223 protein-coding genes, 1 tRNA gene and 4 pseudogenes (2 of these 228 only partly in view) are annotated in these 225,015 nt (G+C 63.6%); 93 read left to right on the top strand and 135 right to left on the bottom strand.

All coding sequences use genetic code 11. The features are described from left to right. From CK215_RS03345 to tpiA, 3 genes are all read right to left on the bottom strand, one after another. A protein-coding gene (locus CK215_RS03345) for a L,D-transpeptidase (protein WP_095777712.1) crosses the window boundary here: on the bottom strand, nt 1-648 show its 5' portion. It extends 477 nt beyond the left edge of the window; only the first 648 of its 1,125 coding nucleotides appear in the window; it begins with the start codon at nt 646-648; the stop codon falls past the left edge of the window. A gap of 212 nt (nt 649-860) precedes the next feature. Next, the gene (gene secG / locus CK215_RS03340) at nt 861-1,385 is read right to left on the bottom strand and encodes a preprotein translocase subunit SecG (RefSeq protein ID WP_095830062.1); all 525 of its coding nucleotides are present in this window, start codon (nt 1,383-1,385) and stop codon (nt 861-863) included. A 161-nt stretch (nt 1,386-1,546) separates the two neighbouring features. Then, nucleotides 1,547-2,314, bottom strand: a complete 768-nt coding sequence (tpiA, locus tag CK215_RS03335) for a triose-phosphate isomerase (protein ID WP_095830184.1) — start codon at nt 2,312-2,314, stop codon at nt 1,547-1,549. A 144-nt stretch (nt 2,315-2,458) separates the two neighbouring features. Here tpiA and CK215_RS03330 point away from each other — a divergent pair, with 144 nt between their 5' ends. From CK215_RS03330 to lexA, 6 genes are all read left to right on the top strand, one after another. Beyond that, entirely contained in the window at nt 2,459-4,351 is a 1,893-nt protein-coding gene (locus CK215_RS03330; RefSeq protein ID WP_066992686.1) for a peptidyl-prolyl cis-trans isomerase, read from the top strand. Continuing rightward, the gene (gene trpD / locus CK215_RS03325; protein ID WP_095830061.1) at nt 4,348-5,358 is read left to right on the top strand and encodes an anthranilate phosphoribosyltransferase; all 1,011 of its coding nucleotides are present in this window, start codon (nt 4,348-4,350) and stop codon (nt 5,356-5,358) included. The genes CK215_RS03330 and trpD overlap by 4 nt, the downstream gene beginning before the upstream one ends. A 1-nt stretch (nt 5,359) precedes the next feature. Further along, a complete protein-coding gene (gene trpC, locus CK215_RS03320; RefSeq protein ID WP_170950217.1) occupies nt 5,360-6,175 on the top strand; it encodes an indole-3-glycerol phosphate synthase TrpC in 816 nt (271 codons plus the stop codon). A 2-nt stretch (nt 6,176-6,177) separates the two neighbouring features. Then, the gene (gene moaC / locus CK215_RS03315) at nt 6,178-6,657 is read left to right on the top strand and encodes a cyclic pyranopterin monophosphate synthase MoaC (protein WP_095830060.1); all 480 of its coding nucleotides are present in this window, start codon (nt 6,178-6,180) and stop codon (nt 6,655-6,657) included. A 1-nt stretch (nt 6,658) separates the two neighbouring features. Continuing rightward, the gene (gene glp / locus CK215_RS03310; protein WP_095830059.1) at nt 6,659-7,864 is read left to right on the top strand and encodes a gephyrin-like molybdotransferase Glp; all 1,206 of its coding nucleotides are present in this window, start codon (nt 6,659-6,661) and stop codon (nt 7,862-7,864) included. Between the two features lie 116 nt (nt 7,865-7,980). Continuing rightward, nucleotides 7,981-8,715 (top strand): transcriptional repressor LexA, encoded by a 735-nt coding sequence (gene lexA, locus CK215_RS03305; RefSeq protein WP_066992799.1) that lies wholly within the window; start codon nt 7,981-7,983, stop codon nt 8,713-8,715. On the opposite strand, the gene CK215_RS03300 is transcribed toward lexA, so the two are convergent. After that, complete coding sequence (locus CK215_RS03300) at nt 8,699-11,161, bottom strand: ComEC/Rec2 family competence protein (RefSeq protein ID WP_095830058.1); 2,463 nt, start codon at nt 11,159-11,161, stop codon at nt 8,699-8,701. The genes lexA and CK215_RS03300 overlap by 17 nt on opposite strands. Before the next feature lie 102 nt (nt 11,162-11,263). Between CK215_RS03300 and gltX (CK215_RS03295) the strand changes: the two genes are divergently transcribed. Continuing rightward, a complete protein-coding gene (gene gltX, locus CK215_RS03295) occupies nt 11,264-12,688 on the top strand; it encodes a glutamate--tRNA ligase (protein WP_095830057.1) in 1,425 nt (474 codons plus the stop codon). A 181-nt stretch (nt 12,689-12,869) separates the two neighbouring features. After that, nucleotides 12,870-14,198, top strand: a complete 1,329-nt coding sequence (gltA, locus tag CK215_RS03290) for a citrate synthase (RefSeq protein WP_095777720.1) — start codon at nt 12,870-12,872, stop codon at nt 14,196-14,198. A gap of 82 nt (nt 14,199-14,280) precedes the next feature. Here gltA and lpxB read toward each other — a convergent pair whose 3' ends face one another. The 13 genes and pseudogenes from lpxB to CK215_RS03225 all read right to left on the bottom strand — a co-directional run bounded on the left by lpxB (nt 14,281) and on the right by CK215_RS03225 (nt 27,380). Continuing rightward, on the bottom strand, nt 14,281-15,462 hold the full coding sequence (lpxB, locus tag CK215_RS03285) for a lipid-A-disaccharide synthase (RefSeq protein WP_095830056.1): 1,182 nt from the start codon (nt 15,460-15,462) through the stop codon (nt 14,281-14,283). Then, a complete protein-coding gene (gene lpxI / locus CK215_RS03280) occupies nt 15,452-16,354 on the bottom strand; it encodes a UDP-2,3-diacylglucosamine diphosphatase LpxI (protein WP_095830183.1) in 903 nt (300 codons plus the stop codon). The genes lpxB and lpxI overlap by 11 nt, the downstream gene beginning before the upstream one ends. Beyond that, nucleotides 16,341-17,177, bottom strand: coding sequence for an acyl-ACP--UDP-N-acetylglucosamine O-acyltransferase (gene lpxA / locus CK215_RS03275; protein WP_095830182.1), 837 nt, complete (start codon nt 17,175-17,177; stop codon nt 16,341-16,343). Before lpxA ends, lpxI begins: the two co-directional genes overlap by 14 nt. A 15-nt stretch (nt 17,178-17,192) precedes the next feature. Next, nucleotides 17,193-17,654, bottom strand: a complete 462-nt coding sequence (gene fabZ / locus CK215_RS03270) for a 3-hydroxyacyl-ACP dehydratase FabZ (protein ID WP_066992658.1) — start codon at nt 17,652-17,654, stop codon at nt 17,193-17,195. Continuing rightward, nucleotides 17,647-18,702 carry a UDP-3-O-(3-hydroxymyristoyl)glucosamine N-acyltransferase gene (gene lpxD / locus CK215_RS03265; RefSeq protein WP_095830055.1) on the bottom strand — a complete coding sequence of 352 codons (1,056 nt, stop codon included), beginning with the start codon at nt 18,700-18,702 and terminating at the stop codon, nt 17,647-17,649. Before lpxD ends, fabZ begins: the two co-directional genes overlap by 8 nt. 78 nt (nt 18,703-18,780) lie before the next feature. Further along, a complete protein-coding gene (bamA, locus tag CK215_RS03260) occupies nt 18,781-21,153 on the bottom strand; it encodes an outer membrane protein assembly factor BamA (RefSeq protein WP_095830054.1) in 2,373 nt (790 codons plus the stop codon). Between the two features lie 218 nt (nt 21,154-21,371). Next, on the bottom strand, nt 21,372-22,514 hold the full coding sequence (gene rseP / locus CK215_RS03255; RefSeq protein ID WP_095830053.1) for an RIP metalloprotease RseP: 1,143 nt from the start codon (nt 22,512-22,514) through the stop codon (nt 21,372-21,374). Nucleotides 22,515-22,617: 103 nt separating this feature from the next. After that, nucleotides 22,618-23,433, bottom strand: a complete 816-nt coding sequence (locus CK215_RS03250) for a phosphatidate cytidylyltransferase (protein ID WP_095830052.1) — start codon at nt 23,431-23,433, stop codon at nt 22,618-22,620. A gap of 10 nt (nt 23,434-23,443) precedes the next feature. After that, nucleotides 23,444-24,175, bottom strand: a pseudogene (locus CK215_RS03245) (isoprenyl transferase); the annotation flags it as partial. A 20-nt stretch (nt 24,176-24,195) separates the two neighbouring features. Beyond that, the gene (gene frr, locus CK215_RS03240) at nt 24,196-24,750 is read right to left on the bottom strand and encodes a ribosome recycling factor (RefSeq protein ID WP_082980388.1); all 555 of its coding nucleotides are present in this window, start codon (nt 24,748-24,750) and stop codon (nt 24,196-24,198) included. Between the two features lie 89 nt (nt 24,751-24,839). Then, nucleotides 24,840-25,562, bottom strand: a complete 723-nt coding sequence (gene pyrH, locus CK215_RS03235; RefSeq protein WP_067319888.1) for a UMP kinase — start codon at nt 25,560-25,562, stop codon at nt 24,840-24,842. Between the two features lie 151 nt (nt 25,563-25,713). After that, entirely contained in the window at nt 25,714-26,823 is a 1,110-nt protein-coding gene (locus CK215_RS03230) for an aldo/keto reductase (RefSeq protein WP_095830050.1), read from the bottom strand. 29 nt (nt 26,824-26,852) lie between these two features. Continuing rightward, the gene (locus CK215_RS03225) at nt 26,853-27,380 is read right to left on the bottom strand and encodes a nuclear transport factor 2 family protein (protein ID WP_095830181.1); all 528 of its coding nucleotides are present in this window, start codon (nt 27,378-27,380) and stop codon (nt 26,853-26,855) included. 119 nt (nt 27,381-27,499) lie between these two features. Here CK215_RS03225 and CK215_RS03220 point away from each other — a divergent pair, with 119 nt between their 5' ends. Further along, a complete protein-coding gene (locus CK215_RS03220; protein ID WP_095830049.1) occupies nt 27,500-28,426 on the top strand; it encodes a LysR family transcriptional regulator in 927 nt (308 codons plus the stop codon). A 27-nt stretch (nt 28,427-28,453) separates the two neighbouring features. On the opposite strand, the gene tsf is transcribed toward CK215_RS03220, so the two are convergent. From tsf to CK215_RS03195, 5 genes are all read right to left on the bottom strand, one after another. Then, complete coding sequence (gene tsf, locus CK215_RS03215; RefSeq protein WP_095830048.1) at nt 28,454-29,374, bottom strand: translation elongation factor Ts; 921 nt, start codon at nt 29,372-29,374, stop codon at nt 28,454-28,456. Nucleotides 29,375-29,493: 119 nt separating this feature from the next. Beyond that, a complete protein-coding gene (gene rpsB / locus CK215_RS03210) occupies nt 29,494-30,273 on the bottom strand; it encodes a 30S ribosomal protein S2 (protein WP_095830047.1) in 780 nt (259 codons plus the stop codon). 259 nt (nt 30,274-30,532) lie between these two features. After that, the gene (locus CK215_RS03205) at nt 30,533-30,811 is read right to left on the bottom strand and encodes a DUF4031 domain-containing protein (protein WP_095830046.1); all 279 of its coding nucleotides are present in this window, start codon (nt 30,809-30,811) and stop codon (nt 30,533-30,535) included. A gap of 64 nt (nt 30,812-30,875) precedes the next feature. Continuing rightward, nucleotides 30,876-32,171: a hypothetical protein gene (locus CK215_RS03200; RefSeq protein ID WP_095830045.1), complete on the bottom strand. Its 1,296-nt coding sequence runs from the start codon at nt 32,169-32,171 to the stop codon at nt 30,876-30,878. Nucleotides 32,172-32,266: 95 nt separating this feature from the next. Beyond that, entirely contained in the window at nt 32,267-33,097 is an 831-nt protein-coding gene (locus CK215_RS03195; protein WP_095830044.1) for a cell envelope integrity EipB family protein, read from the bottom strand. A gap of 138 nt (nt 33,098-33,235) precedes the next feature. On the opposite strand from CK215_RS03195, the gene CK215_RS03190 reads away from it, so the two are divergent. The 3 genes from CK215_RS03190 (at nt 33,236) to CK215_RS03180 (ending at nt 35,823) form a co-directional block, all read left to right on the top strand. Beyond that, on the top strand, nt 33,236-33,700 hold the full coding sequence (locus tag CK215_RS03190; protein ID WP_066992618.1) for a RidA family protein: 465 nt from the start codon (nt 33,236-33,238) through the stop codon (nt 33,698-33,700). Between the two features lie 12 nt (nt 33,701-33,712). Then, nucleotides 33,713-34,441: a glycerophosphodiester phosphodiesterase gene (locus CK215_RS03185; protein WP_095830043.1), complete on the top strand. Its 729-nt coding sequence runs from the start codon at nt 33,713-33,715 to the stop codon at nt 34,439-34,441. A 167-nt stretch (nt 34,442-34,608) separates the two neighbouring features. After that, nucleotides 34,609-35,823: a GNAT family N-acetyltransferase gene (locus tag CK215_RS03180; protein ID WP_095830042.1), complete on the top strand. Its 1,215-nt coding sequence runs from the start codon at nt 34,609-34,611 to the stop codon at nt 35,821-35,823. 21 nt (nt 35,824-35,844) lie between these two features. On the opposite strand, the gene CK215_RS31215 is transcribed toward CK215_RS03180, so the two are convergent. After that, a complete protein-coding gene (locus tag CK215_RS31215; protein WP_170950204.1) occupies nt 35,845-36,009 on the bottom strand; it encodes a hypothetical protein in 165 nt (54 codons plus the stop codon). Nucleotides 36,010-36,164: 155 nt separating this feature from the next. On the opposite strand from CK215_RS31215, the gene CK215_RS03175 reads away from it, so the two are divergent. Both CK215_RS03175 and CK215_RS03170 read left to right on the top strand, forming a co-directional pair. Continuing rightward, nucleotides 36,165-36,593 (top strand): HIT family protein, encoded by a 429-nt coding sequence (locus CK215_RS03175; RefSeq protein WP_066992609.1) that lies wholly within the window; start codon nt 36,165-36,167, stop codon nt 36,591-36,593. 212 nt (nt 36,594-36,805) lie between these two features. Next, nucleotides 36,806-37,900 (top strand): phosphatase PAP2 family protein, encoded by a 1,095-nt coding sequence (locus tag CK215_RS03170; RefSeq protein WP_245418587.1) that lies wholly within the window; start codon nt 36,806-36,808, stop codon nt 37,898-37,900. 237 nt (nt 37,901-38,137) lie between these two features. Here CK215_RS03170 and clpA read toward each other — a convergent pair whose 3' ends face one another. Both clpA and clpS read right to left on the bottom strand, forming a co-directional pair. Further along, the gene (gene clpA / locus CK215_RS03165) at nt 38,138-40,603 is read right to left on the bottom strand and encodes an ATP-dependent Clp protease ATP-binding subunit ClpA (protein WP_095830041.1); all 2,466 of its coding nucleotides are present in this window, start codon (nt 40,601-40,603) and stop codon (nt 38,138-38,140) included. Nucleotides 40,604-40,609: 6 nt separating this feature from the next. Next, entirely contained in the window at nt 40,610-40,936 is a 327-nt protein-coding gene (clpS, locus tag CK215_RS03160) for an ATP-dependent Clp protease adapter ClpS (protein ID WP_041000825.1), read from the bottom strand. An 89-nt stretch (nt 40,937-41,025) separates the two neighbouring features. On the opposite strand from clpS, the gene CK215_RS31210 reads away from it, so the two are divergent. Next, complete coding sequence (locus CK215_RS31210) at nt 41,026-41,202, top strand: hypothetical protein (RefSeq protein ID WP_170950203.1); 177 nt, start codon at nt 41,026-41,028, stop codon at nt 41,200-41,202. Between the two features lie 10 nt (nt 41,203-41,212). On the opposite strand, the gene CK215_RS03155 is transcribed toward CK215_RS31210, so the two are convergent. Next, nucleotides 41,213-41,542 carry a phasin family protein gene (locus tag CK215_RS03155; RefSeq protein ID WP_095830179.1) on the bottom strand — a complete coding sequence of 110 codons (330 nt, stop codon included), beginning with the start codon at nt 41,540-41,542 and terminating at the stop codon, nt 41,213-41,215. A gap of 288 nt (nt 41,543-41,830) precedes the next feature. On the opposite strand from CK215_RS03155, the gene CK215_RS03150 reads away from it, so the two are divergent. Continuing rightward, on the top strand, nt 41,831-43,279 hold the full coding sequence (locus CK215_RS03150; protein WP_095830040.1) for a D-alanyl-D-alanine carboxypeptidase: 1,449 nt from the start codon (nt 41,831-41,833) through the stop codon (nt 43,277-43,279). Nucleotides 43,280-43,320: 41 nt separating this feature from the next. On the opposite strand, the gene CK215_RS03145 is transcribed toward CK215_RS03150, so the two are convergent. From CK215_RS03145 to CK215_RS03135, 3 genes are all read right to left on the bottom strand, one after another. Next, nucleotides 43,321-44,019 (bottom strand): molecular chaperone DnaJ, encoded by a 699-nt coding sequence (locus CK215_RS03145; protein WP_066992599.1) that lies wholly within the window; start codon nt 44,017-44,019, stop codon nt 43,321-43,323. Nucleotides 44,020-44,142: 123 nt separating this feature from the next. Beyond that, complete coding sequence (locus CK215_RS03140) at nt 44,143-44,580, bottom strand: DUF1489 family protein (RefSeq protein ID WP_095830039.1); 438 nt, start codon at nt 44,578-44,580, stop codon at nt 44,143-44,145. Nucleotides 44,581-44,719: 139 nt separating this feature from the next. Next, nucleotides 44,720-46,123, bottom strand: coding sequence for an L-serine ammonia-lyase (locus CK215_RS03135; RefSeq protein WP_095800775.1), 1,404 nt, complete (start codon nt 46,121-46,123; stop codon nt 44,720-44,722). A gap of 173 nt (nt 46,124-46,296) precedes the next feature. Between CK215_RS03135 and CK215_RS03130 the strand changes: the two genes are divergently transcribed. Beyond that, nucleotides 46,297-47,016: a DUF599 domain-containing protein gene (locus CK215_RS03130; protein ID WP_095830178.1), complete on the top strand. Its 720-nt coding sequence runs from the start codon at nt 46,297-46,299 to the stop codon at nt 47,014-47,016. On the opposite strand, the gene CK215_RS03125 is transcribed toward CK215_RS03130, so the two are convergent. From CK215_RS03125 to CK215_RS03105, 5 genes are all read right to left on the bottom strand, one after another. Next, nucleotides 46,989-47,786 (bottom strand): YdcF family protein, encoded by a 798-nt coding sequence (locus CK215_RS03125; RefSeq protein ID WP_095830038.1) that lies wholly within the window; start codon nt 47,784-47,786, stop codon nt 46,989-46,991. The two genes, CK215_RS03130 and CK215_RS03125, sit on opposite strands and share 28 nt — an antisense overlap. A gap of 83 nt (nt 47,787-47,869) precedes the next feature. Beyond that, nucleotides 47,870-49,435, bottom strand: a complete 1,566-nt coding sequence (locus CK215_RS03120; RefSeq protein ID WP_095830037.1) for an amidase family protein — start codon at nt 49,433-49,435, stop codon at nt 47,870-47,872. Continuing rightward, entirely contained in the window at nt 49,435-49,893 is a 459-nt protein-coding gene (locus tag CK215_RS03115; RefSeq protein ID WP_095800779.1) for a GNAT family N-acetyltransferase, read from the bottom strand. The genes CK215_RS03120 and CK215_RS03115 overlap by 1 nt, the downstream gene beginning before the upstream one ends. A gap of 7 nt (nt 49,894-49,900) precedes the next feature. Next, nucleotides 49,901-50,188: an Asp-tRNA(Asn)/Glu-tRNA(Gln) amidotransferase subunit GatC gene (gene gatC, locus CK215_RS03110; protein WP_095830036.1), complete on the bottom strand. Its 288-nt coding sequence runs from the start codon at nt 50,186-50,188 to the stop codon at nt 49,901-49,903. A gap of 137 nt (nt 50,189-50,325) precedes the next feature. Continuing rightward, a complete protein-coding gene (locus tag CK215_RS03105) occupies nt 50,326-51,033 on the bottom strand; it encodes a metal-dependent hydrolase (RefSeq protein ID WP_095830177.1) in 708 nt (235 codons plus the stop codon). A gap of 107 nt (nt 51,034-51,140) precedes the next feature. Between CK215_RS03105 and ruvX the strand changes: the two genes are divergently transcribed. Continuing rightward, nucleotides 51,141-51,623, top strand: a complete 483-nt coding sequence (ruvX, locus tag CK215_RS03100; protein WP_095830035.1) for a Holliday junction resolvase RuvX — start codon at nt 51,141-51,143, stop codon at nt 51,621-51,623. Here ruvX and CK215_RS03095 read toward each other — a convergent pair. The 3 genes from CK215_RS03095 to CK215_RS03085 all read right to left on the bottom strand — a co-directional run bounded on the left by CK215_RS03095 (nt 51,565) and on the right by CK215_RS03085 (nt 54,250). Further along, nucleotides 51,565-51,906, bottom strand: a complete 342-nt coding sequence (locus CK215_RS03095; RefSeq protein WP_095830034.1) for a DUF6105 family protein — start codon at nt 51,904-51,906, stop codon at nt 51,565-51,567. The genes ruvX and CK215_RS03095 overlap by 59 nt on opposite strands. Continuing rightward, nucleotides 51,906-52,466: a hypothetical protein gene (locus tag CK215_RS03090; protein WP_095830033.1), complete on the bottom strand. Its 561-nt coding sequence runs from the start codon at nt 52,464-52,466 to the stop codon at nt 51,906-51,908. The genes CK215_RS03095 and CK215_RS03090 overlap by 1 nt, the downstream gene beginning before the upstream one ends. 155 nt (nt 52,467-52,621) lie before the next feature. Beyond that, a complete protein-coding gene (locus CK215_RS03085; protein ID WP_095830032.1) occupies nt 52,622-54,250 on the bottom strand; it encodes a DNA alkylation response protein in 1,629 nt (542 codons plus the stop codon). Between the two features lie 182 nt (nt 54,251-54,432). Between CK215_RS03085 and CK215_RS03080 the strand changes: the two genes are divergently transcribed. From CK215_RS03080 to dprA, 4 genes are read left to right on the top strand one after another with little or no spacing between them, the layout of a single operon-like run. After that, a complete protein-coding gene (locus CK215_RS03080) occupies nt 54,433-55,398 on the top strand; it encodes an aspartate carbamoyltransferase catalytic subunit (protein ID WP_095830031.1) in 966 nt (321 codons plus the stop codon). After that, on the top strand, nt 55,395-56,681 hold the full coding sequence (locus CK215_RS03075; RefSeq protein ID WP_095830030.1) for a dihydroorotase: 1,287 nt from the start codon (nt 55,395-55,397) through the stop codon (nt 56,679-56,681). Before CK215_RS03080 ends, CK215_RS03075 begins: the two co-directional genes overlap by 4 nt. A 54-nt stretch (nt 56,682-56,735) precedes the next feature. Continuing rightward, nucleotides 56,736-57,317 (top strand): glycerol-3-phosphate 1-O-acyltransferase PlsY, encoded by a 582-nt coding sequence (gene plsY / locus CK215_RS03070; protein ID WP_095830029.1) that lies wholly within the window; start codon nt 56,736-56,738, stop codon nt 57,315-57,317. After that, a complete protein-coding gene (gene dprA, locus CK215_RS03065; RefSeq protein ID WP_066992563.1) occupies nt 57,314-58,441 on the top strand; it encodes a DNA-processing protein DprA in 1,128 nt (375 codons plus the stop codon). The genes plsY and dprA overlap by 4 nt, the downstream gene beginning before the upstream one ends. 30 nt (nt 58,442-58,471) lie before the next feature. Here the strand turns inward: dprA and CK215_RS03060 are convergent, their stop codons facing one another. The 4 genes from CK215_RS03060 to CK215_RS03045 form a co-directional block, all read right to left on the bottom strand. Next, nucleotides 58,472-59,617, bottom strand: a complete 1,146-nt coding sequence (locus CK215_RS03060; RefSeq protein ID WP_095777747.1) for a hypothetical protein — start codon at nt 59,615-59,617, stop codon at nt 58,472-58,474. A gap of 100 nt (nt 59,618-59,717) precedes the next feature. Next, nucleotides 59,718-59,903 carry a hypothetical protein gene (locus CK215_RS03055; protein ID WP_066992556.1) on the bottom strand — a complete coding sequence of 62 codons (186 nt, stop codon included), beginning with the start codon at nt 59,901-59,903 and terminating at the stop codon, nt 59,718-59,720. Between the two features lie 184 nt (nt 59,904-60,087). Continuing rightward, nucleotides 60,088-60,627, bottom strand: coding sequence for a J domain-containing protein (locus CK215_RS03050; RefSeq protein WP_067319800.1), 540 nt, complete (start codon nt 60,625-60,627; stop codon nt 60,088-60,090). A 528-nt stretch (nt 60,628-61,155) separates the two neighbouring features. Then, nucleotides 61,156-61,231, bottom strand: a tRNA-Lys gene (locus CK215_RS03045). A 283-nt stretch (nt 61,232-61,514) separates the two neighbouring features. Here CK215_RS03045 and CK215_RS03040 point away from each other — a divergent pair. Beyond that, nucleotides 61,515-61,970 carry a BA14K family protein gene (locus tag CK215_RS03040; RefSeq protein ID WP_095830028.1) on the top strand — a complete coding sequence of 152 codons (456 nt, stop codon included), beginning with the start codon at nt 61,515-61,517 and terminating at the stop codon, nt 61,968-61,970. A gap of 67 nt (nt 61,971-62,037) precedes the next feature. Here CK215_RS03040 and CK215_RS03035 read toward each other — a convergent pair whose 3' ends face one another. From CK215_RS03035 to CK215_RS02960, 16 genes are all read right to left on the bottom strand, one after another. Beyond that, complete coding sequence (locus CK215_RS03035; protein WP_095830027.1) at nt 62,038-62,517, bottom strand: DUF6882 domain-containing protein; 480 nt, start codon at nt 62,515-62,517, stop codon at nt 62,038-62,040. A gap of 32 nt (nt 62,518-62,549) precedes the next feature. Further along, entirely contained in the window at nt 62,550-64,043 is a 1,494-nt protein-coding gene (gene glpK / locus CK215_RS03030) for a glycerol kinase GlpK (protein WP_067319790.1), read from the bottom strand. Between the two features lie 90 nt (nt 64,044-64,133). Beyond that, nucleotides 64,134-65,864 (bottom strand): ABC transporter substrate-binding protein, encoded by a 1,731-nt coding sequence (locus tag CK215_RS03025; protein ID WP_095830026.1) that lies wholly within the window; start codon nt 65,862-65,864, stop codon nt 64,134-64,136. 77 nt (nt 65,865-65,941) lie between these two features. Beyond that, entirely contained in the window at nt 65,942-66,229 is a 288-nt protein-coding gene (locus tag CK215_RS03020; RefSeq protein ID WP_095830025.1) for a DUF2160 domain-containing protein, read from the bottom strand. Between the two features lie 3 nt (nt 66,230-66,232). Next, the gene (locus CK215_RS03015; protein WP_066992537.1) at nt 66,233-67,141 is read right to left on the bottom strand and encodes a carbohydrate ABC transporter permease; all 909 of its coding nucleotides are present in this window, start codon (nt 67,139-67,141) and stop codon (nt 66,233-66,235) included. Nucleotide 67,142: 1 nt separating this feature from the next. Continuing rightward, the gene (locus CK215_RS03010; protein ID WP_066992534.1) at nt 67,143-68,009 is read right to left on the bottom strand and encodes a sugar ABC transporter permease; all 867 of its coding nucleotides are present in this window, start codon (nt 68,007-68,009) and stop codon (nt 67,143-67,145) included. Beyond that, nucleotides 68,010-69,077: an ABC transporter ATP-binding protein gene (locus tag CK215_RS03005; protein ID WP_067319784.1), complete on the bottom strand. Its 1,068-nt coding sequence runs from the start codon at nt 69,075-69,077 to the stop codon at nt 68,010-68,012. It lies immediately after the preceding gene. 10 nt (nt 69,078-69,087) lie between these two features. After that, on the bottom strand, nt 69,088-70,167 hold the full coding sequence (locus CK215_RS03000; RefSeq protein ID WP_095830024.1) for an ABC transporter ATP-binding protein: 1,080 nt from the start codon (nt 70,165-70,167) through the stop codon (nt 69,088-69,090). 37 nt (nt 70,168-70,204) lie between these two features. Continuing rightward, entirely contained in the window at nt 70,205-71,731 is a 1,527-nt protein-coding gene (gene glpD, locus CK215_RS02995) for a glycerol-3-phosphate dehydrogenase (protein ID WP_066992526.1), read from the bottom strand. Between the two features lie 126 nt (nt 71,732-71,857). After that, nucleotides 71,858-72,625 (bottom strand): DeoR/GlpR family DNA-binding transcription regulator, encoded by a 768-nt coding sequence (locus tag CK215_RS02990; RefSeq protein ID WP_066992523.1) that lies wholly within the window; start codon nt 72,623-72,625, stop codon nt 71,858-71,860. Nucleotides 72,626-72,738: 113 nt separating this feature from the next. Further along, on the bottom strand, nt 72,739-74,166 hold the full coding sequence (locus CK215_RS02985) for a pyridoxal-dependent decarboxylase (RefSeq protein ID WP_095830023.1): 1,428 nt from the start codon (nt 74,164-74,166) through the stop codon (nt 72,739-72,741). A gap of 89 nt (nt 74,167-74,255) precedes the next feature. After that, nucleotides 74,256-74,987, bottom strand: a complete 732-nt coding sequence (locus CK215_RS02980; RefSeq protein ID WP_066992517.1) for a peptidase — start codon at nt 74,985-74,987, stop codon at nt 74,256-74,258. Nucleotides 74,988-75,017: 30 nt separating this feature from the next. Next, on the bottom strand, nt 75,018-75,812 hold the full coding sequence (locus CK215_RS02975) for a transglutaminase family protein (protein ID WP_067319775.1): 795 nt from the start codon (nt 75,810-75,812) through the stop codon (nt 75,018-75,020). 20 nt (nt 75,813-75,832) lie between these two features. Continuing rightward, nucleotides 75,833-76,774, bottom strand: a complete 942-nt coding sequence (locus CK215_RS02970; RefSeq protein ID WP_066992511.1) for an alpha-E domain-containing protein — start codon at nt 76,772-76,774, stop codon at nt 75,833-75,835. A gap of 239 nt (nt 76,775-77,013) precedes the next feature. Next, nucleotides 77,014-78,426 carry a circularly permuted type 2 ATP-grasp protein gene (locus tag CK215_RS02965; RefSeq protein ID WP_170950202.1) on the bottom strand — a complete coding sequence of 471 codons (1,413 nt, stop codon included), beginning with the start codon at nt 78,424-78,426 and terminating at the stop codon, nt 77,014-77,016. 168 nt (nt 78,427-78,594) lie between these two features. Beyond that, on the bottom strand, nt 78,595-78,831 hold the full coding sequence (locus tag CK215_RS02960; RefSeq protein ID WP_066992504.1) for an Lrp/AsnC ligand binding domain-containing protein: 237 nt from the start codon (nt 78,829-78,831) through the stop codon (nt 78,595-78,597). A 277-nt stretch (nt 78,832-79,108) separates the two neighbouring features. Between CK215_RS02960 and CK215_RS02955 the strand changes: the two genes are divergently transcribed. After that, nucleotides 79,109-79,528 (top strand): DUF4864 domain-containing protein, encoded by a 420-nt coding sequence (locus CK215_RS02955; RefSeq protein WP_095830021.1) that lies wholly within the window; start codon nt 79,109-79,111, stop codon nt 79,526-79,528. 5 nt (nt 79,529-79,533) lie between these two features. Here the strand turns inward: CK215_RS02955 and tgt are convergent. The 7 genes and pseudogenes from tgt to coaD all read right to left on the bottom strand — a co-directional run bounded on the left by tgt (nt 79,534) and on the right by coaD (nt 84,163). Then, nucleotides 79,534-80,664: pseudogene (gene tgt / locus CK215_RS02950) on the bottom strand (tRNA guanosine(34) transglycosylase Tgt). Beyond that, entirely contained in the window at nt 80,657-80,926 is a 270-nt protein-coding gene (locus CK215_RS02945) for a hypothetical protein (RefSeq protein WP_095830020.1), read from the bottom strand. The pseudogene tgt and the gene CK215_RS02945 overlap by 8 nt, the downstream one beginning before the upstream one ends. Further along, complete coding sequence (gene queA / locus CK215_RS02940) at nt 80,916-82,004, bottom strand: tRNA preQ1(34) S-adenosylmethionine ribosyltransferase-isomerase QueA (RefSeq protein WP_095830019.1); 1,089 nt, start codon at nt 82,002-82,004, stop codon at nt 80,916-80,918. The genes CK215_RS02945 and queA overlap by 11 nt, the downstream gene beginning before the upstream one ends. Further along, nucleotides 82,004-82,444, bottom strand: coding sequence for a DMT family transporter (locus CK215_RS02935; RefSeq protein ID WP_095830018.1), 441 nt, complete (start codon nt 82,442-82,444; stop codon nt 82,004-82,006). The genes queA and CK215_RS02935 overlap by 1 nt, the downstream gene beginning before the upstream one ends. A gap of 11 nt (nt 82,445-82,455) precedes the next feature. After that, nucleotides 82,456-82,968: a peptidylprolyl isomerase gene (locus tag CK215_RS02930; RefSeq protein WP_066992487.1), complete on the bottom strand. Its 513-nt coding sequence runs from the start codon at nt 82,966-82,968 to the stop codon at nt 82,456-82,458. Nucleotides 82,969-82,997: 29 nt separating this feature from the next. Then, the gene (locus CK215_RS02925) at nt 82,998-83,495 is read right to left on the bottom strand and encodes a peptidylprolyl isomerase (protein ID WP_245418596.1); all 498 of its coding nucleotides are present in this window, start codon (nt 83,493-83,495) and stop codon (nt 82,998-83,000) included. A 167-nt stretch (nt 83,496-83,662) separates the two neighbouring features. Further along, nucleotides 83,663-84,163 (bottom strand): pantetheine-phosphate adenylyltransferase, encoded by a 501-nt coding sequence (coaD, locus tag CK215_RS02920; protein WP_066992481.1) that lies wholly within the window; start codon nt 84,161-84,163, stop codon nt 83,663-83,665. Nucleotides 84,164-84,356: 193 nt separating this feature from the next. On the opposite strand from coaD, the gene CK215_RS02915 reads away from it, so the two are divergent. Further along, the gene (locus CK215_RS02915) at nt 84,357-84,509 is read left to right on the top strand and encodes a hypothetical protein (protein WP_082953674.1); all 153 of its coding nucleotides are present in this window, start codon (nt 84,357-84,359) and stop codon (nt 84,507-84,509) included. A 49-nt stretch (nt 84,510-84,558) separates the two neighbouring features. On the opposite strand, the gene gyrA is transcribed toward CK215_RS02915, so the two are convergent. Then, nucleotides 84,559-87,354 (bottom strand): DNA gyrase subunit A, encoded by a 2,796-nt coding sequence (gene gyrA / locus CK215_RS02910; protein WP_095830017.1) that lies wholly within the window; start codon nt 87,352-87,354, stop codon nt 84,559-84,561. A 187-nt stretch (nt 87,355-87,541) separates the two neighbouring features. After that, nucleotides 87,542-88,378: an AraC family transcriptional regulator gene (locus tag CK215_RS02905; RefSeq protein ID WP_095830016.1), complete on the bottom strand. Its 837-nt coding sequence runs from the start codon at nt 88,376-88,378 to the stop codon at nt 87,542-87,544. Between the two features lie 84 nt (nt 88,379-88,462). Between CK215_RS02905 and CK215_RS02900 the strand changes: the two genes are divergently transcribed. The 3 genes from CK215_RS02900 (at nt 88,463) to CK215_RS02890 (ending at nt 90,124) form a co-directional block, all read left to right on the top strand. After that, nucleotides 88,463-88,993, top strand: a complete 531-nt coding sequence (locus CK215_RS02900) for a hypothetical protein (protein ID WP_095830015.1) — start codon at nt 88,463-88,465, stop codon at nt 88,991-88,993. 32 nt (nt 88,994-89,025) lie between these two features. After that, a complete protein-coding gene (locus CK215_RS02895; protein WP_095830014.1) occupies nt 89,026-89,403 on the top strand; it encodes a VOC family protein in 378 nt (125 codons plus the stop codon). A gap of 91 nt (nt 89,404-89,494) precedes the next feature. Next, on the top strand, nt 89,495-90,124 hold the full coding sequence (locus CK215_RS02890) for a MarC family protein (RefSeq protein ID WP_066992466.1): 630 nt from the start codon (nt 89,495-89,497) through the stop codon (nt 90,122-90,124). A gap of 17 nt (nt 90,125-90,141) precedes the next feature. Here CK215_RS02890 and CK215_RS02885 read toward each other — a convergent pair whose 3' ends face one another. The 3 genes from CK215_RS02885 to CK215_RS02875 all read right to left on the bottom strand — a co-directional run bounded on the left by CK215_RS02885 (nt 90,142) and on the right by CK215_RS02875 (nt 91,623). Beyond that, entirely contained in the window at nt 90,142-90,567 is a 426-nt protein-coding gene (locus tag CK215_RS02885) for an OsmC family protein (RefSeq protein ID WP_095777762.1), read from the bottom strand. A gap of 104 nt (nt 90,568-90,671) precedes the next feature. Beyond that, complete coding sequence (locus CK215_RS02880) at nt 90,672-91,070, bottom strand: DUF2306 domain-containing protein (protein WP_066992460.1); 399 nt, start codon at nt 91,068-91,070, stop codon at nt 90,672-90,674. Between the two features lie 34 nt (nt 91,071-91,104). Further along, nucleotides 91,105-91,623, bottom strand: coding sequence for a single-stranded DNA-binding protein (locus tag CK215_RS02875; protein WP_067319755.1), 519 nt, complete (start codon nt 91,621-91,623; stop codon nt 91,105-91,107). Between the two features lie 195 nt (nt 91,624-91,818). Between CK215_RS02875 and CK215_RS02870 the strand changes: the two genes are divergently transcribed. From CK215_RS02870 to CK215_RS02830, 9 genes are all read left to right on the top strand, one after another. Next, on the top strand, nt 91,819-92,199 hold the full coding sequence (locus CK215_RS02870) for a cupin domain-containing protein (protein ID WP_066992456.1): 381 nt from the start codon (nt 91,819-91,821) through the stop codon (nt 92,197-92,199). A gap of 44 nt (nt 92,200-92,243) precedes the next feature. After that, nucleotides 92,244-92,558 (top strand): metalloregulator ArsR/SmtB family transcription factor, encoded by a 315-nt coding sequence (locus CK215_RS02865; RefSeq protein WP_067319753.1) that lies wholly within the window; start codon nt 92,244-92,246, stop codon nt 92,556-92,558. Next, on the top strand, nt 92,555-93,046 hold the full coding sequence (locus CK215_RS02860) for an SRPBCC domain-containing protein (protein WP_095780565.1): 492 nt from the start codon (nt 92,555-92,557) through the stop codon (nt 93,044-93,046). Before CK215_RS02865 ends, CK215_RS02860 begins: the two co-directional genes overlap by 4 nt. Nucleotides 93,047-93,069: 23 nt before the next feature. After that, a complete protein-coding gene (locus tag CK215_RS02855; RefSeq protein ID WP_095830013.1) occupies nt 93,070-93,675 on the top strand; it encodes an ATP-dependent Clp protease proteolytic subunit in 606 nt (201 codons plus the stop codon). Between the two features lie 81 nt (nt 93,676-93,756). Then, the gene (locus CK215_RS02850; RefSeq protein WP_095777817.1) at nt 93,757-94,023 is read left to right on the top strand and encodes a hypothetical protein; all 267 of its coding nucleotides are present in this window, start codon (nt 93,757-93,759) and stop codon (nt 94,021-94,023) included. A gap of 749 nt (nt 94,024-94,772) precedes the next feature. Further along, a complete protein-coding gene (gene uvrA, locus CK215_RS02845) occupies nt 94,773-97,694 on the top strand; it encodes an excinuclease ABC subunit UvrA (RefSeq protein ID WP_095830012.1) in 2,922 nt (973 codons plus the stop codon). Nucleotides 97,695-97,729: 35 nt separating this feature from the next. Next, nucleotides 97,730-98,194 carry a GNAT family N-acetyltransferase gene (locus tag CK215_RS02840; RefSeq protein WP_095830011.1) on the top strand — a complete coding sequence of 155 codons (465 nt, stop codon included), beginning with the start codon at nt 97,730-97,732 and terminating at the stop codon, nt 98,192-98,194. Nucleotides 98,195-98,224: 30 nt separating this feature from the next. After that, entirely contained in the window at nt 98,225-99,028 is an 804-nt protein-coding gene (locus CK215_RS02835; RefSeq protein ID WP_095830010.1) for a DUF72 domain-containing protein, read from the top strand. Between the two features lie 207 nt (nt 99,029-99,235). Continuing rightward, nucleotides 99,236-99,490, top strand: coding sequence for a hypothetical protein (locus CK215_RS02830; RefSeq protein ID WP_067320133.1), 255 nt, complete (start codon nt 99,236-99,238; stop codon nt 99,488-99,490). Between the two features lie 109 nt (nt 99,491-99,599). Here CK215_RS02830 and CK215_RS02825 read toward each other — a convergent pair whose 3' ends face one another. Both CK215_RS02825 and CK215_RS02820 read right to left on the bottom strand, forming a co-directional pair. Next, nucleotides 99,600-99,776: a hypothetical protein gene (locus tag CK215_RS02825; RefSeq protein ID WP_082953673.1), complete on the bottom strand. Its 177-nt coding sequence runs from the start codon at nt 99,774-99,776 to the stop codon at nt 99,600-99,602. 353 nt (nt 99,777-100,129) lie between these two features. Continuing rightward, nucleotides 100,130-100,463 (bottom strand): annotated as a pseudogene (locus tag CK215_RS02820) (ATP-binding cassette domain-containing protein); the annotation flags it as partial. Between the two features lie 265 nt (nt 100,464-100,728). Between CK215_RS02820 and CK215_RS02815 the strand changes: the two are divergent. Next, nucleotides 100,729-101,121, top strand: coding sequence for a hypothetical protein (locus tag CK215_RS02815; protein ID WP_095830176.1), 393 nt, complete (start codon nt 100,729-100,731; stop codon nt 101,119-101,121). Nucleotides 101,122-101,217: 96 nt separating this feature from the next. On the opposite strand, the gene CK215_RS02810 is transcribed toward CK215_RS02815, so the two are convergent. Continuing rightward, nucleotides 101,218-101,925 (bottom strand): purine-nucleoside phosphorylase, encoded by a 708-nt coding sequence (locus CK215_RS02810; protein ID WP_066992426.1) that lies wholly within the window; start codon nt 101,923-101,925, stop codon nt 101,218-101,220. A 176-nt stretch (nt 101,926-102,101) separates the two neighbouring features. Beyond that, nucleotides 102,102-104,681, bottom strand: a complete 2,580-nt coding sequence (locus CK215_RS02805; protein WP_095830009.1) for a PAS domain-containing sensor histidine kinase — start codon at nt 104,679-104,681, stop codon at nt 102,102-102,104. Between the two features lie 208 nt (nt 104,682-104,889). Between CK215_RS02805 and CK215_RS02800 the strand changes: the two genes are divergently transcribed. Then, entirely contained in the window at nt 104,890-105,600 is a 711-nt protein-coding gene (locus CK215_RS02800) for a flagellar biosynthetic protein FliO (protein ID WP_095830008.1), read from the top strand. An 84-nt stretch (nt 105,601-105,684) separates the two neighbouring features. Here the strand turns inward: CK215_RS02800 and dksA are convergent, their stop codons facing one another. Continuing rightward, nucleotides 105,685-106,101: an RNA polymerase-binding protein DksA gene (dksA, locus tag CK215_RS02795; RefSeq protein WP_040972254.1), complete on the bottom strand. Its 417-nt coding sequence runs from the start codon at nt 106,099-106,101 to the stop codon at nt 105,685-105,687. Nucleotides 106,102-106,356: 255 nt separating this feature from the next. Between dksA and CK215_RS02790 the strand changes: the two genes are divergently transcribed. The 4 genes from CK215_RS02790 (at nt 106,357) to CK215_RS02775 (ending at nt 110,123) form a co-directional block, all read left to right on the top strand. Further along, nucleotides 106,357-106,860 carry a histidine phosphatase family protein gene (locus tag CK215_RS02790; protein WP_095830007.1) on the top strand — a complete coding sequence of 168 codons (504 nt, stop codon included), beginning with the start codon at nt 106,357-106,359 and terminating at the stop codon, nt 106,858-106,860. A gap of 63 nt (nt 106,861-106,923) precedes the next feature. Further along, entirely contained in the window at nt 106,924-108,393 is a 1,470-nt protein-coding gene (locus tag CK215_RS02785; RefSeq protein ID WP_095830006.1) for a YcjX family protein, read from the top strand. Next, nucleotides 108,390-109,469 (top strand): TIGR01620 family protein, encoded by a 1,080-nt coding sequence (locus CK215_RS02780; protein WP_095830005.1) that lies wholly within the window; start codon nt 108,390-108,392, stop codon nt 109,467-109,469. Before CK215_RS02785 ends, CK215_RS02780 begins: the two co-directional genes overlap by 4 nt. A gap of 126 nt (nt 109,470-109,595) precedes the next feature. Then, nucleotides 109,596-110,123 (top strand): hypothetical protein, encoded by a 528-nt coding sequence (locus CK215_RS02775; RefSeq protein WP_245299552.1) that lies wholly within the window; start codon nt 109,596-109,598, stop codon nt 110,121-110,123. Nucleotides 110,124-110,191: 68 nt separating this feature from the next. Here the strand turns inward: CK215_RS02775 and CK215_RS02770 are convergent, their stop codons facing one another. Next, nucleotides 110,192-110,458 carry a hypothetical protein gene (locus CK215_RS02770; RefSeq protein ID WP_095830175.1) on the bottom strand — a complete coding sequence of 89 codons (267 nt, stop codon included), beginning with the start codon at nt 110,456-110,458 and terminating at the stop codon, nt 110,192-110,194. Nucleotides 110,459-110,732: 274 nt separating this feature from the next. On the opposite strand from CK215_RS02770, the gene CK215_RS02765 reads away from it, so the two are divergent. The 3 genes from CK215_RS02765 to CK215_RS02755 are packed head-to-tail and all read left to right on the top strand — an operon-like array spanning nt 110,733 to nt 113,393. Further along, nucleotides 110,733-112,568, top strand: coding sequence for a monovalent cation:proton antiporter-2 (CPA2) family protein (locus tag CK215_RS02765; protein WP_095830004.1), 1,836 nt, complete (start codon nt 110,733-110,735; stop codon nt 112,566-112,568). Between the two features lie 10 nt (nt 112,569-112,578). Next, nucleotides 112,579-113,127 (top strand): DUF924 family protein, encoded by a 549-nt coding sequence (locus CK215_RS02760; protein WP_095830003.1) that lies wholly within the window; start codon nt 112,579-112,581, stop codon nt 113,125-113,127. A gap of 26 nt (nt 113,128-113,153) precedes the next feature. Continuing rightward, on the top strand, nt 113,154-113,393 hold the full coding sequence (locus tag CK215_RS02755) for a hypothetical protein (protein WP_095830002.1): 240 nt from the start codon (nt 113,154-113,156) through the stop codon (nt 113,391-113,393). A gap of 1 nt (nt 113,394) precedes the next feature. Here the strand turns inward: CK215_RS02755 and folK are convergent, their stop codons facing one another. Genes folK through folP form a run of 3 tightly spaced genes read right to left on the bottom strand, consistent with a single transcriptional unit; the run spans nt 113,395 to nt 115,104 of the window. Beyond that, nucleotides 113,395-113,907, bottom strand: a complete 513-nt coding sequence (gene folK / locus CK215_RS02750) for a 2-amino-4-hydroxy-6-hydroxymethyldihydropteridine diphosphokinase (RefSeq protein WP_095827810.1) — start codon at nt 113,905-113,907, stop codon at nt 113,395-113,397. Further along, nucleotides 113,891-114,250: a dihydroneopterin aldolase gene (gene folB, locus CK215_RS02745; protein WP_066992392.1), complete on the bottom strand. Its 360-nt coding sequence runs from the start codon at nt 114,248-114,250 to the stop codon at nt 113,891-113,893. The genes folK and folB overlap by 17 nt, the downstream gene beginning before the upstream one ends. A gap of 2 nt (nt 114,251-114,252) precedes the next feature. Next, nucleotides 114,253-115,104, bottom strand: a complete 852-nt coding sequence (gene folP, locus CK215_RS02740) for a dihydropteroate synthase (RefSeq protein ID WP_095825308.1) — start codon at nt 115,102-115,104, stop codon at nt 114,253-114,255. An 84-nt stretch (nt 115,105-115,188) separates the two neighbouring features. Between folP and CK215_RS02735 the strand changes: the two genes are divergently transcribed. Together CK215_RS02735 and CK215_RS02730 are read left to right on the top strand one after the other, a co-directional pair. After that, nucleotides 115,189-115,809: a DUF922 domain-containing protein gene (locus CK215_RS02735; protein WP_067319718.1), complete on the top strand. Its 621-nt coding sequence runs from the start codon at nt 115,189-115,191 to the stop codon at nt 115,807-115,809. 220 nt (nt 115,810-116,029) lie between these two features. Continuing rightward, nucleotides 116,030-117,517, top strand: coding sequence for an MDR family MFS transporter (locus CK215_RS02730; protein ID WP_095830001.1), 1,488 nt, complete (start codon nt 116,030-116,032; stop codon nt 117,515-117,517). A gap of 5 nt (nt 117,518-117,522) precedes the next feature. On the opposite strand, the gene CK215_RS02725 is transcribed toward CK215_RS02730, so the two are convergent. The 3 genes from CK215_RS02725 to CK215_RS02715 all read right to left on the bottom strand — a co-directional run bounded on the left by CK215_RS02725 (nt 117,523) and on the right by CK215_RS02715 (nt 119,445). Next, nucleotides 117,523-118,554, bottom strand: coding sequence for an NAD(P)/FAD-dependent oxidoreductase (locus tag CK215_RS02725; RefSeq protein WP_095830174.1), 1,032 nt, complete (start codon nt 118,552-118,554; stop codon nt 117,523-117,525). 94 nt (nt 118,555-118,648) lie between these two features. Then, entirely contained in the window at nt 118,649-118,969 is a 321-nt protein-coding gene (locus CK215_RS02720) for a 2Fe-2S iron-sulfur cluster-binding protein (protein WP_066992377.1), read from the bottom strand. 107 nt (nt 118,970-119,076) lie between these two features. Continuing rightward, entirely contained in the window at nt 119,077-119,445 is a 369-nt protein-coding gene (locus tag CK215_RS02715) for an Hpt domain-containing protein (protein WP_066992375.1), read from the bottom strand. 292 nt (nt 119,446-119,737) lie between these two features. Between CK215_RS02715 and CK215_RS02710 the strand changes: the two genes are divergently transcribed. Together CK215_RS02710 and CK215_RS02705 are read left to right on the top strand one after the other, a co-directional pair. After that, nucleotides 119,738-125,941, top strand: a complete 6,204-nt coding sequence (locus CK215_RS02710) for a kinesin (RefSeq protein WP_095830000.1) — start codon at nt 119,738-119,740, stop codon at nt 125,939-125,941. Nucleotides 125,942-126,047: 106 nt separating this feature from the next. Beyond that, nucleotides 126,048-126,662, top strand: coding sequence for a 3'-5' exonuclease (locus CK215_RS02705; RefSeq protein WP_095777781.1), 615 nt, complete (start codon nt 126,048-126,050; stop codon nt 126,660-126,662). A 33-nt stretch (nt 126,663-126,695) separates the two neighbouring features. On the opposite strand, the gene CK215_RS02700 is transcribed toward CK215_RS02705, so the two are convergent. From CK215_RS02700 to CK215_RS02685, 4 genes are all read right to left on the bottom strand, one after another. Beyond that, nucleotides 126,696-127,286, bottom strand: coding sequence for an ABC-type transport auxiliary lipoprotein family protein (locus CK215_RS02700; RefSeq protein ID WP_095829999.1), 591 nt, complete (start codon nt 127,284-127,286; stop codon nt 126,696-126,698). A gap of 88 nt (nt 127,287-127,374) precedes the next feature. After that, the gene (locus CK215_RS02695) at nt 127,375-128,748 is read right to left on the bottom strand and encodes an MlaD family protein (RefSeq protein WP_095829998.1); all 1,374 of its coding nucleotides are present in this window, start codon (nt 128,746-128,748) and stop codon (nt 127,375-127,377) included. 14 nt (nt 128,749-128,762) lie between these two features. Further along, nucleotides 128,763-129,581, bottom strand: coding sequence for an ABC transporter ATP-binding protein (locus tag CK215_RS02690; RefSeq protein ID WP_066995274.1), 819 nt, complete (start codon nt 129,579-129,581; stop codon nt 128,763-128,765). 1 nt (nt 129,582) lies between these two features. Next, the gene (locus CK215_RS02685; RefSeq protein ID WP_095777784.1) at nt 129,583-130,770 is read right to left on the bottom strand and encodes an ABC transporter permease; all 1,188 of its coding nucleotides are present in this window, start codon (nt 130,768-130,770) and stop codon (nt 129,583-129,585) included. Between the two features lie 76 nt (nt 130,771-130,846). Here CK215_RS02685 and dgcA point away from each other — a divergent pair, with 76 nt between their 5' ends. After that, entirely contained in the window at nt 130,847-131,830 is a 984-nt protein-coding gene (gene dgcA, locus CK215_RS02680; RefSeq protein ID WP_095829997.1) for an N-acetyl-D-Glu racemase DgcA, read from the top strand. Here dgcA and CK215_RS02675 read toward each other — a convergent pair. Beyond that, nucleotides 131,801-133,015, bottom strand: a complete 1,215-nt coding sequence (locus tag CK215_RS02675) for an MFS transporter (protein ID WP_095829996.1) — start codon at nt 133,013-133,015, stop codon at nt 131,801-131,803. The genes dgcA and CK215_RS02675 overlap by 30 nt on opposite strands. A gap of 142 nt (nt 133,016-133,157) precedes the next feature. After that, on the bottom strand, nt 133,158-133,988 hold the full coding sequence (locus CK215_RS02670; RefSeq protein ID WP_095829995.1) for a UDP-2,3-diacylglucosamine diphosphatase: 831 nt from the start codon (nt 133,986-133,988) through the stop codon (nt 133,158-133,160). 117 nt (nt 133,989-134,105) lie between these two features. Between CK215_RS02670 and CK215_RS02665 the strand changes: the two genes are divergently transcribed. From CK215_RS02665 to CK215_RS02655, 3 genes are all read left to right on the top strand, one after another. Further along, a complete protein-coding gene (locus CK215_RS02665; RefSeq protein ID WP_095829994.1) occupies nt 134,106-134,885 on the top strand; it encodes an SDR family oxidoreductase in 780 nt (259 codons plus the stop codon). A gap of 159 nt (nt 134,886-135,044) precedes the next feature. Further along, nucleotides 135,045-137,366, top strand: coding sequence for an NADP-dependent malic enzyme (locus tag CK215_RS02660; RefSeq protein WP_095829993.1), 2,322 nt, complete (start codon nt 135,045-135,047; stop codon nt 137,364-137,366). 122 nt (nt 137,367-137,488) lie between these two features. Further along, a complete protein-coding gene (locus tag CK215_RS02655; protein WP_095829992.1) occupies nt 137,489-138,697 on the top strand; it encodes a DUF2865 domain-containing protein in 1,209 nt (402 codons plus the stop codon). On the opposite strand, the gene gltX (CK215_RS02650) is transcribed toward CK215_RS02655, so the two are convergent. After that, complete coding sequence (gene gltX / locus CK215_RS02650) at nt 138,615-139,988, bottom strand: glutamate--tRNA ligase (RefSeq protein ID WP_095829991.1); 1,374 nt, start codon at nt 139,986-139,988, stop codon at nt 138,615-138,617. The genes CK215_RS02655 and gltX (CK215_RS02650) overlap by 83 nt on opposite strands. A gap of 720 nt (nt 139,989-140,708) precedes the next feature. Between gltX (CK215_RS02650) and CK215_RS02645 the strand changes: the two genes are divergently transcribed. Further along, nucleotides 140,709-144,497 (top strand): vitamin B12-dependent ribonucleotide reductase, encoded by a 3,789-nt coding sequence (locus CK215_RS02645; protein ID WP_095829990.1) that lies wholly within the window; start codon nt 140,709-140,711, stop codon nt 144,495-144,497. 160 nt (nt 144,498-144,657) lie between these two features. Continuing rightward, nucleotides 144,658-145,029, top strand: a complete 372-nt coding sequence (locus CK215_RS02640; protein ID WP_095829989.1) for a VOC family protein — start codon at nt 144,658-144,660, stop codon at nt 145,027-145,029. Nucleotides 145,030-145,230: 201 nt separating this feature from the next. Here CK215_RS02640 and CK215_RS02635 read toward each other — a convergent pair whose 3' ends face one another. The 4 genes from CK215_RS02635 to CK215_RS02620 form a co-directional block, all read right to left on the bottom strand. Next, nucleotides 145,231-145,713, bottom strand: a complete 483-nt coding sequence (locus CK215_RS02635; protein ID WP_095829988.1) for a DUF2314 domain-containing protein — start codon at nt 145,711-145,713, stop codon at nt 145,231-145,233. Nucleotides 145,714-145,853: 140 nt separating this feature from the next. Further along, nucleotides 145,854-146,993: a GH25 family lysozyme gene (locus CK215_RS02630; protein ID WP_095829987.1), complete on the bottom strand. Its 1,140-nt coding sequence runs from the start codon at nt 146,991-146,993 to the stop codon at nt 145,854-145,856. A 186-nt stretch (nt 146,994-147,179) separates the two neighbouring features. Next, nucleotides 147,180-147,965: a phosphodiester glycosidase family protein gene (locus CK215_RS02625; RefSeq protein ID WP_095827824.1), complete on the bottom strand. Its 786-nt coding sequence runs from the start codon at nt 147,963-147,965 to the stop codon at nt 147,180-147,182. A gap of 54 nt (nt 147,966-148,019) precedes the next feature. Further along, the gene (locus CK215_RS02620; protein WP_095829986.1) at nt 148,020-148,892 is read right to left on the bottom strand and encodes an undecaprenyl-diphosphate phosphatase; all 873 of its coding nucleotides are present in this window, start codon (nt 148,890-148,892) and stop codon (nt 148,020-148,022) included. A 186-nt stretch (nt 148,893-149,078) separates the two neighbouring features. Between CK215_RS02620 and CK215_RS02615 the strand changes: the two genes are divergently transcribed. Then, nucleotides 149,079-149,990, top strand: a complete 912-nt coding sequence (locus CK215_RS02615; protein ID WP_095829985.1) for a hypothetical protein — start codon at nt 149,079-149,081, stop codon at nt 149,988-149,990. Between the two features lie 40 nt (nt 149,991-150,030). Here CK215_RS02615 and CK215_RS02610 read toward each other — a convergent pair whose 3' ends face one another. The 3 genes from CK215_RS02610 to CK215_RS02600 form a co-directional block, all read right to left on the bottom strand. Further along, nucleotides 150,031-150,243 carry a hypothetical protein gene (locus CK215_RS02610; RefSeq protein WP_067328366.1) on the bottom strand — a complete coding sequence of 71 codons (213 nt, stop codon included), beginning with the start codon at nt 150,241-150,243 and terminating at the stop codon, nt 150,031-150,033. 153 nt (nt 150,244-150,396) lie between these two features. Further along, the gene (locus CK215_RS02605) at nt 150,397-150,792 is read right to left on the bottom strand and encodes a GFA family protein (RefSeq protein ID WP_095830173.1); all 396 of its coding nucleotides are present in this window, start codon (nt 150,790-150,792) and stop codon (nt 150,397-150,399) included. A gap of 129 nt (nt 150,793-150,921) precedes the next feature. Beyond that, on the bottom strand, nt 150,922-151,170 hold the full coding sequence (locus CK215_RS02600) for a ParB N-terminal domain-containing protein (RefSeq protein ID WP_066995224.1): 249 nt from the start codon (nt 151,168-151,170) through the stop codon (nt 150,922-150,924). A 144-nt stretch (nt 151,171-151,314) separates the two neighbouring features. Here CK215_RS02600 and CK215_RS02595 point away from each other — a divergent pair, with 144 nt between their 5' ends. From CK215_RS02595 to CK215_RS02575, 4 genes are all read left to right on the top strand, one after another. Then, nucleotides 151,315-152,955, top strand: a complete 1,641-nt coding sequence (locus CK215_RS02595) for a N,N-dimethylformamidase beta subunit family domain-containing protein (protein ID WP_095829984.1) — start codon at nt 151,315-151,317, stop codon at nt 152,953-152,955. Between the two features lies 1 nt (nt 152,956). Continuing rightward, nucleotides 152,957-154,339 carry an aspartate aminotransferase family protein gene (locus tag CK215_RS02590; RefSeq protein ID WP_095829983.1) on the top strand — a complete coding sequence of 461 codons (1,383 nt, stop codon included), beginning with the start codon at nt 152,957-152,959 and terminating at the stop codon, nt 154,337-154,339. A 224-nt stretch (nt 154,340-154,563) separates the two neighbouring features. Continuing rightward, a complete protein-coding gene (locus CK215_RS02580; RefSeq protein WP_066995212.1) occupies nt 154,564-155,061 on the top strand; it encodes a GNAT family N-acetyltransferase in 498 nt (165 codons plus the stop codon). Continuing rightward, nucleotides 155,058-156,086 carry a histone deacetylase family protein gene (locus tag CK215_RS02575; protein ID WP_095829982.1) on the top strand — a complete coding sequence of 343 codons (1,029 nt, stop codon included), beginning with the start codon at nt 155,058-155,060 and terminating at the stop codon, nt 156,084-156,086. The genes CK215_RS02580 and CK215_RS02575 overlap by 4 nt, the downstream gene beginning before the upstream one ends. Before the next feature lies 1 nt (nt 156,087). Here CK215_RS02575 and CK215_RS02570 read toward each other — a convergent pair whose 3' ends face one another. From CK215_RS02570 to CK215_RS02560, 3 genes are all read right to left on the bottom strand, one after another. Then, nucleotides 156,088-157,356: a cysteine desulfurase-like protein gene (locus CK215_RS02570; protein ID WP_095830172.1), complete on the bottom strand. Its 1,269-nt coding sequence runs from the start codon at nt 157,354-157,356 to the stop codon at nt 156,088-156,090. Between the two features lie 36 nt (nt 157,357-157,392). Beyond that, on the bottom strand, nt 157,393-158,460 hold the full coding sequence (locus CK215_RS02565; RefSeq protein ID WP_095830171.1) for an aldo/keto reductase: 1,068 nt from the start codon (nt 158,458-158,460) through the stop codon (nt 157,393-157,395). A gap of 117 nt (nt 158,461-158,577) precedes the next feature. Further along, complete coding sequence (locus CK215_RS02560) at nt 158,578-159,096, bottom strand: hypothetical protein (RefSeq protein WP_170950201.1); 519 nt, start codon at nt 159,094-159,096, stop codon at nt 158,578-158,580. A gap of 332 nt (nt 159,097-159,428) precedes the next feature. Between CK215_RS02560 and CK215_RS02555 the strand changes: the two genes are divergently transcribed. After that, on the top strand, nt 159,429-159,593 hold the full coding sequence (locus CK215_RS02555; protein WP_082954041.1) for a DUF1127 domain-containing protein: 165 nt from the start codon (nt 159,429-159,431) through the stop codon (nt 159,591-159,593). A gap of 51 nt (nt 159,594-159,644) precedes the next feature. Here the strand turns inward: CK215_RS02555 and CK215_RS02550 are convergent, their stop codons facing one another. Next, nucleotides 159,645-160,148: a DUF1993 family protein gene (locus CK215_RS02550; protein ID WP_095779624.1), complete on the bottom strand. Its 504-nt coding sequence runs from the start codon at nt 160,146-160,148 to the stop codon at nt 159,645-159,647. Between the two features lie 145 nt (nt 160,149-160,293). On the opposite strand from CK215_RS02550, the gene CK215_RS02545 reads away from it, so the two are divergent. Continuing rightward, nucleotides 160,294-161,343 carry a DUF1176 domain-containing protein gene (locus CK215_RS02545; RefSeq protein ID WP_095829981.1) on the top strand — a complete coding sequence of 350 codons (1,050 nt, stop codon included), beginning with the start codon at nt 160,294-160,296 and terminating at the stop codon, nt 161,341-161,343. Here the strand turns inward: CK215_RS02545 and CK215_RS02540 are convergent, their stop codons facing one another. From CK215_RS02540 to CK215_RS02515, 6 genes and pseudogenes are all read right to left on the bottom strand, one after another. Then, nucleotides 161,344-162,234 carry an alpha/beta fold hydrolase gene (locus CK215_RS02540; RefSeq protein ID WP_095829980.1) on the bottom strand — a complete coding sequence of 297 codons (891 nt, stop codon included), beginning with the start codon at nt 162,232-162,234 and terminating at the stop codon, nt 161,344-161,346. It abuts the gene before it with no gap. Nucleotides 162,235-162,266: 32 nt separating this feature from the next. Next, nucleotides 162,267-163,886, bottom strand: coding sequence for a molybdopterin-binding/glycosyltransferase family 2 protein (locus tag CK215_RS02535; RefSeq protein WP_095829979.1), 1,620 nt, complete (start codon nt 163,884-163,886; stop codon nt 162,267-162,269). Further along, nucleotides 163,883-164,587, bottom strand: a complete 705-nt coding sequence (locus tag CK215_RS02530) for an XdhC family protein (RefSeq protein WP_095829978.1) — start codon at nt 164,585-164,587, stop codon at nt 163,883-163,885. Before CK215_RS02530 ends, CK215_RS02535 begins: the two co-directional genes overlap by 4 nt. A 6-nt stretch (nt 164,588-164,593) precedes the next feature. Continuing rightward, entirely contained in the window at nt 164,594-164,932 is a 339-nt protein-coding gene (locus CK215_RS02525; protein WP_095829977.1) for an XdhC family protein, read from the bottom strand. A 70-nt stretch (nt 164,933-165,002) separates the two neighbouring features. Continuing rightward, nucleotides 165,003-165,193: pseudogene (locus CK215_RS02520) on the bottom strand (VWA domain-containing protein); the annotation flags it as partial. A 3-nt stretch (nt 165,194-165,196) separates the two neighbouring features. After that, nucleotides 165,197-165,691, bottom strand: a complete 495-nt coding sequence (locus tag CK215_RS02515) for a flavin reductase (protein ID WP_067328468.1) — start codon at nt 165,689-165,691, stop codon at nt 165,197-165,199. A gap of 178 nt (nt 165,692-165,869) precedes the next feature. On the opposite strand from CK215_RS02515, the gene CK215_RS02510 reads away from it, so the two are divergent. Together CK215_RS02510 and CK215_RS02505 are read left to right on the top strand one after the other, a co-directional pair. Beyond that, nucleotides 165,870-166,934, top strand: a complete 1,065-nt coding sequence (locus CK215_RS02510) for a branched-chain amino acid ABC transporter substrate-binding protein (protein WP_067328338.1) — start codon at nt 165,870-165,872, stop codon at nt 166,932-166,934. Further along, nucleotides 166,934-167,950, top strand: a complete 1,017-nt coding sequence (locus CK215_RS02505; protein ID WP_095829976.1) for a P1 family peptidase — start codon at nt 166,934-166,936, stop codon at nt 167,948-167,950. The genes CK215_RS02510 and CK215_RS02505 overlap by 1 nt, the downstream gene beginning before the upstream one ends. Before the next feature lie 15 nt (nt 167,951-167,965). Here the strand turns inward: CK215_RS02505 and CK215_RS02500 are convergent, their stop codons facing one another. Then, the gene (locus tag CK215_RS02500; RefSeq protein WP_095780608.1) at nt 167,966-168,223 is read right to left on the bottom strand and encodes a DUF2171 domain-containing protein; all 258 of its coding nucleotides are present in this window, start codon (nt 168,221-168,223) and stop codon (nt 167,966-167,968) included. A gap of 301 nt (nt 168,224-168,524) precedes the next feature. Between CK215_RS02500 and CK215_RS02495 the strand changes: the two genes are divergently transcribed. Next, nucleotides 168,525-168,932 (top strand): hypothetical protein, encoded by a 408-nt coding sequence (locus CK215_RS02495; protein WP_095829975.1) that lies wholly within the window; start codon nt 168,525-168,527, stop codon nt 168,930-168,932. Between the two features lie 60 nt (nt 168,933-168,992). Further along, complete coding sequence (gene purB / locus CK215_RS02490) at nt 168,993-170,300, top strand: adenylosuccinate lyase (RefSeq protein WP_095829974.1); 1,308 nt, start codon at nt 168,993-168,995, stop codon at nt 170,298-170,300. A 40-nt stretch (nt 170,301-170,340) separates the two neighbouring features. Here purB and CK215_RS02485 read toward each other — a convergent pair whose 3' ends face one another. Further along, nucleotides 170,341-171,153 carry a VOC family protein gene (locus CK215_RS02485; protein ID WP_095829973.1) on the bottom strand — a complete coding sequence of 271 codons (813 nt, stop codon included), beginning with the start codon at nt 171,151-171,153 and terminating at the stop codon, nt 170,341-170,343. 198 nt (nt 171,154-171,351) lie between these two features. Here CK215_RS02485 and CK215_RS02480 point away from each other — a divergent pair, with 198 nt between their 5' ends. Further along, the gene (locus tag CK215_RS02480; RefSeq protein WP_066995180.1) at nt 171,352-171,909 is read left to right on the top strand and encodes an alpha/beta hydrolase; all 558 of its coding nucleotides are present in this window, start codon (nt 171,352-171,354) and stop codon (nt 171,907-171,909) included. 12 nt (nt 171,910-171,921) lie between these two features. Here the strand turns inward: CK215_RS02480 and CK215_RS02475 are convergent, their stop codons facing one another. Then, entirely contained in the window at nt 171,922-172,695 is a 774-nt protein-coding gene (locus CK215_RS02475; protein WP_095830169.1) for an HpcH/HpaI aldolase/citrate lyase family protein, read from the bottom strand. A 99-nt stretch (nt 172,696-172,794) separates the two neighbouring features. Further along, complete coding sequence (locus tag CK215_RS02470; RefSeq protein ID WP_066995175.1) at nt 172,795-173,115, bottom strand: DUF1476 domain-containing protein; 321 nt, start codon at nt 173,113-173,115, stop codon at nt 172,795-172,797. Between the two features lie 275 nt (nt 173,116-173,390). Here CK215_RS02470 and purC point away from each other — a divergent pair, with 275 nt between their 5' ends. The 4 genes from purC to CK215_RS02450 all read left to right on the top strand — a co-directional run bounded on the left by purC (nt 173,391) and on the right by CK215_RS02450 (nt 175,737). Then, the gene (gene purC, locus CK215_RS02465; RefSeq protein ID WP_040969563.1) at nt 173,391-174,185 is read left to right on the top strand and encodes a phosphoribosylaminoimidazolesuccinocarboxamide synthase; all 795 of its coding nucleotides are present in this window, start codon (nt 173,391-173,393) and stop codon (nt 174,183-174,185) included. Nucleotides 174,186-174,252: 67 nt separating this feature from the next. Further along, nucleotides 174,253-174,492: a phosphoribosylformylglycinamidine synthase subunit PurS gene (gene purS, locus CK215_RS02460; protein WP_066995172.1), complete on the top strand. Its 240-nt coding sequence runs from the start codon at nt 174,253-174,255 to the stop codon at nt 174,490-174,492. A 110-nt stretch (nt 174,493-174,602) separates the two neighbouring features. Further along, complete coding sequence (gene purQ, locus CK215_RS02455; RefSeq protein WP_067328327.1) at nt 174,603-175,271, top strand: phosphoribosylformylglycinamidine synthase subunit PurQ; 669 nt, start codon at nt 174,603-174,605, stop codon at nt 175,269-175,271. 55 nt (nt 175,272-175,326) lie between these two features. Further along, a complete protein-coding gene (locus CK215_RS02450; protein WP_095779611.1) occupies nt 175,327-175,737 on the top strand; it encodes a hypothetical protein in 411 nt (136 codons plus the stop codon). A gap of 156 nt (nt 175,738-175,893) precedes the next feature. Here the strand turns inward: CK215_RS02450 and CK215_RS02445 are convergent, their stop codons facing one another. Continuing rightward, on the bottom strand, nt 175,894-176,136 hold the full coding sequence (locus tag CK215_RS02445) for a DUF1127 domain-containing protein (RefSeq protein WP_095830168.1): 243 nt from the start codon (nt 176,134-176,136) through the stop codon (nt 175,894-175,896). 94 nt (nt 176,137-176,230) lie between these two features. On the opposite strand from CK215_RS02445, the gene CK215_RS02440 reads away from it, so the two are divergent. From CK215_RS02440 to CK215_RS02425, 4 genes are all read left to right on the top strand, one after another. After that, entirely contained in the window at nt 176,231-177,640 is a 1,410-nt protein-coding gene (locus CK215_RS02440; RefSeq protein WP_095827842.1) for a PLP-dependent aminotransferase family protein, read from the top strand. Nucleotides 177,641-177,794: 154 nt separating this feature from the next. Next, the gene (gene purL / locus CK215_RS02435; RefSeq protein WP_095829972.1) at nt 177,795-180,026 is read left to right on the top strand and encodes a phosphoribosylformylglycinamidine synthase subunit PurL; all 2,232 of its coding nucleotides are present in this window, start codon (nt 177,795-177,797) and stop codon (nt 180,024-180,026) included. Beyond that, on the top strand, nt 180,023-180,547 hold the full coding sequence (locus tag CK215_RS02430) for a hypothetical protein (RefSeq protein ID WP_066995157.1): 525 nt from the start codon (nt 180,023-180,025) through the stop codon (nt 180,545-180,547). The genes purL and CK215_RS02430 overlap by 4 nt, the downstream gene beginning before the upstream one ends. 107 nt (nt 180,548-180,654) lie before the next feature. Beyond that, a complete protein-coding gene (locus CK215_RS02425; protein ID WP_023674714.1) occupies nt 180,655-180,888 on the top strand; it encodes a BolA family transcriptional regulator in 234 nt (77 codons plus the stop codon). Nucleotides 180,889-180,907: 19 nt separating this feature from the next. Here the strand turns inward: CK215_RS02425 and CK215_RS02420 are convergent, their stop codons facing one another. Together CK215_RS02420 and CK215_RS02415 are read right to left on the bottom strand one after the other, a co-directional pair. Continuing rightward, complete coding sequence (locus CK215_RS02420; protein WP_095779607.1) at nt 180,908-182,107, bottom strand: ZIP family metal transporter; 1,200 nt, start codon at nt 182,105-182,107, stop codon at nt 180,908-180,910. After that, nucleotides 182,104-183,225: a multicopper oxidase domain-containing protein gene (locus CK215_RS02415; RefSeq protein ID WP_095779606.1), complete on the bottom strand. Its 1,122-nt coding sequence runs from the start codon at nt 183,223-183,225 to the stop codon at nt 182,104-182,106. The genes CK215_RS02420 and CK215_RS02415 overlap by 4 nt, the downstream gene beginning before the upstream one ends. Before the next feature lie 292 nt (nt 183,226-183,517). On the opposite strand from CK215_RS02415, the gene grxD reads away from it, so the two are divergent. Further along, nucleotides 183,518-183,853 carry a Grx4 family monothiol glutaredoxin gene (gene grxD, locus CK215_RS02405; RefSeq protein ID WP_066995148.1) on the top strand — a complete coding sequence of 112 codons (336 nt, stop codon included), beginning with the start codon at nt 183,518-183,520 and terminating at the stop codon, nt 183,851-183,853. A 192-nt stretch (nt 183,854-184,045) separates the two neighbouring features. Continuing rightward, nucleotides 184,046-185,245 (top strand): multidrug effflux MFS transporter, encoded by a 1,200-nt coding sequence (locus CK215_RS02400; RefSeq protein WP_170950214.1) that lies wholly within the window; start codon nt 184,046-184,048, stop codon nt 185,243-185,245. A gap of 22 nt (nt 185,246-185,267) precedes the next feature. Here the strand turns inward: CK215_RS02400 and CK215_RS02395 are convergent, their stop codons facing one another. The 8 genes from CK215_RS02395 to CK215_RS02360 form a co-directional block, all read right to left on the bottom strand. After that, a complete protein-coding gene (locus tag CK215_RS02395) occupies nt 185,268-185,678 on the bottom strand; it encodes a hypothetical protein (RefSeq protein ID WP_095829970.1) in 411 nt (136 codons plus the stop codon). 78 nt (nt 185,679-185,756) lie between these two features. Beyond that, a complete protein-coding gene (locus CK215_RS02390) occupies nt 185,757-186,584 on the bottom strand; it encodes an inositol monophosphatase family protein (protein WP_095829969.1) in 828 nt (275 codons plus the stop codon). Further along, complete coding sequence (ttcA, locus tag CK215_RS02385; protein WP_095779602.1) at nt 186,574-187,470, bottom strand: tRNA 2-thiocytidine(32) synthetase TtcA; 897 nt, start codon at nt 187,468-187,470, stop codon at nt 186,574-186,576. Before ttcA ends, CK215_RS02390 begins: the two co-directional genes overlap by 11 nt. Nucleotides 187,471-187,657: 187 nt before the next feature. Then, nucleotides 187,658-188,275 (bottom strand): 30S ribosomal protein S4, encoded by a 618-nt coding sequence (rpsD, locus tag CK215_RS02380; protein ID WP_066995136.1) that lies wholly within the window; start codon nt 188,273-188,275, stop codon nt 187,658-187,660. 411 nt (nt 188,276-188,686) lie between these two features. After that, nucleotides 188,687-188,869 carry a DUF3008 family protein gene (locus CK215_RS02375; RefSeq protein WP_066995133.1) on the bottom strand — a complete coding sequence of 61 codons (183 nt, stop codon included), beginning with the start codon at nt 188,867-188,869 and terminating at the stop codon, nt 188,687-188,689. Between the two features lie 59 nt (nt 188,870-188,928). Continuing rightward, nucleotides 188,929-189,729 carry a glutamate racemase gene (murI, locus tag CK215_RS02370; RefSeq protein WP_067328310.1) on the bottom strand — a complete coding sequence of 267 codons (801 nt, stop codon included), beginning with the start codon at nt 189,727-189,729 and terminating at the stop codon, nt 188,929-188,931. A gap of 106 nt (nt 189,730-189,835) precedes the next feature. Next, nucleotides 189,836-190,450, bottom strand: coding sequence for a hypothetical protein (locus CK215_RS31595; RefSeq protein ID WP_210201663.1), 615 nt, complete (start codon nt 190,448-190,450; stop codon nt 189,836-189,838). A 79-nt stretch (nt 190,451-190,529) separates the two neighbouring features. Continuing rightward, a complete protein-coding gene (locus CK215_RS02360; RefSeq protein ID WP_095829967.1) occupies nt 190,530-191,369 on the bottom strand; it encodes an RNA methyltransferase in 840 nt (279 codons plus the stop codon). Between the two features lie 204 nt (nt 191,370-191,573). On the opposite strand from CK215_RS02360, the gene CK215_RS02355 reads away from it, so the two are divergent. Together CK215_RS02355 and CK215_RS02350 are read left to right on the top strand one after the other, a co-directional pair. Next, nucleotides 191,574-192,785 (top strand): NADP-dependent isocitrate dehydrogenase, encoded by a 1,212-nt coding sequence (locus CK215_RS02355; RefSeq protein ID WP_066995124.1) that lies wholly within the window; start codon nt 191,574-191,576, stop codon nt 192,783-192,785. Nucleotides 192,786-193,527: 742 nt separating this feature from the next. Then, complete coding sequence (locus CK215_RS02350) at nt 193,528-194,154, top strand: glutathione S-transferase family protein (protein ID WP_066995117.1); 627 nt, start codon at nt 193,528-193,530, stop codon at nt 194,152-194,154. Nucleotides 194,155-194,390: 236 nt separating this feature from the next. Here CK215_RS02350 and alaS read toward each other — a convergent pair whose 3' ends face one another. Together alaS and recA are read right to left on the bottom strand one after the other, a co-directional pair. Next, complete coding sequence (alaS, locus tag CK215_RS02345; protein WP_095829966.1) at nt 194,391-197,060, bottom strand: alanine--tRNA ligase; 2,670 nt, start codon at nt 197,058-197,060, stop codon at nt 194,391-194,393. 268 nt (nt 197,061-197,328) lie between these two features. After that, on the bottom strand, nt 197,329-198,429 hold the full coding sequence (gene recA, locus CK215_RS02340; RefSeq protein WP_067328293.1) for a recombinase RecA: 1,101 nt from the start codon (nt 198,427-198,429) through the stop codon (nt 197,329-197,331). Nucleotides 198,430-198,709: 280 nt separating this feature from the next. On the opposite strand from recA, the gene CK215_RS02335 reads away from it, so the two are divergent. Both CK215_RS02335 and CK215_RS02330 read left to right on the top strand, forming a co-directional pair. Then, on the top strand, nt 198,710-199,648 hold the full coding sequence (locus CK215_RS02335) for a carbohydrate kinase family protein (RefSeq protein WP_095829965.1): 939 nt from the start codon (nt 198,710-198,712) through the stop codon (nt 199,646-199,648). Between the two features lie 47 nt (nt 199,649-199,695). After that, a complete protein-coding gene (locus tag CK215_RS02330; RefSeq protein ID WP_095829964.1) occupies nt 199,696-200,613 on the top strand; it encodes a pseudouridine-5'-phosphate glycosidase in 918 nt (305 codons plus the stop codon). Nucleotides 200,614-200,616: 3 nt separating this feature from the next. Here CK215_RS02330 and CK215_RS02325 read toward each other — a convergent pair whose 3' ends face one another. After that, on the bottom strand, nt 200,617-200,940 hold the full coding sequence (locus CK215_RS02325; protein ID WP_066995104.1) for a TfoX/Sxy family protein: 324 nt from the start codon (nt 200,938-200,940) through the stop codon (nt 200,617-200,619). Between the two features lie 89 nt (nt 200,941-201,029). Between CK215_RS02325 and CK215_RS02320 the strand changes: the two genes are divergently transcribed. Next, nucleotides 201,030-201,527 (top strand): GFA family protein, encoded by a 498-nt coding sequence (locus tag CK215_RS02320; protein WP_066995302.1) that lies wholly within the window; start codon nt 201,030-201,032, stop codon nt 201,525-201,527. An 8-nt stretch (nt 201,528-201,535) separates the two neighbouring features. Here the strand turns inward: CK215_RS02320 and CK215_RS02315 are convergent, their stop codons facing one another. The 9 genes from CK215_RS02315 to CK215_RS02275 all read right to left on the bottom strand — a co-directional run bounded on the left by CK215_RS02315 (nt 201,536) and on the right by CK215_RS02275 (nt 209,551). After that, a complete protein-coding gene (locus tag CK215_RS02315) occupies nt 201,536-202,054 on the bottom strand; it encodes a DUF2199 domain-containing protein (RefSeq protein WP_095829963.1) in 519 nt (172 codons plus the stop codon). After that, nucleotides 202,055-202,441, bottom strand: coding sequence for a Fe-S cluster assembly scaffold SufA (gene sufA / locus CK215_RS02310; RefSeq protein WP_066995098.1), 387 nt, complete (start codon nt 202,439-202,441; stop codon nt 202,055-202,057). It abuts the gene before it with no gap. A gap of 108 nt (nt 202,442-202,549) precedes the next feature. After that, on the bottom strand, nt 202,550-202,942 hold the full coding sequence (locus CK215_RS02305; RefSeq protein ID WP_066995299.1) for an SUF system Fe-S cluster assembly protein: 393 nt from the start codon (nt 202,940-202,942) through the stop codon (nt 202,550-202,552). A gap of 5 nt (nt 202,943-202,947) precedes the next feature. Beyond that, nucleotides 202,948-204,189: a cysteine desulfurase gene (locus CK215_RS02300; RefSeq protein ID WP_095829962.1), complete on the bottom strand. Its 1,242-nt coding sequence runs from the start codon at nt 204,187-204,189 to the stop codon at nt 202,948-202,950. Between the two features lie 103 nt (nt 204,190-204,292). Continuing rightward, nucleotides 204,293-205,567 (bottom strand): Fe-S cluster assembly protein SufD, encoded by a 1,275-nt coding sequence (sufD, locus tag CK215_RS02295; RefSeq protein WP_095829961.1) that lies wholly within the window; start codon nt 205,565-205,567, stop codon nt 204,293-204,295. A gap of 25 nt (nt 205,568-205,592) precedes the next feature. Then, on the bottom strand, nt 205,593-206,348 hold the full coding sequence (gene sufC, locus CK215_RS02290; RefSeq protein ID WP_066995090.1) for a Fe-S cluster assembly ATPase SufC: 756 nt from the start codon (nt 206,346-206,348) through the stop codon (nt 205,593-205,595). Next, on the bottom strand, nt 206,341-206,631 hold the full coding sequence (locus tag CK215_RS02285) for a hypothetical protein (RefSeq protein WP_095829960.1): 291 nt from the start codon (nt 206,629-206,631) through the stop codon (nt 206,341-206,343). Before CK215_RS02285 ends, sufC begins: the two co-directional genes overlap by 8 nt. Before the next feature lie 4 nt (nt 206,632-206,635). Beyond that, on the bottom strand, nt 206,636-208,153 hold the full coding sequence (sufB, locus tag CK215_RS02280; protein WP_095829959.1) for a Fe-S cluster assembly protein SufB: 1,518 nt from the start codon (nt 208,151-208,153) through the stop codon (nt 206,636-206,638). 237 nt (nt 208,154-208,390) lie between these two features. Further along, nucleotides 208,391-209,551 carry a cysteine desulfurase family protein gene (locus CK215_RS02275; protein ID WP_095779590.1) on the bottom strand — a complete coding sequence of 387 codons (1,161 nt, stop codon included), beginning with the start codon at nt 209,549-209,551 and terminating at the stop codon, nt 208,391-208,393. Nucleotides 209,552-209,798: 247 nt separating this feature from the next. Here CK215_RS02275 and CK215_RS02270 point away from each other — a divergent pair, with 247 nt between their 5' ends. Beyond that, nucleotides 209,799-210,473 carry an alpha/beta hydrolase gene (locus CK215_RS02270; RefSeq protein ID WP_066995082.1) on the top strand — a complete coding sequence of 225 codons (675 nt, stop codon included), beginning with the start codon at nt 209,799-209,801 and terminating at the stop codon, nt 210,471-210,473. 27 nt (nt 210,474-210,500) lie between these two features. On the opposite strand, the gene CK215_RS02265 is transcribed toward CK215_RS02270, so the two are convergent. After that, a complete protein-coding gene (locus tag CK215_RS02265) occupies nt 210,501-211,382 on the bottom strand; it encodes a phosphatase PAP2 family protein (protein WP_210201662.1) in 882 nt (293 codons plus the stop codon). A 6-nt stretch (nt 211,383-211,388) separates the two neighbouring features. Further along, nucleotides 211,389-213,032, bottom strand: a complete 1,644-nt coding sequence (locus CK215_RS02260) for a glycosyltransferase family 39 protein (RefSeq protein ID WP_095829958.1) — start codon at nt 213,030-213,032, stop codon at nt 211,389-211,391. Between the two features lie 351 nt (nt 213,033-213,383). On the opposite strand from CK215_RS02260, the gene tyrS reads away from it, so the two are divergent. Beyond that, a complete protein-coding gene (gene tyrS, locus CK215_RS02255; RefSeq protein ID WP_095830166.1) occupies nt 213,384-214,637 on the top strand; it encodes a tyrosine--tRNA ligase in 1,254 nt (417 codons plus the stop codon). A 9-nt stretch (nt 214,638-214,646) separates the two neighbouring features. Here tyrS and CK215_RS02250 read toward each other — a convergent pair whose 3' ends face one another. Beyond that, on the bottom strand, nt 214,647-218,057 hold the full coding sequence (locus CK215_RS02250; RefSeq protein ID WP_095829957.1) for a DUF3971 domain-containing protein: 3,411 nt from the start codon (nt 218,055-218,057) through the stop codon (nt 214,647-214,649). A gap of 97 nt (nt 218,058-218,154) precedes the next feature. On the opposite strand from CK215_RS02250, the gene CK215_RS02245 reads away from it, so the two are divergent. From CK215_RS02245 to CK215_RS02210, 8 genes are all read left to right on the top strand, one after another. Further along, nucleotides 218,155-218,622: a peroxiredoxin gene (locus CK215_RS02245; protein WP_095827993.1), complete on the top strand. Its 468-nt coding sequence runs from the start codon at nt 218,155-218,157 to the stop codon at nt 218,620-218,622. A gap of 166 nt (nt 218,623-218,788) precedes the next feature. Next, the gene (locus CK215_RS02240) at nt 218,789-220,066 is read left to right on the top strand and encodes a M23 family metallopeptidase (protein WP_095827862.1); all 1,278 of its coding nucleotides are present in this window, start codon (nt 218,789-218,791) and stop codon (nt 220,064-220,066) included. Between the two features lie 135 nt (nt 220,067-220,201). After that, nucleotides 220,202-221,638, top strand: coding sequence for an FAD-binding oxidoreductase (locus tag CK215_RS02235; protein ID WP_095827863.1), 1,437 nt, complete (start codon nt 220,202-220,204; stop codon nt 221,636-221,638). Then, the gene (locus CK215_RS02230) at nt 221,635-222,369 is read left to right on the top strand and encodes a FadR/GntR family transcriptional regulator (protein ID WP_066995066.1); all 735 of its coding nucleotides are present in this window, start codon (nt 221,635-221,637) and stop codon (nt 222,367-222,369) included. Before CK215_RS02235 ends, CK215_RS02230 begins: the two co-directional genes overlap by 4 nt. A 2-nt stretch (nt 222,370-222,371) precedes the next feature. Continuing rightward, complete coding sequence (locus tag CK215_RS02225) at nt 222,372-222,806, top strand: VOC family protein (protein ID WP_067328264.1); 435 nt, start codon at nt 222,372-222,374, stop codon at nt 222,804-222,806. A 65-nt stretch (nt 222,807-222,871) separates the two neighbouring features. Further along, nucleotides 222,872-223,924 carry an ABC transporter substrate-binding protein gene (locus tag CK215_RS02220; protein WP_170950200.1) on the top strand — a complete coding sequence of 351 codons (1,053 nt, stop codon included), beginning with the start codon at nt 222,872-222,874 and terminating at the stop codon, nt 223,922-223,924. Beyond that, the gene (locus tag CK215_RS02215; protein WP_095827865.1) at nt 223,924-224,697 is read left to right on the top strand and encodes an ATP-binding cassette domain-containing protein; all 774 of its coding nucleotides are present in this window, start codon (nt 223,924-223,926) and stop codon (nt 224,695-224,697) included. The genes CK215_RS02220 and CK215_RS02215 overlap by 1 nt, the downstream gene beginning before the upstream one ends. After that, nucleotides 224,694-225,015: the beginning of an ABC transporter permease gene (locus CK215_RS02210; RefSeq protein WP_067328257.1), read on the top strand. The gene runs 434 nt beyond the window's last position; only the first 322 of its 756 coding nucleotides appear in the window; the start codon lies at nt 224,694-224,696; its stop codon lies beyond the right edge, outside the window. The genes CK215_RS02215 and CK215_RS02210 overlap by 4 nt, the downstream gene beginning before the upstream one ends.

The raw sequence follows: 225,015 nt of genomic DNA, 5'->3' as shown, positions 1-225,015 counted from the left end.
CCTCTTGGCATCCTTCTTGGCGAGCGCCGAATCAAGCGCGCGGGTCTCCGGCAGATAGTTGATTGAGGTCACCGAGGACCCCCCGAACAGGCCGGCGAACAGCCCGCCGCTGCTCGCCCGCTTCTGGCCGGGCTGTTCGCTGCGCAACTCACCGTTGTTGCCGGTGGCCGTGATGTTCATCGCGTCGGCCGGGATGGGCTCCTCGGCCTGGAGCGAGGCGATCGGCGCCACGGGCATGATCGGTTCGATGATCTTGACGGTCTTCTTCCCGGGCTTCGCATCGGCCACTTCGGCCGGCGCGGCCGAACCCTTCTTGGAGAGCCATTCCTGACGCGCCGCATCCGCCTTGGCCTTGGCCGCCTCGCGCATCGCCAGCTTGCGGGCTTCGAGCGCCTTCTGCTTGGCCGCTTCCTTGTCGGCAGCGATCTTGGCCTCGAGCTTTTCGATCTGCGCGAGGTCGTCCGGAGTCGGGTTTTTCTTCTTCTTGAGAAGCCTCAGCTGCGATGCGTCGCTCTTGGCGGCGACGGGGATTGCGTCGGTCTTCTCTACCGACGGCGAAGCGGCCAGATTTGCCGGTGAGGCAAAGGCCGCGGATCCCATGCCGAATACGGCACAGAATCCCAAAAGGATGAAGCTGCGAAGCTGCATGGCGAAGATCCGATTTTCTATGCTAGTTGCCCAACGGCGTCGCCCGGCGCCCCCCAAGGACGCCGAAAGTGCCGCGCGCAATCTATAATCGATTAGCCAGCGCACCCTCAAGCTGAGCGACGTGTTACATTTGGTTGAATCTTCGTGATCGAGCGGCATTTGCCGCGACTGTGTTCAAAGAACAACAGATCGCGGCGGCAATGCTTGTCCGGCTACTGGTTCGGAACCTGCGGGGTGACCGGCAATGTAACGCCGTTCGCGGCCGGCGGCGTGGTCGGATTCGCGGGCGCCGGTGTTGCGGGAGCAGTGGCCGGAGCCGTGGTGGTGCCGCCATTCGACAGCGGCGTGGTGGTCGTCGCGCCGCCCGACGGGGCGGCCGGCGCGGTGCCGCCAGCCGGAGCCGCCGGCTGCGAGCTGCCCACCGGACCGGTGGCGCCCGGCAATTGGTTGAGCACGCCCTTGCCGGCATTGCCCGAGGTCGAAGCCGGTGCCCTGTCGAGGATGTCGATCGGCTTCTCGCCGTAGCGGGCAAGGATGGAGAGCGCGAGCGAGGTCACGAAGAAAGCCGCGGCCAGGATCGCAGTCGCGCGGGTAAGCGCGTTGGCTGCGCCCCGCGCCGTCATGAAACCGGAACCGCCACCAATGCCGAGACCGCCGCCTTCGGAGCGCTGCAGCAGCACCACGCCGACAAGGGCGAGCACGACCATAAGATGAACGACGATCAGTACCGTTTCCATAATTTATCCTGGCGAGGCCTTGCGCGGCCGCGCATACGACCGGTGATTTGGAGGCGGCTCCTTACAATGCTTTGGCGGCATTTCCAAGCCCGTGGCCGGGAATATGGGGAGCAATCCGGCCATTGCAACGATTTGGGCCGCGCCCCTGCCGCCGTCTGCGGCTATGACATGTGCATATAGGCTTCGGCAATGGCGAGGAAGTCGGCCGCCTTCAGGCTTGCGCCGCCGACCAGCGCGCCATCGACATTCTCGACGCCGAGCAGCTCCACAGCATTGGACGGCTTGACCGAACCGCCATAGAGAATGCGCATTCTGGCCGCGGCATCGCCGAGCAGCGCCGTCAGCTTGCCACGGATATGGGCATGCGCCTCGGCGACGTCGGCCGCGGTCGGCGTCAAGCCGGTGCCGATGGCCCAGACGGGCTCGTAAGCGATGATGGTGTTGGCGGCGGTGGCGCTCGCCGGCACGGAACCGTCGAGCTGCCGCGACAGGACATCGAGCGTCGCGCCGGCTTCACGCTCGGCGCGCGTTTCGCCGATGCAGATGATGGCCACCAGCCCTGCCCGCCAGGCGGCCGAAGCCTTGGCGTTGACGATCGCATCGTCGTCGCCGCATTGCTCGCGCCGCTCGGAATGGCCGACGATGACATGGCTTGCGCCGGCATCCTTCAGCATCTCGGCCGAAATCTCACCCGTATAGGCGCCGCTCTCCTTGGGATGGCAATCCTCGCCGCCGGCGCGAACCGGTGTCCGCGAAAGGATCGCGGCGGCCTGGTGAAGCAAGGTGGCCGGCACGCAGACCAGGGCTTCCGTCTCCGCATCGAGGCCGCTCATGAAGCCGTTGCCGATCATCCTCAACTCGTTGAGCGAGGCGCTGGTGCCGTTCATTTTCCAGTTGCCGGCAACGAGCGGACGGATTCCAGGGGTCATGGCGTCGAGTTCTCCAGGCAACATAAGGCAGCGCCCTCACTATCAAAATCGGGCCACAAAGCAATCGACAGTGGGCCGGAAGGACGCTATTGCGCTTGTTTCAGAGTCGGCGCATGCGAAAATGCGCAAAGATCGGAAGTGGGCATGCTTGGTATTTTGAGAAGCGCGGCGGGCACCTGGGTCGCGAAAGCTTTGCTGTCCTTGCTGGTGGTGAGCTTTGCCGTCTGGGGTATTTCCGGGCGCCTGTCGGGAAGCTTGGCTGGCCATCATTCGGTGATTACCGCCGGCGGCACCACGGTTTCGATCAACGAATACCGCCTCGCCTACGATCGCCAGATCAACCTGCTGTCGCAGCAATATGGCCAGCGCATCACGCATGAACAGGCTAAGCTGCTCGGCCTCGACAACCAGGTTCTGGCGCAGCTCGTCTCCGGCGCCGTTCTCGACGAGCAGGCTCGCAAGCTCGGGCTTGGCCTTTCCAAGGACCGGCTGGCCGAGCTGACGCGCGAGGATCCGGCCTTCAAGGGTCCAGGCGGCCAGTTCGACCGCAGGACCTTCGAATATTTGCTGAGCCAGATCGGCATGCGGCCCGAGGACTATCTGAAGAACCGCTCGCAGGTGGCGGTCCGCCAGCAGATCGTCGAGGCGATTTCCGACGGCCTCAAGGCGCCGCAGACCTTCCTGAAGGCGGTCGCGCTCTATCGCGGCGAGGACCGCACGATCGACTATCTCGTCCTGCCGAAGACACTCGTCCAGCCGATCGAGGCGCCGTCCGACAGCGCGCTGAAAACCTATTTCGAAGCCAACAAGAAGAACTACGCGGCGCCGGAATACCGCAAATTCTCCTATATCCGGCTTGAGCCGCAGGACATCATGGACCCGACGGCGGTGACCGATCAGCAGGTCGCTGACGACTACAACAAGAACAAGGCGCGCTATACGACACCCGAAATGCGCACCATCGAACAGCTGGTGTTCAAGACGCCGGACGCGGCCAAGGCGGCATTTGACTCCCTGAAGACCGGCGCCACCTTCGACAAGATCGTCACCGCCGAGGGCAAGACGCAGGCCGACACCGTGCTCGGCACGCTGGCAAAGGACAAGATCGCCGACAAGGCGGTGGCCGACGCAGCCTTCTCGCTCAACGTCAATGAGGTCAGCCCGGTGGTTCAGGGCGCCTTCGGCCCGGTGCTCTTGCGCGTCACCGAGATCAAGCCGCAGGTGGTGAAGCCGCTTTCGGAAGTGTCCGACCAGATCCGCAAGGATCTTGCGCTCGGCGAGGCAAGCCGCGTCCTGCTCGACGTCCACGACAGCTACGAGGACACCCGCGCTTCCGGTGCCTCGCTTGCCCAGGCGGCCGACAAGCTAAAGCTCAAGGTCGTCACCATCGACGCCATCGACCGCACCGGCCAGCGGCCGGACGGCACGATCGTCAACGACCTGCCGCAATCGGCGGACCTCATCAAGGCCGTCTTCGAGGCCGAGCCGAACACCGAGAATGAAGGCCTGACCACTGCCGCCAACGGCTTCGTTTTCTATGAAGTCCAGTCGATCACGCCGGCGCGCGACCGCACGCTGGAGGAGGTTCGCCAGAAGGTGGTGGCCGACTGGACCGCGGCCGAGACCGACAAGCGGCTCACCGCCAAGGCCGGGGAGTTGGAAAAGCGCCTCAAGGCCGGTGCGACGCTCGACGTGATCGCGGGCGAGCTGAAGCTCGAGAAGCAGACCAAGCGCGGCCTGAAGCGCGAAGCCGACGATGCCGATTTCGGCAAGGAGGGCGCGGCGGCCATGTTCGGCGTCGGCGAAGGCGGCACGGGCCTGATCCCCTCGCCCACCGGCGACGGTCAGATCCTGTTCAAGGTTGCCGAAGTCTTCGAACCTGCCGGTGCCGATGGCAGCTCTGTCCCGGAAGACGCGCAGAAATCTTTCAGCGCCGGCATATCCGACGACCTGCTCGATCAGTTGGTGGCGCAGCTGCAGTCGCAATATGACGTTCGTATCGATCCGGCCGCTGTTTCCCAAGCACAGACACGATGAGCGCGCTTAAGACATATATTGCCAAGGTCGCGACCGGCACCGCGCTCTCCTTCGAGGAAGCGCGCGAGGCCTTCGACATCATCATGTCGGGCGACGCGACGCCGGGGCAAATCGGTGGCTTCCTGATGGCGTTGCGCGTGCGTGGCGAGGCCGTGAGCGAGATCTCCGGCGCGGTCGCCACGATGCGCGCCAAGATGCTCCGCGTCGAAGCCCCGCGCGGCGCCATCGACATCGTCGGCACCGGCGGCGACAATTCGCATTCGGTCAACATTTCGACCGGATCGGCATTCGTCATCGCCGCCGCGGGTGTCCCGGTGGCCAAGCACGGCAATCGCGGCTTGTCCTCGCTGACCGGCGCGGCGGATGTGCTGATGGCGCTCGGCGTCAAGGTCGACATCGCACCGGACACGATCGGCCGCTGCATCCAGGAGGCCGGCGTCGGCTTCATGTTCGCGCCAGCGCATCATCCGGCGATGAAGCATGTCGGTCCTGTCCGGGGCGAGCTCGGCACGCGCACTATCTTCAATCTGCTCGGGCCGCTGTCGAATCCAGCCGGCGTCGGCCGGCAGATGGTTGGCGTCTTCCTGCCCGAATGGATCATGCCGGTAGCTGAGACGCTGAAGGCGCTGGGTACCGATCATGCCTGGGTCGTGCACGGCGACGGTTATGACGAGATCACCACCACGGGCGAGACGCAGGTCGCAGAGCTCGCCGGCGGCGAGATCCGCACCTTTACCCTCACTCCGGAAGCAGTCGGACTGAAGCGGCATAACAAGGAAGACCTGCGCGGCGGCGAAGCGGCCTACAATGCCAGGGCATTGCGCGATATGCTGGGCGGCGCTGCCGGCGCTTATCGCGACACCGTGCTGATGAATGCCGGCGCCGGGCTGGTGGTGGCCGGCAAGGCGACGACGCTCGGCGATGGCATCGAGGCAGCAGCGCAGGCCATCGACAGCGGCCGGGCGCTCGCGGTGCTCGACAAGCTCATCGAGATTTCGAACGGTTAGAATTTTGTCCGATATCCTGCGCAAGATCGAAGCCTACAAGCGCGATGAGATCGCCGCCGCGAAGCTCAGCGCGCCGCTTGCCGAGGTCAAGGCGAAGGCCAAGGATGCGGAACCGCCGCGCAGCTTCCTTGCGGCGCTCGAGGCCAAGCGTAAGGCCGGCGGCTTCGCGCTGATTGCGGAGATCAAGAAGGCCAGCCCCTCCAGGGGCTTGATCCGCGCCGACTTCGACCCGCCGGCGCTCGCCAGGGCCTACCAGCAAGGCGGTGCTGCCTGCCTTTCGGTGCTGACCGACGCGCCGTCCTTCCAGGGCGCGCCCGGCTTTCTGACCGCAGCGCGCGCCGCCGTTAGCCTGCCCGCCCTGCGCAAGGACTTCCTCTTCGACCCGTATCAGGTTCATGAAGCCCGCGCCTGGGGCGCGGACGCGATCCTCATCATCATGGCGAGCGTCGACGACGCCTTAGCCAGTGAATTGGAAGCCACGGCCTTCGATCTCGGCATGGACGCGCTGGTCGAGGTGCATGACGAACAGGAGATGGAACGCGCGCTTCGCCTCTCGTCGCGGCTGATCGGCATCAACAACCGCGATTTGAGAACCTTCGAAACCAGCCTCGACGTTTCCGAGCGGCTTGCCGCCATGGTCCCGGACGACCGGCTGCTGGTCAGCGAGAGCGGCATTTTCACCCATCAGGACTGCCGGCGGCTGGAAAAGAGCAAGATCGGCACCTTCCTCGTTGGCGAAAGCCTGATGCGGCAGGCCGACGTGGCCGCCGCGACCGCCCTTCTGCTGACGGGCAAGGCGCCGGCCGAGGCCGTCTGAGAATGCCCGCGCTTACGCATCTCGGCGCCAAAGGCGAAGCCAACATGGTCGATGTCGGCGGCAAGGCCGAGACGACGCGCACGGCTATCGCTGAAGGGTTGGTCACCATGCAGCCGGAAACGCTGGAGATGATCCTGGCCGGCGACGCCAAGAAAGGCGACGTGCTGGGCACGGCGCGCATCGCCGGCATCATGGCGGCCAAGAAGACGCATGAGCTCATCCCGCTTTGCCATCCCCTCCTTCTCACCAAGGTGTCCGTCGAGATCGAGCCCGACCACGCGCTCCCTGGCCTGAGGGTCAGCGCGCTTGCCAGGGTTACCGGCAAGACCGGGGTGGAAATGGAGGCGCTGACCGCGGCGTCGGTCGCCTGCCTCACCATCTACGACATGGCCAAGGCAGCGGACCGCGCCATGGCGATTTCCGGCATCAGGCTGGTCGAGAAGACCGGCGGCAAGTCGGGCGACTACAAGGCAGGTCCTTAGCATGGCTTTGCTTCCGGTCGCCGAGGCGCTCCAACGCCTGTTGGACGGCGCGACCGCGCTGCCAGGCGAAAGCGTGCCGCTGGCCGACGCGGCCGGCCGGGTCCTGGCCGACCCCGTGGTGGCTCTGCGCACCCAGCCGCCCTTCAATGCGTCGGCGATGGACGGCTACGCCGTACGGGCCGCCGACGTAGCCTCGGCGCCCGCCCGGCTCTCCGTGATCGGCATGGCCCCCGCCGGGCGTGGCTTCACCGGCTCTGTCGGCAAGGGCGAGGCCGTGCGCATCTTCACCGGCGCGCCGCTCCCCGAAGGCGCCGATACCGTCGTTATCCAGGAGAATGTCCGCGATCTCGGCGGCGGCAGCATCGAAGTGACCGAGCCGACCGCGGAAGGACGCAACGTCCGTCGCCGCGGGCTCGACTTCTGCGAGGGCGACCTGCTCCTCGAAAAAGGCCGCCAGCTCGATCCGGCGGCGCTTTCGCTGGCGGCATCGGCCAACCATCCGAGTCTCAACGTGGTGCGGCAGCCGCTGCTCGCCATCATCGCCACCGGCGACGAATTGCTGCCGCCGGGCAGCGCGCTCGGCCCCGACCAGATCATCTCGTCGAATGCCTATGGCGTCACAGCTACGGCCCAGTCGGTCGGCGCGCGCGCGCTCGACCTCGGCATTGCCGCCGACCGCAAGGACGCGATCGCGGCCTTGGTCAAGAAGGCGGTCAAGGCCGGCGCCGACGTCATCGTCACGCTTGGCGGCGCCTCCGTCGGCGACCACGACCTGATCCACGACGTGCTGACCGGCGAAGGCATGCAGCTAGACTTCTGGAAGATCGCCATGCGTCCCGGCAAGCCGTTGATGTTTGGCCGGCTCGGCGACATTCGCTGCATCGGCCTGCCCGGCAATCCCGTCGCAAGCCTGGTCTGCTCGCAGCTGTTCCTGAAGCCGCTTCTGGCGCGGCTGGGCGGCCGGTCCTGCCGGCAGGAAATCCGCACGGCCCGGTTAGGCGCCGCAATGCACGCCAACGATCTCAGGCAGGACTATGTGCGCGCCGTGGTCCGCGAAGATGCGGGGGCGCTGATCGCAACACCGTTCGGCATCCAGGATTCCTCGATGTTGAGGATGCTCGCCGATGCCAATGGCCTGATCGTGCGCCAACCCTTCGCACCGGCGGCTGAAGCCGGCGAGGAATGCAGCATTCTGATGTTACGCTGAACAAAACGTCAACACATTCACTAAACTTTAAACGGTTGCGGAACACAACTGGAACAGATAGTGTTTGTTCTGGGTTTGTTTTTCTGATTCTGGTTTCAGAACCCATGGGGGCCGCCATGCTGACGCGCAAACAACATGAACTGCTGATGTTCATCCATGAACGGCTCAAGGAAAGCGGCATTCCGCCGTCTTTCGACGAGATGAAGGAAGCGCTCGACCTTGCCTCGAAATCGGGCATCCACCGCCTGATCACGGCGCTGGAGGAGCGCGGTTTCATTCGCCGGCTGCCGAACCGGGCGCGTGCCCTTGAAGTGCTGCGCCTACCTGACTCGATCGCGCCCGGCCTCAATGCGGCGAAGAAATTCTCGCCGAGCGTCATCCAGGGCGGCCAAGGCAATCTCGGCCGCCAGATCAAACCCGCGGCGCCCGCCCGCACGCCGACGCCCAGCAATGACGACGACGCCGTTTCAGCCGTCTCTATCCCGGTGATGGGTCGCATTGCCGCCGGCGTGCCGATCGACGCCATCCAGCACCAGACGCATTCGATCACAGTGCCGCCGGACATGATCGCCGGCGGCGAGCACTACGCGCTCGAGGTCAAAGGCGACTCGATGATCGAGGCCGGCATCTTCGACGGCGACACGGTCATCATCCGCAACGCCAGCACTGCGAGCCCCGGGGAGATCGTCGTGGCGCTGGTCGACGACGAGGAGGCGACGCTGAAGCGCTTCCGCCGCAAGGGCGCCTCCATCGCGCTCGAGGCTGCCAATCCGGCCTATGAGACGCGCATCTTCGGTCCCGATCGCGTCAAGGTTCAGGGCAAGCTAGTCGGGCTCATCCGCCGCTACTGAGGGGCTGCGGCTTGGCTTCCGGCTTCTCGGGCTTCTTGTAAGGCGCCAGCCCCCTGGCCTCACGCGAGTAGCGCCGCTGTTCGTGCCAAGGGCGGTACGGTTTTTCGACGGCGTATTGAATGGTTGCTCGCGCCGTCGCCGATTGCGGATCGAAGAAGACAGCGGCACTGCCGTCGCGCGCAAGTTGCCGCTTGGTGACGACGAGGATACGTGGATCGCGGCAGGGATTGTAGGCCGTGGCGTCGTTGATGACGATGAGGTCCGCGAAGTCGCAGGCAGGCCGGGCAGCTTCACGGTTCTCGGCGAGCGCGACGATTGCGCCCGATGGATGCCGGCCAATGCAGAGATCGCCCGTGCAGTAAAAGGGCGATCCAGGCGGCAGGTCGACGGGATCGGCCAAGTCCAGCGTGCCCTTGGCGAATGTCTCCGGCGGCACGATCGTTTCGGCCTTGAGCGCGCGTTTCCAGTTATCGGTGGTGAACTCGTTGGAGCGGGCACGATTGACGGCGAGTTCGCCCCCGCCGATCGGCATCGCCACCAGATGCGCGTCCTCCGAGATCAGCAGGTCCGGCGTGCGCACCTGCGGGATGATCATGACGGCCGCGGCAGCGAAAGGAATTGCGGCCAGCCTGAGCCACGTAGTCGCCATCGTAGCGATGACGAGCGCGATCGTCGCCAGCAGCACCGAATGGATCGAGATCAGGCCCACGGCATCGACCGGCGACCACTCCGAAATCCAAGCCGAGATCGCGATCATCGCCGCCAGGCCGTTGCCCATCAAATAGAGGAAGGGCCCGTCGAAGCCGAACGGCATCATGACCGCGCTGGCGACGGCGAGAAACATCACGATCGTGACGATCGGCATGATCGCGAGATTGGCCAGCAGGCTGAGCGGCGAGACGCGCTGGAAATGCCAGATGGCAAACAGCGCCGTGGCACTTCCGGCAATGATCGACGTCATTGCGGCGCCACCTGCTCCGACTGCCAGTTTGTGCGACATGAACCGCAGGAACGAACGCTTTGCCGGCGGCGCTCTCACCTTGCCGGCGCGGTAGTCGGACCAGCCGGCATAGGCGCCGACAAGGGCGGCGGTTGCCGCGAACGACATCTGAAAGCTCGGGCCAACCACTTCATGCGGCGACACCAGGATGACGGCGATGGCCGAGATCGCCAAGTTGCGCATCGTCAGCGCGGCGCGGTCGAAAAGCACGGCGATCAGCATGACGGCCAGCATGATGAAGCTTCGCTCGGCGGCGACCACCACGCCAGAGATGACGAGATAGGCGGCGATCGACATAAGCGCGATTGCCGCGGCATATTTCTTCACTGGCCGGCGTGACGAAAAATCCGGGAACAGCGCAAAGGCGCCGCGCAGCAGAAGCATGACCGTGCCGGCGACCAGCGCCATGTGGAGGCCCGAAATCGAGATGATGTGATAGATGCCGGTCCGCCGCATCGCCTCGTTGATGTCCTCGGGAATGCCGGCGCGCACGCCGACGATCAGTGCAGCGGCAATCTCGCCTTCGGCTCCGCCAATGGTGCTTCTGATGTGATCGGCAATGTTTTCGCGCGCGTTCTCGATGGCTGAGGCGATGCTCGTCTGAGCGATCGGGTCGGTTGGCGGAATGAGTTTCGGGTCGCCGAGGAAAAATCCACTGCCGCCGATGCCGGAAAAATAGCTGTCGAAGGAAAAATCATAGCTTTCGGGACGGACCGGCCCGGTCGGCGGCAGAAGCCGCGCGTAACCCGTCACCAGCGATCCGGCCTTCATGCCGGCCGAGATCCTGCGTGCCGAGAGCCTGACGCGATCCGGCGCGTAGCGCAGCTTTGGATGCGCGGTCGAGACGAGATCGATGGTTAGCCTGACGCGGCCATTGGCCATTTCCTCGGCGATGACGACGCGGCCTGTCAGCCGCGTCTGGATTTCGGAGCCGAGCATCGGTGTAGAGGCGCGCCAGGTCTCGACCTTCGCGGCGACGAATCCCAGCGCGCAAAACAACGCCGCCATAAAGACCAGGTGTGTCTTCAGCCAGGGACGCGAAACGGCCGCGCAGAGAGCCATCAGCGCCACCGCCGCCATCGGTCTGTAAAGATCCGGCTCGGCGCTCAAGGAATAATAGAGTATCACGCCGGCGGCCAGGAACACCGGCACCAGCAGGAAGCCGATGCCGCGGTCGAGCTCGGTGGAGGCTGCCTCGGCCACACCCCGGCGAAACGCGGAAAACGAGGCACGGCGGAACCACCTGCGGATTAAGTCGATGGCTGCCGGCGGACGAGCTTGCAGCGAAGCATCGCCGTCCGGCGGCAAAATTTCGGCGGCCGGACGCGGGACTGGAACCAAAACCGGTACAGCCTCGGCAGGCACGATGGCGGCAAACAGCAGGCGCTCGCTCACGCCAGCCGTCGTCTCCTCGCCCTCCTCCGCACCCCGGCCACGTCCAGCCATCGGGTCTGCCCCTTGCGCCCCAGACCTCCTATGCTACATGAACGCCCACCGCGCGAAAGTCCGCGCAAACATGCCCGCTTCAGTGCTTCTTCCGAGAGTTCCATGTCCGACAAGGTCGTCACCCGCTTTGCCCCCTCGCCCACCGGCTATTTGCACATCGGCGGCGCGCGCACGGCGCTGTTCAACTGGCTCTACGCCAGGCACACGGGCGGCACGATGCTGCTGCGCATCGAGGACACCGACCGCGAACGCTCCACCGAAGCGGCGACGGCCGCTATTCTTGACGGACTGACCTGGCTCGGCCTCTCATGGGACGGCGAGGCCGTGTCGCAGTTCGAGCGCGCGCCGCGCCACCGTGAGGTGGCAGAGGAGCTCGTACGGCTGGGCAAGGCCTATTTCAGCTATGAGACGCCTGCCGAGCTGGAGGCGATACGCGAGGCGGCGCGGGCCAAGGGTCTGCCGCCGCGCTACAATGGCCAGTGGCGCGACCGCGACCCCTCCGAGGCGCCTCCCGGCGTCAAGGGCGCCATCCGCATCAAGGCGCCGACCGAAGGAGAGACCGTCGTGCACGACCGCGTGCAGGGCGAGGTGCGCTTCCCAAACAAGGACCTCGACGACTTCATCATCCTGCGCTCGGACGGCAACCCGACCTACATGCATGCCGTCGTCGTCGACGATCACGATATGGGCGTCACCCACATCATCCGCGGCGACGATCACCTGACCAACGCCGCGCGCCAGACCGTAATCTACAACGCCATGGGTTGGACCGTGCCGTCGATGTCGCACATCCCGCTGATCCATGGCGCCGACGGCGCCAAGCTGTCGAAGCGCCACGGCGCGCTCGGCGTCGAGGCTTATCGCGCCCTGGGCTATCTACCGGAGGCCCTGCTCAACTATCTGGCTAGGCTCGGCTGGAGCCACGGCGACGACGAGGTGATGTCGATCAAGGATATGATCTCCTGGTTCGACATCGGCGACGTCAACAAGGGCGCCGCCCGGTTCGACTTCGCCAAGCTCGAGGCGCTGAACGGCGTCCATATGCGCAAGATGGACGACAAGGCGCTCTTTGATGTTTTCGTAGCCACCCTGCCCTATCTCGAGGGTGGCCCGGCGCTCGCGGCCAAGCTCGACGACAGGCGCCGGGCACAGCTGCTTGCTGCCATGCCGGGCCTGAAGGAGCGGGCAAAGACGTTGGTCGAGCTTGTTGATGGAGCCGGCTTCCTGTTCGCCGAGCGGCCCTTGCGGCTCGACGAAAAGGCTGCGGGTTTGCTTGGCAGCGACGCCCGCGCCATTTTGCGCGGCGCCCATGCCGCGCTCGCCGCGATCTCCAGCGACTGGAGCGCCGCGACCGCGGAAGCCGCTATTCGCGATTTTGCGCAGGCAGGCGGCCATAAGCTCGGCGCCGTGGCTCAACCGCTGAGAGCCGCGCTCACCGGCCGCAGCACCTCGCCCGGCGTGTTCGATGTGCTCGCTGTGCTCGGCCGTGAGGAGAGCCTGGCGCGGGTTGCGGATCAAATCGATTAGGAGCGAACTGGCCCAAGAAGATTGGCATTGAAAGGTGTGTTTCGCAGTGCAACATTAGACCTTGGCCCAATCTGGCACGCACCTCCTAAAATGCGGTGGCAAGTTCGCGCATTCCGGTGATTTCGACGTGTCGTTTGCAGGAATTGCCTTGCCGGCATGAGGAAACATAAAGGAGTTTGCAATGAGCGAAGCTGCGACAAAACTGGAATCGGGCGGCAAGGCGCGCGAGTCGACCGCAAGGCTCGAGCTCGCCGGCAAGACGCATGAATTCAAGGTGCGAAGCGGCTCGACCGGGCCCGACGTCATCGACATCGGCGCGCTGTACAGCACCACCGGGGCCTTCACCTACGATCCCGGTTTCACCTCGACGGCAAGCTGCGAGTCGGCGATCACCTTCATCGACGGCGACGCCGGCATCCTGCTGCATCGCGGCTACCCGATCGACCAGCTCGCCGAGCACGGCGACTTCCTCGAGGTCTGTTATCTCCTGCTCTACGGCGAATTGCCGACCAAGGCGCAGAAGGACGACTTCGACTATCGCGTGACGCGCCACACCATGGTGCATGAGCAGATGTCGCGCTTCTTCACCGGCTTCCGCCGCGACGCCCATCCGATGGCCGTCATGTGCGGCGTGGTCGGCGCGCTGTCGGCCTTCTACCACGACTCGACCGACATCTCGGACCCATATCAGCGCATGGTCGCCTCCATGCGACTGATCGCCAAGATGCCGACGATCGCGGCGATGGCCTACAAATACCACATCGGCCAGCCCTTCATTTACCCGAAGAACGAGCTGAATTTCGCCGCCAACTTCCTGCACATGTGCTTTGCCGTGCCGTGTGAGGAGTACAAGATCAATCCGGTGCTGGCGCGCGCCATGGAGCGCATCTTCATCCTGCACGCCGATCACGAGCAGAACGCGTCGACCTCGACGGTTCGCCTCGCCGGCTCTTCGGGCGCCAATCCGTTCGCCTGCATCGCGGCCGGCATTGCTTGCCTCTGGGGCCCCGCGCATGGCGGCGCCAACGAGGCGGCCCTCAACATGCTGGGCGAGATCGGCCATGTCGACCACATCCCGGAATTCATCGCCCGCGCCAAGGACAAGAACGACCCGTTCCGCCTGATGGGCTTCGGCCATCGCGTCTACAAGAACTACGATCCGCGCGCCAAAATCATGCAGAAGACAGCGCATGAGGTGCTGGGCGAGCTCGGCATCAAGGATGATCCGCTGCTCGACATCGCGATGGAGCTGGAGAAGATCGCGCTGACCGACGAGTATTTCATCGAGAAGAAACTCTATCCGAACGTCGACTTCTATTCGGGCATCACGCTGAAGGCGCTGGGCTTCCCCACCACCATGTTCACCGTGCTGTTCGCGGTCGCCCGCACCGTCGGCTGGATCGCGCAGTGGAAGGAAATGATCGAAGATCCGCACCAGAAGATCGGCCGCCCGCGCCAGCTCTACACCGGCGCCACGGAGCGCGATTACGTGCCGATTGCGAAGCGGTGAGTGAGCGAATAGCGAAATAGCGAGTAGCGAATAGGGACAGAACTCGGCGGCGCTGAGCGGCGCCCAGCCTACTCGTTATTCGCTACTCCCTATTCGCTTTTCTGATGCACCCCAGCACCACCTCTGCAGCAATCTCGCCCGACGGCCTGTCGGTCGCCATGCGCCTGGCGATTTCGGCGAAGCCTGCCCGCTGCCAGGCGCGCATGCCGGTATCGGCAAACAGGGCTTCCACCTGACGCGCCAGGTTCTCTGGCCGGACATACTGATCGTAGAACTCCGGCACCAGCGCGCGATCGGCGATCAAATTGGGCAGCAGCGCCGACCAGGTCGTCACCAGATGCTGCAGCAGCTGCCTCGCGATCGGATCGAGCTTGTAGCTGGAGACCATTGGAACACCGCAAAGCGCAAGCTCGAGTGAAACGGTTCCGGAGGCGATCAGAGCCGCATCGGCCTTGCCGAAAGCCAACCATTTGCGCTCCGGATCGGTGATGATCTCGGGCTTCTCGTCCCAACGCGTGACGGATGTTTTCACCAGGTCGGCGACATGCGGCACCGTCGGCAGCATCAGCCGCAAGCGGTGACCGCGCTGATGCAAGACCGATATCGCCTTGCCGAACGGCTCGATCAGCCGGCGCACCTCGCCGCGGCGCGAGCCGGGCAGCACGAGCAGCGTCTTCACGCGATCCTCCGACAGGTCCCGCGGCAATCTCTGCGCCTTGGCGGCGCCAAGCACGCCGGGATCCCGGGTCAGCCGGTGGCCGACATAGGTGCCGGGCGGCCCACCAAGTCGGGTGAGCGCCTTCACTTCGAAGGGCAGGATGCAGAGGATGTGATCGACATAGGGCTTCATCGCCGCCGCCCTGCCCGGCCGCCATGCCCACACGCTCGGGCAGACATAGTGGACGATCGGGATGGCGGGCGCGGCGGCGCGGACCCTTTTGGCGATGCGCAGCGAAAAATCAGGGCTGTCGATGGTGATCAGGCAATCCGGCCGCTCCGCCGCGATGGTGCCGGCTGTTTGGCTGATCCGGCGCATCAGCCGCGGCAGGTCGCGCAAGACGGCGCTGAAGCCCATCAGCGCGATCTCGCTGCCGTCGAAGAGCGGTGTCAGCCCCAGTTCCTGCAGATGCCGGCCGCCGATGCCGACGAGCCGGATCTTACGACCGGTGGTCTTCTCGAGCGCACGCACGATGTCGGCGCCGAGCAAGTCGCCCGATTCCTCGCCCGCGACGATGGCGATCTTGAGCGGCCTCTCACTGGCCATCGGTCGGCTCCGTCGCGGGAAATCCGACGATGAACAAGCCAAGCGCATTGGCCCGCGCGAGAGTCGCCGGGCCCTCGAGAATGAGCGAGCGGCCGGCTTCGACGGCGATGCCGGCAAGGCCGGCCGCATGTGCGGCCTCGACCGTCTGCGGGCCTATCGAGGGCAAGTCGGCGCGCAGCTCCTGCCCTGGCTTGGCGCATTTGACGAGAACGCCGCGCGTCTTGCCGGCGAGCCTGCCGTGCCCGCGCAATTCGCGCGTCCTCTCGAGCAGGCCTCTAGTGCCTTCGATGCCTTCCAACGCGATAGCCCGCCCTCCGACCGCAATCGCCGCCTGGCCGATGTCGAGCTCGCCGATGGCCTTGGCCGCCGCGCGGCCCGCCTCGATATCGCGCCAGTCCGATTGCTTTGGTCCTGCCTTGGTCAGCGTGCCCTCGCCGGCAGCGAGATCTGGAACGATCTCATGCGCTCCGACCACCGTGATACCGCGCCTTTCCAGCCCGCGCGTCAGAACCTTCAAAAGCCCGTCGTCGCCGCGGGCCAGCGCCATTGCCACGGAGGGGATTATCGTCAGCAGACTGAGCGTTGGACGTATCTTCGCAAGCCGCGGCCTGCGCTTGATCTCGCCGGCAAGAACCAGGTGGTTAATGCCTTCGCGCTTCAGCAAGGGAAGCAGGAAGCCGATGTCTTCGAGCGCAAGCGTCGCCTGCTCGTAGGCGGCAAAGTCCACTTCGCGATCCACCTCGCCCTCGGCCAGGATGATGAAAGGCGAATGTCCCTGTCTGACCAGACCTTCCGCCACTTCGACCGGCAGGCTGCCGCCACCGGCGATGATGCCGACCCTGGAGCCCGGCGCGAGTGCAAGCCCTGACCCGGCGGGCTCAGCCCTCGTCATCGCCATCGTCATCGCCGCCACCGCCCTTGAGCGGCGGGACGGCATAATGCCGCTTGCCGCGACTGGTGATGAAGTCGATCATCTTCATGGCCGTCGGTGACGAGGCGAACTCCGCCTTGGCGATCTCGACATTCTCCCCGACCGTGCGGGAGTGGTCGAAAATCGCCCTGTAAGCCCTGCGCAGCATGTAGATTTCGGCGCGCGGCAGGCCGGAGCGCTTCAGGCCGATGACGTTGAGCCCGCGCAGCTTGGCGCGATTGCCGACCGCGATCGCATAGGGAATGACGTCGCCGACGACCGCCGAGCAGCCGCCGATAAAGGCGTTGTCGCCTACGCGGACAAACTGATGCACGGCGGTCAGGCCGCCGATATAGACATTGTCGCCGATCTCGCAATGCCCGCCGAGCGTCGCCCCATTGGCGAAGGTGGCATTCTTGCCGACGACGCAGTCATGGGCAATGTGGGCATAGGCCAGGAAATTGCCATTGTCGCCGATCGCCGTCTCGCCGCGGCTGGAATCGGTGCCGACATGCATGGTGACGCCTTCGCGGATGGTGCAATTTTCGCCGATGACCAGCGTCGTGCGCCCGCCCTTGTGCTTGGTGTTCTGCGGCGGCGCCCCGAGCGTCGACATTGGATAGACCTTGGTCGAGCCGCCGACGGTGGTCGCGCCCATCACCGAGACATGGCTGATCAGCTCGACGCGATCGCCGATGACGGCATCGGCGCCGACATGGCAGAAGGGTCCGATACGCACACCTTCGCCGAGCTGGGCACCTTCTTCGACGACCGAGGAAGGGTGGATTGATGTCTGAACTTTCATGAGCATTAGAAACCGTCAGCCGGTGACCATCATAGCCGAAACTTCGGCTTCGGCGGCCTTTGCGCCATCCACCATCGCCTCGCAGGCAAATTTCAGCAGGTTGCCGCGCTTCTTGATCTTCTTGACGTGGATCCTGAGCTGATCGCCGGGGACGACCGGCTTGCGGAACTTCGCGTTGTCGATGGTCATGAAATAAACCAGCGACGGCTTTTCCGCATTGAGGCTGCGAATGCAGATCGCGCCGGCGGTCTGGGCCATGGCCTCGATGATGAGCACGCCCGGCATCACCGGCTGCTGCGGGAAATGGCCCTGGAAATGCGGTTCGTTGATGGTCACGTTCTTGATGCCGACCGCGGAGTCGTCGCCGTCGATTTCGACGATACGGTCGATCAGCAGAAACGGATAACGGTGCGGCAGGAGCTTCATCAGCCCCATTATGTCGACCGCCTCAAGTGTCGTCGCAACCGTGTCAGCCATTTCCGTCGCCCTGCTTGCGCGTCCTGGCCAGCCTGCGCAGCATCGCGATCTCACGCATGGCTTCCGCCATTGGCTGTGCCGGATAGCCTCCCCAGACCTCGCCCGCCGGCACGTTGCTCATGAATCCACTTCTCGCAGCAAGCTTGGCCCCGGGACCGATGGTCAAATGATCGGCGAGGCCGACGCCGCCACCCATGGTGACGTTGTCGCCGACGACGACGGAACCGGAAATACCCGAAAGCCCGGCTATAATGCAATTGCGGCCGATGCGAACATTGTGGGCGATCTGCACCAGATTGTCGATCTTGGTGCCTTGTCCGATGATCGTGTCGGACATCGCACCGCGATCGACGGTCGAGTTGGAGCCGATCTCGACGTCGTCCTGGATGATGACGCGGCCGATCTGCGGCACGCGCTCAGGTCCCTTCGCGCCGGCCACGAAGCCGAACCCGTCCTGACCGATCCTTGCACCGCCATGAATGATGACGCGGTTGCCGATCAGCGCATATTGGATGCTGGCGCCCGGACCGACATAGCCATCACGACCTATCTTGCACGAGCGGCCAATGACGGCATGGGGCGCAATGACAGTGCCGCTCCCGATGGCAGCGCCGGGACCGATCACGGCACCTGCCTCCACGATCGCACCGGCTTCGACATGCGCGGACGGGTCGATGTGCGCTTGCGGCGAAATGCCGGTTTCGCCGGTCATCGGCCCGGGCGTGGCGGCCTGCGGAAAGAGCAGCCGCCCCACCATGGCGAAGGCCTGCTGCGGGCGCGGATGCGCCAGCACCGCAATCCCCTGCGGCGCCCTGTTGGCGAAGTCGGCAGGACAGAGAACGGCAGCCGCCTTGAGCGAATGCATCAAGGCGAAATTGCGCTTGCCGTCGACAAAGACGAGCGCACCGTCGCCACCCTCATTGGCGGGCGCCAGCGCGTCGATGGCGATGTCGGCCTGCGAGGAATCAATAAGATTGGCGCCGGTCAGATTCGCGACCTCGCCAGCCGTATACCGGCGTGAAGGCGCGAAGAACACCGGATCGGTCATTCCACAAACATTATCCAGCTAGGTCGGATCAGTCGATTCCGGGCCATCACACGACCCGGAAACATCGTAACCCGCGGATTAGAAACGGGTCGCTATGCCGAAGTTGAATTCCTGCACGTCGTCGGTCGGTTCCTTCTTCACCGGGATCGCATAGTCGATTCGGATCGGACCGAACGGTGACGCCCACATCAGCCCGACACCGACCGAAGCGCGCAGCTTCATATCGGTCGAGGACTGGGTGACGCCTGCAGTATGAATTGCGCTGCCATAGAGCGTTGCAGCATCGGCAAACACCGCGCCCCGCAAGCCAAAGCTTTCCGGAATAGCCGGCAACGGGAACTGGGCTTCGGCCGAGGCATTGAAATAGGTCGTGCCACCGAGATGGTCACCCGTATTGGTATCTACAGGGCCGATGCCGCCATATTCGAAGCCACGGATCATACGATCAGTGCTTTGGAACTGGTCGAAGATGCGCAGACCATCGTTGCCATACCCGGCGATATGGCCAGCGCCACCGGAGATCAGACCAACCAGATCGAGCTGCTCGGATAGCGTTTGGTAGACGCTTGCGCGCCCGGTCAACTTCACCCACTTGGCGTCACCACCGAGACCGGCAACCTCGGTCGTACCAGTGACGTAGAGCCCTTCATGCGGGTTCTTCATGTCGTCGATGGTGTTGTAGACTAGCCCGAGGCTGACCGACGACTTAATCCATGGGCTTTGCTCTACGCCTTCCAAGATAGCCGGCGAAATGGTGCACGGGCTGCCAGGAATATAGGTCCCGTTGGTCAAGCAACTGTCGTCGACCTTATATTTCTCTTGCGAGATATTGTACGCCAGCTGCGTCGAAATACTGTCGGTGATCGGCAGCCCGAAGCGGATGGTCGCGCCCGTGGTATCACTGTCGTAGTGATTGTTATATTCCCTGGTCGACTTGTAGATGTCGAAGCCCGCCGCGATGCGCCGGCCGAGGAAATACGGCTCGGTGAAGGAGATCGCATAGTCGCGCGAGTTCTTGCCGCCGCCAGCCGACAGCTTGATGTACTGGCCGCGGCCGAGGAAGTTGCGCTCGGTGATCGAGCCTTCGACGGACGGACCCGGCGTGTCGCCGCCGGTCGAATAGCCGGCGCCGACCGAGAACTCACCGGTCGACTTCTCGACCACATCGACCACCAGGACGACTTGGTCCGGAGCGGACCCGGGGACGGTCGAGATGTCGACTTTTTGAAAATAGTCCAGAGCTTCCAGGCGCTTCTTCGCGCGCTGGATAAGCACCTGGTTGAACGCGTCGCCTTCGCTGACATCGAATTCGCGCCGGATGACATAGTCGCGCGTGCGGTCGTTGCCGCGGATTTCGATACGTTCGATATATGCCTTGGTGCCCTGGTCGATTGTGTAGACGACCGAGATTGTATGATTCTCGAAATTGCGGTCGCCGCGCGGCGTCACCTGGGCAAACGCATAGCCTGAGCCGGCGACCTTTTCGGTGAGCGCAACGATCGTGTCCTCGACGTCCTTGGCGTTATACACATCGCCCTTGTGCGTCTGGACCACCGATTCCAGCGACTTTGAGTCGACCTCGGGAATCGTGCTCTCGACACTGATGTCGCCGAAGTTGTAGCGCTCGCCTTCCTGCACGGTGATGGTGACCGTGTATTTGTTGGTGGCTTCGTCCAACTCACCGACGGCCGAAACGACCTGGAAATCGGCGTAACCGTGATTGTAGTAGAAGCGGCGCAGCAACTCCTGATCGGCGCGCAGTTTGTCCTCGTCATAGACGTCGTCGCGCAGCACGAACGAAAGCCAGGACGAACGCTTGGTGTTGATGACGTCCGACAGGCGACGGCTGGAAAAAGCGCTGTTGCCGACGAAATTGATCGCCGCGATCTGCGTGCGCGCGCCTTCGTTAATGTTGAAGACCACGTTCACGCGATTGTCGCCGAGGTCCATGATCTGGGTGGTCACGGCGGCGTCGTCGCGGCCGATACGCCGATAGGCAGCCTTGACCGCCTCGACGTCGGCGTCGAGCGCCTGCTGCGAGAAGGTCGCGCGCGGCTTCAGCTGCACAGCGGCCTGGAGCGCGTTGTCCTTGAGCTTCTTGTTGCCCTGGAACAGGACTTGGTTGACCACCTTGTATTCGGAAACCTTGACGACCAGGGTCGAGCCGACCTGATTGATCTGGACGTCCGAGAACAGCCCGGTGCCGAACAGGGCTTTCACGGCGCTATCGACATCGGCGCTTGAAAACGCCTTGCCGGGCTTGATCGCGATGTAATTGCGGATGGTTTCGGCATCGACACGCTGGTTGCCGCTGACCTCGACCCTGCTGACCACTGCTGCTTCGGCTACCGATGTGGCAACGAACTGCACTGCGAGCGCGCCTGGCAAAACCAGGGCGGCGGACAAAGCCGCCGCGGACGCGGCGCTCAGAAACTTGGATGCTGCCTTCATCGGGCTTTTGTACCTTTTTCTCGTAGTCCCCACGGCGAGAAAACCGGACGTGCGGTATTTTCCCTTACCGTATTAACCGGATTTCCCCTACACGCAAGGCTCCCGGTTAATTTGTATTTACTTAACCCTGTTGCGTGGCTTTCGTGTCACGCATATCCCCACGCATGGTAAACGGCGTCTCAATATGGGTGGGGCCGAAGCCAAATTCCTTCATGATTTCAGCACCCAAACAGATCATTCCAAAAAACGAAACCCATAAATCCGAGCACCAGAAGGAGACCGGTCCGGTAGGCCATCTCCATCATCCGCTCCGACACGGGCCGCCTTATGACGGCCTCCACGCCGTAGAACAAGAGGTGGCCGCCGTCGAGAGGGGGAATCGGTAGCAGATTGAGAATCCCTATCCCGACTGACAGGAATGCAACAAGCTGCACCAGCCACTCGAAGCCGAGTTTGGCCGCCTGACCCGACATTTTCGCGATCTTGATCGGGCCGCCGAGTTGGCATTTGTCCTCGCGCCCGACGACGAAACGTTGCAGAAATTGCCCGGTGCGCTCGATCACATGCCCGGTTTCCTCGACAGCCGCCGCCAGCGCGCCCGCGGGCGTGTAGGAGACCAGTCGCGGCTGCCCGAGCTCCGCATTGTTGGCCACGCCGATGATCGCGACCTTGACCTTGTTGCCCAGCGCATCCTGCTGCTCCATCGGTTCCGGTGTCGCGGTGACGGTGATTTCCTTGCCGTCGCGCAACATGGTGAAGGTGATGGCGTCGCCGGCGCGGCCCGAAACCAGGCGCTGAACGTCGGCGAAGGTCTCCACCTTGTTGCCGTCGACTCTGACGAATCGATCGCCGGGCTGAATGCCCGCCCGCGCCGCCGGGCTGCCGGCGCTGACTTCGGCCACCATCGGCTCCATCACCGGGCGGCCGTAGAGGGAAAACAGCACCGCGAACACGGCGATCGTTAGCAGGAAATTGAACAGCGGCCCGGCGACGACGGTCGCCGCGCGTTTCCAGATCGGCTGGGTGTGGAAGGCGACCTCGCGCTCGGCCTCGCTCAGCGATTCGAGGTCCTCGGTGCTCGGCTGGCTCGATGTCGCGTTCATGTCGCCGACGAATTTGACGTAGCCGCCAAGCGGAATGACGCAAAGCTTCCAGCGGGTGCCGTGGCGGTCGTTGAAACCGAAGAGCTCCGGGCCGAAGCCGATGGCAAAAGCCTTGACGCCGATGCCGCACCAGCGGCCGATGAGGTAGTGGCCCATCTCATGCACGAACACCACGACGGTGAGCACGAATAGGAACGGCACAAGGGTGCCGAGGACAAAGCCCTGCGTGCTGAAGAGCGCGTGAAGAATCTCGTTCAAGTCATGCCCTCAAAATTCGCCCAGCGCGACAGTCCGCCGCGACTGTGGCATCAATCCGGGCGAATCCGTGGCACGCGTCGTTTTTGCCCATTGGCGACGCCAGTCAGTTCGGAAACAGCCCCATTGCCGGATGGTCGGCGCCCGCCGCAATCCAACCGATGACGTACAGGGCGAACGCAGCCGCGACAAGCCCGTCCACCCTGTCCATGACGCCGCCATGGCCGGGAATGAGATTGCTCGAATCCTTGCAGCCGTGCCGGCGCTTGACCCAGGATTCGAACAGATCGCCAATCTGCGAGACGATCGAGAGTGCCAAGGCGACGAGGCCAAGCATAGTGAGATTGCCGGCCCCGGCGGCGATTGCCAGCACCAATCCGGCAGCGATGCCGCCGACAGCGCCGCCAAGCGCGCCGCTCTGCGTCTTGCCGGGCGAGATCGATGGCGCAAGCTTCGGGCCGCCGACCCTGCGGCCGACGAAATAGGCCGCTATGTCGGTCGCCCAGACGACCGCGAACAGGAAGAGGATGGCGATCAATCCTGAGTGGCTGTCCCCGCGCAGATAGGCGAGCGACAAGCCGGACAACGACGCGTATGCCAGCCCCGAGGCCTCCCACTGCGCTGCTCCCCGCAGCCGCGCGGCAACAGCGACGATAGCAGTGATGGCTGCGACCAGAAGCAGCAGCCAAAGTGCCGGCAGGCCGGCGATCAGCACGCCGATGAAGACCAGAATCAGCACTTCCGGCAGAAAGCCGAGCGTCGCACCGTTCTCAGCGCGCGACATGCGCGTCCATTCGTAGAAGATCAACGCCGCGATCGCCGCACAGAACAGGCGGAACGGCAGCCCGCCGAGCCAGGTGAGCACAAGTGTGGCGGCTGCCATCACGATGGCCGAGATGACACGCTGCTGGAGATTGCTCATCGATGCCGCGCTACAAGGCGACGTCGCGGGCGGCGAGCCCGCCGAAACGGCGTTCGCGGCCGGCAAAGTCGCGCAGGGCGTCGGCCAGGTGCTCCCGGCTGAAGTCCGGCCAGTAGCAAGGCAGGAAGACAAGCTCGCTATAGGCGGCCTGCCACAAAAGGAAGTTCGACAGCCTCAGCTCGCCGCTGGTGCGGATCACGAGGTCTGGATCGGGAATGCCCTCGGTGTCGAGCGAGCCGGCAAAGCTGTCCATCGTGATCGCGTCGCTTGTCATGTCGCCACGAGCCACGGCATCGGCGAGCTTGCGCGCGGTGCGCACGATCTCGTCGCGCCCGCCATAGTTGAAGGCGATGACCAGCGTCAGCGCCTCATTGCCGGCGGTCAGCGATTCGGCCTCCTGCAGCAGGCCTCTGATGTCCGGCTGCAGCCCCTCCCTGTCGCCGATCACCCTCACCCGCACGCCGTTTTGGTGCAGCTCGGCGAGATCGCGGCGGATGAAGAGCTTCAGGAGGCCCATCAGGTCGCTGACCTCGGATTTCGGCCGCGACCAGTTTTCAGAGGAGAAGGCGTAGACCGTCAGATAGGAGATGCCGAGCTCTGGTGCGGCGCGCACCGTCTTGCGCAAGGCTTCGACGCCGGCGCGGTGGCCGGCAAGCCTCGGCATGCCGCGCGCCTTGGCCCAGCGTCCGTTTCCGTCCATGATGATCGCGACATGCGCGGGGGTTGTCATGGTCTCGCTTTCGAGCCGGTGAGAAACCGACCCTAAACCTGCATGATTTCAGCTTCCTTATCGGAAAGCAGGTGATCGATGGTGCTGATCATCTCATCGGTCAGCTTCTGAACCTGGTCGGAGCGCTTGCGATGATCGTCTTCGCTGATCGTGCCGTCCTTTTCCGCCTTTTTGAGGAAATCCATGCCGTCGCGACGGACATGGCGAACCGCGACGCGGGCGTTCTCGGCATAGCCGTGCGAGATCTTGACCAGTTCCTTGCGGCGCTGCTCGTTGAGTTCGGGCAAAGGAATCCTCAGATTGGTGCCGTCGACGATCGGATTGAAGCCAAGATTGGCCTCGCGGATAGCGCGGTCGACGGCGCTCACCATCGATTTGTCCCAGACCGAGACCGAAATCATTCGCGGCTCGGGCACCGATACATTGGCCACCTGGTTGATCGGCATCGTCGTGCCATAGGCATGAACCTGGACGGCGTCGAGCAGGTTGCTGGAAGCGCGGCCGGTGCGCAGCGAAGCGAGATCGTGCTTGAAGGCCGCGATCGCCCCGTCCATGCGCCGCTTGAGATCGTCGTACTCGCCACTCATGATCATCTCCTCGACCCGTTCGCCGGGTTCACTGCTTGTCTTCTAGTCTCGTCCGGGACCGGCGATCATTCAGCCGTCTTCGGCCCCAGTCAATTGTCCGCGACGATGGTGCAACGGCCGCCGCCTCTTAGAATTTCGCCGAAACCACCTTTTTCGTGGATCGAGTAGACGATTATCGGAATGTTGTTTTCACGCGCAAGTGCAATCGCGGCCGTATCCATGATCGTAAGCCCGCGTTTGATGACTTCGGCATGACTTATGCGGTCGAAGCGCACCGCATCCGGATCCTTCTTCGGGTCGGCCGAATAGACGCCGTCGACCTGGGTGCCCTTGAACAGCGCGTCGGCGCCGATCTCGGCGGCGCGCAGCGCTGCGGCCGAATCGGTGGTGAAGAACGGATTGCCGGTGCCGCCGGCAAAGATCACCACCTTGCCCTGGTTCATATAGGCGGTCGCCTGGCGCTGTGAAAAACTTTCGCAGAGTTCCGGCATGGCAATGGCCGAAAGCACTACGGCGTCGACGCCGATTTTGTTCAGCGAGGTGCGCAACGCCAGCGAGTTGATGACGGTGGCGAGCATTCCCATGTGATCGCCGGTGACGCGGTCGCCGCCCTTGGAGGCGACGGCCACGCCGCGGAAGATGTTGCCGCCGCCGATCACGACTCCGACTTCGACGCCAAGCGCCCGCGCCTCGGCAATGTCGGCTGCGATACGGTCGACGACCGAGACGTCGATGCCGAAATGCTGTTCCCCCATCAAGGCTTCGCCCGAAGCTTTCAGCAAGACACGTCGATAGAGGGGCTTCACCGTCATCTGGTTCCTCGAAAAATCTCGGCGCGGGCAAATCTGGAGGCGAAAGGCGCCTCGCTTCGCCTGGCGGCGCTGGCACGATGGTTCGACCCGATACACGAAGGGCGCGGCGATGTCACGCCGCGCCCTCGCGCAAAATTCCAGGCTTTTCCGATCAGTTGCTGCTGATGCTGACCGCCTCGCCTTCGATCAGGACCGGCAGCGAATAGCCGGACGGCTTGTCGCCGGTCACGACGCCGCCGGCCACCCTGACCTGGATCTCGGGTCCAAAAAAGGAATGCGGGAACGGCGAGGGCGCAAGGCTCACCGAATCGAGCCGCTTGCGGAACTCGGCAGGGATTGAAAAGTCGAGCGCCCGGAGATTGTCCTGCAACTGGGCAAGTTTCGTCGCGCCGAGGATGACGGTGGCCACACCCTGCTGCGCCGCAACCCAGTTCAGCGCCACCTGCGCCATGCTTCGATCGAGTTCGGAAGCCACCTTCTCGAGTTCCGTAACGATCGCCCAATTGCGTTCGCTGAATTTCTGGAAACCCGGATGCGTGGTGTTGCGGAACCCGTCGAGCCGGCCGGCATTGCCGGCCTGCGCCGGGCGGTATTTGCCGCTTAGCAGGCCGCTGGCCAGCGGGCTCCACGCCATGATGCCGGCGCCGTGACGCGAGGCGAAAGGCGCGAATTCATGTTCGATCGAGCGCTCGACGAGCGAATATTCGAGCTGCAGGGCCGAGACCGGCTCATAGCCGCGCAGTTCGGCGATCGCCTGCGCCCGCCCGGCATACCAGGCCGGCACGTCGGAAAGACCGATATGGCGTACTTTGCCGGCACGCACCAAATCGTCCAGCGTGCGCAACACCTCCTCGGCCGGCGTCAGCCTGTCCCAGACATGCATGAGGTAAAGATCGATATAGTCGGTTCCGAGCCGCTTCAGCGAAGCGTCCACCGCGCGCATGATGTTCTTTCGGCCATTGCCGCCGGCATTCGGATTGCCGGGTTCCTTGTTCATCGTGAATTTGGTGGCGATCACCGCCTTGTCGCGCAAGCCGCGCTCGGCGACGAATTCGCCGAGCCAGGTCTCTGCCGTCCCGTCCGTGTAGAGGTCGGCCGTGTCGAAGAAATTGCCGCCGGCCTCGACATAGGCGTCGAACATGGCGCGGGCGGTTTCCCTGTCAGCACCCCAGCCCCATTCGGTGCCGAAGGTCATGGTGCCCAGCGCCAGCCGGCTGACGCGCAGGCCGCTGTTGCCAAGCGTGTAATAGTTCATGCTCATGACGTGTTCCGATCGTGTTTGGTATGGGCTTATTGGCCAGGCGTCGCTTTCACCCAGGGATTGCCCCGCTCATGCGTCATGCGGAACGTGAAGCCGTCGACCTTCCAGCCTTGACCCGATCGGGTCAGGCGATGCTCATAGGTGCCCCAGACCTCCCAGAGCGGATCGCCATTGCCTTCCATCCTGTTCCAGGCATAGCCGTTGGAACGGACGGTCGCCATATCGGCCTCTATTTCGACCTGATGGTTGGTCCGCAGGTGCAGGCTCGTCTTGCTGCCTTTGAGATTGGCAGCCCAGGCGCCGATCAGATCGTCGGAGGCGACCGTGGCCGCGGGCTGTCCGGAAAGGCTGCTGAAGTCGGCGGTGACCCGGTCAGCGAAGTAGCTGCGGGCGAGCTTCCAATCCTGCGCATCGACGGCGCGGTCAATGGCGTCCGCGATACGGATGACGGCGCGCTCGTCGGCGAGCGCTTGCCAGCCCATTGGTTCGGCTCCGCCGGCATCGACCGGCGCCAGTGCCAGTCCTGCCGCGAAGGTCACGTGTCTCAAAGCATTCATGTTTTTCTTCTCCTTGCGCATCGCACCCCACCGCCGATGTGTTTGGCGACAATGTGGACCACCTTGACGGCATCGATAAGATTGCATTGTTCGCAAGGACTATGCGATGTTATTCATGAATGGATCGAGATCTGCTGACGCATCTGCCGGTGATCGTCGCCGTGGCTCGGCGCGGCGGCTTCGCGCTTGCCGCGGCCGAGCTCGGCATGAGTCCGTCGGCCGTCAGCCATGCGGTGCGGCTGGTGGAAGAGCGCATCGGCCAGCCGCTGTTTGCGCGCACAACGCGCAGCGTTTCGCTGACCGAAGCCGGCAAGGCGCTGGTGGAGACCGCGGCCCCTGCCCTGCAGGACATCTCCGAGCGCATCGACCGCATCCGCGGCGTCAACGGCAGGCCCTCCGGCCTGCTCAGGATCAATGCGTCCAATATCGCGATCCCCCTGGCGGTCACGCCGGTGATCGCGGCCATGGCCGAACGCTATCCGGAGGTAACGGTCGAGGTCTTCGCCGACCAGGCCCTGGTCGATATCGTCGGCGAGGGTTTCGATGCCGGCATCAGGCTGGGCGAGATGATCGCACAGGACATGATCACCGTGCGGCTTACGCCTCCCTTCAAGGCGGTGGTTGTCGCCTCGCCCGCCTATGTCGAAAAGCACGGCCGTCCCCGCGCGGTGGCCGATCTCGCCAAGCACAATTGCATCGGCTACCGGCTTGTCCGCGCCGGCGGGCTCTATCGTTGGGATCTGAACGAGAACGGCAAGGATGTCGTGGTCGAGACGCGCGGCACGGCCATCGTCACCGATTCCCTTGCGGCGATCGATCTTGCGCTTGCTGGTGTCGGGCTCGCCTACGTATTCGAGCCGCTGGTGCGCGCCGATCTCGCCGCGGGTCGTCTGGTTCAGATCCTGCCGAAGACGGCGATCGAGGAGCCGGGCCTGTTCCTCTATTTCCCGCGCCGGGCATCGATGGCGCCGAAGCTCAGAGCCTTTATCGATACCGCTCAAGAGATCGGCCGGGCATCCATGCGGACACCCGGCCGAGTTGCCTGAGCTCTGTAGCCTTACTTTTGCTTCGGGCTATTTCTTGACCGCGGCCGCGACTTCCGCCGCGAAATCGGTCGTTTCTTTCTCGATGCCTTCGCCCAGAGCGAAGCGCAGGTAAGCGGTGATCTTGGCCGGCGCGCCGATCTCCTTCTCGGCATCCTTCAGCGCCTTCTCGACGGTGATGTCGGGATTGAGCACGAAGGCCTGCTTCAGGAGCACCACCTCTTCATAGAACTTACGCAGCCGGCCCTCGACCATCTTCTCGATGATGGCTTCCGGCTTGCCGGACTGGCGCGCCTGGTCGGAGAAGATCGCCTTCTCGCGCTCGATCAGGGCCGGGTCGACTTCCTCGGCAGTCAGCGCAACCGGGTTGGTGGCGGCGACATGCATGGCGACCTGGCGGCCGAAGGCGTTCGCCGCATGCTCATTGCCGGTGGTCTCGATCGCGACCAGCACGCCGAGCTTGCCGAGGCCATCCGCGACGGCATTGTGGACATAGGTCGCCACCGCGCCATGCGGGACAGTGAGCTTGGCCGAGCGGCGGAAGCCCATGTTCTCGCCGATGGTGCCGACCGCGTCCTTGATGGTGTCGGTGACTGACTTGTCGGAGCCCGGATACTTGGCCGCGGCAACTGCTTCGGTCGTGCCATAGGCGAGCGCCACCTTGGCGACGTTGGCGACGATTTCCTGGAAGGCGGCGTTGCGCGCGACGAAGTCGGTCTCGGAGTTCACCTCGACGACCGCGGCTTCGCGAACACCGGCATCGACGCCGATCAGGCCTTCCGCCGCGGTGCGGCCGGCCTTCTTGTCGGCCTTGGAGATGCCCTTCTTGCGCAGCCAGTCGACGGCCGCTTCCATGTCGCCGTTGGTTTCGTTCAACGCCGCCTTGCAGTCCATCATGCCCGCGCCGGTCAAGTCGCGGAGTTCTTTGACCTGTGCAGCCGAAATGCTCATTGTCGCCTCTTTGTTTCAAAAGCGCCGACGCACCATCGAATCCCGATGATGCGCCCGGCAAAAGCGCTTTAACGCGCCAACTTATTGGAAAGATGAAGGCCGAAGCCGGCCTTCGTTTTTCAAGCTTCCGGAGCTTCAGTGGCCGGAGTGTCGAGCGCCGGTTCGACCGGAGCCTCGGCCGACGCGCCGATGTCCATGCCGAGCGCGCCCTGCTGCCGGGCGATGCCGTCGATCGCAGCCTTGGCGATCAGATCGCAGTAGAGCTGGATGGCGCGGGCCGCGTCGTCATTGCCGGGGATCGGGAAATCGACCTTGTCCGGGTCGCAGTTGGAATCGATGATGGCGACCACCGGGATGCCGAGGCGCTTGGCCTCGAGGATGGCGATCGCCTCCTTATTTGTGTCGATGACGAACATCAGGTCCGGCGTCGAGCCCATGTCCTTGATGCCGCCCAGCGCCTTGTTGAGCTTCTCGCGCTCGCGGTCGAGGTTGAGGCGCTCCTTCTTGGTGAGGCCCTGGGCCTCGCCGGCAAGCGTCTCGTCGAGCTTGCGCAGGCGCTGGATCGAATTCGAGATCGTCTTCCAGTTGGTCAGCATGCCGCCCAGCCAACGCGAGTTGACATAATACTGGGCCGAACGCTGCGCGGCGTCGGCGACGATGTCCGAAGCCTGGCGCTTGGTGCCGACGAACAGCACACGGCCGCCCTTGGCGACGGTGTCGGAAACCTGCTTCAGGGCCTGGTGCAGCAGCGGCACCGTCTGCGACAGATCGATGATGTGGATGTTGTTGCGGGCGCCATAGATGTAGGGCGCCATCTTCGGGTTCCAGCGGTGGGTCTGGTGGCCGAAGTGAACACCAGCTTCGAGAAGCTGGCGCATGCTGAAATCAGGCAGAGCCATTCTTTAGTTCCTTTCCGGTTGGCCTCCACGGACACAGGCATTTCGGACTTATGTCCTGATGCCACCGGAGGTTTCAGCCGGATTTCTCCCGGGCAGACACCAAAGTCCGTGTGTGGAATGAGCGCGCATATAGAGGGGAAGTCTCGTAAACGCAAGCGAGCTACCGGAAAACGCCCTCACCTGCGGCGATCCGCGCACTTATGCATGTCGCCCAGAAGTGTTCGGCGGTTCTGGGACAACGACATGCATCAAAACTCCGTCAGCGTCGGGTCTTGCCGTTCGGCACTCTGACGCGGCGGAAGACGGCGACAATCTCCTCGCGACTGCATTCGACCGCGCCAAGCCGCAAGGCGCGGTCGCGCTCAAAGCCGGTGATATCGTAATGCGGCGCCGAAGTCTTCGGCGGCCCCTGATAGGACGAGCGCTTGAGGCCGAGCTCGGCGGCAAAGCGGTGGAGCTCGTCGGTGTCGTCGGCGAGCAGATGGCACCAGCGATGGCCGGCCCATTTCCAGATCGCCGCATCGACATAGACAGCCATCGAGCTTGCCGCACTCCAACCGACATCGGCGGCCCGCTCACAATCACCCCGGGCCGACGCGAAGTCAGCGATGATAGAAGGGATTCGGATAGGAAATGAAGCCGCCGGCGGCTTCAAGTTCGGTCACGATTCTCGACACCGCTTCCTGCATCCTTGAGCGCAGCACGGCGAGCGCCTCTTCGACCGAACCATCATATGCATGAAGCGCCAACGGCTCGGGCACGCGGATGTGAGCGCAGCGCGGCCCGGCGGGCTGCGGAATGAAGCGGTTGATCGAATCGCGCAAAGCGCCTTTGCAATAGTCGTTGCGGATGCGCTTCAGATGCTCGGCGATCTCCTCCTGGGTTATCGTCTGATTGGCGAAGGCCCAGGAGCCGACGCGCTGGACGCGCTGGATCGTTTCCGCCAGTTTTCGCACGCGTTTTTGCTCATCCGCATCAGCCTTGCCCTCGCGCAGCCAGCGGCGTGAACGCCGCAGCAACTCGGCCAAATCGAGGTCGGGTTCGGCCGCAACGGCATCGGCGAGCCGCAGGCCAAGCTCGGCCAGCACCCTTTGCTGGCGGCTGGCAAAGGAAGCGCCCGCCTCTGCGGTCAGGCCACAGGCCTGCTCGTCGAGGGAGAGCAGGCCTGAATAGATGCTGTAGACGCGCTCCGGCAGGGAGCCGGCTGCAACACTTTCCATTTTCAGCTTTTTCTCGACATAGGCGCATTCCCTGGCGAGCGGCCGCTCGACATTGCCGATGAAGGCGAGCTTCCAGACAACAGGAGCCACCCAGACCTTGAAATCCTTGTTGGTTTCGCGCCCGCGCTTCAGCGCCGCCAGCCCCATCTCCACCGCGCCTGAAAGCAGCGGCGCGACGTAGTTGCCGTGCCAGCCGACGCTGCCTTCCGGATGAAGCAGCACGCCATGGCCTTTCAGCGCCCAATCGACCGAATGCGCTTTCGCGGCTTCGCTGTTGCCGGGAATCTGCGCGATCAGATTGTTGGCCAGCCAGAATTTCTGCATCAGCCGACCGAGCCCGTTCACCACCCCATGTGTTGCCCATGAGGCGGCAAGCGGGCTGACGCGCGAGACGATCTCCTTGTCGATCATCCAGTCGGTGAAGAATTCCGGATGGTTGGGCGTGATGAACGTCGCTTGGCCTTCGCCGCAGCAGGCCTGCAGCTTCTGCTGGTCGGCGACGGGAAAGTCGATGTGACGGATATTGGCGACGCCGCGCAGGCCGGCGAGCCGATTGAAGGGCAACAGGTCGCGGAAGCCGGGAACCCCTCGCAGCATGACGATGCGGTTGACGATCGTCATCACCTTGATCAGCGCCGGATTGGGTCGCGGCGCCACGAACACGTCGATCCTGCCCAAGCTTTTCCCCCGAAATGCCTACGGGATGCTGGAACGGGATTGCGGCGTCTTCAAGTCAGGCTCGGCGACGGATCGCCGTAGTGGTTAACCCGCCGCTATTTCGAGGCCGGACAGGGCTTGGCCTGATCGAACAGCGACAGGTTCACCAATTTGCCGGTCATCGAGAAGTCGCCATAATCCATGACGAGGTCGCGCGTAACGCCGTTCTCATGCAGTTTGAAGCTGATCCGGTACTCCGGCACCTCTTCGCCGCTTTTGTCGGTGTCGTCGAAATAGGCGATGTCGACCGGCCAGTATTTGTCGGTGGCAAGCTTGGCGAGCGCCGGCGCTTCCGGGTCCGCCTTGTCGGCGTCGGCTCTTTTGCCGACGACGACGGTGGTCGTCATCACCTTATTGGCATCCTCGGAGCCGTCGAACAGATTGGTCTGATAGAAGTTCTCTCCCTTCTCGGCCTTGCCGATCAGCTCCACGAGGTGCTGGGTGGGGAACTGCGTGGCGGCGAGCTCGAGCGTGTTCTTCTCGGGCTTGTCGATGTTGACTTTGAGGCCTTTCGGCTCCCTGGTCGCCATACCCTTGACTTCCTTGTCGAGGTTCTGGTCGACGAAGGACTTCGTCACGAAGGAGAAGGTCTTGCCTTCTGCGTCCTCGAACGTCGTCGTCTGCTGGTCGGTCAGCCTGGTGTTCTCGCTGGTGACGATCTGCGTCACGAAACGGAACTTCACCGTATAGCCCTCGCAAGGAGAGCCGTTGAACTCATAGACCATGCGGCCGGAGATGCCTGTGATGCCGGAGCGGTCGGACGCCTTGTTGAGGGTGAGATCGTAGACGGCGCGGTGCGCCTGCAACGCTGGCACGGCAAGGGCCGGAGCCATCGGGATGGCCGCCGACACGAGAGCGGCGGAAAGGAAAAGGCGCGTCAAGCGCATGCAGTGCTCCGATCGTCGCGGCCGATGGCAGGCCGCAGGGAAAGATGGTCCAGCTTAAAAAAAGTCGTGGCGGAAGCGAGGCAAAAATAGCAATTTCGGCCCCGCCAACGCGGCGCCTTCCAGCAATAGGGAAAACCAATGAGCGAAACAATCGAAAAGCGGCTAAGCGATCTCGGCGTCGCCATTCCGGCCGCAGCAGCGCCGGCCGCCAACTACGTGCCCTACTGCCGGACCGGCAACACGCTCTTCACCGCCGGGCAGCTGCCGCTGAAGGACGGCAAGCTGCAGGCAAGCGGGCTGCTTGGCCGCGACATCGATACCGCCGCCGGCAAGGAGGGCGCAAAATTCTGCGCCATCAACATCCTGGCGCAGGCCAAGGCAGCACTTGGCGATCTCGAAAAAATCCGCCGGCTGGTCAAGATCACGGTCTTCGTCGCCTCGGCGCCGGACTTCGTCGAGCAGCATCTGGTCGCCAACGGCGCCTCCGACTTCCTCGTCGCGGTCCTCGGCGAACGTGGCAAGCACGCTCGCTCCGCCGTCGGCACTGCGTCGCTCCCGCTCAATGCCGCGGTCGAGATCGAAGCGATCTTCGAAGTCGAGTGAAACGAGCCTGACATGACCGACCTTTCCTGGTTGATTGCCCGCCCCGTCGCGCATCGCGGCTTCCACGACATGAACAAGACACGCTGGGAGAATACGCTGTCGGCCTTCGCCGCGGCAGCCGACCGCGGTTACGCGATCGAATGCGACGTGCATGTCTCGTCCGACGGCGTTCCCGTCATCATCCACGACTGCGACCTGAAACGCCTGACAGGCGAGAATGGCTTCGTCTGGCAACGCACCGCGGCCGAGCTCACCGCGCTCAAGGTGGGCTGCACCAAAGATCATGTGCCGACGTTGCAGGAGGCGCTCGACCTGATCGACGGACGCGTGCCGCTGGTGGTCGAGCTGAAAGGTGTTCCCGGCCACGACAAAAGATTGGTCGCGAGCGTCGGCAGGCTGCTCAAGCGCTACACTGGCAAGGTGGCAATCATGTCGTTTGACCATTGGCTGATCCGCGACTTCGCCAAGGAGGCGCCGGGCATTCCCGGCGGGCTCACCGCCTACGGCAAGGACGACCAGCTGATCGAGGCGCATTTTGCCATGCTGGCGCATAACCTCGCCTTCACCTCTTACGCCGCCGGCGATCTGCCGAACCGGTTCGTCAGCTTCGTGCGCGAAAAGCTCGGGATGCCGGTCATCACCTGGACCGTGCACGACCAGCCGGCGGTCGACCTCACCTTCAAATATGCCGACCAGATGACCTTCGAGGGCTTTGAGCCGGACCTGGTTAAGGTCGCCTAGAGCTGGATGATTTCAGGTCGAACGACCTGGATCAGATCCGCCGAAATCAATCTGAGAGAGAGAGCATGATGCCGTCCGAAAACCGCTTCACACTTTTCGGCATCATGCTGTGAGGCCGTGCCTGAAACGTGACTTGTAGCTGCCCTGAGGACGCTTAAATAAGCCGGATGGATCAGGGTGACGACGACGATGGACCGACAGCGAATGCGGACTATTCGGTCCGCGTCGCGGCGACCATCGGCGCATTCACCTGCGATGAATGGAACGGCTTCGCCGCAACCACGCGCGGCGACAAAGCAAACGGCTACAACCCGCTCGTTTCATTCGGTTTTCTGAGCGCGCTTGAGGATTCTGGCTGTGCCGTGCGGCGCACCGGCTGGCAGGGTCATCACCTCAGGCTCGAGACGGCGCAAGGCAAGCTGCTGGGCGCCGTGCCTTGCTATCTCAAATCGCACAGTCAGGGCGAATATGTCTTCGACCACGGCTGGTCGGACGCGTTCGAGCGCGCAGGTGGGCGCTATTATCCGAAGCTGCAATGCTCGGTGCCGTTCACGCCCGTCACCGGACCTCGCCTGCTCGTAAGCAGGGGCGAGGACGAAGGCGCGGTGAGGGCCGGCCTCGCCGCCGGCCTGAAATTGGTGACCGACAAGCTCGGCGTGTCTTCCGCGCATGTCACCTTCGCCGCCGAGCCCGACATTGCGACGCTCGAAGCAGCGGGTTTCCTGCACCGGACCGACCAGCAGTTCCATTTCTTCAACGAAGGCTTTTCGAGCTATGATGACTTCCTCGCCACGCTCGCCTCACGCAAGCGTAAGGCGATGAAAAAGGAACGTCGCGAGGCGCTGGCCGACGGCATCAGCATCGATTGGCTGACCGGCAGGGACATCACCGAACGCGTCTGGGACGATTTCTTCGCTTTCTACATGGATACCGGCGGCAGGAAATGGGGCCGCCCTTATCTCAACCGCCAGTTCTTCTCGCTGATCGGCGAGCGCATGGCCGAGGACATTCTCCTGGTCATGGCCAAGCGCAACGGCCGCTACATTGCGGGCGCCATCAACTTCATCGGGTCCGACGCGCTTTACGGCCGCAACTGGGGCTGTATCGAGGACCACCCCTTCCTGCATTTCGAGGTCTGCTACCATCAGGCGATCGACTTCGCGATCGAGCGCAAGTTGAAGGTGGTGGAGGCCGGCGCGCAAGGCGAGCACAAGTTGGCGCGCGGCTACCAGCCGGTGACCATGCATTCGGCGCACTACATCGCCCATCCTGGCCTGCGCAACGCGGTCGCCGACTACCTTCGCCGCGAGAGGCGCGAGGTGGAGCGGATGGGGGAGTATCTCGAAGAGCACACCCCGTTCCGCAAGGATCTCAAGGAATAGCTCGGGCCTTGCCATCCACAGTCATTGCGGCTTTCGGGCCGCGATCGGAACGAGGAGCGAAAAGCAGGCAACTAGGAAGAAAATGCCGCCGCCAAGCGCCAGCAGATCGCCTGCGCGCCACGCGGCGGCGATGAAGAACAGCGCCGACACAATGAACAACAGCCATCCGGCGACGATCCACTTCACAGTCGCTCCATCCTGACATTGACGTATCAGACGACAACACCTGCGATCATGCAACAGCGATGGCCGACCGCGCTGCCGACAGATCGGCTCAATCGTCTTGCCGCTCGGAAGCGGCTTCGCTACACCGGACTACGACCTAATCCGGAGTGCCCGCCATGGCCGAAGCCTACGATCCCGGCAACATCTTTGCGAAAATCCTGCGCGGCGAAATCCCCTCGCACCGCATCTATGAGGACGATGCGGTCGTAGCCTTCATGGATGTGATGCCGCAAGGGGTCGGCCATACGCTGGTGGTGCCGAAGGCGCCGTCGCGCAATATCCTCGACGCCGATCCGGCAACATTCGGTCCGCTGTTTGCCGTGGTGCAGAAGGTGGCGGTTGCCGTGAAAAAGGCCTTCAACGCCGACGGCGTCACCTTGATGCAATTCAACGAGCCGGCCTCCGGGCAGACCGTCTACCATCTCCATGTCCACGTCATTCCGCGCTTCGACGGCGTGCCGCTGAAGCCTCATTCCGGGCAGATGGAAAAGCCGGAAGTGCTGGCCGAGAACGCCGGCAAGATCCGCGCGGCACTGGGAAACTAAAGCGCGCGGCCCCGTCGCCGTTGAAGGCCGACTGACAGCCTCGCACTGACGATCCTATATCGGTTTGCCGCGACAACCCCGGCGCGTTTTTCCCCGGCCGGCCGCGTGCGGCGCCCGGATGCGACCGTTTGCACTCGAATCGTTTGGTTAGGAAATATCGAACCATCTCGCTGTAGAACGCTGAGGCGTGGCGAGCTATTGGGTTTCAAACCATGGACAATTCGGTTGCGGCGTCGACCCCCCTTGCGAGGATGGCTGGCGGACGGGCTTTTCTGATCGCCCTGGCACACGCCTTTCGACGACACAGATTGCTTCACGCCTTGGCCGTCGGCGCTCTGCTTCTGGCAATAGCGATCGGCATGCGCACCGGAAACATGCCGGATTTCGGCATATTGAAAGAATACATTGAGTACCTTTTGATCGCTTTCTGGATCTGCGGTTGCGTCTTTGCACTTGGGATCTTTCTCCACCTTGCGCTGGTCAAACGGGATCCCGAACCGCTGGGCACCTTCCTGAAATCGCTGGGCAGCTTTTTCGGCGACGCCGAACGCACGGCCAACAGTCTCAACGGCCTGACCGCCAGCATCGCCTTCGTATCCGCCGTCGGCGTTCTGAAAGGAGCCATCGCAATCCTCTCCCCTTTTGCATGGGACAAGGCGCTGGCCCACGCCGATCGGATCCTGCATTTCGGTAGAGCCCCGGACGAATGGCTGTGGTTTGTCGTCCAGTCGCCATTTGCATTGAGGATGCTCAATCTCGCCTACAATTTCTGGTTCATCGTGCTCATCGCCACGGTTTTCACCGCCTGCATCACGCGCAAAGATACGAAGCTGCGTCATCAGTTCCTGATGAGCTTCATGCTGATATGGACGCTTGGCGGCTTCTTCCTGGCGATGGGGCTGTCGTCGGCAGGGCCGTGCTTTTACGAGCGACTGGGACTCGGCGGTGACTTCCGTCCCCTCATGCAGGCACTCGCCGCCGCCGACCGCATTTATCCGATCTGGGCGCTTAGCACGCAGGACATGCTATGGAGCGGCTATACCGGCGCGACCGTCGGCAGCATCGGCATATCCGCTTTCCCGTCCATGCACGTGGCGATGGCGGTGCTTTTCTCTTTGTACGCAACGCAGCGCTCCCGGCCGGCCGGTATCCTGATGTGGGCATTCGCTGCCATGATAATGGTCGGCTCAGTCGCGCTTGGCTGGCATTATGCCATCGACGGCTACGCGGGTGCCCTCTTGTCGATCATGATCTGGAAGGCGTGCGGATATTTCCTGACACGCTTCGCGCCGGACGGCGTTGCTTGACTCTGCAGCCAGCAAACATTTCCCGGGGCGGCAATGCTCGACTTCCGGAGGGCCGCGCGCCATTCCGTATGGATGATTTGGCCAGCCATCACGTGTCGGTTCCTCCCAGTCAAAAAGCCCCGTTGCCGGGGCTTTTTGACTTCAATGCATGTCGCCCAAAGGCGGGCGGCCGTTTTGGTCACAAGCACCTAGCGCGCGCCGCCTGAATCCGTTTCAGCGGGACGCGCTTCAGGTCGATCAGCCCTTGCGGGGCAGCTGTGGCACCAGGCTTCGCTTGCCGCCGTCCTTGCCCTTCGGCTCCGGCTTCTGCGCCACGGCCTTCTTGGCGGCAGGCTTCTTCGCCCCCGCCTTCCTCGGCTTCGGCGCATCCTCCGGCTCTTCCTTCTTCGGCTTCACCGGAGCTTCATCGGCCAACGATTCGAGCTTCAGGCCGGTCTCGCCGGTTTCCTTCTTCTCGACGGTGACGCGCACCGTGCCACCCTTCTTCAGCTTGCCGAACAGCACCTCGTCGGCCAGCGGCTTCTTGATGTGCTCCTGAATGACGCGGCCGAGCGGACGCGCGCCCATGCGCTCGTCATAGCCCTTGTCGGCCAGCCAGGCGATCGCGTCCGGCGACAGGTCGAAGGTGACGCCCCGCTCGGAAAGCTGAGCCTCGAGCTGCATGACGAATTTCTGCACCACCTGATGGATCACCGGTATCGGCAGCGAGCCGAACGGAATGATCGCGTCGAGACGGTTGCGGAATTCGGGCGTGAACAGCCGGTTGATAGCCTCGACGTCGTCGCCCTCGCGCTTGGTCGAGCCGAAGCCGATCGCCGCGCGCTGAGCGTCCGATGCGCCCGCATTGGTCGTCATGATCAGGATGACGTTGCGGAAGTCGATCTGCTTGCCGTTGTGGTCGGTCAGCTTGCCATGGTCCATCACCTGCAACAGGATGTTGAACAGATCCGGATGCGCCTTCTCCACCTCGTCGAGCAACAGCACGCAATGGGGATGCTGGTCGACACCGTCGGTCAGCAGCCCACCCTGGTCGAAGCCGACATAGCCGGGAGGTGCGCCGATCAGCCGCGAGACGGTGTGGCGTTCCATATATTCCGACATGTCGAAGCGGATCAGCTCGACACCGAGCGAGGCCGCGAGCTGCTTGGCCACTTCCGTCTTGCCGACGCCGGTCGGCCCTGAGAACAGGTAGGAGCCGATCGGCTTCTCCGGCTCGCGCAGGCCCGCCCGCGCCAGCTTGATCGCCGACGTCAGCGCTGTGATCGCGGTATCCTGACCGTAGACGACGCGCTTCAGCTCGACATCGAGACCCTGCAGCACCTTCTCGTCGTCGGCCGAAACCGTCTTCGGCGGGATGCGCGCCATGGTGGCGATCGTCGCCTCGATTTCCTTGATGCCGATCGTCTTCTTGCGCTTGGCCTCAGGCACCAGCATCTGCGAGGCACCGGTCTCGTCGATCACGTCGATCGCCTTGTCCGGCAGCTTGCGGTCGCTGATGTAGCGGGCCGACAACTCCACCGAAGCCTTGATCGCTTCGCTCGTGTAGCGGACCTTGTGGAACTCCTCGAAATAGGGCTTCAGGCCCTTCATGATCTCAATGGCGTCCTCGATGGTCGGCTCGTTGACGTCGATCTTTTGGAAGCGCCGCACCAGCGCGCGGTCCTTCTCGAAGAACTGGCGGAACTCCTTGTACGTCGTCGAGCCGATGCAGCGGATCGCGCCGGACGACAGCGCCGGCTTCAACAGGTTCGAGGCATCCATGGCGCCGCCGGACGTGGCCCCTGCCCCGATCACGGTGTGGATCTCGTCGATGAAAAGCACCGCGCCGGGATAATCCTCGAGCTCCTTGACGACCTGCTTCAGGCGCTCCTCGAAGTCGCCGCGATAGCGGGTGCCGGCCAACAGCGTGCCCATGTCGAGCGCGAAGATGGTGGCGTCCTGCAGCACCTCGGGCACGTCGCCTTCTACGATGCGTTTGGCAAGGCCCTCGGCGATCGCCGTCTTGCCGACGCCGGGATCGCCGACATAGAGCGGGTTGTTCTTGGAGCGGCGGCACAGCACCTGGATGGTGCGATTGATCTCGCTCTCACGGCCGATCAGCGGATCGATCTTGCCGGCCTTGGCCTTGTTGTTGAGGTTGATGCAGTAGGCCGTCAGCGCGTCCTGCGGCTTCTTCTTGCCCCCGTCCTCCTGCGGCTCGGCGCCGTTCTGGCCGCCCTGCTCATCGTCGGCGCCGCGCGGCGTGCGCGACTCCGAAGCGCCGGGGCGCTTGGCGATGCCGTGCGAGATGTAGTTGACCGCGTCGTAGCGGGTCATCTGCTGTTCCTGCAGGAAATAGGCCGCATGGCTTTCGCGCTCGGCAAAGATTGCGACGAGCACATTGGCCCCGGACACCTCCTCGCGGCCGGACGACTGCACATGGATGACGGCGCGCTGGATGACGCGCTGGAACCCGGCGGTCGGTTTCGAATCCTCGTCGTAACCGGTGACGAGGTTGTCCAGCTCGGTGTCGATATAGGTCAGAACGGTGTGCTTGAGCTCGTCGAGATCGACATTGCAGGCGCGCATCACCGCGGCCGCCTCGGTGTCGTCGATGAGCGCCAGCAGCAGGTGTTCGAGCGTTGCATATTCATGATGCCGCTCGTTGGCGAATGTCAGCGCCTGATGTAGCGCCTTTTCCAGGCCTTGGGAGAAAGCCGGCATGTTACCTCACTTCTTCTCCATCACGCATTGCAGCGGATGCTGATTCTGTCGGGCGAAATCCATGACCTGAGACACTTTGGTCTCGGCCACCTCGAATGTGTAGACCCCGCACTCGCCCACTCCATGATTATGAACATGCAGCATGATGCGTGTGGCGGCCTCGCGGTCCTTCTGGAAAAAACGCTCCAGGACGTGGACCACGAACTCCATGGGAGTGTAGTCGTCGTTAAGGATGAGGACCCTGTAGAGGCTGGGCTTTTTTGTCTTGGTTTTGGTGCGCGTGATGACCGCCGTGCCGCGACCGGGATCGTTGCGGTCGCCGTCACCTTGCATTCGCACCACGCCTGCCGTGGCAGTCAAACCGATCGTCACGTAGTCCTGCCTTTTCGAATCCTCATGCGAGTTCAACATGTAGGTCTTCGATGGCCGATTTTAAGCCCTTCTGTTTAGCTGACAATAAGGCTAGGTACGCAAACTTCAGCGAATTTCTCAATCGTGAATGCGGCAAGGCGCGGGTGGTTGCGGCGGCGCATGAAAAAACCCGGCCGCGCTTCCGCGACCGGGTTGTTTTTGCGGGCCGGCTAGCCTGCCCGATGTGATCGGACGAAATTACTTCGCCTTGGCGACGACCGATTCGAACGGCTTGTAGGCTTCCTTGGCGAGCTCGGCATAGAGATTGCCGATCTTGCTGGCCTCGGCCACGAAGCTCTCGTAGCTCTGCTTGGCGTAGTCGGTCTGGATCTCGATGGCCTTCTCGATCGACTTGGCCGAGAACAGCTTCTCGAAGGCGGCGCTGCCGGCCTCGAAGCTCTTCTTGGTGTATTCGCCGGCTTCGGCCGCGATCGCCTGCGCACCCTTGGTGAGCGAGGCAAAGCTCTTCAGCCCGGTGTCGGCAAACTCCTTGCCGTATTTCGCGAAGTCCTCATAGCTCTGGGTCATTTCATGCCTTCCCTTGGTTGAAACGCCCATTTAGCCCCGGGCGCCCTTGTGCAATGCACCGGAATATATTGTGCGCTGCACAAAAGTCAAGATTGCCTTGAGCCGCAAGGGCTCCGCGCGACAGCGACCGCTAAAGTTCGAATAAACAGAGGCTCAAATCGCCAGAAAATGGTGAACGCGGCGGTTACCATAAACGGATTGGTAACGCTGACCGCGATAGCTTGGCCGGAAGTGAGGCAGGCACCCCTCTGCCGCCTCCGGGGCAACGAAAATTCAGGGTAAGTAACGGTGCGTCAGGCGTTGTCGGGCTTCGTCTCCAAATCTTCATTCTCCTTCAAAGCGATCATGATTGCCGCGCTCGCGGTGACGATTGTCGCCGCCGATGTCGCCTCCGCGATGGCGGCAAAGTCTGCCGCGATTGTCGTCGACGCCAAGACCGGAAGGGTGCTTTATTCGGCCGACGCCAACGGCCGGCGCTATCCGGCTTCGCTCACCAAGATGATGACGCTCTACCTCACCTTCGAGGCATTGGCGAAGGGCAGGATCGGCAAGAACACGCCGGTGCCGTTCTCGGCCCATGCCGCGTCCGAGCCGCCGACCAAGCTCGGCGTGCGCGCCGGCGGGTCGGTGCCGGTCGAGACCGCGATCCTGTCGATGGTGACGAAGTCGGCGAACGACTCGGCGACCGCGCTGGGCGAGTTGCTCGGCGGCAGCGAAGACAATTTTGCCCGCATGATGACGGCCAAGGCACGCCAGCTTGGCATGAACGGCACTGTCTTCCGCAACGCCAATGGCCTGCCCGACCCGGGCCAGTTCACCACGGCGCACGACATGGCGATGCTCGGCATCGCGCTCCGCGAGCACTTCCCGCAATATTACGGCTATTTCTCGCAGCGCTCGTTCCTCTATGGCCGCCAGCGCATCAACGGCCATAATCGCCTGCTCGGCCGCATCAAGGGTGTCGACGGCATCAAAACCGGCTACACGCGCGCTTCCGGCTACAACCTGGTCTCCTCAGTCGCCGATGGCGATCGCCGCCTCGTCGCAGTGGTGATGGGCGGCGCTTCCGGCCGCAGCCGCGACAACCAGATGGCTTCACTGATCAACACCTATCTGCCGCGCGCCTCGACCCGCGGCGGCGGCAACCTGATCGCCAAGGCGGGCGGCGGCAATCCGATCAAGGCTCTGGCCAAGGTCCTCCTGCCCAAGCATGACGCGCCGACTCCGGACGAAAAACCGGCTGTCGACGAAGTCGCGTCAGCCGATGACAGCGCGCCGGTCGCTGAGGAAACCAAGCCGGTGATCCAGGTCAGGAAGGTGAAGACAGTTGCGGTGGCCGCCATGGCTCCGGCACCCACGCCCCAAGAAACCACCTCAGAGACCGAAACCGCATCACAGCCCGAAGCCACGTCCCAGACGGTTGCCGCTTACGCCGAGCCGGCCGCAGCCGCCGCCCCGGCCATCGATCCGGTCAAGACGGCCTCGCTGCCGTCGGGATGGGTGGTGCAGGTCGCGTCCTCGCCGACGCAATCGGGGGCTCAGGCGCTTCTCGACAAGACGACCAGGCAGGCGCCGAAGGTGCTGGCCGACGCATCGGGCTTCACGGTCGCGTTCGACAAGGGCGGCGTCACCTACTACCGCGCCCGCTTCGGCGGTTTCGGCTCGAAGGACGCAGCCTGGAAAGCTTGCGACGCCCTGAAGCGAAAGAAGATCGAGTGCTACGCCGTCCAGCAATAGGCGGCTTTTGAACCTCCCGGGAAGTTCCGCGTCGAAGGAGACTAGTCGTGATTGGAGAGCAAGACGTCCTTGGCTTCATTGATCCGCGCCGCCAGGACAGACGTGCCGCCGACATCGGCGTTCAGGCGCTGCATCAGGCGGCGGTGCGCCTTGCGGATATCCGCCGCGGCAGCCCCCGCTTCAAGACCAAGGATCTTGTAGGCCTCCTCCTTAGTCATGGCGCCCGCACCTGGCGCAACACCCAGCCCTTCGCCACTGTCCGGCTGCGCGTCCTTGCGCCAGACGGGAAAACGGCCGTCAAGATACGTCTCTAGCAGCTGGCGGCTCTCCGGGTCCGGCCGCAGCTCGACATGGAGTTGCTGCAGCTCGGCGATCCCCATGGCGCTCAGCATTCTCCCCTCATAATGGCCGGCGAGAACAAGGCCTTCGAGCTTGCCGCTGTCGTGGTCGAGCTCCATTTCGAGAGCCGCGGTGCGCACGGTTGAGCGTTTGGCCGCGACAAGTTTCGGTGGCGGTCGCCTCGCCCGCATCCAGGCATACCAGCCTGCAGCCGCAATCATCAGCAGGCCGCCAAAGCTGCTGCGGCCGACCACGAGCATCGTCGCGCCGATCAGGCCCAACAGCGCGGGCCCAAGCGTTCTGAGACTGTCCGCCATCCTCGCTGCGTCGGCACGCACAAAGATTGTCGCGGCGCCAAAAAGCACCAGGAGCACGGCTGCCAATGCGATGATCACGCCCATCAGTTTGCACCGCCATCCAAATGATTGTGCATCGAAATCAAGATGTGGCGCAGGGGCGGTGCTTGCAAGCCCCACACCGGGCCGCTCGAAGGGCCAGCAAGCGGAAGATGAGGACCTGCAGTCTTACAGCAGGCCGAGATCCGCAAGCTCCAGGCGCAGTTTCGGCGGCATCTCGGCCAATGCGGCCCTGCCCTTGCTGAGATCGGCCGGCGCATCGGAGGGCTTAAGATAACGCCAGCCCTGGAAGGCGCGGCGCGGCTGCCAGTCGGTGCGCACCACTTCGGGATCAAGCACGAGATGGCAGCGGCCGATGCCTTCGCCATCGACGAAAGGCCGGATCTCCGTAATCAGCTGCCGGCATTGGACGTTGCCCTTGATCACCCAGTAGAGCGAGCCGCCATCGGTGATCTCCCCACCGCGCGTCGGCACCATGCGCGTGGTGTGCCAGTGCTCGGCCGGCTCGCCGGCGCGGCACCGCTCGTCGAGACGGAAGGCGATCCACTCTTCCAGGTCCTCGACGCTGTCGCAGCCGACGCAGAGTTTGACGAGATTGAGAGACATGCCCGCAATCTAGCGACTGCGCCGGAGGCATTCAACGCCAAGCGGGATTATGCACAGGCCGACTGCAGCCAAATCATGAGGCCAGCGTGGCCGTTTCGATCGCTTCGGCAAACCAAGCCCGCCGGTGAAAAGGGCAAGGTCAGCACTCGACCACGTTGACAGCCAGTCCGCCGAGGCTGGTTTCCTTATATTTCTCGTTCATGTCGAGACCGGTCTGGCGCATGGTCTCGATCGCAGCATCCAGCGGCACGAAATGCGTCCCGTCGCCCTTGATCGCGAGCGAGGCGGCTGTCACCGCCTTGACCGCGCCCAGCGCATTGCGCTCGATGCAGGGCACCTGCACCAGGCCGCCGACCGGATCGCAGGTCATGCCGAGGTGGTGCTCGAGTGCGATTTCCGCGGCGTTCTCGACCTGCTCCGGAGTGCCTCCCATGACCGCGCAAAGCCCGGCCGCCGCCATTGCCGAAGCGGATCCCACTTCGCCCTGGCAGCCGACCTCGGCGCCCGAGATCGAAGCGTTTGACTTGATGATGCCGCCGACGGCGGCGGCCGTCAGCAGGAAGTCGCGGATGCTCGGTTGGTCGGCTTCGGGATGGAAATGCAGCCAGTAGCGCAGCACCGCCGGCAGCGTGCCGGCGGCACCGTTGGTCGGCGCAGTCACCACGCGCCCGCCGGCGGCGTTCTCCTCGTTCACCGCCATGGCATAGATCGACAGCCAGTCATTGGCTAGCAAGGGGTTGGGCCGGTTCTGCTGCCACTGTTCCTGCAGCTTGTCATGCAATTGGCGTGCGCGGCGCCGCACCTTCAGTCCGCCCGGCATGATGCCGTCCTGCGACAGCCCGCGGTCGATGCAGCCTTTCATGGCGCTCCAGATCGCGTCGAGGCCGGCGTCCAGCTCCTCGCGCGACATATGCGTTTCCTCGTTGGACCGCTTCATCTCGGCGATCGAAAGCCCGCTCTTGGCCGCCATCGCCAGCATCTCGACGGCGTTCTTGAACGGATAAGGCACCTTCTTGCCTTCCGTCGTCACCGAGCCCTTGGCCTTCATGCGCTGCAACTCTTCCTCGGAGACGACGAAGCCGCCGCCGATTGAATAATAGATGCGCTTGAGCAGCAGCCGGTCGGACGCATCGTAGGCATAGAAGGCCATGCCGTTGGCGTGGCCGGTCAGCGGCGTCTTGCGGTCGAGCACCAGATCCTTGGCCGGGTCGAAGCGGTAGGCCGGATGCCCAGGCGGTGAAATCCGTTTCTCCGTTCCGATGCGGGCAACGATGCTATCCGCCTCATCCGGATCGACCGTCTGCGGCGTCTCGCCGGCCAAGCCGAGGATGACGGCGCGGTCCGAGCCATGGCCGATGCCGGTATAAGCGAGCGAGCCGTGCAGGCTGGCGCCGATCCGATCGACCTTGACGCCGGCCGGGCGCGGCCAGTCGTCGGCGAGGATTTCGTCAAGGAAACGCCGCGCAGCCGTCATCGGTCCCATGGTATGCGAGCTCGATGGACCGATGCCGATCTTGAACAGGTCGAAAACCGAAAGGAACACGCGCCGCTGTCTCCTGGAGGCCGCTCAAAACTTACATATAGGAATTCTCGCGATGTTTCCGCTGTTTTGCATGTCGCGGCGCGGCGTCAGCCGACCTTGTTTGCTCCGGCAGCGACATGTATCCGCTTGCTTCCGCCGTCGAAGCGCCCGCCGGGCCTGTGGTAAAAGAACGTATGGGCGATTCCCTTCATCTTTCGGCGGCAGACCTGGCCGCTCTAGCCTTTTTCCTGGTCGTCTGGGTGCTGCATACGCTGGCCTCCGATGGCAAGCTCGTTAGCCGCGTGTCGCTGACCACGGCCATGAACGCTCAGCGCGAAGCCTGGATGCGCAACATGGCCGAGCGCGAGGTGCGCATAGTCGACACCGCCATCATGTCCGGGCTGCAGCAAGGCACCGCCTTCTTTGCCTCGAGCTCGCTGATCGCGCTCGGCGGCTGCTTTGCCCTTCTCGGCGCTTCCGACCGGGTTCTAACCATAATGACTGACTTGCCGTTGGCCTCCGCATCCTCCCGCGAAGCCTTCCAGACCAAGATGTTCGGCCTGGTGCTGATCCTCGCCTTCGCTTTCTTCAAATTCGGCTGGGCCTACCGGCTGTTCAACTACTGCTCGATCCTGATCGGTGCCGTGCCGGTCCCGCATGGCGAGGCCTCGCGCAATCCGGTCAGCGGGACGGCGGTGTGGCGGGCCACCCGCATGAACGTGCTAGCCGGCAAGCATTTCAATTCCGGCCTGCGCGCCGTCTTCTTCTCGATCGGCTATCTCGGCTCGTTCGTCGGCCCGACGGTGTTCGTGCTGTCGACGCTGGTGCTGCTTGCCGTGCTTGTGCGCCGTCAGTTCTTCTCGGCCGCGCGCCAGGCAGTGCTTGGTCAGCCGCCCGGCGCCGGGAAAGGTTGATCGATGCGGCCCGACAGCCAATACGCGGAGAGCCCGATCCATTCGCGGATCGCCATGGTGGTCGCCTGCAGCGAATCGGCCGGATTGTCGCGGAACAGACCGATGCCTTCCTTGCCTGAGGTCCGGTAATCGACCGGCCAAGGGACGGTTGGAAAACCGGCCTTGTCGAACAGCGCCTTGGCGCGCGGCATATGGAAGGCAGACGTCACCAGCAGCCATGTCTCGCCCGGTTTCGGCTCGACCAGCCTGCGGGTGAAGACTGCATTTTCGTACGTGTTGCGGGACTTGTTCTCAAGAATCAGGCGATCGGGCGCGACCCCCAGCGCGCCAAGCAGGCGCGGCGCGGTGTCGGCATCGCCCTCGCCGTCCAGGAAAAGCTCGCCATTGCCGCCGGAGACGACCACTTTCGCTTGCGGAAAACGCCTGGCGAGGATCGCGGTCTCGACCATGCGATCGCCGCCGCTGTTCAGCTCATAGCCTCCGCGCGCCAGATTGATCGCACCCTCGAAACCGCCGCCGAGCACGACGATGCCATCGACCTTGTCCGGCAGCGGCGGCTTGGGAAAGCGTTCCTCCAGCGGATTGAGCATCATCGCGCCAAGCGAGGTCCAGGCCGAAAGCGCGAGCATCAGAAAGGCGAGCACGCTGCCGGTGCCAGCCAGCCGAGGGCGGCGGAAGAGCGCCGCCAGCAGACCGGCAAGCAGCAGGAAGATCGCCAGGTTGAGCGGCTGGACGAAAAACCAAAGGATCTTGGAAAGATAGTAGAACATTTCCCTCACCCCATTACGGCGCCGCGCGTCCTTTGGACGCGCAAAGGACGCCACAACGCTAACGGACTAGATGAGGGACAACGCTACCACCACTTGTCCGGCTGGAACCTGCCCGCGGCCTGTTCGATGACGTGGGCGGTCTGGAACAGCGTTTCCTCGTCGAACGGCCTGCCGATGAGCTGCAGGCCGAGCGGCAGGCCTTTGCCGTCGAGGCCGGCGGGCACCGATATCCCCGGCAGCCCGGCCATGTTCACCGTCACAGTGAAGATGTCGTTGAGATACATTTTCACCGGGTCGGCGTTCATGTCCTCGTCGGCGACGCCGAAGGCAGCCGACGGTGTGGCCGGGGTCAGGATGACGTCGACACCGGCAGCAAAGACGATCTCGAAATCGCGCTTGATCAGCGTGCGCACCTTCTGCGCCTGCAGGTAGTAGGCGTCGTAGTAACCCGCGGAAAGCACATAGGTGCCGATCATGATGCGGCGCTTGACCTCGCGGCCGAAGCCGGCGGCGCGCGTCTTCTCATACATGTCGACGATGTCCTTGCCGGGCACGCGCAACCCGTAGCGCACGCCGTCATAGCGGGCGAGGTTGGACGAAGCCTCGGCCGGCGCCACGATATAGTAGGCCGGCAGCGCGTATTTGGTGTGCAGCAAAGAGATATCGACGATCTCCGCGCCGGCATCCTTCAGCCAGGCAATGCCTTTCTGCCAGAGCGCCTCGATATCCTCGGGCATGCCGTCGACGCGGTACTCCTTCGGAATGCCGACCTTCATGCCATTGATCGGCTTGCCGATCACCGCTTCGTAGTCCGGCACCGGCCGGTCGACCGACGTCGTGTCCTTCGGGTCGGAGGAGGCCATCGACTTCAACAGGATCGCGGCGTCGCGCACATCGCGCGCGATCGGACCGGCCTGGTCGAGCGAGGACGCGAAGGCGACCACGCCCCAGCGCGAGCAGCGGCCATAGGTCGGCTTGATGCCGACGGTGCCGGTGAAGGCTGCCGGCTGGCGGATCGAGCCGCCGGTATCGGTCGCGGTGGCGCCGGCGCAGAGGAAGGCGGCGACCGCGGAAGCCGATCCGCCGGAGGAGCCGCCCGGCACCAGTTGGGCGTTATCCAACGTCCGCGCGGTCTTCGCGCCGCCGGCCGAGACAAACCCGCCGTCGCCCTGATGCGTCGTCGGCGTCACCACCGTGTCGAGGCGCGAGCGCCGCCAAGGATTGATGACCGGGCCGTAATAGGAGGTCTCGTTGGAGGAGCCCATGGCGAACTCGTCCATGTTGAGCTTGCCGAGCATAACGGCGCCGTCGGCCCACAGATTGGATGTGACGGTCGATTCGTAGCGCGGTTGGAAACCGTCGAGCACATGGCTGCAGGCCTGGGTGTGGACGCCTTCGGTGGCGAACAGATCCTTGATGCCGAGCGGAATTCCTTCGAGCGCCCCGCCCTCGCCCTTGCCGAGCTTCGCGTCGGAAACCTTGGCCATCTCGCGCGCCTTGTCGCCGGTCACCGCGACATAGGCATTGAGCACCGGATTGGCGCGCTCGATCGCCGAGAGATAGGCTTCGGTGATCTCGGCAGCCGAAATCTCCCTGCCGCGCAGCTTGGCGCGGGCCTCGGAAATGGTGAGATGTGTGAGATCGCTCATCAGGCAAGGCTCTTTTCGTAAAACACCGACCATTCCGAGTCGGGATAATCCAGCACCGGGCCGCAACGCGAAAACCCGGCGCGTTCGTAGACGGCCCAGGCGGCCGGGTGGCGATCGCCGGTCTCCAGAACCAGGCGCTTCAGGCCTTCCTGCCGCGCCAGACCCTCGATCCGCGCAACGATTTGGGCACCGATCTTCTGGCCGCGATGCGTCGGCCGCGTGTACATGCGCTTGACCTCGCCGACCGCGTCCGCATGACGCTTTAGCGCGCCGCAGCCGACCGCAAGGCCAGCGTCGCGGGCGACGAACACGGTCGTGTCGTGGCCAGCCATCTGCTCGACGGTGAGGTGATAGCAATGTTCCGGCGGCGTCAGTTCGAGCAGCGCGGTGTTGAGTTCTGCGACCAGCGCGCGCACGTCGTCCTGCAAGGGCGTCTCGACGCCGATTTCGACGGCCATCCTGCCCTTACTCCACGACCTTGGGAACGAGGAAGAAATTCTCTTCCGTGGCCGGCGCGTTGGCGACGATGTCGACCGCCTTGTTGCCGTCGGTGATTGTATCCTGCCGCTTCTTCATCTCCATCGGCGTGACCGAAGTCATCGGTTCGACGCCGGAGACGTCCACCTCGTTCAACTGCTCGACGAAGCCAAGGATGGCGTTCAGCTCGCCTGTCATGCGCTCGGCATCCTGCTCGCTCACCGCAATGCGGGCAAGGTGCGCGACGCGCTTCACGGTCTGAAGATCAACGGACATGTCTATTTGCCTCGGGAAAACCAGTGCGGGCTATAGCGGCGCCGCGCTTGCGGCGCAACATAGATCATGCCGCCGACCGGGATGCGGTGCTTCGGGCGCCGCTCTAGGTAGTGTACCCTACTACATAGGGCGAACGCCTAGATCGTGATCGCCTTGCCGATCTCGGGCAGCGCCACCTTGACGCCGGATCCCTCCATGCCGGCGACGAATTTGTCGGCGGTCTGGTCGATCATCGGGAAGGTGCCGAAATGGCAGGGAACGACCGTATCGAAGCGGAAAAAGCGGCGGCAGGCTAGGGCAGCCACCGCGCCGCCCATGGTGAAGCGATCGCCGATCGGCACGATGCCGATCTTCGGTTCATGCAATTCGTTGATCAGCCCCATATCGGAAAAAATGTCGGTGTCGCCCATGTGGTAGAGCGTCTTGTCCTGCGGGAAATGCAGCACGAGCCCGCCCGGATTGCCGAGATAGGTGTTGGTGCCGTCTTGTCCGCCGAACGAAGAGGAGTGCAAAGCCTGGACGAAAGTGGTGGTGAAGGGACCGCAATCGACGGTACCGCCGATATTGCCGGGATTTATCTTCTTATCGCTGACGCCCTGGCCGACGAGATACATGCAGATCTCGAAATTGGCGACAAGCATGGCGCCGCTCTTCTTCAGCACCTCGGCGGCGCCGCTGATATGATCGCTGTGGCCATGGGTCAGAAGAACATGCGTCACCCCTTCGGCTGGATTTTCCCAGCCGCCCATCCATGACGGATTGCCGACCAGATACGGGTCGATGAGGATCTTGGCGTCGTTGGTCTCGATGCGGAATGCCGAATGTCCATACCAGGTCAGTTTCATGAAGGGATTCCTCGATTTTCTCGTTGCCAAAGGATAGAACGCCGAAAGCAAATTGAAAGTCCCGCGGCCGATCAAAAAGGCGCGCGGCGACTAACCAGGACGAGCGGTTGGGCATCATCAGCATCGAGGAATTGCCGGCACTTCTCGCGGGCGGCCGCACGCTCGCCGGGCTTGATCTGGGCGACAAGACGATCGGCGTGGCGGTGTCGGACCGAAGCCTGTCCTTCGCCCATCCGCGCCCGGTCATCCTGCGCAAGAAGTTTTCGCTCGATGCCGCCCAGTTGCTGGCTCAGCTCGAGAAGGACAATGTCGGCGCGATCGTGCTCGGCCTTCCCGTCAACATGGACGGATCGGAAGGACCGCGCGCCCAGAAATCCCGCGCCTTCGCGCGCAACCTGGCCGCCTTGTCCGACCTGCCCTTCGTGCTGTGGGACGAGCGGCTGTCGACGGTCGCGGCGGAACGGACGCTGATCGAGATGGATTTCTCGCGCAAGAAGCGCGCCGGCAAGATCGATTCGGCGGCGGCGGCCTTTATTCTGCAGGGAGCGTTGGACCGACTCCAGTCGCTCGGCGGAGCTGATCGGGGCTGACAGGGCCTTCCCGCCGCCGCCTGATCCATTCGGCGATTTGGCGCCGGCGGCGGAATGCCACCAGCCCGAGCAGCAGGAAACTGTCGAACACACAGGCCCGCGCCACCATACCGGGGATGATTCCCGGATCGACGCCGAGCATCTGGCCGTAAAGCTGGAAGACCAGGTCGTGCAATTGGCGGCTGAGCATCACGTAGCCGAAATTGATGTCGTTGAGAGACAGGAAGAACCAGCCCCAGAACAGGACCAGCGGGGCCGCCCAGAATGCGAACAAGGCGCGCATCAGCGGCGACCTCCGGGTCTGGTTTCCGGTCGGCTGGAGATGCGGGACAGGAGCGAGCTGTGCGCGACGCCCGCCGCCATGCGATGGGAAACCAGGCTGGCTTCGCTTTCATGCAAGGTCATCGCGGCGAGAGCCGAGCGTCGCTCGGCGAGCACCGCGACATAAGAGGCGAGCAGCGCCGTCATCTGGATGGCGACGACCATGAACAACCCGTTGATGCCTTGCGCGGCGCCGCCGACGAGAATCACCGAAAGCAGGAAGGAGGCGCAGATGAAGGCTATCCGCACCACCGTATCGCCCGCATCCGGCCTTGTCGCGATGTTGAGCAGCGTCTCGACGAAGGCCCAGCAGAACAGCAGCGCGACGATCAGCATAGCGACCGCGAGCGGCGCCACGACGAGAGCATGATCGAGATCCGGGAAACGGCTGCTTTGCAGCGAGACGCCAAGCACACCGAGCGCCGACGCGATGCCGCGATTGCCATCCATGCAGATGTAGGACAGCAGGGCGAAGACGACCGCCCAATGCAAGGCCAGAAATGATGTCAAAACGTGCCGCATGCGCTTCCTGCCTAGGGGGAGCACGGGATCGCCATGGTTAACATTTCCCTACTCCGGTGGACAGAGTGGGCTCCGCGAAGCCTCCCCGCAATGGAAACCATTCGTTAAGGTTAACGACAATCCACAGGCCGGCGATCGAACGCCTTTCAGGCTGCTCAGCTCAGTGGCGGGTAGAGCGTGTCGATGATCATGCGCGCGTCATGGCGCGAATCGAGCATGCCGTAGGTGGTGCGCCATTGGCCGCCGAGTCTTGTTTCGACGAAAGCGTCGGCGATCCGCCCTGCCCCCAGCCGGCGCAGCTCCGCCGCCGCCGCCGAAAGCGCCAGCTGTTCGGTCAGCAGGCGCGCCGAGCCCTGGTCTGTCGAAGCCACCTGCATGGCCGCGTTGAGCACGCCGATGGTGCCCCGCCCGCCGGCGCCGAGGTCGCGGTCGATGCCGGCCAGCACCTCCTCGAACAGGCCTGGCGCGCGGCCAAGCACACGCAGCACGTCGAGCGCCATGACGTTGCCGGAGCCTTCCCAGATCGCGTTGACCGGAGCCTCACGGTAATAGCGGGCAAGCGGCGCTTCCTCGACATAGCCGTTGCCGCCGAGGCACTCCATCGCCTCGTAAAGCAAGGCCGGCGCGATCTTGCATACCCAGTATTTGACCACTGGCGTCATGGCGCGGGCAAAGGCCGCCTCGCCGCGATCGCTCGCCGCCTCGTCGAAGGAACGCGCCAGCCGGAACGACAGCGCCGTCGCAGCGGCAACGTCGAGCGCCATGTCAGCAAGGACCCGCTGCATCAGCGGTTGATCGACCAGACTGGTGCCGAACACCTGGCGATGGCGCACGTGGTGGACGGCTTCGGCCAGCCCGGCGCGCATGAGCGCTGACGAAGCGACGGCGCAGTCGAGCCTGGTCAGCGTGACCATGTCCATGATCGTCTTGATCCCGGCGCCCGGCTCGCCGACCATCTCGCCGATGGCATTGGCGAACTCGACCTCCGACGAGGCGTTGGAGCGGTTGCCGAGCTTGTCCTTCAGGCGCTGGAAACGGAAGCCATTGCCCGAGCCGTCGCCCAGAATGCGCGGAACCAGGAAGCATGAAAGCCCCTCCGGCACCTGGCCGAGCACGAGAAAGGCGTCGGACATCGGCGCCGACATGAACCATTTATGCCCGGTCAGCCGATAGAAGCCGTTTCCCGCGCGCTCGGCTCTTGTGACATTGGCGCGCACGTCGGTGCCGCCCTGTTTCTCGGTCATGCCCATGCCGAGGGTAAGCCCGGTCTTTTGCACCGGCGGCTTCTGGCTCTGGTCGTATTTGCGCGTTGTCACGCGCGGCGCCCATTCGCGGAACAGCTTTGGGCTCGCCATCAGCGCCGCCAGCGAAGCGCTGGTCATGGTGATGGGGCAAAGATGTCCGGTCTCGAGCTCCGCGGTCAGGTAGAAGCGCGCCGCCCTCACCTGATGCCGGCGGCCGATCTCGGCATCGCCGTTTTCCCAAACCGAGGAATGCAGGCCGCCGGCAACCGAGCGTCGCATGAGCGCGTGATAAGCGGGATGAAACTCGACCAGATCGACGCGTCGGCCCTGGCGGTCATGCGTCCTGAGCTTCGGTGTGTCGGTGTTGGCGAGCCGGGCAAGTTCCTGTGCTTCCTGCGTCATGACGAACCTGCCGAGCCCGTCCAGATCCTTGCGGACGGAATCGGAAAAACGCTCGGCAAGCTGGATGAGCAACGGATCGCCCCGCCATGCGTTGCCGCCCGTCAGTGGCGGCGGCTGGTTGATCACCTCGTCGGTCACACCCAATCCTTCAGTTGGCAGAGAGGTCCTTACCATCTCAAGGCCGCGGCCGCGAATCCGAAGCCATCGGGCCTTATAGCCAAGCAATGCAAGGCGCGCGACGAAAATACCGGGGAGAACGCGCGCAATCCAAAGCTGGCGCTTGCGGCTGGCCGGACCGCACCCTATAGCAGCGCCTTGAGATGACCGACGCTTCGTCCCTGCCGCTGTTCCCTCACCGCCATCTTCTAGGCATCCGCGATCTTTCCCCCGCTGATATCGAGCTGTTGCTCGATCGCGCCGACCGGGCCGTCTCGATCTCGCGGCAATCTGAAAAGAAGACTTCGACGCTGCGCGGCCGGACACAGATCAACCTCTTCTACGAGGCCTCGACCCGCACGCAATCGTCCTTCGAGCTCGCCGGAAAACGGCTCGGGGCCGACGTCATGAACATGTCGGTGGCGAGCTCTTCGGTGAAGAAGGGCGAGACGCTGATCGACACCGCCATGACGCTCAACGCCATGCGTCCGGATATCCTGATCATCCGCCATCAGTCGGCGGGCGCGGCAGCACTTTTGGCGCAAAAGGTCGGCTGCTCGGTGGTCAACGCCGGCGACGGCGCGCATGAGCACCCGACGCAGGCGCTGCTCGACGCGCTGACCATACGCCGCGCCAAGGGACCGCTGTCGAAGCTGATCGTGGCGATCTGCGGCGACATTCTGCATTCGCGCGTCGCCCGCTCCAACATCATGCTCTTGAACGTGCTCGGCGCGCAGGTGCGGGTGGTCGCACCCTCGACGCTGCTGCCCGCGGGCATCGACAGGATGGGCGTGATCGTGTCGCGCTCGATGGCGGAAGGACTGAAGGACGCCGACGTCGTGATGATGCTGCGCCTGCAGCGCGAGCGCATGGAAGGCGCCTTCGTGCCGTCGATCCGCGAATATTTCCGCTATTTCGGCCTCGACGCCGAGAAGCTGAAAGCGGCCAAGGAGGATGCGCTGGTCATGCATCCCGGGCCGATGAACCGCGGCGTCGAGATCGCCTCGGAGATCGCCGACGGGCCCCAGAGCGTCATCCAGGAACAGGTCGAGATGGGCGTAGCCGTGCGCATGGCGGTTATGCAAGCGCTGTTAGACCCGCGCCGCAACCAGGAGGGACGCGGCGCATGAGCGTGACGGTCTTCAACAAGGCCCGCATCGTCGACCCCTCGCGCGGTGTCGACGAGATCGGTGCGGTCATCGTCGACGGCCGCCGGATCGTCGCCGCCGGCAAGGCAGCGCTGAACCAAGGCGCGCCCGAAGGCGCTGTCGTCATCGACTGCGCCGGCAAGACGATTATTCCGGGTCTCATCGATGCCCGCGTCTTCATCGGCGAACCCGGCGGTGAGCACCGCGAGACCATCGCCTCGGCAAGCGTCGCTGCGGCAGCCGGCGGCGTCACCTCCATCGTCATGATGCCTGACACCAATCCGGTGATCGACAATGTGGCGCTGGTCGAATTCGTGCTGCGCACGGCAAGGGACACCGCAAGCGTCAACATCTTCCCGGCGGCGGCAATCACCAAGGGTCTCGACGGCCGCGAGATGACCGAGTTCGGCCTGCTGCGCGAAGCCGGCGCCGTGGCCTTCACCGATGGTCGACACACGATCGCCAACGCCTTGGTCATGCGCCGCGCGCTGACTTATGCCCGCGATTTCGGTAGCGTGATCGCGCATGAAACCCAGGATGCCGACCTTGCCTCGGCCGGCGTGATGAACGAGGGCCTTTATGCGAGCTGGCTCGGCCTTTCCGGCATCCCGCGCGAGGCCGAGCTCATCCCGCTGGAGCGGGACCTGGCACTGGCGCGGCTGACCGGCGGCGCCTATCACGCCGCTAAGATCTCGACTGCGATGGCGGTTGGCGCGGTGAGCCGGGCAAAGGCCGATGGCGCCAATGTCACGGCGGGCGTCGCCATCCACAATCTGTCGCTCAACGAGAATGATGTCGGCGAATACCGCACCTTCTTCCGGCTCACCCCGCCCTTGCGCGCCGAGGACGACCGGCTGGCGATGGTCGAGGCGATCAAGGACGGCACGATCGACATCATCGTCTCTTCGCACGACCCGCAGGACGTCGATACCAAGCGACTGCCTTTCGCCGATGCCGCCGCCGGGGCGATCGGGCTGGAGACGCTGCTTGGCGCAGCACTTCGGCTCCACCACAATGGCGATGTGCCGCTGCTCAGGCTGGTCGAGACCCTGTCCACCGCGCCGGCAAGACTGTTCGGCCTGCCCGGCGGCACGCTGAAGCCGGGTGGCGCGGCCGATCTTGCGCTGGTCGATCTTGACGAGCCCTGGATCGTCAGCGAGAGCGGCCTGCGCTCGCGGTCGAAGAACACCTGTTTCGAAGGCGCGCGCCTCCAGGGCAAAGTCTTGCAAACCATGGTGGCGGGCCGCACAGTGTTTTCGGCCTGAACGTCAATCGACCAGCCGGAAGCAGCTCGATCGGACGAAATAGGTGGGGAAACAATGGGTTACGGGCTCGCACTGATCTTCGGATACCTGTTCGGCTCGATTCCGTTCGGGCTGTTGATTACCCGCTTGGCCGGTCTCGGCGACGTCCGCCAGATCGGTTCAGGCAACATCGGCGCGACCAATGTGCTGCGGACCGGCAACAAGGGGCTCGCCGCTGCGACGCTGCTGCTCGATGCGCTGAAGGGCACCGCGGCGGTGCTGATCGCCGGACATTTCTCGCCGGATTTCGGACTGCTCGCGGGCTTCGGCGCTTTCCTCGGCCATCTCTTTCCGGCCTGGCTAGGATTCAAGGGCGGCAAGGGCGTCGCCACCTACCTTGGCGTGCTGCTCGGGCTTGCCTGGCAGGGCATGGTTGTCTTCGCCGTTGTCTGGCTCGCCATGGCCTTCCTGTTCCGCTACTCCTCGCTCGCGGCGCTCGCGGCGACGGTGGTCGTGCCGATCGCGCTTTACTTCATCAGCACGCCTCAGATCGCCGGCCTGTTCGCGCTGATGAGCCTGATCGTCTTCGTCAAGCACCGCGCCAACATCTCGCGGCTGCTCGCCGGCACCGAGGGAAAGATAGGGGCGAAGGGGTGAGTGCTCCGGTCGCCGGCCCGCGCCTCAGCGAGCGGCAGCGGCTTGCCTGGCTTCGCCTGATCCGCACGCCGAACGTCGGCCCTGCCTCTTTTCGCGAACTGATCAACCGCTTCGGCTCGGCCGAAGCCGCGCTCGAAATGCTGCCCGAGCTGATGATCTCGGGCGGCGCCAACCGCATCGCTCGCATTCCCTCCGCCGGCGAAGCCGAGGCGGAGTTGGAAGCGGCCCGGCGCGCCGGCGCCCGCTTCGTCGGCATCGGCGAAGCAGACTATCCCGCTTTGCTGAAGACCCTGGACAACCCGCCGCCGCTGTTGGCGGTGAAGGGTGAAGGCGCGGTGTTCCGTCTCCCTGCGGTGGCGATCGTCGGCGCCCGCAACGCCTCGCTCGCCGGCATCAAGATGGCGCGCATGCTGGCGAGCGACCTCGGTCGCGAGGGCTACGCCATCGTCTCCGGCCTCGCACGCGGCATCGACACCGCGGCGCATCAGGGGAGCCTTTCGACCGGCACGGTCGGAGTGCTGGCCGGCGGCCTCGATGTGCCCTACCCGCCGGAAAATGCCGGTCTGTGCGACGACATCGCAGAGCGCGGCGGCGCCATCGTTTCGGAAATGCCCTTCGGCTGGCAGCCGCGAGCGCAGGATTTCCCGCGCCGCAACCGCCTCGTCGCCGGCATTGCGCTCGGGCTCGTCGTGGTCGAAGCCGCACAGCGCTCGGGTTCGCTGATCAGCGCCAGGCTGGCCGGCGAGATGGGCCGACTGGTCTTCGCGGTTCCGGGCTCGCCGCTCGACCCGCGTGCCGCCGGCAGCAATGCGCTGCTCAAGGACGGCGCCACGCTCGTCACCGAAGCGGCCGACATTCTGGGCGCGCTGGCACCGCTGGCTGGCACTCGCCCGCCAAGGACCATGCCGCTCGCCGAGGCGCCCGACTTGTCGGCAATGCCGCCGCCCGGCGAAGACGAACGCGCCGACGTGCTGGAAGCGCTCGGCCCGACGCCGATCGCGGTCGACGAGATCATCCGCCACACAGGCCTGAGCGCCGCGCAGATCGCCATGGTGCTCTTGGAGCTCGACCTCGCCGGACGCCTCGAGCGCCATGCCGGCGGGAATGTGTCGCTGGTGGCGTGAACCCGGCTGCTCCGACCTGCGGCTTCAGCGTTAGCGGAACAAATATTTGGACACTTCAGGATTGCCGCGGCGCCACATCACGTTGTCCAGAAAATAGTGGTGCACGTTGATGAAGATCAGCACGATGAAGAAGAACAGCGAGGACCCGAGGACTTGCTTGTCGTAGGGGATCAAGGCGGTCATCGCCATCGGCATAAGCCAGAAGCCGAGATATCCGAGCGCACCACCCCCGACGATGAATCCCAGAACCCTAAGCCTGTAGAGAGGTCCGAGAAAGGACAGTACCTTCGGTTGCGGATTTTGTGCGGCATCCGCGACGTCGCGCTCGACGTTCGTCTGGTAGCGCCAGACCACGGCCAGATACTGCAGCGAGTGGAGCGCCGGCACCACTAGCAGCCAGAGCGGGTTTATCCTCGCAATCAGGATCCACAGATAGAGCGACGCGACATAGGCTACGATGCCGTTATACGGCAGCGCATGACCATTTCTGTGCCAGCGGTTGATCAGCATCAGAACCGTGGCCGCCGTCGAGGCGACGGCCGCTAGCAGGGCAATGTTGGTTATCCAGGAAGGGACCGCGAATGTGTAATATTCCAGGCCGTAATATTTCCCTTGGGTCACCGCCGTGTTCGTCTGGAGCCATGCCAGGATCCACACGACATAGCTGTTGACCAGCAGCACCTTCTTGTCACGATTGTCGAAGAATTTACGCTTCAGGACGGCGTCGACCATCAGCATGCCGTAGCCTTGCTTGACGTAGTGCCAACCGACGAAGAAGAACATGGCGTTGGCTGCGTATCCCAGCAGCTGAGTGTCCGCCCTTGCCGCGCCATATGCAAAGAACGCGGCCATGATCAGGGGGACGACGATGCCCGCGAAAATGTAGCGAAGCTGCAGGCTCTTCTCGTATCCGTTGCCCCTCACCTTGCGCCCGAAATTGCGATAGAAAATCTGGTACGAGTGGGCGAAGTGGGGGTAGTTGACCAGATATGCCACGACGACCATGGTTGCAGCGACGAGGCCTTCATATTCGAGCGGCACCAGGAACAGGATGGGCAGGATCAGAAACGCGCTGCCGCCGAGCATGAGGAAATCGGCGACCGGGCCAAACAGATATTTGCCAGGCAGCGTCGCCGCTTTAGCGGCTGAAGCATCCACCGAAAGGTCAAGTGCCATGGTCGAGCTCTCCTTCGGGAAGGATCGACCTTAGCCGCCACCCCGCCTGGCGACAAGGTTGGGGTGCCGCTCCAGCCTTTGCCGACGTCTCGATCCCCAGTTAGATGGAAAACTGAACGCGTTTCGGCGACTGCAACTCGCGCCCCATCTTTGCCGCCTGAAAGATCGTCAGCAAGACCAGGATCGGCTCACCGTCTGTCGGATTGACCGTCAGGGCCACGCGGCCGAGTTCGTCACTCATGGCGCAAGTCCAGTCTTTGACGGCAATCACCTTCTTCTCGGGCAATTTATCCTCCCCTTGGGCCGCCATCCTGACGCTACCTGCCCGGTTGCACGGAACCAGGCATGGCGCGGCCGGCCCACACCGGATCGCTCCTCCTCGTCGGCCAACCATGGCCCCGGCGGAATTCGAACACAAGCATTCGCGAATGTAAGAGCAACCGATCAGCCGGCAGTATCAGAGGGCACCGTCAAGTTGCATGATCCAGCAGCCTGGTTGCGACGGTTTCACGGCGATGCTCTGAATTGGCGCGATCGATGCCGTCTACGGTGATCGCGAACATCCCGTTTTCGATCCTTGCTATCCAGCTCTTTGCCTTCAGATACCAAAGATGAAATTCCAGATGTTCTCGCGGGCAGCCCGACAAGCGTTCGAGCTCTTCATCGCCAATGCCAGGATTGTTGACGTCCTGTCGACGTTTTACATAGAGAAGCGACAGCAGCTTGGCCTGGATGACAACGTCCCGTTCAAGCCCTTTGGCATCGCTGGCTTCTTCGGCGAGCTCGCGGCGAACGCTCAAATGGTCTCTATACTGGACATCGTATTGGGCGCGTTTGACTGGATCCTTGAGCGTATTATGGGCTTCTACGATTTCGCTGAAGCGTGACTCATTGCCGGTATCCCGATTGTCGGGATGGTAGCGCATGGCAAAGTAACGAAATATCCGCTCGATCGTTTCCGAATTCGCGTTCGGGCTGATCTCGAGCAGCTCATAGTAGTCAACGAACATAGTGGTGATTCCACAGAATCGATATTGCGACACCACTCCCCAACGGCAGCATCGCGCAACCGTCCTGCCCGCGCAAGCCGCATGCCGAGCATGAGTGACTCCGCGCAAGCGATCTTGCGGAATCTGGCAGTCAGAACTCACGGAAAGCTGTTGAGCGGCCTAGGCGGGATGCTGCGTCAAGGATGCCTCAACTTATTGTCAACGCGAGCTGACATCGAAGCGAGAGAGCAGCAGCGCCGGCAGGTCACTTTGGGAAGAACTCGCCGGGCGAGGCCCCCAACAACGGCCTTCAAGCCCGACGAGTTGCCGGGGATCAAGCCGGCCATGTCTGCGGTGCAAAGCCAATGCCAAGCATTCCCGTCCCAAGACGAGACAGGAAGACCAAATGCCACCTGGTCGGGTCGTTTCGGCTGCCGGGCTTTCTCGGTCCCAATCACGAATTGGGCAGCCATAGGTAACGCGCGGGGCATCAAAGCGGTCTGCCCGTTTCGCAGCCAGAGCTTATCTCGTTGAAATGGGTTGGAAATTTGGTGAGCGCGATGGGATTCGAACCCATGACCTACTGATTAAAAGTCAGTTGCTCTACCGGCTGAGCTACGCGCTCCCGCGGGCTCAAAACGCCGCCCTCGAAATTGCGCGGAACATAGGGAGAGTGCCGCGACCGGTCAACCGGAAAAACACCAGCTTTCAAGGCGGATTTTGAACGGATTCCAAGGGAGCGGTTAAGGTGCCCGGGAGAAGCTTTCGGTGCCTCCGCCGATCACCCGGACCCGGGCCGCTTCAGAAAGCCCTACGATAACAATACGTTGATCGAGAAGCGGGAACCATTGCAACCGAGACCCGTTTCGCAACACAGGGACGATTACCAACCCTCGAGGAGTACATCGATGAAAAGGATCGCATCAGGCCTGATGGCAGCCGCCCTCTCGGCTTCGTTCATCGCGGCGGAGATGGTGCCGGTCAACGCTCAGCCAGCTTATGTGCCACAATCCCAGGGCCTCTCGTCGGATGTCCAGACCGTGCAGTATCGGGATTGGAGGCGACACCGCAGCTTCAACCGCGATTTCTCGCGTCGGGACGGCGTCGTCTACTGGAATGGCCATCGCGGCTACCGTGAATATCGCCGCGGCTATCGCCGGCATGGCGATTATTGGTTCCCGCTCGCTGCCTTCGCCACCGGCGCGCTGATTACCGGCGCCATCATCAACAGCCAGAACCGCGTCTATCGTGGCGGCGATGCGCATGTGCAGTGGTGCTATGACCGTTATCGGTCTTATCGCGCCTCGGACAACACTTTCCAGCCCTACAACGGCCCGCGTCAGCAGTGCGTTTCGCCCTACTGACAGCCTCCAGTCAGTATCCAGGGTCGTTGACCGAGCCCGTGTCGCAAGGCACGGGCTCTCTGTTCGTTCAGCTGGCCCAGTTGACGCTTTTCAATATCAGGTACAGGCCCCCGCCTTCCCCTCGCGGTGAGCGATAGGCTCCGAGCGCGTTGCAAATCCGAACCATGGCACCGGTCAGTCCCCAACCAAGCGCTTCGAGGTCATCGGCCACGTCGAGCACATAAGCCTGCGCCAGTTCGTCTATGCCCTTCTCCTCGCCGAATGACCGAACCAGTTTGGCGTCGCTGAGAAGGTCGCCCGGCAAATTTGAATTTGCCCAAGCCCAGAGCCAGTTGTCCGCCTTGGCGCTTGTAGAGCCGGCAATCTGTATGTGGGCGACCACCTTGACGACGCCATCTGCCGAAAAAAGCAGTTTTCCGGTCGTTAAGTCATAGTCGTAGCGCTGCCAGCTGCCGAGGCGGAATTCATCCTCCAAACGATGGTTCTTGGCGTTCAACTGGTGGAAAGCCTCGTCACGCCATGCGGGATACCAATCCGGATGCTTCATGCCCCCTCGCCTTGCCGTGTCTCCCGCGCGCCTCATTGCACGCTCAGCGTCCTGCGCACTGCGTCGCGCCAGCCACTCAGCTTGGCGGAACGGGTGGCGGCGTCCATATCCGGTTTGAAGCGCTTATCGAGCGCCCAGGTCTTGGCAAACTCCTTCGCCTTCGGCCACACGCCGGCTTTCGATCCGGCAAGCCAGGCGGCACCCAGCGCGGTCGTTTCCAGGATGGTCGGCCGATCGACCGGCGCGTCGAGGATGTCGGCCAACCTCTGCATGGTCCAATCGGATGCGACCATGCCGCCGTCGACCCGCAGCACGGTCTTGGCGGAAGCGCCCTTCCAATCCTTGCGCATGGCGTCGAGCAGGTCGCGCGTCTGGAAGGCGACGGATTCGAGCGCCGCGCGCGCGAACTCGGCCGGGCCTGAATTGCGCGTCAGGCCGAAGATCGCGCCGCGGGCATCCGCGTCCCAATGCGGCGCGCCGAGGCCGACAAAGGCCGGCACCAGATAGACTTGTTGCGCCGGATCGGCGGTCGCCGCCAGCGCACCGCTCTGCTCGGCCTTGCCGATCACCTTGATGCCGTCGCGCAGCCATTGCACGGCGGCACCCGCAATGAAGATCGAGCCCTCCAGCGCATAGGTGGTCTTGCCGTTCAACCGATAGGCGATGGTGGTCAAGAGCCGGTTCTTCGATCGCACCAGATCGGCGCCGGTGTTCAGCAGCGCGAAGCAGCCGGTGCCGTAGGTGGACTTCATCATGCCCGGCTCGAAACAGGCTTGGCCGATGGTCGCTGCGTGCTGGTCGCCGGCGACCCCGAGAATCCTCATCTCGGCGCCGAAAAGGCTCTTTTCTGTGACACCGAAATCATCGGCGCAGTCCTTCACCTGCGGCAGGACCGCGGCCGGTATGTTCAGGATGGACAGCAGCTCGTCGTCCCAGACATTCTTCTCGATGTTGTAGACCAGCGTGCGCGAGGCGTTGGTGGCATCGGTGGCGTGTACCTTGCCGCCGGTCAGGCGCCAGATGAGAAAACTGTCGATCGTGCCGGCGAGCAATTCGCCCTTCTCGGCGCGCTTTCTCGCGCCCTTCACCTTGTCCAGCATCCAGGCGATCTTGGTGCCGGAGAAATAGGGATCGAGCAGCAGCCCGGTCTTTTTCGTGAACGTCTTCTCCAGCCCTTGCTTCTTGAGCTTCTGGCAAAGCGGCGCGGTTCGTCTGTCCTGCCACACAATCGCGTTGTGGATCGGTTTTCCCGTCGCCTTGTCCCAGATGACCACCGTCTCGCGCTGGTTGGTGATGCCGATCGCGGCCATATCCGATGCTGCGCAACCGGCAGCCTTCAGCGCCGCCTTCACTGTCGCGAGCACGCTTGCCCAAATGTCTTCCGGATCATGCTCGACCCAGCCGGAAGCCGGATAATGCTGCGTGAATTCCTGCTGGCCCGTGCCGGCGACTTTCATTTCGCTGTCGAAGACGATCGCCCTGGTCGAGGTCGTTCCCTGGTCGATGGCCAGCACAAAACCGCTCATTCCGTCCCTCCACTTCTCATGCAACAGGGGAGACGGCCAAGCCGCCTCCCCTGCATTTCCTACACAGGCTCGCGGGCCTGCGTCATGCAGTTACTGCTGCTGCCAGCTCTTCACCAACTCGTCGTAGTTGATGGTGATCGGCTTCTCCTTTTCGTTCTCGATCTTCAACTGCGGCGCAAGGTTGCCCTTCGAGACCGCGTCCTTGTTCCAGTATTCGAGATCATGCTCTTCGGCCATCCTCGGGCCGATATCGCCCTGGACGCCCGACTTTTCGATGCGGCTCATGACCTTTTCCTGCTCGGCGCAAAGCGAGTCCATCGCTTCCTGCGCGGTCTTGGCGCCCGACGACGCATCGCCGATCGCCTGCCACCAGAGCTGAGCGAGCTTCGGATAGTCAGGCACGTTGGTGCCGGTCGGCGACCACTGGACGCGGGCCGGCGAGCGGTAGAACTCGATCAGGCCGCCGAGCTTCGGAGCGCGCTCGGTGAAGCTCTTGTCGTGGATCGTGCTCTCGCGGATGAAGGTCAAGCCGACATGGCTCTTCTTCACATCGACGGTCTTCGAGGTGACGAACTGGGCGTAAAGCCAGGCGGCCTTGGCGCGGTCGGTCGGCGTCGACTTCATCAACGTCCAGGAACCCACGTCCTGGTAGCCGAGCTTCATGCCGTCCTTCCAGTAGACACCATGCGGCGACGGCGCCATGCGCCACTTCGGCGTGCCGTCGTCGTTCAGCACCGCCTTGGCGCTGGCGTCGACCATCGAGGCGGTGAAAGCGGTGTACCAGAAGATCTGCTGGGCAACCCCACCCTGCGCCGGAACCGGCCCGGATTCGGAGAAGGTCATGCCCTGCGCTTCGGCCGGAGCGTAGGCCTTCAGCCAGTCGAGGTATTTCTGGATCGAGTAGACGGCAGCCGGACCATTCGTGTCGCCGCCGCGCGCGGTGCAGGAGCCCACGGGCCGCGAATTCTCGTCGACCTTGATGCCCCATTCGTCGACCGGCAGGCCGTTCGGAATGCCCTTGTCGCCGTTGCCGGCCATGGACAGCCAGGCGTCGGTGAACCGCCAGCCGAGCGATGGGTCCTTCTTGCCGTAGTCCATGTGGCCGTAGACCTTCTTGCCATCGATTTCGCGGCCGGTGAAGAACGCGGCGATGTCCTCATAGGCCGACCAGTTGACGGGAACGCCGAGGTCGTAGCCGTACTTGGCCTTGAAGTCGGCCTTGTTCTTCTCGTCGTTGAACCAGTCGTAGCGGAACCAGTAGAGGTTCGCGAACTGCTGGTCCGGCAGTTGATAGAGCTTCTTGTCGGGCGCCGTCGTGAACGAGGTGCCGATGAAGTCCTTCAGGTCGAGATTCGGATTGGTGACGTCCTTGCCGTCGCCTTCCATCCAGTCGGTCAGGTTGCGCACCTGCTGGTAGCGCCAGTGCGTGCCGATCAGGTCGGAGTCGTTGACCCAGCCGTCATAGAGGTTCTGACCGGTCTGCATCTGGGTCTGGATCTTCTCGACCACATCACCTTCCTGGATCGTGTCGTGGGTGACCTTGATGCCGGTGATGGCCGAGAAGGCCGGCGCCAGCACCTGCGATTCATAGGAATGGGTGGCGATGGTTTCCGACACGACCTTGATGTCCATGCCGGCAAACGGCTTGGCTGCGTCGATGAACCACTGCATTTCCTTTTCCTGATCGGCGCGCGAAAGCGTCGACAGATCACCTATCTCCTTGTCGAGAAAAGCTTTTGCCTCGTCCATACCGGCATAGGCGTTACCTACGCCCAGCAATAGTGCAATGGCTGTCGTTGATGTAAAAATTTGCCGTCGCATGTGTTTCCTCCAGTCTTAGGTTGCAAGTGCGATCTGGAGCGGCCGCCGGCACGCGGCCGCTCCAACTATTTCCCCCTCTATACGTATCGGAATACGCCGATCGCGTAGACCACGGAGAGAGCGAGAGCCCACCACAGGTTGGGTCCAACGAGACCCAGCCAAGCGAGATGGATAAAGGCGCTGCCGAGCAGCGACAGGAAGAGGCGGTCGCCGCGCGTCGTTTCGAAGCACAGGATCCCAACGCGCGGGTTGCCGCCCGGCGAGGCATATTCCCAGGCCGCCATGCCGACCAGCAGCAGCAATACGGTTCCGAAGAAAGCCGCTGTCGGCAACGTCCACGCCATCCAGGAGAAGTCGAGGTTCATCGATCACACCCTCCCCAGGGCGAAGCCCTTGGCGATATAGTTGCGCACAAACCAGATCACCAGCGCGCCGGGGATCAGCGTCAGCACGCCGGCCGCGGCGAGCAGCCCCCAGTCCATGCCGGCGGCCGAGACGGTGCGGGTCATGGTGGCCGCGATCGGCTTGGCGTCGGTCGTCGTCAGCGTGCGGGCGATCAGAAGCTCCACCCAAGAGAACATGAAGCAGAAGAAGCAGGCGACGCCGATGCCGCTCGCGATCAGTGGCATGAAGATCTTTACGAAGAAGCGCGGGAAGGAATAGCCGTCGATATAGGCGGTCTCGTCGATCTCCTTCGGCACCCCGGACATGAAGCCTTCCAGGATCCATACCGCCAGCGGCACGTTGAACAGGCAGTGCGCCAGCGCCACGGCGATATGGGTGTCGATCAGGCCGAAGGCCGAATAGAGCTGGAAGAACGGCAGGGCAAACACCGCCGGCGGCGCCATGCGGTTCGTCAACAGCCAGAAGAACAGGTGCTTGTCGCCGAGGAAGCGGTAGCGCGAGAAGGCGTAGGCCGCGGGCAGCGCCACGGCCACCGAGATCACCATGTTCATCACCACATAGGTGATCGAATTGATGTAGCCCGAATACCAGGACGCATCGGTGAAGATGGTGCGGTAATTTGCCAGCGTCGGATTGTGCGGGAACAGCGTCAGCGACGACACGATCTCCGCATTGGTCTTGAAGCTCATGTTGATGAGCCAGTAGATCGGCAGCAGCAGCACGACGATGTAGAGCGTCGGCACAATCCACCACCAGCGCGATTCCTCGCCCCGGCGCCGCATCAGCTTCGCCACCTCGTCCTGCGAAAGGGTGCTGCCTACCTCGGTGACCGCCGCTTCGCTTACGCGTGTCGTCTCGTTTGCGCTCGCCATCTCAGCGCTCCGCGTCGTAGTTGGTCATCACGGTGTAGAACACCCACGACAACAACAGGATGATCAGGAAATAGACCAGCGACATGGCCGCCGCCGGACCGAGATCGAACTGACCGAGCGCCATCTTGACGAGGTCGATCGACAGGAAGGTGGTCGAATTGCCGGGACCGCCGCCGGTGACGACGAAGGGCTCGGTATAGATCATGAAGGAGTCCATGAAGCGCAGCAGCACCGCGATCAGCAGCACGCGCTGCATCTTCGGCAGTTGGATGTAGCGGAACACCGCCCACCGCGAGGCGCCGTCGATCTTGGCCGCCTGGTAGAAGGCGTCAGGGATTGAAACCAGGCCGGCATAGCAGAGCAGCACGACCAGGCTCGTCCAGTGCCAGACGTCCATGATGATGACGGTGACCCACGCGTCGATCGGATCCTGGACATAGTTGTAGTCGATGCCGAATGCGTTGACGTAGTAGCCGAGCAGGCCAATGTCGTTGCGGCCGAACACCTGCCAGATCGTGCCGACAACGTTCCATGGGATGAGCAGCGGCAGCGCCATCAGCACCAGGCAGACCGGCACGCCCCAGCCCTTCTTCGGCATGTTGAGCGCTATGAAGATGCCGAGCGGCACCTCGATCGCCAGGATGATGAAGGAGAAGATCAGGTTGCGCGCCATCGCTTCCCAGAAGCGGTCGGACGCCAGCAACTCCTCGAACCACTCGGTGCCGGCCCAGAAGAAGACATTGTTGCCGAACGTGTCCTGCACCGAATAGTTGACGACGGTCATCAGCGGAATGACGGCCGAGAAGGCCACCAGCACCAACACCGGCAGGACGAGGAACCAGGCTTTGTTGTTCCAGGTCTTTTCCATCTACGCCCCCATCTCGACGCGCCATGAATCGGCATAGATGTTGATGCCGGCCGGATCGAAGCGGACCCTGGGTTCGGTCGGCACCTCATCGTCCTCTCCGATGACGGCGGCGATCTCTTTGCCCTCGAGATTGGCGCGAACCACCTTATGGCGGCCAACATCCTCGACCTTGCTGACTGACACCGCCATGCCTTCGCGGCCGAGCCGGACATATTCGGGACGGATGCCGAGCTCGACGGGACCGGCTTCGGCCTTGGGTGCGCCCGGCAGTTCGATGCGCTGCGAGCCGAGCAAAGCCGTCCTGCCTTCGAGCGCAACCGGAAGCACATTCATGCCCGGCGAACCGATGAAATAGCCGACGAAGGTGTGGCGCGGCCGCTCGAACAGCTCGGCCGGCGTGCCGATCTGCACGATCTCGCCGTCATACATGACCACGACGCGGTCGGCGAAAGTCAGCGCTTCGGTCTGGTCGTGCGTGACATAGACCATGGTGTAACCAAACCGGCGATGCAGCTGCTTCAGCTGCGAACGCAGCACCCATTTCATATGCGGATCGATGACGGTGAGCGGCTCGTCGAACAGGATGGCATTGACGTCCGAGCGCACCAGTCCTCGACCGAGCGAGATCTTCTGCTTCTGGTCGGCGGTCAGCCGGCGCGCCTTCCGGTTCGCCATCGAGGCGAGATCGATCATGTCGAGCGTCTCGCGCACCTTGCGGTCGACATCGGCCTCCGGCACGCGGCGGTTGCGCAGCGGAAAGGCCAGATTGTCGTAGACGGTCATGGTGTCGTAGATGACCGGGAACTGGAACACCTGGGCGATATTGCGCTCCTGCGTCGACAGATTGGTCACGTTCCGGCCGTTGAACAGAAGCTGGCCGTGCGAGGGATGGAGCAGCCCCGAAATGATGTTGAGCAAGGTGGTCTTGCCGCAGCCGGACGGCCCGAGCAGCGCATAGGCGCCGCCGTCCTCGAAGGTGTGATGCACCTCCTTCAGCGCGAAATCCGAATCCTTCTTTGGATTGGTCAGGTAGGAGTGGCGGATGTGGTTGACGTCGATGCGTGCCATCGCTTCCTCCTCAGGCCGCCAGCTTCGACGCAGTCACCGCGCGGCCGTTCTGGTCGAAGACCATGATGTGGCGCGGGTCGATGAACACCTCGACCTCGTCGTCGGTCTCGAAATCGAGGATGCCGTGCGCGAGCATCACCCAGCGCGCGTCGGCGAAGTCGAGATGGACGAAGCTCTCCGAGCCGGTGATCTCGGTGATGGTGACCTTGGCCCGCACCGGCACGGCGCCGCCGTTGGGACGCTCGAGCGACAAATGGTGCGGCTGGAAGCCGATCGTGTAGCTGGCATCCGGAATGCCGAGCAGTTCCAGCGGCACCGGCAGCTTCACGCCGCCTTCGAGAAGGAAGTCCGATCCCTTCTTGGCGAGAACAATGGTGTTGAGCGGAGGGTCGGCGAAGGTCCGCGCCGTCACCAGGTCGACCGGCTTGCGGAACACCTCGACGGTTGGGCCGAACTGCGTGACGCGGCCTTCCGAAAGCGTTGCGGTGTTGCCGCCGAGCAAAAGCGCCTCGTGCGGCTCGGTCGTGGCATAGACGAAGATCGTGCCCGCCGCGGCGAAAATCTTCGGCAATTCGGCGCGCAACTCCTCGCGCAGCTTGTAGTCGAGATTGGCGAGCGGCTCGTCGAGCAGCACCAGGCTGGCGTTCTTGACGATGGCGCGGGCAAGCGCCGTGCGCTGCTGCTGGCCGCCCGAGAGGTTGAGCGGCGTGCGGTCGAGATAGGGCGTGAGCTTGAGAAGTGCCGCAGCATTGCGCACCTCCTTGTCGATCCTGGCCTGTTCGATGCCGGCAACCCGAAGCGGCGAGGCGATGTTCTCGTACACCGTCATCGCCGGGTAGTTGATGAATTGCTGGTAGACCATGGCGACGTTGCGCTTCTGCACCGGCTGTCCGGTGACGTCCTTGCCGTCGAACCAGACGGAGCCCGAAGTTGGCGCATCGAGCCCGGCCATCAGCCGCATCAGGCTGGTCTTGCCGGAAAGCGTCGGCCCGAGCAGGACATTCAGCGAGCCGTGCTGAAGCGTCAGCGACACGTCGCGAATATGCTCCTGCGCGCCGACCGTCTTCGTCACGTTCCTCAGTTCCAGCATCACGCCTCCTCCCAGGCCTTGCGCATCAGCTCGATCCTCATTCCGCCGCGGCGACATGGCGGCTGCTCAACCCGCGCATGAATTCTTCCAATGCCGCCGTCTGCTCGCGGCTGAAATGCAGGCCGCGTTTGGTCCTGCGCCACAGCACGTCCTCGGCGGTGATCGCCCACTCGTTCTCGACCAGGTAGCGCACCTCGGCTTCGTAGAGGTCGGCACCGAAATTGCGGCCGAGATCGGCATTCGACTTGGCGAGGCCAAGCAGCTTCTCCGCGCGCGTGCCGTAAAGCCGGGTCAACCTGCGTGCCAGCCGTTGGTCGAGGAACGGATAGGCGTTCTTGAGCCTCGATACCTGCGCGTCGAACCCGGTCGCCGGAAAATCGCCGCCGGGCAGCGGCGCGTTGGCGGTCCATGGCTTGCCGCGCTTGCCGAGAAAGCCTTCGATCTTCTCCAGCATCGATTCCGCCAGCCGGCGGAACGTGGTAATCTTGCCGCCGAAGGCGTTGAGCAAGGGGGCAGCACCCTCCCCGCCATCGGCCTTCAGCACATAGTCGCGCGTCGCCTCCTGCGCCTTCGAGGCGCCGTCGTCATAAAGCGGGCGCACCGCCGAATAGGTCCAGACGATGTCCGAACGCTTGACCGGCTGGGCGAAATATTCGCTCGCGGCGGCGCAAAGATAGTCGATCTCGGCATCGCTGATCTTCACCTCATGCGGATCGCCCGGAAAGTCGCGGTCGGTGGTGCCGATCAGCGTGAACTCTTCCTCGTAAGGAATGGCGAAGATGATGCGCCCGTCCTTGTTCTGAAAGAAATAGGCGCGCGGATCGTTGAACTTCTTGCCGATGACGATGTGGCTGCCCTGCACCAGCCGAACATTGTGCACATCGTTCTGGCCGACCGATTTTGCCAGCACCTGATCCACCCAGGGCCCGGCGGCGTTGACGAGAAGACGGGCGCGGACTTCCTCGGTCTCGCCGGTCAGCACGTTCTGGATCTTGATCGTCCACAGCGCGCTCTCGCGGCGCGCGCTGACCACCTTGGTGCGAGTGCGGATGACGGCGCCGCGGTCGGCCGCGTCGCGGGCATTGAGCGCCACCAGGCGGGCATCGTTGACCCAGCCGTCCGAATATTCGAACGCCTTGCGGAACAGCGGCTTCAGCGGCTTGCCGGCCGGATCGGTGGCCATGTCCAGCGTCTTGGTCGCCGGCAGCAGCTTGCGCCCGCCGATATGGTCGTAAAGGAAAAGGCCGAGCCGGATCAGCCAGGCCGGACGCAGGCCCTTGGCGTAGGGCAGCACGAAGCGCATCGGCCAGATGATATGCGGCGCGTTCTTCCACAGAACCTCGCGCTCCATCAGCGCTTCGCGCACCAGCCGGAATTCGTAGAACTCGAGATAGCGCAACCCGCCATGGATCAGTTTGGTCGAGCCGGAGGAAGTCCCGCTGGCGAGATCGTTCATCTCGGCGAGGTATACGGAAAATCCGCGGCCAACGGCGTCGCGGGCGATGCCGCAGCCATTGATGCCGCCGCCTATGACAAAAATGTCATGGATCGGAGATGCGTCCACAGGGTTCCTCCACGATTTCGCATTGCACCATTTTTGTGTTTCGCGAAACCGTGGCGGGATTATTTCGAACTCGATCCGAATGTCAAACGAAATATCACAGATGCGTGAGATGTCCGTGAAGAGACTCTATCCGAGCGCTGTCTCGATCAAACGAACCTCCGTTTCCTCGCAAATCCGGCGCACCGAAGGAATGTCGCAACGGTCGGTGATGAAGGTGTTCACCTGCGACAGGTGACCAATGCGAACCGGCGCCGTGCGCTCGAATTTTGTCCGGTCGGAGACGAGAATCACATGACGCGCATTGGCGATGATGGCCTGCGCCACTTTCACTTCGCGAAAGTCGAAGTCGAGCAGCGCGCCGTCATGGTCGATGGCCGAGGCGCCGATGACGGCGTAGTCGACTTTGAACTGGCGAATGAAATCCACCGCGGCCTCACCGACGACGCCGCCGTCGGAGCCGCGCACAACGCCGCCGGCGATCACCACCTCGATCGAAGGATAGATCCGCATCCTATTGGCAACGTTGATGTTATTGGTGATGACCATAAGCCCGTTATGGTCGAGAAGCGCCTTTGAGACGGCTTCCGTCGTGGTGCCTATATTGATGAACAGCGAGGCGTTGTCGGGAATGAGCCTGGCCGCGGCGCGGCCGATCGCTTCCTTCTCATCGGCAGCGATTTTGCGCCGCGCCTCGTATTCCATGTTCTCGATGCCGGACGGGAACAGCGCCCCGCCATGGATGCGCGTCAGCAACCGCTGGTCACAGAGGTCGTTGAGGTCCTTGCGGATGGTCTGCGGCGTCACGCTGAAATGTGTCGCCAGGTCGTCGACCAGCACCCGGCCGTTGTCCTTCGCCATCTGGATGATCTCGGCGTGGCGTGGCGAAAGGAACATCCGCTACCCTTCATTTTCGTTTTTTCCGTCTATATCGGAAAACGAAAGCGATGGAAAGGGACAAGCCGGCTAACGAACTTCACCTTCTCTCGCAAAGGCAAACCGGTGCGCAATCAGTTTGCCGCCTCAAGGGTAAGCCGGCGCGCAATCTCTGTGACGACATCGAACGCCGCATCAATATCGCCGGCCGTGGTCTCGAACTGTCCCGCCTGAAAGCGGATCGCCACCCGACCATCGACGCGCGTTTGCGTCAGATAGATGCGTCCGTCCGTGTTGATGGCATCGACGAGACGCAAATTGTGCTCGTCTGGATCGGCACCCTGAGGGGCGCGATGGCGGAACGAGAACAGCGACAGCATCGGCTCGGTGACGAGCTCGAAATCCGCTTCCCCGACCAGCCGTGCGGCAAGGCCCTCGCTCCAGGCTATATGGTTTCGGATCATCTTGCGCAATCCTTCCAGCCCGTGGGCGCGCAGCAGGAACCAGAGTTTCAGCGCACGGAAGCGGCGGCCGAGCGGCACCGACCATTCCGAATAATTGATGATGCCGTCATGACCTCCGGTCTTGAGATAGTCCGGCTTGATGGCCAGCGTGCGCACAAGGTCTTCCGGTTGGCTGACGAACTGGATCGAGCAGTCGAATTGCGCGCCGAGCCATTTGTGAGGATTGAAGACGATGGAATCGGCGCTCTCGACACCGGCCCAGAAATGCCGGTACTCCGGGCAGATCATTGCCGACCCGGCCCAGGCCGCATCGACGTGCAGGTAAAGGCCGTGCCGCTTCGCCACAGCCGCTACGGCAGCGATGTCATCGGTGCCGCCGGTGCTGGTGCCGCCGACGCAGGCGATAATGCCCGCCGGCAGCAGGCCGGCCTCGCGATCGGCGATAATTGCCGCCTCGAGCGCCGGCGTGTCCATCGCGCGAAAACGACCGGTTACCGGGATACGGATGAGATTCTCCTCGCCGATGCCGGCGACCCAGATCGCTCGGTCGATCGAGGTGTGAACCTGGTTGGAGCAATAGACACGCAGCTTCGCCTGGCCGGCGAGACCTTGTCTGTTTCCCTGCCAGTCAAGCGCCCGCTCGCGTATGGTGAGCACCGCGGCAAGCGTCGCCGACGAAGCCGAATCCTGAATGACACCGGAGAATCCTTCGGGCAGGCCCAGCGCCTGGCGCATCCAGTCGACGATACGCGTCTCGAGCTCTGTCGCCGCCGGCGAGGTCTGCCACAGCATGCACTGCGCGGCCATCGCCGAGACGAGATACTCGGCCACCACCGAGACCGGCGCCGCATTGGCCGGGAAATAGGCGAAGAAGCGCGGATGCTGCCAATGCGTCATCCCGGGCACGATCTTCGTTTCGAAATCGGCGAAGATTTTTTCCATCGGCTCGGCCGTCTCGGGCGGCGACTCTTCGATGCTCCTGAATATGTCGCCGGGCGCGATCGCCGGCCGCACCGGACGATCGCGCAGGCTGGACCGGTAGTCCACGCCCCAATCCGCGGCTCGCCTCGACCAATCGCGGAATTCTTTCTTGTCCATGTATCCTCTCAGCAGCCGCCGGACCTTGATCGGCCCGCCACTTCGACCATGTTAAATATAATGAGGCAACCGCTTCGTAGGCGAACGCCCTAGCCGGGAAAATCGGGCAGGCTGGCGAAGGCCGCCTTTAGCGCGTTGGACCAGCCATCCGATATCGTTCGGTAATATTGGTCGTCATGACCGATCCGCTTCTTCAGGCCGACCTTGAAAGCATCCAGTTCCAGGAAGAGCAGGTCGAGCGGCAGGCCGACCGACAGGTTCGACTTCAGCGTCGAGTCGAAGGAGACCAACAGCAGCTTCACCGTCTCGGCCAGGCTCATCGTACGGTCATAGGCACGGATGATGATCGGCTTGCCGTATTTGGTCTCGCCGATCTGGAAGAATGGCGTGTCGTCGGTCGACTCGATGAAATTGCCCTCGGGATAGATCATGAACAGCCGGGGTTGGCTGCCCTTGATTTGGCCGCCGAGGATGAAGGAGGCGTTGAAATAGGAATCCGCCTGATCGCCGGCCGGCGAAGAGTGTGCGATCACCTCTTTCACCGTCTCGCCGACCAACCGCACCGTCTGGTACATTGACGGGGTCTCGAGCAGCTTCTCGTGACGGTCGCCGGCCGCTTTGTTGCGCTCGTCCAGCAGGCTGACCACGGCTTGCGTCGTGGCAAGATTGCCTGCAGACATCAGCACGATGACGCGCTCGCCAGGCTCTTCCCAGACATGCATTTTCCTGAAGGTCGAAATCGAATCCATGCCGGCATTGGTGCGCGTGTCCGACATGAACACGAGTCCACGATCGATCTTGAGGCCGACGCAATAGGTCATGGTCGCTCTTCTGGTGAATCTTGGCAGAGACTACTGCTCTACCGTGACGGTGACGGCAAGCTTCTCTTCCGCTTGCCCCAGCAGTATTCCCGACACAGGCGAGGCATCGCGATAGTCCCGACCCGTCGCCACTCTTACATAGCGTTCGTCGGGAGAGATACCGTTGGCGGGATCAAAGGCAACCCACCCCAGGCTCGGCACATGCGCTTCTGCCCAGGCATGGCTTGCCGCCTGCTCGACCGAGGCATCCATCATCAGATAGCCGCTGATATAGCGCGCGGGGAAGCCCATCACGCGCGCCACGGCGGTGAAGATGTGGCTGTGATCCTGGCAGACACCGGCCTTGAGCGTCAGCGCTTCTTCCGCCGGCGTCACGGCGCTGGTCGTCCCGGGCTTATAGGCGACGCGCTCCCGGATCGCACCCATCAGCTTGTGCAGCCTGTCGATATCCGTCCCCTCCCCGACCGACGCGGCCAGGTCGCGAATGCCGTCGCCGACGGTCGTAAGCGGCGTTTGCTGGCTGAACAGCCAGAGCGGCGCGAAACCATGATGCGCACCGGACACACCGGCAGTGTCGCGCGTCGTCACCTCGCCCGCCGCCTCGACTATGATGGTGTGCTGGCCGCCCTCGGCGCTCACCAACTGCGTGTCATTGCCGAAATGGTCCGTGAACCGAACCTCCTCTCGCGCGCCGTCGATTTTGATCACCCAGGACGCAACCGTCTGAGTCGATCCGCTAACCGGCATCAGGCGCAGCCGCTGCAACAGGTACTGCACCGGTGCATCGTAGCGGTACTCGGTCCGGTGTGTGATCTTGAGCCGCATGGCGCCTGTCTCTCCAGCGCTCAGTAGAACCGGTAGTCCAAGGCGATCTCATCCCCCAGCCTGGTGTTGTCACGAATGAATTCCGCCAGGAATTCATGCAGGCCGTGGTCGAAAATATCCTTGATCGACCCTTTCTTCAGCATCGTCTGAATTTTCTCGGCGGTGGCGTGGCAGGCATGGCGCTCGCCATAGTCGTCGGCGAGGAATCTCAGATGCTCGCCGAGGAAGCGATAGCAGAAGGTCAGCGAGCGCGGCATGCGGACATTGAGGATCAGATAGTCGGCGATGTTGGTCGGCTTGTAGTCCGCGTCATACACCCACCGGTAGGAGCGGTGCGCCGACACCGAGCGCAGGATCGATTCCCATTGATAATTGTCGAGTGTCGAGCCCACCCAGGAGATCGACGGCAAGAGCACATAATATTTCACGTCGAGGATGCGGGCCGTGTTGTCGGCGCGCTCCACATAGGTGCCGAGCTGCGAGAAGTCGAAGATCTCGTTGCGCAGCATCGTGCCGTAGAACGAGCCGCGGATCAGCGCCGTTTCGCGCTTGATCGCGTCGAGCACCGTCGGCAGATCGCGCTCGTCGATCGGCCGTGCCAGCATCCGCTTCAGCGACATCCAGGCCTCGTTGATGCTCTCCCAGGTCTCGCGCGTCAGCGCTGTGCGCACCATGCGCGCATTGTTGCGCGCCGTCTCGATCGAGGCCATCGTGCTCGACGGGTTAGAAGTGTCGCGCAGCAGGAAATCCGAGACGTTGGCGACGGTGTAGTCCTGGTATTTCTGCGAGAAGGCCAGGTCGGAGCCGGCGCTGAGCAGCACGGAGTTCCATTCCTCCGACGCGTTCTGCGTCCGCGTCAGCGCCATGCGCAGGCCGGCATCGACCAGGCGCGCCATGTTTTCGGCCCGCTCTATATAGCGGTTCATCCAGTAGAGACCGTTGGCGGTGCGGCCGAGAAGCATGTCAGCTTGCTCCGGTGTCGAGCGAATAGCGAATAGTGAGTAGCGAGTAGCGAAAAAAAGATTTCATGATCTCTGTTGAAGGCTCCTGATCATCGATCGCAGCATTTTTCCGATTTCGTCAGTTTGGCCACCTTCCAAACAATTAGGTCTCTGTAAGAATTGATTGCGTCGGATCCCCCTCTTTCCCTATTCGCTATTCGCTATTCGCTATTCGCTATTCGCTATTCTCTATTCGCTCTTTAATCATCCAACACCCACGTATCCTTCGTCCCACCGCCTTGCGAGGAGTTGACCACAAGCGACCCCTCCTTGAGCGCGACGCGAGTCAGGCCGCCCGGGACGATCTGGATACGATCCGAAACCAGCACATAAGGCCTAAGATCGACATGGCGCGGCGACAGCCCCTTCTCGGTCAGGATCGGGCATGTCGACAGCGCGAGCGTCGGCTGGGCGATGTAGTTGCCGGGTTTGGCCTGCAGCTTCTTGGCGAACGCCTCGCATTCCTTCTTGGTCGCTGCGGGGCCGACCAGCATGCCGTAGCCGCCGGAGCCGTGCACTTCCTTGATGACAAGCTCGCCGATGTGCTCCAGCACATATTTCAGGCTGTCGGGCTCCGAGCAGCGCCAGGTCGGGATGTTGCCGAGGATCGCCTTGCGGCCTGTGTAGAACTCGACGATCTCGGGCATGTAGGAATAGATCGCCTTGTCGTCGGCAATGCCGGTGCCCGGCGCGTTAGCGATGGTGATGTTGCCGGCCCGATAGACATCCATGATGCCCGGCACGCCGAGCGCGGAATCCGGCCGGAAGGTCAGCGGATCGAGGAAGGCGTCGTCCACGCGCCGGTAAAGCACGTCGATCTGCTTGTAGCCTTCGGTGGTGCGCATCGTGACATGGCCGTCGACCACGCGCAGATCCTGTCCTTCGACCAGTTGCACGCCCATCTGGTCGGCGAGGAAGGCGTGCTCGAAATAGGCGGAGTTGTAGCTGCCCGGCGTCAGCACCGCGATGGTCGGCGCGCCCTTTGCGCTCTGCGGCCGCACCGCCGCCAGCGACTGGCGCAGCAGTTGCGGATAGTTCTCCACCGGCCGCACCTTGATCTGCTGGAACAGCTCCGGGAAGAGCTGCATCATCGTCTCGCGGTTCTCCAGCATGTAGGAGACGCCCGACGGCGTGCGGACATTGTCCTCGAGCACGTAGAATTCATTCTCGCTGATGCGCACGATGTCGACGCCGATGATGTGGGTGTAGACGCCGGCCGGCGGTCTCACACCGATCATCTCCGGCAGGAACGCTTCATTCTTCGCCACCAGCTCCTTGGGAACGCGCCCGGCGCGCAGGATTTCCTGGCGGTGGTAGATATCGTCGAGAAAGGCGTTGAGCGCCTGCACGCGCTGCTCGATGCCCTGCGTCAGCCGGCGCCATTCCTGGCCGGAAATGATGCGCGGGACGATGTCGAAGGGGATCAGCCGTTCGGAAGCTTCCTGCTCGCCATAGACGGCGAAGGTAATGCCGGTCTTGCGGAAGACGCGTTCGGCGTCCTCCATTTTCTGGGTGAGCCTGGCCGGGTCCTGCTCCTTCAGCCAGCGATCATAAGCCTGGTATGGTCTTCTCAATCCGGAGACTTCCGGAAGCATTTCGTCGAACGCTGCCAATCGCGTACTCCCCTCTGAAGCCATTTCACTGGCCTGGCTGGAGAAAATCAAGCGCAATCGGTGATTTGGGCGGCGCTGGCGGCCGCCCTATGCAAAATGCCTACGATTAGGGCAGCGGGAGCGACGCCGGGTCAGTTCATGCCCGGTGAGCGGGCATCAAACGGCAAATCAGAACGCCCGGAAAGTGACGATGGTGAAGGTGTCCTTGATTCCAGGCAGGATCTGCACCCGTTCATTGATGAAGTGGCCGATGTCTTCCTCGTCGTCGACATAGAATTTTGCGAGCAGGTCGTAATTGCCGGCGGTCGAATAGATTTCGGAGGCGATCTCGGCATCGGCGAGCGCGCTGGCGACCTCATAGGCTTTGCCCAGATCGCACTTTATCTGCACGAAAAATGCCTTCATTTCCCGGTCCTGCCAGTCTTCGCGAATGAGCGGCCCTTGTGGCAGACTGGCGACGGGCTTTCAAGCATCAGGCTGCACGCGCCTTGGCGGCCGCTTGCCGCAACTCCGCGATCGGCATGCCACACCGGCCCGGGGACGCCACCAAGGACAGTTCGGGAACACCTCAGGTCAGGTCCTAGCGGAGGCATCCGTTCAGGCAAGAATCTGCGAAACCGTGAAACCACGGCACGCCGGCCAGCGTATGTTAGTTGTTCCACGCGAATTCTGGAGACAGGCTATGCGCCGCGTATTGTTCGCACTCGCTCTCGTTCCGATGGTTCTCGCATCCATGGCCTTCGCCGGTGACGCCGAGATCAAAGCGGCGCAAACAGTCATCGACAGCCAGCTCAAGGCCTTTCTCGCCGATGACGGCGCCACCGCCTACAGCTTCGCCGCGCCGAATGTGAAGCGGATCTTCCCGACCGTCGACACCTTCATGAACATGGTGACCAACGGCTACGCGCCGGTGCGCAGGCCGCAGAGCTATTCCTTCGGCAAGGTGGAGCAGACCGGGCCGGCCTCGATCGTCCAGCAGGTGCTGATCGTCGGGCCCGACGGCAAGGACTATGAGGCGGTGTACACGCTCGAACAGCAGCCCGACGGCAGCTTTAAGATCACTGGCTGCAGCCTGCGCGCCGCGACTTCGGTGAGCACATAAAGCGCTCATAGCGCCGGCAGATCGCCCCTCGCCCAGCATTCCGAAATCTCCGCTGCACGCGTCTCGAAGGCTTTTGCCTCGATCGCGGCGCGGATGTCCTGCATCAGCTTCTGGTAGTAGGACAGGTTGTTCCAGGTGAGCAGCATTGCGCCGAGCGACTCCTGCGAGCGAACGAGATGATGGAGATAGGCGCGCTAATAGTCGCGCGCGGCCGGGCAGTCGCTTTCCTCGTCCAGCGGACGCGGATCGTCGGCATGGCGGGCGTTGCGCAGGTTGATCTTGCCGCGGCGCGTATAGGCCAGACCATGGCGGCCGGCGCGCGTCGGCATCACGCAGTCGAACATGTCGATGCCGCGTGCCACGGATTTCAAGATGTCGTCCGGGGTGCCGACGCCCATCAGGTAGCGCGGCCTGTCGGCCGGCAGTTCCGGGCAGGTTATGTCCAGCATCTCCAGCATCACCGCCTGCGGCTCGCCGACCGCCAGCCCACCGACGGCATAACCTTTGAGGTCCATCCCCGCCAGCGCCTGCGCCGAACGCACGCGCATCACAGCACTGTCGCCGCCCTGCACGATGCCGAACATCGCCTTGCCCGGCTGATCGCCGAACGCCGTCTTGCAGCGTTCGGCCCAGCGCAACGACAGTTCCATGGCGCGCTCGATTTCCTTCGGCTTGGCGGGAAGCGCCGTACACTCGTCGAGCTGCATCTGGATATCGGAATCGAGCAGCCCCTGGATTTCGATCGAGCGCTCCGGCGACATCTCGTAGCGCGCACCGTCGATATGGGAGCGGAAGGTGACGCCCGTTTCGCTAAGCTTCCTCAGCTTCGACAGCGACATCACCTGGAAGCCGCCGCTATCGGTCAGGATCGGGTGCGGCCAGCGCGCGAATTCATGCAGGCCGCCGAGCTTCGCCACGCGCTCGGCGCCTGGCCTGAGCATCAAATGATAGGTGTTGCCGAGGATGATGTCGGCGCCGACGCCGCGCACCTGATCCATATACATGGCCTTGACGGTGCCGCCGGTGCCGACCGGCATGAAGGCCGGCGTCCGGATCTCGCCGCGCGGCATGCTGATGAGGCCGCGCCGCGCCCTACCGTCGGTGGCGAGCAGCTTGAAAGAGAAAGTCTCAGCCATCGAATTCCTTGTCCTGCACCGGGGCGCCGGGTGCCTGCTCGTCGAGCGACTGCCGGTAGCGGATGCAGCCGCGCATGAATTTCGGCCACGGCGGCACGGCGATCGCCGGCTCGGTCTTCTCCGGCAGCAGGTTCCAGAGGTCGGGATGATGCCAGCAGAGGTCATGGCCGGTCGCATCGCGATGCGCGCGGATACCGGCGCGCAGCTTCGTCACTTCCGCGATGAGCGCCTCGCGGTCCATTCTCTCTAGATCATCGTCCATCGCTCGTCTCCGCTCGGTAAAGCAGGCTGGAATCCCCGTAGGAGTAGAACCTGTAGCGGCTCTCGATGGCATGCGCATAGGCCGAACGCATCGCGTCCAGTCCGCTGAAGGCCGAGACCAGCATGAACAGCGTCGAGCGCGGCAGATGGAAATTGGTCATCAGCATGTCAGCTGTCTTGAAGCGGTAGCCGGGGGTGATGAAGATATCGGTCGGCCCGGACCAGGCCTCGATCCTGCCATCCTCAAGCGCAGCACTTTCCAGAAGGCGCAGCGAGGTCGTGCCGACGGCGACAAGCCGCCCTCCCCGCGCCCTTGCAGCGTTGAGCGCGTCTGCCGTTTCTTGGCTCACCAAGCCCGTTTCCGCGTGCATCTTATGGTCGGCGGTGTCGTCGGCCTTAACCGGCAAAAAAGTGCCGGCGCCGACATGCAGCGTGACGAAACGCCGCTCGATGCCCTTGGCTTCGAGCGCTGCAAACAACTCCGGCGTGAAATGCAGGCCGGCGGTGGGGGCCGCGACCGCGCCCTCTTCCCTGGCATAGATGGTCTGGTAGTCGCTGCGGTCGCGCTCGTCGTCATCTCGCTTCGAGGCGATGTATGGCGGCAATGGGATATGGCCTACGGCGTGCATTGCCTCGTCGAGAAAGACGCCCGAGAGGTCGAAGCCGAGCAACACCTCGCCCGCCTCGCCTTTCTCGATCACCGTCGCGTCGAGCTGGCCGAGAAAGCAGGAATTCTGGTCGTGGCCGAAATGAATGCGGTCGCCGACGGCGATGCGCTTGCCGGGCCGCATGAACGCCTGCCAGCGGTCCGGCGCCACCCGCATATGCAGCGTGGCCTCGACCTGCGCCATAGCCTCGCCGCGCTTGCGGATGCCTTTCAGCTGGGCCGGAATGACCTTGGTATCGTTGAATACCAGCACGTCGCCTTCTCTCAGCAGCGACGGCAGATCGCTGACGGTGCGGTCGCGCAGCGTTTCGCCCGGTTTGACCACCAATAGCTTGGCGCTGTCACGCGGCTCCGCCGGGCGCAGCGCAATGCGCTCCTCCGGCAGGTCGAAGTCGAAAAGATCGACGCGCATCAGTAGAGCCGGATGAGCAGCGCTCCAACGAGCAGCAGCACGGCGCCGGCCACGCGGCCAAGCGAGACCTCGCGCACGGCAACACCAAGGAAGCCTGCACGGTCGACCAGCATGCCGGCGATCAGTTGGCCGGCGACCAGGAAGGCCATCAGCGCCGCCGCGCCGATGCGCGGCGTAAGAATGGTGGAGAGCGTGACGTAGAATCCGCCGAGCATGACGAACAGCCAGGGTGCCGGCGCCTTCCAGTCGAGCGAGAGGCCCTGCAGCTTCACCACGGCGATCGCGATGATACCGAGAACGACGGCGCCCGACAGGAACGAGAAAGCGGCGGCCGCGACCGGAAGGCCGAGGCCGCGCGCCAGTTGCGAGTTGATCGGCGCCTGGATGGCGATGAAGGCGCCGGACAGGATGCCGAGCAGGGACCAGACTGCGCCCATCATCGTACTATGCCTTACTTGACGTCGGCCGCGACCTTCAGCGACACGATCTTGTCGGGATCCTGCACCGGCTCGCCGCGCTTGATCTTGTCGACATTCTCCATGCCTTCGATAACCTGGCCCCAGACCGTGTACTGGCGGTTGAGGAAGGAGGCATCGTCGAAGCAGATGAAGAACTGCGAGTTCGCCGAGTTCGGGTTCTGCGCACGCGCCATCGAGCAGGTGCCGCGGCCGTGATTGGCGTTGGAGAATTCGGCCTTGAGGTCCGGCTTGTCGGAGCCGCCCATGCCGGCGCGCGACGGAGCAAAGGTCGGCTTCGAGGAGTTGCCGAACTTGACGTCGCCGGTCTGAGCCATGAAGCCGTCGATGACACGGTGGAACACCACGCCGTCATAGGCGCCCTCGCGCGCCAGTTCCTTGATACGCGCGACATGACCGGGCGCAAGGTCCGGATACATTTCGATGACGACCTCGCCCTTGGTCGTTTCCATGATGAGCGCGTTCTCGCGGTCCTTGATCTCAGCCATGTCAGAAAATCCTTTTGAAAATCGAGCAGTTACTTGTTGTCGGCAGCGATGCGGACTTTGATCATGCGGTCCGGGTCCTTGACCGTGCCGTTGTCCGCCTCATCGCCCTTCTTGATCTTGTCCACCAGATCCATGCCGCTCTCCACCTTGCCGACAATGGTGTACTGCCCGTCGAGGTTCGGCGCCGGCGCGAACATGATGAAGAACTGGGAATTGGCCGAGTTCGGGTCCTGCGAGCGGGCCATGCCGACCACGCCGCGGGTGAATTGCTCGGTCTGCGAGAACTCGGCAGGCAGATCGGGAAGGTCGGATCCGCCCGTGCCGACAGCCTCGGGATTGAAACCCTTCTTCATGTTGCCGAACTTGACGTCGCCGGTCTGGGCCATGAAGCCGTCGATGACGCGGTGGAAGGCGACATTGTCATAGGCGCCCTCGCGCACCAGCTTCTTGATCTGCGCCACATGCTTCGGCGCCAGATCGGGACGCAGCGCGACGGTCACGTCACCGTCCTTCAGCGTGATGATCATGGTGTTTTCCTTGTCGGCGGCCGAGGCCGGCAAGGACGCCGCCAAAACGCCGGCAAGCACGACAAGCAACGAAGCGAGCTTTTTCAGCTGCATGAGGTTCTCCGAAAGTCTTTGTTTGGGTGCATGTCGTTGCCCCAAAACCGGGATTCACCTTTGGGCGACATGCACTATTTCGCGAATTTGGCAGTGAGGGCGCCTACGACGGCCGCCGGCACGAACGGGCGGATGTCGCCGCCCATCGACGCAATCTGGCGGACAAGTGTGGCGGTAATGGTGCGCACAGACGGGCTGGCCGGCAGGAAAACCGTCTGCAGCTCCGGCGCCATGGTCTCGTTCATGCCCGCCATCTGCATCTCATAGTCGAGATCGGTGCCGTCGCGCAGGCCGCGGATGATGATCGAGGCGCCATGCTTCCTGGCGGCGTCGATGACCAGCCCATCGAAGGAGACGACCTCGATGCGGTCGCTGTCGCGGCCGAATTCCGCCTTGGTCGCGGCCTCGATCAGCTTCACGCGTTCCTCGAAGGAAAACAGCGGCGTCTTGCCGGGATGAATGCCGATTGCAGCGTAGACGGTGTCGGCCACGGCAAGCGAAGCCTTCAACACGTCGAGGTGACCATTGGTCAGCGGGTCGAAGGAGCCGGCGTAAAGGGCGGTGCGTTCGGTCATGGCAGGCTTCTAGCGAGCCTCTCCGACAAAGGCAAATCCCATTGCTGCACCCGGTCGTGAACCTTTTCACGGACGTCAACGACAGTCGAATGCGACAATCACGAACGCTTCACGCAGCATTCACCAGCTTGCCGCTTCAGGAGATGAAACCAAAGCACCATCTTTATCGTTGTGATCGCAGGAGAACACGCAAATGCTGATCTACATGCTTGCCACTGCAATGACCATTGTGATGCTGATCGCCACCGCATTCGGGTTGCACCAGGAAGCGGCACGGGTGCGCATCAAGACCAACACCAAGCGGCTCGATGGCTTCGTAGGCCGCAACCTGTACCATCGCCGCTGACTTCCAGCCATGATCGCACCGGCCCGGGGGCCGGTGGCGCGCAGTAAGGCTATTCGGGATTTCCCTCGCCCGGATCTTCTGCAGTGTCGGCTTCACCCGAAGGCGCTTCCTCGGCTTCCTCGTCCGACTGCGGCTCCGAAATCCGCTCGACCGACACCACCTTCTCACCCTCGGCGGTGTTGAAGATGGTCACGCCCTTGGTGGCGCGGCTGGCGAAGCGGATGCCATCGACCGGAACCCGGATGACGGTCCCGCCATCCGATACCAGCATGATCTGATCGTCGTTGCCGACCGGGAAGGTCGCGACCAGCCGGCCGATCTCGGCCACTTTCGAGACATCCGTGGCGCGGATGCCCTTGCCGCCGCGACCCGTCAGGCGGAAATCATAGGACGAGGAACGCTTGCCGTAGCCGTATTCGGTCACCGTCAGCACAAGCTGCTCGTGCATCTTGAGGAATTCGTAGCGCTCGTCGGAAAGCTCGGCTTCCTCGCCGATCTCCTCATTGGTCAGCGCGATCTCTTCCTCCTCGGCTGCAGCGCCGGCGGCAAGCCGACGCTCGGATGCCGCACGCTTGAGATAGGCCGCGCGCTCAGCCGGTGAAGCATCGACATGTTCGATCACCGACATCGAGATCACGCGGTCGGTTTCGGCCATGGCGATGCCGCGCACGCCGACGGAATTGCGGCTCTGGAAGACGCGCACATCGGAGACCGAGAAGCGGATGCACTGGCCGGAATTCGCCGTCAGTAGCACGTCGTCACTGTCCGTGCAGGTCTCGACGCCGAGGATCTCGTCGCCTTCTTCCTCCAGCTTCATAGCGATCTTGCCGTTGCGGTTGACCTGGACGAAGTCGGACAGTTTGTTGCGTCGCACGGTGCCGCGCGTGGTTGCGAACATCACGTCGAGCTCGCCCCAGCTCGTCTCGTCCTCCGGCAGCGGCATGATGGTGGTGATGCGCTCGCCCTGCTCGAGCGGCAGCATGTTGATCAGCGCCTTGCCGCGCGACTGTGGGTTGCCGACCGGCAGGCGCCAGACCTTTTCCTTGTAGACGATGCCGCGCGAGGAGAAGAACAGCACCGGCGTATGCGTGTTGGCGACGAATAGCCGGGTGACGAAATCCTCTTCCTTGGTCGACATGCCGGAGCGGCCCTTGCCGCCGCGGCGCTGCGCCCGGTAGAGCGACAGCGGCACGCGCTTGATGTAGCCGGAATGGCTGACCGTGACGACCATGTCCTCGCGCTGGATCAGGTCTTCGTCTTCCATGTCCGCCCCGCCCTCGGCGAGTTCCGTGCGGCGCGGCGTGCCGAACTCGTCGCGGACGGCGATCAGCTCGTCCTTGACGATCTGCTGAATGCGCGCGCGAGAAGACAGGATGTCAAGGTAATCAAGGATTTCAGCGCCGATCTTGTTCAACTCGTCGGCGATCTCGTCGCGGCCGAGCGCGGTCAGGCGCTGCAGGCGCAGGTCGAGGATGGCGCGGGCCTGCTCCTCGGATAGATTGTAGGTGCCGTCCTCGTTGATGCGGTGGCGCGGATCATCGATCAGCTGGATCAGCGGAGCGACGTCGTGCGATGGCCAGCGCCGTTCCATCAACTGCTCGCGCGCCGTCTGCGGATCTGGCGCGGTGCGGATCAGCTTGATCACCTCATCGATGTTGGCGACGGCGATAGCGAGACCGACCAGCACATGGGCGCGCTCGCGCGCCTTGCGCAGAAGATATTTCGTGCGCCGGCTGATAACCTCCTCGCGGAAGCCGACAAAGGCCTTCAGCATGTCGATCAGCGTCAGCACTTCCGGCTTGCCGCCGTTCAGCGCGACCATATTGGCGCCGAACGAGGTCTGCAGCGGCGTGAAGCGGTAAAGCTGGTTCAAAATGACGTCGGCGACCGCCTCGCGCTTGAGCTCGACGACGACACGGTAGCCCTGGCGGTCGCTCTCGTCGCGGATGTCGGAGATGCCCTCGATGCGCTTCTCGCGCACGAGTTCGGCCATCTTCTCGATCATCGCCGCCTTGTTCACCTGATAGGGAATCTCGGTGATGATGATCGATTCACGGTCGTTGCCGCGCGCCTCGATGTTTACGCGGCCGCGCATGACGATCGAGCCGCGGCCCGTCGAATAGGCATTGTAGATGCCGGAGCGGCCAAGCACGATGCCGCCGGTTGGGAAATCCGGACCGGGCACGATCTCCATCAGCGCAGGCAGGTCGATCGCCGGATTGTCGATGATGGCGATGGCGCCGTTGCAGACTTCGGCCAGATTGTGCGGCGGGATGTTGGTGGCCATGCCGACGGCGATGCCGCCCGAGCCGTTGACGAGCAGGTTCGGGAAGCGCGCCGGCAGCACCTTGGGCTCGGTGGCGGAGGCGTCGTAAGTGTCCTGGAAATCGACGGTTTCCTTGTCGATGTCCTCCAGCAACTCATGCGCAACCTTGGTCAGCCGGGACTCGGTGTAGCGCATCGCCGCCGGCGGGTCGCCGTCGATCGAGCCGAAATTGCCCTGACCGTCGATCAGGGGCACGCGCAGCGACCAATCCTGGGCCATGCGCACCAGCGCGTCATAGATCGAGGCATCGCCATGCGGATGGTATTTACCCATCACGTCGGCGACCGGGCGCGCCGACTTCACATATTTGCGGTTCCAGTGATAGCCGCTCTCATGCGAGGCATAGAGGATGCGGCGGTGCACCGGCTTCAGGCCGTCGCGCACGTCGGGCAGCGCCCGACTGACGATCACGCTCATGGCGTAATCGAGATAGGAGCGCTGCATCTCCTCGATGATCGAAATCGGCTCGATGCCGGTGGGGCCGCCCTCCGGCCCGCGCGGTGTCTTCTGGTCGGTCAAATCAGGTCACAATCCAGTCGGGAATCACTCGCCGCTTATATAGGAAGCCGGGCTGAAACTCCAATGGCTACGGTACTTTTCCAAAGACAATTTCGGCGGCAATTTCAAATGGATACCGCTGATTGCGACGATATGGCCAAAGCCACACTTTGAGCTCGCAGGCCAAGTCGATCTCGAACGGCCTTGGCTAATGCCCGCGTCTGCCCGCCCGTTTGCAGCGGTAGGCGCCGGGCGCTTCTCCCATCTCGCGCCGGAACCTCCGGTTGAAGGTCGAAAGGTCGTTGAAGCCGGCATCGAAAGCAATTGTCGAGATCGCTTCGTTCGACGCGCACAGCCGCACCGCGGCCCGATGCAGCCTGGTCCTCAGCAGGAACTGATAGGGCGTCATGCCGGCGACATGACGGAACGTGCGCAGGAAATGATACGGGCTGGTCGCCGTGCCGTCGGCGAGTTCGGTCAGCGAAAGCGGGCGATCGGCGTTGAGCTCGATCAAACGCACCGCCTCGGCTACGCGTTTCTGGTCGCGGGCGCTGGGTGTCCAGGCAACCTCAGACGAATTGGCCGCAGCCCCGACCACCGCGCAGGCAATGCGCAGACCGAGTTCCTCGAACGCCTCGCCGTCGCCCGTTTGCTGCGCCGCCTCCGCTTGCGCCAGCAACGGCGCCAGCACCGGCAAGGGCGGCAGGCGTGGATCGGCAAAGCCGAGCCGGCTTGCGCCCGGCACATCGGCGACGACGCGCTCCATATGGGCCGGCGAAAAATGGAAGGAGAGGCAGCGGTCGCCCGCGCCGTGCTCGTGGCCGCACTCGTAGCAGGCGCCCGGATTGCCGAGCAGGATGGCGCCTGGAGCAAGCATTGCGGTGCCCTGGCGCGTCCGGTAGCGGAACGTGGCTCTGGTCACGGCGGCGACGCAGAAACCGCGATGCTGTTCTTCAAACGGGCGGTCGCCGGCGCGAGCCGTGCAGATCACGTCGGATACCTGCCAGCCATGCCCTGAGGCCAGGTTTTTCTCAGTCGTCGCCATCGGGAAAAAATAGCAATTTTTCCCAAGCCCAGAACCCCGCCATACCCCTATTGCTCGCCTCTCCTGACAAACGAGGCAGCAGCCATGACCGATCCCTTTGCCGAAGCCCTGCACAGCGGCGCTCCCAATCCGGATCTCGCCGAAAAGCTGAAACTCTACGGCCGTTTCATCGGCGCCTGGACCTTCGACGCCACGCGCACGCTGGAGGACGGCACCAGGCTAACCGGGCGCGGTGAGGTGCATTTCGGCTGGGTTCTGGAGGGCAAGGCGGTCCAGGACGTCTGGATCCTGCCCGCGCGGAATGCCGGAATGCAAGCCTCTCTCGGGCCATGGACCTTCTACGGCACGACGTTGCGCGTCTACGACCCCGGCGCGGACGCCTGGCATATCTTCTGGAGCGACCCGCGCAACCAGTATTACAGCCGCCAGCTCGGTCGCGCCGAAGGCGACACGATCGTGCAGATCGGCGCCGACGGCACCGGCTCCTCGGTGCGCTGGAGCTTTTTGCACATCACCGAGAACGCATTCCGCTGGCTTGGCGAGCGTTCGCATGACGGCGGCAAAACCTGGCGCACCGAGGTCGAGTTCTTGGCGCGGCGCTCGACTCCAGCCTGACCGATCAACCACCTGTATTTATGGAGAGAACGATGCTTGACCATGTCTCGATCGGCGTCCGCGACAGCGGCGCCTCGAAGCGCTTCTACGACGCCGCTTTGGAGCCCCTCGGCTACTCGTGCCTCAGCCAGTCACCCGGCTCGCTCGGCTACGGCGCCAGGACCGTAGAACTCTGGGTCAACGAGGCCGGCCGGCCGGTCCCGGCCGACGCGGACTCCGGCCTGCACTTCTGCTTTGCCGCACCGACACGCGCCGGCGTCGACGCTTTCCATGCGGCGGCCTTGCTTGCGGGTGGCAAGGACAATGGCCGGCCCGGCCTGCGCGCCGCCTATGGCGACAACTACTACGCCGCCTTCGTAATCGACCCTGACGGCTACCGGCTCGAGGCTTATTGCAGCAAAGCTGAATAGCCGGCTGAAATCCTCCCGTCCTGTTCCCACCGCTCCCGCTTTGCTCTACGAATGCAGGGCTTGGGCTTCGCCAGGCGGGAGGGGACCAGCGATGCCGAGCTTCGACACCCTGTTCAACGCCTTCGTCACCATCCTGGTGACCATCGATCCGCCCGGGCTGGCACCGCTCTTCCTCGCCGTCACGCGTGGCATGAACCGGGACGAGCGCCAGCAGGTCTCGGTGCGAGCTTCGGTGATCGGCTTTCTGGTGATGGCGTTGTTCGCCGTCGCCGGCGCCTCGATCCTGTCGGTGTTCGGCATCACGCTGCCGGCCTTCCGCGTCGCCGGCGGCTTCCTGCTTTTCTTCATCGCCTTCGAAATGGTGTTCGAGCGCCGTCAGGACCGCAAGGAGAAGATCGGCGACGTCGCCATCACCAAGGACATGATCCACAACATCGCCGCCTTTCCGCTGGCGATCCCGCTGATCGCCGGTCCCGGCGCGATATCGGCGACAGTGCTGCTGTCAGGACACTTCGAGGGCTTTGCCGCGCAAGCGGCGCTGGTCGGCATCATCGCGATCTGTCTTGTGCTCACCTTTCTGGTGTTCGTGCTGGCGGAGCGAATCGACCGCATCCTCGGCCAGACCGGCCGCTCGATCCTGACGAGGCTGCTCGGCGTCATCCTGGCGGCGCTTGCGGTGCAGTTCGTCGCCGACGGCGTCAGGGCGCTGATGGCTGCCTGAGCAGCATCCCTACTGCCTTATTTCACTGCTGTATCGACCACCTCGAAATCATGCGTGACGGCCGCCGTCTTGGCCATCATGGCGGTGGCCGAGCAGTATTTCTCGATCGACAGGTCGATCGCCCTTTTCACCTTGTCGCGCGACAGCGCGCGACCCTTGACGATGAAATGCATGTGGATGCGGGTGAAGACGCGCGGTTCCGTCTCGGCACGATCCGCGTCCAGCTCGACCACGCAGTCCTCGACCGCCTCGCGACCTTTTTCGAGGATATGGACCACGTCGTAGGCCGAGCAGCCGCCGGTGCCGATCAGCACCAGCTCCATTGGGCTCGGCCCTGGCGTCCGACCTTCCGGCCCATGCGCCGTGCCCAGCACGACTTTGTGACCGCTGCCGGACTCGCCGACAAAGGTGCGTTCCTCAACCCATTTGACGCGTGCTTTCACGATGATCTTCCTTAGACGCTGCTTTGCAAGCGGACTATCGCCGCAACTATCAACTATAGGCAATTCCGGACGGAAAACCGCGACGCACTTTCGCTGGAAATTGTTTATTGGCCGAATACGACCGTGTGCATGATGCGGCCGGGCACCAACGTGAAGATGCCGGCGCCGATCAGCGCAAATAGGTAGAGCTTGATCATGGCGCTGCGATGCGCGGCCACTTTATGGGTGTGCGCATACCAGACCGCCAGCGGGGCGGTGACAACCACCAGGATCGACAGGATGTGGATCGGGCTGAACGGCCCGATCAGGCGTATCTGCTGGATCCAGAAGCTCGAGACGGCGACGACCAGCATCAGCGCGGCCCAGGCATAGCCCAAGACGCGGTGGCGTGTCGTGCCTTTCGGCAATGCCAGTTGCGCCCCGCCTATCGCCAGCGCGGCGAAGGCGGCGAACGCGTGCCATGGAATGGGAGGAGGCGCTGTCAGCAACGGTCCGAGCGACATCGCGCCTTCCCCTCAAACGACGATTGCGAGACCTTCAGAACGGAATCTCGTCATCCAGCTCGCGCGACGAACCACCGCCACCGCCCCTGGAACCGCCACCGCCGCCACGGCTGAAGCCTTCGTTCGGGCCCGACTGGCCGAAATCGGAACCCCGGCTGTTGCCGCCGCCGGCATAACTGCCGACCTGGCCGCCGCCTTCGCCGCGCGCGTCGAGCATCTGCAGCTCGCCACGGAATTTCTGCAGTACGACCTCGGTCGTGTAGCGATCGTTGCCGGTCTGGTCCTGCCATTTGCGCGTCTGCAGCTGGCCCTCGACATAGACCTTCATGCCCTTCTTCAAATACTGCTCCGCCACCTTGGCGAGCTGGTCGTTGAAGATGACGACATTGTGCCACTCCGTCTTTTCCTTGCGCTCCCCGGAATTCTTGTCGCGCCAGCTTTCCGACGTGGCGATGCGGATGTTGACGACCGGGTCGCCCGAATTCAGGCGGCGGATTTCAGGGTCCGCCCCGAGATTGCCGACCAGAATGACCTTGTTGACGCTACCCGCCATCGTACTTCTCCGCGCTCATCCGAAACAAATTTTAAGTCGCTCACCTTACAGCCTGCGGTTCGCCCATGCCCGCGAAGGCTGGCTTTTCCCACAAGGTTTTTTGTTCTCTTTTCGTTCTAGTCTTGACCGCTGTTTCTGTCAAGGAATGTCAGCAACAGGTAGTATTCCTGAGCAGGAAACAAAGGGGACATCGGAATGAACGTTGTTTCGCATGAGGATCAGCCGCGCGAAACGTGGCGCGCCGGGGTCGAAACCCGCATGCATGTTGCCGCCGCCAATGGCGCGGCTGGCCTTTGCATATTCGAGCAGTGGGTCGGACCGGGTTCCGGCGCACCAACGCATGCGCATAAAGTCGAGGAAGTACTGACGGTGATTGCCGGCGAAGCCGAAATGTGGGTCGACGACCGACGGGCCGTGCTTGCCGCCGGGCAGTCCCTGATCATTCCCGCGCACCGCAAGCATGGCTTTCGAAACGTGGCTTCCGGCACGCTTCACATCCATGCCGTGCTCGCATCGCCAATCTTCGAGGCAAGCTTCGACGGAGCGGCGGAGCCGGTGAGACGCTGGACGGCCTAAAACGGCGCTTGCCAAACCAATAAGTATCGACTTATGCTTTGTGCATGATCGAAGCAGAGATTTTCCGGGCCCTGGCCGATCCGACACGCCGCGCCGTCTACGAGCGGCTCGCGGCCGGCGAATTGACGGTGTCCGAGCTGCGCGCCGGCGTGAGCGTGTCGCAGCCGGCCGTCTCGCAGCATCTTGCCGTGCTGCGCGGCGCCGGACTGGTGATCGAGCGGCGCGCCGGCCGCAACGCCTATTACCGCGCCGACCCTCAAGGGCTCGATCCCTTGCTCGGCTGGATCGAACGCTACCGCGCCTTCTGGCCGGAGCGCATCGAGCGTTTGAAGCGGGTTCTGAAGGAAATGGACCAATGACGACTACCAAACACCCGGCAGCGGCCAACGCGCCGCTCAGCTTCGAATGCGAGCTTCCCGATCCGCCGGAAAAAGTCTGGCGGGCGCTCACCGAGCCGGAACTGCTCGCCGCCTGGCTGATGCCCAACGACATCAAGCCAGCGATCGGCGAGCGCTTTGCCTTTGCCGGACCAAACGCGCCGATCGAGTGCGAAGTGCTCGAGGCCGAGCCCGGCAAGCTGCTGCGCTATTCCTGGCGCGAGCGACCGGGCGTGGACGCTGCCGACCGGCTACCGGCATTCGACGGTCCCATCTTCGACAGCATTGTCACCTTCACGCTCGCGCGCACGGTTTCCGGCGGCACGCATCTCAGCATCGTCCATGATGGTTTCGCGACGGTCGCGCAACCTGTCGTCGCCGTTTCCGGCGCCGGCTGCGGGATTTCGCTCCACGCGCGCAAGAGCCCAGCTGCCGCCAACGCGCCAAGCATGATGCTGCGCGCGGCTTGACCAAAGAACCGAGGAGATCTGCGATGACCGCCTTTGCCAATCTCGTGCCGATGGTGATCGAGCAGTCGAGCCGCGGCGAACGCGCCTTCGACATTTTCTCGCGGCTGCTGCGCGAACGCATCGTTTTCATCAACGGTGAGATCAATGACGGCGTGTCGGCGCTGGTCTGCGCGCAGCTCCTGTCGCTGGAATCGGACCATCCCGACAAGGAGATATCGATCTACATCAACTCGCCGGGCGGCGTGGTGACCAGCGGCTTCGCCATCTACGACACTATGCAGTACATCTCCTGCCCGGTGTCGACGGTGTGCATGGGCTTTGCCGCCTCGATGGGTTCATTCCTGTTGATGGCAGGCTCGCCCGGTCGGCGCATCGCGCTGCCCAACACCAGGATCGTGCTGCATCAGCCGCTCGGCGGCTTCCAGGGCCAGGCCTCCGACATCCAGCGCCACGCCGAGGACATCCTGCGCACCAAGCGCCACATGACGGAACTTTACGCCAAGCATTGCGGTCGGACCTATGACGAGGTCGAGCGCACGCTCGACCGCGACTATTTCATGACCGCCGAGGAAGCGAAGGCCTGGGGCCTCGTCGACCATGTCTACGACACGCGCAAGAAGGCGGCCTGACCGCGCGGCAAATTGATTGCGGCGCGTCTGGCCTCGCCTTCGGCGCGCCTCTATAGTTCGCGCATGATCCGAGCGCGTTCCTTGACGAATCTGGGTTTTGCCGTTGTCGCAGTCGCCGGCGTGCTTGCGGTCGGCACCGCCGCTTTTGCAGACGACAATTCGACACAAAAACTGCCCGGCGTGAGCAGCGACTACCGCATCGCCAAGCCCGCGCCGCAGCCCGAGCCTGACGACGCACTGCCAGCCGGCAGCAACGGCACGTTCAAGATCGGCGACACCGATGTCAGGATTTCGGGCAGCATAACCATCGACATGGCAACGGGTGGCATCAGGCCTCCCAACCACTGAAGCTTACCCCGCATTGCGGACGCCAGCGACGGACCTCCGGCTCGCAAAATGCAAGCCCCGCCACTGCTTCCGCAGGTGGACGGGGCTTTCATGGATCTGAAACCCAATTTTAGCCGGGAGTGGACTGCCGGCGTTCTGTTTCGGATGCAACGCGGCTTTCAGCCGACGATCCGACTATGGTCTCTGATTGTAGGAATCGGCAGGTCACGTTTTTCGGGAGGCGCTCACGCCTACCCTGGCACTATGCCCGCCGCGGCTCCATCGCTTCGTGGAGCCTCAAGGGACTGTCCGGTGGCGTCATGCTCCGCTCCTGGTCCGTTGTGGCAATGTCGTCCGAAGCGCAAATCGCTGAAGCCTGCGGCGTCTCGCAGGCCACCTCTGGGTGACGAGGCCATCGACAGACGGCCGGCTTCGTTGACGCCTTTGAGACTGCCCCCATGGGTCCGAGACGTCAACCGTTGAAGAGCCGGTTACAGAAAAATGTGATCGATCGGAGGTTACGTCCAGGTAAGTCGAATGCCTTCGACTGATCGGTCGCGACGGTTTTTGCAGCCGCTGTTTCCACAGCGCTTTGTCAGGAGGGTGTTCGGCCTTTGTTCTTTCCGCTTGCCCGCTCGCGCGAAAGGCGGTTAAACGCTTTGGTCGAGATTGTGGCGTCTCTCGACGCGGCGACGAGATTACCTACATAGGGGATGGCCGGGACAAACCCGCCAATCCAGCAAATTCCAGACCTGAGGCGGCGACCGGCGATGGCCGACCAAAAATATCTTTCCATTCGCGGCGCGCGCGAACACAATCTCAAGAACGTCGATCTCGACCTGCCGCGCGACAGCCTGATCGTCATGACCGGCCTGTCGGGATCCGGCAAGTCGTCGCTCGCCTTCGACACCATCTATGCCGAGGGTCAGCGCCGCTATGTCGAAAGCCTTTCGGCCTATGCCCGCCAGTTCCTGGAGATGATGCAGAAGCCGGACGTCGACCAGATCGACGGCTTGTCTCCCGCCATCTCGATCGAGCAGAAGACGACCTCGCGCAACCCGCGCTCGACAGTCGGCACCGTCACCGAAATCTACGACTATATGCGCCTGCTCTTCGCCCGCGTCGGCATTCCCTATTCGCCGGCCACCGGCCTGCCGATCGAAAGCCAGACGGTCAGCCAGATGGTTGACCGCGTGCTGGCGCTGGACGAGGGCACGCGTCTCTACCTACTGGCGCCGATCGTGCGCGGCCGCAAGGGCGAATACCGCAAGGAACTTCTGGAGCTGCAGAAGAAGGGGTTCCAGCGCGTCAAGGTCGACGGCGTCTTCTACGAGATCGCCGACGTGCCGGCGCTGGACAAGAAATACAAGCACGACATCGACGTGGTCGTCGACCGCATCGTCGTTCGCGGCGATCTGGCGACACGGCTTGCGGATTCGATGGAGACGGCGCTGAAGCTCGCCGACGGTCTTGCGGTGGCCGAGTTCGCCGACAAGCCGCTCGACGCCAGCCGGACGGGCGAGGACTCGGTCAACAAGTCGAAGAACGAGACGCATGAGCGCATCATGTTCTCGGAAAAATTCGCCTGCCCGGTGTCCGGCTTCACCATTCCCGAGATCGAGCCCAGGCTGTTCTCCTTCAACAATCCGTTCGGCGCCTGCCCTACCTGCGACGGCCTCGGCAGCCAGCGCGCCATCGACGCCAACCTCGTTGTGCCGGACGAGAATGTCTCGCTGCGCGATGGCGCCATCAGCCCGTGGGCGAAATCGACCTCGCCCTATTACGCGCAGACGCTTGAGGCCTTGGGCAAGGCCTATGGCTTCAAGCTCGGCGACAAGTTCAAGGATCTGAGCGCCGAGGCGCAGCAGGCCGTGCTGCACGGCACGGGCGAGCGCGAGATCACCTTCCAGTATGACGACGGCCTGCGCTCCTACAAAACGACCAAGACTTTCGAGGGCGTCATCCCCAACCTCGACCGGCGCTGGAAAGAAACGGAATCGGCCTGGATGCGCGAGGAGATCGAGCGCTTCATGTCGGCCACCCCCTGCCCCGCCTGCAACGGCTACCGGCTGAAGCCGGAAGCGCTCTCGGTCAAGATCGCCGGCAGGCACATCGGCGAGGTCACGGAGCTGTCGATCCGCAAGGCCGACCAGTGGTTCACCGATCTGCCGGCGCAGCTCAACGAGAAGCAGAATGAGATCGCCGTCCGGGTGCTGAAGGAAATCCGCGAGCGCCTGCGTTTCTTGAACGATGTCGGCCTCGACTATCTGACGTTGTCGCGCAATTCCGGCACGCTGTCGGGCGGCGAGAGCCAGCGCATTCGTTTGGCTTCGCAGATCGGCTCCGGCTTGACGGGCGTGCTCTACGTGCTGGACGAGCCGTCTATCGGTCTGCACCAACGCGACAATGCGCGCCTGCTCGATACGCTGAAGCACCTGCGCGACATCGGCAACACGGTGATCGTCGTCGAGCATGACGAGGACGCCATCCTGCATGCCGACTATGTCGTCGATATCGGCCCGGCCGCCGGCATCCATGGCGGTGAGATCATCGCGCAAGGCACGCCGCAGCAGATCATGGCGACGCCCGCCTCGATCACCGGCAAGTATTTGTCGGGCGAGCTCGAGGTCGCGACGCCGGCGGTGCGCCGCGAGGCGAAAAAGAACCGGCGTATCAAGGTCGTCGGCGCGCGCGGCAACAATTTGAAGAACGTCACGGCGGAGATCCCGCTCGGCACTTTCACTTGCGTCACCGGCGTCTCCGGCGGCGGCAAGTCGACCTTCCTGATCGAGACGCTGTTCAAGGCGGCCTCACGCCGCATCATGGGCTCGCGCGAGCATCCGGCCGAGCATGATCGCATCGAGGGCCTGGAGTTCCTCGACAAGGTCATCGATATCGACCAGTCGCCGATTGGCCGCACGCCGCGCTCCAACCCCGCCACTTATACCGGCGCCTTCACGCCGATCCGCGATTGGTTCGCCGGTCTGCCGGAGGCCAAGGCGCGCGGCTATCAGCCGGGCCGTTTCTCCTTCAACGTCAAGGGCGGCCGCTGCGAGGCGTGCCAGGGCGACGGCGTCATCAAGATCGAGATGCACTTCCTGCCCGACGTCTACGTCACCTGCGACGTCTGCCATGGCAAGCGCTACAACCGCGAGACGCTGGACGTGCTGTTCAAGGGCAAGTCGATCGCCGACGTGCTCGACATGACGGTGGAGGAAGGCGTCGAGTTCTTCTCGGCGGTGCCCGGCGTGCGCGACAAGCTGGAGACGCTGAAGCAGGTCGGGCTCGGCTACATCCATATCGGCCAGCAGGCGACGACGCTCTCAGGCGGCGAGGCGCAGCGCATCAAGCTAGCCAAGGAACTGTCGCGCAAGGCGACCGGTAAGACGCTCTACATCCTCGACGAGCCGACCACCGGCCTGCATTTCCACGACGTCGCCAAGCTGCTCGAAGTGCTGCATGAGCTGGTCGACCAGGGCAACACGGTGGTGGTGATCGAGCACAATCTCGAAGTCATCAAGACAGCCGACTGGGTGCTCGACCTCGGCCCCGAGGGCGGCGACGGTGGCGGCGAGCTGGTCGCCTCCGGCACCCCGGAAGCAATCGTGCGCGAAAAGCGCAGCTACACCGGCCAGTTCCTGAAGGAGCTTCTGGAGCGGCGCCCCGGGGGCAAGCGCGAAGCGGCCGAGTGAGCGAGTGGGTCGGCAAGCGTTTGGAACAGTCTCAAATGAAGATCAGGCAAGCGCTTGCAGGTGATCTCCAAGCTGTCGTCGCGATAACCACGGACGCCTACGCCCCCTACACCGCCCTGTTCGGCGCCCCGCCGATCCCGGTGACCGAGGACTATGCGCCACGTATTACGCGCGGAGAGGTCTGGCTGCTGGAGGATGGTTCCGATCTGGCCGGGCTGCTTGTCCTCGAGCGGCACGACGATCATGCCATGATCTTCAGCGTTGCCGTTTCGCCGGCCTTCCAGGGCAGGAGACTCGGCATCGCGCTGCTCGACTTCGCCGACGAACAGGCGCGGTCATGGGGCGTGCCGGAGGTGCGGCTCTACACCAATTCGCGCATGGAGCGGAACATCGCGCTCTATTCGGCTTACGGCTATCGGGAAACGGGTCGCCGCGCCAACCCATACCGGCCAGGATGGATATTGGTCGACATGGCTAAGCCGGTCGACAAAGCAGCCTGAGCCGCATTCAAAACTCGGAGGAGGAAGACGATGAGCCAAGGAAAGATCCGCTCCGGCATGGGCGGCTGGACCTTCGAGCCCTGGGACACCTCCTTCTATCCGGAGAAGCTCGCCAAGGCCAAGCAGTTGCACTATGCGAGCCACCAGGTGCCGAGCATCGAGGTCAACGGCACCTATTATTCCAGCTTCAAGGAGCCGACCTTCGTCAAGTGGGCGAACGATACGCCGGACGGCTTCGTCTTTTCGCTCAAGGGCAACCGCTTCGTCACCAACCGCCGCGTGCTCGGCGAGGCCGGGGAATCGATAATGCGCTTCCTCGGCTCGGGCATTGTCGCGCTCGGCGACAAGCTGGGACCGATCCTGTGGCAGTTCGCGCCGACAAAGAAGTTCGATGCGGACGATCTCGAGGCCTTCCTGAAGCTGCTGCCCGAGAAACAGGACGGCGTGCCGCTGCGCCATGCGCTCGAAGTGCGGCATGACAGCTTCATTGTCCCGGAATTTCCGGCTCTGGCGCGCAAATACAATGCCGCCATCGTCTATGCCGACCACGCCAAATATCCGGCGATCGCCGACATCACCGGCGATTTCGTCTATGCCCGCCTGCAAACCGGCAGCGACGACAATCCCGATTGCTACACGCCGAAAGGGCTCGACGAATGGGCGGGCCGCGTCAAGACCTGGGCGGAAGGCAGGCAGCCGGCCGACCTGCCGCGCGCCGATCCCAAGACCGACGCGCCGGTCAAGCCGCGCGACGTGTTCGCCTATTTCATAAGCGAGGGCAAGGTGCGTGCGCCCTTCGGTGCCATGGCACTGATGAAGCGGGTGGCGGCCTAAACTGCCGCGGCTCTTTGTTGGAACGCCGGAAGTTTGCCCGGCGCGCGACGCCGTCGGCGGTTGGCTTGTCGGAACCTGCTGGCCATCTTGACCGTTCTGTCCCAGCCGATCGCGAGGTCGGCGGAGGGTTATCTCGCCGAAAGATCGGTACGGCGACCTCGCGAAACGCTCGCCACATCCCGCAGCGTCGGAAAGGAGCGAGGGAAGATGACCGTCATCCTCGGTGCGTTGCTTACCATCGCAGGCGTCGTCTACATGGCAGGCGCCACTTTGAGGCGCGGACGCCTGAGTGACCCAGCATCTACAGCCCCGGATCGTCCGGCGCCGAACCTGGCAACACCAGGCCCCACGCTGGAGCCGCGACGACGCGGACTCCGTTTCCTCGGCCTGTCTCAGAATTGGCCAGGTCTGGTGATGATGGCCGTCGGCATCATACTGCTGTTGTCGGTGTTCGTCCTCTGACCTTACGGAATGTCGGAGTCTTCACTCGCAACCGCGTGCCCGACATCCGCCGCTGCGCTTGAAGCTCAGAGCATTTTCAGGAACGGTTGAAGTCTTGCTGCTCAGGCCGTCAGTGGTGCCCGATCACTTCGTTATAGGCGTCGAGGTCAACGTAAAAAACCTTGGTTATTTCGCCGAGCAGATCATCCTCGTCGTAGCCCTGCGACATCAGGATGTTGATCGCCGTCATGATATCGACGCGCTCGGTCAGTCGCCGCTTCTGATAGTCCTCGACAAAACGTTCCATCGCCTTCCCCTGGCAAGCTTTTGTTCGACGCATCGACCGACAATCACTGCGGGGAAAGCTAGGCGAGCTTGCTTGCGCGGACCTTGCGGGCGGAGCCCGCGCCATCCCCTTCATCTCGACTGATACGGAAAGAGCCCGACTCACCAAGGCCATGGAAAGACTAGCATGCGCTATTGGCCACACCAGAGCCGTCGAACACTTCGTCATCCTTCCGCGTAACGACGCGAACCGAAGCGAAGACCCAAGGATCCATTCCGTTACTAGGAAGCGTCATCAACCGTGCATAATCAGCAATGATCTAGGCGTCCGCACGAGGAATCTATTCTGCATCGCGAGACCGGCGACGGCGTGCGTAGCTTCGGCCGCATCACCAGCGCCCGCCCGAGTGGCGAGCTGCCGCTGGTCACCGCACAGGTCGCCGCCGCGCCGCGAAGGCATCTGCCTCAGCACCGCAAACACCTCGAAGACATGCGAAGGAATGTTGCGGTCGCCGCGCCGAAGCGGCGCGAAGCCGGACTTCAGATTTTCGAGGACCGTGAGCAGCGGAGAAATCTCCCTGCCCTGCGGCACGATGCGATGCCCGACCGGGCGCGGTCATACGCCGCGCTCCGGTCGAGCGCCTTCCCCTCGAAGGCAACCCTTCCGCTCGTCAACCGGTGATGGTTGACGATCCGATCTCATCAGACTTGGTTGCAAGCGACGTGCCAAACGCGGACGCATGCGGGGATCAGGAGAAATAGTCATTAAATACAAAGGCTTAGCGCTTGACAAGCGAATAAAACGACGCCGATCAAGCACCCTGGGTTTGAGAAAACGTTGCGCAGCTCTGCCTAGATTTTGCCCAAATCATAAAATTGCCCAATGCTTAATCTCGTCTCCGTGCCGGCACTCGCCGGCCAGTTGCGGGGCAGCGGCAAAATAGGGCAAGGTCGCCGCCGAAATGAGCGACCGCATGGCCTTCCCGATTCGCATTCTTCTGAGCTTGCTGCTTCTTGCGTCGGCCGTGGGCAAGGCCGGCGCGGACTTCGCCGAAGGCAAGCTTCCGGACGGCGTCTATCATTGCGAGGTCTATCTGCTCGGCCTCTTCCTCAATCTCGGCGACATCACCATCAAGGGCAATGTCTATAGCGGCCCAGTGACCTTCGGCACGTCGGGAACCTACAACTACCAGATGGACGCCAATGGCGAGATCAGCTGGCTCGGCCCGCTCGGCGGCTATACGAGCGGCGGCAACTCGATCTCGCTGACACAGGCGACGCTCGACGATCCAGGCGGTCCCTCCTTCGACATCATCATGAAGCAGCAGGACGGCGCCTTTACCGCCTCCACCTGCACGAAACATTGATCGAACAAGGAACTTCGCTTCGATGCTGCGCACAACCTGCCGCTTTATCTGCGGGTCGCCGGCCGACAGCCGAGGGGCAGTTGAAGCGGAAACCGCCTAAGCAGTGACCGCGACTTCCAGTGCCAGGCGGGTCATGTCGGTGAACAGCGCCTGGCGTTCGGAATACTCGGTCTGCTCGTCGGCGGCGACGTGGTCGACCACGGTCAGCAGCGATAGGGCGCGCGCGCCGAACTGCGCCGAGATGCGGTAGAGCGCGCTGGTTTCCATGTCGACCGCCAGCGCGCCGAGCGCCCTGGGCTCGTCGAAGCGGGCGCGGCCATCGGGATGATGGAAGATGTCGCTGCAGACGGTCAGGCCGGCGCTGCAGGCAATGCCGAGATCGGCGGCCCGCTGCAGCGCCAGCGCATGGAGCGCCTCATCGGGGCCGGCCGGCTGGTAAAGTCCGAACACCTGCCCGCTGATCGGGCCCTCGGCGCGCACGGCGCTTGAAACGACCAAGCCCCGCAGCGGAACGTCATCCGACAATGCGCCGCATGTTCCTGTGCGGATCAGCGTCTTCACGCCATGATAGTCCAGCAACTCATGGGCATAGATCAGGAAAGAAGAGACGCCGATGCCGGTTGCCTGGATGCTGACCGGCTTGCCACGGAAACGGCCGGTGAAGCCGAGGGCGCCCCGACGGAGATTGATGCAGCGCGGCGCCTCCAGAAAAGTTTGCGCCATCCACTGCGCGCGCTCGGGGTCGCCCGGCAGCAGCACCGTTTCGGCATAATCTCCCCTGCCCGCCTCGATGTGCGGCGTCACGCGCTATCACCCCCATGACAGAACCCATCCGACCTGCATCATGGCAGGCTCGCTGCAATGTGCAAGCGATAGCTGTTTAAGACATGTCGCCTAAAAGGGCGCAGCGCTTTTGGGGAAACGACATGCGTCAAACAAAGATCTGAAGCGCGTCGCCTGATCTGCTTCGGCGATGCGCTTTAAGATTCCAGCACGTCTTTAACGATCGTCGCCAGTTGCTTGAGCGAGAATGGTTTGGGCAGGAAGCCGAAATGCGCATCGGCCGGCAGGTTTTTGGCAAAGGCGTCCTCGGCATAGCCGGAAACGAAGACGAATTTTATGTCCGGCTGGCGCTTGCGCAGCTCGCCGAGCAGCGTCGGCCCGTCCATTTCCGGCATCACCACATCGGACACGACGATGTCGACCTTGCCGCCGAGTGCCTCGAAGACCTCCAGCGCCTCGACGCCGGAGGAAGCCTCGTGAACGGTGTAGCCGCGCGAAGTCAGCGCCCTCACGCCGCCCATGCGAACGGCGTCCTCGTCCTCGACCAGAAGCACGGTCGCCGAACCTGAGAGGTCCTTCGCCGTGTCGGCCGGCTTGGCTGGAGCTGCCGCCGCCGCAGTGTCGGCAGATTCGCTCGCCTTCTTCACCTCCGTCACGTGACGCGGCAGGAAGATCCGGAACACCGTGCCCTTGCCGACTTCGGAATCGCAGTAGATGAAGCCGCCGGTCTGCTTGATGATGCCATACACCATCGAGAGGCCAAGGCCCGTTCCCTTGCCGACCTCCTTTGTGGTGAAGAACGGCTCGAATATCTTCTTCAGCACCTCCGGCGCGATGCCGCTGCCCGTGTCCTCGACCTCGACCAGCACATAATCGGCCGGGATAAGCTCGCGATACGGGAACGATTTGCACTCCTCGGCCATGACGTTGCGGGTGCGCACGGTAAGATCGCCGCCGGTGGGCATCGCATCGCGCGCGTTGACGGCGAGATTAACCACCACCTGCTCGAATTGGCCGATGTCGACCTTGACCGGCCACAGATCGCGCCCGTGGTCGATCTTCAGCCTGATATCGTTGCCCACCAGGCGGGCAAGCAGCATGCGCAGATCGGCAAGCACATCGGTCAGGTTGAGAACTTCCGGCCGCAAGGTCTGCTTGCGCGAGAAGGCCAGCAACTGCCTAACAAGCGACGCCGCCCGGTTGGCGTTCTGCTTGATGTTCATGATGTCGGGGAAGGACGGGTCCGACGGCCGGTGGTTGGTGAGCAGGAGGTCCGACGCCATGATGATGGCGGTGAGCACGTTGTTGAAGTCGTGCGCGATGCCGCCGGCAAGCTGGCCGACCGCCTGCATCTTCTGGCTCTGCGCCATCTGGCCCTCGAGCGCCTTCTGCTCGGTAGTCTCGACGGCGTAGACGATGGCCGATTCCTCCGCACCCTCGCTACCGGCGCCGTCGGCGACGGCATTCACGTAGAAGCGGATGTGGCGCTCCTCATGCCCGGGTAGCAGCGAGTCGATCGGCTCGATATTGGCCTGCCGCTGCCGCGCCTTCTCGAAGGCGGCGGCGAAGGTCGGCCGGTCGCGTTCATGCACCACGCTCTCGAAACGCACGCGCCGGTCGACAGCGTCTCGGTCGACGACGGACGAAAACAGTGACAGGAACGGCGCATTGGTGCGCAGGATGCGCCCGCCGGCATCGACGCCGGCTATCGCCATCGGCGTCGAGTTGAAGAAACGCGTGAAGCGCACCTCCGAGGCGCGCAGGTCGGCGGACGCGTCCTCTCCCTGGGTGCGGTTGAGCACGATGGTGCGCGTCGGCCCGTTCACTCCTTCGCGGCTTGCCGAAACGCGGTGCATGAAGCGGACCGGCAGTGCCTGGCCGCTCATTGTCGTCAGATCAAGGTCGATGACGGCGTTGCGCGTGGCGCCGGGATCAGCCTTGACCGAGCGGACGAGCGCCATGCCGTCGCCGGCGACGATCTCCGGCAGCGTGACCGCGCCCGGGGTGAAGCTGGCAAGGTCGATGCCCAGCCATTCGGCAAGCGTCGCATTGATATAAGTAACGCGGCCTTCCTGGTCGGCCGAGAAGAAGCCTGCGGGCGCGTGGTCGAGATGGTCTATCGCCTTTTGCAGGTCGAGGAAGAAACGCTCCTGTTCCGCCCGCTCCTGCGAGATGTCTGCGATCTGCCAGGCAAGCATCGGCAGCCGCTGGCCCGGCACATTGAAGGCGCGGGCGCGGACGCGGTACCAGCGCGCGCCCGGCTCGGCCCCAGGCTTGATCGATTGCGCCAGGCGGAATTCACCGTCGCCGGCCTGGCCGTCGCGCAGGCCGGACGCCAGCCGGTAGATGGTCATTGAAGCCTCGGGGACGTCCGAAAGCAGCCCCTCGACCGTCTTGAGGTCGGCCGCCGAAGCGGCACCCGTCATCTCGGCATAGGCCCGGTTGGCGTAGATTACGCGACCCTTGGTGTCGGTGACCAGGAGGCCTTGCGACATTGAATCGACGAACGCTTTGGACAGCTCGTCTCCGGTTGAACGCGGCGCGATCTGCACGAAGCCGATCGCCGTCGCGAACAGAAAGCCGACGCCGATCATGGCGAGCACGCCAAGCATGCCGAGCAGGAACGGATCGCCGAGGCGCTCGCGGAACAACCCGAAGACGACCGCCGCGCCGGTCAAAACGACGATGAAGATGATGAGCCTGGCGATGGCGCCCGGACGCGTGTTTTGGTCGACGATCGGTACCGGATAGAAATCGCCGCGCGTTTCCTTGGCCATGTGCCCCCTGCTCGTGATTCCGATACCCCGACACCCGCGAACGGCCGGTTGAATCACATTCTCCTGTAGCGGAAAAGGCCCGGACGGCAAATGTCCGATAAAATCAACGATTCATGTTTCAAACTGTTCACGATGGGTGATGTCGCCTTGCGGAGGCTAGTCCCTAAGGTCTAGTGTCGCGTCACTTCAAAGGCGATTGGGTGCACTGATGCTGCAGTGGCTGGATAGCGTAGCGGGGCCGGGTTACGTCGCTGCAATTCTATGGACGTTCGCGGCCCTTGTTCTGCTGGTCGTGGTCCTGCTCGTCATCAAGGTAGTCCGCAACCTGACTTTCGGCACCTTCGTTGCCGGAGGCCGGAATCGCAAGACACGGCTCGCCGTCATGGACGCCACCGCTGTCGACAGCCACCGCCGGCTGGTGCTGGTGCGGCGCGACGATATCGAACACCTCATCCTGATCGGCGGCCCGACTGATGTCGTGGTCGAGCGCGACATAAGGCTGGCAGCACCTCGCCGCCCGGCGCTGACCGGAGACAGCGGCCAGCAGCAGACCGCCGCGCCGCGCCCGCGGGCGCCTCAGCCCGCACCCGCCCCGGCCCAGCAGCCGACCGCACCGGCGCCGGCTCCCGTGAGCGAGCCCGTGTCGCGCCCGCGCGCGGCGCCCCCTCCGGCAAAGCCGCTGGTACCGCCTCCCCCGGCCGCGAAAGTCATGCCGCTCCCTGCGTATGGGACGAATGGCACTGGCCGGCAGGCCCCGCCGCAGCCCTCCAACGACTCGATCGACGACACACTGATGCACGAGCTCGAGGCATCGTTGGAGGAGTCCCATTCCAAACCGGCAAGCAAGCCGGCGGCGAAGCCCTCGCTCGATGACGAGATGACCAAGCTTCTCGGCGAGCTGGCCAGCCACAAACGCTGACCCCCAAAGGATTGCCGCTCAAAAAAGAAAATGGCCGGAAAGATCCGGCCATTTTCGCAAAACCTGCGTCTGTCCCAACCCGCGTCAGTCGTCGCGGTAGACCTTCTCGCGGCGTTCGTGGCGCTCCTGCGCCTCGATCGACAGCGTCGCGATCGGGCGGGCGTCGAGCCGCTTCAGCGCGATCGGCTCGCCGGTTTCCTCGCAATAGCCATAGGTGCCTTCGTCGATGCGCTGCAGCGCGGAGTCGATTTTCGAGATGAGCTTGCGCTGGCGATCGCGGGCGCGCAGTTCGATGGCTCGGTCGGTTTCGGAAGAGGCGCGGTCGGCTAGGTCGGGATGGTTGGCGTTTTCTTGCTGGAGGATTTCGAGTGTTTCACGCGCTTCGCGAAGGATGTCATTCTTCCATGTGATAAGCTTCTGGCGGAAGTATGATTTCTGCCGTTCGTTCATGAACGGCTCGTCTTCGGAGGGTACGTAATCGGCGGTAACGATGTCGTTCATTCGACTCACCCAACAACCCCAAATTTGGCGCCTATATATTCGCGGACAAGGGGCTGCACAAGCGGAAACAATAACAGTTTCACGCATTTGTTAGTCTTCGCAGCAGCAGGCATTCGCGGCGGCCATTTCTCAACGGTCGGGATCGAATTCATCAGCGATTCGGCGCGGTTGCGCGTCCTATGCCATTGTGCACGACACCGTTCTGGTGACTAATCGCCAAAACGCTCAGCGTATTCAACATAAAGGGGGAGCCGGTTGAGCAGACTTTATCTGTTGAGGCATGCCAAAGCCGGATGGGCGCTGCCCGGCGTTCGTGACTTCGATCGTCCGCTCAACGAATCGGGCATGGCCGACGCTGAGGCGATGGGTGACGCCATGCGGGCCCGCGACTACGTGCCGGATGTCACTCTCTGCTCCAACGCCAAGCGAGCACGGCAGACCCTGGAAGGCCTTGCGGGCCGCACCGACACCGGCCGGGTGCTGTTCTTCGACACACTCTACAGCGAAGATGCCGCCGGTTACCTCGAAATCATTCGTAAGAACAGCGGGGCCGGCTCATTGCTGGTGATCGGCCACAATCCGATGACCGAGGACCTAGCCATGGCGGTGTCGGGCGACGGCGATGAGACCGCGCGAGGCATGCTCAACCACGGCTTTCCCACTTCCGGACTCGCCGTCGTGCGTTTTCCCGGCAATCTCGGTGAAGCAGGCCAAGGCCGTGGTTATCTCGAGGCCTTTCTCAGTCCCGCCGATCTCTGACACCATTTCAAACGCCTTGCCCAAGGCCTATATCGGGCCCTGACGGGCGACCCAGAGGCAGATTTGGCATCATCGCTGACCACTTTCACCGACGAGGCGAGGATTGCGCTCGACACGTTGTCGGGCCGGGCCGCCGGGCTCTTCTCCCCATCCCTGCGACTGGGCGTCACCGGCCTCTCCCGCGCCGGCAAGACGGTGTTCATTTCCGCTCTCGTCCATAACCTTATCCATGGCGGGCGGCTGCCGCTGTTCGAAGCGCAAAAATCGGGCCGCATCGCCCGCGCCTTGCTCGAGGAGCAGCCGGACGACGCCGTCCCGCGCTTCCAGTACGAGGACCATGTCGCGGCCCTGGTCGACGACCGTGTCTGGCCGGATTCGACGCGCGCCATTTCAGAGCTGAGGCTGACCATCGAATACGAGTCGGCCTCCGGCTGGAACCGGCTGTTTTCGGCCGGAAAGCTGTCGATCGACATCGTCGATTATCCCGGCGAATGGCTGCTTGACCTGCCGCTGCTCGGTAAATCTTTCGCCGATTTTTCGCGCGAGGCGGTGGAGTTGGCCGCCCTGCCGGTCCGCTCCGACCTGTCACAGGCGTGGCAGGAGCTAGCCTCCTCGCTCGATCCGGACGCCGACGCGGACGAGATGACGGCGCGCCGTCTCGCCGAAAGCTTCGCCGCCTATCTCAAGGCTTGCAAGCTCGACGAACGTGCGCTGTCGACGCTGCCGCCGGGTCGTTTCCTGATGCCGGGCGATCTCGAAGGCTCGCCGGCGCTGACCTTCGCGCCGCTGATGAAATTGTCCGAACGGCGCCGCCCCGGATCGCTGCAGGCGATGATGGAGCGTCGCTACGAGGCCTACAAGACGCATGTCGTAAAACCGTTCTTTCGCGAGCATATTACCCGTCTCGACCGCCAGATCGTGCTGATAGACGCCATGCAGGCGCTCAACGCCGGCCCGGCCGCCATGGCCGACCTCGAACGGGCCGTCACCGAAATCCTCTCCTGCTTCCGACCCGGGCGGGGCAATTTCGTCACCGACCTGTTTTCGAGGCGCATCGACCGCATACTGGTGGCGGCGACCAAAGCCGACCAGTTGCACCACGAAACCCATGACCGGCTGCAGGCGATCGTGCGCCGCCTGGCCGACCGCGCGGTCGCGCGGGCCAATTTCGGCGGCGCCGATGTCGATGTGGTCGCCATGGCGGCGGTGCGCTCGACCCGCGAGGGCATCGTGAAGCAAGGCCGCGAGACATTGCCGGTGATCATCGGCACGCCCTTGAAAGGCGAGAAGATCAACGGCGAGACATTCGACGGCAAAGCCGAAACAGCCATATTTCCCGGCGACTTGCCGGAAAAGGTCGATCCCGTGTTCGACGTTTCCCGGCAGCAGGCGGAAAACAATGAACCGGCGATCCGTTTCGTGCGCTTTCGTCCGCCGAAGCTCGAGCGGACGGCCGAAGGCGTCACGCTGTCTTTGCCGCATATTCGCCTCGACCGCGCGCTTCAGTTCCTGATCGGAGATCGTTTGGCATGAATCCGCCCCGCAAACCGGCGGCCTTCCGCATCGAGCCCGAGCCCGCGCCGCGGCACGAGGCGCCGCAGAAGCATCGCGCCGAACAGCCCGTGCGCAGGCCACCCGCCGCCAGGGCCGATGTCGCCGTGGTCATTCCCTCGGAGATCGACGTTTTCGACCAGCCGGATATCGAGCAGGCCCCGCCGCCACCGGCGACCGCTGCAAGGAAGCGCTCACTGCTGGCACGCCTGTTTTTCGGAGCTTTCGGCGTGCTTGTCTCGCTCGCGGTCGGCTTGTGGACGGATCAGCTCATCCGTGACCTTTTCGCGCGCGCCGAATGGCTGGGCTGGCTGGCGGCCGGCATGGCGGCCATCGCGCTTTTGTCGCTCCTTATCGTCCTGATCCGCGAGTTCCTCGCCATCGCACGCCTCGCTGAGGTCGAGAAACTACAGCGACGGGCCGTGGATGCGGTTGCGCGCGACGACCCCAAGGCCGCGCGCGCTTTGGTCGACGAGCTTTCCGCCTTTGTCGCAGCTAAACCGGAGACCGCGGCCGGCCGCCGCTCGCTCGCCGAATTGCGCGGCGAGATCATCGATGGCGCCAATCTGGTGCGGCTCGCCGAAACCGAGATCCTGTCGCCGCTCGATGCCCGCGCCAAGATGATGATCCTGGAGGCGGCGAAGAGGGTCTCGCTGGTGACGGCGGTCAGCCCGCGCGCGTTGGTCGACGTCGCCTATGTCGTGTTCGAAGCCGGCAGGTTGATCCGGCGCCTGTCGGAACTTTATGGCGGCCGTCCCGGTACGCTGGGCTTCTTCCGCCTGGCGCGCGGTGTGCTCGCCCATCTCGCGGTGACCGGCTCGATCGCCGTCGGCGACAGTTTCGTGCAGCAGATCGTCGGCCACGGCCTTGCCGCGAAGCTCTCGGCAAAGCTTGGTGAAGGCGTCGTCAACGGCATGATGACGGCGCGCATCGGCATCGCGGCGATGGAAACGACGCGCCCGCTGCCGTTCATTGCGGTAAAGCGACCGGGGCTAGGCGATTTCCTCTCGGCATTGACCTCGTTCGCGTCGCGAAAGGATGGCCAAAGCGAGCAGTAAGGTAAATGCAGAAACGGTCGCTGGTGACGAAGCATTAACCAATCTTCTTCATGGTCACTCTGGTTCCAACAGCAGACTCGTTCGTGCCGGGTGTTGTCAATGAGAAGCGTAATCTTGTCCTGCGTCATGACCGCAACGGTTGCGGCCGCCGTACCGCTCGGCCTCGTTGAAAGGGCCTTTGGAGCAGAGGCTGACAAGCAGTTTTTCCGCTCGGTCGAAGGCAAATGGGTCGGCCCTGGCGAAATCATCGCCGGCAAATACAAGGGCACGAAATTCACCTGCAATTTCAACGGTTCCACGCCGGACGGCAAGGTCGGCATGACGCTGGACGGCGACTGCCGGGTCGGCGTTTTCACCCAGAAGATGTCGGCGACGGTCGAACGCCGGGGCCGGGATGGTTACAAAGGCACTTTCATGGGCGGCTCGACCGGCAACGGCATGGACATTGTCGGCGGCAATGTCGTCGATCCCCAGAAGGTCGTCTTCACCATTAACCGCAACCAGTTGAACGGCGTCATGCAGGCGCGCGTCCCCGACGATAATTCGATGACCGTGACGGTCGCCGTGCGCGTCGACAAGCAACTGGTGCCGGTTATCGGCATGAGCCTAAAGCGGGTCGACACGGTCGAAGTCGGCTCGATCGCGAAGAACTGAGCAAAGCGCGATCGAGGAAGACAAAAGGCGGCAGCCAATGGCCACCGCCTTCTTTCGTTTGACTTGGCTCAACTCTTGATGGCGGCAGTCACTTCGTCATATGCCTTGCAGGCTTCGTCCAGCGTCGTGGCATTCTGATATTTCGTCGTCACGGCCTGCACCTTGGCCGTCGGATCAGCCGCCTTGCTCGGATCCTTGGTGATTGCTTCCTGAAGCGCGGCAGCCATGTCCTGCGCCTTCTTGGCGGCGATCTCCTGTGTGCACTCCGGTCCCTTCGAACAGGCCGAAACGGCCAGCGCCGCAACGCCAACGGCAACGAGCAAAAACTTCTTCATGTCAGTCATCTCCTCAAAAAAAAGGCAGCGGCCCATCGCCGCTGCCCTCCAATGGCTGAAGCTCCATAGCCAAAGCCTACCGGCCTTAACCTTTGATTGTGGCGGCGCGCAACGACCGGGCTCCGTAAACTTGTGTACGAAGCTGCAGCGGGAGTTTGCCTGACGGCACACGCTCGTTTTCGGGCCGACACCCCTGCTCTTCCTGCCAGGCCCCCTGCCCTTGCCTCGCACTCCCGCTGCATGCAAGGAGTGCTGAAACGAAAGGACGGTAGTCATGGCGGCTGAAGCATCGGGCAGCGATCTCGTACAGGTAGTGGCGCTGCTCGCTGCCGGCGTGATCGCCGTGCCGATCTTCAAGCGCATCGGGCTGGGCTCCATCCTCGGCTATCTCGCTGCCGGTGGGGTCATCGGGCCGTTCGGCCTCCGCATTTTTTCCGAATCGGAAGCCATCCTTCACGTCGCCGAGCTTGGCGTCGTCATGTTCCTGTTCATCATCGGCCTGGAAATGCAGCCGTCGCGACTCTGGGGCCTGCGCCGGGAAATCTTTGGTCTCGGCGCACTGCAGGTTGGCGTCTGCGCCGTTCTGTTGACGCTTGTCGGCCTGGCCGGAGGCTTTCCGATCGCGCAATCCTTCGTCGCCGGCGCCGGCTTCGTGCTGACCTCGACCGCGATCGTCATGCAACTGCTCGAGGAGCGCGGCGAGATCGCCGCGCCCAAGGGGCAGCGCATCGTCTCGATCCTTCTGCTCGAAGACCTGATGATCGTGCCGCTTCTGGCGCTGGTGGCGTTCCTGGCGCCCGGGGGCGCGGAGACCAGCCTGTCTGAGCGCTTGACCGAAGTGGGGATCGGGATCGCGGCGATCGTCGGCCTCGTCGTGGCCGGTCGCTATCTGCTCAACCCGCTCTTCCGCATCCTGGCCGATGCCCGCGCCCGCGAAGTGATGACGGCCGCCGCCCTGCTGGTGGTGCTTGGGTCGGCGCTAGCCATGCAGCTTTCCGGTTTGTCGATGGCGATGGGTGCGTTCCTCGCCGGCGTGCTGCTCTCCGAATCGACCTTCCGCCACCAGCTCGAAGCCGATATCGAGCCGTTTCGCGGCATCCTGCTCGGCCTGTTTTTTCTTGCCGTTGGCATGTCGCTCGACCTTGGCGTCGTCGCCCAGAACTGGCGCCTGGTCGCCATTTATGTCGTCGCCTATATGGTCATGAAGGGGCTCGGCATCTATCTGGTCGCGCGTATGCTCAAGAGCGGCCATCGCGAGGCGCTCGAGCGCGCCGTCTTCATGGCGCAGGGCGGCGAATTCGCCTTTGTGCTCTATTCCTCGGCCGCCGTCGTCGGCATCATCGACGGCAAGGCCAATTCCACGCTGACCGCCATCGTCATCATCTCCATGGTGCTGACGCCCGTGGCTATCTTGGCACTGCGCTACCTCACCCCGCGCGACGAGCAATCGCTGGAAGGCGTCGACATCGCCGACGGGCTAACCGGAAGCGTGCTGATCATCGGCTTCGGCCGCTTCGGCCAGATCGCCAGCCAGCCGCTGCTTTTGCGCGGCCTCGACGTCTCGATCATCGACAATGAGGTCGAGATGATCCAGGCGGCGGCCGATTTCGGCTTCAAGGTCTATTACGGCGACGGCACGCGGCTCGACATCCTGCGTGCGGCGGGCGCTGGCCGCGCGCGCGCCGTGCTGATCTGCGTCGACAAACCGGACGTGGCCGTGCGCATCGCGCAATTGATCAAGGCCGAATTCCCGCTGGTCACTATCCTGGCGCGTGCCTTCGACCGCGGCACCGCGCTGCAACTCATCCGCGCCGGCGTCGACTATCAGTTGCGCGAGACCTTTGAATCGGCGCTGGTCTTCGGCGGCTCGGCCCTGGAAGCGCTGGGCGTCGATCCGGAAGAGGTAGCCGAGGTGATCGAGGACGTCCGCCGCCGCGACACAGCTCGCATCGAGACACAGCTCGCCGAAGGTATCCGCGCCGGCCAGCGCTTTCTCAAGGGCAACATCGGCACGCCGATCCCGACCCCGCTCGCGCAGCCGCGCCGCGCCGGCCGGGCGCTGAACGAAGAGACGGCCGGCGTGCTGAACAAGGCAGAGACGAAGAGCTGAGGAGCAACGCATGGCAGAACTCGACCCGCGGGCGCTTGCCGTCACCAAATTCTGGCGCGATGCCGGCGAGGACGCCTGGTTCGAGAAGAACGACGCGTTCGACTCGGGTTTCCGCGACTGCTTCCTCGAGCTGCACCACGCCGCCGCCCGGCGCGAATGCGACGACTGGAGCGAGCATGCCGAAGGATCGCTGGCGCTGATGATCCTGCTCGACCAGTTTCCGCGCAACTGCTTCCGCGGCACCGGGCATATGTATGCGACCGATCCGCTGGCCAGGCATTTCGCCGACCGGGCGATCGCCGCCGGTCAGGATCTCGAGTTCGAAGAAGCGCTTCGCGTCTTCCTCTATCTCCCCTTTGAGCATTCGGAGTCGCTCGCGGATCAGGAACGCTCGCTCGAACTCACAGCGGCCAGGGCGCCGGATTATCTCAAATACGCCAAGGAGCACCTGGAGATCATCCAGCGCTTCGGGCGCTTTCCGCACCGCAACAAAATGCTCGGCCGCGAGACGACGCCAGAGGAAAAGACGTTTCTCGAGGGCGGCGGTTTCTCCGGCTGAACAGGCAAACTGCGGATAATCAACCCATGATCGAGCTAGCAGGGCGGACCTACGAAGCCACGATCGGAAGCGACGTCCAACGCGATGGCATGTATCCGGAATTCGCCGACCAACACGGGCACATTGTGGGCCAGATTTTCTTTTCGGATTTCGATAGGAAGATGACCGTGACCCTGTTTGAGTCTGAAGTGTCCGTGGAAGTGGTTGAATGGATGATCGCCACGGCCAAGATCCGTCTTCCTCCAACCAATCCCACCCTCGGCTAATCTAAGCGAGCCACCACTCCCGGCCGGACGGCAGCCGCTCGATCCCCGAAATATCGACGGCGCCGAGCCGCTCCGACACGCTTTTGTTGCCGACCACAAGATCGGGCGCGATCTCGGCCAGCGGCGCCAGCACGAAGGCCCGCTCCAGCATGCGCGGGTGGGGAACCTCAAGGCCCGTCTCGTGGATCACCCGGTCACCGAACACCAGAATGTCGATGTCGATCAGGCGCGGCCCCCAACGTTCCTCGCGCACCCGCTTCAGGCGCCTCTCGACGTCCAGGCAGAGATCGAGCAGGCCGCGTGGCGAGAGCGCGGTTTCGATCCCGGCGGAGGCATTGAGAAAATCCGGCTGGTCGAGCTTGCCCCACGGCGGCGTCCGGTAGAGTGAGGAAACAGCGGTGACGCGCGTCTTGTCGTCGCCGTCCAGCATGCGCAGCGCCGCGGCCATGGATTTCGCCGGATCGCCGAGATTGCCGCCGAGGCTAAGGTAGACGGCGCTATTGAGGCCAGACAACTGTCACCTCGACATGATCGAGCACGCCCGGAACCGGGGCGTTCGGCTTGCGCACGGTAATTTCCGCTTTCCTGATCTGTGGAAAGCGCGCCGCCAGCGCTTTCGCCACTTCCAGCGCCAGCGCCTCGATCAGGAAACGCCGGTGCCCGGTGACGATCTTCTCGATGACCGCGAACGCGATGCCGTAATTGACGGTATCCTCGATCGAATCGTCCTCCAGCGGCCGGCTGGGCTCGACCGTGAGTTCGGCGTCGACATAAAAACGCTGACCGAGCGTCTCCTCCTCGTCCAGCACGCCGTGCCGGGCAAAGAAGGCGCAGTTCTTCATGCGGATGACATACATCGTCAGCGTCCGGGAGAAAGTTTTTCTCGCGCCAGCATAGCATCGGCCATCGCTAGCGCATCCACGTTGATTGCGACATCGTGGACGCGAAAAAGATCGGCTCCCTTGAGCCTTAGAATGACGCTCGTGGCCGCCGTGCCGACAGCGCGCTCAGCGGGCTCGCGCCCGGTGACGCCGCCGATAAAACGCTTTCGCGACGTTCCCGCCATCAGCGGAAAGCCGAGCGCCTGAAGCTCGGAGAACCGCGCCATCAGATCGAGATTTTCCTCCGTCGTTTCCTTGGCAAAGCCGAAACCGGCGTCGAGCACGATCTGGTCCTCGGCAACATTGCTGGCGCGCGCGATCTCCAGCGATTTGCTGAGGAACAGAAGCTGGTCCTCGATCACGTCCGGCAGCTTCTGGCGTTCACGGCCGGTATGCATAATGATGAGGCCGGCGCCGGTCTCGGCCGCGACTCTCGCGATGCCGGGCTCGCGCTGCAGTCCCCAGACATCGTTGACGATATGCGCCCCCGCAGCGACGGCCCGCCGCGCGGTGTCCTCGCGATAGGTGTCGACCGAAATCAGCGCCTCGCCCGATGCCGCGAGCGCCTCGATGACCGGCAGCACCCGCGTCTGCTCTTCTTCGGCGCTGATCGGGGCAAAACCGGGCCGCGTCGATTCCCCGCCGATGTCGATGATGGCCGCGCCCTCTTCCGCCATGCGGCGCGCCTGGGCTATCGCCTTCTCCGGCGCGATGAACAATCCCCCGTCAGAAAAACTGTCCGGCGTGACGTTGAGGATGCCGACCACGACCGACTTGGGGCCGAGGTCGAGATGGCGTCCATGCGCGAGCTGCCACCGCCTTGTCGTCATTGTCCATCAACCATGCGTGATCCGCGCGAAATCAATTTCGTTGCGCCGGCAACGGCCGTAAAGCAAGGTGCGTGAAGAGGCAACATGATGAACCGTTCCCTGCTCTGCGCCCTCATGCTCACGCTGGCCGCCACGCCGGCCGCCGCGGCAAATCTGGTGAAGACCTACAGCTATTTCAGCGTCGGCGGCCGCACGCTGGACGACATCGAAAAACAGCTGACGAAAAACGGACCGGAAGTGAAGAGCACCGGCTCCCGGCATCCAGGCGCAACGCAGATGGCTTTCACCACCCGCGTCAGCTACGCGCAAACCGCAAATTCATGCCGGATCGCGAACGCGCAGGTGACCGTGAAGGTCAAGGTGATCCTCCCGGAATGGCGGCGCCCGCGCAAGGCGGATCCGCAGGTCAGGCTGTTCTGGGATACGCTGTCGGCCGACATCAAGCGCCACGAAGAGCGCCATGTCGAGATCGCCAAAAACCATGCGCGCGAACTCGAGGACGCGCTGAAGGCGACTTATCCGCAAAGGACCTGCGAAGCCGCGAAGGCCCAGGCCGCCCAGATCTCGGCCGCCATCCTCGCCAAGCACGATCGCGCCCAGGTGCAGTTCGACCGCGTCGAAAGCGTCAATTTCGAGAGCCGAATCATCCGGCTCCTGCGCTACCGGATGCAGCGCACCCAAAGCGGACGGTTGCCACCGGCTTGACCATTGGAGCGGTGGTGCCGGCGAAAGCCAATACTGCCGAAACAATGGTGCCAGATTCCAAAAAACTTTCGAGCATCGGTCGAAAACGGCCTATATCGACCGACATATATCGGGTTTGCCGTCCGGCGGACTTTGGAAACCGAGATACGAATGACGGGCGCAGGACGCCCCGCACCGGCTGCTTCTTGCCGACGGCGCACCGACCTTGAAAGAGTGACGCATGGACCAGACCGTCGACAATCGCACGACGATGAGGACAATGGCCTCGCCGTCGATCAGCGAGAGCGAGAAGAACGCCATCATCGGCGGCGTGCTCTTGTCGATGCTTCTGGCGGCGCTTGACCAGACCATTGTGTCGCCTGCCTTGCCGACCATCGCGCGCGCGCTCGGCCACGCCGAATACCTGCCCTGGATCGTGACCGGCTATCTGCTGACGGCCACTGCGATGGCGCCGCTCTACGGCAAGATTTCCGACGTCTACGGCCGCCGGCCGGTCATCTACGCCGCCATCCTGATCTTTCTTTTGGGATCGCTGGTCAGCGCCCTGGCCCCCAACATGCTGGTGCTGGTCATCGGCCGGGCGATCCAGGGGGCCGGCGGCGGCGGCCTTTTCGCGCTGACGCAAACCGTCATCGGCGATCTGGTGCCGCCACGCGAGCGGGCCCGCTACGCCGCCTGGATCTCCGGCACCTGGGCGGTCGCCAGCGTCGCCGGCCCGCTGCTTGGCGGTGTCTTCGCAGAGCATCTCCACTGGTCGTTGATCTTCTGGATCAACCTGCCGATCGGCTTCCTGGCGATGGCCATCATCAACAATCCGCTGAAGAAGTTGCCGATCGCGGCCAAACATCACCGCATCGACGGGCTGGGCGCAGTGCTCTTGGTGATCGCCACGGCGCTGCTGCTTCTGGCGCTCAACTGGGGTGGCAGCACCTATCCGTGGTTCTCGCCGGAAATCCTTGGGCTGGTGGCCTGCTCGGCCGCGTTCTGGGCGTTGTTCGCGCTGCGGCTGCTGAGGGCCAGTGAGCCTTTGATCTCGCTCGAGGTGCTGGGCAACCGAATCGTGCTCGCCGGCACGTTGTCGATGTTCCTGCTGCAGGCGGCAAACATCGGGGCGTCGGTTTACCTGCCGGTCTATCTGCAATCGGTTGTCGGGCTCTCGGTCAGCGAATCCGGCATCGCCATGCTGGGTCTCCTGCTCGGCACTGTTGCCGGTGCCACCTTCAGCGGCCGCATGATCCCGCGCTTCGTCCACTACAAGCGCATTGCCATGGTCGGCGTCAGTTTGGCGATCGCGTGCATCGGGGTGCTGAGTGCCATTGCGACGCACGCCTCGCTGCTCGAAGTCGAAATCCTGACGACCCTCATTGGCCTCGGCAGTGGCACGACCTTCCCGGTCAGCACCGTCTCGGTACAGAACGCGGTCGATCGCGCCCATCTCGGTGTCGCGACCGGCGTCCTGACCTTCCTGCGCACACTGGGCGGCGCGCTTGGCGTCGCCCTGCTCGGCGCCGTCGCGCTCGGCTACGGCCTGCCGCTCGCCGCCGAGGGCTCGCAGACGCATATCGAGCTGACATCGGCAATGCCGTTCGTGATGATCTTCCTCACCGCCGGCATTACTCTTGTTCTGGCATTGATCGCGCTGGCGCTGATGCCGGAAAAGCCGCTGCGCGGCAAGGACGAGCACGCAGCGCCCGTGCTCGCCGAATGATCACGTCAATCGTGGACGCCGAGCTTCTTTTGCAGGCTGGTCGACGAGGTCGTGTACTGGAAGATGATGCGCTCGCCCGGGCTGACGATGCGTTTTGCGGCCTGCGCCATCAGGGCAACCTCATGGAACCCTGACAGAATCAGCTTCAGCTTGCCCGGATACCAGTTGATGTCGCCGATGGCGAAGATGCCGGGAACCGACGTCTGGAATTTCTCGGTGTCGACCGGGATGAGGTTCTCATGCAGGTTCAGCCCCCATTCGGCGATCGGCCCGAGTTTCATGGTGAGGCCGAAGAACGGCAGCATGCGGGTGCATGGCACCTCGATATCGCCATCGGGGCCACCCTTGATGGTGGCGGACGAGAGCTGGCCGTCGGCGCCCGCGAGCCCGCTCACCTGACCGACCAGGAATCCCAGCTCTTTCATCTCCTGCATGGCATACATCTTGTTGACGCTGTCGGGCGCAGCCCGGAATTCCGGGCGCCGGTGGACAAGCGTCACGCTTTTGGCGATTGGCTGCAGGTTGAGCGTCCAGTCGAGCGCCGAATCGCCGCCGCCGACGATGACGAGATCGTGGCCGCGGAAATCTTCCATGCGCCGGACCGAGTAGAACACGCTCTTGCCTTCGTAGCTCTCGATGCCCGGGATGGGCGGTCGCTTGGGCTGGAACGAGCCGCCGCCGGCGGCGATCACCACCACCTTGGCTTCGAACACCTCAGCCTCGTCCGTGGTGACGCGGAAGCTGCCGTCCTCGAGCTTTTCGAGGCTTGAGACCATCCGGTTGAAAGTGAAGTCCGGCTTGAAGGGATGGATCTGTTCGAGCAGCTTGTCGACCAGACCCTGGGCAGTGATCATCGGCCAGCCGGGAATGTCGTAGATCGGCTTTTCCGGATAGAGCTCGGCGCATTGCCCGCCGGGACGGTCGAGGATGTCGATGAGATGGCACTTCATGTCGAAGAGCCCGAGCTCGAACACGGCGAATAGGCCGACCGGCCCTGCCCCGACAATGAGTACGTCCGTCTTGATCGTGTCCGTCATCAGCTCCGCCCCCATTTTGGGAATGCTGGCGACAGTGCATGAGCATTGGCTCGCTGCCAAGCAGCCACGGCAAAATTGGAAATGGAGACTTGGTTCAGCCCTGCCGTTCGGGAACGCGCACGACCAGACCGTCGAGCGCGTCGCGCACCTTGATCTGGCAGGACAGGCGCGAGTTGGGCCGGACGTCGTAGGCGAAATCCAGCATGTCCTCCTCCATCGCTTCCGGCTCGCCGACCTCGCCCGTCCAGGCCTCGTCGACATAGACATGACAGGTCGCGCAGGCGCAGGCGCCGCCGCATTCGGCCTCGATGCCGGGCACCGCGTTGCGGATCGCGTTTTCCATGACGGTCGAGCCGTTCTCGGCCTCCACGTCGAATTGAGTACCGTCATTGGCGATGTAAGTCAGCTTGGCCATTTGTCACCTGAGGAGTCGCAGCCGAGATAATCACTCCGCCGGACAAGTCAACTGCGGCGCGAAAGCGCCACCGCATGACGTTTTTTCTGGATGTGCTCCCTGGAGGACTACCGGCTGATGGCGGCGATGAAGTCCCGCACTTCATCGATCAGCACGCCCAGCTTCCTCAGGATGCGACCATCCTCAGGCTGCTTTTCAATGGCTGCAGCGCATTCGGCGACGGCAAAGGCGCCGATGCCGCGGGCCGAGCCTTTCAGGCCGTGTGCAAGGAGCACCCGTTCCTTGGCATCGGCATCGACGATCTTGTCGCGCACCGAAAGCGCCTGCTGCACGAACAGCGCCAGCACCTCCTGTTCGAGCGCGCGATCATCCATCGTCTGCCGCGCAAGGTGGGCCATATCCACAGGTCGCGAACCTGCCGTTCCCGACACGTCGCCGCCGGGCATGGAAAACGCAATACCAATCTCGCCACGCATACGCACTGCTACTCCAAGAAGGGGCCCGGCCGGCGGCCCAAAAATAGGCGGATTCCCGTCGCCAACGGGTTAACGATTGCCGGGGAAAAATGTTGTCACGGAGGCAGCCAAATCACGCTCCCGTTAACCTTATATTTAAAGTTTTACGTATCGCCGGGAATGCATGTTTTCTTTACCCGTGTGTGTCATTACGATACGAACGTCCATTTTCAGCCTCCTGTCTGGGACCAGACAAGCCAGAATCAGGCCAAAATCATAAGTCCCGCGGCAGCTAGTACAGGGTAGCGAAGGCATGGCTAAGAAACCGACGACGACCAAATCTCTCGAGAGCGACGTGGCCGCGGAACTGGAAAAGGCGCTTGACCTTGACCTGAACGGCGACGAAGGCGGGCTCGACATGGCGGCGTCGATGGAAGATCTCGAGGCCCAGATTTCGGCGGCCGCGGATGAACTGGCGCGCGAAGGCCGCAGCCATAGAATCGAGCCGGCAAATGAGCCTCAGGCCGCGAAGGCGGCGCCCCAGCCGAAGCCGGCGGAACTGCGCCCGCTCGAATCGCGCGCCTCGCAACCGAACGGTTTTACGCCGGCTCCCGCCGGTTTCACGCCGGCCAATGACGATCGCCAAAAGGATTACCGGACGCTTCTGCATGGCCTCAACCGGCGCGCTTCGAGCACCGTCTACTGGGTGATCGCGTTCATTTCACTCGCCTGGATCGCAGGCGCCGGCGGCCTCGCCAACCTGCTGTTTGGGCCGAGCATCTGGCAGATCCGCACTCTCGACCAGTTCTTCGCCCGCCCCGAGCTGATCGGCCTGGCGGTCGCGGCGATCATCCCGGTCATCCTGTTCTGGGCCTTCGCCGCCATGATCCGGCGCGCGCAGGAAATGCGCATCGCCGCGCAATCCATGACCGAAGTGGCCTTCCGCCTCGCCGAGCCGGAAAACCTTGCCCAAGACCGCGTCATGATGATCGGTCAGGCCGTTCGCCGCGAGGTCGCCGCCATGGGCGAAGGCATCGAGCGCACTTTGGCCCGCGCCGTCGAGCTCGAAACCCTCGTCCACAGCGAAGTCAACCAGATCGAGCGCTCCTACTCCGAGAACGAAGCGCGTATCCGCTCGCTGGTCGACGGGCTGGGCAGCGAGCGCGAAGCTGTCGTTAGCCATGCCGAGCGCGTGCGCGCTTCGATCCACGGCGCGCACGAGACGCTGCGCGACGAGATCGGTGCCGCCAGCGATATCATCCGCGATTCGATCCTCAATGCCTCGACCAAGCTGTCGATGACGATCAACAATTCGGGTGACACGCTGATCGATCGCATCAACGAGAGCTCGCTGTCGATCTTCGACTCGGTGGAAACCCGGCTCGACACGATCACCGACCGCCTGTCGACCTCGGGCGAGGCCTTCGCCAGCCTGCTCGACACCCGCATCGCCAAGCTGACCGACACCACGGACGGCCTTACCCGTTCGCTGACCGATCTTCTTGACGATCGCACCAACGGCATGGTTTCGCTGCTCGGCGGCGCCGCCCGCACGCTGAACTCCGAATTCGAAGCAAGCCTCAGCGGCATCGAGCGGACGCTGGCCGAGCGCGGCCAGGCGCTGATCAGCGAGTTCCAGACCCGCGCCGAAGCACTCGACACCGGCACCCAGAAGCTCAATGCCGCGCTCGAAGCGCGTGCCCGCCAGATCAACGAAACTCTGGTCGAACGTGCGCGCGAGATCGCCAACACCTTCGCCGAGAGCAAGGACCAGCTGTCGTCGATGATCGATCAGGGCAAGACCCAGATCGGTGCCGACATGGCCGACATCATCTCGTCGACCTCTTCCATGCTCGAAGCCCGCGCCACGGATTTCGCCGGACGCATGGAGGCGGCCCGCCATGTCGTGTCGCGCGCCTTCGACTCCGACATCCAGCGCCTCGCCGATGCTCGCGCCGGCATTGACGAAGCCATCGAAGACCACAGCCGGAAGCTCTCCGACAGCAGCAACCGTATGGCCGCCGCCATGCAGGAGGACCTCGCGAAATTCGCCGAGAGTCGCGCCGGCATCGACGAGGCCGTGGCCAGTCAGGTCCAAAAACTGGCCGAGGGCCGCAGCCTTATCTCTCGCGCGCTGGAAGAGGACCTGCGCAAGGTCAACGAGTCCCACGCGGCCATCGACGCCTCGCTCGGAGCCCATCTCGAGCAGCTCCAAGAGAGTCGCAACCGCCTCTCTCAGGCGCTGAACGAAGACTCCGGCAAACTCGTGCAAGCCCGCACCATAATTGACGAAATGGTCGCTGGACATGTCGGCAAGCTGGCCGAGGGCCGCAATATTCTGGCGCGCGCGCTGGAAGCCGATCTCGGCAAACTGGCGGACAGCCGCGCCTCGATCGACGGCCTGGTCGCAGGCCAGGTCGAGAAGATCGCCGAGGGCCGCGCCGTGCTCGCCAAGGCGCTGGAGACCGACATCGCCGGGATAAAGGACCTGATCGAGACCCATTCGGCCAAGCTCGCGGAGGACAGGGGTGAACTCAGCCGCGCGCTGGAGGGAGACCTGAGCGGAATCCGAAGCCTGATCGACAGCCACGCCGGAAGGCTTGTCGAGGACCGCAGCCTGCTGTCCCAGACGCTCGAATCCGATCTCGCCAAGTTGGCCGAGAGCCGCGCCTCGATCGACGGCCTGGTCGCCGGCCAGGTCGAGAAGCTCGCCGAAGGCCGCGATATCTTGAAGCGTGCCCTGGAAGCCGACATCAACACCATCAGGGGTGCCATTGCGGGACACTCCGAGAAGGTGCAGGAGGAACGCGCTCAGCTGTCGCAGGCCCTGGAGGCCGACCTGCAGACCGTCGGCGGCGCAATCTCCGATCACCAGAACAGGCTCGTCCAGGACCGCGCCGTGCTGTCGAAGTCGCTCGAGGACGATCTGGCCAAGCTGGCCGAGAGCCGTTCCAGCATCGATGGCTTGGTGGCCGGCCAGGTCGAGAAGCTTGCCGAGGGCCGCGACATCCTCAAACGCGCGCTGGAAGCGGACCTCAACACCATCCAGGGCGCCATCGTCGATCATTCGCAGAAGATCGCCGACCATCGCGCCGAGCTGTCGCGCGTCCTGGATGCCGACATGGCCAATGCCAGCGGCCTCATGCAGACCCACGCCGACAGGCTGCTCCAGGACCGCTCGACCCTGTCCAAGGCCTTGGAGGACGATCTCGCCAAGCTGGCCGAAAGCCGGTCCTCGATCGATGGTCTGGTCGCTGGCCAGGTGGAGAAGCTGGCCGAAGGCCGCGATATCCTCAAGCGTGCGCTCGAAGCGGACCTCGGCAAGCTCGCCGAAAGCCGCGCCTCGATCGACGGCCTCGTCGCCGCGCAGGTGGACAAGCTCGCGGAAGGCCGCGATGTCCTCACGCGCGCCCTCGAGGCCGACCTGGCCAAGCTCGCCGAGAGCCGCGCCGGCATCGACGGGCTGGTCTCCGGCCAGGTGGAAAAGCTCGCCGAGGGTCGCGACATCCTCAAGCGGGCGCTTGAATCCGATCTGCAGAAGCTGGCGGAAAGCCGCTCGGAGATCGACGGCGTCATCGCCGGTCACATCGGCAAGCTGTCCGAAGGCCGCGACATGCTGGCCCGCGCGCTGGAAGATGACCTCGTCAAGCTCGCCGAAGCGCGCAAGGACGTCGACCGTTCGGTGTCCGGCCATATCGACCAGATCGCGGCCAAGAGCAGCGACATCTCGGCGGCGATCGCTGCCGATGTCGAGAAGATCGAGCAGGCCTTCAGCCGCCAGACCGGCATCATCGAAGAACGCGCCGGCACCATGGAGCGTGCGCTTTCGGCCGGCGTCGACAATGTCCGCGGCGTCCTCGAAAAGACCGCCGTCTTCGTTGCCGGCGCGCTGCGCGACAAGGTGATGGAAATCACCAGCACGCTGCACGAGCAGGCGGGCGCCGCCTTCAGCGACGCCGATCGCAAGATCGCCGAACGCGCCGAACAGACTTCGGCTGCGCTGCTCGCCCGGGCCGAAGAGATTGCCAACGCCTTCGAGCAGGCCGACCGCCGCCTGCACGAGCGCGCTCAGGACACCTCGAGTATGCTGATGGCCCGCGCCGATGACGCGTCCAACGCGCTCATGGCCCGTGCCGAGGAAACCGCCGACAAGCTCGCCGCCCGCGCCGGCGAGATCGCCGGCACCTTCGACGCCGCCGACCAGAAACTGGTTGCCCGCGCGGTCGAAACGGCGCAGTCGCTCGCAGCCCGCGCCGGCGACATCCTGCGCAACTTCGAGGGCGCGGACGAGCGCCTCAGCATGCGCATCACCGAATCGGCCGAAGCGCTGGCCGCCCGCGCTTCGGATCTCGGCCGCATCTTAGACGCCGCCGACCAGCATCTGATCTCGCGCATTGCCGAAGGTTCGGAGGCGCTGTCGTCGCGGGCGTCTGAAATTGCCCGCATCTTCGACGACGCCGACAACCGTTTGGTGTCGCGCATCGCCAGCAGCACCTCGACCATCGGCGAACATGCCGACACCATTGTCGGCGCATTCGCCGCCACCGAGCAGCGCGTCGCCGACCGTGCCCGCCAGACCGGCCAGGAACTCGCCGTCCACGCCCGCGAGATCGAGCAGGCACTTGCCGGTGCCGACGAACGCCTGGCCTCGAGCGCCGCTGCGGCGGCGGCCCGTGTCGAGGAACAGGTGGCGAGCGTCGAGAACCGGCTCGCCTATGGCGCCGAAACGATGGGCCAGAAGCTCAACGAGCAGGTCTCCAGCGCCGAGGCGCAGCTCATCTCGCGCGCCAACGTCATTGCCGAAACCTTCACCGCGGTCGGCCAGCATATCGGCCAGAGCACCAACGAGGCGGCAAAGACCATCGGCGCCAACACCCGCGAGCTCAACACCATGCTTGCGGCGCGCTCCGCCGAAATGTCGAAGATTCTCGACGAGACGGCGCGTCCCCTGGTCGAGCGCTTCGCCCAGGGCGGCTCCGAGCTGCAAAAGAGCATGGAAGAGGTCACCGAACGGGCGACCGAGAAGCTGCGCAGCGAAAACGCGGCCCTCGTCAATGCGCTCGCCAACCGTACCGCGGAGACGCTCTCGGCGGTCGAGGGCGCCCGCTCGACGCTGGCCGACAGCGTTGCCGACCTTATCGGCCGCATGACCACCTCCAGCGCGCAGCTCAGTCAGCTGATCGACCAGGCGGCCGTCAATCTCGGCCAGGTCGAGGAGCGCCTGAGCGGCAGCACGCAGAGCTTCGCGGCGACCACCGAGAAGGCGGCCCAGACCTTTGCCAGCTCGGCGCGCCTCGTTGATTCCAACACGACGCGGCTCACCGATCTGTCGTCGGCGACGTTGCGCGAGGTCGCCTCGATCGCGACCAAGTTCGACGAGCACAGCCGCCTGCTGTCCAGCGCCTCGGACCTGCTGAGCTCCGCGCAGAGCAATCTCGAGCACACGCTGGAGCGGCAGTCGTCGCTGGAAGACCTCGCCGTCGGCCTGGTCAAGAAGTCGGAAGACCTCGAGAAAGTCATGCGCTCCTTCGAGACTCTTGTGGGCCAGACGATGCAGAATGCCGAGGGCCGGACGATGGAATCGGCGGAGAAGATTCGCACCGCCATCGCCGAGGTCGTCGATTCGGCGACGCGCCGCTTCGCCGACGCGACCGAGGAGATGCGGCGCACTGCGGGCTCCATCAAGAGCGAGCTGGACCTCACCCGCGCCGAGCTCAAGAAAGGCGTCATCGAGATGCCGGAGGAGGCGAAGGAATCGACCTCGGCCATCCGCCGCGCCGTCGCCGAGCAGATTAACGCGCTCAAGGAACTGTCGGATATCGTTGCGAAATCCGGCCGCAGCGGCAGCAGCGAGACCGGCGAGCCGCGCGCCCTGCGCCCCGCGCCGCAGTCGCCCGCTCGCCCCGCCGAGCAGCCGCTGCGCCGCCCGCCGGCGCCGCAGCAGCCTCAGCCGGAGCGCCCGGCGCCGCAGGCACCGCTCGGCGAGACGACGCTGCGCGGCACCCTCGATCTCGAGCGCCCGGCGGAAGCGCCGCGCCGCGATCCGAACGGCCGCACGCAGCAGGGCGGCTGGGTGCGCGATCTCCTGACCAACGCCTCGCGCGAGGAAGAGCTGAAGCCGGCGACGCCCGCGGAAGCACCGCGCGCGACCCCTGCCCAGCGTTCGCCGCTGCATGTCATGGAATCGCTGAACTCGCTGTCGGTCGACATCGCCCGCGCCATCGACCATGACGCCTCGATCGAGCTGTGGAACCGCTACCGCCGCGGCGAGCGCGACGTGTTCACGCGCCGGCTCTACACGCTGAAGGGCCAGCAGACCTTCGACGAGATCCGCCGCAAGTATCAGGCCGAGGCCGAGTTCCGCGCCGCCGTCGACCGCTACTGCGACGATTTCGAGAAGCTGCTCAAGGACGTATCGCGCAACGACCGCGACAACATCATGGCGCAAACCTATCTCACGTCGGACACCGGCAAGGTCTACACGATGCTGGCCCACGCCAGCGGCCGCCTGCACTGAGCGGGGCACCTGTCAGACACTGAAGCGGGGCCATTGCTCCGCTTCTTCATTTTAGAATCTACTTTTAGTTTGACGCAGGTCCCATCTTCGAATTGGCGGGAAGGCCTTGAAGACAGCGATAATCTTCGACTGCGAATTTCTTTGCCTCGAAGGCTCGCAACGCAGATTTTGGTGCGCGGCTCATGATCCCGATCCGGTCATAGCCCAGGTCGGCGCAGTAAAGCTCGGACTTGAGGGGGAGTTTCCCCTATTAGGCACGCACCGCGCCTATGTGCAACCGATTGACCGATTCGGCCGGGGATACGCGCTCGATCCGTTTTTCACCCAGCTCACCGGCATCACTGAAGAAACCCTGGAGACCGAGGGAGTCGGATTGGCAGAAGCTCTTGCCGACATCGACCGGTTCTCCGACGGTGCGCGCTTTTGGTCCTGGGGCAAGGACGAGCTGAACATGGTCGCGATCAGTTGTTATATCGCCGGCATTCCCGTTTCCATACCAGCCAACCGGTTCGACAATGCAGTCAAGCTGCTGCTAGCGGCAGGGATGCCGATCGAAGATTTGGCGAGGACACCCAGCAACAAGCTGGCGGACTACTATGGCGTCGACCACGTTCCGTTGCGGGCACACGACGCGCTCGACGATGCGCTATCGCTGACCTACACCCTGCAACATCTGTTGAAATCCGAAAAATTGCAGGCAGACGTCTTCGAGTGTTTGTAGCTTGCGCGGCACCGCACAGGCACGCGCATTCGTTCAGATCACCGAATCGGTCCAGCGCACGATGTCCTTCGCCGCTTGGCCGAACGCGCTGTCCAGGGCACCGACATAAGCGGCGTTTCCGCCGCCCGAGACCGGTGCGCTGGCCGTGAAGTCCTTCGAGGCGCGCACCTCGCCATTGCGATCGTTGAGGATGCGCACGAACAGGTCCACATCGGCATGTTCGCCCCCATTGACCCGGACTTCGAAGGACCGCACCTCGACGATGATCTGGTAGTCGATCGCCAGACCCTCGCCCGGCTTGCCGACACCGGCAAAGCTGCCGGAGCGCTGAAAAGTCTCGGCGAGCCTTGCCTGCACGATCAGCGGCAGGCGGTCCGCCCATTGCGCGCCCTTGAGGAACTGGATCGACTGGTCGGACGGCCTGATCACGATGTTCTGGCTGTCCAGCGCCTTCAGCGCCGAGGGTTGGGCGATCAGGATCTGGCGGCGGCTGTGGCCTCGCATGTCGAGCGAAGGCGCGGAAAGCTCGAACGTGTCGAGCGGCGCCGGCCTGCCCCCCAGTACCGCGCAGCCTGCAAGCGTGAACACGAGCGTCGCGGCAGCAACGGACTTCAACCCTCTCACTGACTTCACGCGCGATCCCCACTGTCCCCGGATCTGACGATCAACTTACAGCTGCAATCCATGTTCTTGGCGTTCGCAGCAGCGGAAGTCAACGCCGTGCCCTGCCGTCAAACTGACGGACCTCCCCCTCGCCGCCCGTCAGTATGCGCTGCGGGTTTCGGCTGAGATCTGTCACCGCTTCCTCGATTCGGCTGATCGAGCGCCGGCTGGCCTGGACCAGCGCCTCGACATCCTGCAGCCCCTGGCCGGAGAAGCGCGACAGATTGTCGACGATGGTGCCCAGCCGAGAGTTCAGCGTATCGGCAACCTGCTTGAAGGACTTCAGCGTCGCCCGAGCATCGGCCATTACGCCATTGGCTTCACCGGACCCGAGAAGCTTGTCGACCTTCTCGAGAATTCCGTCGACGCGCACGGAGGCGTCGTTGAGGCGTTGCGCAAGCTGGCGGGCATTCTTGATCGTATCGTTGATGTCGTCGGAGCGGTTGGCGATCTTGTCGGTGACCTTGGCGATGTCGGCGGCCGCCTTGTTGGCGCTGTCGCTCGCCTTCTGGATGTTGGCGAGCGCCGCACGGACATCCGCCGGATCTATCCCATCGAGAACGCCGTTGACCTTGGCGAGCGTACCTTGCGTCTGCTTGGCGAAGTCGTTGACCGACCCCACCGCGGCATCGACGTTCTTCAGCACGCCGTCCAACTGCCCGCTGGTTTCCTTGAGGTTCGCGGTGACAGCGTCGACATTGGCGACGATGCTCTTGATCCGGTCCTTGTCGACCGAATTGAGCAGGCCCTCGGCCGCCTTCAGCGTGCTGTCGAGTCGGCCCGACACATTTTGCAATTGCTCCGAAAGCGAGCTCACGGCGGACAGGAATTTATCGATGCCGTCCGAATTCTTGGCCAGCGCGTTGGAGAAGGTCTCGACGTTCTTGACTGTCTGCGTCAGAGGTCCGCGAACATCCTTGGTGAAGCCTTCCAACTCGGAAAGCACCTTATCGGCACGCGTGAAGATGTTCTGCGCCGTCTGCAGCAGGTTGGTCACGGCCGACGGATTGGCGACGATCTCCGGAACCCTGCCTTCTTTCTCGGCCTGGTCGAGCAGCTTCACTTCCTTGGGATCGGCGCCTTTCAGCTCGATATTGGCCTGGCCGGTGAGGCCGGCGAGCCCGATATCGGCCTGCGTCGACTTGGTGATCGGCGTCATGCGGTCGATCTCGGTATCGGCGATGGCGACCGTCGGGTTGTCGACATCGATATAGACCCGTTTGACGTCGCCCACCTTGACGCCGTTGAACAGCACGAAGCTGCCGCGGCCAAGGCCCGAAGCCGAGCCCGGGATGCGCACGCGCAACAGCGTCGTCTCGCCACGCTCGCCGATCGCGGCCGTCCAGTAGACGAAGGCGAAGGCCGCGAGGATCGCGGCCAGCGTGAAAATGCCGACAATGACGTAGTTGGCTCTGGTTTCCATTACCTCACTTATGGCTATGCGCGAGCCGCAAGATCAAGTTGTCGGGCGCGTTTTCCGCGGAAATAGGATTTTACCCACGGCTCCTCGCTTTTCAGCATGTCGTCGATCGTGCCTTCGACCAGCACCCTCTTCTTGCCGAGCACCGCCACGTGGTCGCAGGCGGTGAACAGCGTGTCGAGGTCGTGCGTGACCATGTAGACCGTCAAATCCATCGTATCGCGCAACTTGACGACCAATTCGTCGAATTCGGCCGCGCTGATCGGATCGAGGCCCGAGGTCGGCTCGTCGAGGAAGACGATGTCCGGATCGAGCGCCAGCGCGCGAGCCAACGCCGCGCGCTTGATCATGCCGCCCGACAGCTCGGAGGGGAATTTCTGCGCTGCGTCCGGCGGCAGCCCGACCAGCTCGATCTTGAGCATGGCGAGCTCGTCCATCAGCTTCTTCGGCAGGTCGAGATACTCGCGCATCGGCACCTGCACGTTTTCCAGCACCGTCAGCGCCGAAAACAGCGCGCCGTGCTGGAACAGGACGCCAAGCCGCATGTCGATGCGCAGGCGCTCGATCTCGCTTGCCTTGTCGACGTCGACGCCGAACAGCCTGATGGTTCCCGATTGCTTCGGCATAAGCCCGAGGATGGTGCGCAGCAACACCGACTTGCCGGCGCCCGAGGCGCCGACGAACCCCAGGATCTCGCCGCGCTCGATGTCGAGCGAAAGCTTGTCGAGGATCAGCTTGTCTTCGATGGCAACCGTGACGTCACGGACCGAAAGCACGATCTCGCTCTCGTCCGCGTTCTGCGCCGTGTTGACCCCGTTGCCGCTTGCAACCGCCATCTCAAAACCCGATCGATGCGTAGAACATGGCGAAAAGCCCGTCGAGGATGATGACGACGAAGATCGACTTCACCACCGACGCGGTCACGTGCTGGCCGAGCGATTCGGCGCTGCCGCCGACCTTCATGCCCTCGACCGAAGCGATGGTGCCGATGATCATGGCCATGAACGGCGCCTTGATCAGCCCGGCAAAAATGGTGCTGAGGTCGATGGCGACCCGCAGCCGATCGATGAATGCCGCCGGTGGAATGTCGGAATAGAGCCAGGCGGCGATGATGCCGCCGCCGAGCGCGGCGAAATTCGCGATGATCGTCAAGCACGGCAGCGCAATCACCAAGGCGACGAGCCGCGGAAACACCAGCACGCCGATCGGGTTCAACCCGATCACCTTCAGCGCGTCGACCTCCTCGCGCATCTTCATCGAGCCGATCTCGGCGGTGATGGCGCTGCCCGAGCGGCCGGCCAGCATGATCGCGGTCATCAGCACGCCAAGCTCGCGCAGGATCAGCACGCCGACGAGGTCGACAACGAAAATGTCGGCACCGAAATAGCTAAGCTGATAAGCGCCTTGCTGGGCGACGATGGCGCCGACGATGGCCGACATCAGCACCACCACGGGAATGGCGCCGACGCCCATACGGTCGATCTGGTTGAAGATTGCTGCCGGATTGACGGCATGGCCGCGGCCGAGCTTCATCTGCGCGCCGCGGATGGTGGCGCCGAGGATGTTCATCGAGGCCAGAAAATCGTCGCGCATCTCGTAGACGCGGCGGCCGACCAGCTCCAGCGCGCGCAGGATGATGTTGGGCGGTCCGGCCGGCCCCGATTCGGGTTCGCGTCGCACCGCGTCGCCGACCGCGCCGAGCAGGATTGAGGCGATCTCGCTCTGCCCCTGCACATGGACTTCGACGCCTTTCTTCTCGAAAGCGCTCGCCAGCCGATCGATCAGCCAGGCGCCGGCCGTGTCCATCTTCTCGATCTGGGAAAGGTCGAGCATCAGCTTCTTGGCGCTGTTGCGGTTTTCGATCTTGCGCATTTCGGCATCGATCGATGCCACGGTCCGCGTCGTCCAGACACCCGAGAAAGCGCAGCCGAGCACGTCGCCTTCCTCGCCGACGGCAATGCGCGGCTGGTGATTGGCATCACCGGCGGGCGTGCGGCTTGCGTCGCGTTTGCGGATGGTCAACATGGCGTCCTGTTTAGCGTGACGGGACTGGCGTGTCGATTTGCCGGGAGACCGGGTCGCACAGCCGGAGAAGAAAAATATGGCGCGTGTCATTTCGGTCGAGGCGGAGCGATTCCCCATCGCGGGCACTTTCACCATCTCGCGCGGCTCGAAAACCGAGGCCGAAGTCATCACCGTGACGATCGCCGACAACGGACATGTCGGACGCGGCGAATGCGTGCCCTACAGGCGCTACGGCGAGACGATGGAAGGCGTGCGCGCCGCAATCGAGGCGATGCGCGGCCAGATCATCGACGGCATCGGCCGCACCGCCTTGCTCGCGGCCATGCCGGCGGGCGCGGCCCGCAATGCCATCGACTGCGCCTTGTGGGATCTCGAAGCCAAGCTGGGCGCTAGGCCGGTGGCGGACGCAATCGGGGTCGTTTCGCCGAAGGCGCTTGAAACCGCCTACACGCTGTCGCTCGCCGAACCTGAGGCGATGGCGGCGCAGGCCCGCGCCGCTGCCTCGCGGCCGCTGCTCAAGGTCAAGATCGGCGGCGACAACGACGCGGCAAGGATTCGCGCCGTGACGCAAGCCGCCCCGCAAAGCCGCATCATACTCGACGCCAACGAGGGCTGGACCGATAACAACATCGTCGAGAATCTCGCATTCGCAGCCGAGCACGGCATAGTGCTGATCGAGCAGCCGCTGCCGGCCGGCCGTGATGGCATCTTGCGCGAAATCGCGCATCCCGTGCCGATCTGCGCCGACGAAAGCGTGCACGAGGCGAAGAACCTCGAAGCGCTGGTCGGCCTTTATGACGTCGTCAACATCAAGCTCGACAAAACTGGCGGACTGACCGAAGCGCTGATCCTTCGCGATCGTGTTCGCGAGTTGGGTTTCGGCATCATGGTCGGCTGCATGGTCGGCACGTCGCTCGCCATGGCGCCGGCAGTGCTGTTGGCTCAAGGCGCCGATTTCGTCGACCTCGACGGGCCGCTGCTCTTGGCGCACGACCGCGAACCGGGTCTCGTCTACCAGGGCTCGCTGGTCTCACCGCCTCAGCCGGCGCTGTGGGGCTGAGCGCGCGGCAAGCCCGATCAGCGCGAGGCCGATGATCGCGATCGGGATCATCGCCAGGAACCCGTCGACGCCAAGACGATCGTAGAGCGGGCCGGAGACCAGCGTGACCGCGGCCATGAAGAAGCCGTTGAAGAAATAGGCGATGCCTTGCGCGGCGCCCGTGCGCTCTTCGGAAACCGTTTCGCCGATCATCTTCTGCAGGCCGATCAGCACCATCGCCACCGAAACCGCATGCAGCGTCTGGACGCCGAAGAAGCCGACGACGCCGAGGCCCAGCGGCCAGACCAGCGGAAAGGCGACCCATCGCAGGATCGAGCCGATGCCGGCGATCACCATCACCCTGACGACGGAAACCGAGGCGAAAATGCGGTTGAAGAACAAGAACATGCAGACCTCGGCAACCACGCCCCAGGCCCACAGCAGGCCCACGACGGAATCGCTGATGCCGATCGACTTCCAGTAGATCGACACGAAGCCGTAAAGAAAGGCGTGGCTGGCGGTGATGATGCCGACACCCAGCGTGAAATAGAGGAAATAGGCGTTGAAGAGGCTTGGCGCCGAATGCTGAATGTCGGTCGCCGATAATGGCGACGCCTTGCGAGGCTTGCCCATCCGCGGCGCCCACAAACCCGCGGCAAGCGCTGCGGCAAGGGCCACAAAGATGATCGCCGGAACTGCTTGCGGGCCGGTGGCCGCCAGGATGAAGCCGCCGACTATATTGGCGCAGAAATAGGAGATCGAACCCCATTTGCGCATGGCGGTGTAGTTGGAGCCGAAGCGGCGGACGCCCGACAGAGCCAGCGAATCGGCCATCGGCGAATGCGGCGTCCAGGGGATCGAAAGCAACAGCGAGATGGCCAGCACGCCCGCATAGGTGGCCGGCAGGAAATAGCCGGCCGAAATGATCATCGTCGCCGCGACCAGCGCGATATAGACATTGGCGCGGTCCTTCGCCCGGTCGGCAAACGCGGTGAGCATCGGAGTCGTCACGACGCGCAGGAACATCGGCGCGGCCAGGATGACTGCGATCTGTTCGGCGTGGAAGCCTTTCGCCTCCAGCCAGAGCGGAAAATAGGGCAGATGCGTCCCCTGCGACACGAACAATGTCGCGAAGATCAGGCTCATGCGCAGTTCGAAGTGGGCGGGCTTGACGAGTTGCTCAGGCGAAAGCGGCGGCAGCGGCATGAATCGATCCAATTACGCTGCATTCCACGACCCGCAACGCGTTTCGATCCCTATCACGCGGCAAGGCGCGGCGGAACCGCCTGGACCAGTCGATCTGGCCAAAGCTGTTGAAAGACAAGGAACCTCGGAGCCGGAAAGGCGCTCAGGCAGCCTTGACCGCCCTGCCCTTGAGATCGATGAGATCGACGCGCACCGGCGCGTCCTTGCCGGCCGGAACTTCGGGCAGCACATGCGCCCAGGTCAGGATCTCGATGCGGCCGTCGAAATGCTCGACCACCGCGGTGCAGCTTTCCACCCAGTCGCCGGTGTTGATGTATTGCACGTCGCCATAGCTTTCGATCGCGGCGTGATGGATGTGGCCGCAGATCACGCCGTCGACATGCGAGCGCCGCGCTTCCTCGGAGAGCACCGTCTGGAACGATCCGATGAAGTTCACCGCCTTCTTCACCTTGACCTTCGCCCAGGAAGAGAACGACCAGTAAGGCAGGCCGAGCAGGTGGCGCAGCCTCGTCACGAGGCGATTGACCAGCATTGCCGTGTCATAGGCGTAGTCGCCGAGGTAAGCGAGCCAGCGCTGGTTGTGCACCACGGTGTCGAACTGGTCGCCATGGATGACGAGAAGCCGCCTGCCGTCGGCGGTCTCATGAATGGCGCGGTCGGCAACGACGATGCCGCCGAAATGCACGCCCTGGAACTGGCGGGCGAACTCGTCGTGGTTGCCGGCGATGTAGGTGATCGAGGCGCCCTTGCGCGCCTTGCGCAGCAATTTTTGCACCACGTCGTTATGGCTCTGCGGCCAATGCCAGCTGCGTCGCAGGCGCCAGCCGTCGACGATGTCGCCGACCAGGTAGATGGTATCGGCGTCATGGTGGCGCAGGAAATCGATCAGGAAATCGGCCTTGGCCGCTTTCGAGCCGAGATGCACGTCGGAAATGAACATGGTGCGAAAAGTGCGGGGCTCTGGACCGGACATCGCGATTTCCACCTTTCTTTGGCGTGCTATGCCTCGATTCATGCAACAACCGTATGACGGTTGCGGTTGGTCCAGCCCAGGCGCTAGCTTGCCGCCCTCGAAAAAGGAGAAATCACCATGGATCTCGGCATTCGCGGCAAGAAGGCCATCGTCTGCGCCTCGAGCAAGGGACTGGGGCGCGGATGCGCGATTGCGCTGGCCAAAGCCGGCGTCGACCTTGTCATCAACGGCCGCAACGCCGAGCTGTTGGCGAAGACGGCGCAGGAAATCCGCGAAAAATTCCGTGTCGAGGTGATCGAGATCGCCGGCGACGTCTCGAAGCCGGAAGTGCAGAAGGCATTGCTTGCCGCCTGCCCCGCCCCCGACATCCTGGTCAACAACAATGGCGGCCCGCCGCTTCGCGATTTCCGCGAGCTCGACCGCGCGAAAATCCTCGAAGGCGTGACGCAGAACATGGTGACGCCGATCGAGCTGATCCAGGCGGTCATCGACGGTATGGCCAAGCGCGGCTTCGGCCGCATCGTCAACATCACATCGCTGTCGGTCTATGTGCCGATCCCGGGCCTCGACCTGTCGTCGGGCGCCCGCGCCGGCCTGACCTCGTTCCTTGCCGGCGTGGCCCGCACGGTCATCGACCGAAACGTCACCATCAACAGCCTGTTGCCCGGCAAGCTCGACACCGACCGGTTGCGTGGCCCGCACGAAGCCGGCACGCCGGAAGACCCCGCAGCGGCCGCCGCGCGCAAGGCCCGCATCAGCGCCGACGTACCGGCAAAGCGCCTCGGCACGCCGGAAGAGTTCGGCCAGATCTGCGCCTTCCTGTGCTCGGTTCATGCCGGCTATCTCACTGGACAGAACATCCCGGTCGACGGCGGCCTCTATGTCAGTGCGTTCTGACGAGCTTCGTCAATCCCGCAAGTTTCCGAGCCAACAGGCTGAAATGGATTGATTATCTTCGCCTCGGCATCGTGAATGCCAAGGCCGACATTTGGCGTCGCGAAGAATCGCCGCTGCATGCTAAAAGGCTCGAAAGCAAGAAGCGCAGGAGGGCCGCGAATGGACGGCGAGAGCAAGAAAACGGCCCGATCGGACCTCGATGAGGCCGCGCTCTTCTTCCACAAGCACCCCACCCCGGGAAAGCTCGAGATCCAGGCGACCAAGCCGCTGGGCAACCAGCGCGACCTCGCGCTTGCCTATTCGCCGGGCGTTGCCGCTCCTTGTCTCGAGATCCAGGACGATCCCGCGGCCGCCGCCGACTACACGGCGCGCGCCAACCTCGTCGGCGTTGTCTCCAACGGCTCGGCGGTGCTTGGGCTGGGCAATATCGGCCCGCTCGCCTCCAAGCCGGTGATGGAAGGCAAGGCGGTGCTGTTCAAGAAATTCGCCGGCATCGACGTGTTCGACATCGAGATCGATGCTCCCGAGATCGAGCGCATGGTCGAGACGGTGGCTGCTCTCGAGCCGACCTTCGGCGGTATCAATCTCGAGGACATCAAGGCGCCTGAATGCTTCGAGGTCGAGGAACGGCTGAAGGCCCGCATGGGCATTCCGGTTTTCCATGACGACCAGCATGGCACGGCAATCATCGTCGCCGCCGCGGTGCTCAACGGGCTGGAATTCGCCGGCAAATCGATCTCCGACATCAAGATCGTCACGTCCGGCGCGGGCGCTGCGGCGCTCGCCTGCCTCAACCTTTTGGTCTCGCTCGGGGCCAAGGTCGAAAACATCTGGGTCACCGATCGTTTCGGCGTCGCCTACAAAGGCCGGGTCGAGGAGATGGACCGCTGGAAAGACCCTTATGTGAAGGACACCCAGGCGCGCACGCTGACCGATGTCATCCCCGGCGCCGACGTCTTTCTCGGCCTCTCCGCCGCCGGCGTGCTGAAGCCCGAGCTCCTGCAGCACATGGCGCCGAAGCCGCTGATCCTGGCGCTCGCCAACCCGACGCCGGAGATCATGCCGGAGGTTGCGCGCGCGGCACGGCCCGACGCCATGATCTGCACCGGGCGCTCCGATTTTCCCAATCAAGTCAATAACGTGCTCTGCTTTCCTTACATCTTCCGCGGCGCGCTGGATTGCGGGGCTAGCGCCATCAACGAGGAGATGAAGATGGCCGCGGTCAGAGCGATCGCGGCGCTGGCCCGCGAGGAGCCATCGGACGTCGCCGCCCGCGCCTATTCCGGCGAGACGCCGGTCTTCGGGCCGGACTTCCTGATCCCCTCGCCCTTCGATCCGCGGCTCATCCTGCGCATCGCGCCGGCGGTGGCGAGAGCCGCCTGCGACACCGGCGTGGCGACGCGGCCGATCTCCGATTTCGCGGCCTATGTCGACAAGCTCAACCGCTTCGTCTTCCGCTCCGGCCTGGTGATGAAACCGGTGTTCTCCTCGGCCAAGGCCGCCAGCGCGAAGCGCGTCATCTACGCCGACGGCGAGGACGAGCGCGTGCTGCGGGCGGCACAGGTGGTCCTCGAGGAAGGCATCGCCGAGCCGATCCTGATCGGCCGTCCGCATGTCGTGGAAGTGAGGCTGAAGCGTTACGGCCTGCGCATCCGGCCGGGCGTCGATTTCGGCCTGATCAATCCGGAGGACGATCCGCGCTACCGGCACTATGTCGATCTGCTGATCGAGCTCGCCGGCCGCCGCGGTATAACGACGGAAGCCGCTCGCACCATGGTGCGCACCAACAACACGGTGATCGCGGCGCTTGCGTTGAAGCGCGGCGATGCGGATGCGATGATTTGCGGGCTCGAAGGCCGCTTCGAGCGCCATCTCCGCAATGTCACGCTGATCATCGGGCCGCGTCCGGGCATCAAGGACCGCGATCTCTCGACGCTGTCGATGCTGATCTCGCAGCGCGGCATCATCTTCCTCACCGACACCCATGTCTCCGTCGATCCGACGGCGGAGGAGATCGCCGAGATGACGGTGCTGGCGGCGGAAGAAATCCAGCGCTTCGGCATCGAGCCGAAGGCTGCGCTGCTGTCGCATTCGGATTTCGGCTCGCGCGATTCGCCCGGCGCGCTCAAGATGCGCGAGGCCGCTGCCATCCTCGCCCGCATCGCGCCGGAGCTGCAGAGCGACGGCGAGATGCATGCCGACTCGGCTCTTTCCGAGCATCTGCGCCAGCGCGTCTACCCGCATTCGCGGCTGAAAGGGGAAGCCAATCTGCTGGTGTTCCCGAACCTCGATTCGGCCAACATCACGCTGACGGCGCTGCGTGCCATGATGGACGCGCTGCATGTCGGGCCGATCCTGCTCGGCACCGACAAGCCCGCGCACATCCTGACGCCTTCTGTGACCTCGCGCGGCGTGGTCAACATGACGGCACTGGCGGTGGTCGAGGCGGCGCACAAGGCGCAGGCGCTCGCCCCGATCTGAGTTGAGGGTGAGCTCTGGGTTGATGCGAGCTCGCGCCAGCGGAATTGTGTTTGGGTAGTAAGCAAAGGAACAGTTAACCACGAACGCGGTAGCCTTCCACCGGCAATCGGGATTCCAGGCGGATGAAGGGGTTGAAGCTGACGCACCTTGCTGCGCTGCTTGCAGCGTTGGCGGCGTCGGCTGTCGCTGTGACCGAGCCGCAGGCCGCTTCTCGCACCTGCCGCCAACTCGACGCGGAGCTTGCAGCCACGCGCGGCGGTGGCGGCGGTCCGGGACTGATCCGCAAATATGACGACGCGATCGCCCGCCAGCGCGAGCAGCTGGCCAAGGCGCGCGGCCGCGCCGGTGATGCCAATTGCGGCTTCGCGCTGTTTTCGCGCAATGCCGGCCAATGCGCGGCGATCAATGCCTCGATAGAGCGTATGAACGCCAATCTCGACATCTTGCAGGCCAAGCGCCAGCGGCTGGCCGGCGGCGGCACGCGGCGCGACCGCAGCCGCATTCTTGCCGCGCTCGACGCCAATGGCTGCCGCGATGATGAAGTCGAGCCGCCTCGCGCCCCGATCCAGGAGGCCGCCCGCAACAATGGTGGCGGCAATCTGTTCGAGCAGCTCTTCGGCCGTGGCGACGAGGAGATCGCTACGCTCGACACGCCTGAAGCGCTTCCGCCAGACGATCCCAGCGCGCGCAACATCCGCCGGGTGATCAACCAATCCGACGGCATGGATCTGCCGAGGATGAACGGCGAGTTCCGCACCGTCTGCGTGCGCACCTGCGACGGCTATTTCTTCCCGATGTCGAACGCCGCCTCTGTTGGCGATTTCGAGCGCGATCAGAAGAATTGCGAATCGAGCTGCCCCGGCACCGAAATGCAGGTCTTCTACACGCGCGGCATGGACGATGACGCCGGCAACATGACATCCTCGGCGACCGGCCGTCCTTACAGCGAGCTGCCGACGGCCTATCTCTACAAGCAGGCCAACTACTCGCGGCCGCCGCAATGCGGCTGCAACGCCCAGGCCGAAAACTTCTCGATCATAGGCGGTAATCCGCCCAATCCGGAGCAGCCGCAGCCGGACAGCGGGGTGACGACCCTCGTGCCGGCGCCGGCGGCCAAGCTCGATGCTGGCGCCGATCCCGAAACGCTCGCCAACGCTGCAGGCGGGCTCGACCGCGCGGCTATCAAGCAGCTGACCGCCAAGGTGCCGGCGTCACCGGTTTCGGCCCTGCCGCCGGAACAGCGCAAGGTCAGGGTCGTCGGGCCAGCGTTCCTTCCCGACCCATCAGCGGCAATAGATCTGCAAGCTCCGGCCCCGAAGACCGCCCGGTAAGGGCAAGCCGCAGCGGCATGAACAGTGGCTTGCCCTTGCGGCCCGTCGCTTCCCTGATCTTGCCGGTCCAATCCTTCCAGACCGTGCCGTTCCAAGGCTCTTCCGGCAACAGGTCGAACGCCTGGTGGAGGAAGTCACGGTCCTCGCCGGAAAATTCCGCCGGCTCCTGCGGCCCGTCGCTCAGGATTCGCCACCAGGCGACAGCGTCGGACAAACGGTCGATATTGCCGCGCACGGCGAGCCAGAAGGGCTCGGCCCTGTCGCCGGAAATGCCAAGCACAATCAGCCGGTCGCGCGCCTCCTCGAACGGCATTTGGTGCATCAGCGTGCGATTGAGCACGAAAAGCTCGTCGGGATCGAACTTGGCGGCAGACTTGGATGTCGCGGCCGGGTCGAAATGGCTGGCGAGCTGGTTGAGATCGTGCGCTGCCGTGACATTTTCCGATGTGCCAACGAGCACGGCAAGCGAGGCGACAGCCATCGGCTCGATGCCGTCCTCGCGCAGGCTTTCTATCGACAGCGCGCCGGTGCGCTTCGACAGCCCCTCACCCGACACGGTGGTCAAGAGATTGTGGTGCCCGAACACCGGCGGCTCAGCGCCCAGCGCCTGGAACAAGGCGATCTGCACGCCGGTGTTGGTTACGTGGTCGTCGCCGCGTATGACATGGGTGACGCCCATCTCGATGTCGTCGACCACCGAAGGCAGCGTGTAGAGATAAGTGCCGTCCTCACGAACCAGGACCGGGTCCGACAGTGAGGCGAGATCGACGGTCTCCTCGCCGCGCACAAGGTCGTCCCAGTGCACCTCGGTCCGCTCGGGCTGCAGCGGGTCGCCGGTGAAGTTCGGCAAAAGAAAGCGCCAGTGCGGCCGGCGCCCGTCGGACTCGTATTCGGCCACCTGCTCCGGCGTCAGCGTCAATGCCTCGCGGCCATAGACCGGCGGCAGGCCGCGCGTGCGGCGCACCTTGCGGCGCAGGTCGAGCTCCTCCGGCGTTTCGTAGCAGGCATAAAGCACGCGCGCCGCCTTCAGCCGCTCCACCGCGGCGTCATAGACTTCAAAGCGACGCGACTGGTATTCGGTAACGTCGGGAAAAATGCCGAGCCAATGCAGGTCATAGAGAATTGCATCGGCGAATTCCTGCGTCGAACGGGCAACGTCTGTATCGTCGAAGCGCTGGATGTAGCGGCCCCTGTTGTTCATGGCGAAAAGCCAGTTGAACAGCGCGGTGCGGGCATTGCCGATGTGGATGCGGCCGGTCGGCGACGGTGCGAAACGAACGGTAACTGTCATGAGCGGGGCGTAGCGAATGCTTCCAGGCTTGACAAGACACGCCCCCGCGCAGGGCAACAGATAGTCCAAGCCAGCTAAAATGAAAAGCCACCCGTCGGGCCCGGCCCCGGGCAACCCGACGAACCGTCCGCAAGGACCGTCAAATAAAGGCTTTTCGATGCGCCTTTCTGTCCCCGTTATCCACATATGTGACACACAACATATTGGGGTCACAAAACCTACAAAAACGAATCCTTGACGGGTCAGAACGAGTCGCTTTTTATAGGCCATGCGCTCCTGTTGCGGGCGTGACCGGAGAGTTCAGGGGCCGGTCTTTTTCCCGGATTTTGTGCGTTTTGCCCACATTTCCGCCCGTTCACGAGGCCGGCGGAAGCATTGGGAATGATGGGGCTTGGGTGGGCGAAAGGGAGAATTGTCGGGCTGGAAAAAATGATCTGTTAACACTATATTTAGTGTTTGCAGGCAGGCTCGACCCTAGATAGTGTGAACCTCCCTCTTCCGAGGGAATCGACAAAAGTTTCAGTTTTGAGGGACCCGCGGGTCGGCCTGCAGCCTGGTGAGCGCCTGGAAGGGCGTTTGCTTGTCTGCACGGTGCTGCCCGCGACGAGGAGAATGCCGGCGTCGCCTGCGATGCCGGCAAACGGCGGACCGTGCTTTTCGCCTGGCGGGGCAGCAATCCCTAGGGAAAAGCGCTATATGTAGACAAAAGGGACCGGACCAATGCGCATCGAGCGTCGCTTCACCAAGCCAGACCAAGGTCAAGAAGGGGCAGCTTACGCGGAGATCGAATTCCGCAAGGCCCTGTCGGAGATCAAGAATCCCGACGGCTCGGTGGTGTTCCGCCTCGATAACATCGATGTGCCGGCGCAGTTCAGCCAGGTCGCGGCCGACATCCTGGCCCAAAAATATTTCCGCAAGGCCGGCGTCCCGGCGCGCCTGAAGAAGGTCGAGGAGAACGACGTCCCCTCCTTCCTGTGGCGTTCGGTTGCCGACGAGGCCGAACTCGCCAAGCTCCCTGAGGCCGAGCGCTATGGTTCGGAAACCGATGCCCGCCAGGTCTTCGACCGGCTGTCCGGCACCTGGACCTATTGGGGCTGGAAGGGCGGTTACTTCAAGTCGGAAGAAGATGCCCGCGCTTTCCGCGACGAGCTTGCCTATATGCTGGCCACTCAGCGCGTGGCACCGAACTCGCCGCAATGGTTCAACACCGGCCTGCACTGGGCCTATGGCATCGACGGGCCGAGCCAGGGTCACTTCTATGTCGACCCCTTCACCGGCAAGCTGACCAAGTCGAAGTCGGCTTACGAGCATCCGCAGCCGCATGCCTGCTTCATCCAGAGCGTTCAGGACGACCTCGTCAACGAGGGCGGCATCATGGACCTGTGGGTGCGTGAGGCGCGCCTGTTCAAATACGGCTCCGGCACCGGCTCGAACTTCTCGATGCTGCGCGGCGAAGGCGAGAAGCTGTCCGGCGGCGGCCGCTCGTCCGGCCTGATGAGCTTCCTCAAGATCGGCGATCGCGCGGCGGGCGCCATCAAGTCGGGCGGCACGACGCGCCGCGCCGCCAAGATGGTCATCGTCGACGCCGACCATCCCGACATCGAGGACTTCATCGACTGGAAGGTCAATGAGGAGCAGAAGGTCGCCTCGCTGGTGACCGGCTCGAAGATCGTCAAGAAGCACCTCGAAGCGATCATGAAGGCCTGCGTCAATTGCGAAGGCAATGGCGACGACTGCTTCGACCCGGCCCTCAACACCGCGCTGAAGCGCGAGATCAAGGCGGCCAAGAAGGACGCTGTGCCGGAGAACTACATCTATCGCGTCATCCAGTTCGCCCGCCAGGGCTACACCTCGATGTCGTTCAAGACCTACGACACCGACTGGGACTCTGACGCCTATCTCACCGTTTCCGGCCAGAACTCCAACAACTCGGTGTCGCTGAAGGACAACTTCCTGCGCGCCGTCGAGGCCGACGGCGACTGGCAGCTCACGGCCCGCAAGGACGGCAAGGTGCTGAAGACGCTGAAGGCGCGGGATCTGTGGGAAAAGATCGGTTATGCCGCCTGGGCGTCCGCCGATCCCGGCCTGCATTTCAACACGACCATGAACGACTGGCACACCTGCGCCTCCGCCGGTGCGATCCGGGCCTCCAACCCGTGCTCGGAATATATGTTCCTCGACGACACGGCCTGCAATCTCGCCTCGATCAACCTCCTGCCCTACCGCAAGGAAGACGGCACGATCGACATCGCCGCTTACGAGCACACCGTTCGGCTGTGGACCGTCGTGCTCGAGATCTCGGTGATGATGGCGCAGTTCCCGTCCAAGGAGATCGCCAAGCTCTCCTACGACTACCGCACGCTCGGCCTCGGCTACGCCAATATCGGCGGCCTGTTGATGACGTCCGGCATTCCCTACGACTCCGACGCGGGCCGCGCGATCTGCGCCGCGCTCACCGCCATCATGACCGGCATCGCCTATGCGACCTCGGCCGAAATGGCTTCCGAGCTCGGTGCCTTCCCGGACTATGACCGCAACGCACAGAACATGCTGCGTGTCATGCGCAACCACCGCCGTGCCGCCTATGGCGACAAGGACGGCTACGAGAAGCTCGCCGTCAATCCGGTGCCGCTGGTCGCCTCCGACCTGAAGCAGCAGGCGCTGGCCGAGCATGCCCGCGCCGCCTGGGATCGCGCCATCGAGCTCGGCGAGGAGCATGGCTACCGCAACGCGCAGGCGACCGTCATCGCGCCGACCGGCACGATCGGCCTGGTCATGGACTGCGACACCACCGGCATCGAGCCCGACTTCGCGCTGGTGAAGTTCAAGAAGCTCGCCGGCGGCGGCTACTTCAAGATCATCAACCGCGCGGTGCCGGAAGCGCTGCGCACGCTCGGCTACTCCGAAAGCCAGATTGCCGAGATCGAGGCCTATGCCGTCGGCCATGGCAACCTCAACCAGGCGCCCGGCATCAACCCGTCTTCGCTGAAGGCCAAGGGCTTCACCGATGACAAGATCGCGGCGCTGAATGCGGCGCTGAAGTCGGCCTTCGACATCAAGTTCGTGTTCAACCAGTGGACGCTCGGCGCCGATTGGGTGAAAGAGACGCTCGGCTTCACCGACGAGCAGCTTTCCGACTTCTCCTTCGAGATGCTGCCGGCGCTGGGCTTCTCCAAGAAGGACATCGACGCCGCCAACATCCATGTCTGCGGTGCGATGACGCTCGAAGGGGCACCGTTCCTCAAGGCCGAGCACCTGCCGGTGTTCGACTGCGCCAGCCCCTGCGGCAAGATCGGCAAGCGCTCGCTGTCGATCCAGAGCCACATCCTGATGATGGCGGCGGCGCAGCCCTTCATCTCGGGCGCCATTTCCAAGACCATCAACATGCCGAACGAGGCGACGGTCGAGGACGCCAAGAACGCCTACATGCTGTCCTGGAAGCTGGCGCTGAAGGCCAACGCGCTCTATCGCGACGGCTCGAAGCTGTCGCAGCCGCTCAATGCCTCGCTGCTCGCCGACGGCGAGGAGGACGAGGACGAGGCGGTCGAGCAGCTGATTGCGGCGCCCGCCGCGCAGCGCGCCGTGCAGGTGACGGAAAAGATCGTCGAGCGCGTCATCGAGCGTCTCTACCGCGACCGCGAGAAGCTGCCGAACCGTCGCAAAGGCTACACCCAGAAGGCGGTCGTCGGCGGCCACAAGGTGTATCTCAGGACCGGCGAGTTCGACGACGGCCGCCTCGGCGAGATCTTCATCGACATGCACAAGGAAGGTGCCGCCTTCCGCGCCATGATGAACAACTTCGCCATCGCCATCTCGCTCGGCCTGCAATATGGCGTGCCGCTCGACGAATATGTCGAGGCCTTCACCTTCACCAAGTTCGAGCCGGCCGGCATGGTGCAGGGCAATGACGCGATCAAGAACGCGACGTCGATCCTCGACTACGTGTTCCGCGAGCTTGCCGTGTCCTATCTCGGCCGCCACGACCTCGCCCATGTCGACCAGTCGGACTTCGACAAGACGGCGCTCGGCCGCGGCATCACCGAAGGCAAGGCGACACCCTTCTCCAAGGGCCTCTATCGCGGTGCCTCGCCGGTGAAGCTGGTGTCGGCTGCCGGTTCGGACCCCAAGGGCTTTGGCGGCGCAGCCCCGACGACCGCCCCTGCCCGCGCAGCGCCCACCGCCTTTGCCGGCTCCAACGTGCTGGCATTGAAGCCGGCAAGCGACGAGGCCCTTGCCTACAAGCGCGACTATGAGGAGCGCGCCAGGGAACTGGCCGAGGAGATGGTGGAAGAGGAAGCCGAGGCCGCCGGCGGCGCCGAGGCGCTCTTCACCGACGCCGCCGCCAACGAGGCCGCCGAGGCCAAGAAGCTAGCCGCCACCCGTCGCCAGCAGTCCTTGCTCCAGGGTTACACCGGCAACGAATGTTCGGAGTGCCACAACTTCACCATGGTGCGGAACGGCACCTGCGAGAAGTGCGACACGTGTGGTTCGACGAGCGGGTGCAGCTGAGGCCCGATGCCGCCAAGGCTGACAGTCAGCGAAGTTATTCGCAAGCTGAAGGCCGATGGCTGGTATCTGGTTGCAACCAAATGCAGCCATCGCCAATATAGATCAAAGCCGGCCGCGTCATCGTGGCCGGCCGCACTGGCCTGATTGTCCAAGACCTTCCATGATCGACCACATCACCATCGAAGTGTGCGACCTCGAGAAGAGCAAGCTCTTCTACGAAAAGGCTTTTGCGCCCTTGGGCTACAGCCTCTCCTTCGGCAAGGAGGGCGTGTTCTGGGCCTTCGATGTCGGCAATGGCTGCCTGTTCGAGATCCAGCGCGCCGGCGAGCAGCCGCCGCTCACCCATCTGCACGTTGCCTTCCGGGTGAAGAGCAAGGCGGAGGTCGATGCGTTCTATCGGGCGGCGCTGGAGGCAGGTGCCGCGGACAATGGCGCGCCCGGGCCGCGTCCGGACTACGCGGCGAACTACTACGCCTGCTTCGTGCTCGATCCCGACGGTTACAACATCGAGGCGATGATCAACGAGGGGTAGCGCGCGCCCTCTCCTTCTCCCCTTGTGGGAGAAGGTGGATTGGCGCGCAGCGCCGAGACGGATGAGGGGTGTTCCAGCGGAGTGAGACGCTGCGATCCTGTCGCTGTGCCCAACGTTGGCGAAGGTCTGCGTCAAGCTGGAGCACCCCTCATCCGTCGCCTTCGGCGACACCTTCTCCCACAAGGGGAGAAGGGGAACCACTCAATCCTTGAACGTGATCCCGTATTTCGCGGCCTGTTCCTTCGGCATGTCGGCCAGCGCCTGGCGTACCGTGTAGCCACCATAGACGTCGCTGCCGTTGCGGATCATCCAGTCTTCGACATCGGCCTCGGCAACCGTCATGCGGTCGCCCATCTTGTACTGGTTGCCGTTGACGGGCTTGTCGGCCAGCAATCCGACGAAGCGGCCGTCGCTGAAAGCCACAAGCTGCATCCAGATATGCTCGGTGGCGCCGTTCTGGGTCAGCGGGAACTTGACCGTATAGGTGCCAGGCGTGCGGGCGGCCATCAACTCATGGAAGCGGGGTAGCGTCGAGTGGCCCTTGGCCTTGGCGCCCTGCATCGCCTCGTCGGTGGTTGAATAGGCGACCACATTGGCGTTGGGCGTTTTGTTGCGCAGGTGCGAATTGAAAAATCCGTAGCCGACGGCGGCCACCACAGCGGCAGTGACAATCAGTTTGCGCATAGACCCCTCCAAGACGCGATCACGAACACGTTACCGGAAGGCCGTTGCCGCGCCGCTAAGGGAGACAGTGAGTCGATGGTTAGCGAAATCGTGAAATTGCCGTCGATCGTCGGCCCGGCGCCGGGGTGAAGCAGACGGCCTCAATTCGCGTTGGCCACCATCTCGCCGCCGCCCAGCCACCTGCGCCACTGCCGCTCGTCGCCGTGGAAGACATTGAGGTCGATGCGGCCGCTGACGCCATGCGACAGGCCGGAGCCCGAATATTGCCAGAACAGCCAGTTGCGGCCCGGATAGACCTTTGACGGATGGGCGGCCACCGCGCGCAACCAGAACGGATAGTCGAGGAAAGCGCCGCGCAGATTGTCACGATAAAAATCCGGCGACGTGTAGATGATGGGCCGCTGGCCGTAATGGCGCTCCAGCTTGTCCATGAACACCTGCATCTTCTCCAGCACCTTCTGGCGCGAAGGCCGGCGCTTGCAGGAGGACTCGCCGTTCCACTCGACATCGATGACCGGCGGCAACGCGCCTTGGACCCGCGGCACGTTGCGGATGAACCAGTCGGCCTGCTCGCCGGCGGTGCGGCACCAGTAGAAGAAATGATAGGCGCCGCGCTTCAGCCCGGCGGCATCGGCGCCGCGCCAGTTCTTCATGAACATCGGATCGAGATGGTCGCCGCCGTCGGTCGCCTTGATGTAGGCGAAGTTGGCGCCCTGGGCGCGCAGCTTTTGCCAGTTGATATTGCCCTGCCAGCGCGACACGTCGACGCCATGGACGGCAAGGTGCCTGGGCGAGGCGCGCCCGAAATTGATCGGTTTGGCATCGCGAAAGGCATAGCGGGTAACAGGGCCAGCCAGCATCGCGGGCGCTGCGCGCGACAGCCGCTTCGGCGGCGAGACGAGTGCTGCGGCCTCGACCGGGGGCTCGACCGTATCCGGCAGGTCCGGCGCCGGGAATGCCACCGTCTCTTCCTCGGCCAAGCCAAAGGGACGCGAATTCTCATCCCCTGGACGCGCGTTGTCCTCGTCAACACGAGCATTCTGGTCGCCAGGGAGCGACGCCGGCGGCCTGATGCGCGCGGCGCCCGCCATGGAAACGGTCTCCACCGTCATCGCAGCGTCGGCGGTCTTCACTGCCTTCGTCACCGGCGCGCTCGGCCGCACGACCGAACTGGTCGTCTCGTTCGACGGCATCTGCAAGGCATCGACGCCCGAGGTAGACGAGCAGCCGGCAAGGCAAAGCCCTGCAAGCACGAAACTGACGACGCCAAAAATCCGCATCTTGACCTGTACGCAAAACAAAACAGACCGAGGGCCGGAACAGCGCCGCCGGGAGCCCCATTCCTAATGAGAAATTACCAACAAAGTTTGAATCAAAATTTACCTTTGGTTCGGCGGGGCGATTCGCCAGGCAAGCCGACAATAAAAGCTCCGCCTTTGTTTCCACGCAAACCGCTTCTCGGTTGCTCAGCGCCTGAACACGCCGATCATCGGCCCGAGATTCCAGAAATCGTCGTTGCGGCCAATGGCCGGCGCATAGAGGCTGGAGATCGAGCCGTCGAGGAAGAGCGCGTTGGGACAGCCGAGTTCGTCGCGGAACAGGCGCGCGAATTCGTGGAAAGTCACCACATCGTTCGAGATGGCGAAGACGACGACGCCGTCGCCACGCACGCCGACGCCATCGCGGATTTTTCGCGAAGGGCTGTCGGCCTGGAATTTCGGATGCAGCTTTCCGTCGATCACCAGCATCGGCCCGGACTGGGTGGCATAGTCCACCTTCGGGGAACGCTTCAAATAATCCTTCGTCGCGCGAACGCCGGCCTTGCGGTCGCTAAGATAGAAGATGCCGTTGGGCTGCATCGAGAAATTGCCGGAGCCGGCCCCAATCTTCGCCGACGCGATCTGCTGCCCTCGCTCGACATAGAGACCGACCGGCGCGAGATTGGGATGGTACATGCCGGCATTGATGCCGAAGAGCATGGTGCGTCCGGCCGCCTGCTGGGCGCTTCGAAGATTGTGCAGCGACTGGTAGAGCTTGCCGTCGGGATCCTTCCAGAACAGCTCGATCGAGTAATGCTTCGGGTCCGTCTCGCAGACGAGATAGGTCGCGGTCTCGAAGGTGTGAGTGCGGCATGGCGGCAGCGCTGCGACCCATTGGCTGAGCCCCAGCCCCGCACCGACCACTGCCGGCACCGCCGATTTCACCAGCGCTGCCAGCAAAGGCAGCGATTGCAGCAGGGTTGCAATGTCCATAGGCGCACCCGAAACAAGGTTCAGGTGTCGGTATAGCGGATTCGGCGAAAGCCTCTAGCTCAGCCAGCCGACGGCGACGCCGATCAGCAGCACGACGCCGAGCAGGCCGCGATAGATGACGAAGGGCCAGGCGGAAAAGCGCTCGAGCACGCGCATCAGTCCCCATATGGCGAAGAAGGCGGAAATCGAGGCGACGACGAGGCCGACCGCCAGGACCGACCAGCCATAAGCGCCGAGGTGAATCTTGTGCAGTTCCCAAAGCTCCTTCAGGCCGGCCAACGCGATGGCCGGCAGGCCGAGCAGGAAGGAGAGCCGCGCCGCCTCCGGGCGGGCATAGCCAAGGCCCAGCGCCGCCGTCAGCGTCGATCCCGAGCGCGACACGCCGGGAATGAGCGCGCCGACCTGGGCCACGCCGACGAGCAAGGCGTCGAGCACGGACACCTTGTCCAGGGTCAGCCTGTGGCGGGCATAGATTTCCGACAGCGCAAGCAGCACGGCCATGGCGATGCAGGCCCAGCCGATCACGGCCAGCCCGCGCAGCGGCGAGTTGCAGGCATTGAGCACGCTGGATAGCGCAAGGCCGGCGATGACGATCGGAACGGTGGCAAGCACGATGCCGATCGCCAGGCGGAAATAGCGGTTGGCATAATCGCGGCGCGTGAGCGCCGCCAGCGACCCCACCGCGACTTCCCTGACATCGCTCCAGAAATAGCTGATCACCGCGGCAAGGGCCGCGAGTTGCATAGCCGCAGAAAAGGCCGAGCCCGGGTCCTGCCAGCCAAGCACGGCGGGCACGACGCGCATATGCGCCGTCGAAGAGATCGGCAGCAGTTCGGTGATGCCTTGCACGATGCCGAGAAACGCCACCTTGGCGTAGCCCAGGCTTACGAAGCCGGTGTCCAATCCCTGCCTGCAGACGTCCGTCATCCCTGTCCTTCCCCGGCGAAAAATGAATTGTTATGCGCAAAGCCCCTCAAGGACAGGCTTAGCCTCACGGTACAGCGAAGCCAATTCACGGATTTGTAAGGTGCCGCTTATCCTGCTTGACAACAGGCGCCTCCATATTATCATACGCTAATCTTACACTGTAAGGCAGATCGGAGGAGGACTAGCATGTCGACTGCCGCCCTCTCGGAACTGCAGCCGGTCGTCCCGCCGGTGTCGCACCATCCGGAAATCGGGATCGAGGAGGTCTCGCGTGATTTGAGCCGCGCCATCGAGCGCGCAGAGGTCAATGCCTGGCTCGATCTCTACGATGCCGCGCCCACGGAATTCGCCGCACGGCACGGCTTGTCGCTCGCCCGCGACGGCGACCTCGTCTGGACCACCTGCGCGACGATCCCTTTCATCCATTTCAACTGCGTGAAGAACATCGGCGTCGACGGCCCGGCCACGGAGGATCAGCTCGATTCGCTGCTGGCGCATTACCGCGCTGCCGGCATCTTGCGGCCGTGGTTCTGCACAAGCCCGCACACCGAGCCTTCCCGGCTGCGCTGCTGGCTTGAAGCGCGCGGGCTCCAGCATCAGAGTGGCTGGGAACGAATTCTTCGCGACGCAACGCCGCTGCCTGCCGAGCCGCTGTTCCCGGCAGACGATCTGTCGGTCGAAGAGGTTACGTCCAAGACCGCTCCCGAATGGGCTTCCTTCATCGATGCGAAGTACAGGCTGCCCACCTCGCCCTGGCTCATGGCCCTGGTCGGCCGCGAGGGCTGGCGTCACTACATGCTGAAACACGATGGCGCCGTGGCTGCCGTGCGTTCAATGTTCATCTCGGATGGCGCCGCCTGGAGCGGGATCGACGCCCCGGTGCCTGGCATCATGGCGCCGAGCTTCGACCTCGACGCCATGCTTGGCGAAAGGCTGGTCCGCGACGGCATAGCCGCCGGCGCAAGACTGTTCGTCGCCGACATCGAGGCGCCGCGCCCCGAACGCGACGGTCCGGCCTACCGCAACTACGCCCGGCTCGGCTACAAAATCGCCTATCTCCGCAGTCATTACAGCTATTTGCCGGCGCATTCGAGCTGATCGGAAAGACCTAAAGCGCGTCAGTTCGGTGCGATGCGCTTTAGCGGTACAGCCATTGCTTCAGGCAGCTTCTGGCCACGATATGCGCCGGCGGCAGCACGGGCTGGTCGAAGCGGGAATCGTCGGCAGCCCTGTCGCGAGCCTTTTCCAAGAGCAGGCGAAGCTCGGCCGGGCGCACGCGGTCTCGCTCCATCACGAGTTGGATCATCGGGTCGTTCAAAAGCTCGTCCAGGGGGTTGCTGCTCTCGCTCATCCGTCGCCTCCTCGATGCCTTCCCGCGTGGCGCTTAGATAGGCAGCCAATGATGGCCCGCCAATGACGCTTTGCCGGCTATCTCGTGAATCGAAGATGAAATTTTTGTGCAGGCATTCTTCCTTCTCCCATTGTTGTGGGAGAACGGAAAACTCTATGCCGGCGGTGCCCCCTCATATTGCGGCAGGCCGTCATCCAGCCGCACCCAAGGCTGCTTCGAAGCGGTCCAGAAATGCATGTCGGGCTCGAACGCGGACGGATCGTCGAGCGAGCCGGATGTGACGCCGAGAATGCCCCTGGAGTCACGTCGCGAAAAGATCGTCGTGCCGCAAGCCGGGCAGAAGCCACGCTTGAGGTCCGGCGAGGAATTGACCGTCGCCACCGGCCCCTCGATCGTGACATCATCGATGCGAAACAGGAGCCGCGCATTGAAGGCGGCGCCGATCGCCTTCTGGCACAGCCGGCAATGGCAGACGCGCTCGTTGATTGGTTCGGCCTCGGCGCGATAGCGCACTGCGCCGCACAGGCATCCGCCCTGGTATTTCGCCATTTCCAAGTACCCGATTGACAGGAAGGCCGGCACGGTAGCGGCGAACATCGGAGCGTCAATTAAAAAGCATTGATAGGACGCGATCGCTCACGGTGATGCCGGGCTGACACGGCAACAGATAGGATGGCGTCAGTGGCGCCGCGCCTGGACGAGGTAGGCGTCGATCTCGGTTTCGCCGAGCCATTTGGCGGCTTCCAGCCGGTGCAGCCCTTCGACCAGGACATGACGCTTGCCGTCGTGGCGCACCTGGATCGGCATCTTCATGCCGTTCTCGAGGATATCCTCGGCAAGATGGCGCACCGTCTCCGGATGCAGCGTCTTGCGCCTCGCCATCGGCACATAGATGTCGTCGACCTTGACCCTTTGCACGCGCAGCATCTTGGCTCCCGGCGTTCAAACATCGCCTGAAGATCAAATAAGCCGTTTGCCGGATAAGGCCAAGCGCCTGCTGGCCCGATCGTTTCCATTTGACGCTTGGCCGCCCTACGGTCTCAATGGCGACCTCTTGGTTTCGGTTTTTCCATGACGCAACGGCCCGCCGACTTTCCCGATTTCGGACTGACGCCCGAGCAGCGCCGGGAGGCGGTGCGCGGGCATTATTACGAGTGGCCCGGCATGGATGGCTCGAGCGGCGAGATCTGGTGCTATAGCGACCGCTTTTCCTATCGTCCGGGCGAGACGGTGACGCTTTTCGTCAGCTCGACGGCCCCGCAATTCAGGATTGTCATCGTCCGCGACGGCGGCGATGAAACCAAGGTCTTCGATGGGTCGGGACTGTCGGCGCGCTGGCAGGAAACGCCCGAGCAATGTTCGGTCGACGGCTGCGGCTGGGAAGCCTCGTTCGAATTCCGCATCGGCGATGACTGGCCGTCGGGAGCTTACCGTGTCAGGCTTTCGGCTGAAGGGCCGGACGGCACGCCGATCGAGAGCCACCACCTCTTCATCGTCGCGCCCCTGCCCGGCCGCAAGCCTGGTCGCCTGCTGCAGATCGCCGCGACCGGCACCTGGCTCGCCTATAACACCTGGGGCGGCTCCAACCACTATCAGGGCATCACCGGCCCGAACCGCGACCGATATGCGACGATGGTCTCCACGCAACGCCCTTGGTGCCGCGGCTTCGTCGTGCTGCCCAAGGATGCACCGCGCGTGCCGCTGGAAGTCGCGATGCCGCCGAAGACCGTGCCGCGTTATCCGCATATGGAATGGGCCTTTGCCACGGGACATTCGAAGAAATACGCGTCTTCCGGCTGGGCAAGCTACGACAGCCATTTCTTCCGCTTTGCCGAACGCGCCGGATATCAGGTCGACCTCGCCAGCCAGCACGAGCTGCACTTCTCGCCGGAAATCCTCGACGGCTATGATTGCGTCGTCTTCGTCGGCCACGACGAATACTGGACCTGGGTGATGCGCGACGCGGTGGACGCCTATGTCGAGCGCGGTGGCCACGCGGCGCGCTTCGCCGGCAATTTCATGTGGCAGACCAGGCTGGAGGACGAGGGCCGCCGCCAGGTTTGCTACAAATACCGGGCGCGGGCCGAAGACCCGGCCTATCGCGGCGTCGACATCACCCGCGCCACCAATTCCTGGGAAGCGCCGGAGATCGGGCGTCCGGGCAGCGCTACCTTCGGCCTCAACGCGACGCGTGGCGTCTATGCCGGCTGGGGCGGCTGCGCGCCGCGCGGCGTGCGCGGCTTCCCTGTTTACCGCCCCGAGCACTGGGCCTTCGCCGGCACCGGCATCTATTATGGCGACCTGCTTGGCGCCGACAGCCATGTCTATGGCTATGAGGTCGACGGGCTCGATTTCGAGATACGCGGCGGCCTGCCCTACCCGACTGCGGAGAGCGGAGCGCCGGACGGCTTGCAGGTGCTGGCCGTCGGCCTGGCGAGCCAGGTCGAGGAAAGCGCCGACATTCCGATCGAAGACCAGTTTCTCACCGACGAGGACGGCCGCTTCACCGCCGAGACTTTGTTCGGCGAGGCCAGCGACGCCAATCTCGACAAGGTCAAGCGCGGCAACGGCATGATCGTCAATTTCCCGCGCGGCAAGGGCGAAGTCTTCCACGCCGGAAGCTGCGAATGGGTCGCCGGCCTGCTAAGGCAGGACGCGATGGTCGAACGCGTCACCAAGAATGTTCTCGACCGCTATCTCGGAAAGTCCTGATATGCCGACACCGGAAGTGCAGCCCTCGCCTGAAGCCGAAGCGCGGCCGCCGTCGCATTTGTTCTATCTCTCCAGCCTGCGCCGGCCACTCGTCGACCGCGCCGAGGGCATCTATTTCTGGACCAAGGACGGCCGCCGCTTCATCGACGGTTCAAGCGGACCGATGGTCGCCAATATCGGCCATTCCAACCGCAACGTGCTCGACGCCATGAAGCGGCAGATGGACAAGACCACCTTCGCCTATCGGCTTCATTTCGAGAACGAACCGGCGGAAGAACTGGCGCGGGCACTGTCTCACAAGCTGCCCGAAGGCATGGACCGCATCTTCTTCGTCTCGGGCGGCTCGGAAGCGACCGAATCCTGCATCAAACTCGCCCGGCAATGGGCGGTCGCCACCGGTCAGCCGAAGCGCTGGAAGGTGATCACCCGCTTCCCGTCCTATCACGGTGGCACGCTGGGTTCGCTCGCCATCACCGGCGACGACGCGCTTGCCGAGACATTTACGCCGCTGATGCGGGTGATGCCGACGGTGCCGGCGCCGGCCGCCTGGCGCGATCGCGACAACCTCTCGATGGAGCAGCGCGGCATCCGCTATGCCGACATGCTCGAAGACAAGATACAGGCCGAGGGCCCGGAAAGCGTGCTCGCCTTCATCATGGAACCCGTCGGCGGCGCGGCGACGGCAGCCCTTGTCGCGCCCGACAGCTACTATCCGCGCATCCGCGAGATATGCGACCGCTACGGCATCCTGCTCATCCATGACGAGGTGATGAGCGGTGCCGGCCGCACCGGCAAATTTTTGGGCGGCGACCATTGGAACTGCAAGCCGGACATCGTCGCGCTGTCGAAAGGGCTGGGCTCCGGCTATGCGCCGCTCGGCGCGCTGGCTGCTCCCATGCGACTGGTCGAGCCGCTGCTCGCCTCCGGCGGCTTCCAGCACGGCCACACCTATGCCGGCAATCCGCTTGCCTGTGCGGCGGGCCTTGCGGTGCTGAGCGAAATGGACCGGCTAGATCTCATCGCCAACGCCGCCACCATGGAGGATGTGCTGATCGCAGAATTGAAGGCGTTGCAGAAGCGTTTCCCTTTCATCGCCGACGTGCGCGGCAAGGGCTTGCTGCTCGGCGCCGAGATGGTCGCCGATCCGGAGACGCTGACGCCGATCGCGCCGGCGAAAAAGGCAACGCAGCGCCTGCTCGACCACGCCTATGCGCGCGGCCTGATCATCTATGGCCGCAAGGTCAAGGGGGGCGTCGACGGCGACAATTTCATGGTGGCGCCGCCGATGATCATCACGCGCGAGCAGATCGGCGAGATGATCGCAATCATCGGCGACTCGCTCGAGGCGCTGGCGGAGGAACTCGACCTGCCGGTGGCAGCCTGAGGGTGAAATGGCGCTTTGAGACGTCCTGAGATGTTCGCGATCCTTCGCACCCGCCTCTGGCCTGCCGGCCATCTCCCCCGCAACGGGGGAGATCCGATGTCCCTGTCGCTTTCGCCAATCGCCGACGTTGCAGGAACAGCGCGGTCGGTGCACCTGCTGATCTCCCTCGTTGCGGGGGAGATGTCCGGCGGGACAGAGGGGGGTGCCCGGGCGCCGTACTTGTCGTGAGCACAGTTATCCTCCGCCCCGGCCAAATCGAGGATGCCGAGACCATCCATGCCGCCTTGCTGCGCCTCGGCACCCACATCGGCGCGCATCAGGACATCACCTCGACACCGGATGACCTCCGCCGCTACGGCTTCGGCGCAAACCCCGCCTTTTCGACCTTGGTCGCCGAGGTCGACGGCGAGTTCGCCGGGCTTTGCCTGCACTTCCCGATCTTTTCGACCTGGATGGGCCGGCCCGGGGTCTTTGTGCAGGACCTCTATGTCGAGGACCGCTTTCGCGGCCGCCGCATCGGTGAGAAGCTGTTGCGGCGCGTGGCCAAGGAGTGTCGCACTGCAGGCGGCGTCTATCTCAGGCTCTCCGTCGACACCGATAACGAGACCGCCAAGACCTTCTATGAAAAGCTCGGTATCGGCTGGTCGAGCTACGAGCAGGTGCAGAAGATTGTCGGCGAGGCCTTTTTTGCCTTTGCCGACGCGCCGGAGGACGAACGATGAAAGCCTTCTATGCCGAGGAACAGAAGCGCCATGACCCAAGGGCCTTCCTTTCCAGCGGCGCGCCGCAGCCCAATCCGGAAAAGCCGGAACGGGTCGAAAGATTGCTAGCCGGCGCAAGATCGGCCGGTGTGACGATCGAGCGGCCGAAGGACCATGGCCTTGGGCCGATCGCCGCCGTGCATACGCCCGAATATCTCGACTTTCTCGAGCACATCTTCGCGCGCTGGCAACGCATCGAAGGCGCCTCGGCGGAGGTCATCCCGAACATCCATCCAATCGGCCGCGGCGGCTCCTATCCGGCCTCGGCGGTCGGCCAGGCCGGCTATCATATGGCCGACACCGCCTGCCCGATCTCGGTAGAGACCTGGAACAGTGCGCTCTGGAGCGCCTGGAGCGCGGTGGAAACCGCCGAAGCCGTGATGGCCGGCGCGACGGCGGCCTACGCTCTCTGCCGCCCGCCCGGCCATCACGCCTTTGCCGACGTGGCGGGCGGCTTCTGCTTCATCAACAATTCGGCGGTCGCCGCGCAGGTGCTGAGAAAGGACGCGGGACGTGTCGCCATACTCGATGTCGACCTGCATCACGGCAACGGCACGCAGGGAATCTTTTACGCCCGACCGGATGTTTTGACCGTCTCGCTGCATGCCGATCCGGTGCGCTTCTATCCCTTCTTCTGGGGCCATGCCGACGAGCGCGGCGAAGGAGCGGGCCTCGGCTACAACCTCAACCTGCCACTGCCGCGCAAATCCGGCGACGCGGCATTTTTGGAAGGGCTGGAAACAGCCTTTCGGCGCGTCCGCGCCTTCGCGCCGGAAGCGCTGGTTGTCGCGCTCGGCCTTGACGCATTCGAAGGCGATCCGTTCGGAGGCCTTTCGGTGACGACGGCCGGCTTCGCGCGCATCGGCGAGGCGATCGCCGGCCTTGGCCTGCCGACGGTCATCATCCAGGAGGGCGGCTACCTCTGCGATGCGCTCGGCGACAACCTCACCGCTTTCCTGACCGGCTTTGGCGGGAAGAACGGATAGTTCAGGCGCGCTGCTGCCTCAGCATTGCAATGACGCGATGTACGCTTTCCAGCGTCTCGTCGATCTCTGCGGTCGTGTTGTAATGCGCGATGCCGATGCGCACGACGCCCTGCTCCGGCGGAATGCCGAGTTGGTGGACGATCTCCCATGCATAGTTGTGGCCGGACCACAGGAAGATGTTCTCGGCATTCATCTGTCGCACGATCGTTTCCGGCGCGATGCCCTCTACCGTGAAGGAAATTGTCGGCACGCGATCGCCGAAACGTTCCGGGTCGGTGATGCCGCGGATGGTCAATCCCTCGATGCTCGACAGGCCCTCGATCAACTGCCGGGCGAGCGTATTCTCGTAAGCGATCGACACTTCGAAGGCTCTCGCTATCCGCTGCCGCCGCGAACCGCCCTCGCCGGCTCCGGCGCCGAGATCGGCGAAGTAGTCGACCGCTGCGGTCAACCCAGCCATCAGCTCGATCTGTGGCGTGCCGAGCTCGAACCTTTCCGGCAGGTGGTTGGACGAGCAGCGGCATTTGTAGGGTTTCAGCGCATCGATGACGTCGCGACGGCCCCACAATATACCCATATGCGGCCCGAAGAATTTATAGGCCGAGCAGACCAGGAAATCGCAGCCCAGCGCCTGAAGGTCGATCAGCCCGTGCGGCGCGAATTGCACCGCGTCGACATAGACCAGCGCCCCGGCCTGCTTGGCGATTGCAGTCAGTTCGCTCACGCGGTTGATCGAGCCGGTGAGGTTCGAGGCATAGTTCAGCGCCACAAGCCGGGTCTTTTGCGAAAGCAGCGCCTTCAGCCCCGCTTCCTCGACCTGCCAGCTCTTCTCGTCGAAGGGCAGGAAATGCACGACGAGGCCGAGATCCTCTGCAAGCTGCAGCCAGGGCGAGACATTGCCCTCGTGGTCCATGCGGGTGAGGATGATCTCGTCTCTCGGCTTCATCGTCCAGCCGAGGGTGCGCGACATGTGGTAGGTCAGCGTCGTCATGTTGGCGCCGATGATGATTTCCTCGACGCTCGCCGCACCGAGAAAATCGGCCATCGCCGCATGCGCATCACCGACCACCTGCTGCGCCGCGAGCGTCGTTTCGAAGAAGCCGCCGAGGTTGGCGTTTGTCGTTAGCAGGCAGCGCGAGACCGCATCCGCCACCGCCCGCGGCACCTGGGTTCCGGCGGGATTGTCGAGATAGATGCGACGGCGGCCCTTGTCCGTCAGCGAAAGTGCTGGAAACCGTCCGCGCACGAGCTCGATCGGAAAATCTGCCATCGCCTCCATCCCTCCGTCCTTCTCAATGATTTCCAGTCACGGGCAAGGGTTGCCGACGCGCTGGTGGATGGCGTCGACCGCCTTCTGCATCTCCTCCGTCCAGCGGACCTCGACCGAAGACAGCGCCATGTCGAGCTGGGCGACGCTGGTGGCGCCGACGATATTCGCGGTCACAAAAGGCCGGCTCGTCACATAGGCGTTGGCGAAGAGCGCCGGCTCCATGCCGAAGGAGCGCGCCAGCTCACTGTATTGGAGCAGCACTTCCGCCGCATTCGGCGTCTCGTAGCGCTGGCCGCGATTGAAGAGCTGCGTGCGCGAGCCTTGCGGCCGCGCGCCGTGATCATATTTGCCGGTGAGGTAGCCCTGCGCCAGCGGAGAATAAGGTAGAAACGCGATCTCTTCGCGTTGGCAGACTTCGGCCAGGTTCACCTCGAAGGTGCGGTTGACGAGATTGTAGGCGTTCTGCAGCGAGGCGACGCGCGGGCCGACGCCCTTGTCGGACTCGGCAAGGAAACGCATGACGCCCCACGAGCTTTCGTTCGACAGGCCTAAATGGCGGATTTTTCCCGCCCTCACCAACTCCTCGAAGACAGCGAGCGTCTCGGCGATCGGCGTCTCGTCCGCCGGCGCGCCGACAGCATCGGCCCGTCGGGCTACCGCCCCGACCCGCGTCGGGTTCGAACCCCACGGAATGTCCCGGTCCGGCCAATGGATCTGGTAGAGATCGATGTAATCGGTACGGAGCTTGGCGAGCGACTTCTCGACCGCATCGAAAATGTCTGCGCGCACAAGCTTCGATGGCCGGTCGCCGCGAAACCAGGCGTTGGCCGTGCGGCCGACCACTTTCGAGGCGATGATGACCTTGTCGCGGTTGCCCCTGGTCTTCATCCAACTGCCGATGATCCTCTCGGTCCACCCTTGCGTCTCGGCTTTGGGCGGGATCGGGTAAAGCTCGGCGGTGTCGATGAAATTCACGCCGCGCGAGAAGGCCAGATCCATCTGGGCATGGCCTTCGGCCTCTGTGTTCTGCTGGCCCCAGGTCATCGAACCGAGGCAGATTTGCGAAACAAGGAGGTCTGTCCGACCGAGGCGGCGTTTTTGCATGAAATGTCTCCGGCGGGAGGTGGCGCGCGGCTGCGCGGGGAGGAATTCAAGCATAAGGCATAGGCCGGATTTTCTCCAAGCCGGTCCTGGCGACTTTTGCGTGAATTCGGAAACCGGCTAGCGTCGTGCCGCGGCCAGCGCGCGCCGCTTGGCCTCGTCGATCAGCATGTTGGCCACCTGCATGCGGATCATGGCGCGCTGACGCAGATGCGGGGCGACGCGGTCCGGATGGTTGGCGAAGGCGAAATTGCGGCGAATGCGGCCGAAATCGGTATCCTTCGCAGGGCGATCGAGGCCGAGCTCGCCGGCAATCGATTCAGGGTCGATCGGCGCCAGCTTTTCCTCAGGGCGATGCTCTTCCTCAGCGAGAGCCAGCTTGGCCTGGTCGAGAAGCGCGGCGAACTCGGCGGCAAGGTCGGCGCCCGCTTCGCGGTACTCGGCGGCGACGCTTTCGCCGGCGACCTTGATGCGGCCGGAGTGAAGCTCGTCCGCCACCGACAGATAGTCGAATGGAATAGAGGGCCGGGCGCCCCCGTCTTCGCCCTTCTCGGAAGCGATGATGAGGTCGTCGAGCAACGAAGCGAAATCCAGCTTGTTCCCGGTGCCGATCTCAGCCTCCTCCTGTCGCAACGGCATTCATTGTTGCCGTCGACCATAGATCGCTGTCGTTAAAAATGAATGCCGACGACATTAACGATTGCGGGTGTTGCAGCTGCAGACGCCGGCCGGAAAGATCAAAGCCGCGCTGCATTTGATACCGACCGGCAGGTCGCCAGAGTGGCGAGGAAAAAGCCCGCCCGGGGGCCAGGACCGTGGCGTACGGTCGAGTTTCCGCAAAAGTTTCAGAAGAGAAGCGATTTTGGCGGAAAAAATTCACCAGGCATGGCTGCCATGCACTTGCTGCACTGCACAATTGTAACAAATCACCTATATTCTCGGCGTGTGGAGGACAAACAAGGGGCTGGAATATGGGGTTCTTCACCGAAATGTTCGCGCGGCCGCGGCCGCAGGAACAACAGCGTTACCGATCGGCGCTCGCGCTGCTGAACGCGATGAGCAACGCCGACCGCGCCGATATCGGCATCAAGCCGGCCGACTTTCCGCGTATCGCCCGCGAGATGTCGATACGCTGATTCAACGATGAAGAAGGGGGGTCTCGGCCGCGCCGGGAAACCTCTCCGTCTTCAGCGTCCCAGGAAAATCGACTTGCCCAGCGGCACGCCATTGTGCCGCAGGATGTCGTATGCCGTGGTGATGTGGAAGTAGAAGTTCGGCATGGCTGCGTTGAGCAGATATTGCAGTCCGGCCATTGAGACCTCGCGTCCGGCAAGCCTCAATTCGATCGTCCGCTCCTCCGACCCGTCCAGATCGGCGGCCGAGAATGTCGCCAGATGATCGAGCGTCTTGGCGATTCGGGCGTGCAGCTCTGCGAAACTGGACTCGTTGTCCTCGTATTTCGGCACTTCGCGGCCGGCGAGCCGCGACGGCGCGCCCTTGGCATGATCGGTGGCGATCTGTACCTGCCGGGTCAGCGCGAACATGTCGGGCGCCAGCCTCGCGGTCAGAAACACCTGAGGGTCGATCTTGCGGTCGGCGGCGTTCTGTTCGGCCAGTGACAGCACGCTGGCCAGCGCCTTCAGCCGGGCCGAAAAGACGGCCACGGAAATATCGTACATGGATATGGTCACGTGAGTTATCTCCCCAGGCGGCGTCAGCGCCGCGGGCCGTGAGCTAGCGCTTCCCGGCTCGATTCTTCAAGCAGCCCGTGCGCCCCTGTCACCGCCTCGCCGCAATCGCGGTGGTAGTATTTTCGTTATCGAGCGGAGATTCCCGATGAGACCTGCCATTCTCGCAGCGACTGCCTTGTTCTCCCTTGCGGCCATCGGCCGGTCGGCGCTTGCAGCCGAAGCCCCTTATATCGACGACCGGTCCAGTGCCGAGGCTGTTGTTCGCTCGCTCTACAGCGCGATCAACCGGCATGAATTCGCCCGCGCCTGGGGTTATTTCGGCGACACCAAGCCGGCAAAAGATTTCGATGCCTTCGTTAAAGGCTACGACAGCACCGACGCGGTCGAGGTCAAGACCGGCGCGGTATCGGACGAGGGTGCTGCCGGCAGCATCTACTACAGCGTCCCTGTCGTCATCCAGGCCACCGACAAGAAGGGCGAAGCCAAAATCTTTGCCGGCTGCTACACGCTTCGCCAGGTCAACGCGCAGATCCAGGAACCGCCGTTCCAGCCGATCTTTATCGACAAGGGCGCCCTGAAGCCGTCGACTTCGGATTTCCAGGATGCCGTGCCGACAAGCTGCGGCGACGGCCCGCCGCCGCCCAAGAAGGACGAGGCGCTGGAACAGGCCAGGAAGGCGTTCCTCGCCGCCTATGGCGAGCAGTGCGACAAGGAGAACCCGGAAGGCAAGCCGGCCGGCGAGCCGGACGCCTACTCGATCCATTACAAGGACAAGGACGCTGGAGCCGACGAGCCGGAGCGCGAGACGCGGCTCTTCCGCTTCTTCTGCTCGATGGCCGCCTACAATGAAAGCGCGGTCTATTACATCTATGACGATGTGTCCGGCGTCCGGCAGTTGCAGTTCGCCGCGCCGGAACTCGACATCCGTTACGAGAACAACAACAGTGAAGGCAAGGTCGAGGGCATCCACATCATCGGCTTCCAGACCGACGACCAGCTGGTCAATTCCGAATATGACGACAAGACCAAGACGATCACCTCGATGAACAAATGGCGCGGCGTCGGCGACGCTTCATCGACCGGCACCTATCTGTTCCGCCACGGCAATTTCTCGCTGGTGCAGTATGATGTCGATGCGTCTTACGACGGCGAGATCAATCCCGAGACCGTCCTGGACTACAACACGCCGCCTTGATCAGGGCGCTTTCGTCAGCATCCAGTTCAGTGTGCCGCGCCAATCAACCATGCGGATCGGCGTCCCATGCGTGCCGGTCTCGAACCGCACGAAGCGGGTCGGATAGCTCTTCGATTTGGCGAGGATCGAGCGGAAGAAGGTTTCCTGCTTCTCAACCTGGAAAACCCCGTCACGGCTGCCCTGGCCGAAGAACACCGGCACCCGACGCTTGAAGGCCGGGCTGGTCAAGAAGCTTTGGTCCCAGAGCGAGCCGAGCAGCAGCAGCCCACTGACGCGGGCGCCAGTATCCTTGCGGTCCGCCAGCTTCCAGCAGAGGATGCCGCCCATCGAGCCGCAGGCGACGAAGATTTTCGCGCCGGGCGATGTCTCTGCATAGTGGTCGATCAACGCCGCGACCTGGGCGGCGCCCTTGTCGCCGAAATCGGGAAAGTCCGGCGAAAGATAAAGACCGCCATTTTCGGCCATCAAATTCTTGAGGCGGTTGAAATTACCGCCGAAGGTGAAGTCGTCGACGCCCTGCTTGCGGCTGCCGCCCTGCCCGTGCAGATAAAGCACGATGATGGCGGCACCTTGCGTCTTGCCGACTGCGACATGCCGGACATCGCCGACATCGGTCTTCAGCATCAAGTCCTGCTGCATCTTGCGCACGCCGGGGTCGGTATATTGGGCATGCACACGCCTTTCCGGCACCTCGTCGCGCTGATTGATGTCGCGCATCTCGCGATAGTCGAGCACCGTATAGGCACCGTTGTCGCCGCTCGACAGCGTCGCCGGATAAGCGAAAAGCTCGTCCTTGAAGGGTTTCAGCGACAACGTCTGGCCCTCGGCGGCAGAGAGCGAAAAAGCTGTTGCGGCGAGCAAAGTGAGGAAAGTTCGGCAGCGCAAAGACATTCCGAAGCCATGCGAAATTCGGCTTCGGTTTGTCAATCCTGCAGCACGCCGCCCGCGCCTTCCAGCGCCTCGCGCGTATCGACGTCGATCGAAGCGCCCTGCCCGATTTCGACATCGATGACGTCGAGCCCTTCGGCCTCGACCAGATGGCGCGCGCCAGTATCGCCTTCAAGTTGCGCGACGGCGGCAAAGAGCGACCGCGGCAGCAGCACCGGGTTGCCGCGTTTGCCGTGATGCGCTGCGCGCACCACCGCGCGGCCCCCGGATCGGCGGAACGCATCGATCAGGCTATCGAGATCCTTAGACGAGATACCAGGCATGTCGCCGAGCACGATGATGGCGCCGGCCGCGTCGGGCGCGACCCGCGCGATGCCCGCCTTGAGCGACGAGGCCAACCCGTCGGCGAAGTCCGGATTGTGTGCAAGCGTGATATCGAGACCTGAGAGCGCCGAGCGCACCCGCTCGCGCTGATGGCCGGTGACGACGATGGCGTTGGCCGCTTTCGATCCCAGCGCCCGCTCGGCGGTGCGCCGCACCAGCGGCTTGCCGTCGAACAGCGCCAGCAGTTTGTTCGGCCCGCCCATGCGGCTGGAGCGCCCGGCGGCGAGAAGCACGATGTCGACCCTCGGCTCCGCTTTTGCCGACTGCGACGGCAGCGGCTCGCGCGGCTGCGGCCTGGACGGGATTTCCATCAACAGGCCTCCGACGCCCATGCCGGCAATGTCGCCCGCCGTCACGTCAAGCCCGGCGATCAGCCGGTCCAGCACCCAGTCGAAACCGTTTTCCTTCGGGCTGCGGGCACAGCCGGGCGCGCCGATGACGCGCTTGCCGTCGAGCGTACCGAGCACCAGCAGATTGCCGGGATCGACCGGCATGCCGGCTCGAATGACTTTGCCGCCCGCCTTCTCGATCGCGGCAGGGATGACATCGGCGAAATCGGCCAGCGCCGAGGCGCCGAAGATCACTACCATGTCGTTGTCGCGCGCCAGCGCGCTTGCTGCTTCCGCAACAAGCGTCACGTCATGCGGCGTGCGCCGCTCCGCCTTCAGCCGGCCGCCGGAGCGCGCCAGCCGCGCCTCGGTGACCCGCAGCGTCTTGTCGAGCACGCTCGGCTTCAAGCCGGGCAGCGTCGTCTGGATGACGCCGACATTGACCGGGCGATAGGCGTTGACGGCGCAGATTTCGCCGCCGGCGCAAATCCTGGCCACCGCATCGACTAGGCTCGCAGCGACGGCAAACGGAATGATCTTCACCGTCGCCACCATCTGGCCCGCCTCGACAGGCGCGTGCTGCGCCAGGGTAGCGATGGTGATCGCCGGGTCGATGGCATTGACGGCGTCGATCATCTTGGCGTCGACGGTGAAGACGCCTGCGGCTTCGGCATGCAAGTTCACGCGTCCCGTTGCAGCGGGCTTCGTCTCCACATTGCGATGGGACATGCTCAACGCGATCTTTTCGGCCGCGGCATCCTCGCCGAGATCATGGGGAGAGAGAACGGCCACGACGACTTCGCTGATGCCGGCCGCCTTCAGCGCAGCAACGTCCTCGCCGTTCAGCCGATGCGCCTTGCGGAATCGCCGCTCGCCGGCAGTGGTCGCATGCGCCAGCACCGCGCCTTCGGCCTCATCGATCGCAACCGGCCCGAACTTCACGCCACCGCGCCTTTGCTTTCCAGGCCGCGCGAGCGGAAGGCGTGGATGGTCTGTGCCAGCACCGCGACGGCGATCTCGGCCGGGCTCGCGGCGCCGATGTCCAGCCCGATCGGTGCATGGATGCGGGCGATCTGGTCGGCGCTGGCGCCGAGCGCCAGCAGACGCTCGACCCGCTTGGCGTGAGTCTTCCTGCTGCCAAGCGCCCCGACATAGAAGCACCTGGCGTCGAGCGCCGCCTTCAGCGCGAAATCGTCGATTTTGGGATCGTGGGTGACGGCGGCAAGCGCGGTGTAGCTGTCGAGCGGCTGGCGCTTCAGCACATCTTCCGGCCATTCGGCATGCAGCGCTACACCGTGAAAGCGCTCCGGCGTGGCGAAGGCGGTGCGCGGATCGATGATCTCGACCGGATAGCCGGCGATTCTGGCCATCGGCGCCAGCGCCTGGCTGATATGCACCGCTCCGACCACCACCAGGCGCGGGCGCGGCAGATGCGCATTGAGAAAGAAAGTCCGCCCTTCCGCTTCCACCGATCGAGAGATGCCGGTGCGGAACGCACTGGCGATCGCCGCACCGAGCTCGCCCGCGACGCGGTCGCCTTCACGCACGATGCGGTCGCGGCCGTCACCGAGGTCGGTGACCAGCACCGCGGCGCGCCTGGCGCGGCGCTCTTCGTTCAATGTTTTCAGAACATACGGATCCATCCGCAGTCAACCCAGCCGCTCGACATAGACCTTGATGCGGCCGCCGCAGGACAGCCCCACCTGCCAGGCGGTTTCGTCGGCAACGCCGAACTCCAGCATCCTCGGCTTGCCCGAGCCGATGACGTCGATCGCTTCGGCCACCACCGCGCCCTCGACACAGCCGCCCGACACCGAGCCGTGGAAATTGCCTTCGGCGTCGATAACCAGATGGCTGCCGGCCGGGCGCGGCGCCGAACCCCAGGTTTCGACCACGGTCGCGATGGCGACATCCTTGCCGTCCCTCATCCAGCCTTCCGCGATGATCAGGGGATCGCGGGCCTCGTCGAGATAAATGCTCTGGTCCATCGTCGCTTCTCGCAAAGTCTGTTTTTCCCGGGGAACGTCCCAGAGCAATATATCGCTGCGAAACATATGGCTACGCGGCCCGCCTGTCGCCAGTTCGCAGCCAGGGCCGCGGGTCAACCGCTGCGGCCGGCCGCTGGTCGAGCGAGGCGCAAGGAGCGGCCAGCGCGTCGAGATTGTGCACGGCGCGGAACTCGTCGACACGCGGCAGCATCGCCTTCCCGCCACGGGTGCGCGCCTCGACCCATCAAAGCGCAAGAGCGGTTTTCACAGAACGTGGTAGTCGCGGTTGTGGTAGATCAGCGGCCGCAAATTATCGCCGATGCGCAGGCCCGTCACCTTGCCAAAAAGCACACGGTGGGTGGCCAAATCCTTGGTATCGATGATCTGACAGTCGAAGACGGCGAGCGCGCCTTTCAGCGTCGGCGCGCCGGTCGAGATCACGTCCCATTCGCCGAGCGCGAAGCGCTCCTCGGACGGCAGGCCGGTGATGCCGGAAAAGCCGACCGACAGCGCCTCCTGGTCCGAGGCGAGCGTGTTCAGCGCGAAATTGCCGTTCCGGATGAAGGCCTCGTTCTTGGGATTTTCGCGGTTGAGGCAGACAAGCACGGCGGGCGGCGTATCCGAGACCGAGCAGGCGGCAATCACCGTTGCGCCTCGTCTCCCGGCCGGGCCGTCCGTGGTCACCACATGCACATGGCCGGCAAAATGCGCCATCGCATCGCGATAGGCTTGCGGCCCGATGTCATTAATCTTCAGCACCCGATGATCCACCTGCCAAAACGGAAGCTCGTTATATATGGCTGCATATTGTATGACACAAGCGAAGTGCTTGAGCGCAATCCTGAATTCGCGTGTTGCACCGGGATTAGGCAGCCTTTAGGTCTTTGCTGGAATAGTGCCGGAACAATACTCCCGGCACGGAGGACCTCTCGCCCGAATGCGCCTTCTCACGACGACTTTAGCCGCGCTGCTTTGGCTGGCCGCGAGCGTCCATGCCGAGACGCTGGTTGGCGTCGCCGCACCGCTGTCGGGGCCGTCGGCGATCCTCGGCAAGCAGATCGAGGCGGGGACCGCGCTGGCGGCGGACGCCGAAGGCGTGGCGGTCCGAACCGTTGACGACGCCTGCACGGCCGACGGCGGTGCAGCGGCTGCCAGGCAGTTCGTGGATGCCAAGGTCAACATCGTTGTCGGTTTTTTGTGCACCGAAGCGATCGAGGCGGCGCTGCCGATCCTGAAGGATGCCAACATTCCGGTGATCGCGATCGGCGTGCGCACCGAGAGCCTGACCGACCGCCGCGCCAAGACCGGCTGGCCGGTCTACCGGCTTGGCCCGCGCGGCGACGACGAACGCAATGCGGTGGCCACGATCCTCACTCGGCTCTGGCAGAACGAATTGTTCGCCGTTATCGATGACGGCACCATCTATGGCCGAGAGATCGCAGAGACTTTCCGCGCGGCCGCCGAGCAGGCGGCGCTGAAACCGGTCTTCGTCGACACGTTCCGGCCGCAGCTCGACAACCAGATTGGGCTGATCGGCCGCCTGAAGAAAGCGGGGGCTACGAAAGTGTTTGCCGGCGGCGACGGCGACGACATCGCCATCATGGGGCGCGACGCTGCCTCGCTCAATGCTGGCATCACCTTCGCCGGCGGCGAGACGCTGCGCACGCCACCCGGCGATGTGCCCTATGCGGCCGGCACACTGATGATCGCGTTGCCGGAGTGGTCAGAAGTCGCGGACCCCAAGGTCGTGCAGGCCTTTGGCGAAAGGAAGATCGTGACCGACGGCTACACGCTGCCGGCTTATGCCGCGGTGGAGATCGCCAAGGCGGCAGCGGTCGACGCAGAAAGCTCCGGCAAGCCGCTCGCCAAGACGCTGACCGACCATGATTTCGCGACCGCTATCGGCACCGTCCGCTTCGACGAAAAGGGTGATCTCAGCCAAAACCCATTCCGCGCCTTCCGTTTCGACGGCTCCCATTTCGTGCCGCTGGAGGAAAACTGATGTTCCGCACCGGTCCACGCAACCTGATCACCGACGTCGCCGGACTCACCGTCGGCAATGCTGCTGACGCCAGGCTGAAGTCCGGCGTCACGGTAGTGCTTTGCGAGGAGCCGGCGGTGGCCGGAGTCCAGGTGCTGGGTGGCGCACCAGGCACACGTGAGACCGACCTGCTCGAGCCGCAAAACTCGATCGCGACCATTCACGCAGTCGTGCTGTCCGGCGGCTCGGCCTTCGGCCTCGATGCCGCTTCCGGCGTCCAGGCGGCGCTGCGGGAGAAAAACATCGGCGTCGAGGTGGGTGGTTTTCGCGTGCCGATCGTGCCGGCCGCGATCCTCTTCGACCTGCGCAATGGCGGCGACAAGGATTGGGGCCGCTATCCGCCCTATCGCGAGCTTGGCTACGAGGCGGCTCAGGCGACAACGACCGACTTCCCGCTCGGTACGGTCGGCGCCGGTACCGGCGCGCTGACTTCCGGTCTGAAGGGCGGGCTGGGTTCGGCCTCGACGGTGCTCGGCAGCGGCGTCACCATCGGCGCGCTAGCCGCCGTCAACCCGACCGGTTCGGTGACGGTCGGACTCAGCCGCCATTTCTGGGCCGCTCCCTTCGAGATCGGCGATGAATTCGGCGGCTTGGGTTATCCCGACCCGATACCTGAAGACGCCAGGAAGATACTCTTGAAGTACCGCGACAGGCGCGCAGGGGAACCGCCAGAGGGCGCCAGCACGACGATTGCCGTCATTGCCACCGATGCCGTGCTTTCCAAGTCGGCCGCCAAACGGCTGGCGATTTCGGCGCATGACGGATTTGCCCGCGCCATCTGGCCGACGCACACACCGGCCGACGGGGATCTCGTCTTTGCGCTCGCGACCGGCAGGAGCGGCATCGAACTCAGCGCCGATGCAGCGATCGATCTCTATGCCGCAGCGGGGTCTACGATGGCCCGCGCCATCAGCCGCGGCGTCCACGCGGCGACGCCGGCCGACGGCGATCTCTTTCCGGTCTGGTCGTCCCGCTAGAGTTCTGGACGTCGGTCAGGTCGGGTCGGACTTCTCTTCCTCGAACGTCACCGCGACTTCCGAATTCGCCGAGAGCCAGACCTTCTTTCCTTCGATCTCCGCGACCAGAGCCAGCGGAACATAATGGTGGTGGCCTTTGTGCGAGCCCATGCCGCTGTCGGCCTTGGTCAGCTTGATGCGCTGCCCCTCGACCTTGTCGACGGTGCCGACATGGACGCCATCGGCGCCGACTACTTCCATATGCTCGCGTATCTTGCTGACATCGGTGGTCATGCTGGTCCCTCCGGTGGGTGGCCGCGCGTCCCTGTCGGGCGCCCACAATAACAAACGGCCGCCGGATTGGATGCATCGAGCGGCACGTCTTGTTCACCATGGCGTGATAGCCATGACGCCAATGAGACGGGAAGCATTGCCAACACCACGCAAGCCGAACCTTTTCGCCGCGGAACGTGGCCCAGTGACCGTAACGTCGCTGCAGCCGGCCTCCTTGCGTCTGCGCCTGGCAAACCGCCTGCGCGACGCTCTGCCCTCGGCAGGCACGGCAATTGTCGGCGCCTTGCTGTAGGGGCTTGCGATGGCGGCGAGCGCTTTCCTCAATCTGTATTATTGGGAGACGCCGGACAGCGCCCGCTTCGTCGTGCTGCTGTATGCGCTCGGCGGCGCGCTTGCTTTTCCGGTCGGGCTGACGTTCGCCGCTCTGGCAACGCGCGGCCGCCACTGGGAAACCGCGCTCGCCGCAGCTTTCGTATGCCTGCTCGGCGCGACGCTCGCTTTCACCGGCGGGCTGTTTGCCCTGCAATACCGTTCTTACTACGCCGAGTGGCACGCGCCGGCCTTCACGCGGACCTGGGGGTCTGAGTTCGTGTTCACGATCCTCGCTGCGCTCTACCAGTTCGTCGTCCTTGGCATCCGGCTCTATTTTCCGTTCGGCTTTGCCGCACTTGCCGCCGCCAGCATCTGGTTTGCACGCCGGCGGCGTTGAGCATTGAGCCGGCCTCTGTTAGGACGCGGCCAAAGCTTCTCCCAGCAGGATTCAGAAACCATGATCCCTCGCTATTCCCGGCCGGAAATGGTCGCCATCTGGTCGCCCGAAACCCGGTTCCGCATCTGGTTCGAAATCGAGGCTTATGCCTGCGATGCGCTGGCCGAGCTCGGCGTCATCCCGAAGGAAGCCGCGAAGACGATTTGGGAGAAGGGCGGCGCGGCCAAATTCGACGTTGGCAAAATTGACGAGATCGAGCGCGTCACCAAGCATGACGTGATTGCATTCCTGACCCATCTTGCCGAATTCGTCGGGCCGGACGCCCGCTTCATTCACCAGGGCATGACCTCGTCGGACGTTCTCGACACGTGTCTTGCGGTGCAATTGACACGCGCCAGCGACATCCTGCTTGCCGACATTGACGCGCTGCTTGTGGCCCTGAAGCGCCGCGCCTTCGAGCACAAGGATACCATCACCATCGGCCGCAGCCACGGTATCCACGCCGAGCCGACCACCTTCGGCGTCAAGCTGGCGCTGGCCTATGCCGAATTTTCGCGTTGCCGCGAGCGGTTGCTGCACGCGCGCGAAGACATCGCCACCTGCGCCATCTCGGGCGCGGTCGGCACCTTCGCCAACATCGATCCCTATGTCGAAGAGCATGTGGCGAAGAAACTCGGCCTGAAGCCGGAACCGGTCTCGACTCAGGTCATCCCGCGAGACCGCCATGCGATGTTCTTCGCTACGCTCGGCGTGATCGCCTCGTCGGTCGAGCGCCTGGCCGTCGAGATCCGGCATCTGCAGCGCACCGAGGTGCTGGAAGCGGAAGAATATTTCTCGCCGGGACAAAAGGGCTCGTCGGCGATGCCGCACAAGCGCAACCCGGTGTTGACCGAGAATCTCACCGGCCTTGCCCGCATGGTCCGCTCCTACGCCATGCCGGCCATGGAGGATGTGGCGCTGTGGCACGAGCGCGATATCTCGCACTCCTCGGTGGAGCGCATGATCGGACCGGACGCGACGGTGACGCTCGACTTCGCCTTGGCACGCCTGACCGGTGTCGTCGATAAGCTGCTCGTTTACCCCGAGAACATGGAGAAGAACCTCAACAAGTTCCGCGGCCTGGTCCACTCGCAGCGCGTGTTGCTGGCGTTGACGCAGGCTGGCGTGTCACGCGAGGATGCCTATCGCCATGTGCAGCGCAACGCCATGAAGGTATGGGAGCAAGGCGCTGATTTCCTTGAGGAACTGCTTGCCGACAAGGACGTAACAGCGGCACTGCCCGAGGCCGAGATCCGCGAGAAGTTCGACCTCGGTTATCACACCAAGCATGTCGACACGATCTTCAAGCGGGTGTTTGGAGAGGCTTGAGTCCGAGTGAAGGGCGCCCCGCTAGCGTGGCGCAGCCTAATCAGGCCTTGCCAGGCACCGTCCTGATCACCGTGCCCCAGGGATCTTCACGCGTCGTCTCGGCCTTCACGTTATCCGAGCGCATTTCGACCCAGGCGAGGCCCGAGCGGGAGGGATCGCGGCGGCCGGCGCCGGCGCTGCGCCAGGAATTGGCACCGATATGGTGGTGGTAGTGGCCGGAGGACAGGAACACCGCCTGACCGCCATATTTGGCGACCGTGTCGAAGCCGAATTCGTCATGCCACCACGCTTCGGCGTCTTCCGGACGCCCGACGCGCAGGTGGACATGGCCGACAATGGTGTTTTCCGGCGCTCCCTGCCAGCCGGCATCACCGACGGGCACGCTGGCGACGACCGCGGGGAGATTCAGCCGCTCGGTCGACATTGCGATCTTGTCGCCGTTCCATTTCCAATCCTGCGGACGGCGATCGGCGTAGATCTCGATGCCGTTGCCTTCAGGGTCGGTGAGGTAGAGCGCCTCGCTGACCAGATGGTCCGAAGCGCCTTCGATGCTTATCCGGTTGGCAGCGGCGTAGCTGATCCACCGGCCAAGATCGGCGCGCGATGGCAGCAGGAAGGCAGTATGGAACAGGCCGGCGCTGCGCGGGTCGTCAGGCTTGGCCGAGGCATCCTGCTCCAGCACCAGCAGCGGGCGGCCCGCGGCGCCGATGGTGATCGCGCCATCGGCGCGGCTCAACTCCTGCAGGCCGACGACGGCACGATAATAGGCGGCAAGGTTTTCGGCATCGCGCGCCTTCAACCCGACACGCGCGACGCTGACCGGGGTGGTCGCGGCAAAAGGCAGTTCGCTCATCACACTCTCCGTTCGGGCGCCGATCTCACGATGGGCAGTCGCGCCGACGTTTATTAGTCATTCCTGTTCCCTCTCCAGATCGTTCATCACCATCGTTCACACAAGGTTGAAAGAGTCGAACACGTTGTTCACCTTTGTGATGCCACTGCGTCCCACCGGCCGGTTGCATCAGACAAGGGTGCTCGCTACATCGGCGCCATGAAAGTCAAGGACGCCGATATTCTCATCATACCGGGCTACACCAATTCCGGGCCCGAGCACTGGCAGACCCGCTGGCAATCGAAATTGTCGACGGCGCGCCGGGTCGAGCAGGCCGAGTGGACGAAACCCGTGCGCGAGGATTGGACGGCAAGCGTAGCGAAAGCTGTCAACGAGGCCGAGCGGCCGGTAGTCATCGTCGCGCATTCGCTGGGTGTGGCGGCGGCGGTGCAGGCGATCCCGCAATTCCAGAAGCCGGTCGCGGGCGCCTTCTTCGTGGCGCCCCCTGATGTCGCCAATCCGGAGATCAGGCCGAGGCACCTGATGACCTTCGGACCCTATTCGCGCGAGCCACTGCCCTTTCCGTCGATCGTGATCGCCAGCCGCAACGACCCGTTCTGCGCCTTTGAGGTTGCCGAGGACATCGCCGCCGCCTGGGGGTCGCTGTTCATCGACGCCGGCGACGCCGGCCATCTCAACCAGGACGCGGGCTTCGGCCCCTGGCCGGAGGGATCGATGACTTTCGCCAAGTTCCTGACGGAATTGAAGGAGCCTTGAAACGCCGGCGCCTCAGGCGCCAATCGAATCCCGCATGCTCTTCAGCAGCGTCCTGGCGCCGAGCGAGATCAGCGTGTGGTCAGAGCCCATGGCGAGCAGGCGGTAGCCCATCGACACGACGCGGCCGGCAACGGCCGGCTCGATGACATAGATCGCGGCGTGCTTGCCGGCCTTGCGCGTCCGCTCGGCGATCGAGGCGACCGTCTCCATCATGCTTTCCAACGTCGAATTGACGGTGGTGCCGTTCGACCAGGCGATCGAGAAATCCGACGGCCCGACGAAGATGCCATCGATGCCGGACGTCTCGAGGATCCCATCCAGCGCCTCGAACGCCGCACGCGTCTCGACCATGGCAAAGGCCATGGTGCGCTGGTTCGAGTCGCGCAGCCACTCGGCATGGTCACCCTTCCCATGGCGCGGGAAGGCATAGGTCGGGCCCCAGGAACGCTCGCCCATCGGCGGATACTTCATCGCTGCGGCGAACTGCCTGGCGTCGTCCACGGAATTGACCATCGGCGCGATCACCGCCTCGGCGCCGAAATCGAGCGCCCGGCTCGCCATGTCGAAGCGCCCGACCGGGATGCGCACCAGCGCCGGCTTATTGGCGGCAAGCACCGGCACCAGGCCCCGCAGCACGCTGTCCTCGTGGTGGCCGCCATGCTGCATGTCGAGGGTAACGGCATCAAAGCCCTGCTTGGCGATGATTTCTACCGTCAGCGCGTCCGGCACGCCGGACCAGGCGGTGAACAGCGTTTCGTCGGCGGCCAGGCGGGACTTGAGCGACATCGGAACTTCCTTGGTAACGTCCGCAGTCTCAGCCGGAAACGGCGGCAAGGCAAAGAAAACCGCCCGGCTGAGCCGGGCGGTTGATTGGTCCAACAATTTTTACGTGTTCTTGACCTGCTCGATCGCCTGCGCCATCAGCTCGTCCATGGTGCGGCGGATCTGATGGTCCGACTGGTTGACGCCCGCGGCGTCGAAGTCCTCGCGGATCTTGCGGAAGACGTCATGGTCGCCGGCCTCCTCGATGTCGGAGACGACTACCGCTTTGGCATAGGCCTCGGCATCGGCTCCGCTCTTGCCCAGCTTTTCGGCGGCCCACAGGCCGAGCGCTCTGTTGCGGCGCGCCGAGGCCTTGAAGCGGAGCTCCTCGTCGAAGACGAATTTGCGCTCGAAGCCCTCTTCGCGGTCTTTCATGCTGCTCATGCGTCCCTCCGATCAAATCGATTCGCTTGGCTATGAATATGTGTGCTTACCCAGCACAAACCAAAAGGTCGCGGGCCGGTCAATATGCAACGTCCCATGCTGCGCTGCGGCATTTCGGTTCCGAAAGCGGTTGATCGGCTGGATTTGCCGATTGAGCAAACATTACGATTGCTATAGACACCGGCATTGAACGCACCCGTCGCCACAACTAATTTAGGCAGACGGACAGGAACTGGTCGCTTGCCGCCTGCCCGCCAATCCAGAGAAAAAATCAGATGAAAAATCGCCGCCGCATTTACGAAGGCAAGGCCAAGATCCTCTATGAAGGACCTGAGCCCGGGACGCTGATCCAGTTCTTCAAGGATGACGCCACCGCCTTCAACAAGAAGAAACATGAGGTGGTCGACGGCAAGGGCGTGCTCAACAACCGCATCTCCGAGCACATTTTCAATCACCTCAATCGTATGGGCATCCCGACCCATTTCATCCGCCGGCTGAACATGCGCGAGCAGCTGATCAAGGAAGTCGAGATCATCCCGCTCGAGGTGGTGGTGCGCAACGTCGCCGCCGGCTCGCTCGCAAAGCGCCTGGGCATCGAGGAAGGCACGGTTCTGCCGCGCTCGATCATCGAATTCTACTACAAGGCCGATGCGCTGGACGACCCGATGGTGTCGGAAGAACACATCACCGCCTTTGGCTGGGCGAGCCCGCAGGAGATCGACGACATCATGGCGCTGGCTATCCGCGTCAATGACTTCCTCTCCGGCCTGTTCCTGGGCGTCGGCATCCAGCTTGTCGACTTCAAGATCGAATGCGGGCGCCTGTTCGAGGGCGACATGATGCGCATCGTCGTCGCCGACGAGATCTCGCCGGATTCCTGCCGGCTGTGGGACGTCGCCACCCAGGACAAGCTCGACAAGGACCGCTTTCGCCGCGACATGGGCGGCCTGGTCGAGGCCTACCAGGAAGTTGCCCGCCGCCTCGGCATCATGAACGAGAACGAGCCGCCGCGCCCGACAGGCCCGGTGCTCGTTGCCTCTTCCGAGCCCTCGAAGAGCACGAAGCACTGACTGCCAGCGCGGGCCTGCCGGAAACGGCGTGCCCGCCCTCCGCACTACCGATCACTCAGGAGTATCGATGAAAGCCCGCGTCACCGTCACCCTTAAGAACGGAGTTCTCGACCCGCAGGGCAAGGCGATCGAGCACGCCCTCTCAGGACTGGGCTTCGACGGCGTCGGCCAGGTGCGGCAGGGCAAGGTCTTCGACATCGAGCTCACCGGAACCGACAAAGCCAAGGCCGAAGCCGACCTCAAGGCCATGTGCGACAAGCTTCTGGCGAACACAGTGATTGAGAATTATAGTGTGGCTATTACCTGAGGTTGCAGCGCAGAGGTTATGCCGGAAGCCACCAGCGATTTGATGTACAGGCTCCTGAAGCGCGTGCATCACCAGCGAACTCGCCGAAAACCAGAGGCCCTACGACCCAAATGAAATCAGCCGTCGTCCTCCTGCCTGGGCTCAACCGTGACCGCGACATGATCGCGGCTCTGACCAAGATTTCCGGTCAGGCGCCGGCGACCGTCTGGCAAACCGACACCGAAATCCCGGACGTCGACCTGATCGCCATTCCCGGCGGCTTCTCCTTCGGCGACTACCTGCGCTGCGGGGCGATCGCCGCGCGCATGCCGGTGATGCGGGCAGTGGCCGAAAAGGCGGCCAAGGGCGTGATGGTGATCGGCGTCTGCAACGGCTTCCAGATCCTGGTCGAGGCGGGGCTGCTGCCCGGCGCCCTGATGCGCAACGCCTCGCTGAAATTCGTCTGCCGGCACGTGAAGCTCGAGATCGCTAACGCGAACACGATGTTCACCCGCGGCTATCAGCCCGGCCAGATCATCCGCTCACCGGTCGCGCATCACGACGGCAACTATTTCGCCGACGCCGAAACGCTGGCGCGCCTCGAAGGCGAAGGCCAGGTGGTGTTCCGCTATGCCGAAGGCACCAATCCCAACGGCTCGATCAACGACATCGCCGGCATCGTCAGCGAGAAGGGCAATGTGCTCGGTCTGATGCCGCACCCGGAGAACCTGATCGAGGCGGCACACGGCGGCAGCGACGGCCGGGCGCTGTTCGAAGGCGCGCTTGGCATCGCCGCTTGATCCTTTCAGACGATTCCTTCTGACCATTCTTTCAGACCAACGGGGCGGCCTGACCATGAGACTGACGATTACTCGCCTTGCTCTCCTGGCCGCCGCCGGATTTGCGCTCGCCTCTTGCCAGTCCGGCTCGAAGACCACGCCGCCCCCCTCTGGCAAGAGCGCTTCCCTGCTTGCCATGGAGCAGGTCGCCATCGCCGCTCACAAGTGCTGGATCGCCAGCAAGGACCCGGCCTTCAAGCCCTATCAGATGGCCAACGAGCTCAACTCCTACAGCGGCACGCCGCGCTTCCTGCTGGTGCCCGCCAAGCACTATGGCGGCAAGCCGCTGCTGGTCGTGCAAGCACAAGGCAATTCCCGCAAAGTGGACGTGTTCGGGCCGTTGATGGCCGAACCGCTGGGCGCGCGTATAGGCTCCGACATCGCGCGCTGGCAGGCCGGCAATCCATCCTGCGCCGCCGCCGCGTGATTCGGCCGTAGGCCAATTCCTGCAAATGCAAGATTGACGGTCGGTTTTCGCGCTCGTCAATCAACATACCGTCGAAGCTCTGTTCGCGGTCGATGTATGCCCAAACCGCGCAGCGATTTGATATGCATCGCAACAATCAAGGGCGTCGCGACGCGCTTAGCCCCAGAACGGCCTGATACCTTCGCGATGGGCGTCGCAGCGCGAAATGCCGATGTCCTTGAGCTGCTCGTCGGTCATCTCCAAGAGCGCAAGGCGTCCGCGACGGCGTTCCAGCATTCGGTCGATTTGCCTGGCGATGGCACGAAGCACGAATATGACCCGGTCAACGAACCCGCGGCGCCCCGACGGGCGGCCGTGCAACTCGGCGCTGTCATAACGGAATGTATCAATTGTATTCATCTTGCGATCAACCAATTCTATCAATTGTACTCTAGTTACCCGCGTTTTCATATCGATTGACTCGTCTCGCGATGCAATATAAAAAATTGTCACCATGACAAATTGGCTCCCAGACCTCGCTTCCGGTTCCGGCCCTCTCTATCAGCGCCTTGCTGACAGCATTGAGTCAGATATCGACAAGGGCGTCATCGATGCGGGTGCAAAACTGCCGCCGCAGCGCGACCTCGCCTACGACATTGGCACTACGGTCGGCACGGTCGGCCGGGCCTATCAGTTGCTGCGCGAGCGCGGGCTGGTGAGTGGGGAGGTCGGGCGCGGCACCTATGTGCTCGCGCAACGCGCGGAGAGCCCCAAGCCCGAGCTGCAGCCCGCCGCGCTCGGAACGCGGCTCATCGACGCGCCGAGCGGCAAGTTGCGCTTCGACAGCACCGCCGCCCCCGATGTCGGGCAAGGCGCACTGATTGCCGAACTGCTGGCGCGGACGGCGGAGGAGCACCCTCACGACATTTCAAGCTATACCAGGGATTTCCCCGAGCGCTGGTTCGAGGCCGGCGGCCTTTGGCTCAAGCGCAATTCCTTCCACCCCTCGCCCGATTCGATCGTGCCGACACTTGGCACCCATGCGGCGGTGATGGCGGCGATCGCGGCGCTCACCACGCCTGGCGACACGATCGTCTTCGAGCATCTGACCTATTCGCAGATCTCGCGCAGCGCCGGTCTGATCGGGCGCCGTACCGCGCTGGTGTCGGCGGACGATGAAGGTCTCGATCCCGACGATCTCGAACGCGTCTGCGCCCAGAAACACCCGAAGATGATGTTCGTGATGCCGACGGCGAAGAACCCGACGCTGGTGACGCTGTCGGCGGAGCGGCGCAAGGCGATCGCGCGCATAGCGCGCGAGTACAATGTCGTCCTGATCGAGGATGATCTCTATGGCGAATTGACCGACGATCCGACGCCCCTGCTCGCCGAATACGCCCCTGAGCGCACGATCGTCGCCGGCGGCCTGTCGAAGTCGGTAGCGGCCGGCGTGCGCGGGGGCTGGCTGTCCTGCCCGCCCGCCTACCGCCACCGCATCCGCGTGGCGCACAAGATGATGACCGGCGGGCTGCCCTTTCTGCTGGCGGAAGTCGGAACAAGGCTGGTGATGTCCGGCCAGGCCAGCGATATCCGCAAGCGCTGCATTGCAGAGATCCAAGCTCGTGTCCACGTCGTGCGCGAGACGCTGGTTGGCTTTGACTTCAAGGCACGGGACAATGTGCCCTTCGTCTGGCTCACCTTGCCGGATCCTTGGCTCTCAGGCACCTTCAAGAATGCCTGCCTTGCGCAGGGCGTGCTCATCGACGACGAGGATGAGTTCAAGGCCGGTCGTTCCGAACAAGTCTTCCACGGCGTCCGCTTCGGTGTCTCGCAACCCCGGCAAAGCAAGGATGTCGCCGGTGGCGTCGCGGTCATCCGCCGCCTGCTCGACGAGGGCCGCGCCGGCTACGACAGTTTTTCCTGACCTGTCCTTTCCTAAGCGCCTCGCGCTATCGGCCGGTGCCGGCGCAGCGGTTTTCCGGCGTTTTCGTTGTGCTTTGGGGGTGTATCGCTCGAACGCTTGCGATAAGAGGAGACTCAGAAAAAGCCCCCTCTCCGACGGATACCAATCGCCGCTCATGACCATATCCAATTCCGTGCCGATCACCCCCGAGCTCGTCGCCGCGCATGGGCTGAAGCCCGACGAATACCAGCGCATCCTCGATCTGGTTGGCCGCGAGCCGAGCTTCACCGAGCTCGGCATCTTCTCGGCGATGTGGAACGAGCACTGCTCCTACAAGTCTTCCAAGAAATGGCTGCGCACGCTTCCCACCAGCGGCCCGCAGGTTATCCAGGGGCCGGGCGAGAATGCCGGCGTGGTCGACATCGGCGACGGCGACTGCGTCGTCTTCAAGATGGAGAGCCACAACCACCCCTCCTATATCGAGCCCTATCAGGGAGCCGCGACCGGCGTCGGCGGCATCCTGCGCGATGTCTTCACCATGGGTGCCCGACCGGTTGCGGCGATGAACGCGTTGCGCTTCGGCGCGCCTGACCATCCCAAGACCCGGCACCTGGTTGCTGGAGTCGTTTCCGGTGTCGGCGGCTACGGCAATTCCTTCGGCGTGCCGACCGTCGGCGGCGAGGTCAATTTCGACGCCCGCTACAACGGCAACATCTTGGTCAACGCCTTCGCGGCCGGCCTCGCCAAAACCAACGCCATCTTCCTGTCGCAGGCCAAGGGCGTCGGCCTGCCGGTCGTCTATCTCGGCGCCAAGACCGGGCGCGACGGCGTCGGCGGCGCCACCATGGCGTCGGCCGAGTTCGACGACAAGATCGAGGAGAAGCGGCCGACCGTACAGGTTGGCGACCCTTTCACCGAAAAGTGCCTGCTGGAGGCCTGCCTCGAGCTGATGGCGTCGGGCGCGGTCATCGCCATCCAGGACATGGGTGCGGCCGGGCTCACCTGCTCGGCGGTCGAGATGGGCGCCAAGGGCGATCTCGGCATCGAGCTCGATCTCGACAAGGTGCCGGTGCGCGAGGAGCGCATGAGCGCCTACGAGATGATGCTGTCGGAAAGCCAGGAGCGCATGTTGATGGTGCTGCGCCCCGAGAAAGAGGAGGAAGCCGAGGCGATCTTCCGCAAATGGGGCCTCGACTTCGCCATCGTCGGGACGACCACCGACGACCTGCGCTTCCGCGTGCTGCACCATGGCGACGAGGTCGCCAACCTGCCGATCAAGGAACTGGGCGACCAGGCGCCGGAATATGATCGCCCTTGGGTCGAAACGAAGAAGCCGGCGCCGCTTGCAGCGAACGACGCGCCCAAGGCCGACGTCGCTGACGCGTTGCTCAAGATGCTGGGCGGACCGGACCTCTCTTCGCGCCGCTGGGTGTGGGAGCAGTATGACACGCTGATCCAGGGCAATTCGCTGCAGCTCCCAGGCGGCGATGCCGGCGTGGTGCGCGTCGAAGGTCATCCAACCAAGGCGCTCGCCTTCTCTTCCGACGTCACGCCGCGCTATTGCGAGGCCGACCCGTATGAGGGCGGCAAGCAGGCCGTCGCCGAATGCTGGCGCAACCTGACGGCAACGGGCGCCCTGCCGCTTGCCGCCACCGATAATCTTAATTTCGGCAATCCGGAGCGGCCGGAGATCATGGGCCAGTTTGTCGGAGCGGTTAAGGGTATCGGCGACGCCTGTCGCGCGCTCGGCTTCCCGATCGTCTCCGGCAATGTCTCGCTCTACAACGAAACCAATGGCCGCGGCATCCTGCCGACGCCGACCATCGGCGGCGTCGGGCTGATCGCCGATTGGTCGAAGATGGCCCGCGTCGGCTTTGCCGCCGAGGGCCAGATGATCGTGCTGGTCGGCGCGCCGCCGACATGGGGCAGCCATCTCGGCCAGTCCGCCTATATGCGCGACATCCACAGCCGCGCCGACGGTTCGCCGCCGCCCGTCGACCTCGAACATGAAAAGCGCGTCGGCGACCATGTGCGCGCGCTGATCGCTTCCGGCATCGTGACTGCCGCGCACGACGTCTCCGACGGCGGCCTTGCCGTGGCGCTGGCCGAAATGGCGATGGCATCCGGCATCGGCGCCACCATTCCCGGCCTCACCGGCACCGATCCGATCCCGGTCTGGTTCGGCGAGGACCAAGGACGTTATCTCCTGACCTTGTCGATCGACCCGCAAAGCGGCGAATGGGACAGGATCCGCGCGGAGCAGGGCAAGCTCGGCATCTTCGCGCCGTGGATCGGCACGACCGGTGGCGACACGCTGAAGCTCGGCGAGGCGCGTGCCGTTCCGGTCAGCGAATTGACCGCCGCCCATGAGGGCTGGTTCCCGCGCTTCATGGATCAGGCCATTTGACCAGGCTGGCGGTCCGGGCGCTGCTTGCAGCGGTTTTCTGGCCGTCGCTGTTCTTTTTCTGGTTCCTCGGCCCGTTCGTCTTTCTGCTGCTGTCGACGACCTCGAGCGAGGTCTGTCCAAGGCTCGAAACGCGAGCCGAGTTCCTTGCTGCGGCGAACGGCGCAATTCCGTTGCTGGCCGCTCAGGACCTCGTCTACGCCATTCCTGTTTTGTGCCTGGTGCTGTGGCAGCGCCTTTTGCCGGAGCCGGCCCGGGCAAGGCATATCGTCACTTGCGTCAAGCTCTTCGCCATTGCAACCGCCATCGGAGCGCTTTGGGCGTATGGTTCTTCGCTTATGTGCGATGGCTACGGCCGGCCGTTTTTCTCCCCGGTCTGGCAGTGGACGAGCTACTTGCCGATGGTCGGCATCGCGATAAACGTGCCGCTCTACGTGCTGACCTTCAGCCTCGGTCGCGCCTACTCGACGCGCGAGGATATGTCCGCCGGCGACGCGGCTCAGCCGGGTCGGAATATCCCGTGAAGCCTCGGTCACGGATGGAACGGCTTCAATCCGGACCGGAAAGGCTCTACGCTTATCCCCGACTCTCATCGCACGGGCTGCGCCCGCTCGAAAACAGGATTTCTGCCATGGCAATGGATGCGCACGACATCGAACGGCTGATCAAGGAAGGCATTCCGGACGCCAAGGTGACGATTCGCGATCTGGCTGGTGACGGCGACCACTACGCTGCCGAAGTGGTGGCCGAGAGCTTCCGCGGCAAAAGCCGCGTCCAGCAGCACCAGATGGTCTATGACGCGCTGAAAGGCAATATGGGCGGCGTGCTGCATGCGCTCGCCCTGCAGACCAGCGTTCCGGACTGAGTGTTGACGCCGCGGTTGTTCAGATCTTTACCAGCATCGCCGTGAGGTACATGAAGCCGACCCCGGCTGTCAGCCCGGCCATCGCAGCCGGTGCGAGCAAGGCGCGCGAGCCATCGGGGCGCTGGCGAAGCTGCAGCGAAACCATCTCGACGATCACTTGCAGGATCGCTCCGGCGCCGATCGCCAGCGCCAGCGCCGACCATTGTGGCGCATAGGCGAGGCTGCCGATCCATAGGCCGACGACGGCCGGACCTCCCGCGAGCAGCGTCAACATGGCGAAGGTCCTGAGCGGCGGTCGCTGCTTCAGGATCGGGGCGGCGATGGCGATGCCTTCGGTGATGTTGTGCAAGGTGAAGCCAAGCACCAGGAACGTGCCGAGCCCGGCTGCGCCCGAGACGAAGGCTGCGCCGATCGCCAGCCCCTCGCCGAGATTGTGCAGGCCGATGCCGAGTGCGATGAAGGTGGCAAGCGCCAGCCCGGTCGGTGTCCCGCTGCGCCGGCCTGCCGCCATGAGCAGAAGGAAACTGGCGGTGGCTGCGAGTACGATCATGGTCGACCCCTGGAACAGGGCGGCTGCTTCGCCGGCCAGTTCGAACGCGTCCTCGAGCGTGTCGACGAAAAGGAAGGCGAGCAGACCGACGGTCATCGACAGGAGAAAGTCCATGCCGTTCCGCCCGACCCCGCGTAGTGCCGGATAGAACATCAGGCCGATCGCCACGGGCAGGATGCCGACAAAGCCGCCGAGCACCGCTTGCGCGGCAAAGCTAGGTGAACTGCGCGTCGGTGTGGGTACGGCGACGGCGATATCGTGCCCGAATGTTGTCCCGGTACTGGTTACGACATTGATCGCATGCGCCTCCCCCAGCACCCAGGGGTATGGCAGGCTGATCCATGCCGTTGCGCCGCGCGCGATCGGGCCCGGCGGATCCTGCGTGAACTGCCAGTAAGCGTCGTCGACCTGGACCTGGGCGATCGTCATCGGTTCCGACCCGCCCGCCCGCACGAGGATTCGAATGCCGTCGTTTCCGATAATCGTCCGCTCGAAGGTCAGGTTCTCGACCGGCGGCGCGCCGTTGCGAAAGCTCGCCAACGGGTCGGAAGAGACCATCCACGCAACCGCGAGCCCGAGCACGGCAAACGGCAGTACGATCCATAGCAGAGAGAGCCAGCGCGGCCGACCGGCCTGTGTATCCCGGGAGGTGCGACTGACATCGGTCACGACAAGGCCTCCACGACGTCGAACATGCCCGACCAGCCGAGTTCCGTAAACTCCGACTGGTGGGGATGGAACATGTAGAGGCCTGGCTCGTGCTCCCTGAAATGGAACTCGAGGATACCGCGCTCGGCCTGGCACTGGGTGATCAGATCGACGGTCCTGAGTGTCGGCGTCAGCGTCGTGCCCTGATTGTAGTAGTCGAAGAAATTGGCATGCAGATGGAAGGAGTTGATCGGGTCGAACTCGACCACGTTGACGAGGTAGATCCGGACAGGCTTGTCCTTCAGCACCCGTATCGGCTTCTTCGCGTAGGCATGGGCGACGGTGTTGACGGCATAGACCTCGTTCTCGTTGTCGAAATTGGTGTCGAAGGCGTTCATCACCATCACGAATTCCTGCCAGCCGGCATTCTCGGGCGTGCCGAGCAGGCGCGAACGGGCGACTGCCTCGTGCTCCGGATGCCGGGCGGGATCGGGATCGATGATGAACGCGCCGTACATACCTTTCTGGATGTGCCGCTTCAGCGGCAGCGCATGGCAATGATAAAGGTGGCAGCCGAACGGCCTGGCATCGAACTCGTAGACGAACTCCTCGCCCGGCCCGATCAAACCGGCGCCGGGAACGCCGTCCATCCGTGCTGCGTGAATGCCGTGGAAATGCATGGAATGCGGATGCGAGCCGTTGTTGCGGAAGAGGATCTTCAGGCGATCGCCTTCGGTGGCCCGCAGCGTCGGCCCCGGCACACGGCCATTGTAGGTCCAGGCGGGGAACAGGATGCCGGGCGCGATCTCGATCTCCTTGTCCTCGGCCGTGACCTCGAAGCTGCGCAGTGTCCGCCCGTCCGGCAGCGTCGACACCGTCCCGGTCTCCCAGTCGCTCAGCAGCTTCACTGGATCGAATCCGTTGCGGCTATCCTCGACCTCGCCGACGGTGATCATCGCCCCATGCGCGGACAGGTGCGCCGGCTGCGGTTCGGCCGCCCCTGGCGTTCCGTGACCGGCGTGGTCGGTCTGCCCGCGCGCCGCGGTCGCCATCACCGCCGTGCCGCCGGCCGCCAGGCCACCGGCCAGAAGCAGCCTTCGATCGAGCTTTTGTTCCAGCAGCGATTTCGTTTCGCGCATATCCGCGTTCCTCCAAGGCACTGGCAAGGATAGCGCATGCTTCAAGATTTAGCTATAGCTATAATTCTGGCGCGTGCGCACCTGGGAAACCGTCAGCGGCACCGGGACAAGAGAACCGGCCTGCCGGCCCGCCTGTGGGAAGAGTTCCGGCTGGCGGATTTGGCCCAATGGCGGACCAAAGCTTTGCGCCATTTCGGGTGCGTCGCGGCTAACGTCTTGTTTCAGCCAACCTATGGGTTTATTTGATGGACATGCTTCGAGCCTGAATCCCACAGGCGTGAAAGGATTCCCCATGAGCGGCATCAACGACTACATCGACAGCGAAGTGAAGAGCAACGACGTCGTGCTCTTCATGAAGGGCACCCCCGGCTTCCCGCAGTGCGGGTTCTCCGGCCAGGTGGTGCAGATCCTTGACTATGTCGGGGTCGACTACAAAGGCGTGAACGTGCTGACCTCGGCCGAGCTGCGCCAGGGCATCAAGGACTATTCCAACTGGCCGACCATTCCGCAGCTCTACGTCAAGGGCGAGTTCGTCGGCGGTTGCGACATCGTGCGCGAGATGTTCCAGGCCGGCGAGCTGCAGGATTTCCTGGTCGAAAAAGGCGTCAGCGTCAAAGGCGCCGCCTGATTTGAGCTCGCGCTGGCCGGCCCAGCCGGCTGCGCCGTGACATCCGGGGCCGCCCCACCTCGGCACTTTGGCTTTCGAACTCGAGAACGAGACGAATTGATGCGCCGGTCGACCGGCGCGTGTTCGTTTGATTGATCGGATTTTGCCGTGGACAATCAGGCACTAGCGCAGCAGTCGGCAAAAAGCTTACCCATTCCGCGCTGGGAATTCATTGCGCTCTGCGCGGCGCTGATGGCGCTCAATTCGCTCGCCATCGACATCATGCTGCCGGCACTGCAGCAGATCGGCGCCTCGCTCGGCGTCGAGAATGAAAACCACCGCCAGTATGTGATCACAGCCTACATCCTTGGCTTCGGCACCGGTCAGCTCTTCTTCGGTCCGGTTTCCGATCGTTTCGGCCGCCGTGCGCCGCTGGTCGCCGGCCTGATCATCTACGTGGCGGCGGTAGCGGCCGCTGCTGTTGCTCCGACCTTTGCCACCCTTCTCGCCTGCCGTGTCGTGCAAGGCATCGGCGCGGCGGCCACCCGCGTCATCGCCGTCTCCATCGTGCGCGACACCTTCGAGGGCCGCCGCATGGCCGAGGTCATGTCGCTGATCTTCATGGTGTTCATGGCGATACCGGTCGTCGCGCCCGGCATCGGCCAGTTCATCATGCTCTTCGCCACTTGGCACTGGATCTTCGTCACCATGGCCGTCGGCGCGCTCATCGTGTCGGCATGGTCGCTGTTGCGCTTGCCGGAGACGCTGCATCCGGAATACCGGCGGCCCTTAACCGTCAACGCCGTCGTCGGCGGTTTCCGCATCGTGCTCACCAACCGCATCGTGCTTTGCTATGCCTTTGCCAGCACCTTCATCTTCGGCGCCATGTTCGGCTTCATCAATTCCGCGCAGCAGATCTATCTCGAAGTCTTCCATGTCGGCGAGCTGTTTCCGCTGATCTTCGCCGGCGTCGCGGGCGTGCTCGCCTTCTCGAACTTCCTCAACGCGCGGCTCGTCGGCAAGGTCGGCATGCGCCGCCTGTCGCAGAGCGCGCTGCTGCTCTTCCTCGCCATCAGCCTGGTCTGGCTCGTCGTCTCGCTGGAGATCGAGATGCCGCTCTGGCTGTTCATCGCCTTCTTTGCCGGCGCGATGGTTCCGTTCGGCTGTCTCGGCGCGAATTTCAACGCGCTTGCGATGGAGCCGCTCGGCGAGCTTGCCGGCACGGCGTCCTCCATCCTCGGCTTCATGCAGACCTTTCTTGGCGGCCTGCTCGGCACGCTGATAGGCCAGGCCTATAACGGCACGGTCACGCCATTGGCCGCCGGCTTCTGCAGCGTTTCCCTCGCTGCCCTGCTGATGATCCTGATCGCCGAGCGCGGAAGGCTGTTCCAGCCCCACAATCCGCCGGTGTGAGACCTCGCCTACGGCCAGGCGGTCAGGATTTTCGTTCAAGCGCAGCCGTGAAGCGAGGCGAAAGTATGCGCCCTGCGATCGCCTCGCCCATGCTCTCGGTAAAGGGTAACGGCAGGGCCTTATCGAGAGCCTCGAGGACCGAGGCAACGAAGGCTCTGTTCAATGCGTCGTTCGATCCGAGTGCGGAGAAGGTCGCGCGCGGCTTGCCAATGAGCGTTCCGTCTCGGCGGAGCGAGAACCGCAGGGTCAAGGACAGACCGGCAGTTCCGCGAGGCGGCCGCCAGCAGGCGTAAATGGCAGCCGACATTTCCGCTATGGAGTTTACGGGATCGCGACTGCCGCAGGCGCGCTCCCGTGCCGCTGCTTCGTCAGCACCCGTGATCGTCACGGCGATGGCGAGAGCCAGAGCGACCATCGCGGACCGGGTGCTCATTTACATCTCCGGATTTGCGTGAGGTTGTAGGTCGACATCTTCCAGCCGACCGGCTGGCCCTCGCTGGCGCAATCGATCCTATTCCGCCCAGAGCTCGCGCCGCAGTTCGTTCCAGCTATCCTTGTCTGGCGCAACCAACAACCCGCCGTCGACATGCGACGGCAGATAGGCATCGCCGTCGATCCGCGCCGCATAACCACCGGCTTCCTGATGGATCAGCACGCCGGCCAGATGGTCCCACGGCATCAGCTTGTTGTAGACGACGAAATGCGCATGGCCGCTCGCCAGCAGCCGGTATTCGTGCGCGGCGCAACGATAGCCGAACTGCGACAGCGCCTTTGTGTGGTTGCGAGCGAGCCGCGAGCGCTCCGGTTCCTTCAGATACTGCCACGAGATCGCGCCGGTCATCTCGGAGATCGGCACCGGCTCGGCGACCCGCACCCTGTCCAGCGCGCCATGTGCGTGGCGGATATGGCTGCCCGCCCCCCTGGCGCCGATCAGCCAGTCCTTCCCGATCGGGTCGTGGATGATGCCGGCAACCGTCTCGCCGTTGACCACGACGCCGAGCATGACGCCGAACAGCGGCACGCCGGAGGCGAAGTTGAAGGTGCCGTCGACCGGATCGATGACGAAGGCCAGCGCGGCATCGCCGAGCCCTTTGAGCAAGGCCGGATTGTCGGAGCAGGTCTCCTCGCCGACGATCATCGCTGTAGGGTAACGCTCGCGCAGCCTGGCAGTGATCAGCCTTTCGGCGTTGACGTCCGCCTCCGTAACCAGATCGGCGGCGGACGTCTTCTGGCGAATATCGCCCTCGCCCAACCGGCGAAAGCGCGGCATGATTTCGGCCCTGGCTGCGTCAGCTAGAAGCTCGGCCAGCCAGTCGATCGCTTGCATGTCAAACGTCATCGGAAATGTCTTTTCCCATGGTAAGGCGCGCATCGAGCGCGGCGAAGTCGAACAGTTTTCGGTCGAGCAGATGCGAGGGTCGCACATTGGTCATCGCGCGGATCATCGTGTCCTTGCGGCCAGGCATGTGCTTCTCGATATCGTCGAGCATCGCCTTCATGGCGTTGCGCTGCAGCCCTTCCTGGCTGCCGCAGAGATCGCACGGGATGATTGGGAACTTCAGTGCATTGGCGAATTTCTCGAGATCTGCCTCGGCGCAATAGGCGAGCGGGCGCAGAACCATGACGTCGCCCTCGTCATTGAGAAGCTTCGGCGGCATGGCGGCGAGACGCCCGCCATGGAAGAGGTTCATGAAAAAGGTTTCGAGGATGTCCTCCCGGTGGTGGCCGAGCACAAGCGCGGTGCAACCCTCCTCGCGCGCGATGCGATAGAGGTGGCCGCGCCTCAGCCGCGAGCAGAGCGAGCAATAGGTGCTGCCCTCGGGCAGCTTGTCGGTGACCACCGAATAGGTGTCCTGGTACTCGATGCGATGCGCAATGCCGTTGGCGCCGAGGTAGTCCGGCAGGATGTGCTTCGGGAAATTCGGCTGACCTTGGTCGAGATTGCAGGCAAGCAGATCGACCGGCAGCAGCCCGCGCCATTTGAGATCGAGCAGCAAGGCAAGCAGGCCATAAGAATCCTTGCCGCCGGAGAGCGCCACCAGCCAGCGCTCGCCGGGCTTGACCATGGCGAAGTCTTCGATCGCCTGGCGCGTGAGCCGCAGCAGCCGCTTGCGCAGCTTGTTGAACTCGACCGAGGATGGCACGTCGCGGAACAGCGGATGGAATCCGCCTTCCGGCTCGTCGGCGATCGGCTCAAGCGATTTGACCTTTGGCAGCATATTCATGGCGCAGGTGCCCACGGTTCTGTTGCCGCTTCGCTTAGAGCATTTTGCAGCCAAGTGGAATCACTAGCCGTCGCGGAATTGCGGCTAAAAAAATGACCAGGGTGGAATTGCCGCCGTGGCCGACGCGACAAACAAAGAAAAGGCCGCCTCGAGGGCGGCCTTGGATGGGTGTCGCCGATTGGTCGGATCAGCGCGAATAGAATTCGACGACCAGGTTCGGTTCCATCTGGACGGCGAACGGAACATCCGCCAGGCCGGGAACGCGGTTGTAGGTCGCGGTCATCTTGTTGTGGTCGGCCTCGATATAGTCCGGCACGTCACGCTCGGCCAAGCCTACCGATTCCAGCACGATGACGAGCTGCTTCGACTTCTCGCGCACCTCGATGACGTCGCCCGGCTTGCAGCGGTACGAACCGATATTGGTGCGCTTGCCGTTGACGTTGACGTGGCCGTGGTTGACGAACTGGCGGGCCGCGAAGATGGTCGGCACGAACTTGGCGCGATAGACGATCGCGTCGAGACGCGACTCGAGCAGGCCGATCAGGTTCTCGGAGGTGTCGCCCTTGCGGCGGTTGGCCTCCTCATAGACCTTACGGAACTGCTTTTCCGAAACATCGCCATAGTGGCCCTTGAGCTTCTGCTTGGCGCGCAACTGCAGGCCGAAGTCGGAAAGCTTGCCCTTGCGGCGCTGGCCATGCTGGCCGGGACCGTATTCGCGCTTGTTGACCGGGGACTTCGGACGGCCCCAGATATTTTCGCCGAGACGGCGGTCGATCTTGTATTTCGCGGATTCGCGCTTGCTCATCGCATTCCCTTTCAAAACGATATACCCGGAACCCCTTGGCTCCGGGTGAAGGAAACGCGCCCTCCTCTGGCCTCCGTTTTCGAGGCCTGACAGGGTTTCCCACGCAACGCGACGGAAAACCCACGGGACACGTCAGTTCGAACAAGACCGCCGACAGAGTGGCTTCCGGTGAGGTCTTGCCCATGCAAAAGAAACCACCGGACGTCGCCGCCCGGTGTTGGTGGCCCTGTTAAACAGAGATTTAACCGGTGTCAAGCTCGTGTCGGCGACGCACCGGCTCAACCATTCTGCCGTCATGACGCCGGAGCCGGCGATGGCAGGCATTGGCATGGCCGCAAGCAGATCCGCCACGTCGTGGCATGCCGCGGGTTTCTATCTAGGCACCAACTTGAGAGCCAGGCAGCCACAAAGTCAGGACTTCTTGCTAGGCAGTCCCTTGCGTTTGGTCTCGGCGAACTCCTCGAGTTGCTTCTCGCTCATGGACTCGTACATCTCGCGCGAAGCACCCTTAAGCTCGGTTTTCTTGGTCTCGCCGCGCTTGGCCGAAAGGGCTGCGCCGGCTGCCTTCTGTTGGGCTTGCGACTTGGCTGGCATGCGATTTCTCCCTGTGCGGTGGTGGGAAGAGAAACGCTGCGGCGCTATCGCAGTTCCAGCTAGCGCGAGGTCAGCCCAAAGCCCTGGATGAGCCTGCGCGTGGCGAAATCCACCTTACCAGAGGTGAAGAGGGCGATATCGGGCTCGGTCTCGCCCGACGGTTCGCCGATAGGCTGCAGCAGCGACATGGCGCGCCGGGCAATGGCTTCCGCCGGATCGATCCAGTCGACCGGCCAGGGAGCGGTCTTGCGCATGCGGTTGGCCAGGAACGGATAATGCGTGCAGGCGAGCACGACGATGTCGGTGCGCTGCCCGTCGTGCTCGATGAAGCAGGGCGCGATCTCGGCGCGCACGGCTTCCTCGTCGACAAAACCTTCGCGCATATAGATCTCGGCCAATGCGGCAAGCCTGTCGCTGCCGACGAGCCGGACATGGCATTTCTGCGCCCATTTGCTGATCAGGTCACGCGTGTACTGGCGCTTCACCGTGCCCGGAGTCGCCAGCACCGAAACCAGGCCGGACCGCGTGCGCTCGGCCGCCGGCTTGATCGCGGGCACCGTTCCGACAAAAAGATGACCGGGAAATTTTTCCCGCAGCGCATCGATCACCAGGGTCGAGGCGGTGTTGCAGGCGATCACTGAGATCGCCGGCTGCAGACGGTCGAGCAATTTGCCGAACAGGGCGAGTATGTGCTCCTTGAGCGCCGGCTCTTCCCATGCGCCGTAAGGAAAAGCCGCGTCGTCGGCGACATAGACGAAGCGCCGATCCGGCATCAGGACGCGCGCCTCGCGCAGCACCGTCAGTCCGCCGACACCGGAATCGAACATCAGGATCGGACGCTGGTTTGATCGATCGTTCATTGTCATCCGACTACAGGAAGAAGCTGACCCGAGATTTGGCCAACCGCGCTTCTATCCTGAACGATCATGGTCTTGAAGTGGCAGATGCCAGCAGCTTTTGCGCAACTCAGAGCCCCCGCTTGCCGAAGCCGGCGGGTCGCGCGCGGCCAAACGGCTGCGGCGCCGGCGCCGGCGCCGGACGCGCGGGTTGCGCAGCAGTCCGTGGCGCAGCTGGAGCGACGCTCGCTGTCGCCCTCGCGGGGCGCGCCTCCGCCGGCAACGAGCCTTCAAAGTCGAAAGCCTCGGTCAGCTCATCGATGTTGCTGCCGGCCACAGGCTTTGCCCACAGGATCGTGCACCAGAGGCCGAATATGGCAAGGCCGAGCAGGTTCAGGCCACCGGGCGCGCTCTCAGGATTGCCGAAATCGATGACCAGAAGCGTTCCGGCCTGCAGCAATCCATAGATGCCGGAAAAGGCGATATAGGACCAGAGGATCCAGCCTGAACCATCGGCATTGCGGCTGCGGCGCCATGCGATGTTGCCGCGCAGCGCGACGAAGACGAGCGACACAACAAGCGCGGCGCCGGCCAGGCTTTGCCGCGACGGACCCGGCATCGAATTGATCAACCCCGCGAAGCCGGTCGTTGCGGCAATGCAGAGCACGATCGTTACCGCTTCCGCTATGAACAGACCTAGCGAATAGAAGAAGAAATGCAGACGGCCAATATTGGACGTAAACATCTGCTGCCCCATCGTTTCGAGAACGATGAACCAAACCGCATAATATTCGGTTACCTTGAAGGTTCGGAGCTTACGGATTTTAACTTTCTTTGTCCGTTGTTCGTTTGCGCGTAGCCGGCGCCCGCCTCGGATCGTCCCCCGGTGAGCCGTCGCCGCGCGGCATTGCCGGCGAAAACCTGTGGAGCGACGAGATGATGCCGCGCAGCACCTTCAACTCGGGCTCAGCGAATCCCGCCCGCGTCAGCACGGCGCGCAGATTGTCCACCATCTTCGGCTTCTTCTCTTCCGGGCGGAAATAGCCGCGCGCCTCGAGGGCGCCTTCGAGATAGGTGAACAGGCTGTGCAGCTGCTCCTTGGTCGCCGGAACGAGCTCCGGTCCGGCGAAGTTGGTCGCGGTTTCTTCGGCAAGGCCGGATTTCATCCATTCATAGGACATCAAAAGCACGGCCTGCGCGATGTTGAGCGAGGAGAAGCCGGGATCGACGGGAAAGGTGACGATCTCGTCAGCCAGACCAACCTCTTCATTGTAGAGGCCAAAACGTTCACGGCCGAAAAGAATCCCGGTGCGCAGCCCCGCCTGCTCGCGGGCCCGGAGCGCCCTGCCTGCGTCCACCGGGCCGCGCACCGGCTTGAAGCCGTCACGCTCGCGAGCGGTGGTGGCGAAGACGAAGTTGAGGTCGGCCACTGCCGAGGCAAGATCGTCGAACACCCTTGTCGCATCGATGACGTGGTCGGCGCGGCTGGCGGCGGCGCGCGCCTTCTCGCTCGGCCAGCCGTCGCGCGGATTGACCAGGCGCAGCTCCGAAAGGCCGAAATTCGCCATGGCGCGCGCGACCATGCCGATATTCTCGCCGAGCTGCGGCTCGACAAGGATGATCGCCGGTCCGGCGGTCTTGGCGGTGTCGTTTGCGGCTGGCATGGCTCTCCGTACATGGGATTTGCGGCGTTTCGGCGTCCCCTGCCACATCCGGCCCGGAAAATGAAGCATTCACAAGCGCGACACCGGTCTGCGATCGGCTGATCGCGGTTTGCGCGCTCAAAAAGGCTTTGATATACGCTGCCCAACCCCGGCCGAAGCCACGGGCAAGGCCGTTCAGATCCCCAGCAACGAGGCATTTTTTCCATGGCGAAGATCAAGGTGGCGAACCCGGTCGTCGAGCTCGACGGCGACGAGATGACCCGCATCATCTGGCAGTTCATCAAGGACAAGCTGATCCACCCCTATCTCGACATCAAGCTGGACTATTTCGATCTAGGGATCGAGAACCGGGACGCCACCAATGACCAGGTGACCGTCGACTCGGCCAACGCAATCAAGAAATACGGCGTCGGCGTGAAATGCGCGACGATCACGCCCGACGAGCAGCGCGTCGAGGAATTCAAGCTGAAGAAAATGTGGAAGTCGCCCAACGGCACCATCCGCAACATCCTCGGCGGCACCATTTTTCGCGAGCCGATCATCATGAAGAACGTGCCGCGCCTGGTGCCCGGCTGGACCAAGCCGATCGTCGTCGGCCGTCACGCGTTCGGCGACCAATACCGCGCCACCGACTTCCGCTTCCCGGGCAAGGGCAAGCTGACGATCAAGTTCGTCGGCGAAGACGGCAAGGTGATCGAGCATGACGTCTTCGACGCGCCCGGCGCCGGCGTCGCCATGGCCATGTACAATCTCGACGAGTCGATCCGCGAATTCGCTCGCGCCTCGCTGAACTATGGCCTGCTGCGCAACTTCCCGGTCTATCTCTCGACCAAGAATACCATTCTCAAAGCCTATGACGGCCGCTTCAAGGACATCTTCCAGGAAGTCTACGAGAAGGAATTCGAGGCCGAGTTCAAGGCGAGAAAACTCTGGTACGAGCACCGCCTGATCGACGACATGGTCGCTTCCAGCCTGAAATGGTCGGGCGGCTATGTCTGGGCCTGCAAGAATTATGACGGCGACGTGCAATCCGACACGGTGGCGCAAGGCTTCGGCTCGCTCGGCCTGATGACCTCGGTGCTGATGACGCCGGACGGCAAGACCGTGGAAGCGGAAGCCGCCCACGGCACCGTCACCCGCCACTACCGCCAGCATCAGAAGGGCGAGGAAACCTCGACCAACTCGATCGCCTCGATCTTCGCCTGGACGCGTGGCTTGGCCCACCGCGCCAAGCTCGACGGCAATGCCGAGCTCAAGCGCTTTGCCGAGACGCTGGAAAAGGTCTGCATCCAGACCGTCGAGGGCGGCTTCATGACCAAGGACCTGTCGCTGCTGATCGGCCCCGACCAGCCCTGGCTGTCGACCACCGGCTTTCTCGACAAGATCGACGAGAACCTGCAGAAGGCGATGGGGTAAGAAGTGCCGAGCCTTGTTGCCAGCGAAAGGGTCCGCCTTTGCGCTGGCAACAATGCCGACCTCTGCCAGGCTATTTTCAAGGTGCACGGGCTAAGCGACCGGAGGAGCTGCTCCGTCTGGTCCAGCGACGAGCAAGCACCTCTTTACTACCCCAATGCCGCCACGTTGGATGCCGATGACGTACCGATCCAACTTGCAGAAATAACCAGACTGAGATCTGTTCTTGCCGCCAGCTTTTCGGTCAAGGATGGGTTCTGCCGTCTGGATCTCCGACCGCTCGGGTTCAGCCAACTCTTCGAAGCAAGCTGGATCTGGATGGACCTAAGTCGTCCAACGACGACCCCCTCCGGTTGGGAACGCGTTCGGGACGCAGCCAGCTTGGAGATGTGGGAACTTGCCTGGACGGGTGGCGCAGGTCGCTCCAGCGGCCGTCTCTTTCCGACTGCAGTTCTGGCCGACCCCGCCATCGCCATCCTTGGCCGACGGACGGCCGACGGCTTCACCGCCGGCTGCATAGCCAATAGATCCGAGCTCGTGATCGGGTTGTCAAATGTCTTTGCCACGGATGGCAATCCGACCTATCGAGACGCTGTGCGAGCCGCAGCCAATACGTTTGCTGAAAGTCGCGCGCTAGTCGGGTATGAACGCGGCGGCGGGCTGGATGACGCACTGACCTGCGGCTTTCAGACCACCGGCACGCTGCGCGTCTGGATACGGGACAGCCAAGGCAAAGAGGAACGAAGTGGCAAAGCCTCTTCTCTACGGCGCCCACTACAGCGTCTATGTCCGCATCGCGCGAATGGCGCTGGAGGAAAAGGGCGTCGATTACGAGCTCGTCCCTCTCGACATCTTCGCGGCCGAAGGCATTCCGCCCTGGTATCTGGAGCATCATCCGTTCGCCCGCATTCCGGCCTTCGAGCATGACGGTTTTCGGCTCTTCGAGACCGGTGCGATTGCACGCTACATCGACGAGGCCTTCGCCGGTCCGGCCCTGCAGCCCAGCGATACGCGCTGTCGGGCGCGGATGAACCAGATCATCGGCATGCTCGATGCCTACGCTTACCGGGCCATGGTCTGGAATGTCGCCGTCGAGCGGCTGGAAAAGGCGCCGCCGGACGAAGCCTTGATCGCGCGGGGGATTTCGCAGGCGGAGACGGTGCTGCGGACGCTTGTTTCATTGAGCACCCCGGGCCCCTGGCTGCTCGGCGATCAGTTGACCCTGGCCGATCTGCACGCGGCGTCGATTATCGGCTATTTCCTCAAGGTCGCCGAAGGGCGAAAGCTGCTTGCGCGGTTTCCAGAAATCCGGGATTGGTATGGACGCGTTGCCGTTCGCCCGAGCTTTGCGCGAACCGAGAAAGCCGCCTGATTCGAGTGAACGTCCTCGATGCCGGCGTGCCCCTCATTGCCCTGCCGGGCATTTCTCCCCGTAAACGGGCCTAAATGAGGAGAAAGAGGCTGGGCGCGACGCCGGCGATTGGCGAAAATCGCGGTGACAGCGCCCTTCTCCCCGTTCGACGGGGAGAAGATGGCGGCTGCCAGATGAGGGGCAGCGCTACCCTCGGAGAAGGTGGAACTGGCTTAAATTGAAGCCCTGTAGCTGGCTTACGCGGCTTCGAGCGCCGCCTTTACCGCCGCGATGGCGTCGTCCGCCTTGGAGGCGTCGGGGCCGCCGGCTTGCGCCATATCAGGGCGCCCGCCGCCGCCCTGCCCGCCAAGCGCGGCGGACGCAACACGGACGAGATCGACAGCGCTGAAGCGGCCGGTCAAGTCGTCGGTGACGCCGACCACCACGCTCGCCTTGTTGTCCTCGCCGGCGCCGATAAAGACGACCACGCCGGAGCCCAGCGTCTTCTTGCCGGCATCCGCAAGCGGCTTCAGGTCCTTCGGCGCGACACCGCTGACCGCTTTGCCGAGGAAGCCGACACCCGCAACCGTCTCGTTGGTGGCCGGAGCATCGGCAACGGCCGCGCCGCCGCCAAGGGCCAGTTTCTTGCGCGCCTCGGTGAGCTCTTTCTCGAGTTTCTTGCGCTCCTCGAGCAAAGTCTCGACACGCGCCGGAACGTCGGCCGGCGAGATCCTCAAGGTCGCCGCGGCTGCCTTCAGGCGCTTGTCCTGCTCGTCGAGATGCTTGCGCGCCGCCTCGCCGGTCAGCGCCTCGATGCGGCGCACGCCGGCGGCGACCGCGCTGTCCGACAGGATCCGCACAAGGCCGATATCGCCGGTCGACCTGACATGCGTGCCGCCGCAGAGCTCGACCGAATAGGGACGGTTGGCCTTGGCGCCGTGCAGGCCGGTGCCCATCGAAACGACGCGCACCTCGTCGCCGTATTTCTCGCCGAACAGCGCCATCGCGCCCTCGGCAATAGCATCGTCCACCGACATCAGCCGCGTCGTCACCGGACTGTTCTGCACGACGATCTCGTTGGCCATGCGCTCGACATCCTCGAGCTCCTCGGCCGAGATCGGCTTGTTGTGCGAGATGTCGAAGCGGAGGCGATCAGGCGCGACCAGCGAACCCTTCTGCGCGACATGGGTGCCCAGCACCTCACGCAGCGCCTCGTGGACGAGATGCGTCGCGGAGTGATTGGCGCGCAGCTTCGAACGGCGCGCGTGATCGACCTTTAGCTCCACGGCAGCGCCGGTCTTGATCGTACCGCGCGTCACCTTGCCCAAATGCACGAAAAGCCCGTCGGCCTTCTTTTGCGTGTCGGTGACCTCGATCGAGAAGCCGTCGCCGGAAATCATGCCGGTATCGCCCATCTGGCCACCGGATTCGCCATAGAACGGCGTCTGGTTGACGACGACGGCAACCGCGTCGCCCTGCCCGGCGCTGTCGACGATCTTGCCATCCTTGACCAGGGCTTGGATCAGGCCTTCCGCCTCTTCCGTCTCGTAACCGAGGAAATCGGTGGCGCCGGTCTGCTCGCGCACCGGGAACCAGACCGTCTCGGTCGCCGCTTCGCCCGACCCCGCCCAGTGCGCGCGCGCTTCCGCCTTCTGCCGCTCCATCGCAGCGGTGAAGCCGGCAAGATCGACCGAGATGTCGCGTTGGCGCAGCGCATCCTGCGTCAGGTCGAGCGGGAAGCCATAGGTGTCGTAGAGCTTGAAGGCCGTCTCGCCATCCAGCATGTCGCCGGCGTGCAGCTGTTCCGTCGCCTCCGAAAGCAGGCCGAGACCGCGGACCAGCGTCTTGCGGAAGCGCGTCTCCTCGAGCTTCAGCGTCTCGGTGATCAGCGCTTCGCCACGCACCAGTTCCGGATAGGCCTGGCCCATCTCGCGCACCAGCGCCGGCACCAGCTTCCACATCAGCGGCTCCTTGGCGCCGAGCAGTTGCGCATGGCGCATGGCACGACGCATGATGCGACGCAGCACATAGCCGCGGCCTTCATTGGAGGGCAGCACGCCGTCGGCCACCAGGAAGGATGACGAGCGCAAATGATCCGCGATCACGCGGAAGGATGCTGCGTTCTCCTGGTTGTGACCGTGCCCGAGCGCCGAGCATGCCGCATCGATCAAATGCCGGAACAGGTCGGTCTCAAAGACGCTCTCCACTCCCTGAAGGATCGAAGCCATGCGCTCCAGGCCCATGCCGGTGTCGATCGACGGGCGCGGCAGGTCGATGCGCTCTTCTTTCGTCACCTGCTCATATTGCATGAACACCAGGTTCCAGAATTCGAGGAACCGGTCGCCGTCCTCCTCCGGGCTGCCGGGCGGACCGCCCCAGATATGCTCGCCGCGATCGATGAATATCTCCGAGCACGGACCGCAGGGACCGGTGTCGCCCATCGCCCAGAAATTGTCAGAGGTCGGGATGCGGATGATGCGATCGTCCGAGAAGCCGGCGATCTTCTTCCAGTAACCGGCCGCCTCGTCGTCGGTGTGATAGACGGTGACCAGAAGCTTGTCCTTCGGCAGGCCGAATTCCTTGGTGATCAGGTTCCAGGCAAGCTCGATCGCGCGCTCCTTGAAATAATCGCCGAACGAGAAATTGCCGAGCATCTCGAAGAAGGTGAGATGGCGCGCGGTGTAGCCGACATTGTCGAGATCGTTGTGCTTGCCGCCGGCGCGCACGCTCTTCTGCGCGGTCGCGGCGCGCGAATAGGACCGCTTCTCCAGGCCGGTGAACACGTTCTTGAACTGCACCATGCCGGCGTTGGTGAACATCAGCGTCGGATCGTTGCGCGGCACCAGCGGGCTGGAGGCGACGATCTCATGACCCTCCTTGCGGAAGTAGTCGAGGAATGTCGACCGGATCTCGTTCACGCCACTCATGGATACTGCCTTTTCGCGAAAACCGCCGGCCAGGCCGGCGGCAAATGGGCTTTCGTGTGTCAGAAGATAGATTGGCCTTTTAGCCGTAGCTCTTGACCCTGTCCAGAAACACGGAAGCAAGGCCAATCCTCCGGCTGGGCGGCCTGTGCCCTCGCCCCCAAACGCAAACCGCCGGCACGAAGGCCGGCGGTTCGAACGCAGTACTAGGGAACTCGATTACATCAGCTTTAGATAATGGATCCGGATTATGGCCGAACTCCGGCAGTGCCTACATCGCGCCAGCCTCGTCCTCGAAGCTGTCGTCACCACCGCCTTCGGAGCCGCCGTTCTCGAGGAATTTTTCGGCGATCAGCCCGGCATTCTGCCTCAGCGCCAGCTCGATCTCGCGCGCCGTGTCCGGATTGTCGCGCAGGAAAAGCTTGGCGTTCTCACGGCCCTGACCGAGACGCTGCGAATTGTAGGAGAACCAGGCGCCCGACTTCTCGACCACGCCGGCCTTGACCCCGAGATCGACGAGCTCGCCGGTCTTCGACACGCCCTCGCCATACATGATGTCGAACTCGACCACCTTGAAGGGCGGAGCCAGCTTGTTCTTCACCACCTTGACGCGGGTCTGGTTGCCGACCACTTCGTCGCGATCCTTGACCGAGCCGATGCGGCGGATGTCGAGGCGCACCGAGGCGTAGAATTTCAGCGCGTTGCCGCCGGTCGTGGTTTCCGGCGAGCCGAACATGACGCCGATCTTCATACGGATCTGGTTGATGAAGATGACCATGGTGTTGGAGCGCGAGATCGATGCGGTCAGCTTGCGCAGCGCCTGGCTCATCAGGCGGGCCTGCAGGCCGGGCAGCGCATCGCCCATCTCGCCCTCGATTTCGGCGCGCGGCGTCAGTGCCGCCACCGAATCGACCACCAGAACGTCGATGGCGCCGGAGCGCACCAGCGTGTCGCAGATCTCCAGCGCCTGCTCACCCGTGTCGGGCTGCGAGATCAGGAGGTTTTCGAGGTCTACGCCGAGCTTGCGGGCATAGACCGGATCGAGCGCGTGCTCGGCATCGACGAAGGCGCAGATACCGCCCTTCTTCTGGGCTTCCGCAACCGTGTGCAGCGCCAGCGTCGTCTTGCCCGAGCTTTCCGGCCCGTAGATTTCGATGATGCGGCCGCGCGGCAGCCCGCCGACGCCGAGCGCGATGTCGAGCCCGAGCGATCCCGTCGGCACGGTTTCGATCTCGACCACCTGCTCATTGGCGCCGAGCCGCATGATCGAGCCCTTGCCGAAAGCGCGCTCGATTTGCGACAGTGCCGCATCCAGAGCCTTTGATTTGTCCACTGCCTTATCCTCTACAAGCCGCAAACTATTCTGAGCCATGATACATCACCCCTTGGTCGTCAATGAAGGCCGGACAATCCGTGATCCCTGCCAGTTTGTACCTTTTTTGTTCTCATCTGGCAAGAGGCAGCAAATGACTGGAAAACAAACAGTATCTGGATTTGTTCTATTTTTGTCTCACTAGAGATGGCGTGAACCAGTGCTGCTGATCCAAGCGAGATCTCGTTATCCGGACGGCCCGAATCGCGACCCGATTGCGGGGCGATGCGCGGAAACCTAGTGTGCGCACGCAAACAATCAACGAGGTCACCTCCGCGGCATGCCGACATCCCCAAACATCCTGGCGCTGGGCGGCGCCCATATCGACCGGCGCGGCCAGGTCTCGGGCCCTTACGTGCCCGCCGCATCCAATCCCGGCATCATGCGCGAGGATGTCGGCGGCGGCGTCTTCAACGCGCTGCGCAGCATTGTGAAGCGCGGCGTCTCGGCCTCGCTGCTTTCGGTGCGCGGCGGCGATGCGGCGGGTGAGGCGGTCGCATCGGCGATCAACGAGGCCGGCATCGCCGACCTTTCGGCGGTGTTCCTCGACCGCACGACGCCGAGCTACACTGCGCTGATCGACAGCGAGGGGGAGCTGATCGTCGGCTTTGCCGATATGGGCCTTTACGACCTCGCCTTCCCCAAGCAGATCCGCCGCGCCAAGGTGCGCGAGGCGATCGCCGAGGCAGACGCGATCCTCTGCGACGCGAACCTGCCGACGGCGGCCCTCGAGCGCCTGGTTGCGCAAGCCGGCGACAAGCCGGTTTTCGCCATCGCCATCTCGCCAGCCAAGGTGGTGCGGCTAGCGCCGCTGCTCGGCAATCTTTCGCTGCTGTTCATGAACCGCCGAGAGGCGGCGGCGCTGGCTGGTGCGGATATCTCCGGCCGCGATCTTGTCGGGGAACTCAGGCGACTGGGCTTGACGGCAGGCGTGATCACGGCCGGCAGTGCTCCGGTGCTCGGCTTCGACCAATCGGGCGTCTTCGCCATCGACCCGCCCGCCCCGCGACGAGTTGCCGACGTGACCGGCGCCGGCGACGCCCTGACCGGAGCCACGGTTGCCGCGCTGCTGCGCGGGCTCCCTTTGCGGAGGGCACTGCGCGAAGGTGTTGCCGCAGCGATGCTCGCCATTGAGAGCGCCGAGGCGGTACCGTCTTTCACCGCCGGCAGTTTTGGCCAGGCGCTTGCCCTTGTGCACGAGGCGCGGGTGGTGGCATAGGGCCACAAACTATCTTGCCGGAGTTTTCTCCGGAGTGGAGAACGGACATGACGCCCGAAACCGCCCGCCCCTTCATCGACATTCATCCGCCAGTGGCGGAGGCGCTTGCCGCCGGGCGGCCTGTGGTGGCGCTGGAAAGCACCATCATTACCCACGGCATGCCATACCCCGACAATGGCGCGATGGCCGCCAAGGTCGAGCAGATCATCGCCGAGGGCGGCGCCGTGCCGGCGACGATCGCCGTGGTCGATGGCCGCATCAAGATTGGCCTGTCCGATGGCGAGCGCGAATCGCTTGCCATGACCGGCGACGCCATGAAGCTGTCGCGTGCCGATATCGGCTTTGCCGTCGCCCAAAAGCGCACCGGCGGCACCACCGTGGCCGCCACCATGATCGCCGCGCACATGGCCGGCATAAAGGTCTTCGCCACCGGCGGCATCGGCGGGGTGCACAAGGGCGCCGAAAAGAGTTTTGACATCTCGGCCGACCTCGACGAGCTGGCGCGCACGCCGGTCGTCGTCGTCTCGGCCGGCGCCAAGGCGATCCTCGACATCGAAAAGACGCTGGAAGTGCTGGAGACGCGCGGCGTGCCCGTTATCGGCCACGGCTGCGAGACAATGCCGGCCTTCTGGTCCAGGCAATCGCCCTTCCGTGCGCCGCTGACGCTGCATGCGCCTGAAGACATCGCGCATTTCTGCCGCACGCGGCAGGCGCTGGGCTTGGGCGGCGGCATTCTGGTCGCCAACCCGGTGCCGCAGAACGACGAGATCCCGGCAGCCGAGATGGACGGCTACATCCAGGCCGCGCAAAAGGCGGCCGAAGCGCAGAACATCACCGGCAAAGCCGTGACGCCGTTCCTCCTGTCGAAGATCTTGGAGCTCACCGGCGGCCGCAGCCTCAAGACCAACATCGCGCTGGTCGAGAACAATGCACGGCTGGCGGCGGAGATAGCGAAGGCGCTGTAGGCCTTATCTGCCCGCGCGCCGCCCCGCTTCATAAGCGCGCCGCGCCCAGACCGCCATTTCGTCGGGATCGTCGAAGGCGCTGTCGGGAACGCTCCAATAGGGCATCGCCACCTCCTTGCCGTGCCGCGAGCCCGTATAGGTCCACTGGCTGCAGCCGGCGGCCTCGAATTCGGGGATCGTCTCCTCGTCGGCCTTCAGCATCAGTTCGCCGCGCACCACGACCGCGACGATGACGCCGTCGCAATAGATGCCCTTGCCGCCGAACAGTTTTCGGATGCTGATCGGCCCCAGGCTCTCGAACAATTCTTCGAGGCGGTCATTGTCCATGCCGCAAGCATCTCATCCGGCGTGGGCCTTGTCATCGCAGCAACCAACAGCATGCTGACAGGTTGAGACATGAAATGGAGTTTCGCGCCATGCCTGTCCTGCTCAAAGGCTCCTGCCGCTGCGGCGCCGTCCGCTTCGAGGTGGAAAGTCACACGCCCGTGCCGTTCATGCTCTGCTACTGCTCGATCTGCCGCAAGCAGCAGGGCGGCGGCGGTTTTGCCATCAATCTCGGCGCCGACAACGAAACGCTCAAGGTCACCGGCAAGCCCAATCTCGGCGTCTACCGCGCTGAGATCGAGGACGACGAGCATCCGCACTGCGAGGTCTCGACCGGCGAGCGCAATTTCTGCAAGAAATGCGGCGCCGCGCTCTGGCTCTACGACCCGACTTGGCCGGACCTCGTCCACCCCTTCGCCTCGGCGATCGACAGCGACCTGCCGAAGCCGCCGGAAAAGGTGCATCTGATGCTGAAATACAAGGCGAGCTGGGTCGAGCCGGCGATCGGCAGGAACGACAAGGTGTTCGAGCTCTATCCCGAAGAATCGATCGCCGACTGGCACAAGCGCACCGGCTTGTGGGTGGACTAAGCCTGCATCTAAGAGCGATGGGTTAGCGCAACCCAGCGCTCGATCTGCCTCACATCCACCCCTTCGCGCTGCGCGGCGACCAAGGGGTGGTCTGCATCATGCAGAAAGACCCTGGGACGCAGATTGCCGGGCTGAAACACAACATTGGCATGCAGGTGCATCGAGCTCGGATATTCAGGAATGTCGTGCATCAGATACCCGAAGCAGAGCTCGTCCTCATATTGGCCGCTATCAAACCCGGCTCGATAGACATTCCAGATTCTTTCCGAGACGGACATCCAAACACCGAAACAGAACTCTTCGGACAACTGAGGTACGGGCAAGGGCAGCAGGCAACGAATGAAGCGGTCTGTTTGCCCCGTGGCGTAGCTCACCACGCAAAAATCGTCGTTCTTGCGGAAAGTCGACCGAGCTACCTCGTCAAGCGCGTCTGGATTCACCGGTGCGCCAAAGGCTATATCGGTGGGAAGTCCGGTGAACTCCTGGTCACAGCAGGCACATCGCCAGCGATATGCCTCGGCGCTCACCTAAGCAGCGCTTGAAGCGCGCGCCTCCGCCAGCGCCTTGAGATCGGCCGGCTTCAGCTCGACGGATTCGCCGCAGCCGCAGGCCGAGCTCTGGTTCGGGTTCCTGAAGGTGAAGCCGGTTCGCAGCGTCGTCTGCTCGAAATCCATCTCGGTTCCGAGCAGGAAAAGCGCCGCTTCCGGCGCGACATAGACGTGCGCGCCGTCGCGCTCGATATGATCGTCCTTGGGGTTCGGCTCGGTGACCAGATCGACCGTGTATTCCATCCCGGCGCAGCCGCCCTTCTTGATGCCAAGACGGATCCCATGCGCGTTGTCGCGCGTAGCGACGATCTCACGCACGCGATCCGCGGCCTTGTCGGTCATCGTGATGACGGCGAAGCGTCCCATGTCATTCTCCACGTTCGCGCGGGTTCAAGGCCCGCGGAATGAGTCTGCCTTTAAGATGGTGAAGTTTCACCTTTGCTGCAAGCCAGCCAACCTTAGTGGGGTCGCTGGCTAGTACCATCCAACCGCGACCTGCGCCTCTTCCGACATCCGGTCGGGTGTCCACGGCGGGTCGAACACCATGTTGACCTCGACGCCCGAAACCCCCTCCACGGCGCCGACGGCGTTCTCGACCCAGCCCGGCATCTCGCCGGCCACCGGGCAGCCCGGCGCGGTCAGCGTCATGTCGATCTTGACCGTCCGGTCGTCCTCGATGTCGATCCTGTAGACGAGGCCGAGCTCGTAGATGTCAGCCGGGATTTCCGGATCGTAGACCGTCTTCAGCGCCGAGACGATATCGTCGGTCAGCCGCGCCAACTCGTCGGCCGGGATCGCCGAGGCTGAGACGAGGCCGTTACCGGCCGTTTCCGGCGCGGTCTCTGCGGTGGTGCTCGCATCTTCCATGGTCGTCACCCGAAGAACTTTCGCGCCTTTTCCAGCGCATCGGCCAAAGCGTCGACTTCGGCCCTGGTGTTATACATGCCGAACGATGCCCTGCATGTGGAGGTTACGCCGAAGCGTTTCAACAGCGGCTGGGCGCAATGCGTGCCGGCGCGGACCGCGACGCCTTGCCTGTCGATAAGCATCGACACGTCATGGGCGTGGATGCCCTGCAATTCGAACGAGATGATGGCGCCCTTGCCGGGCGCGTCGCCGAAGATGCGCAGCGAATTGATGGTGCGCAGCCGCTCGTGCGCGTAATTCTTGAGGTCCGCCTCATGCGCCGCGATGCGCTCGCGGCCGACCTTTTCCATATATTCGAGCGCGGCGCCCAGCCCGATCGCCTGCACGATCGGCGGCGTGCCGGCCTCGAAACGGTGCGGCGGCTCGTTGTAGGTGACGATGTCTTCCGTCACCTCCTCGATCATCTCGCCGCCACCCATGAAGGGCCGCATCGCTTCCAGCATGTGCTTCTTGCCGTAGAGCACGCCGATGCCGGACGGACCGTAAACCTTGTGGCCGGTGAAGACGAAGAAGTCGCAATCGAGGTCCTGCACGTCGATCGGCATATGCACGGCGCTCTGGCTGCCGTCGACGAGCACGGGAATGCCACGCGAATGCGCGATGCGCACGATCTCCTTGATCGGCGTCACCGTGCCCAGCGCGTTCGACATATGGGTGATGGCGACGAGTTTTGTGCGGTTCGTCAGCCGCTTCTCGAATTCCTCGATATGGAAGGCGCCGAGATCGTCGACCGGCACCCAGACAAGCTTCGCGCCCTGCCGCTCGCGGATGAAATGCCAGGGCACGATGTTGGAGTGGTGCTCCATGATCGAGAGCACGATCTCGTCGCCCTCGCCGATCCTCGGCATGCCGTAGCCATAGGCGACCGTGTTGATCGCCGAGGTGGTGTTGGAGGTGAAGACGATGTTGTCGGTGCTCGGCGCATTGAGGAAGCGGCGTACCGTCTCGCGTGCTTTCTCATAAGCATCGGTCGCGGCATTCGACAGAAAATGCAGGCCGCGATGGACATTGGCGTAGTCCTGCGAATAGGCGTGCTGGATCGTGTCGAGCACCACCTGCGGCTTCTGCGCCGAGGCGCCGTTGTCGAGATAGACCAGCGGCTTGCCGTAGACCTGCCGCGACAGGATCGGGAAGTCGCGGCGGATCGCCTCGACGTCGTAGGGAGCGGTTTCGATCTTCTGGTCCATCACAAGGTCTTTCGAGGCTTCGCCTCACTTCGTCCAGCAACCCTCATCCGTCTTGGCGCTCCGCGCCAATCCACCTTCTCCCAAGTAGGAGAAGGGGAAAGCGCTACCCGTGCGTCGAAAACCAGGCGTCGAGCCGCGCTTCGAGCGCATCGACGAGCGCGTCGTCGTCCAGTTCCTCGATCACTTGCGCGACGAAAGCCTTCACCAGAAGGCCGCGCGCCGCTTTCTCGTCAATGCCGCGCGCCATCAGATAGAACAGATGGTTGTGGTCGATCTCGGTGACCGTCGCGCCGTGACCGCAAACGACGTCGTCGGCGAAGATTTCCAGCTCCGGCTTGGTCGAGAACTCACCCTCGTCCGACAGGAGCAGCGTGTTGCACGCCATCTTGGCGTTGGTCTTCTGCGCGTATTGGTGGACGTTGATTCGACCCTGGAAGACACCCCGCGCCTTGCCGGTCACAACGTTGCGGATCACTTCGGTAGAGGCCGTGTGCGGCACGGCGTGGTCGAGCACCATGGTGGTGTCGGTGTGCGTGTCGCCGGCCAGAAGGTTGATGCCGCGCAGCTTGAAATCGGCGCCCTCGCCAGTCGTCCTGACCACGACTTCCTGGCGCACCAACTTGCCGCCGGCGTTCATCACGAACAGCGTCAGCTTCGCGTCCTTCCCAATATGCGCCTTGAACTGAGCAAGGTGCGTCGCCGTGTCCGGCTGTTCTTGCACGACCAGCCAGGTCACCTCGGCGCCGTCGCCGACCACGAGCTGGCTGACCGAGCTGACGAGCGCGGCTTCGCCGCCCTCTCCCGCTTGACGCTCGACGATGATTGCCTTGGCGCCGGCACCGACACGTGCCAGGAGCCGCACATGCGTCTGGCCGCCGGCCTGGAGGTTCTGCAGCTCGATCGGCTTTTCCAGCTCGGTGCCGTCGGCGATGTCGACGAAATAGCCGTCGGCGACGAAGGCCGTGTTCAGCGCGCCGATTGCGTCATCGGCGCCATAGCGATCGAGCCCCGGCGCGATACTGCCGTCGGTGAGCTTCTCCGACAGGCGCTGCACCGTGACGCCTTCGATCTCGGGAGCCTTGGCGCTCGAAACGCCGTTCAGCACCGGCAGAACGGCCGAACCGTCGAGGACCGGATCGAGCGCCTTTGCGATGTCCCCGGCCTCGAAGACCGGCACCGAGGTCAGCAGCCGGCGCAGGTCCGTATAGTGCCAGGATTCGACGCGGCGCGTCGGCAGGCCGTGCTTGATCGCTTCGATCGCGTCGTCGCGCTTGACCATCACCGCGCCGTCGCCGGGCAGCAGCGATAGCCGCTCGCCGAAGGCGTCGATCAGCGCCGTTTCGGCCAATGTCCGCTGGGGCTGTGCGTGCATGTTCATTGCTCTTGCCTCACTTGGCCCCATCTCACGCGGCTTGCCCGATCACGCCGGCATAGCCGTTGGTCTCGAGGTCGAGCGCCAGCGACTTGTCGCCCGACTTGATGACCTGGCCCTTGTAGAGCACGTGCACGCTGTCCGGCACGATGTGCTCGAGCAGGCGCTGGTAATGGGTGATGACGACGATCGCGCGCTCCGGCGAGCGCAGCGCGTTGACGCCATCGGCGACGATCTTGAGGGCGTCGATGTCGAGGCCTGAATCGGTCTCGTCGAGCACGCAGAGCTTCGGCTCGAGCAGCTTCATCTGCAGGATCTCGGCGCGCTTCTTCTCGCCGCCGGAGAAGCCGACATTGAGCGGCCGCTTCAGCATGTTCATGTCCATGTTGAGCGAGGCGGCGGCGTCCTTCACGCGCTTCAGGAATTCCGGAACCTTCAGGGGCTCCTCGCCGCGCGCTTTGCGCTGCTCGTTCATGGCGACTTTCAGGAATTCCATGGTCGCCACGCCCGGTATCTCCATCGGATACTGGAAGGCGAGGAAGATGCCGGCGGTGGCACGTTCGGCCGGATCCATTTCGAGGATCGACTGGCCGTTGTAGAGGATGTCGCCTTCGGTGACCTCGTAGTCCTCGCGGCCGGCGAGGATGTAGGACAGCGTCGACTTGCCCGAACCGTTCGGGCCCATGATGGCGGCGACCTCGCCGGCTTTGACCGTCAGGTTCAGGCCACGGATGATCTCCGTGCCGTCCTCGACGATGCGGGCATGCAAATTCTTGATCTCAAGCATTATCTTCTACTTTCGTGTTCTTGTTGTCCTCGACGCCGGGTCCTTGACGAGATTTCCCCAGAAGAGCGCCCGCAAGATCGCCAGTAACGATCATCCAGCCAAAAAAACCTACCGCGCCTAGGGTCGCAATCGAACCACCAACATTCCTTACCGAACTCAAGCCAAATATCGCGCCTATTAAAGCCACCACGGCACCTCCAATAGCCAGCGTCAACAAGAGCATCAGAACGATGACTATCAAACTCTGGATACGCTCGAAGAATTTCCAGGAGCGCCGTTCCATTTAGTCAGCCCACGCTGCCTTCCAGCGAGATCCCGATCAGCTTCTGCGCCTCGACGGCGAACTCCATCGGCAGCTGTTGGATGACGTCCTTGACAAAGCCGTTGACGATCAGCGCGATCGCCTCTTCCTCGGGAATGCCGCGCTGCATCACGTAGAACTTCTGGTCCTCGGATATCTTCGACGTCGTCGCCTCGTGCTCGAACTTCGCCGTCGCGTTCTTGGCTTCCATGTAGGGCACGGTGTGCGCGCCGCACTGGTCGCCGATCAGCAGCGAATCGCAGTTGGTGAAGTTGCGGGCGTTGGTCGCCTTGCGGTGCGCCGAGACCTGGCCGCGATAGGTGTTCTGCGAGAAGCCGGCGGCAATACCCTTGGAGATGATGCGGCTCGACGTGTTCTTGCCGAGATGGATCATCTTGGTGCCGCTGTCGACCTGCTGATAGCCGTTCGACACCGCGATCGAATAGAACTCGCCGCTGGAATCGTCGCCGCGCAGAATGCAGCTCGGATATTTCCAGGTGATCGCCGAGCCGGTCTCGACCTGCGTCCACGAAATCTTCGAACGATGGCCGCGGCAGTCGCCGCGCTTGGTGACGAAATTATAGATGCCGCCCTTGCCCTCGGCGTCGCCGGGATACCAGTTCTGCACCGTCGAATATTTGATCTCGGCATCGTCGAGCGCGATCAGCTCGACCACCGCGGCATGCAGCTGGTTCTCGTCGCGCTGGGGAGCCGTGCAGCCTTCGAGATAGGAGACATAGGCCCCCTCCTCGGCGATGATCAGCGTGCGCTCGAACTGGCCGGTATTCTTCTCATTGATGCGGAAATAGGTCGACAGCTCCATCGGGCAGCGCACGCCCTTCGGCACGAAGACGAAGGAGCCGTCGGTGAACACGGCCGAGTTCAGCGTGGCGTAGAAATTGTCGGAAGTGGGCACGACCGAGCCCAGATATTTCTGCACCAGCTCCGGATGCTCGCGGATCGCTTCCGAGATCGAGCAGAAGATAACGCCGGCCTGAGCCAGCTCCTTCTTGAAGGTGGTGACGACCGAGACGGAATCGAACACGGCGTCGACCGCGACGCGGCCGGACTTGTAGACGTTGTCGTTGGCCTCCTCCAGCTCCGAAGCGTCGGTCTTCTGCACGCCGGCGAGGATCTCCTGCTCCTTCAAAGGAATGCCAAGCTTCTCGTAGACCTTGAGCAATTCGGGATCGACCTCGTCCAGCGACTTCGGTCCCGGCGTGCTCTTCGGCGCCGCGTAGTAGTGGATGTCCTGGAAATCGATCTTCGGATAGTGGACGCGCGCCCAGGTCGGCTCTTCCAGCGTCAGCCAGCGCCTATAGGCGCCCAGACGCCATTCTAGCATCCAGTCTGGCTCGCCCTTCTTCTCGGAGATCAAGCGAATGATGTCTTCGCTCAGGCCCTTGGGGGCCTTATCCATCTCGATCTCTGTCCGGAATCCGTATTTATACTGGTCGACGTCGATCTTTCGGACTCGATCGATCGTCTCCTGCACAGCAGGCATAAGCGTTCTCCATCCACGCCGGGGTCAAGGCCCGGCAGTTTTCAAACTATGGCACCGCAGAAACGCGCCCCAGGAAGGACTCGGCTGCGGAGTAAGCTCCATATAGTGCGTTCTGGCCGGAAATTCACCCGTCCAGACGAAACGCACGGCTCTACCAGGCCGGATGGCCTGAATTCGTTTTTCGAGCACCGGATTTCAAGAGCCGCCGGGGATCTCTTGTCCGATGCCTCGCCGCCGTCAGGCAGCCTTTTCTTTTCCACCCCGACGCGCGGCTATGCCCGCCAGAGCCGCCCGGAACGCCTCGATCTCCTCGGCGCCGGTAGCGCGGCCAATCGAGACGCGCAATGCGCCAAGACTCTCGCCGTGGCCCATCGCCTTCAGCACATGGCTTGGCCCGACTTTCCCCGACGAACAGGCGGAACCGGCCGACAGCGCAACACCGGCGAGATCGAAGGCGATCTGCGCGGTCTCGGCCTTGACGCCGGGAATAGCGAAGAATGTCGTATTGGCAAGCCTTGGCGCTGCCGCTCCAAAGATTTCCGTATCAGGGACGAGCTCCCGGACGATGGCTTCGACCTTGTCGCGACGGCGCGCGACCGCTTCCATGTCTTCCAGGCCGGCGAGTGCTGCCCGCGCCGCGGCACCAAAACCGGCCATGCCGGGAAGATTCTCCGTGCCGGCGCGATGGCCCTTTTCCTGGCCGCCGCCATTGATCAGCGGCTTCGGCATCATCAGATCGGCCCGGGCGACGATGGCGCCGACGCCCTTCGGGCCGCCGATCTTGTGCGAGGAAAGGATCAGATAATCGGCATAACCGGCTGACATGTCGATCGGAATCCGTCCTGCCGCCTGCACGGCATCGACGACCAGCACGCCGCCCGCTTCCTTGACGATCTCGGCGATGCGTCCGATCGGCTGGATCACCCCCGTCTCGTTGTTGGCGGCATGGATCGCCACCAGCGGCAGGCCGGCAGCCTTGTCATGCGCGGAGAGCGCCGCAGTCAGCGCCTCGAGATCGGCAATGCCGTCTCGATCGACGCCGATCCTCGTCACCTGCGGCGCCGAGAACCGCCCGCCATTCAGAATGCAGGGATGATCGGCGGCCGAGACATAGAGGTGGCTGATGCGGACAGAGCCGCGCCCCATCTGCCAGTCGGGAGCAAGCATCGTCGATGCGGCCTCCGTCGCGCCGGAGGTGAACACGACGTGCTCGGGCCTGGCATTGACCAGTCTTGCCACGTCACGCCTGGCATCCTCGATCAGCCGCCGCGCCGCGCGGCCCTCGCTGTGAACCGACGACGGATTGGCGGCATCGAGCGCCGCGACCATCGCCGACCGCGCCTCTGCAATGAGAGGTGCGCTGGCGTTGTAGTCGAGATAGGCGCGAGTTGCGGCCATTTTCCTTCAGTCGATCCTGTCAGCAGCCATTCCGCGAGGACGGCGCGTTATTTCCTTGAAATTGCAAGGCGAGCCGTCCTATTTACCCGGCTTGCGGCGCGGGCGGCCGAGAAAATGCGTTTTCGGCACCCAGTTTTGAACAATTCTAAACTAGCTTCTAGGAAGACGCTTGCCCGGCGTCAAGGCCACAGAATGGGCCAAAGGAAGAGTCCGGGCCCGCGCCTTCGTATGCCACGTGGAGTATTTTATGCCTGAGGTCATTTTCGCCGGTCCGGCTGGTCGCCTGGAGGGCCGTTACCAGCCTTCGAAGGAAAAGAGCGCGCCGATCGCCATCGTGCTGCATCCGCACCCGCAATTCGGCGGCACGATGAACAACAAGATCGTCTATGACCTCTTCTACATGTTCCAGAAGCGCGATTTCACCACGCTTCGCTTCAATTTCCGCGGCATCGGCCGCAGCCAGGGCGAGTTCGACCACGGTACCGGCGAATTGTCGGACGCGGCCGCTGCGCTCGACTGGGTGCAGTCGCTGCATCCGGATTCCAAGAGCTGCTGGGTCGCGGGCTATTCGTTCGGCTCATGGATCGGCATGCAGCTGCTCATGCGCCGGCCCGAGATCGAGGGCTTCATCTCGGTCGCCCCGCAGCCCAACACCTACGATTTTTCGTTCCTGGCACCCTGCCCGTCGTCCGGCCTCATCATCCATGGCGATGCCGATAAGGTGGCGCCGCCCAAGGACGTCCAGACGCTGGTCGACAAGCTGCACACGCAAAAGGGCATAACCATCACGCAGAAGACTATCTCCGGCGCCAACCATTTCTTCGCCAACCACGCTGAACTGCTGATCGACGAATGCGCCGATTACCTCGACCGGCGTCTGGCCGGCGAGCTCGCCGATCCACGGCCGAAGCGGCTGAGGTAGATTTCGGGCGATCCTGTGACCAATGCTCTACGGGCGGTCAGCTGACAATTGCTCGCGGCTCCGCCTCGCCAGCGATGTTTTACCCTTGGATCCGCTGGAAGACAGCAGCCGGAACGTGCGCTTGGGCACGGGTCTGGTCGACGACGGCCGCCGGAAGATGAAACCGAGCCGCGCGAAGACCAACCCTGCGGCGATCGCAAAGGCAAGGCCGAGCCCAAAGCCGGCCACTGTGTCGCTCGGATAATGCGCGCCGACGAAGACGCGCGTCGAAGCGATCAAGGCCGTGGCCGCAAGCGCGATGTGCCAGCGCCTTGGAAACAGCAGCAAGAGGACGCCGAACACCGCCCCCATCGTCGTAGCATGGCCGGACGGAAAGCCGGCGAAGCGCGCATCCATGGCGAAGGGATGCAGCGACAGCACCCCGTAATCGTTGAAATAGAGCGGCCGGGCCCGGCCGATGCCGTATTTTAGTAAGTTGACGGCCAGCCCGGAAAGACTAACCGCGCAAAGCACCAGGAAAGCGAAGCAGGTCCAATTGTAGACGAGCAGACGCGACGACCTGGAAAGCCGTCGCCAGTCCGTCAGGTTGGCGGCGACGAGGCAGAGAACCGCGGGGATGAGATACCAGCCGCCCAGGCCGAAATCCGTTAAGAAGTCGGTGAATCGGACGAAGCTTGGCGTCCACCCGCCGCGCATCCTGCCGGCGGCGCTGTCCAGGGTGAGGCCAATGGCTATGGCCAGCAGAAGCCATGCAGAGACCCAGACGAGCCAGGGAATCTCGGGATAGCGCGCGGGCCGCACTGCAAAACGCCGCTGCACGATGCGCGTCGTGTCGCGGAAGTTGCCGAGCGAACGGCGGTAAAGAGAAACGGCGGACATGGCTCTATAGGGGTCTTCGAGCTCCGACATTATTCCTCACTGGGCCACTCGATAAAGGCCGAGAGCCAGCTTGTCTCCTGACGAATAGTTGAGCCCGTCGATCTCGGTCAGTCGCTTCGCCGACTTGCCCTGCCCGGCAAGCAGCTCGTTTAGCTTTTGCTCCTCCTTGACCGGCGCCAGTCCCAGCGCACAGGTCGGATCGGCCAGCAGGTGCTTTGCCACGCCATCGACGTCGGTCAGCACGGTCTTGGTCCCGACCAGGAACACCAGGCTCGGCTCGTGATAGGGGGACGAGGCGACCACCGTGGTGTCGCAAGGACGGTTGGCATCGACGGCTGCCTTGATGGCCGGGCTCAGCCAGATCGGCCTCAGCGACGGCGCAATCACGCCGAACAGCAGGCTGAACGTTACGCCCGCGCCGATCGCGATCGCCGCGATGCGTTCGAGCGGCACCTGCAATTGGCGCGGGAAAGCCAGATAGCCGGTCACGAGCGCGGCGATTGCCGCCGGAATGCTCCACCAGGAAAAGGCTTTTGCGAGATAGAGCGGCGCGCCTATGCATACTGCGGCTAGCCCGATCGACACGACGACGACGCCGAAGGCGGTCGACCACCACAGCCAGTTCTGCCAGCGCTTGAGCGGCGCATTGGCCTTATCCTCCGGCAAGGTGAGCAGCCAGCCGATCAGCAGCGCCATGCCGGGATAGGCCGGCAGCACATAATGCGGCAGCTTGGTCGGGATCGCCTCGAACACCAGCCAGAAGGGGATATACCAGGCGAGACAGAAGCGCAGGCGCGGGTCGTCCCAGAAGCGGTTGATGGCCTGCAGCCCGGCGCCGACCGCGATCAGGCCGAAAGGCCACATGAACAGCGAATAGGTGAGCATATAGAAGCCCGGCGGCAGGCCATGCGATTCCTCGCCCTGCGCCACCTTGTTCAGCATGTCCTTGCCGACCGCCTCCTGGAAGAAGGCGCCGCCGCTCTTCCAGCTGATGAGGATGATCCAGGGCAGCACGATGACGAGCACGATTGCAACGCCGCGCACCAGCTTCAGCTTCAAAAGCCAGCGCCAGTCGCGTTCGAAGGCGAACAGCGCGCCGGCCGTCAGCAGCGACAACAGCGGAGCGACCGGACCCTTGATCAGAATTCCCAGTCCCTGCGCGATCCAGAAGATCCATGGGAGGTGGCCGGCAACCGGCTCCTTGCGGCGCGCGGCCAGATAGACCTGCGCCAGCGCGCCCTGCGCGGCCACGCAGCAGGCGAGCAACATGGCGTCGGTCTTGGCGTCGCGGCCTTCGAAGGCGGTGGCGAAGATGGCGGCCATCATCAGGCCGGCGGCAAGGCCGGCATTGGCGCCGAAGAGTTTTGTGCCCGTCCAGCCGATGCCCACGACGGCGAGCGCGATGCCCAGCATCGAAACCAGTCGATAGACCCAGATCGGCGCTTCGACCCCCTCACCGCTCAATACGACGGCCGCCGATTGCAGCCAGTAGATGCCGATCGGTTTCTTGTAGCGGGTCACATCCTGCAGTCGGATGTCGATATAGTCGCCGGTCTCGACCATCTGCTTGGTCGACTGGACGAAGCGTGATTCGTCCCGGTCGACCGGCGGCAGGCTTGCCAGCCCGCTGACGGTCATCAGGATGCTGAACAGAAAGAGGAGGAGATAGTTCCTGTTCATCGCGGGAGCTTGTCCGATCTGATCTGCGGGATAGCCCCGTCGCGGCGCGTCGGGGCGTGCTGCCCTTGCGCGGGCGCCTCATTACGCCAGCAAAAGGGGCGAAGCAAGGATGCGGCTCATGGCAAGGCGATAGCACGCAATGCCCCAAGCCACTTTTGCTGATCGCCCATTTGCCGGTTGAAGTGCGGTCTTACGCGAAACCGGAACTCACTGTTGCTGATCACCTGTTTGCCTCTTGAAGCGCGATCCTACGCAAAACCGGAAACCACTTTTGCTGATCGCGCTTGGATGCTAAACGCGCCCCTTCACGTCAAGCTCGGCCAAATGCCGTGCGATCTCCGGGAAGAAAAGATGTCCGCCTTCAAGTCCGATTTCCTGCGCATCATGAGCGAGCGCGGCTTCATCCACCAGATTTCGGATGAAACCGGCCTCGACCAGCTTTTCGCCAAGGAAACGGTGAGCGCTTATATCGGCTTCGATGCGACGGCGAAGAGCCTGCATGCCGGATCGCTGATCCAGATCATGATGCTTCACTGGCTGCAGCAGACCGGCCACCGGCCGATCGCGCTGATGGGCGGCGGCACCTCGATGATCGGCGATCCTTCTTTCAAGGACGAGGCGCGCAAGCTGCTGACGCCTGGGGACATTGAGAGCAATCTCGTCGGCATCCGCCGCAATTTCGCGCCTTATCTCAAATTCGGCAGCGGCGCGGGCGACGCGGTGATGGTTAACAATGCCGATTGGCTGATGGAGATCAACTACGTCAGTTTCCTGCGCGATGTCGGCCGGCATTTCTCCGTAAACCGCATGCTGGCCTTCGATTCCGTGAAGCTCAGGCTCGACCGCGAGCAGTCGCTGTCGTTCCTCGAATTCAACTACATGATCCTGCAGGCTTACGACTTCGTCGAGCTCTACAAGCGCGTCGGCTGCCGGCTGCAGATGGGCGGCTCCGACCAGTGGGGCAACATCGTCAACGGCATCGATCTCGGTCATCGCATGGAAGGCGTGCAGCTGTTTGCGATGACGACGCCGCTGCTCACCACCTCGTCGGGCGCCAAGATGGGTAAGTCGGCCTCCGGCGCTGTCTGGCTCGACGGCGATATGCTGTCGCCTTACGAGTTCTGGCAGTACTGGCGCAACACCGAGGATGCGGATGTCGGGCGCTTCCTGAAGCTCTACACGACACTGCCGCTCGCCGAGGTCGCGCGCCTCGAAAAGCTCGGCGGCTCGGAGATCAACGAGGCGAAGAAGATTCTCGCCACCGAGATCACCGCCATGCTGCATGGCCGCGCGGCGGCCGAAACGGCTGCAGAGACCGCGCGCAAGACTTTCGAGGAAGGCGCGCTCGCCGACACGCTGCCCAGCATCGACGTCGCCAAGGCTGATCTCGAGGCCGGCATCGGCATCCTGTCGCTGTTCGTCACCGCCGGACTCGCCGGCTCCAATGGCGAAGCGCGCCGGCATGTCCAGGGCGGCGCCGTGCGCCTCAACGACAAGGTGGTGACCGACGACCGGCGCGTGGTGACGCTTGAGGACCTGGGCGCGGAAGGTGTGGTGAAGCTCTCGTTCGGCAGGAAGAAGCACGTTCTGGTGCGGCCGATCTAGTCGGCCTGATCACCGATACTCGAAGATTGAGCGGAAAATTCCCGGCGCCACCACCGACAGCGGATTGATGTTGAGCGTCGGCTTGTTGGCGTTGCCGCGCAGCCGGTAGGTGACGCCGATCAGGCCGCGGTCGCGGCCGTTGCCGAGCAGCGGGCCGAACAGCGGCAGTTCGCCGAAGATGCGATTCAGCCCATAGACCGGCATGAAGGTGCCGGTCATGTCCATATTGTTGTCCTGGTCGTAGAGCGTGCCCTGGAAAGTGGTGCCGATGCGCGGACCGCGCAACAGACCGTTTGCCAGTCTGAGATAGCCGGAGCCTTTGTCGATCTCGGCATAGCCGCGCTCGAACTGCACCCTTGAGGTGTCGATGTTGGCCTTGACCGCCTGGTTGAGGCTGCGCGTGTCGCCGGCCGGCCTGGTCGACACGATCGACGCAAGCTTCGGCTCGTTGACGACATAGAAATTGCTGGCGTCGACCTGGCCCTTCATTGGCCCGTCGGCGTCGCCCGCCAGCGACAGCGTGATGGCCCCGCCCTCCATATGCTCGTAAATGTTGAGGAAGCGCAGGATAGCGCCGGCATCGGCCGATTTCATCCTGAGAGACCGGCCGCCGTCGCCGGTGGTGTTTCGGACGGCAATGGCGGCACCCGAACTCGCCGTCGCGCTGACATCGAGACCATTCACCCGGGAGCCGGCAGCGCTGTAATTCAGCTTGAGGTTCGACAGCACCTCGTCGTGAAAGCCGGTCAGGGACTTCACGTCGGCGCTGACCGAGATCGCGTCGGCGCCGGCGCCCTTTGTGGCTGTATCGACGTCTGAGGTGAACTGTTTGATCAGCGAGCGGGCGTCGAGAGAGTCGCCGCTGACATTGACCGCATAGCTTTTGCCCGACCGTTTGACCGAGACCGCGACGTCGTCTCCTCTGTTGAGCGCGACCTTGCTGAACCGGGCCGAGGACAGCGCCCCGTTGACCAGTGTCACATCGCCGTCGATCGAAAAGCTCTTCCCGTCGAGATCGAAGTCGGACAGTGTGGTCGTGCTGCCGGACTTTGCCATCGTGAAGGTGACCTTGGCCGGAATGCCGGCACCCTTGCTCCATCCTGCCCAAGGGATGTCGAGCCTTGCGTTGGTCAGGTCGGCCGACACGTTCTGGACGCCCTCGCCGCTCTTGTCGATCGCCACCTTGATGGTTCCGGAAAGCAGCGGCGACAGGCCGGGCATTGCTGCAGTGCGCGTCTTGTCGTCGATCACCAGCGCGACCTTACGGCTGCGCGGCGGGCCACTGTCCTCGAGCGGCTCGACCAGGTCGAGCTCGGCCGGAATGCCGTTCAGCTTCGCCTTGGCCGATATCACCGCACGGTCGGGGCTCACGGTGATCGACCCGTCGGCCTCGGTCACCATCTGGTCCTCGAACGGTTTGACTAAGGAAAGATCCTGGTAGTCCAGCGCCACCAGCCAGTCGAGCCTCGAGGTATCGACGCCGGAGGTCAGCGGAATGTCGGCCCGCACATGCCCGGTGACGGTGCCGCTCAAATCCTCAGGCGCAAGTCCGACATGGCGCATGGCGTTGATCGGCTCAAAGGAGGCGAGTTCGGCGATCGCCGGGGCCTCGCCGGCGACATCGATGTCGAGCGAGCCGATCACGGGGGAAACATTCGCCTGCTTGATCGTCAGCGTGCCGCCGCTTGCCGCCACGGTGCGGCCGCTCGGCATAAAAACGCTGCCCGAGGACAGCGTGATATCGACATCGTTGCCATGAAAGGCAACGACACCGACCGCATCGCGGATCGGCGGAATGCGCCCCGCGGTATCGAAGCGCGAGCCTTCGACCTGGAAGCGGCCGAACACCTCGTCGCCGGAAAGCGGAACGCCGTTGCCGAGCCGCCCCGGAACGACCTGGAACTGCAGGTTGGCGTCGACCACGCGGCCGCCGAACAGGTTGTCCAGCACCCAAAGCCGCGCGTTGCGGGCGGAGAACCAGGGCCACAACTGCTTCACATGCGAAACCGGCATGTCGTGGACATTGAGCGACAGCGACACACCCGGCGGGCCATTGTCGATGAAGGCGAGCGACGCCGTGCCCAGCACGTCGCTCGAACCGCCGGAGCGGACGCCGATCTGCTCGGCGACGAGCTTGCGGCTCTTGGTCTGGTAGACGCCGGCGACCCGGGCAAGGAACTGAAGCGCCGGCTCCGGCGATTCCGAAGGCGCGAGCGTCGAGCCGTCGCTGACAAGGTCATAGCGGTAGGACGGCTCCTCGCCCGCGGCTGCCGGTTTCGGCCCGACCGAGCCTGAGAAATCGAATGTCGAGCGGCCGGTCCTGATCAGCAATTTGTCGACCGAGACCTTGTTTGATCCCGCGACCAATGTGGCCCTGGCATCGACGTCGGCCGGCAGCAGCCCGCGCGAGCCGAGATCGAGCACCGAGCCGCCGAGCGACAGCGACGCCGTCAGCCGCGACGGCGTGTCGCCGGACGCCTCGACGCCCGAAAGCTTCAGCGCAACAGAACCAAGCTTGCCGCCCTGGGCGGCGAAGTTCCCGCCGCTGGAGCTTCCCTGAGCGGGCGTTACGCCGACGTCCGCTATCGCGACGGCGGCGTCCAGCGATGCGATCCGCCTGGCGCTCGGATCGCGCGCCGCGGAGGCGCTCAGGCTGACATGCCGGCCGTCGACATCGGCTTTTGAAGACAGTTCCATGCTGCCTGTGCCCGTCTGCCCAACCGTGGCCTCGGCGACGGTCACACGCCTGACCGATCCGCCCGGCGGCAATTCGAACTCGACGTTGCGGAGGTCGATCTGGCGCATCGATTCCGCGCGCACCGCATCCAGCGCCGCGTTGACGCCGCCAAACACCGCCGCAGATACTTTCTCCGGATCGACCAGGCCATCCTCGTTGCGCAAAGCCGCCGTCCAATCACCGCTGCCGGACGGCATGGCGGCGACCATGATGCGAGCATCGGAGAACCGGGCGCTGGTGAGCTTGACCTCGCCGGATAGCAGCGGCAGCAGGCGCATGCCGAAGCGGACGCGCCCGACATCGGCCATCGGCTTGCCGTCGGCCGTCTTCAAGCTGACGTCGCTGACCTGCAGGGCGACGAAGCTCGACCCATCGAGCGTCAACCGCGCCGGCCCAACGGTGACGTTGAGATCGACGCCAGCGAGCTTCTCGATGGCCGTCTCGGCTTCGGCGCGAAGTCGTTCCGTGCCGATGCCTGACGTGCCAAGCACATAGACGCCAATTGCCGCCAGAAGCACCAGTGCGCAGAGTCCGGCGAACACCCGGCCGAGGATGCGGAAACGCCAGCGCACCGAAGCACGGCCGAGCGGCGGCACGCTGCAAGCGGACGGAAAAGCTCCCAGGTCGGTGATCTCGTCACGCCTGAACCTGATCTTCTCGTGCTGCGGTTGCTCCTGATCCAAGCAATATTCCGTTGTAAACGTACTCGTCGTGGACGAATCCCCGCCTCACGTTATATCGATGCTCGATCCGCGCGTAACCGCAAACAAGGGCATCGACATGGCTGATCTCGACGTGGGCGACGTTGCGCCGCAATTCGATCTTCCGCGCGACGGCGGCGGCACCCTCAGCCTCGCCGCGATCCGGGGAAAACCTGTCGTACTCTACTTTTATCCGCAGGACGACACCACAAGCTGCACCAACGAGGCGATCGGCTTCTCGCAGCTGAAGCCGGAATTCGAGAAGGCCGGCGCCGTAGTCATCGGACTGTCCCCCGATAGCGTCAAGAAACACGACAAATTCAAGGCGAAATACGATCTCACCCTCGATCTCGTCGCAGACGAGGAGCGCAAGGCGATCGAGGCCTATCATCTGTGGGTCGAGAAGACGATGTACGGCCGCAAGTACATGGGTGTCGAGCGCGCTACCTTCCTGATCGGCCAGGACGGACGCATCGCCCGCATCTGGCGCAAGGTGCGCGTCAAGGGCCATGCCGAAGAGGTGCTGGAGGCGGTGCGCGCGCTGTGAAGCGGGGCAGACCCAAAGCTTCCGCGATTTTGCTGGCCTCCTTCCCTGCAACCTGCCACCCGCGTTGCGGGATTTGGATATGCCGACATCGCCGCCAGCAAAGCTTTGTTAACCCTAATAATGTGTAATCGAGCTGTCGTTGGAGTCGTAACGAAAGCTTGGTCCCGTGAACGGTCAGTCAGCGGTCTTCGGCAGGCGCAAGGAGCCCCATACGGTCATTATCGCCCGGGGCAACGAGATCCGGCATTTCACCATCCGCCCGTGGCTCGCCGCCTTCATCGGGTCGGCGCTTGCGGCGATCGCCATCGGCTATCTGCTCGCCACCTCCTACCTGGTGCTGCGCGATGACCTGATCGGCGCCACCGCAGCCAGGCAGGCGCGCATGCAGCAGGCCTATGAGGATCGCATCTCCGCGCTTCGCGCCCAGGTCGATCGCATCACCAGCCGCCAGCTTCTCGACCAGCAGCTCATGGAGACCAAGGTCAGCGAGTTGCTGGCCAGGCAGACCCAGCTCAGCCAGCGCCACGGCCGGCTCGGGCCGATCCTCGAACGCGCCGAGAGCGAGGTCGGCGATGTGCCCGCCGCAGCCAATGCCACCGCGACCAAACCCGACGAGCGCGCCGAGATCACCGGCGGTCTTTCGCAGGCGCCGACCTACTCCGTCGCGTCGTTGGGCGCCGGCGACACGAGGCCATTCTCCCTGTGGTCGACACGCTCGGACCCGCTCGACAACGAAACGGCAGCGGATCGTGCCGACAAGCTCTTCGTGTCGATCAACGCTTCGCTCAAGGCCATCGAGAACCAGCAGCTCACGCGCATCACCACGCTTGCGGACAACGCTTATCGCAACGCCGACGCGATCTCGCAGGCGCTGCAAGCCGCCGGGCTGCCGGTCGACACGGAGCTCGACAAGAACGAAGTCGGCGGGCCGCTGGTGCCGCTCGATTCTTCAATGACCTTCGACAGCAAAGTCAAAGAGCTGGATGAAGCGCTTGATGCGCTGGATGACGTCAAGAAAGAGGCGCGCAAGCTGCCGCTCAGCAATCCCGCGCCGGGCCATACCGTGACCAGCCCGTTCGGGGTGCGCACCGACCCGATCCTCGGCACGGCCGCCCTACATACGGGAATGGATTTCAGGGCGCCGATCGGCATGCCGGCGAAGGTCACCGCTGCCGGCGTCGTCACCAAGGCCGGCTGGAACGGCGGCTACGGCCGCATGGTCGAGGTCGACCACGGCAACGGCTTTGCGACGCGCTATGGCCACCTCAGCGAGATCGACGTGACTGTCGGCCAGAAGCTCGCCGCCGGCGACGTGATCGGCAAGACTGGCAGCAGCGGCCGCTCGACCGGTCCGCATCTCCACTACGAAGTGCGCCACAATGGCGAGGCGGTCGACCCGCTGCGCTTCCTCGCCGTCGGCAAGAAGGTCGCGCATTACCTTTAGCGCACGCCTCGCGGCCGACCCGAGGTCCCTCCAGATTTATCCACCGTTTTGCCTGGCAGCGCTCGCTTCGGATTGACTCAATCCAAGTTGTAGGATGATATACATCACCCTATCGCCTCACCGATTGCGCCGCTGATGACCATTCGCAGCCTCTCACCGGATATCCTCAGCGTCCTCGAAGACGCAGTGGGGCCGAGCGGTCTCACCGCCGACACTGCTGGAATGGCGAAGTATCTCGGCGATTGGGCCGGCGACTATCGAGGCAGCGCGCTGGCCGTACTGCGCCCCGCGTCGGTTGCGGAGGTGCAAGCGCTGATGCGTCTGTGCAGCGAGTTGGGACTCGGCGTCATTCCACAGGGCGGCAACACCGGCTTGGTTTCGGGCGCCATCGATGGCACCGCCACCGGCGGTGTAGTCGTCAGCCTAGAGCGGCTGAACGCCATCCGCCGGATCGATCGCGCGAACTTCACACTTCAGGCGGACGCAGGCTGCGTGCTGCAGACGATCAAAGAGGCAAGCGGGGCCGAAGATTGCCTGTTCCCACTGGCGCTCGGCGCACAAGGCAGTTGCCAGATCGGCGGCAATGCCGCGACCAATGCCGGCGGCGTCAACGTGCTGCGCTACGGCATGGCGCGCGACCTGATCCTGGGGCTGGAGGTTGTTCTGGCCGATGGCGAGCTGTGGAACGGCTTTTCCGGGCTGCGCAAGAACAACAGCGGTTATGACCTGAAGCAGCTCTTCATCGGCTCCGAAGGCACGCTCGGCCTCATTACCGGTGTCGAGGTCAAGCTGTTCCCGAAGCCCGCCCGTGTCGAGACTGCCTATCTCGGCCTCGTCTCGTTCGAGGCGGCCATCGGCCTCTTCAACCGAGCGCGCCGCGGCTGCTCCGATCTGATTTCCGCCTTCGAGATCATCGGCTCGGAATGCATCGATTTGGCCCGGCTGGTCGATCCTGGAATGATGGCGCCTGTCGCAGCACCCGTCCATGCGCTGATGGAATTGTCCTCCGGACCGACCATCGACCTCAACGGCGTGCTCGCCAGTTTTCTAACCGATGCGCTCGAAAGCGGCCTGGTGGCCGACGCAGTCCTCGCGACCAGCAACGCGCAGGCTAAGGCCTTCTGGGCGATCCGCGAGGGACTGGTCGAGGGCCAGGCGAAGCGCGGCTACCACGTGCGCACCGATCTCTCGGTGCGCATTTCCGATATCCCTGCCCTTGTCGAGCGCGCCCGCCGCTTCGTCGCCACCGAACATCCGGGCTGGATTGCACTGGCCTATGGCCATGCCGGCGACGGCAACATCCATTTCAATGTGCTGCCGCCGCTCGATCTCGCTGATGGCGAAGCCCGGGTGCGCGGCGAGGAAATCACGGCGGGACTCTACGACATCGCCGTCAGCCTCGGCGGCTCGATCAGCGCCGAGCACGGCATCGGCCGCAGCCGTGCCCGAGAATTCTGGGCCGGGCTCTCGCCGGCGCATCGCCGCATGGTTACCGCGCTGAAGACTGCGCTCGACCCTAAAGGGGTGATGAATCCCGGCTGCCTGCTGCCCTCGACGGAGCGTTTTTTATGAAGCAGAGACTGGCCGCCATCGGCACCGTCGAAACCCTGCCGCACCGGGTCGCGGCCTTCCTCAGCCGCGAGATCGAATCCGGCGAGTTGAATCCCGGCGCGCGGCTGCCGACCGAGCAGGAGCTTTCCGAGAAGTTCGGCGTCAGCCGCAATGTGGTGCGCGAGGCGATCGCCCAGCTCAGGGCCGACGGCATGATCGAAGCGCGGCAAGGTATCGGAGCCTTCGTGCTGGCGCCCGAGCAAAGGGCCGCCATCCGCATCGACCGCGAGGCGCTCAAGGATACCCACAATATGGAGCGGCTGTTCGAGCTGCGTTGCATCCTCGAGGCCGAGTCGGCGGCGCTCGCCGCGGCGCGGCGCGGGCAGGAGCATCTCGATTCGATCAAGGCGGCGCTCGACCGCATGGGCGGCGAGGAGCGCTGGGAAGAAGGCAGCATCGACGCCGACCTGCTCTTCCACCGCGAGATCGCGCGGGCGACCGGCAACAGCTACATCCACACCTTCATCTCTTTTGTCTGTGAGCAGATCCGCCAGTCGATCCACTATGCCCGCATGACCAACCCGCTGCACGATCTCGTCGAGATCAATGTCGGCGAGCATGTGCGCATCTACGAGGCGCTGGTGGCGGGCGATCCGGCGGCGGCGGAAGCAGCAATGCGTACGCACATCATCGGCGCCGCCAACCGCGTCGGCGTGAAGCTGCCACTCTCCAAGACCGGCGGGACGAAATAGTCATGCCGGCCAACCTCACCCGCATCTCCGACGTCTGCCTGCTGGTGGAAAATATCGAGCGTACGGTCGACTTCTATGTCGGGAAACTCGGCTTCCGGCTGCGTCGGCGTGCCGAAGGCTTTGCCGATTTCCATGGCGAGGGCGTGACGCTCGCCGCCTGGGAGCTCGACCACATCAACCGACACACCGGCGTCTCGAACCAGAGATCGCCGCGCCAAGCGCACAAGGTTTGCGTCGCCGTCCAGCTCGGATCGCCGGCCGAGATCGACCGGCTGCACGGCGAATTGAGCGCCAAGGGCGTGCCCTTCTATGGACCGCCCGAAAACTACGTCTGGAATGCGCGCTGCGCCTATTTCACCGATCCGGACGACACGCTTTGGGAGCTTTACGCCTGGCTCGACGGCGGCCCTGGCGACTACCACGACCAACAGCCGTAGCGACGCCGCGCCGAGGGAGCGGCGCTTGGAAAGAAGAGACAAGAAGTCTGCAACAGGAGCGAAAAATGAGTGGGAACCAAGACTACGAATTGAACCGCCGCGCTTTCGTGAAGGGCGGCCTCGCAGCGGTCGCAGCCGCGTCAGCCGGTATGCAATTGGTGTTGACGCCGGGCGCCAGGGCCGCCGGCAAGGTCGTCATCCAGTATGACTGGCTGATGTCCAATGGCCAGATCGGCGACATCGCGGCCGTCGCCAACGGCTATTTCAAGGATACCGGGCTCGAGGTGGAGTTCAGCCCTGGCGGGCCCAACGCCTCGACCGTGCCGCCGGTGATCTCCGGCGCCGCGCAGCTCGGCCAGTTCTCGGAAACGCCGCAGCTTTATGCGGCGCGCGCCAGCGGCGTGCCGATCAAAATCATCGCCTGCGGCTTCCGCACCGGCCCCTATGCGCTGACCTCGAAACCGGGAAAGCCAATCCGCAATGTTGCCGACCTCAAGGGCAAGAAGATCGGCATCCAGCCGACCGCGCGCTTCGTCATCGATGAGATCCTGGCCAAGAACGGCATCGACCCGTCGGAAGTCACCATCGTCAATGTCGGCTTCGACAAGGCGCCTCTGGTGCGCGGCGACGTCGACGCCATCGGCGGCTGGATCACCAACACCCAGGCGCTGAGCGTGGTCGGCGAGGACCGCATCGATCTCCTGGTGCGCGACCTCGGCCTCGCTTCCTACGCCGACGTCTATTTCGCGACCGACGCGGCGATCGAGAAGGACCCCGACACACTGGCGAAGTTCGTCGGCGCGGTCGGCAAGGGCTGGGGCTGGGTTCACGCCAACCCCCAGGAAGCGGTGAAGAAGATGGTCGCCGCCTATCCGGAGATGGATCTCGGCTGGGAAGAGAAGACCGTCAACCTGGTGCTGAAACTCTCCTTCGACGGCGCGACCGCCAAAGATGGCTGGGGCACGTTCGACCCTGCCTCCATCGAGGAGCAATTGACGCTGCTCGACAAGGTCGGCCAGTACCCGAACGGACGCCCGGCCGCCAAAGATGTCTACACCACGAAGATCCTGGAGCTTTCGGCCGCGGACCGGCCCAAGCTCGACGCGCCCGCGGCCTGATGCCGAACGCCATCGAAGCGCAGAAGCTCGATGTCGGCTATGGCGGCCGGCAGAAGGTCGTCAAAGTGCTGTCCGGCCTCGACCTCACGGTCGCGGCCGGCTCCTTCCTGTCGATCCTCGGCCCGTCGGGCTGCGGCAAGTCGACCTTACTTCGCGTGGTAGCGGACCTGCTCGACCCGCTGGACGGCACGATGAGCGTGCTTGGGACCACACCGCACGCGGTGCGCTCGCGCCGCGACGTCGGCTTCGTCTTCCAGGATTCCACCCTGCTGCCCTGGCGCACGGTGCGCGACAATGTGCGCCTGCCGCTCGGCGTCGGCCAGCGCAGCCTCACACGCAAGATCGATGACCGCAGCAGCGAACTGCTGGAGCTGATGGGGCTTGGCGGACTCGGTGAACGCCTGCCGCATCAGCTTTCGGGGGGCCAGCGCCAGCGCGTCGCCATCGCGCGCGCCCTGCTTGGCGAGCCCAGGCTGCTTCTGATGGACGAGCCGTTCGGCGCGCTGGACGAGATCACGCGCGATCGCCTCAACGACGAATTGCTGACGCTCTGGCGGCGCACCGGCACAACGATCCTTTTCGTCACCCATTCGATCGCCGAAGCCGCCTATCTCGGCGAGCGCGTCATTGTGCTGGCTGCCAATCCGGGACGGGTGGTGAAGGACCTTGACCTGCGGCCCTTCAAGCAGGAAGGCAACCGCTGCAAGCGCGAGGATGCGGCGATCGTCGGCGCCATGGCCGAGTTGCGTGCAGCGCTGGAGCGCGCATCGTGAGACCGGCGCCGCTTGCCCCGCAAATGGCGATTGCGCTTCCGGTTCTGGGCGCGGCGTCGATCCTGATTGCCTGGCAGTATCTCCTGCCGCTGCTCGGCGTGCCGGCCTATATCGTGCCAACGCCGACGGCGATCTTCGGCGTCTTCCAGAAGAATTTCGCCCTGCTCATCGACAACCTCAGACCGACGCTGATCGAGGCGCTGGCGGGCTTCGTCATCGGCAATCTCGCCGCCGTGCTGCTTGCCGTGGTCTTCGTGCACAGCCGCATCCTGCAGGCCGCCTATTTCCCGATCGTCCTGTTCTTCAACACTATACCGA

The organism is Mesorhizobium sp. WSM3864 (assembly GCF_002294955.1).
Taxonomy (GTDB): domain Bacteria; phylum Pseudomonadota; class Alphaproteobacteria; order Rhizobiales; family Rhizobiaceae; genus Mesorhizobium.
Note: the sequence above shows the minus strand (reverse complement) of the source record. Positions and strands in the feature narration are given on the sequence as shown.

Excerpts from the sequence above, each read along its gene's own strand:
- CK215_RS02735 (WP_067319718.1), top strand. The coding sequence starts at position 115,189 with ATGATGAACCGTTCCCTGCTCTGCGCCCTCATGCTCACGCTGGCCGCC.
- CK215_RS02625 (WP_095827824.1), bottom strand. The coding sequence starts at position 147,965 with ATGGACATTGCAACCCTGCTGCAATCGCTGCCTTTGCTGGCAGCGCTG.
- CK215_RS02545 (WP_095829981.1), top strand. The coding sequence starts at position 160,294 with ATGAGACCTGCCATTCTCGCAGCGACTGCCTTGTTCTCCCTTGCGGCC.
- CK215_RS02510 (WP_067328338.1), top strand. The coding sequence starts at position 165,870 with ATGCGCCTTCTCACGACGACTTTAGCCGCGCTGCTTTGGCTGGCCGCG.
- CK215_RS02575 (WP_095829982.1), top strand. The coding sequence starts at position 155,058 with ATGAAAGCCTTCTATGCCGAGGAACAGAAGCGCCATGACCCAAGGGCC.
- CK215_RS03080 (WP_095830031.1), top strand. The coding sequence starts at position 54,433 with ATGACCGACGCTTCGTCCCTGCCGCTGTTCCCTCACCGCCATCTTCTA.
- CK215_RS02470 (WP_066995175.1), bottom strand. The coding sequence starts at position 173,115 with ATGAGCAGCATGAAAGACCGCGAAGAGGGCTTCGAGCGCAAATTCGTC.
- CK215_RS02595 (WP_095829984.1), top strand. The coding sequence starts at position 151,315 with ATGACGCAACGGCCCGCCGACTTTCCCGATTTCGGACTGACGCCCGAG.
- CK215_RS02900 (WP_095830015.1), top strand. The coding sequence starts at position 88,463 with ATGACCGATCCCTTTGCCGAAGCCCTGCACAGCGGCGCTCCCAATCCG.
- murI (WP_067328310.1), bottom strand. The coding sequence starts at position 189,729 with ATGAACGATCGATCAAACCAGCGTCCGATCCTGATGTTCGATTCCGGT.
- CK215_RS03020 (WP_095830025.1), bottom strand. The coding sequence starts at position 66,229 with ATGAACCTCGACTTCTCCTGGATGGCGTGGACGTTGCCGACAGCGGCT.
- CK215_RS02890 (WP_066992466.1), top strand. The coding sequence starts at position 89,495 with ATGCCGAGCTTCGACACCCTGTTCAACGCCTTCGTCACCATCCTGGTG.
- CK215_RS02710 (WP_095830000.1), top strand. The coding sequence starts at position 119,738 with ATGGCTAAGAAACCGACGACGACCAAATCTCTCGAGAGCGACGTGGCC.
- lpxD (WP_095830055.1), bottom strand. The coding sequence starts at position 18,702 with ATGACCGATCCGGTGTTCTTCGCGCCTTCACGCCGGTATACGGCTGGC.
- CK215_RS02725 (WP_095830174.1), bottom strand. The coding sequence starts at position 118,554 with ATGACGGACACGATCAAGACGGACGTACTCATTGTCGGGGCAGGGCCG.
- CK215_RS02905 (WP_095830016.1), bottom strand. The coding sequence starts at position 88,378 with ATGGCGACGACTGAGAAAAACCTGGCCTCAGGGCATGGCTGGCAGGTA.
- plsY (WP_095830029.1), top strand. The coding sequence starts at position 56,736 with ATGGGTTACGGGCTCGCACTGATCTTCGGATACCTGTTCGGCTCGATT.
- CK215_RS02925 (WP_245418596.1), bottom strand. The coding sequence starts at position 83,495 with ATGATCATCACGCTGAAGGACGGTGACGTGACCGTCGCGCTGCGTCCC.
- coaD (WP_066992481.1), bottom strand. The coding sequence starts at position 84,163 with ATGACCGAACGCACCGCCCTTTACGCCGGCTCCTTCGACCCGCTGACC.
- CK215_RS02505 (WP_095829976.1), top strand. The coding sequence starts at position 166,934 with ATGTTCCGCACCGGTCCACGCAACCTGATCACCGACGTCGCCGGACTC.
- CK215_RS03190 (WP_066992618.1), top strand. The coding sequence starts at position 33,236 with ATGAGCGAAACAATCGAAAAGCGGCTAAGCGATCTCGGCGTCGCCATT.
- CK215_RS02475 (WP_095830169.1), bottom strand. The coding sequence starts at position 172,695 with ATGTCGCTCAAGTCCCGCCTGGCCGCCGACGAAACGCTGTTCACCGCC.
- CK215_RS02355 (WP_066995124.1), top strand. The coding sequence starts at position 191,574 with ATGGCGAAGATCAAGGTGGCGAACCCGGTCGTCGAGCTCGACGGCGAC.
- CK215_RS02285 (WP_095829960.1), bottom strand. The coding sequence starts at position 206,631 with ATGGAACGGCGCTCCTGGAAATTCTTCGAGCGTATCCAGAGTTTGATA.
- alaS (WP_095829966.1), bottom strand. The coding sequence starts at position 197,060 with ATGAGTGGCGTGAACGAGATCCGGTCGACATTCCTCGACTACTTCCGC.
- CK215_RS02335 (WP_095829965.1), top strand. The coding sequence starts at position 198,710 with ATGCCGACATCCCCAAACATCCTGGCGCTGGGCGGCGCCCATATCGAC.
- CK215_RS03145 (WP_066992599.1), bottom strand. The coding sequence starts at position 44,019 with ATGGGCGTGATCATCGCATTGGCAGCCGTGCTCCTGGTGCTTTTTGGC.
- CK215_RS02610 (WP_067328366.1), bottom strand. The coding sequence starts at position 150,243 with ATGAGCGAGAGCAGCAACCCCCTGGACGAGCTTTTGAACGACCCGATG.
- tyrS (WP_095830166.1), top strand. The coding sequence starts at position 213,384 with ATGTCCGCCTTCAAGTCCGATTTCCTGCGCATCATGAGCGAGCGCGGC.
- CK215_RS02665 (WP_095829994.1), top strand. The coding sequence starts at position 134,106 with ATGGATCTCGGCATTCGCGGCAAGAAGGCCATCGTCTGCGCCTCGAGC.
- sufA (WP_066995098.1), bottom strand. The coding sequence starts at position 202,441 with ATGGGACGCTTCGCCGTCATCACGATGACCGACAAGGCCGCGGATCGC.
- lpxA (WP_095830182.1), bottom strand. The coding sequence starts at position 17,177 with ATGAAAGTTCAGACATCAATCCACCCTTCCTCGGTCGTCGAAGAAGGT.
- tpiA (WP_095830184.1), bottom strand. The coding sequence starts at position 2,314 with ATGACCCCTGGAATCCGTCCGCTCGTTGCCGGCAACTGGAAAATGAAC.
- CK215_RS02825 (WP_082953673.1), bottom strand. The coding sequence starts at position 99,776 with ATGGAACGTTTTGTCGAGGACTATCAGAAGCGGCGACTGACCGAGCGC.
- CK215_RS03035 (WP_095830027.1), bottom strand. The coding sequence starts at position 62,517 with ATGAAGCATCCGGATTGGTATCCCGCATGGCGTGACGAGGCTTTCCAC.
- CK215_RS02605 (WP_095830173.1), bottom strand. The coding sequence starts at position 150,792 with ATGGCGAAATACCAGGGCGGATGCCTGTGCGGCGCAGTGCGCTATCGC.
- CK215_RS02590 (WP_095829983.1), top strand. The coding sequence starts at position 152,957 with ATGCCGACACCGGAAGTGCAGCCCTCGCCTGAAGCCGAAGCGCGGCCG.
- CK215_RS02305 (WP_066995299.1), bottom strand. The coding sequence starts at position 202,942 with ATGGAAGATGCGAGCACCACCGCAGAGACCGCGCCGGAAACGGCCGGT.
- CK215_RS03155 (WP_095830179.1), bottom strand. The coding sequence starts at position 41,542 with ATGACCCAGAGCTATGAGGACTTCGCGAAATACGGCAAGGAGTTTGCC.
- CK215_RS02415 (WP_095779606.1), bottom strand. The coding sequence starts at position 183,225 with ATGCGCGAAACGAAATCGCTGCTGGAACAAAAGCTCGATCGAAGGCTG.
- CK215_RS02325 (WP_066995104.1), bottom strand. The coding sequence starts at position 200,940 with ATGGACAATGACCGCCTCGAAGAATTGTTCGAGAGCCTGGGGCCGATC.
- CK215_RS02495 (WP_095829975.1), top strand. The coding sequence starts at position 168,525 with ATGGCGGCGAGCGCTTTCCTCAATCTGTATTATTGGGAGACGCCGGAC.
- CK215_RS02860 (WP_095780565.1), top strand. The coding sequence starts at position 92,555 with ATGACGACTACCAAACACCCGGCAGCGGCCAACGCGCCGCTCAGCTTC.
- glp (WP_095830059.1), top strand. The coding sequence starts at position 6,659 with ATGGCTTTGCTTCCGGTCGCCGAGGCGCTCCAACGCCTGTTGGACGGC.
- frr (WP_082980388.1), bottom strand. The coding sequence starts at position 24,750 with ATGAGTGGCGAGTACGACGATCTCAAGCGGCGCATGGACGGGGCGATC.
- CK215_RS03195 (WP_095830044.1), bottom strand. The coding sequence starts at position 33,097 with ATGCGCTTGACGCGCCTTTTCCTTTCCGCCGCTCTCGTGTCGGCGGCC.
- CK215_RS03005 (WP_067319784.1), bottom strand. The coding sequence starts at position 69,077 with ATGGCACGCATCGACGTCAACCACATCCGCCACTCCTACCTGACCAAT.
- CK215_RS02555 (WP_082954041.1), top strand. The coding sequence starts at position 159,429 with ATGGGGTTCTTCACCGAAATGTTCGCGCGGCCGCGGCCGCAGGAACAA.
- rpsD (WP_066995136.1), bottom strand. The coding sequence starts at position 188,275 with ATGAGCAAGCGCGAATCCGCGAAATACAAGATCGACCGCCGTCTCGGC.
- CK215_RS02640 (WP_095829989.1), top strand. The coding sequence starts at position 144,658 with ATGATCGACCACATCACCATCGAAGTGTGCGACCTCGAGAAGAGCAAG.
- CK215_RS02835 (WP_095830010.1), top strand. The coding sequence starts at position 98,225 with ATGAGCCAAGGAAAGATCCGCTCCGGCATGGGCGGCTGGACCTTCGAG.
- CK215_RS03250 (WP_095830052.1), bottom strand. The coding sequence starts at position 23,433 with ATGAGCAATCTCCAGCAGCGTGTCATCTCGGCCATCGTGATGGCAGCC.
- CK215_RS02220 (WP_170950200.1), top strand. The coding sequence starts at position 222,872 with ATGAGTGGGAACCAAGACTACGAATTGAACCGCCGCGCTTTCGTGAAG.
- CK215_RS02655 (WP_095829992.1), top strand. The coding sequence starts at position 137,489 with ATGAAGGGGTTGAAGCTGACGCACCTTGCTGCGCTGCTTGCAGCGTTG.
- CK215_RS02395 (WP_095829970.1), bottom strand. The coding sequence starts at position 185,678 with ATGAGCACCCGGTCCGCGATGGTCGCTCTGGCTCTCGCCATCGCCGTG.
- CK215_RS02660 (WP_095829993.1), top strand. The coding sequence starts at position 135,045 with ATGGACGGCGAGAGCAAGAAAACGGCCCGATCGGACCTCGATGAGGCC.
- CK215_RS02935 (WP_095830018.1), bottom strand. The coding sequence starts at position 82,444 with ATGATGGGCGCAGTCTGGTCCCTGCTCGGCATCCTGTCCGGCGCCTTC.
- CK215_RS02880 (WP_066992460.1), bottom strand. The coding sequence starts at position 91,070 with ATGTCGCTCGGACCGTTGCTGACAGCGCCTCCTCCCATTCCATGGCAC.
- purS (WP_066995172.1), top strand. The coding sequence starts at position 174,253 with ATGAAAGCCCGCGTCACCGTCACCCTTAAGAACGGAGTTCTCGACCCG.
- CK215_RS02685 (WP_095777784.1), bottom strand. The coding sequence starts at position 130,770 with ATGTTGACCATCCGCAAACGCGACGCAAGCCGCACGCCCGCCGGTGAT.
- CK215_RS03170 (WP_245418587.1), top strand. The coding sequence starts at position 36,806 with ATGGACAATTCGGTTGCGGCGTCGACCCCCCTTGCGAGGATGGCTGGC.
- queA (WP_095830019.1), bottom strand. The coding sequence starts at position 82,004 with ATGCGCGTCGATCTTTTCGACTTCGACCTGCCGGAGGAGCGCATTGCG.
- CK215_RS02500 (WP_095780608.1), bottom strand. The coding sequence starts at position 168,223 with ATGACCACCGATGTCAGCAAGATACGCGAGCATATGGAAGTAGTCGGC.
- CK215_RS02600 (WP_066995224.1), bottom strand. The coding sequence starts at position 151,170 with ATGCTGCGCGTGCAAAGGGTCAAGGTCGACGACATCTATGTGCCGATG.
- CK215_RS02270 (WP_066995082.1), top strand. The coding sequence starts at position 209,799 with ATGCCTGAGGTCATTTTCGCCGGTCCGGCTGGTCGCCTGGAGGGCCGT.
- rpsB (WP_095830047.1), bottom strand. The coding sequence starts at position 30,273 with ATGGCTCTGCCTGATTTCAGCATGCGCCAGCTTCTCGAAGCTGGTGTT.
- CK215_RS02425 (WP_023674714.1), top strand. The coding sequence starts at position 180,655 with ATGGCAATGGATGCGCACGACATCGAACGGCTGATCAAGGAAGGCATT.
- folP (WP_095825308.1), bottom strand. The coding sequence starts at position 115,104 with ATGACGACAAGGCGGTGGCAGCTCGCGCATGGACGCCATCTCGACCTC.
- CK215_RS02960 (WP_066992504.1), bottom strand. The coding sequence starts at position 78,831 with ATGAAGGCATTTTTCGTGCAGATAAAGTGCGATCTGGGCAAAGCCTAT.
- CK215_RS02440 (WP_095827842.1), top strand. The coding sequence starts at position 176,231 with ATGACAAATTGGCTCCCAGACCTCGCTTCCGGTTCCGGCCCTCTCTAT.
- purQ (WP_067328327.1), top strand. The coding sequence starts at position 174,603 with ATGAAATCAGCCGTCGTCCTCCTGCCTGGGCTCAACCGTGACCGCGAC.
- CK215_RS02390 (WP_095829969.1), bottom strand. The coding sequence starts at position 186,584 with ATGACGTTTGACATGCAAGCGATCGACTGGCTGGCCGAGCTTCTAGCT.
- fabZ (WP_066992658.1), bottom strand. The coding sequence starts at position 17,654 with ATGGCTGACACGGTTGCGACGACACTTGAGGCGGTCGACATAATGGGG.
- CK215_RS02930 (WP_066992487.1), bottom strand. The coding sequence starts at position 82,968 with ATGGCTGAGATCAAGGACCGCGAGAACGCGCTCATCATGGAAACGACC.
- glpK (WP_067319790.1), bottom strand. The coding sequence starts at position 64,043 with ATGAGCGGTTTTGTGCTGGCCATCGACCAGGGAACGACCTCGACCAGG.
- CK215_RS03180 (WP_095830042.1), top strand. The coding sequence starts at position 34,609 with ATGGATCAGGGTGACGACGACGATGGACCGACAGCGAATGCGGACTAT.
- CK215_RS02635 (WP_095829988.1), bottom strand. The coding sequence starts at position 145,713 with ATGCGCAAACTGATTGTCACTGCCGCTGTGGTGGCCGCCGTCGGCTAC.
- CK215_RS02530 (WP_095829978.1), bottom strand. The coding sequence starts at position 164,587 with ATGGATCCGTATGTTCTGAAAACATTGAACGAAGAGCGCCGCGCCAGG.
- CK215_RS02780 (WP_095830005.1), top strand. The coding sequence starts at position 108,390 with ATGAATCCGCCCCGCAAACCGGCGGCCTTCCGCATCGAGCCCGAGCCC.
- purB (WP_095829974.1), top strand. The coding sequence starts at position 168,993 with ATGATCCCTCGCTATTCCCGGCCGGAAATGGTCGCCATCTGGTCGCCC.
- recA (WP_067328293.1), bottom strand. The coding sequence starts at position 198,429 with ATGGCTCAGAATAGTTTGCGGCTTGTAGAGGATAAGGCAGTGGACAAA.
- grxD (WP_066995148.1), top strand. The coding sequence starts at position 183,518 with ATGAGCGGCATCAACGACTACATCGACAGCGAAGTGAAGAGCAACGAC.
- CK215_RS31595 (WP_210201663.1), bottom strand. The coding sequence starts at position 190,450 with ATGTTTACGTCCAATATTGGCCGTCTGCATTTCTTCTTCTATTCGCTA.
- CK215_RS02215 (WP_095827865.1), top strand. The coding sequence starts at position 223,924 with ATGCCGAACGCCATCGAAGCGCAGAAGCTCGATGTCGGCTATGGCGGC.
- CK215_RS02915 (WP_082953674.1), top strand. The coding sequence starts at position 84,357 with ATGCTGATCTACATGCTTGCCACTGCAATGACCATTGTGATGCTGATC.
- purC (WP_040969563.1), top strand. The coding sequence starts at position 173,391 with ATGAAAAATCGCCGCCGCATTTACGAAGGCAAGGCCAAGATCCTCTAT.
- moaC (WP_095830060.1), top strand. The coding sequence starts at position 6,178 with ATGCCCGCGCTTACGCATCTCGGCGCCAAAGGCGAAGCCAACATGGTC.
- CK215_RS02540 (WP_095829980.1), bottom strand. The coding sequence starts at position 162,234 with ATGTCTTTGCGCTGCCGAACTTTCCTCACTTTGCTCGCCGCAACAGCT.
- CK215_RS02800 (WP_095830008.1), top strand. The coding sequence starts at position 104,890 with ATGCTGCAGTGGCTGGATAGCGTAGCGGGGCCGGGTTACGTCGCTGCA.
- CK215_RS03185 (WP_095830043.1), top strand. The coding sequence starts at position 33,713 with ATGACCGACCTTTCCTGGTTGATTGCCCGCCCCGTCGCGCATCGCGGC.
- clpA (WP_095830041.1), bottom strand. The coding sequence starts at position 40,603 with ATGCCGGCTTTCTCCCAAGGCCTGGAAAAGGCGCTACATCAGGCGCTG.
- CK215_RS02265 (WP_210201662.1), bottom strand. The coding sequence starts at position 211,382 with ATGTCGGAGCTCGAAGACCCCTATAGAGCCATGTCCGCCGTTTCTCTT.
- gltA (WP_095777720.1), top strand. The coding sequence starts at position 12,870 with ATGAGCGAAGCTGCGACAAAACTGGAATCGGGCGGCAAGGCGCGCGAG.
- CK215_RS02695 (WP_095829998.1), bottom strand. The coding sequence starts at position 128,748 with ATGGAAACCAGAGCCAACTACGTCATTGTCGGCATTTTCACGCTGGCC.
- purL (WP_095829972.1), top strand. The coding sequence starts at position 177,795 with ATGACCATATCCAATTCCGTGCCGATCACCCCCGAGCTCGTCGCCGCG.
- CK215_RS02320 (WP_066995302.1), top strand. The coding sequence starts at position 201,030 with ATGCCTGTCCTGCTCAAAGGCTCCTGCCGCTGCGGCGCCGTCCGCTTC.
- CK215_RS02630 (WP_095829987.1), bottom strand. The coding sequence starts at position 146,993 with ATGCGGATTTTTGGCGTCGTCAGTTTCGTGCTTGCAGGGCTTTGCCTT.
- CK215_RS02945 (WP_095830020.1), bottom strand. The coding sequence starts at position 80,926 with ATGGACGATGATCTAGAGAGAATGGACCGCGAGGCGCTCATCGCGGAA.
- CK215_RS02715 (WP_066992375.1), bottom strand. The coding sequence starts at position 119,445 with ATGCGTGGCGAGATTGGTATTGCGTTTTCCATGCCCGGCGGCGACGTG.
- CK215_RS02230 (WP_066995066.1), top strand. The coding sequence starts at position 221,635 with ATGAAGCAGAGACTGGCCGCCATCGGCACCGTCGAAACCCTGCCGCAC.
- CK215_RS02670 (WP_095829995.1), bottom strand. The coding sequence starts at position 133,988 with ATGTCCGGTCCAGAGCCCCGCACTTTTCGCACCATGTTCATTTCCGAC.
- CK215_RS03125 (WP_095830038.1), bottom strand. The coding sequence starts at position 47,786 with ATGTTCTACTATCTTTCCAAGATCCTTTGGTTTTTCGTCCAGCCGCTC.
- CK215_RS03300 (WP_095830058.1), bottom strand. The coding sequence starts at position 11,161 with ATGGCTGGACGTGGCCGGGGTGCGGAGGAGGGCGAGGAGACGACGGCT.
- trpD (WP_095830061.1), top strand. The coding sequence starts at position 4,348 with ATGAGCGCGCTTAAGACATATATTGCCAAGGTCGCGACCGGCACCGCG.
- lpxI (WP_095830183.1), bottom strand. The coding sequence starts at position 16,354 with ATGACGAGGGCTGAGCCCGCCGGGTCAGGGCTTGCACTCGCGCCGGGC.
- CK215_RS03115 (WP_095800779.1), bottom strand. The coding sequence starts at position 49,893 with ATGGCCGTCGAAATCGGCGTCGAGACGCCCTTGCAGGACGACGTGCGC.
- CK215_RS03040 (WP_095830028.1), top strand. The coding sequence starts at position 61,515 with ATGAAAAGGATCGCATCAGGCCTGATGGCAGCCGCCCTCTCGGCTTCG.
- CK215_RS02235 (WP_095827863.1), top strand. The coding sequence starts at position 220,202 with ATGACCATTCGCAGCCTCTCACCGGATATCCTCAGCGTCCTCGAAGAC.
- CK215_RS03060 (WP_095777747.1), bottom strand. The coding sequence starts at position 59,617 with ATGGCACTTGACCTTTCGGTGGATGCTTCAGCCGCTAAAGCGGCGACG.
- CK215_RS02865 (WP_067319753.1), top strand. The coding sequence starts at position 92,244 with ATGATCGAAGCAGAGATTTTCCGGGCCCTGGCCGATCCGACACGCCGC.
- CK215_RS03000 (WP_095830024.1), bottom strand. The coding sequence starts at position 70,167 with ATGCTGGAACTGAGGAACGTGACGAAGACGGTCGGCGCGCAGGAGCAT.
- CK215_RS03175 (WP_066992609.1), top strand. The coding sequence starts at position 36,165 with ATGGCCGAAGCCTACGATCCCGGCAACATCTTTGCGAAAATCCTGCGC.
- CK215_RS02570 (WP_095830172.1), bottom strand. The coding sequence starts at position 157,356 with ATGGCAGATTTTCCGATCGAGCTCGTGCGCGGACGGTTTCCAGCACTT.
- CK215_RS03015 (WP_066992537.1), bottom strand. The coding sequence starts at position 67,141 with ATGGCGAGCGCAAACGAGACGACACGCGTAAGCGAAGCGGCGGTCACC.
- sufC (WP_066995090.1), bottom strand. The coding sequence starts at position 206,348 with ATGCTTGAGATCAAGAATTTGCATGCCCGCATCGTCGAGGACGGCACG.
- CK215_RS02480 (WP_066995180.1), top strand. The coding sequence starts at position 171,352 with ATGAAAGTCAAGGACGCCGATATTCTCATCATACCGGGCTACACCAAT.
- CK215_RS02445 (WP_095830168.1), bottom strand. The coding sequence starts at position 176,136 with ATGAATACAATTGATACATTCCGTTATGACAGCGCCGAGTTGCACGGC.
- CK215_RS02955 (WP_095830021.1), top strand. The coding sequence starts at position 79,109 with ATGCGCCGCGTATTGTTCGCACTCGCTCTCGTTCCGATGGTTCTCGCA.
- lexA (WP_066992799.1), top strand. The coding sequence starts at position 7,981 with ATGCTGACGCGCAAACAACATGAACTGCTGATGTTCATCCATGAACGG.
- secG (WP_095830062.1), bottom strand. The coding sequence starts at position 1,385 with ATGGAAACGGTACTGATCGTCGTTCATCTTATGGTCGTGCTCGCCCTT.
- CK215_RS03140 (WP_095830039.1), bottom strand. The coding sequence starts at position 44,580 with ATGTCTCTCAATCTCGTCAAACTCTGCGTCGGCTGCGACAGCGTCGAG.
- bamA (WP_095830054.1), bottom strand. The coding sequence starts at position 21,153 with ATGAAGGCAGCATCCAAGTTTCTGAGCGCCGCGTCCGCGGCGGCTTTG.
- CK215_RS02525 (WP_095829977.1), bottom strand. The coding sequence starts at position 164,932 with ATGGACCAGAGCATTTATCTCGACGAGGCCCGCGATCCCCTGATCATC.
- CK215_RS02565 (WP_095830171.1), bottom strand. The coding sequence starts at position 158,460 with ATGCAAAAACGCCGCCTCGGTCGGACAGACCTCCTTGTTTCGCAAATC.
- CK215_RS02360 (WP_095829967.1), bottom strand. The coding sequence starts at position 191,369 with ATGCCAGCCGCAAACGACACCGCCAAGACCGCCGGACCGGCGATCATC.
- gltX (WP_095830057.1), top strand. The coding sequence starts at position 11,264 with ATGTCCGACAAGGTCGTCACCCGCTTTGCCCCCTCGCCCACCGGCTAT.
- CK215_RS02990 (WP_066992523.1), bottom strand. The coding sequence starts at position 72,625 with ATGTTCCTTTCGCCACGCCACGCCGAGATCATCCAGATGGCGAAGGAC.
- CK215_RS02970 (WP_066992511.1), bottom strand. The coding sequence starts at position 76,774 with ATGCTTCTCGGCCGCACCGCCAACGGTCTCTACTGGATGAACCGCTAT.
- CK215_RS31210 (WP_170950203.1), top strand. The coding sequence starts at position 41,026 with ATGGCCGATTTTAAGCCCTTCTGTTTAGCTGACAATAAGGCTAGGTAC.
- CK215_RS02830 (WP_067320133.1), top strand. The coding sequence starts at position 99,236 with ATGACCGTCATCCTCGGTGCGTTGCTTACCATCGCAGGCGTCGTCTAC.
- CK215_RS02225 (WP_067328264.1), top strand. The coding sequence starts at position 222,372 with ATGCCGGCCAACCTCACCCGCATCTCCGACGTCTGCCTGCTGGTGGAA.
- CK215_RS02980 (WP_066992517.1), bottom strand. The coding sequence starts at position 74,987 with ATGACCTATTGCGTCGGCCTCAAGATCGATCGTGGACTCGTGTTCATG.
- CK215_RS02450 (WP_095779611.1), top strand. The coding sequence starts at position 175,327 with ATGAGACTGACGATTACTCGCCTTGCTCTCCTGGCCGCCGCCGGATTT.
- CK215_RS02815 (WP_095830176.1), top strand. The coding sequence starts at position 100,729 with ATGGCCTTCCCGATTCGCATTCTTCTGAGCTTGCTGCTTCTTGCGTCG.
- CK215_RS03130 (WP_095830178.1), top strand. The coding sequence starts at position 46,297 with ATGGGCGATTCCCTTCATCTTTCGGCGGCAGACCTGGCCGCTCTAGCC.
- CK215_RS02275 (WP_095779590.1), bottom strand. The coding sequence starts at position 209,551 with ATGGCCGCAACTCGCGCCTATCTCGACTACAACGCCAGCGCACCTCTC.
- CK215_RS03095 (WP_095830034.1), bottom strand. The coding sequence starts at position 51,906 with ATGCGCGCCTTGTTCGCATTCTGGGCGGCCCCGCTGGTCCTGTTCTGG.
- gatC (WP_095830036.1), bottom strand. The coding sequence starts at position 50,188 with ATGTCCGTTGATCTTCAGACCGTGAAGCGCGTCGCGCACCTTGCCCGC.
- CK215_RS02895 (WP_095830014.1), top strand. The coding sequence starts at position 89,026 with ATGCTTGACCATGTCTCGATCGGCGTCCGCGACAGCGGCGCCTCGAAG.
- CK215_RS02770 (WP_095830175.1), bottom strand. The coding sequence starts at position 110,458 with ATGAAGAAGTTTTTGCTCGTTGCCGTTGGCGTTGCGGCGCTGGCCGTT.
- CK215_RS03230 (WP_095830050.1), bottom strand. The coding sequence starts at position 26,823 with ATGAGCATGAACTATTACACGCTTGGCAACAGCGGCCTGCGCGTCAGC.
- CK215_RS02840 (WP_095830011.1), top strand. The coding sequence starts at position 97,730 with ATGAAGATCAGGCAAGCGCTTGCAGGTGATCTCCAAGCTGTCGTCGCG.
- CK215_RS03330 (WP_066992686.1), top strand. The coding sequence starts at position 2,459 with ATGCTTGGTATTTTGAGAAGCGCGGCGGGCACCTGGGTCGCGAAAGCT.
- CK215_RS03225 (WP_095830181.1), bottom strand. The coding sequence starts at position 27,380 with ATGAATGCTTTGAGACACGTGACCTTCGCGGCAGGACTGGCACTGGCG.
- CK215_RS02720 (WP_066992377.1), bottom strand. The coding sequence starts at position 118,969 with ATGGCCAAGCTGACTTACATCGCCAATGACGGTACTCAATTCGACGTG.
- CK215_RS03120 (WP_095830037.1), bottom strand. The coding sequence starts at position 49,435 with ATGAGCGATCTCACACATCTCACCATTTCCGAGGCCCGCGCCAAGCTG.
- CK215_RS02260 (WP_095829958.1), bottom strand. The coding sequence starts at position 213,032 with ATGAACAGGAACTATCTCCTCCTCTTTCTGTTCAGCATCCTGATGACC.
- CK215_RS02805 (WP_095830009.1), bottom strand. The coding sequence starts at position 104,681 with ATGGCCAAGGAAACGCGCGGCGATTTCTATCCGGTACCGATCGTCGAC.
- CK215_RS02375 (WP_066995133.1), bottom strand. The coding sequence starts at position 188,869 with ATGCCAGCCAAGTCGCAAGCCCAACAGAAGGCAGCCGGCGCAGCCCTT.
- CK215_RS03025 (WP_095830026.1), bottom strand. The coding sequence starts at position 65,864 with ATGCGACGGCAAATTTTTACATCAACGACAGCCATTGCACTATTGCTG.
- CK215_RS03075 (WP_095830030.1), top strand. The coding sequence starts at position 55,395 with ATGAGCGTGACGGTCTTCAACAAGGCCCGCATCGTCGACCCCTCGCGC.
- CK215_RS02245 (WP_095827993.1), top strand. The coding sequence starts at position 218,155 with ATGGCTGATCTCGACGTGGGCGACGTTGCGCCGCAATTCGATCTTCCG.
- CK215_RS02855 (WP_095830013.1), top strand. The coding sequence starts at position 93,070 with ATGACCGCCTTTGCCAATCTCGTGCCGATGGTGATCGAGCAGTCGAGC.
- dksA (WP_040972254.1), bottom strand. The coding sequence starts at position 106,101 with ATGAACGACATCGTTACCGCCGATTACGTACCCTCCGAAGACGAGCCG.
- CK215_RS03010 (WP_066992534.1), bottom strand. The coding sequence starts at position 68,009 with ATGGAAAAGACCTGGAACAACAAAGCCTGGTTCCTCGTCCTGCCGGTG.
- lpxB (WP_095830056.1), bottom strand. The coding sequence starts at position 15,462 with ATGGCCAGTGAGAGGCCGCTCAAGATCGCCATCGTCGCGGGCGAGGAA.
- clpS (WP_041000825.1), bottom strand. The coding sequence starts at position 40,936 with ATGCAAGGTGACGGCGACCGCAACGATCCCGGTCGCGGCACGGCGGTC.
- CK215_RS02730 (WP_095830001.1), top strand. The coding sequence starts at position 116,030 with ATGGACCAGACCGTCGACAATCGCACGACGATGAGGACAATGGCCTCG.
- CK215_RS02645 (WP_095829990.1), top strand. The coding sequence starts at position 140,709 with ATGCGCATCGAGCGTCGCTTCACCAAGCCAGACCAAGGTCAAGAAGGG.
- CK215_RS02755 (WP_095830002.1), top strand. The coding sequence starts at position 113,154 with ATGATCGAGCTAGCAGGGCGGACCTACGAAGCCACGATCGGAAGCGAC.
- ttcA (WP_095779602.1), bottom strand. The coding sequence starts at position 187,470 with ATGAATATGCTGCCAAAGGTCAAATCGCTTGAGCCGATCGCCGACGAG.
- uvrA (WP_095830012.1), top strand. The coding sequence starts at position 94,773 with ATGGCCGACCAAAAATATCTTTCCATTCGCGGCGCGCGCGAACACAAT.
- CK215_RS02870 (WP_066992456.1), top strand. The coding sequence starts at position 91,819 with ATGAACGTTGTTTCGCATGAGGATCAGCCGCGCGAAACGTGGCGCGCC.
- CK215_RS02975 (WP_067319775.1), bottom strand. The coding sequence starts at position 75,812 with ATGCGGCTCAAGATCACACACCGGACCGAGTACCGCTACGATGCACCG.
- CK215_RS02485 (WP_095829973.1), bottom strand. The coding sequence starts at position 171,153 with ATGAGCGAACTGCCTTTTGCCGCGACCACCCCGGTCAGCGTCGCGCGT.
- pyrH (WP_067319888.1), bottom strand. The coding sequence starts at position 25,562 with ATGACGGTGAAGCCCCTCTATCGACGTGTCTTGCTGAAAGCTTCGGGC.
- gltX (WP_095829991.1), bottom strand. The coding sequence starts at position 139,988 with ATGACAGTTACCGTTCGTTTCGCACCGTCGCCGACCGGCCGCATCCAC.
- dgcA (WP_095829997.1), top strand. The coding sequence starts at position 130,847 with ATGGCGCGTGTCATTTCGGTCGAGGCGGAGCGATTCCCCATCGCGGGC.
- CK215_RS02300 (WP_095829962.1), bottom strand. The coding sequence starts at position 204,189 with ATGGACCAGAAGATCGAAACCGCTCCCTACGACGTCGAGGCGATCCGC.
- CK215_RS02985 (WP_095830023.1), bottom strand. The coding sequence starts at position 74,166 with ATGGACAAGAAAGAATTCCGCGATTGGTCGAGGCGAGCCGCGGATTGG.
- CK215_RS02615 (WP_095829985.1), top strand. The coding sequence starts at position 149,079 with ATGTCGACTGCCGCCCTCTCGGAACTGCAGCCGGTCGTCCCGCCGGTG.
- CK215_RS02775 (WP_245299552.1), top strand. The coding sequence starts at position 109,596 with ATGACCGCAACGGTTGCGGCCGCCGTACCGCTCGGCCTCGTTGAAAGG.
- CK215_RS03220 (WP_095830049.1), top strand. The coding sequence starts at position 27,500 with ATGGATCGAGATCTGCTGACGCATCTGCCGGTGATCGTCGCCGTGGCT.
- CK215_RS02620 (WP_095829986.1), bottom strand. The coding sequence starts at position 148,892 with ATGACGGACGTCTGCAGGCAGGGATTGGACACCGGCTTCGTAAGCCTG.
- CK215_RS02330 (WP_095829964.1), top strand. The coding sequence starts at position 199,696 with ATGACGCCCGAAACCGCCCGCCCCTTCATCGACATTCATCCGCCAGTG.
- CK215_RS03105 (WP_095830177.1), bottom strand. The coding sequence starts at position 51,033 with ATGAAACTGACCTGGTATGGACATTCGGCATTCCGCATCGAGACCAAC.
- CK215_RS03050 (WP_067319800.1), bottom strand. The coding sequence starts at position 60,627 with ATGTTCGTTGACTACTATGAGCTGCTCGAGATCAGCCCGAACGCGAAT.
- CK215_RS03090 (WP_095830033.1), bottom strand. The coding sequence starts at position 52,466 with ATGCGGCACGTTTTGACATCATTTCTGGCCTTGCATTGGGCGGTCGTC.
- sufB (WP_095829959.1), bottom strand. The coding sequence starts at position 208,153 with ATGCCTGCTGTGCAGGAGACGATCGATCGAGTCCGAAAGATCGACGTC.
- CK215_RS02875 (WP_067319755.1), bottom strand. The coding sequence starts at position 91,623 with ATGGCGGGTAGCGTCAACAAGGTCATTCTGGTCGGCAATCTCGGGGCG.
- CK215_RS03205 (WP_095830046.1), bottom strand. The coding sequence starts at position 30,811 with ATGGCTGTCTATGTCGATGCGGCGATCTGGAAATGGGCCGGCCATCGC.
- CK215_RS02560 (WP_170950201.1), bottom strand. The coding sequence starts at position 159,096 with ATGCCGTTGCGACAGGAGGAGGCTGAGATCGGCACCGGGAACAAGCTG.
- CK215_RS02690 (WP_066995274.1), bottom strand. The coding sequence starts at position 129,581 with ATGGCGGTTGCAAGCGGCAACGGGGTCAACACGGCGCAGAACGCGGAC.
- CK215_RS02760 (WP_095830003.1), top strand. The coding sequence starts at position 112,579 with ATGGCAGAACTCGACCCGCGGGCGCTTGCCGTCACCAAATTCTGGCGC.
- CK215_RS02765 (WP_095830004.1), top strand. The coding sequence starts at position 110,733 with ATGGCGGCTGAAGCATCGGGCAGCGATCTCGTACAGGTAGTGGCGCTG.
- CK215_RS02675 (WP_095829996.1), bottom strand. The coding sequence starts at position 133,015 with ATGCCGCTGCCGCCGCTTTCGCCTGAGCAACTCGTCAAGCCCGCCCAC.
- folB (WP_066992392.1), bottom strand. The coding sequence starts at position 114,250 with ATGTATGTCATCCGCATGAAGAACTGCGCCTTCTTTGCCCGGCACGGC.
- sufD (WP_095829961.1), bottom strand. The coding sequence starts at position 205,567 with ATGAACATGCACGCACAGCCCCAGCGGACATTGGCCGAAACGGCGCTG.
- tsf (WP_095830048.1), bottom strand. The coding sequence starts at position 29,374 with ATGAGCATTTCGGCTGCACAGGTCAAAGAACTCCGCGACTTGACCGGC.